Here is a 230686-nt window from a genome sequence, read left to right on the forward strand (position 1 = left end):
ACTGCGTAGAAAAGGGCGATAACGACGATGACGTAGGCGCTCTGGTCCTTTGCGGACAGGGAACCAGCTTCTGCTCGGGCATCGATCTGGACTGCCTGACCACGGACAACCTGGTCAACCCCAGGGGAGACGGAAAAGACATGGTGGACGTGTTTCAGGGGTGTACCACTCCGGTCATCGGAGCGGTGAGCGGGTACGCCGTCACCGGAGGCTTTGAGCTGGCCCTGAACTGCGATTTCCTCATCGCAGACGACACAGCCTGCTTCATGGACACCCACGCCAAAATCGGCATCCACCCCGGCTGGGGCATGACCCAGCTCCTTCAGCAGGCCGTGGGCCGGAGGCGCGCCCTTCAGATCTCCCTGACCTGCGAAAAGATCCCGGCGGAAAAAGCCTTTGGCTGGGGCCTGGTCAATGAGGTGGTGCCCCGGGAGGCCCTGCTTACCCGTGCTCTGGAGCTTGCGGAGCGCATCACCTCGGTAAACCGTGCCATGATGCACACCGTGAAAGCCTTTATCGAGGTCCAGAGCGGCGCCCATGTGGACGAGGGCCTCGCCCGGGAAAAATCGGCCTTCAAAAGCTTCGCGTCCAAAGCCCTGAAGTGTTGACAGGTTGCGCTTGCCCATAAAAAACCCGTGAACCAGGGGTTCACGGGCAAAGGGCATGCCGTGCCGTTTATCTTTCCGGGCGAAACCGCATCAAAAGGGCTGATAAAAGCCCATCAGGGCCGGTAGGATTCTATTTTTTCCAGGGTTCCGGCCTTGAAATAGAGGATATACATGTACCCGCTGATGGGGCCGTAGACCCACCGTTCGATGTTGAGCTCCATTTTACCCGTGGTTTTGCCGACAATCTCCCTGCTGGAGGGCTCGCCGCAATTGTTCAGGATATCCACATCAAGCATTCCCGGCTTGACGATGGTGGACCCGCACCGAAATGAACTGGCGGCAACGGCCGGTAGTGCCGACGCCAGCAAAAAAGCGGCAACAAGGGCAACCGCCAGACTTTTTACTCGTATCATGTTCGCTCCTTATACAGGTTTATGGGGTACCACAGGCGTCTTCGAGGGTTGCCCCATATGCAGGCACAACTCGAAAAAAAGCCATGACATTCCTATCTGACATCGGCAGACAGGCGAATCGACCGGACACAACTGAAAATGCATAAAAAACAGACACAAGAAAACGAAAAGCTCGAAAGATAAGTCTTGAGGGGGAAGAAGGCACCCAATCACCTTCCCATGATACCAGCACCTGAAAAGTACTGTCAACACTTCCATTTACGGAAAATCAGGCTAAGCCGTCCCCTTCCGGCGGCGGCCCCAGGAAAAAGTCCTAACCATACGCTCCGCTCCGGCCTCTTTTCTGGTATGGTGTGCAGGATAAAGGCTCGGACACATCTCAAAGGGCCAAGTCTTACGGTGCGGATGCCCCTGCGATGATGGCTGCCACCAGGCCTTCATGCAATACGTACACTTTTTCCCGCGCTGCCGGGCCCCCGGACCAGGCCCCTGCAACCGCCCCCTGGAGGTCAATCACACCATGCTTGAAATCAAGGCCGTGTTTTTCGACGTGGACGGGGTCCTCCTGGACTCCCTTCCCCCCCACCTTGCCATCTGCAGGGAGCTAAACGCCCGATACGCCCTGGGGCTGAACATCCCGGACAGCAAAGCGTTCAAGCAAATCGCCGCAAGCGGGGTCCCCATCAGCCCCATGACGGCCTTTTTCCGTGCCGTGGGTTTCTCCGAAGAGGCTGCCCGAAAAGGAGACCGGGAGTATCGCGCCGGGTTTACGGCCAACTACCGCATTCCGCTGTTCGAAGGCGTCCCTCGGATGCTCCGCGGCCTCTCGGCCTCTGGCCTTCCCCTGGGCATCGTCACGGCCAACACCCTGGCCAATGTCCAGGGCCCCTTAGGCGATCTGTTCACCCTTTTTCACCCCCATTGCGTCTTTGCCCGGGACACAACCGACGGCATGCCCAAAGCCGATGCCATCCGGCTCGGAGCACACGCCCTGGGCATTCCGGTCACAGCCCTTCTCTTTGTGGGAGACCAGCCCTCGGACCGACAGGCCGCAGAAGAGGCGGGAGCCCCCTTTTTAGGCGTCTCCTACGGATGGGGCCTTGTCCGGGGGCCCGCCAATCACCCGGTGGCCGACTCCCCCTCTGCCGTCGCGGCCTGGGTGGAAGACGCCCTGCAGAGATAATCCTCCGCACACGGCCCGGGGCGTGATATAGAAAAGCTTTGGGCGTGTGCCCCCAACGGGACACACGCCGATACCCGAAACCCATCGTCATCGACAAAGGACAACACCATGGCCAGTGCAAAAGCCCGCCACATCCTTGTGGCAACCGAAAAAGAGTGCAACGACCTGAAGAAAAAAATAGAAAACGGCGGCGATTTCGCCAAACTTGCCAAAAAATTCTCCACCTGCCCCTCCGGTGACCAGGGAGGGTTCCTGGGCGAGTTCCAGCCCGGCGAAATGGTGCCCGAATTCGACAAGGTGGTCTTCTCCGCAGAACCCGGCGTGGTCACAGGCCCCGTCAAAACGGACTTCGGCTACCACCTCGTGGAGGTCATCAGCCGCAAGGCCTGATGCCATGGACCCCACCCCATGCTGATCCCCGCCCCGGGTCACGATATCCACCGGTCCCGGGGCAGTTCATGCAGACCAGGGGCGCACCTGATTTCCACCCGCCAAATATCCTGCTCCTTCGGCTCAAACTGTGTTATGGTTTTGTGATATATCAGATAACACATACGCAACCGGGGCCGAATACGGCCACATCGTCTCAACCTGAGCCACAGGGAGCATCGCATGAACTTAGTGGGGCGCCAGTTCCGCCGTTTTTTTTATGATGTGTGGATTGATCCGCCGGGGTGGGTGGTTTTTTTCAGTGTCTTCTGGCTGGTAAGTCTCTTTTCGGTGAGCACCGGTCTCCTTCCGGCCCTCTTCCTGGGGGGCGGCACGACCCTGGTGCTTTTGGCCGCCAACGCCTTCTTCTCCTGGGCGTCTTCCTCGCCCTATTTTCTAAGGGAGGCCCCGCCTTCCCTTCGATACGTCCTTCCCGTGCTTCGGGGAATGCTCTACCTTCTCTGCGCCTCCATGCTCATCCCCTTTCTGGAGCTTTTCCTGCGGCTCCTTGCCCCGGGACTCTTTTCCCATGTCCAGGGCCTCTCCCCCTATATCCCCATCGGCTGCCTGATCCTCAGCCGGTTCGGCGGCTTCCCGCGCCGTCACCCTGTGCGGGAAGCCCTTGTGGACGGCACCTTCACAGGCCTGGGATTCACCGTTTACCTCCTCTTTGTCGGCCTGGTCACCCAGCTTTTGTCACACTACGGCAAAAACCCCTTTTACGGTGCCGTGGCCGGAGGGGCCCTTCTGGGGCTCATCGCCTATGGGGCGCGGGAAACCAAGAAAAAGAGGGAAGAGCCCTGAGAGAGGCTACCTTCTATGGTTAAAGTCGGCTTAAAAAGCGTGCCTCCGGCGGCGAGGTGAGCCACCTCGAAAGCTGATTGCCCTTGCGCTTCGCCCGGCATAAACGCCGATGGTTTATGCGGTCTGGTTCACAAGCTTCGACGGAACAGGATACGTTGTTGCTACTTGTCCATAGTGGATCTAACCGCACTGCCTCCGGCCACAAGGTGGAGGCATCTCTACACCGGATGCCAGATCCCATCCTCGGATACTTCGGCAAGCCCGGCCTTTTCCAGTCGGAGAAGGTGTTTTTCGATCATGCTCTTTTCCCAGAAAACCACAAAACGAGTGGGGTGGCGGGGATAGATAAGCCGCCTTGCCGCCAGGGCGTGGATATCGGCGGGCTGCTCCCTGATGGCGGCCAGGACCCTCTCTTCCCGCTGCAGGATGCGCCCCCGGAACTCGGAAAGGACCTCTGCGGAGTTGCCGTTGAACACCTGTTTGCTGTGGGATGACACCAGGGCTTTCGGCTTCAGGGCCGCGATCCGATCAATGGAGTCCATAAGCTTATCGATGTCCGCATCGGGATCGGCATAGTTGGGTCCCACCGCCGTTAAGCAGATATCCCCTGCAAAGAGAAGCTCCTCCTCGGGAAAAAACAGGGAACAGTGCCCTGCGGTGTGGCCGGGGGTGTGGAGGACCTCCATGCGGGTCCGCCCGCAGTCGATCACCTCGCCGTCCGTGAGGGTCCCGTGGACCGGGCGCTCGACGTACAGCAGATCCGGGTCCACGGGAAACTCGTCCATGTAATCCTGGAATCCCCCGTCCATGAGGCGGGGCCACCCGCCACTGGCTGCCACGAGGTGCACATCCCCCATGGCCGCCCTCTCGTCGGGGTGAACACACACCCTGGCCTTTGGAAACAACCCGTTGCCCTTGACATGATCGATGTGGCGATGGGTATTGATAATAAGATCAACGCCCTCGGGATCGATTTCCGACAGGCCCTCTTCCCCGCCGGTCTCCACAAGGACCCGACGCTCTCCGTCCACATACAGGCAGTTTGACCCGCCGTACCCCGCATTCACAATCAGGGAGATCCCATCTCCCAACGACACTACCATCCGTATACCTGTCCGTCCGGCGCGTTACCGCGCCTTTATTTCTATCCCCGACAAAATCAGCCCACAGGTCTTCTCAGCCATATGGGACGGATCCATGGGGGTGGTGTCCATCATGTTCACATGCATGGTGAGCCCGGAGACCAGCCCCAGGACCCCCACGGCCGTGGCCCGGGAGTCGGTGTCTCCGCGAAACTCGCCTGCGGCCTTCCCCTTGTCCACCACCGTTTCCAGAATGGCCCGAAGCTCGGCCATGGCACGGTCCATGGCGTGTGCCAGGTCCGAGGCCCCACTGCCCCGCATGGCCATACGCCAGAGGTCCAGCATGTTCACCGTATGGGGCGTCAGGGACGCCACCGACCGGATGGCCTCCGTCACCACCGCCGACAGCTCGGCTGCGGCACCCTGGCCCTCCACAGAACGCACGGCCCCTTCAAACAGGTCCCGCCACTTGCAAAACCGCGTCTCGGCAATGAAGCCCAGGATCTCCTCCTTGGACGAAAAATAGTCATAAAAGGAGCCCTTGGAGATCCCTGCCGCCTCGGTGATGGCCCGAACCGGGGTGTTCTCGTACCCCTCAAGAAAAAAAAGATGGGCCGCTTTCTCGGCGATCTCTTCCCGTCTGGCCTCTTTGTCCACAATCTTCGGCATCTCGCTCTCCGTAAATTATGACCGACCGACCGGTCATAAAAAAAAGAGGAGTGTATCCCACACCATGGAGGGAATCAACCCGTTTCTCCTCCGGTTCGGAGAAAACCCTGTTGCCAACCCCCGAACCGTATTATAGATTGACCGTCACCACTCACAACCTGATGATGTGCCCCGGAAAACCATGCGTTCACGGCGTGTGTCCGTTTTTTTGTGCCGCCATCCACACAATCCCGCGAGGTTCCCATGAGTCACCCGGCATCCAAGGCAACGTCGGTTGCCCTCCACTACCTGGCCTACATCCCCCTGGCAGGGGTCACCCTCTCCGTCATCGTCACGATCAAAGCCCTTATCCTTCAAATCATGCTCGTCATCGACAAGGGGGGCTGGGCCTGGCTTAAAACCCACCAGGCCGCAGACCTTGGCTTTCTCCAACTCATCCTGGACGACAGGCTCTCGGCCATTCGGCGCCAGCTGATCCTGGGGGCAGCCAAACTTGCCAACACCCCGGCCCTCATCGCCTTTCCCCTGCTCGCCCTTGCGTGCTGGCTCATGGGCAAGGGCCTCCAGGCCCTTGCCAAGGGAATGAAGTAACCCGCTACCCTTCCAGGATATAGCCGGAGGCCAATTCCCTGAAGGCGCGTACCTGATCGTCGGCCCAGGCGTTGTCCTTGCCGAGCTCCCCGGCCATGAGGTTTGCCACGTCCGGGGCCGCTTCCATGGCTGCCCGGGCGTCCAGGATCAGGGCCCGTGTCCTGCGGGAGAGGACATCCTCCACGGTGCGGGCCATTTCATGCCGGGCGGACCACACCACCTCGGCCCTGCGGTAGGGCAGCTTCTCGTGGAGAGGCTCGGCCAGATCCGGGGTCTCCTTTTCCAGGCGCTTGATCAGGCGCGCGTCGCTGCCGTAGAGGGTGTAGGGGGCGTTGCCCGCCTCGTCAGCCGACCACCCGTGGAGGTTGAGGTAGGCCGTCCTTGAGGGACGTTCCGGGAGTCCGGCCACCTTTGCGGCATGGTCCACCACGTCTTCCCCCATCTTCCGATAGGTTGTCCACTTGCCGCCTGCAATGGTGACCAGGCCCGAGTTGGAGATCTCCAGATGATGATCCCGGGAGAGGGCCGCGGTCTTTTTGGCGTTCGTTGACCCGATGAGGGGCCGAACACCCGCAAACACGCTTAAGACATCCCTTCGCTCGGGGTTTTTCGTGAGATACCGGGCCGCATGGGTGAGCAGGAATTCGATCTCCTCCTCCTTGGGATCGGGCTCCATGAGGGGCTTTTCAATGGGGGTGTCCGTGGTGCCCACAATGACACAGTCGTGCCACGGCACGGCAAAAAGGACGCGGCCGTCATCGGTCTGCGGGACCATGATGGCGCTGTCTCCGGGCAGAAAGGATTTGTCTAGGACGATGTGCACCCCCTGGCTCGGGGCGATCATGGGCTCCCGGGCGGCGTCGTCCAGGAGGCAGAGCTCATCCACGAACATCCCGGTGGCGTTCACCACGCAGTGGCCCATGATCTCCAGCTCGTCACCGCTCTCCGCGTCCACGGCCCGCACCCCGGACACCAGCCCCTGGTTCTTGATGAGCCCTTCCACCCGCATGCCGTTGACAAGGCATGCCCCGTGGTCCTCTGCGGTGAGGGCCAGGGTGATGGCCAGGCGGGCGTCATCGAACTGGCCGTCGTAGTACATGACACCGCCCTTCAGGTCTTCCGGCTCCAGGGTGGGGATGAGCTCAAGGGTCCGCTGGCGGCTCAAGTGCTTGGACGGCTTGATGCCGAGCTTTCCGGCCAGCATGTCGTACACCTTCATGCCGATGCCGTAAAACGGGCCCTCCCACCAGCTGTAATTGGGCACGATAAAGGACTGGTGACGGGCCAGATGCGGGGCGTTGTGAAAGAGCAGGCCCCGCTCGTGGAGAGCCTCCAGCACCAGGGTGATGTTGCCCTGCTGGAGGTACCGGACACCGCCGTGGATGAGCTTGGTGCTTCGGCTGGAGGTGCCTTGAGAAAAATCCGCCTGCTCCAGGAGCAGGGTGGTGTATCCCCGCGAGGCGGCCTCCACGGCCACCCCCAGGCCGGTGGCCCCTCCGCCCACCACGATCATGTCCCATACGCGTCCGCGTTCTGCTGCCTGAGAGAGCATCCCGGTTCGTTCCATGGTACCTCCTTTTCCGCTGCATTGAGTCGGTTCACACCACAGGTCCGCCCCGGCGCCGGCCTGTTTTTCCCAGCGGTGCCCGGGCATGGCCCGCAAAACAGTCCGTCGCCGAAAATTAATTTGCGCTGCGGCGTAAAGCCATTATATTATGAACAAGTAAGCGCCATTCACTCCTTTCTCATGCCCCCTTCACTCCGCACCGGTCACCATCGGCCCGCCGATCCCCCCATGCATTACCCGGCGCGTTGACATATGCACGACCATCTTATGTCGAAAAGCCAGCCCCGTCAAAACTCTGGACCATCTTCAAGGCGTTCGGCCAGGTACCAGATGTTCAACCATGGATCATTCAATACTAAGGAAAGACCATGAACAAAAAAAGCCAACACGAGGAGCTGACCCGCACACTTCTCGAAGAACTTCGCAGGGGAATCACCCCTGAAAAAGAGATGTCCCACTTTCTGGAGTCCACCTTTTCCATCACCACCCCCGAGGAGTTGCGCCTCGCTTTTAACGATGAGGACCACCCCGACCGGGACATGCTCTTTGAGCTGCTCTTTTTCCCCGACCGCCGGACCAAGCTGAGGCTCGAACCCCTCTTTGACGAGTTCAGGTTCACCGCCGAGGACGAAAAAACACTTCTGGATGCCGTCTGCAAAGAAACAGTGGACGTGAACATCACCCTGGAAGGTGCCACCGAGCCGGTGTGCGTCACCCTGCCCAGGGAGTGCATGGAACTTTTCGTCAAACGGCTCAACGTCAAGGCCAATCCGCCGCAAAGCGTGGTGGACGCCGCACGGGCCCACCTGGCAGGTGGACGGGACGATCTTTTCCTTGTGCTGCTCAGGGGTGAAAAAATGCGATGGACCGACGAAACCACGGGGTTTCTCAATCGGCTTCTCAAGGGCCTTGCAAACCGGGGATCAGACCTGGAGGACCACCTGGTCACCGCCATCATCACCATGAGCTCCTTTGGCGGGGGGCACTCCCTGCAGGATCACTTCATGGCCATCCGGCAGGACATGGAAGCGGCCGCGGAAAAAGCCCATCAGTTTGAAGAGGGGTTAAAGACCCTGACCATGGAAACCATGATGATGCAGGGCATGATCGGGCCGTCCCACACCGAAGAGGAGATGCGCCACAAGATCCGGGTTCTGGATACCCTGATGATGGAAGGTTTCGGTGTGGATCCCACCCTGCTGGAACCGGTCAAGGTGGACTTGGGAGACTTTTCGGGAGGCGACGGAGTGACGGGGATGTTCAAGGCCATGAGCTGAACCGCCTCGCCCGGGGGATAAACCCCAAGGGGTGCCTTCCCCCCCCCCCCGGCACCCCTTGGGATGAGAGACAGGCGACGGGACCTTACTCCGGATTCACAAGGGTTTGGGCAACGTCTCTGCTGAACTCCGCAACCAACCGGCTCAGGGCCTTGGCCCGGGCCGGTTGGCCCTCACCATCCACCACCCCGGTAAGGGAGGTGTGCCGGGTCAGAAGGGTCTCCCTTTTACCGTTTTTAAGCCCCCACCGTACATCCAGCACGGCCTTTCCCGCCTCATCGGTGTCAAACCGCACCACATCCATAAAAACCTGCATGGTGGCCGATGCCTTGGGCGCTTCAAAGGGATAGAGGAACATCTTCTCCCCGCCGGTGAGCTGAGACAGGTTCTCCGCCACGGTCCGGGCGATACCCTCATCCAGGGGCTCTGCCCACCGCTGGTACTCGTTTACCGAAAGGGTGTGGTCGCTTCGGCGGGCCACCATCTGGGGACGATCCAGGTACGAGGGCAGCTCCACAGGTCCCACCACCACGTAGGTGGAAGGATCCCACTCCCCGGCCTCGGCAGGGGCCGCCACGGGATGAAGCAGGTGATAGGTCACCACGGCGGAAGAGGAGGCGCACCCCGCCATCAACAGAAGCGCGCCCACAACAATCAGGTTAACAGTCTTCAGCATCTTTTTTCTCCAGTGGTATAAGCTGTGGAAACAAATCTTTAGCAGGCGTCCGTACGCAAGGCGCATTAGACATAAACCGCATGTCGTTGCGCTACGGCCTTACTCCCGCTTGTTCTTCCCGAACACCAGCGCTTCCGGGTGCCTCTCCAGGTAATCGGCCAGGGCCCGCAGGGCCCGGGCCGCCTCGGAGACATCCCCGAGCATGCGGTTCAAACGATAGGTGACAGCTGAATCAGCTCCCAGGCCTGCATCGAGGCTCTGCATGGTCTTTTCCGCCGTGGCCACCATGGACTGGGAGGAGACGGCCACCTCTTCCAGGGCCTTTAAGGTGCGCTGGATCCCTTCCCCGGAATTCACCGCAAGGCTCTTTGTCTCCGTGGCCGCCCCTTCGATGGAATCGGTGATGGGCTCCAGGGACAAACGGGCCTGGTTCATGAGATCGGTGAACGCCACAATGGCTTCGCTCATCTGCCCCAAGGTATCATCCTCCTCCACCGAGGCGATGAGGCGATCGATGGAGTCCACGGTGGAGAGGAACCGATCGGCGATGGCCTCCACAGGGATGTTCTCCACGGCCCGCGAGAGCTCCGAGATATCGGACAGGACGGTCGGTAACTCCATGACATCCTTTGACTTGCCGGTGAGGGTGTACGCTTTGTTCGGATGGAACCCGATGGCCACGTACAATTTGCCCGTCAGGAGGCTGTCGATCTTAAGCTGAGCCCTGAGCCCCCGTTTCACCAGTTCCTCCCTGAAATCATCCTCATTCATGGACCCCAGGATCATCTCGGTGTTCGCGCCGTAGTCCATCAGCTTGACCCGGTTGCTCTCCACCTCAATGTGAACCGGGGTGGTAAAGGAGAGGTTCTTCATATCGAACACCAGGCCAATGCTTGTCACATTGCCCACCTTGACCCCCATAAACCGCACCGGTGCCCCCACATCAAGCCCTTTGAGGGAATCCTCGAAATAGAGGACATAGTGGTCCTTTTCCTTAAAAAACTCCCCGGCCCCGAAGGTGACCACCATGGCCGAAGCCAGGAGGAAGCCCCCCACCACAAAGGCGCCGATGATGCTGAATTTTGCTTTCTGCTTCATGCCCGCTCCAAACTGAATTAGGTTCCCTTCTGCACGGATCCCGACGACTATCGACTGCCTTCGCCACGGGTCAGGAACCGGACCACCCGCGCATCCTCCGACCGTTCAAGAAGGTCCCTGGGATGCCCGGAGGCGATCATGGTTTTCGTCTCTGCGTCCAGAAAAACAGAATCGGTACCGATGGCAAAAATACTGGCCAGTTCATGGGTCACCACCACGATGGTGGCCCCCAGGGACTCCTTGAGCTCCAAAATCAAGTCGTCCAGACGACGGGCACTGACAGGGTCGAGTCCCGCCGAGGGTTCGTCGAAAAAAAGAATCTCTGGGTCAAGGGCCATGGCCCGGGCCAGGCCGGCCCGTTTCTTCATGCCCCCGCTGATCTCTGCCGGAAGGTGGTCTTCAAACCCGCCCAGGCCCACGAGGGCAAGCTTGAACATCACCAGCTCCCGGATCTCGGACGCCGTGTAATCGCTGTACTGGTACAGGGGAAGGGCCACATTCTCAAAAAGGGTCATGGAGCTGAAAAGCGCTCCGCTCTGGTAAAGAATCCCGATGCGCTGCATCAAGGCACTCTGCTCCCGGGACGAAGCCTCATACAGGGATGTCCTGCCATGGAAGACCTTTCCCCTGGCAGGCTCCTTCAACCCCACGAGATGGCGCAGCAAGGTGCTCTTCCCGCAGCCGCTGCCCCCCATGATGATAAAGATCTCACCCTTTGCCACTTCAAAGGCGAGGTCCCGTTGTATCACCCGCGGGCCATAGGCCATGGTGAGGTCCGTCACTTTCAGGGGGGGATCCCCCGCACGTGTGTTTGTCATGCTACATTCCGATGATGCTGGTGACCACGGCGATGAGGCCGTCGGCGATGATGATGCCCACAATGGCCGCCACCACGGCCCGGGTGGCCGCATCCCCCACAGCCGAGGCGCTGCGACCGCACCGCATGCCGTGATAGCAGCCCGCCATGGCGATGATGACCCCGTACAGGGCGCTCTTAATGATACCGTGCATAAACTGGGTGACGTCAAGGGCAGCCCGGGTCTGGTTCCAGTACTGGACAAGGGGGATGTCCAGCATCCCCACCCCGATGGCCATGCCCCCACCGATGCCCAGGAAATCCGCATACAGGCAAAGCAGGGGCATCATCATCACAAGGGCCGCCACCCGCGGAATCACCAGGTACTCCGCCGGGTTCAACCCCATGGTGGTGAGTGCGTCCACCTCTTCATTGACCTGCATGGTGCCCAGCTGGGCGGCAAAGGCCGCGCCGGTGCGACCCGCCATGATGATGCCCGTCATCATGGCGCCCAGTTCGCGGGCCATGGCAAGGCCCACAATATCCGCCACATAGATCTGGGCCCCGAACAGCTTGAGCTGCACCGACCCCACAAAGGCAAAGATCACCCCGATGACCAGGCTGATGAGAGACACAATGGGCAGGGCCGATGCCCCGCAGTCCTGCAGGAGCAGGAAAAAATCGTCGCGCCTGAAGCGCCCCCTGCCCGTGACCAGGCGGCCCAGGCCAAGGGCTGTTTCTCCGATAAAGCCAAGGGTGTCCACAAGGGCCGCCCACGCGGCCGTGGCCTTCAGGCCCGCCCGCATCAAGAGCGGTTCCCGCGGCGGCTTCACCGAAGCGCCCGCCGCGCCCGCCCCCTGGGCCGCCAGGGCCATGAGCCGGAGCATCCCCGTGGGGAGCCCTTTCTCATCCACGGCCACGTCCCGGGCCTTGAGGTCCTCAACCAGGCCGCTTACAAAGACGGCCAGGCGGGAATCCCAGCTGACAAGCCCCGTGGTATCGAAACGCACCCGCCGCACCGGCCCCAGGGCGAGAAGGGACTCTGCAACCCGAAGGCCCGTTTCCGCCCGGTCCCAGGGACCGTGAAGGGAGACCACACCCTGCCCCTGCTCCGTTGTGATGGTGATACCGCCCTGCTCCTGCATGCCTTTTTTGCTCCCTGTCCCGATCCTTCTGGCTCCGGCCCGTGCCGGAGTGTCAACCATGGGGTCCGAATGTTCCGTGTTTAATCCTCAATGCCAGACAGATATACGAACATTGCACCGATAATTCAAGCGGGATAGCCCCTTCGGAAGGCAATCCGGCACCAAAACGCCCCTGGGCAACCAACGGCTTTGTGATTGCCCGGGTTCCCTTGAATTGAACATCGCTCACCCCAAAAAACTAAGGGTGCCATCTTAATTTGCATTGAAAACAAGAACACATTCGACTATATTTGGTCTTAAACACACAGGATTCATTGATTCCCCCTGAGCTTCACCAGACCACCCGTCACCCCTCTTCCCAGCTTGACGAAATGGATATTCCAACCTGCTGATATTCCTTCCTGAAGTGATTCTGTTTTACATCCCGATGTCCGTACATGCCGACGCATCCACCCAACGGCCCCGTTGTGTCCGGTGGCAGGAGACGTTGTGTTCTTCCGCAACACGCCGTGGCCTGCAGCCCACAGACGGCCGTGAGTGACCATGTGTACGGGCCCGTTGAATGCGTATCTTTTACACATACAAAAACCTAAAGGTACTCCATGGATCGGAAACACAGCAACACGTCGTCCATCCTGAGGGACAGCGCCGAAACACGACGCATCTACTCGGTCGTGTTCGAACAGAAAGGGACGTCGCCCCCCCGAAGCGTTCTCATCACCAGCGGCTGGTGGGGAGAGGGTAAAACGACCCTGGCCTGTAATCTGGCGGCCCTGGCCGCGCGGGAAAAAGGGAAAAGGGTGCTGCTTATCGACTACCACTGGTTCTCACCGGAGGTGCACACCCAGTTCGGCATCCCGGCAGAGCCTCCCCCGAATGCATCCAATGATGTCCTGGACAACGTCATCGCCGTACCCGGCATGGGCGATCTGTCTATCCTCACGGCTGCGGCCTTTGCCAAGTCGGAGAGCTGGAACGACGCCAGCTCCATTCCCAGCCAGGCGGCCCTGATCAACGAGGCAAAAAACAGGTACGACCAGATCTTCATCGACACCTCGGCCGTCTACCCCACCAACCGGAACATGAACGATCCCATGCTCCTGGGCAAAGCTGCCGACGGGGTGATCCTCGTGGCCCTGACCCATGTCACCCCCAAATCCAAAACCAAAGGCGCCTGCTGCGCACTGCAGTCAAGCGGGGCCCAGGTACTCGGCATTGTCGCCAACCAATGGCGGAACCCCCTTTCCCCCTTAAGCCACGGCCCTGCACGCCGGTCCGGGACGGGAAAAGCCGGAGCGCGCCTGGTGCACTCCAACCGCTAACCGCCCTATCATGAGGTCGACCATGATTTTTTACCTTGAACGACTGACGTACCGCCTTACCGCGCATTGGATCTTCTTCTGGATGGTCCTGATCCCCCCCCTGGCGTATGTCGGTTACATGGCCCTGACGCCAAGCGTCTACACCCTCTCGTCTAGTTTTGCCGTGCCCGAGGACGCCCCCGTGGCCCAGACCGGTACGCCCACGGGCGTGGCCCCCCTGGCCCCGCTTCTTTCCAGCCCTTCCCGTTGGGAGGCCTTTATCAAGGCCAATTTCAACTCCCAGCGCATCATGGGATACCCCCGGGGCTACGGCCTGCCCATCTCCCCGAAAAAGACCAATGAGATCTACCGTGAGGCGTTGACCAACCTGTCGATCAAGGTCGAGGACAACAACCTGCGCACCGTTTACCGGGGCTCCGACAAGGAGTTGGGAAGCCACCTGGTCTTCTACTACAGCACCACCCTCCACCAGCGGATACAGGAGGGCTACAAACGGCAGGGAGCCCACATCAAGGCCCCCATCATCGACGTACCCCGCATGGACCCCGTGCCTCCGGCAACTCGCCTTGCCTGGAGCAGCGACAGGGCCATGCCCACGCTCCTGTGGCTTTTGGCCGGGCTCGTGGCCTTTGTGGTGGTCCACATCCTTCTGGAAACCATGGACAGCTCGTACAAATCTGAAAAACAGATCGCTGAAGACACCCGGCTCCCGATTCTGGGCCGGCTCCCCAACCTGAACGCCATCCCCGCTGGGAAAGATGCCTCCCAAGGCCATGAGATATAAGTAATAACGACATGAGACACACACCCGCAACACGAGATCACCGCCCCCGAAACCAACACCTGTACCCATGCATCACCAACGGACCGGAAAACAGGCGCCCCCCCGCAAAACCGGGAACACGCGCCTTTCTCCTTTTGTGGGTTTTTCTTTTTTGGCTCCTCGGCTCCTCCGGGGCCCAGGCAGGGGACGCCGTCCTCACCTGGCCCCCTGCGTCCGAAGCCTCGTATTACGTGGTCTACTGGGGAACCGCTTCCGGGCAATACAACCAGCAGAGCGCCAACATTCCCCAGCCGTCCCCCCTTCCGTCCGGGATCACCCATACCGTGTCCGGACTCACCGAGGGCACCACCTACTTTTTTGCCGTCAAAGGCTTCAACGCCTGCAACGGAAGCTCTGACTTCTCCAACGAAGTCTCCAAGACCATCACCGCCCCCGGGACAAACGTTCCTCCGACGGCCAACGCCGGTTCGGATCAACAGCACCCGGACGCCACCGACGGGTCTCCCACCACCGTCACCTTAAGCGGCAACGCCTCCAGCGATGCCGACGGCTCCATCGTCAGCTATGCCTGGACGCGCATCGACGCGAACACAGACTACTCCTTTGACCTGAAAAACGCCGGAACGGCCACGGCCTCCTTTACCGCGCCCCAGGTAAGCGGAGACGTCGCCTTTGAGTTTGAACTCACCGTAACCGACGACAAGGGGGCCACGGACACCGACCAGGTGAGGGTCACCATCACCGAACGGGTTGTGGAGACCGGAGATGCCACCCTGACCTGGCCCTCTTCGGCCGAGGCGTCCTACTACATCGTTCACTGGGGCACCGAGGCGGGAAATTACACCGAACACAGCACCACCATCCCGCAACCATCCCCCCTTCCGCCCCAGATGGTCCATACCGTGTCCGGGCTGATCCAGGACACCACCTATTACTTTGCCATCCAGGCATTCAACGCCTGCAACCAGCCGTCGGAGTACTCCAACGAAGTGAACAAGACCATCCCCCTGCCCGGCGGGAACACCTCCCCTTCGGCCCATGCCGGGGATAACCAGTCCCATCCGGAAACCATCGGCGGCATCCCCTCGCGCATCACCCTGGATGCCTCGGGCTCCACGGATGAAGACGGCACCATCATCGCCTATCACTGGCGACGCGTGGACGACCACGGCGACATTTCCACCATTCTGTCGAGCCCCACGGCTGTGCGGCCCTCCTTTAACGCACCCAGTGTTTCGGCCAACGTGGACCTTGTCTTTGAACTCACGGTAACCGACGACAACGGAGCCACGGATTCCGACCAGGTCACCGTCACCATCACCAACGTCAACCAGGCCCCCATGGCCAACGCCGGGACGGACCAGACCCAGCCGGAAACCACCGGGGGAATCCCCACCATCGTGACCCTGGACGGCAGTGCCTCCAGCGACCCGGACGGCTCCATCACCGGATACGCGTGGACCCGTATCGACTCCCATGCGGACATCCCCATCTCGCTCCAGAACAGCGACACGGCCACGCCGAGCTTTACGGCCCCGGACGTTTCCGCCAACACCACCTTCGAATTTGAGCTCACCATCACGGACAACAGCGGCGCCACGGCCTCGGACCGCGTACGCACCACCATCACCCATGTGAACCGGCCCCCCGTGGCCGATGCGGGACCGGACCAGGTCCAGCCCGAGACCACCGGCGGTGTTCCCACGATGATCAGCTTAAACGGCAACGGCTCCAGTGATGCGGACGGCACCCTCACCCGCTACGCCTGGGTCCGTACGGACACGAACTCAGGGATTTCCGTCTCCCTCCAGGGGGCCGATACCCCCACCCCGCAGTTCTCGGCCCCTGCAGTTTCCGCCGACACCACCCTGGAGTTTGAACTCACCGTCACCGACGACAACGGTGCCACGGCCTCGGATCGCGTTCAGGTCACCATCACCCACCTCAACCAGCCGCCGGTGGCCGACGCCGGGCCGGACCAGACCCACCCGGAGATCACCTCAGACGGCACCCCCACCACCGTGGTGCTCAATGGTACGGGCTCCAGGGATCCGGAAGGGGGCGTTCTCAGCTACGCCTGGGTCCGTACGGACGCCAACTCCAAGGTCACGGTCACCCTTGAAAACGCCGATACGGCAACGCCCAGCTTTGTCTCCCCCGACGTGGGGTCCCACACCGCCCTTGAATTCACCCTGACGGTGACCGATACGGCTGGCGCCACGGCCCAGGACACCACCAAGGTGACCCTCACCAAGGTCAACCGAAAGCCCAAGGCCGACGCCGGGCCGGACCAGACCGTGGAGCCGGAGGTTGAGGTCACCTTGTCCGGTGCCAACTCCAGCGACCCGGACGGCACCGTCTCAGCCTACACATGGGAGCAGGTGACCACCGCCGACGAGCCCGTGGTAACCCTCACCGGTGCCGACACCGAGACAGCCACCTTTACGGCCCCCAGTGTGGACAAGGGCGGCAGCGCCCTGACCTTCCAGCTGACGGTCACGGACAACGAAGGGGCCACCCACGCGGCCACGAGCCTGGTAAACGTCACCTTTGAGAACCAGCCCCCCGTTGCCGATGCCGGACCGGACCGCACCGCCCGGGAGGGTGAGCCTGTGAGCCTCTCCGGCGTCAACTCGTCGGATCCCGACAACGACCCCATTGCCTCCTATCGCTGGGAGCAACTGGACGGTCCGTCCGTTGAACTCATGGACGCCGATACCGCCGTTGCCGGTTTCACGGCCCCGGACGTGGGACCCTCCGGAGGCAGCCTCACCTTCAAGCTGACGGTCACGGACAGCCGCGGACTCTCGGCCACGGCACAGACCGTCATCAACGTAATCTTCGTCAACCAGCCGCCGGTGGCCGACGCCGGGGCCGACCAGACCCTGAGTTCAGGGGGCACCGTGACCCTCTCGGCTGCGGGCTCCAGCGACCCGGACAACGGCATCGCCTCCTTTGCCTGGTCCCAGACCCTGGGTCCCCCTGCGGCCATTTCCGACACCTCGGCCGTCTCCCCCAGAGTCACCGTGCCTGACGGGCTGCCCGACGGCACCCAGCTCACCTTCATGGTCACGGTCACCGATACGGGCGGTTTAACCGCCACCGACACCATGCAGGTGACCATCTCCACCCTCAACCAACCACCGGTGGCCGATGCCGGTGACGCCCAGACCGTGCCCGTGGGCGCCGAGGTCACCCTCTCGGGAGCAGGCTCCAGCGACCCCGACGGCTCCATTGCCGCCTACCGCTGGGCCCAGAAATCCGGACCGGTGGTGACCCTTTCCGATGCCACGGCTATCGCACCGGTCTTCACCGCCCTTGCCGACAGCCCCAACGGGTCCACCCTGACCTTCGAGCTGACGGTAACGGACAACGGCGGACTCTCGGCAGCGGACCGGGTCATTATCAACGTCACCGACACCAACCAGCCTCCCACGGCCGATGCAGGGGAAGACTTCTTCGCCGATGAAAAGACCACGGTGACCCTCTCGGGCGAAGGCTCTTCCGATGCGGATGACGGCATCAGTGCCTACCGATGGGAGCAAATTGAAGGGCCCTATGTGGCCCTGACCACACCCAACCAGGCTGTGACCACCTTCACGGCACCGGCCGTCTCCACAGACGGGGCCACCCTCGCCTTCCGCCTCACCGTGACGGACAACAGCGGGCTCTTCACCACCGATGAGGTGAGGGTCACCGTCACCTTTGTCAACCAGCCCCCGGTGGCCTCGGCAGGCCCGGACCAGGTGGTGGACGAAGGAACCGTGGTCACCCTGTCGGCTGCGGGAAGCCATGACCCGGACAACAACCTGACCGGTTATCTCTGGGAGCAGACATCAGGCCCCACGGTCTTCCTCTCCGATGCCGAAACCGTGAGCCCCACCTTTACGGCGCCCATCGTGAGCACCGAAGGTGCCAGGCTCCTCTTCAGCGTCACTGTCACGGACAGCCAGGGGCTCACCGACACGGACTCCACCGCTGTGCAGGTCCTCTTTGTCAACCAGCCTCCCGTGGCCAATGCCGGGGAAGACCAGTTCGTCCTGGAAGGGGAGACAGTCACCCTGGACGGATCGGCATCCCTGGATCCGGACGACGGCATCTCCACCTGGACCTGGACCCAGACCTCCGGGCCCACCGTGACCCTGACGCCTCCGGGTGATCCCGTGGTGCACTTTGTGGCACCGAAATCCACCCCGGGCGGCGTGGAGCTGGAGTTTACACTGACGATCACGGACAACGGCGGGCTGTCCCATTCAGACAGTATCAAAGTCACCGACACCCTGGTGCAGACCAACCCCACGGACGATACAGGCAACGCCTCCATCGAAGTCCTCGACAGCGACATGCAGCACCGTGACTGGCTCAGTATCGGCTGGGATGCCTACCGCAAGCACAACAACGAAGCCCGGGTGGCCAGCGGCGATCTGGACGGGGACGGCTATCATGAGCTGGTGATCGGCCTGGGGCCCGTGGATTCGGATCCTGCCATCCCCGGCGGGTACTTCCAGATCATCTCCCATGACTTCAAGCATCTGGCCTGGGGCCAGATTCCCTGGGAAGAGTACAACAACCTGAATGGGGAGACATGGCCGGCATGTGGGGACATCGACGGCGACGGTGTCGATGAAATTGTGGTGGGATTGGGCAAAGGGGGGCAGGGAAAACTGGCTGTCTTCTCTTACAGCCTGGGCAGTGTCGCCCTCCGGCAGTGGACCTCTGTTCCCTGGGACGCCTACAATGAGGTCATCGGGGAAACCCGGCCCGCCCTGGGCAACCTGGACGACGATCCCTGCATGGAGATCGTGGTGGGATTGGGATCGGACGAACGCACGGGCTTTACGCCCAACGGCCGCTACGCCGTCCTGGACAAGGTATGCAACGGCAACCTCAACGATCCCTTTGAACTCATGGCCTGGGGCCAGAGCCAGTGGGACGAGTACAACGCATCCAACGGCGCCACCTGGCCCACCTGCGGGGACATCGACGGCGACGGCCGCGATGAAATCCTCCTGGGCCTGGGTGCCGGTGGTGAGGGACGCACGGAGGTCGCCGCCATGGTGGACGGCGCCCCGGTACACCACAGCTGGCTCACCGTGGACTGGAACGACTACAACAGCATGCAGGGAGAGACGCGCCCGGCCACCACGGACATCAATGACGACGGCATTGACGAGATCATCATCGGCTTGGGCCCCGTGCCCGCAGACGAACACCTGCCCGAGGGCCGGTTCCCGGCCATGACCGCGGACCAGTCCGTTGTGAAGTGGGGCCAGCTGGGGCTCTCCCCCTACAACAAGGCCAACGGAGAGAGCAGGCCCACGCCCTTTATCTCCAACGGCGAACACTTCGTGGCCATCGGCATGGGCCCCTACACCCCGGACACACCGGATGAGCCCGATGAAGAGGAAACCCCTGATCCCGGCTCCGGCTCATCGGGCTGCTTCATCGACACCTCACGGGGAGATTAGCCGGACAAAAGGAAGTGGTTTAACGGCCCTGGCCGAGGCGGCCCCGCTCCTCACGGAGCGTGGGCGCCTCCAGGGCTTCGCACAGGGGGGAGAAGACAAAACCCTGGCCTGCGGCGTAGTCCAGAAACATCTCGATGTCGGCCAGAAACCGCGCCAGATCCTCCTCGCTGTCCACAAAGGGGCTCTTGCCCGGCAGCATGGAGGTGGAGTGAAAGGACATGTTGAGGAACCGGTGGCCGAACCGAACGCACTGCTTCGCCAGCCGGACCATCTCCGCCCCGCTGCTCAGCTCCGGTGAGAGCCACCTGAAGTTAAGGAGCCTCAGCCGATCCAGGATCCCCAGCAGCCGCAGCCTGGACAGGGGCTTCTTGCGGAGTCTCTCCATGAGGGCATAACAGAGGCGCCCGTTTTTCTGATAAAACCCCACGGTGGGAGGCACCTCCAGAAGGGCCCCTTGGGGGTCGGGTACCATGGGGTAATCCGGGTCAAAGGGGTAGGCCTCGCTGAGCCCCCGGCTGAAATCAGGCCCGCTGTAAGCACTCCAGTCCACAAAGGGGCTGATGGAGGTGTCGATGCGGTAGCCCAAAGCCTTGAGGGTCCGCGCCACCTTGGCGTCAAACCCCCACCGGCCCGCCCGAAAACAGACCGGAGAGAGGTGAAACCGCTCTTCAATGGCGCCATGGAGGCGGGTCATCTTCTGTTTCACCAGGGCCTCGGGCAGATTGCACATCATGGAGTGTTCCACCGAAATCTCTTCGTCGTGGGGCGGGGTATTCCAGGGGTGGCAATGGGTCCCGATCTCGCAACGCCCGTCGTCGTAGATTCCCTTCAAGATTTCCCGGGCCCTGTCGTCCGTTGCCACAGGCCAGTTGATGAGGTAGGTTGGGACGGCCCCGTACCGGTCGAAGAGCCGCTGAAGCTCCGGCACCCTCGCCAGGTTCTCCACCGGGTTATCCGTGGCGTGGTAGGTGTCCCAGGAGTCCTCTTCCGTATCGATGGTGATGTACACGTGAACGGTCATGGCGTCCCCTCCAGATACACGGGTGCGTCCCCGGCAAAATGGTCTGTCACCCAGGTAAAGATAATGCCCATGAGGTGCCGTCGCACGGACAGGGCCGTGTAGGTATGGTTGGCTTCCTCGATGTATTCCAGCTGGAGGAGCCCCTTGAAATCCGTGCCCTTGAACATGTCGGTGAACTGGTCCGCGTAGTTGTAGTACCCGGCAATGCCCCCGGAATAGATGGTGAGCATGCGGACCCCCCGCCCCGCCATCTCCGCCAGCTCTCCTGCCACCCGTGCCTTGGGTGGAAACGTCCGTTCGTACACATCCCCACCGCCCTTGGAAGCCCGTAAGGCAGGAATAAGCCGTGCCACGGCCCTGCCCAGGCACTTGGCCAGGAACCAGGCCAGACGCACAGGGTTGATCATGTACGGTGCGTAATCTTTCAGGTAAAACCGCAGGGTGGGGTAGGTAAACCCGTCCAGCATCACAACTCCGGTGACCCGCTCGTCCACACTGGCAACGGCATGGGCGTTGTCCGCCCCGGAACAGAGCCCCACCAGCACAAAGGTCTCAATCCCCTTTTTTTCCGTCAGCAGATCCATGGCATCGGTGATGTCGTCTCTGGACCGTTCGTCGTAGTCGCGGGAGTCGTGGGGCATGGCGCTGTCCCCCAGGCCGGAGCCGTCAAACCTCAGCACATGGAACCCCGAGGCCTCCAGGCCGCGGGCCAGCTCCACATAGAGACGATAGGGGCCCACACGGTGCAGGAGCCCCGCGTTGAGCAAAAGCACCCCGGGCATCCCCACGCCACCACCCTCGGGCTCGGACAAAATCCCCACAAGGTTCCGGTGCTCTCCGAATACCAGCACTTTTTCCATAACTTATCTCCTTTGGGGATAAAAAATGCCTTCGGCGGCCCTTCCGCGGCCAACCATATAATCCACACCGTTATGGACCTTGTGGCACCGCTCGTATAGCCATCAACGTTTGTGGCGGGTGCAGCCCGCGGCGAACGCCCTTGCGCGTTGCCCTGAGGGACGAAGGGCAACGCGCAAGGGCAATCAGCTTTCGAGGTGGCACACCTCGCCGCCGGAGGCAGGCTTTTGCAAGAACTACCTGCTCATGGAGTTGTCAGCCGATCTCCGATGGCCTGGACCATGGCATTGGCCACCAGCACTTCGTCGTGACCGTTGAACTGCTCCCACCCGGCGGGTTCCGGCACCAGGGCCGTGTCCACGGTGGTTCCAGCCGTGGCCAGGGCCTGTTCAAGGGCCCGGTACTCGGACTTTTCTTCGGACAGGGCCAGGTGGACGGGGCCCGGCAGGGGCGGATGAGGAGCCAGCAGGTCCACGGCTTCAATGGAGGTGATCATCTCCGGGGAGAAGGCATAGCCCAGAATCTCCTCCTGTATTCCCCCGGGCGGACGGGTTGTGCCCCCTGCCCGCCGATGGGCGTCCAGATAGGCCTTTCCGTCCACCACCGGGTCCCAGAGCACCAGCTCTTTGAGGCCAGGGATCTCCCCTGCCGCGGCCACGGCCAGGGAGGCCCCGAGGCGCAAGCCCACCACCGAAAGCCGCAGGGCTCCGGAAATATCCTTCAGTTCCCCGGCGGCTGTTATCAAGTCCCGGGTCCAGTGGTTCACGTCCCCCCCCTCGCTTTTTCCGGCGGAGTCCCCCACCCCGTAGTAATCAAACTTGAGCACGTGCCGCCCTGCGGCGGCCAGGGCAAGGGCCAACTGCCGGATCGCCATGTGGGTCCGTATGTGTTCATGGGCCACGGGGGCTGAGAGCAGCACCCCTTCCTGGTGCAGCCCCGCCCCTGCCGGTGGGTAGTAGATTCCGAACAACTGGGTGTCGTGGGCGCCGAAATAGAATGGGACCATGGGTGTGTTTCACCTCTCCTGTGGCAACGTGGTCACGCAGGTCTGTTCTCGTTGACGGGCACCTCCACGGGGTCCCCTTTGGGCTTCAACGCCCCGGCCACCTTCTCCCAGAGCTGGCGGAGCCTGGTTCCCGGGCCGTCATTCTTATCGTCCTTTTGGGCGAAGGGATATCGGGCCGCGATCTGGCCCAGGGTATTCAAAAAGATATCCCTCGGGCTGAGCTTTACCCCGGTCTCCTTGAGCACCCGGGCGATGACCCGGATGGCCAGCAGGGAGTGCCCACCGGCGTCAAAAAAGTTGTCGTGGACCCCCACCTGGGCAATGCCCAGCTCATCCCGCCAGATGGCAGCCAGGATTTTTTCGCTGTCGGTCTCCGGTGCCACGAACTCCCGGGCCGCAACCGCGCCCAGGCTGAAGGAGGCCTGGAGGGCCTTGCGGTCGATCTTCCCGGCGGGGGTCAGGGGCAGGTCGTCGATCTCCACAAAGTGCTGGGGAATCATGTAGTCCGGCAGGGTCTTTCTCAAATGCTTGCGCAGCTGGGACCCCGTGGCCGAGGCCCCCTCCTCGTAGAGAAGGTGAGCCACAAGGCGCACGTCCCCTGCGCTTTCCTCCCGAACCGTTACAATGCCCTGGCGCACGGCCTCGTGATCGGTGAGGCTGGCCTCAATCTCCCCGGGCTCGATGCGGAAGCCCCGCACCTTCACCTGGTTGTCCATGCGGTTCAGGTATTCAATGGTTCCGTCGGGATGGTACCGGGCGAGGTCGCCGGTCCTGTAGAGCCTATGCCCCGGCCCCGATGCAAAGGGGTCTGGGATAAACCGCTCTGCGGTAAGCTCGGGCCGGTCCAGGTAGCCCCGGGTGACCCCGGCCCCGCCGATCAAGAGTTCCCCGGGAACCCCCACGGGCACGGGCTGCATGCGCCCGTCCAGGATGTGAATTTGGGTGTTGGCAATGGGACGCCCCACGCGGATGGGCCCGCCATCTTTGTCCAGGAGGCTGCATGTGGACCACACCGTGGTCTCGGTGGGTCCGTACATGTTCCACACCTCGCCCACGCAGCCGGTGAGTTCTTCGGCAAGATCCGGGGGAAAGGCCTCTCCTCCGCAGAGGATCTTCATGGACTGGGCCCCTTTCCAGCCCGCGGCCAGAAGCAGCCGCCACGTTCCCGGGGTGGCCTGCATCACCGTGGTCCCGGAATTCTTCAGGACGTCCACCAGGGCCAGGCCGTCCCGAGCGGTCTCCCGGTCTGCGATGATCACCTCCCCCCCGACGCTCAAGGGGAGGAAAAGCTCCAGAACGGCAATGTCAAAGGATAGGGTGGTCACGGCCAGCAGGGTGTCTTCCGAAGTCATCCCCGGGGTCCGGGCCATGCTGGTGAGAAAGTTCACCACGGTGCCGTGGGGCACCTGAACCCCCTTGGGCTTGCCCGTGGAGCCGGAGGTGAAGATCACATAGGCGAGGTGTTCCGGGCCCGGGTCCTCCCACACGCTGTCCAGGCCCCGCCCCTGGCCCGTCAAGACATCCCTGTCCAGGCAGATGACCAGGGCGCTGTTCTCCGGCAGGTTGTCGAGGAGGGCCTGTTCGGTGAGCAGCACCGAGACCTTGGCGCTCTCCACCATGTAGGCGAGGCGCTCGGCCGGGTACTCCGGGTCCAGGGGCACATAGGCCCCCCCTGCCTTGAGGATCCCCAGGAGCCCTGCCAGCATCTCCGTGGACCGCTCCACGCAGATCCCCACCAAGACGTCCGGGCCCACCCCGGAAATGCGCAGGTGGGCGGCAATCTCCTCGGCCCTTGCGTTCAGCTCTCCGTAGGTCAGGCTGTCCCCGTTGCAGGAGACGGCCGGAGCGTCGGGATGTGCCGCGACCCGGTTCTCGAAGAGTTCGTGGATGCAGGCAGCCTCGGGATAGGGGGTCTGGGTCTCGTTCCATTGGGCCAAAAGCCCCTGCTCCGTCTCCGACAGCACCGGCAGCCTTGCCAGCTCGGCATCGGGCTCGGCCACGATGCCGGAAAGGAGCACGGCATAGCTTTCAAGAAGCCGCTTCATGGTTTCGGCCGTAAAAAGGTCCGTGGCGTATTCAAAGGCCACCTTGACACCGGCCCCTTCCCTGCCCACGGTGCACATGAGGTCGGTCTGGGCAACATGGGTGGTCACTGGCTCCTCCCGCCACGGCACTCCGGCCATGGTGCGCTCCTGCTCCATGTCCCCGAGAAAGACAAAAAGCACCTGGTACAAGGCGGTCATGCTGAGGTCCCGGTGGGGATTGAGTTCCTGGACCAGGCGTTCGAAGGGCATCTCCTGGTGGTTGTACGCATCGAGGCACACCTCCCTGACGCGCCCCAGGAGTTCCGTAAAGGAGAGGGAACCCCCACAGGCCGTTCGCAACACCAGGGTGTTGGTGAAAAAGCCCACGATCTCTTCGGTCTCCCCGTGGACACGGTTGCCGAAGGGAGAGCCCACACACATCTCCTCCTGGCCGGTGTAGCGATACAAAAGCGCCTTGAACGCGGCCAGAAAGAGCATAAACAGCGTGGCCCCTTCACGGCGCGCCAGCTCCTCCAGGGGGGCTGCCAGGGCCTCGGGGATCACCAGGGTCTCGGTGGCCCCCCGGCCGGAAAACTCCGCTGGGCGGGGAAAATCCGCCGGAAGCTGCAACACGGGTAAATCCCCTGCCAGCTGCTCTTTCCAATAGGCAAGCTGTCGCTGATAGTCCTCACCGGGCAGCCACACCTCCTGCTGCCAGCGGGAGTATTCTGCGTAGGTGATGGGAAGGGGCGGCAACTCAGGGTCTCGCCCCTCTGAAAAGGCCTCGTACAGGGCAAACAGCTCCCGCTGGAAGATGACAAAGGAGATCCCGTCGAAAATACTGTGGTGGGGCATGAAGAAGAGCACATGTTCGTCGGAGGAGAGGGTCACCAGCCCGGCGCGCACCAGGGGCCCTTGGGCCAGACTCAGGGGCCTTGCCGCTTCGGCTTCCAGATAGGTTGCCAGGGACTCCTCCCGCGTTTCTGAAGGAAGGGTGCTGTAATCCACCGCGATAAAGTCGATCTCCTGTGTGGGGGCCACCACCTGCACCGGTGCGCCCCCGTCCAGGGCAAAGGTGGTACGCAGGGCGTCGTGGCGATCCATGAAGGCCTGGAGGCTCTGTCGCATCACCTCCCCGTCCACGGCCCCTGAAAACCGAATGGCAAAGGGGAGACTGTACACGGGGGAGAGGGGGTTGAGCTGGTCGATGTACCAGAGGCGCTGCTGCATGGACGAAAGGGGGGCATCACCTTCCGTTGCCGTGGACCCGGCAAACCCAGCGGGGCCTTCCGTTGCGGCCTCCGGCTCCCGGGTCACGGCCGGAGCCTCTTCAGGGGCAGCGGGCGCACCCTCGGGCCGGGAGGCTTCGATGAAGGCGGCCAGCTTCGGGAAGGTGGCATACTCACCCACCAGGTGGCGAAAGGCCAGGGTAACGCCAAAGGCGCTTTTCAGGCGGTTGCTCACCTGGGTAAGGAAAAGGGAGTCCATGCCCATCTCCAGGAAGGTCACCGACGGGGCAAACGCATCAAAATCGATGCCCGACAGCTCGTGCATGATCTCTTTAAGCTGCGCCACGATGGCATCGGTGCCGGTTGCCTGAAGAGGGGCAGCAGAAGCGGCCACAGCTTCTGCAGGCTCTGCGACAGCTGCTGCCGCAAAGGTCTCCGGCACCTCGGCTGCGGGGGCCTTGTCCGCCGGTTCGATCCAGTGACGCGTCCGTTCAAAGGGGTAGGTGGGCAGCAGGACGCGCTGCCTGCGCTCGGCAGACGAAAACCCTGCCCAGTCCACCTGTCCGCCGGAAAGCCAGTACTCGCCCAAGGCTTTCAGCAGGCAGGCCAGGGCCGGAAGGGTCTCCTTGGCGTGCCCCAGGGAGGCGATGACGGTCTGCTCCGCCGCCCGGTTCGGGTGCTGCCGGGCCGAGGTGCTCAGGGCTGTTCCGGGCCCCACCTCGATGAGCACCCGACCGGAGACCTTCTGCAGTTCACGGATCCCGTCGCTGAACAGGACGGGACGACGAAGCTGGCTGACCCAGTACCCCGGGTCCATGGCCATCTCCTCGGTGATCCAGGTGCCCGTAACGTTGGAGATAAAAGGGATCTCCGGGGGATGGAGTTCCACACCCTCCAGGGCCTCGGCAAAGGGAGCCAGGGCCGGCTCCATCATCTCCGAATGGAAGGCATGGGAGGTGTGGAGTTTCCTGGTGTCGATCTCCCGCTCGGCCAGGGCCTGTTCAAAGGCCTCGATGTGCTCGTGGGCACCGGAGACCACGCAGAGGGACGGGGCGTTCACCGCAGCCAGGGCCACCCCCGGGGTCAGCAGGGGCGTCAGCTCCTCCTGGGGAAGCCTCACGGCCCGCATGCTCCCTTCGGGCATCTGCTGCATGAGTCGCCCCCGGGTGGCCACCACGGCCAGGGCGTCCTCCAGGGCAAAGACCCCGGCCAGGGTGGCGGCCACGTACTCACCGATGCTGTGCCCGATCATGGCCTCGGGCTCCACGCCCCAGCTCTGCCAGAGCCGGGCCAGGGCGTACTCCACCGCAAACAGGCAGGGCTGAGTGAGTTCGGTTCGGGCCAGGCGTTGGGTGGCCTCCTCTTCCTGGCCTTCGGCGGGAAAGAGAAGCTCACGGATATCGAGCCCCAGGTGGGGCTCCAGGCCGTCGGCACACCGATTCAGGGCCTCCTGGAACACCGGCTCGCATGTATAGGCCTGCTCCCCCATGCGGACGTGCTGGGAGCCCTGGCCTGAAAACATGAACACAACCGAAGGATCCCGCCTGCCCGGGGTGCGTGTCATGGTCCACTGGCCCTCTTCCTTGCGGGCCGCGGCCATGGCCTCCTGTGTGTCGCGGCAGATAAAGGCCTGCCGCACGGCCATGTCCTGCCGGCCCACCTGGAGGGTATAGGCCACATCTCCCAGGGGCATCTCCTCCGACCCTGCCAGGAAATCGGCAAGGCGCTCGGCCTGGGCCTCAAGGGCCGTCTCTGTCTTTGCCGAGAGCAGCATCAGCTTCCAGGGACGCTCCTCTCCCACGGGGGGAGATTCGGGGGCCTCTTCCAAGACCGCGTGGGCATTGGTCCCACCGATGCCGAAGGAGCTGACACCAGCCCGCCTCGGGAGGTATTCCGGGGTCCAGTCCATGGCCCGGTCCACCACGTAAAAGGGGCTGTTCTCAAAATCGATCTCCGGGTTGGGGCTCTGGAAATGAAGGCTCGCAGGAATTTTTCCGTGCTTCAGACACAGGGAGGCCTTGATGAGCCCCACCACCCCTGCGGCGGCATCGGAGTGGCCGATGTTGCTCTTCACCGAGCCGATGCCGCAAAAGCCTTTGGCGTCGGTCTGCATGCGGAAGGCCTTGGTAAGGGCCGCCACCTCGATGGGGTCCCCCAAAGGCGTTGCCGTTCCGTGGGCCTCCACGTAGGAGATGGTGTCAGGCTCCACCTCGGCTGCGGCATGGGCCATGGCGATAACCTCGGCCTGGCCCTGGACGCTGGGTGCTGCGTAGCCGATCTTCTGGGAGCCGTCGTTGTTCACGGCAACCCCCTTGATCACGGCGATGACCTGATCCCCGTCGGCCAGGGCATCTTCCATGCGCTTCAAGGCCACCACCCCCAGGCCCCCGCTGAAGACCGTGCCCTGGGCCTTGGCGTCAAAGGGGCGGCAATGCCCGTCAGGGGAGTTGATGGCCCCTTCCTGGTAGAGGTATCCCGACTCCTGGGGAAAAATAACCGACACCCCACCGGCAAGGCAGAGGTCGGAGTCGTAGTTCAACAGGCTCTGGCAGGCATAGTACACCGCCACAAGGGAGGTGGAACACCCGGTCTGGATGTTGACGCTGGGCCCCTTCAGGTTCAGTCGGTGGGAGGTCCGGGTGGTGAGAAACTCCATGCGGTTGCTCAGGATGGCGGCAAACCCGTCCGGGGTTCGCTGGCGAAGCATCCGCTCCAGGTGGTCATGGCTGCGGGTGATGTTGTGCAGGAAATAACTGTCGATGAAACTCCCGCCCCCGAACAGGCCGATGACCCCGTCGTACTTTTCCGGGTCGTACCCGGCCCGCTCCAGGGCCTCCCACACGCACTCCAGCCAGAGGCGGTGCTGGGGATCCAGCATGGCGGCCTCCCGGGGGTTGAAGCCGAAGAAACCTGCATCGAACAGGTCGGCCCCTTCGATGATGCCCCGGGCGGGCACGTAGTTCGGATCGTTTTTCACGGCATCGTAATCCAGCTCATGGGCCTTGAGCTCCTCGTCGGACAACGTGGTTATGGACTCCACGCCGTTTACGATATTGTCCCAAAAGGCCTCACAGCTGGAAGCCCCTGGAAAACGGCCGGACATGCCCACAACGGCAATGGCGTTTGCATACTGGTCCACCTGGCTCATGTGCGATCTCCCGTTCTATTTTTTTTTCTCCTGGACAATGTCTCTTTTCTCTTTTTCAGCCGCGCTTCCATGTCGTCGCGTGCCGGTGCCGACTCCGCCACCGACTGGGGCTTGAGAAAATCCGCCACCGCACGGATGGTGGGGTACTCAAAGAGATGATGCACCTTCAGGTCCGTCTTCAATGTACCGGCCAGCTTGTTGGCCACCTCCACGAGCAGGAAGGAGTCTCCCCCCACCTCGAAGAAGTTGTCGTCCACCCCCACGTTGTCCACCCCCAGGTGATCCTGCCACACCTCGGCGATGACGGATTCCACGTCGCTGCTCGGGGCTGCGTAGAGGGTTCCCACCTCAGGCCTGTCCGTGGTGGGCGGCGGCAGGGCCTTGCGGTCTACCTTGCCGTTGGCCATGAGGGGAAAGGCGGGAAGCTGGATAAAGTAAGAGGGGACCATGAACTCGGGAAGCTTTTCCGAAAGAAAGCCCCGCAGGGCAGAGGCCATACCCGTGGCACCGTCGGCCGCCACCACATAGGCCACCACCTTCTTGTTGCCGGAGGCATCCTCCCGTGCCGCCACCACCACCTCCAGGACATCGGGATGCCCGGCAATGACCGCCTCGATCTCTCCGAGTTCGATGCGCAGGCCCCGCACCTTGACCTGAAAGTCGTTGCGGCCCAGGTACTCGATCTGCCCGTCGGGCAAGTAACGGGACAGGTCACCGGTCTTGTACAGGCGCGCCCCCTGCTCCTTGCTGAAGGGATCGGGAATAAAGCGATCCCGGGTCAGCTTGGGCCGGTTCATGTACCCCCTGGCCACCTGGACGCCGCCGATATACAGCTCCCCTGCCACCCCCACGGGCACGGGTTCCATGTGCCGATCCAGGATGTGAATCTGGGTGTTGGCAACGGGCCTGCCGATGGGCACCACCAGGCCACGATCTTCCCGCCTGCACTCCCAGAAGGTCACGTCTACGGCCGCTTCGGTTGGGCCGTAGAGGTTATGGAGTTCCGCGGGCAAGGTGTCGAAAAAGCGATCCCGCAACTCGCAGGGCAGGGGCTCCCCGCTGCAGATCACCTTGGTGAGGCTCCGGCACCGGTCCCCGTGGTCTTCCCGGAGAAAAAGCTGGAGCATGGAGGGGACAAAATGAAGGATGGTGATGCCCTGGTCCTCGATGAGACGCCCCAGGGCGTCTGGGTCTTTGTGGACCCGGGGAGGGGCCACCACAAGGCGCGCCCCGAAAAGCAGAGGCCAGAAGAACTCCCACACGGACACGTCGAAGCTGTACGGGGTTTTCTGCAGCACCCGGTCCCCGGCGGTGAGTTCGTAGGCCTCCTGCATCCAGTACAGGCGGTTGCTGATGCCCCGGTGGTCGTTCATGACCCCCTTGGGCTTGCCCGTGGATCCGGAGGTGTAGATCACGTAGGCCAGGTTGTCCTCGGTGACCCCGGCGTCAGGGGCCTCGGCGGGCTCACCGGCCACGGTCTCCCATTGGGTATCCAGGCAGATCACCGTTGCCGAGTGCTCCGGCAGCATCTCATTGAGGCGTTCCTGGGTGAGAATCACCGGAACCTCGGTGTCTTCCAGCATAAAGGCCAGCCGTTCGGCCGGATAATCCGGATCCAGGGGCACATAGGCCCCGCCGGCCTTAAGGGTCCCGTAGAGGGCCACGACCATCTCCACGGAGCGTTCCATAAACACGCCCACGCGCTTTTCCGGTCCCACGCCATGTTTCTGAAGAGCATGGGCAAGGCGGTTGGCCCGTATGGACAGATCCCCATAGGTGAGGGTGTCGCCCTCGTAGGTCAGGGCCACCGCATCGGGGGTCCTTGCCACCTGGGCCTCAAACATCTCGTGAAGGCAGACAGGCTCCGGGTAGGTCCGCCCTGTGTCGTTCCACTCGAAAAGCAGCTTGTCGCGTTCGGACCGACTCAAAAGGGGCAGGCGGTCCAGGGCAACGTCCCCTCCCACGGCCACGGCATCCAGAAGCACCTCGAAGCTCTCGCAGATACGCGCCACGGTGGCGGCGGAAAAGAGCTCGGCGTTGTAGACAAAACCGCCGTGCCACCGCTCGCCATCATCACGGACAAACAGGGAGAGATCGCATGCAGGCCCCTTTGGCTCACCCGATCCACCAAGGGAAGGCCCCTGTTCAATGCCGCCGGGCAAGGGGCCGTCCTGGAAGGTGAACATCGCCTGGAAAAGCGGGTGGGAATCCGGGGCGTGGTCCGGGTCCAGGAGCTGGGCAAGGCGGGCAAGGGACATCCCGGCACGGGCCCGCGCCGTGCGCGTGGCCTCGCAAATGCGGCGGTGCAGCGCATCAAAGGTGCAGGGGTCCGACACATCCGCACGCAAGGGAAACATATGGGAAGAGGCCCCACCGTTTCCGGGCCGTTCGCCGTCGGCCCCCGAGACCCCCACCATGAGGTCCGTCTGTCCGGAATAGCGCGTCAACAAGGTGACGTAAGCGGCCAGCAGCAGGGTAGAGACGGTGCCTCCCTCGGACAGGCCACGGCCTTTCAGGGCCTTGATGCACTCCGAGGAAAGGCGAAACCGCTGGGTGCCGCCCCTGAATTCCAGATGGGCGGGACGCGGATGGTCCACCGGAAGCTGGAGTACAGGCAGGTCCGTGCCCAGGGTCTCCTTCCAATAAGCGAGTTCCGCTTTTTCCGATGACCCGCCCGGGGTGGTCCCTGAGCCAAAGGCCTCCCCGGAGCAGTCCACGGAGACTCCGGCCTCTCTCAGGGAGATAACGGTCTCCCGGATAAAGGCGTCGTCGGAGCCGCCCTGGCCGGGATGACGCAGGGATGTAAGGATCACCGGGCGCCCCGTTTCTGCCACCTGCTGGCGGGCAAGAAGCGCCAGGGTGCTTCCTGGCCCCACCTCCAGCAGTACCCCTGCGGGTTGGGTCAAAAGGGTCGCCACGCCCTTGGAAAAACGCACCGGCTCCCTCAGGTGGGACGACCAGTAGGCAGGGTCCATGGCCTGGGCTGCGGTGAGCCAGGTCCCGGTGACGTTGGAAACGATGGGGATCCGAGGAGCCGCAGGACAGACCTTGGTCACGCAGGCCTCAAAGGGGGCAAGGGCCGGCTCCATCATCTCCGAATGAAAGGCATGGGAGGTGCGCAAACGGCTCCACCGGGCCTTTTTGCCCTCCATCTTCATGGCCTTGGCCAACCTCTCCTCCAGGGCCTGGATCGACGCCTGGGGCCCGGACACCACACACCGGGAAGGCGCGTTGATCACGGCAACGGAGAGCCCGTCCCTCAAAAACGGAATGATCTTCTCTTCGGGCAGGCCCACGGCCAGCATGGCTCCCCCGGGTTGCCCCTGCATGAGGCGACCGCGTGCGGCCACCAGTTCCAGGGCATCGTCCAGGGAAAAAACACCGGCCAGGCAGGCGGCGGTGTATTCACCGATGCTGTGTCCGATCATGGCCCGGGGCTGGACACCCCAGCTCATCCAGAGCCGTGCCAGGGCATATTCCAGGGTAAAGAGAACGGGCTGGGTGACGGCGGTCTGTTTGAGCTTCTCCTCGGCCTCGGGGGCCTCTTCCGGGGATGGGTAGATAAAGCGACGGATATCGCAGCCCATGAGGGGTACCAGCCGGTCCGCGCAATAATCCACCCAGTTCCTGAACTCCGGTTCGCCCTGGTACAACCCCTCTGCCATGCGGACAGACTGGGCCCCCTGCCCGGTGAACATAAAGGTGACGGGTGGCCCGGCCGCAAGCCGCTCCCCCTGTTCCCATTCCCAGGGCACGGGCGAGGCCCCTCGCGGCATCTTTCCGCCCGGCCGGTCCCCGTCCCGTCCCAGGGGCATGGGCACGTCCCCCAGGCGCATGTCCGGGGACGCCATGACGTGGCCGAGGCAGCCCTCAAAGGCCGAGGCAAGGGAGGCGACGGTCTCTTCGGAAAACAGGTCCGTCCGGTACTTGAAGACGCAGGCCAGGCTCTCATCGTTATCAACGATCTCCAGGACCAGCTCATACTGGCCCTCCTCCTGGTCCAGGGGGTAGGGCATGATGCCCATACCGCCGAAATCCACCGGGGTTTCGTTGGATGCGCCCATGAAAAAGTCCGCTGCTGGGCCCAGAATCTTGCGGTTGAGCATGTTGAACATCACCTGGAACAGGGGCGAGCGGCTGGGATCGCGATCCAGGCCCAGCCTCTCCACGAGCAGGGGAAAGGGGTAGGCCTGATGGTCCAGGGCCTGGAGAACCACCCGCCTGCTCCGGGTCACGTGCTCTCGAAAACTCATGCTCGACGAGAGGTCCCCCCGCATGGCCACCATGTTGATGAAGTGACCGCAGGCCCCCTTGTACTCCGGCCGCACCCGCCCCACCGCCGGGGTGCCGATGATCAGGTCCCCCTGGTTGCAGAAACGCATGAGGGTCACCTGAAACACCGCCAGCAGCATGACGTAGAGGGTGACATTCTCGGTGCCCACAAAGGTCCGGAGTGTTTCATAGGCCTCGCCGGTTACCTGAAAGGGGTAGCTGGCCCCGGTGAAGCTGGGGGAAGCAGGGGGTGTTCCGTCCAGGGGAAGGTTCATGACCGGAAGCGGGGCCGACAGCCGATCCCGCCAGAAGTGCTCCAGCCGGGCCCCCTCCTCCCCTGCGAGCATCTCCTGCTGGTATCGGACAAAATCGCGATACTGGCGCTCCACCGGGGCGAGCCTCGCCTCCTCACCGGTCGTCGCCGCGCGGTAGAGCTTGCCGAACTCGTCGATGAGAAGATGAAAGGAGCTGCCATCGCTGGCGATATGGTGAATGGTCATCACAAAGATGTGCTCGCCCCCGGAAAGCGTAAAAAGGCACACCCTCAACAGGGGGCCTTTCTCCAGGTCAAAGGGCCGGGCATGGTATTCCCGGACCCGCTCCTTGAGCGCCTCCCCGGAGAGCTCCCGGGCGTCCACCAGGTGAAACTCCGGTTCCATGGTGTCGTGGACGGTCTGACTGGTCTGCCCGTCATGGTCGCCAAAACCATAGGTGGTCCTCAGGATCTCGTGGCGGGCCACCAGCTGCCGGCACACGCCCTGCATCACCTCGGGCCGGACCTCGGTGACGATGCGGCACGACAGGGACACATTGTAGCATGCGGAGTCCGGGTCCATGCGGTTGAGAATCCAGAGGGACTGCTGGTTGTAGGACAGGGGACCGGACCTGTCGTCCCCCACGGAGCCCCCCAGGTGCACCATCAATCCAGGCTTGTTCAGCTTGATCAGGCGACGCAGCTCTGGGGTCATGCGCCCTTTGGGGGCACGATATTTCAGGCCTCCGCCCTCGACCCACAGGTCAATGTCCAGCCGGCTGAGTTTTTCCATGATATACGCGATGCTCATATCTCACCCTCTTCCCATTCCGTGACGTCATCGTCCGGGCCCGTCACGGCGCTCGGGACGGCCTGTGGCTCTTCAGCCAACGCCTCGTCCGGTTCCTTCGGTGCCTCCTGAAACAGCCGACCATGCAGGGTGACCGTGATGTCGTCGAGGCTCTGCCCCTCAAAGAAATCCATCAGGGAGAGGCAGACGCCCCACTGGGACTCCACCTCGTCCATCACCTCCACGGCCATGAGGGAGTCAAACCCCAGGTCACTGACCCGCATCCCGCCTTCCAGGGACTCCGGAGAGGCCCCCAAGGCATCGGCCACACGCGTCACCAGATAGGCCTTCAAGAGGGCCAGGCGCTCATGGGGCTGAGCAGCCATAACCTGATGGGGCCCCAGCCCCCTGCCGGAAGCGAGGCCTTGCCCTTCCCGCCCCAGGCGGTTTTCGGAGCCCGCTTCCCCGTGAAGCCTGGGAATCCCGCGGGAACCCGATGCCCGTTTCTCCCCGCCGGAGACAAAAAGCTGCCTGAAGATGGAGTGGTGCTCATGGCGCAGCACCCGGTGCCACTTCACGGCAAGCCGATCCAGGAGCCCCGAGGGCAGGTACCCCTCCTTCACAAGCTGGGAGGGAATGCCCACCCCTTCGGATTTGAGGAACATATCGTCCCCGGTCACGGTGCTGTGGGCGCACACCACCTCCAGGTCCACATCGGTAAACCCGCCTTTCCTCAAGAGAGAGGGCAGCTCGCGGCCGATGAGGGGGTTGCCTCCCTCGTCGACCCTCAGGCGGCAGTACGCATCGTAGAGATCACTCAACTCCGGGATCTCGGGATGGGTCCGAAGATGCATGGCAAAATCGTTGTCCACGAACACGGCCCGGCCCCCCGGTTTCAGCACCCGATAGACCTCCCGCACAGCCCCCAGGGGGTCCGGCAGGTGCTCCAGCACCAGGCGGGTGATGACAAAGTCGAAGCTCCCCGAGGCAAAGCCCAGCTCCATGATGGACTGTTCCGAGATATCGCACCGCCCGTCCAGCCTCTCCTTGAGGATCGCCACAAGGTAAGGGTCGATCTCAACGGCCGTGGCCCGGCACCCCGGACAGGCCTTCAGGAGGTTTTCGATGACGTGGCCGGGACCGCTTCCGCACTCCAGCACCCGCATGCCGTCCTTCAGGCCGAACCGCCGGTACGCCCTCACCTCCTTCTGCCAGAAGAGGTCCACCTGGGAACGAAGGCGGTTCACCTCGCCTTCCACGTTGGTCGAAAAATCTTTGATCTTATATGAACGTAAACAATTCATCCTCGTCTCCATCCATGGCTGTGATGCGTCGCCGACCTCTTATGGCGACCGCCGTCGGCGGGCCATTGCCCGCTTCTTCTGTGTGGCGCGATCTGAAATCTTGTCCTGGGCCACAGCCGGTTGCGCTGATTCCCCTGCGAGGTAGCCTGCAAAGGCGGCAATGGTGGGATACTGAAAAAGCGCCAGGACGGGAACCTTCCGTTTCAGGGCCTCACCCACCTTGCCCACCACCCGAACCCCGAGCAGGGAGTTGCCCCCCAGCTCGAAAAAGCTGTCTCCGGTGCCGATGGTGTCCACCTTCAACACCTGGGTCCAGATCTCCGAGAGGAGCTTTTCCATATCGCTTTGCGGGGCCATGAACGCCTGGTCCGTCTGGGGCCGACGGGTATCCGGCACCGGAAGCCCTTTGCGGTCCACCTTTCCGTTGGGGGTCAGGGGCAGGGAATCAAGGGGCATGAAGATGGAGGGGATCATGTAATCGGGCAGACTCCCTGCTAGGTGCGCCCTGAGATCGGAGACAAGACTCTGGCCGCCGTTGGTGTGGGTGATGTACGCCACGAGCCGGGCATCCCCGGGCTCAAACTCATGGGCCGACACAATGGCCTGGGAGACTGCCGGATGGCCGGAAAGCACGGTCTCCACCTCCCCGGCTTCGATGCGGAACCCGTTGATTTTGAGTTGAAAATCCGACCGCCCCAGCACCTCGATGGTGCCGTCGGCGCGGTAACGGGCCAGGTCCCCGGTGTTGTACATCCGGGCCCCGGCCTCCCCGGCAAAGGGATCGGGGACAAACATCTCCCGGGTCAGGTCGGGCTGGTGCAGGTACCCTTTGGCCACCCCGGCCCCGCCGATGAAAAGGGTCCCTGAGACCCCCGTGGGAACCGGCTGCATCCAGGGATCCAGGATGTAGGTACGGGTATTGTCGATGGGACGGCCCACGGTCACCCTGGCCTCCCCGTCCGTGATGCGGGCACAGGTGGACCAAACCGTGGTCTCGGTGGGGCCGTACATGTTCCACACCCGGGACGACCGGGACACAAGGGCGGCGGCCAGGTCCGCGGGCAGAACTTCGCCGCCGCATAGGACGTTCAGATTATCTCCCCCCTGCCACCCGGCGGCAACGAGAAGGCGCCAGGTGACGGGGGTGGCCTGGAGCAGGGTCACGCCATGCCGGGAAAGGGCTTCCAAGAGCAACCGCCCGTCGGCCACGGTCTCCCTGGGGGCGATGACCACCTTGGCCCCCACGATGAGGGGCAGGTAGAGCTCCAGCACGGTGATGTCAAAGGAGAGGGTCGTCACGGCCAGGACCACGTCCTCGGATGTGAGCCCGGGCTCCCTGGCCATGCTGGACAAAAAGTTGCCCACGGCGTCGTGGTGCACGGCCACGCCCTTGGGCAGTCCCGTGGACCCCGAGGTATAGATCACGTAAGCCAGGTCGTCGGGGGAGACCGCCACCTCCGGGTTGTCGTCGGACTGCTCGGCCACGGCCCCCCGGTCGGTGTCCATGAACACCCGACGGGCCGTGCACGCGGGCAGGGTCCCTTTGAGGCTCTCCTGGGTCAGCACCACGGAGGCCTCGGTGTGGGAAAGCATGTATTGGAGCCTCTCTTCGGGAAAGGCCGGGTCCAGGGGGACATAGGCCGCCCCGGCCTTCATGGTGCCCACCAGTGCCACGAGCATGTCCAGGGAGCGCTCCATGTGGATCCCCACAAGGTCGCCGGGTTTCACGCCCTGGGTCTCAAGGTACCGGGCCAGCCGGTTGGCCTGCTGGTTCAGCTCGCCGTAGGTGAGGGACTCCCCTTCAAACACGGCGGCCACGGCATGTGGAGCGGCATCCACCTGTGACTCGATGAGCCGGTGAACCACCGTGCCCCGGGATGCCGGCGCCTCCGTTTGATTCCACGCCACGCACAGGGTCTCTTTTTCCCCTTCGGACACCACGGGAATGGCGGCAATGGGGCGGTCACCGTCCCGGAGAACCTCCCGGAGAAGCATCAGATAATTCTCAGACACCTGCCGAACCATGGCCTCGTCAAAAAGCTCCGAGTTGTACTCAAAGTACCCCCGGATCCCGTCGTCCCCTTCCCAGAAGGTAAAGAAGAGGTCCAGTTGGGCGCCCCCGCTGTGTACGGCCACGGGCTCCACCTCAAGGCCCTCTAAACTCATGCCCACAGGGGGATCCAGGGTAAACCCGGCCTGGAACAACGGGTTGTGACTGGAGCCTGTCCTGGGCTCCACCGTGTGCGCCAGAAGGCGGTAGGGTGCTTCCTGATGCCTGTGGGCTCCCAGCATGGCCTGCCGGACCTTGCCCAGGAGGTCCGGGAAGCTGGTCTCCCCGGACACGGTCACAGCCAGGGGAAGAATGTTGACAAAACACCCCAGGGTATCCTTGTACCTGGCCCTGCGGCGATTGGTCAGGGGCACGCCGATGGTGAGCTGTGGGTTGCCGCCGTAGCGGAAAAGCAACGCCGCGTAGGCGGCCAGAAGGGTCAGAAAGATCGTGACGCTGCGGTCTCTGCTGAACTGCTTCAACTCACCCACAAACGAAGGCTCCAGGTGGAAGAACACGGCCTCCCCTTCCAGAGAAAGAAGCGACGGACGCTTTTTCTCCATGGGCAGGTCAAGGGAATCGGTGCGGCCCTTGAGATGCTCCTTCCAGTACACCAGCATGGAGCGGCACTCATCCCCTGCGAGCCAGTCCCTCTGCCACCTCGAAAACTCAGCATAAGGCACCGACGAGGCGGGCTGAAGGGCCGGACGCCGGGTCACCGCCGCCCCGTACAGGGAGGAGAGCTCTTCGGTAAAGAGCTCCTTGGTCCGAAGGTCGGTGATAATATGATGCATGACAATGAGGAAGAGATGCTCCTCCTCCCCTGTCCGAAAGAGCCGGAAACGGATCAGGGGAAGCTCCGACAGGGAAAAGGGCCGCCTCAGCTCCTCACGGACACAGCGGTTCACCGCCTCCTCCCCTTCCGGCACATCGCAGGCCAGGGGAAGGTTCAGGCTGGGTGCCACGTGCTGCACCAGATCGCCCCGGTCCATGGCAAAACAGGTCCGCAGGATCTGGTGGCGTCCGATCATGTCGTTGAGACTTTTTTCCAGGCTGTCGCGATCAAGGGGCCCCCTGATGCGAAATAAAAGGGGAATGTTGTAGGCAGAGCTCTCCGGATGGAGCTGGTTGATGAGCCAGAACTGCTCTTGAATGGCCGATGCAGGATAACTTGCGGCCTCGCTGCTGAAGGTCGTCATAATACAATACCTCCCGGGGTTATGTTGCGGCACGGATTGGGATGTCGGTGTCGGTCTGTCTGTAGATGTAATCCACGATCTTCAGGACCGAGCCGAAGTTATCTCGGTTCATGTCGTCGTCGGCCACCTCCATGTCGAAGGTCGTCTCCATGAAGGTGACGATTTCTACCAGACCGAAGGAATCAATGATCCCCTCGTCAATCATGGAGAGATCCAGCTTGATGTCACTGCGCTCCACCATGAAGTTTCGTGTGATGAATTCCAGCAGCGCCTCCTGGATCTCCTTTTTTCGAAACACGATGGTGTTGGTTCCTTCAGCCCCATTGTCGGGGCGGTCTCCTGAGTTCACTGGTCCCATGGTCAAGTCCCCCCCATCGCTCCCAGGCCCCCGGAACAGGCCTCCTGCCTCCGGGGCTCAAGGGAATCGATGTCGTTGTCTGTCATGCCGAGTTGGCTCATCACCGATTGAAACTGATCAACCGGCTGATCAAATATCTTTTCCAGAGCCTCGTCCCTTGCCATCAGCCCTTTTCGAATGAGGTGACTGAGTTCGAGTTCATAGGGGCTGTATCCGTATTTTATCTGGTGGATATGGTTGTTGAAGGTGTTCAGGCGGCAATTGGAAGAGCAACCGTCCACATCCCCGGGCCTTTCCCAGCCCAGGGGCTCGATGGCCCGCACGATCTCGGCCTCGGTGATGTCTTCGAGGCAGAGCAGGTTCATGGTGTACGGGTAGGAGGTCACCGCATCGATGAGGGACTCCCGGATCCCGTAGTACGCATCCACATCGTCGCCGACGTGGGCCTTGAGGTTGTCCATGGCGGTTTTGCGGCTGTCCATCAAAAAGCGGTAGTTGGTCTTGTACATCACGCCGTTGGCTGGGATCTGGCCCAGGGTGAATCCGGCCAGGATAAAAGGGATGCCTTTTTCAAGGGCCATGGTCTGGGCGGTGATGTTCACAAGGGAGATGCACGCATGGCACCCGGAGGAGATGCGCACAAGGGCCCGGTCGCCAAAGATGTCGTTGAGGGCGCTGGCCTTGACCACGGACCGGAAAAAGGTCGACGACGGCTTCACCGTCACCTGATCCACACCCAGGCCGTCCACCACCCGGTTGATGTTGTCCATGGCCCCGGCGGACAGGAAACCGTTGTCCAGGGTAAAGGAGAGCACCCTCAGACCGTATTTATGCACGGCAAGCATCAGGGTGTAGGTGCTGTCCTTGCCGCCGCTGTAGCACATCAGGGCATCGTACCGGCCCTGGCCGCGCTGCTGGCTGATGGTGGACTCGATCTTCTCTTTTGCTCGGGCAATGGCCTCGGCATCGGAGGTTATCTGGAGCTTGTTCCGACAAAAGTTGCAGACCCCTTCCGCGTTAAACTCAATGCCCGGAAAAGAAGCGGAAAGAACGCAGCTGACACAGCGGTCCTGGGTATGTTCCTTCATGGAATGATCCTCTCTTGGGTTAGGTCAACAATCCTATCCAACAGCCCCTGTGGTTCCCTGCCGGTCGTCGATCCTTACGGTCATGGAAGCCGGGTCCAGCAGGTCCTTTTTCGGGTGCCCCGCCCAGTGATGGGTCATCTGGCACGACAGGATAAAGGTGATGAGCATGTTGTCGCGGTAGCCGATCTCAGCTGGTATCTGGCGATTGAACTTGTTTACCAGCCTTTCCACCATGGTCTCGTCAAAGACCCCGTACTCCCGGATCATCTCCGGGGAGAGGAAATGTGCCGCCTGCTCCGAGAGGCCGCCCCCATGGAAAAAGGACTTCAGATCCGGGGCGGTGTAAGGTTTTTTGGGGCGGTTGACGATGGCATCGGGCAGGTGGTGCCCGTAGGTTTTGCCCAACAGGTACTTCTGGGAAAAGCCCCGGAGCTTGAACCTGTCCTTAAAATAGAAGAGGGCCTCCACCACCCGGTGATCCAGGAAGGGATAGCGCCCCTCCACGCTGTGGGCCAGGGACATGCGGTCCCCCTGGGACGAGAGCAGGTAGCCGGAAAGGAGGGTCTTCATCTCCATGAACTGGTTTTTCTGGAGAAGGGTCCATGACGAAAAGTTGTCAGGGAGCACCTGCCTGGCTGTCTCGATGAGGCGCTCCTTTTCAAACGTCACGGGGTGGTCTTTGTGGAAGTACTTGGCAAGGATCCGGTTGTTGCCGGCGCGGATGTTCAGGCCGGTGAGTTCGTTGTCGTACTCTCCGAGGAACCCCTCGTAGTACATCTTCATCAACCCGTACTGCCTGGGGTTGCTGTAGTGCCGAAGGTGGGGATAGAGCTTTTTGATCAACAGGGGACGCATGGTGGAGGAAGGATCCCGTCCCCAAAACTCCAGGAGCTTGAGTTCTTTAAAGGAGTCGTACCCGCAGAGAATCTCATCGGCCCCTTCCCCGGTGAGCACCACCTTGATCCCGTGCTCCCGGACCTTCTCGGAGAGCATGAAGAGGGGAACCCCGGCCGTGCGGAACACCGGCCGCTCAAAGTGATACACGGCATCGAGGAAATGCTCGTTGATGTGGCTGTAGCCCACCTGAAGGGCCAGGTGATCCGAGTTGATGCGGGAGACCATCTCCCGCTGGAAAAAGGACTCATCAAACTCGGCGTCTTCAAAGGCCACGGAAAAGGTCTTGAACTTCTCGCGGTTCCACACCGAGGTCAGGTGGGTGATCACAGACGAGTCGATGCCCCCGCTGAGGTAAGCCCCCACCGGCACATCGCTCCTGAGCCGCAGGCGCACCGAGTCGAGGAGCAGGGACTCCAGGAGCTCCCCTGCCTCCTCAAGGGTCTCCGGCGACGTCCCACAGGACTCGCCGATCTCGTAATAGCGACCGCCCCCGATCCGGCCCTGGGCCGTGAACCGCTCGAAGGTCCCGGACGATACGCTGCGGATCCCGTTGTAAACGGTGCTGTCCCCCATGGTGTTCCACAACAGGGCATGTTCGAACAGCCCCTGCATGTCCATGGTGCGCCGGAACCCTTCCAGGGTGTCGAAGGCCTTGATCTCCGAGGAAAAGTAGAAGGCGCCCCCATGCTGGAGGATGTACAGGGGACGGATGCCGTAACGGTCCCTTGCCACCACCAGCTCCTTTTTCAGCCGGTCCCAGATCAACATGGCAAACTGCCCGTTGAACCGGGAAAAGGCATCGGTGCCGTAGACCTCAAAGGCCTTTAAGGCCACCTCCGTGTCACACGTGGTCTCAAAGGTGACCCCTTTTTTCTCAAGCTCCTGCCTGAGCTCGATATGGTTGTAGATCTCTCCGTTGTAGCAGATCACGAACCGGTCGCTCATCATGGGCTGATGACCGCCCTGAAGGTCCACGATGGAGAGCCGGGTATGCCCCAGCGCCAACTCTCCGCTACAATAGATACCCCATCCGTCGGGTCCCCGGTGGGTCAAGGTGGAGACCATCGAGCAGATCGCCCTCTCCCTTGACGGTCCGTCCAGGTGACCGCCCAATATCCCTGAAACGCCGCACATAGGCATGATTCCTTGCATTGTCCGCCGCACCGTTCCCTTCCCTGACGGGATCCCGGTGCGCCGTCGATTTTCATCGAGGTTTCCTACAGCAGAAACATTCCGTAAACCCTCACCTTCACGTGCTCCATCAAAAGCTCCCGGAGATAGGCCGTATCCTCGGAGCCGCCCACGAGGACGGAGACCCCCTGCCCCCGGAGAAAATAGGCAAAGGACTGCCGAACGCGCTTTGTATGGTGTGGCGAGGTGATAAGCAGCAGGCTCTTCCGACGTCGTTCCACCACGAGGGCCGACACCGCCTCAGCTTCGGAATAGGTCCCCCAGAACCCCTCCATGACAGGGACAGCCTCGGTGGCCGAGACGGGAACCCCACGGGCGGTCAGTTGCCTCATCACCCAGGCGTCACGGCTGATGTCGCGCCCCAGGGACCAGTCCCTCACCGTGTCTCCGTCCCGGTGAAAGTAGAGGATCTTTTCCGAGACACCTTGATGGTACAGGCCCGCCGCCCGTTGCAAATGGGCGCGGGTGCTTCGGACGCCCCCGCCCAGAACGTATATTGCGTCCACTTTCCCCGGGATGGGCGAGTCCACATCAATGAGCTCCCGCCCGAGGGCGGCCCGTAACTCCACCTTGACGGCCGGAACAGACAAGGCCAGAAGGCATGCCCCGCACACCAAAAGGCCAAAGCCCAGCGTCCAGCGCCTGACCGTCGCCCATGGAGGGGCGAATCTTTCCGTTGTTGCTTTTGGCCTGTGCACGATAAACGATCCGATCCCCTCGAGCCTGTGGGTGGACGGCATTGACTGATGGCGCCGGTGGGTGCGCTGAGATAAGCGACGATGTCAGCATGAACATGAGGGATACACGGGGATGAGAGACAGGGGTGCTCAAGAAAGACAGAGTACAGAGGTGGCTGGGATAAAGACGGTCTCGGTCAAACGGCTTGTGAGTCCCCGGCAAGCGGACAAGCTGCAGACGCACGGAAACAAAGGCTCGAAAAACGCGGTACGATACCACTTTTCAGCCCGTCATCATCCCTTGCAGATCTGCGCAAGGCATGATGAAAAACAAGGTATGAGGCTGTCACACTCAGCTTATAAGGGATTAAAAATTAAATACATTATAGCATAGAAACTCAATACATCAAGACAATTCAAACCGCCGGTTCACGGGGCTCGTCCCGTGTCAGCTTCCGTTTTTTCTTCACGGGTGCCGTCACCCCGGGCAGCTTTTCGGCGGCATCCCGGACCGTCTGTTTTTCCAGTCGCGTTACCCCCTTGGAGTAACCCACCATCATGGTCATGTCGCAGAGCAGGTTGATCACCCTGGGTGAGCCTCCCGAGTACTGGTGAATCTCTTTGATGGCGCCCTTGGTAAAGCAGTTGGTCTTTGCCCCGGCCTTCTTCAGCCGCGAGGCGATATACCGGTAGGTCTCCTCCAGGTCCAGGGGCTCGATGGCATAGCTGAGGGTGATGCGCTGGCGAAAGGCCCTGAACTTCTGGGTGCCGATGGCAACCAGAAACTCCTGCTGGCCCACAAAAAAGATGTTGAGCATCTTGACACCGTTGTGCTCCAGGTTGGAGAGCATGCGCACGTCATCCAGCAATCGTTCGCTCATCCTCTGGGCTTCGTCAATGATGAGCAGAACGATCTTTCGCCGGTTGAAACATTCATGAAGAAAGGTGCCGAAAACGGTGATGAACTGACCTTTGGAGGAGAAGGAAGCATCAATGCCGAACCCGCGGGCCATAAACCTGTAAAAGTCCATCACGCCCACCCCGGGGTCCGGGACGGTGGCACAGATCACATCCCCGGACAGATCCCCCACAAGGGCCTTGATCAGGGTGGTCTTTCCCGCCCCCACATCACCGGTCAGCAAAAGGATCCCTTTGTTCTCAAGCACTCCGTACCGCAGCATGGCATAGGCTTCCCTGTGCTTTTCCCCGAGCCAGAGAAAGTCCGGGTCCGCGGTGATTTCAAAGGGCTTGGCCTTCAGGCTATAGTGCTCTACGTACATGGCTACACTCCTTGCCAGGATATGTCATGGGATAACAATGACACCAAATCAATACATTATCGTTACAACCGGTTGCTGTTGGGTTTTAGATGGTTTGAACAACCAAAATGCATTCACGGGTTTCCGTGGGCATGAAAGGGCTCCATGGGTGGGACCAATTATGTAATCAGTTACACATCAACACAGCAAACTATGTAAGAAGGTACACATCACCACATTCCATACCAACCCCGCCCGGTGGCATCCCGGGCTGAACACAGTGTATTTACGAATCATCCATACCCTGCGATTCATCAGGGCGTCCTGGCATCATTCCTGCAGTATTTCTCCCTTAAGTTGGAACCTCCCTCTCACCCTCACCATGACCGGATCGCACAACGCCCATCGGCAGCGATTCCAAAACATCTCCATCATGCTCCGCCATATCGTCTCATCGTTTACCCTTCCCACGTTTGGAGACATAATGAAATACCGTTTGACCCCTTGGCTATTGACGTTTTTCGCCATTTTCTTGGCAAGGGAAACTGTTTTTGCCTCACCACATACTATCCATAAGTCCATGGTGGCACCGGAGGCCGGGTACACAACCCCGCCCCTGCTGATAGCCTCCGCCGATACAACCCACTCTCCTGTGGCGGTCACCACGTCCTTCAGCGGGCAGGACACCTCCCGCTCCATGGGCCACGCCGTGCAACCCGTCAGTGGAAGCCTCACCACACCCAAGGCTGACGCAGCGCCGGTGTATGACCCCGCGTCACTCTTTTTCCTCGGTATCGCCCTGTTCGGCCTTGCCGGTATCTGCAGACGACGTCTTGAAGCCAAGAAAGTCCGCTGAGCAGCCTCCCCCCCTGGGGGGGGCATGCCCATGAAAAAAGGAGAATGGCACCCCATTCTCCTTTTTCCATGGACTGCCTCCTTGTTCTTCTTCCACATTGCCTTTACCGCTCCGATGAAGTCCACATCACGATGCGATGCCCGCTCCAGTAAAGCTTCCAGGCCAGGGCAATGGCAATATTCACGGTGACAAAATACCCGGGAATCCGAAGCATGGCATGGGCAAACGGAGCCCTTCTCGCATGCTCGGCGGCGGCAATCCCGTAAAACACAGCCTGCCCCACAAACAGCAGGCAGAAGAAAAACGAAGAGAGCGCAAGGATCAGGTTGGCCCCAAAGGCCACCACGAGGAAAAAGGGAACCAGCCACCTGCAAAGCTTGTGGGCCAGCAGCTGATAGGAAAACAGGCCGTACCTGAAAGGATTCAAAAACCGCCTGTTCTCAAAAAAAACGGTCAGGCCGCGGACCACGGTACGGACCTTCCGGCTCAGCTCTTTGTCCGGGTCTGCGATGTCGTGGTAATACCCCAGGACATTGGGATCGCTCACCCCGCGATACCCCAGGTTCACCGCGGAAAGCAGCATCCTGAAGTCGCTTTGCATCTCCCCGGAAAAATCCCGGCACACCTCTTTCCGGGCGGCAAAAAAAGAGCCGCTGAGTCCCACCACCGAATGAACCAAAGACTCCACCCGCCTCACCCACATCTCATAGCGGACATAGGCCCCTTCCCCGCACGGCTTGCCGTCCCGCGTCAGGAGCCTGTCCTCACTGGAGACACACCCCACCGACGGATCCGCAAAGTTGGCGACAATGGCCCGGATGCCGTGGGGTTCGAGGATGGTGGCCACATCGGAAAAAACCACGATCTCACCGCGGGCACGCTCCAGGGCGGCCTTCTGGGCCCGCTCCTTGCCGCTGCGCCCCGGCATCTCGATGAATTCGACCCCCCGGTCCTCAAAGGTCCTGACAATATCGGCGGTGCCGTCGGTGGATCCGTCGGAGGCCACCACCACCTGAAAGGAGTCTTGCGGGTAGTCCAGGGCAAGGGTGTCCTCGAGTTTTTGCCCGATCCTCTTCTCCTCGTTGTAAGCCGCGATGATAAAGGTCACCGACGGAAGAATGGACATCTTTTGCACCGGGGCATGCCTCGGCCGGATCAGCTTCAGGGACAGGGGGTAGCCAAAGTAAGCGAAAAAAATCATGAACACGGACCCCGCGAACAGCCATGCACTCATCGATCCCCCCCGGGCCGATCCAGCACCCCTTCATACAGTTGATGGTAATGCTCCGCCATGGCCTCGGCGGAGAAACGGTCCTGAACGGTTTTTTCGGCACGGAGGGCCACCTGTTCTCGCAGGTCACCGTTTTCACACAGGGGCACCAGGCACCGGGCAAAATCCCCCGGGTCCCGGGTGGGCACCAGGTACCCGTCCCTGCCGTGGGTGATGATCTCGCCGAGCCCCCCCACATCAGGCGCCACCACAGGCACCCCGGCGGCCATGGCCTCCAGGATGCTCATGGGAATGCCTTCGTGCACGGAGGTGTTGAGGTAGATGTCGATGGACCGGTAAAAAGCGGGCATATCCGTCACATGCCCGGCAAAGGAGAACCGCTCCGATAGCCCTGCAGCCTGGACCCGCCCCTGGAGGGCGTCCCGCAAGGGGCCGTCCCCGGCCAGCCTGAACCGCACCTCAGGCAGGAGGCGCCCCACGGCCTCGGCCGTATCGATCATCAAGGCAAAATCCTTCACCGGGTAAAACCGGCCTGCGGAGCCGATGGTGAGGGTGTTCCCTGCCGGCCGGTGTGCAAGGCCCCCAGAGGGGGTGACCCCATTGTAGACCACACAGGCCTTCCCATCCTTGAGGCCAAAACTGCGAGCCATGGCTCTCCTTAAATCGTCGGAGACACAGACATACCGGTGAAAGCCGTGGGTGAGCAGCAGCATGTTGATCCGTGATACGCATCGTTTCAAAATCCCTGACTCTTTAAGGGAGGTCTCCGGCATCCCGTGCTGGGTGGAGACCAGCCGCGGTCTCTGCACCAGGCCGCAGGCCAGAAAGGCGAGGATGTTCTCCTTGTACCGGTGGGCATGGACAATGTCCGGCGCCGTCTCCTTGAGGATCCTGCGCACCTTCACCAAAAGCGCCCCAAAGGAGAGGGTCTCTTCAGGCACCACCCACACGGGCACGCCCTCTTCCCGGAGGAGGCGGGAGAGCCGCCCCGGGTTCAGGGCGATGACCTGAACGGCCACCCTGCCCGACGCATGCAGGGTCCGGGCAAGGTTCCACGCCATGACCTCGGCACCGGCCCAGAGATCGTCGGAGACAATGTAACAGACGCGCATCATGGCCTTTCGGGTCAGCGTTTAAGAAAAGAGAGGCTCCTGGCCACCAAGTACACCCCGTGATAGAACACATTCGGCACCAGGGCCCGGGGCGTAATGAAACCGAACTTGGTGACGGTGAGCCCCACGTTGAGAGCCACAGCAGCCACCGCTGCCACCATGGCCCCTGCAAAGCGCCCCGTCACCAGCAGGAGAAGGGACAGGCACCACAGAGCGCTGTGGACCGATGCGGCCACGGCCACCTTGGATCGGGTAAAGGCCGCAAAGCTCTGCATGTCCCCGGTGCCGTGCCAGAGTTCCCTTAGAAAAAACGCCTTCACGGTTTTCGGGTACCCCTCGTGGTGGGTCCTGTACCCCGGGTTGATGTGCAGCGCCGCCCCGGCGGCCCGGGCCCTGTCGCAGAAATCCACGTCCTCCCCCGTCACCAGGTCTTCACGAAACCCGCCCACGGCCTCGAACACGGCCCGGGTTGTGATGATGTTTCCCCCGTTGAGGTAGGTAGCGGCGCGGTGGGTCCGACGGACCAGGTGAGCGAACCACACCTCCTCAAGGGCGCTGGGCTCTTCGGAGAGGTCGTACCGGGCCCCGGTCACCACCAGGGGACCGCCCTCCATCAGGGGAAGCTCCTGGCGCAGCTGTCTCACCCACTCTCCGGTGATGAGCACATCGGCGTCCAGAAAGGCCAGGACCGGGGCTGTAGACGAGGCAACCCCGATGTTGCGGGCCCGCGAAATGGTGACGGCCTCGGCAAGGGGGACAAGGGTCACCCCCTCCATCCCCCGGGCAATGACTGCGGTCCCATCGGTGGAGCCGTTGTCCACCACCACCACCTCCTTGAGAAGGTCGTCGTCCAGCAGCTCAAACACACGCCCCAGGGTGGCGCCGATGAACTCTTCTTCATTGTAGGCGGGAATAATGACGGACAGGGATGGACCTTGTATATCCATGGGTCTCCGTTGGCCTTTTCAATATTAGGTTATCAACGATGCCTCCGGCGGCCCTGCCGGAGGCATCGCTGTGATCATTTAAGCCGTGTCAGTTCACCTCAAGGGGACCGACCTCCCCGCCGCCCCAGGGGGCCTCCAGGGTCACGAACATCTTCCAGGGGGACCAGCCCGAGAGGTTTCCCCCTTCGTCGGCCTGTCGGACCCGGGCGTAGTAGGTGGTGCACTGGGCCAGGGAGGCCTGGCCTGCAAGGCTTCCCTGGAAGGCGCCGGAGCTGCTGTTCACCACCAGGGTGTTGCCGGTGCCCGACACTTGCCCGGCCCACACCATGCCGGTCTCCGAAGACGTGGTGCTCACCTGCCCTTCGAACCCGCTCTGGGTGTGGCCCGAATAATCAAAGGCGGTCTTGTAAATGGCGGGGTTCACCGGCGAGCCTGCCATGCCGATGCGTGAGGTGGCGATGACCAGGTTGTCCAGGTACCGCTGCTGGGGCCGGGGGGAGCCACCGTTCCAATAGTTGCCCAAGGAGATCATGTTGATGCCGTAGTCACGCCAGGAACCGATCCAGTTAAGGCCTGTCTGGCGAATCTCCAGCTCCCCGTCAATCCAGAGGTCCTGTTCCCCGTCGCTGTTGCCCGGTGAGTTGAGCTTGACCCGGGACTCGATGCAAATCCAGTGATCGGCGTTGTCCGTGGCGTAGATCTGGGTGCTCCCCGACTTGGCCCCCAGCCAGGTCCCGTTGTTCTGGTCGTTGTAGGTAGTGGAGGTGACGGTGCTGCCGGAGACAAAGGTCTTGGGGTCCGTTCCCAGGGCCAGCTCATTGCCGTGCCACACGTGGGCGATCATGGCCTGGCGCCAGTCCGAGGCGGAAAACACCGAGGCGCGGGTGACTTTTTTGGCGTTGCCCTCCCACCCCTTGGAGAGCTTGATGTAAAACCGCCAGAAGATCTCGTCGAAATCCTCGGAGCTGCGGCTCTTGGAGCCCGCCGGGTTTCGCCCGAAAAAGTAGGAGACCGACCCGGCGCTCACCTGTCCTGCGCTAAACCACTTGGCCACAAGGGACTTGGAGGAGCCGCCGAACCCCTGGTCCGAGGTAATGGACAAGGCGGTGTTGTCCCCGGCGTTGTAGTCGGAGTAGTCGCTGGAAAGGGAAGACGACTCAAAGTCGTCCATGAAAATGGTGTCGTCCCCGGCCACCTCATCCACCACCTCCACGCTGTCCACACGGGGCACCGGCACATTGGAATCGGGAGGATCCGGATCCACGGGTTCGTCCCCACCGTCCTGGGGCCCCACCAGGGGGATGTACGCCCCCATGCTGGCCGCTTCGGATGAGCCGTCCCCGTCCACATCCCGGTTGATGGCCATGTAACCGGCGCTGGAGCTGCTCAAGGCATATCCGGAAAGGGAACTCGGCGAGCTGCCCCCCACGAAGTCCGCGGAGGTGGAGCCCATGAGCTTTGAGTTGGCGCTGCCCCCGGTGTGGCTGCGCCATGCGTTCAGGTCGTAGTTCACCCTGTTTTCGATGACGATGGTCCCGGTGGGGTGCAGGTTCTCGTCCATAACGGAGTTATGGGCCGTGCTCTCATACCGGTGGATGGGAATCTCTTTGGTGAAGACATTGCCCCGGATGTCGTTGTTCCGGGCGCCGTCTGCGTCGTCGCTCAAGAGCAGCTGGGCACCGAACACCGTGTTGTACCAGATCTTGTTGTTGTCCCCGCCGTCCCCGCCGTTTTCGCTGTTCACCCGGAAGTTGGCGTTGGAAACGCCGATGACGTTGTCGTGGATGTAGGCATAGTTGGTGTTGGTGAGGATGGAGTATCGGTTGGCCGTGTCATGGATATAGTTGTAGGCGATCTCAATCTGGGGGGAGTTCGCCGTGTTGGCATGCTTGTAAAAAATGCCGATGGGGGCGTTGGAAAACTCGCAGTGGAGCACCCTGGCCCCGGGGCTGCGGAAGAAAATCACGCCCGCGGTGTTCTGGTGGACGTTGAAGCCGGGCCCCCTCACCGTGCAGTGTTCCATAAGGAGGTTTTCGGCCCGGATTGAAGCCTTCACAAAGGCCACGTTGTCCCCGCCGTCGGTCATCTCGGCCGTGCAGTGGGAGATGGTAAAGTTCGTTGCCGTGGTGTTGTACCCCACATGGAAAAAGATGCCGCCCCCACGAAAATTGATCCCCCTGACGACGTTGTAGTTTCGCTCGATGTCAAACACCTTGGCCGATCCCAGGGTGCTGACAAAGGTCACGTCTTCGTTTTCGTAGTTCCGAAAGGTGATGGGACTTGAGGATGTGCCGTCATTTCCGCTGCTCTTGGTATCGATCTCCGAGGAGATGGTGTAGCTGCCTCCCCGGAAATAGACGGTGTCACCGGCCCGGGCGTTGAACCAGGCCTGCCGGGGCGAGGCCCAGGGATTGTCGATGGTGTTGCTGTCGTAGGAGACGGAATCGCTGCCCCCGGGTGCCACATACAGCGACTTGGCCCGGACCTCCGCGACCCCGGCCCCAATCATGAACAGCACCGCCCACATCACCATGCAACATCGGCCCGCAATCCCCCTTGTCCTTGTCCGTTCGTCCATCATTTTCCTCCATCCACGTTTTTTTTCGACTTGCTTCAAAACCCCATGCAAAAACTCACCGCCGCACGGCCCTCACAAAAGGCCCGCCAACCGACAGCCGAACATCCTGTCCGAATTTGTCATGTCCTCATGCACTGGGACCCTGCTCAATTTGAACACATCACCTCTCCCGTCGTTCCACCCCCACTCGGTGGTCACGGCCGCGGCAAACCCGCACGACTCCACCTGCCGGGCAACGGCGGGATTCCAGTTACCGTTGGGATAGCAAAAGGGCAAAAACCCGGGGTCCACGGCACCCCTGGCACAAAGCTGTGCCATGGAGACAGTCAGCTCCTCGGCCACCTCCTCGTCGCTGAGAAGGGTAAGCAGATGGTGGCCGTGGGTGTGCGACCCGAAGGTGACCAGGCCCGAGGCCCGCATCTCCTCGACTTCCTGCCAGTTGATAAAGGCACGCTTTGCCGGGGCAACCCCCACCTGCCACCTCTCAGATAGAAAGGTGAGCACCTTTTCGATCTCTGCGACGGGCTCTTTTTTCAGAAGGGCCACCGCAGCTTCGATCTGTGCCTCCACGGTCCCTTTGAGCCCCTCCAGGGCCCTCACCCGGCTGTCTCTGCAGGGCTCGGCCTGCTTCGCCGCGCCCTGGCGACCGTAATAAAGGGTTACCAGCCTGTCGGTCCAGAAGGTACGGTTTTCCCCGATGAAGGCGGTGGGCAAAAACACCGTGGCCGGGGCCTTGGCGCGCCTCAGGATCGGGTAGGCATTTTCGTAAAAGTCGATCCACCCGTCATCGAAGGTCAGGACGCAATAGGGACGTCCCGACCCGGCGCCGTTGGCTGAAAGGGCAAGCACGAGGGCTTTTTCAAGGGAGACAATGTCAAAGCGTTCTTTAAGGTAGGCCACATGGGCCTCGAAGGTCTCAGGGGTCACGTACATCCCGGGCTGTGTGGTGCCCGCCGCTTCGGATTCGGGAAGCACGCGATGGTACATGAGAACGGGATAGGCTCCGAAGGAGAGATCGGCCAGCCTCCGGGCCGTCAGCCCCATTCTGCAGTATGCCCAGGCCATGGCCCGCTTCACGGCGCCCTTGGCGCCCGTCAGGTCAAGAAACCCCATGGCTCGCCCCGGAAGGTTCCCACGCCTCGGCCAGGGGGTCTGCGACGTTGACCGTCACGATGATCAACCCCGTGAGGTACCAGAAGTGGGCGTAGTACAGGACCGAAATAAAAGTGGCCGAGGCAAAGAACCCCACCATGGCCACGACAAATCCCAGGCCCAAAGCGCGAAGGAACCCGCGATCTTCGGCTTCATCATCATCCTCTTCGTCTTCGTCCCTGTCCTCATCCCATGCAGATACCCTGATCAGCCAGAAGGCGTCCTTCATATTGGCGTGTACCAAAAGCAGGTAGAGAAGGGTCCCTATAATGCCGGTCTCCGGAATCAGGGTAAACCAGAGGGAGTGGGCGGCACGGCCCCACATGCTCTTCTGGAAATCATCCCCCTGGTATTCGGGAAAACGGATAGGGTAGTTGTTGCCCCCCACCCCCAGGGGATTGTCCAGAAACATCCGCCAGCCCGCGGCCCAGGACTTGAGCCGGGTATCTGCGGTGCTCTCCGACAAATCCGTGATGGTGGCCATCTCATCGATGTACCCGGAGTCCACCCACAACACCACGGCCACGCAGGCCAGGGCCACCAGGGTAAGGGAAAGTGCCCTTCTCTTTGAGAAAAAGCACATGGCAAGACACACCGCCAAAAGCCCCACAAAGCCCCCGCGGGACATGGAGCCCACCACCGTCAGAAGCCCCACCCCCACCCCTGCGAGGAAGAGAAGCCGGAGGCTCCGGCTGCGTTCCGTAACATAGAGGTAGTAGCTGATGGGAAACCACATGTTCATGTACAAAGAGAGGTCGTTCTGATCGTGGAAATAGTGCCCCGGACCGATCCAGCCGTGGGTCATGGAGTAAAAACCGATGTAAATCGACAGGATCACCCCCACCGTCATGACGGTCCGCAGGCGACGGACAGAATCCACGCACACGATAAGGGAAAGCACAAAGGGCATGTAGAGAAGCTGGGTCTTGAAGGCCATAAAGGCGTAATACTGGTTGCGAACAAAGGGAACGTACGCCGCCAGCAACAGAATGAACAGGCCCATGAGCCATATCTGCCGGTACTGAAGGTAGTCTTTGTACCCGTTGATCAAGAGGTAGAAGCACAGAACCAGAGTCAGGATCAGGGCGGGCCGTATGGCGGCGATGGGCAGTACCACCTGGGGCCTGCCGTAATCCACCACAAGGTACATCATGGTGAAAAAAAACCACGACGCGTACTGGGTTCCACGCTCCATGGTTAGCCCGGGTTGCGTTACGTTGGACATAGGCCTTCCGATCCGGTTTCGGGGGGGCAGGGCTCAGGGCCGTGACCCGCTGGTAAATTAGCTTCTGCTCACGCTTCGGAGATCTTCCCCTTCGGGGACTTCCGCGGCCCCAGGTCGGCCCGCGTATAGACCGACAGGGCATAGAGCAAAAATCCGATGGAATAGAAAAACTCGGCGATCTCGGCGTGGGACCAGTGGGCCAGAACCATCATGGCCACCTTTTCGTAAGTTACGGCCACCACAAACAGGGGGACGCAAAGCAGGGGCGCCACGGGAAACCGCAAGGCCTCAAGGAGGGCCCGCACCCTGGGGACCCTCGCGTTCAGCAAGGGAAGGATGACAAAGAGCATGCCGGCCATGGCCGCCAGCACCCGATGGGTGTTGAAAATATGGGAGTACTTGGAGAAAAAAGCCATGTTGTGGACGTTGAGTTCGTTCTGGACATTGATGCTTGAGATGCCCTCCGGAACCTCATAATGAAACATCCACTGCCCCCAGCTCTCCTCTTCCCCGGCAATAAACACAAACATCAGCCCGAAGAGAAGGTAGAACACGATACCCTTGAAAGACCTTTCTACCCGGTACACCTGCCAGGCCCGGACCCAGAACATCAACCCCGAAGCCAGGTAAAGGATCGCCGTCAACAGCTCGGTGTAGGCGCTCTCCTTCACCAGGAGGAGATAGAGCTCCATGTCCGTCACCATGATGATGAAAAAAATCGCCGCCAGACATAAAAACAGCAGCGTCCAGACAAAATACGTGCCGGGTTGATTTGACAGGTCCATTGCCTTTTTCTCGGCCGTGCCGACCCCTGCCCTGTTCATGGTCCCTCCTTCCCGTGGTCTTGCCTCAACGCCACGCTCACATGGCGGCGTTGTAAAAACTCACGACATTGTTGAGGTAGGTTTCCTTTACATGCTCGGTGAACGCCCGCTTTCGGGCGGCCTCACCAAGGACGTCCCTCAAGGCCTTGTCCCCCATGAGCTGCGCCAGTTTTTCCGACAGCTCCGCGGTATTTTCAGGCTCAAAAAGCACCCCGTCCACCCCGTCCCGGATCACGGTGGGGATCCCGTCCACATTGGCCCCGATGCGTGGTTTCCCGGCGGCCATGGACTCCACCAGCACCCGTCCCATGGCCTCCGAACGGGAGGGCAGCACAAAGATGGAGCACCCCCGGATGTGGGCGGGGACCTCCGAGGTCTCCACCGGGGGGTGGTGGAGGATCTGGGGATGATTGCCCATGCATGCCTTAAGCTCCCGGGGGTCCGGGTACCAGCCGAGGATCTTCAGCCGCCACTGGGGGAACTCCGGGGCCACCCGTTTGAAGGCGTCAATGAGGATATCCACCCCCTTGCGCTTGAAGGGGTACCCCACAAAAAGCACCTCGTGGTTCTCGGTCCCGTTTTCCCCGGCAAACCGGTCGATGGGCACATAATTGGAAAAGCTGTGGATGACGTCGGTCTTCATCACCGGTTTGAAGGGGTCCACCTGGGTGGGAAACAGAAGCTTAACCCCGTCGGCCCTTTTGAGGACCCAGGCCTCGATCCTGGGGTAAAAGAACTTCTTCAATTTCACGGAGAGGGTATGGGCGTCGTCCATGTACTCGGCAGGGGATGTGTAGACCCCGTTGACCTCCGGGGCGAACTTCGTGTTTAAGATGGCGGCGGTGACAGCGCCCCAGACCCCGGTTTTCAACGGGTCGTAAGTAACCACCAGGTCGTAGCGGTCCCTTTTCACCCGCGAGGCCAGGGCAAAGGCCACGCAGCGCATGAAAAACAGGATGTTGTACATCAGGTACCGGTCGTACCGGATTTTCGTGAGAATCAACCGAAAATGTCCCGCCTTGCGCACCTTGAGCATGGGCCCGTAGCAAGAGCCCAGCACCACCCCTTGAAAATGGGCCGACAGGTCCTCGTACTTGGACAGTTCCGAAACCTTGCTTAAAGGGCGGGGAACGATAAAGACCAGCTTTTTCCTGTTGCCGTTGCCTTCCATCACACGCTCTCCTCGGTCCATTTTGCTCATGAAATATCCGGGTTAAGGTGGCCCATGAGTTTTTGTGTCAGGGCCTCCCGTGAGAAACAGTCCATGAATTCCTCCACATGATTGTCGGGCAGGGGGCCTTCCGCATACCGGTCCATGGCATCCACAATGGCCCCTTTGATCTCCTCCGATGAGTCCTCGGTGATGACATAGGAGCCGGGGCTGTAACGCCGTATGATCTCCTCAGCCTCACCGGACGGGATGGTGGCCAGAAACGGGATGTTCATGGGGATCCCTTCAAAAAGCTTGGTGCTGAGCATCAACTTCATGATGCGCAGCAGCTGCAAATGGGACCGCTTCATGGCCAGCAGCACCTCGGCGTGGCTCACCCGGCCGTTGACCGTCACCAGGTCCTCCACCCCGTACCGGGCCGCATAGTCGCGAATCGCCCCCTGCTCGGAGCCGTAAAAGAGAAACCGAAAGGTCTCGGGACAGATCCTGTTCTCCTTCTTCAACTGGGCCAGGGCCGAAAAGAAGTTGTCTGCGTACATGTTCAGGGAGGGATTGAACTTGTAGTAGAACTGCCCGGTATAGATGATGGTGAACCTGTCGAACTTCTCCGGGCGATCCGTCACCAGGTGGGTGGCGTCAAAGCCGTTGTGAACGGTCACCACCTTCTCTTTGAACTGGGGGAACTGGGCCGCATACTCACGCCGGGTCTCATCGGTGGTGACGATGAGCAGGTCCGTGTGTTTCAAAAACAGCCTCGCAAAAAAGGCATCGATCTTTTCTTTGGTGCGGCTGGCCTTGGAGCCCTCCACCGTCAACCCGAAGGGGTCGCGAAAATCAAGGACCAGCCGCCTGCCGGTGAGCCGTCGGCAGGCCACGCCGATGAGGGCGGCACTGAAAGGGGAACAGGAGACATAGACGGTATCGATCTTGTGGGCACGGATGAGCTTGACGGCCCGGACAATGGTCAGCGGCACCCACCCCACGAAAAAATCGGGGATGCAGAGGAACTCGTAAAAATAGTTCCGCGACACCCCCCTGTTGAACAGGGAGAGGACCCTGTCCACAAGACCGTTGGCCTTGCCCAGAAACTTGATGGGATTGACAATGGACCGGGTGTAGACCGCGGGCACCCCGTCCGGAGGTGCGTCCGTGCCCAGGGAGCAGTAGTGCCTGTCCGGGTTTTTCACGCTCAGGGCATAGGGGCTCCAGCCGTCCTTTTTCAGGTAGGTGGCAAAGGCAACGCTCCGCTTGCAACCCACATCGGTCAAGGGCGGAAAGTAGTAACACACCATCAAAAGGTTTTTAGATGCCACAGGCGCCCTCAAGAACCGACGTGATCCGCTCACCGGCGTGTCCGTCCCACAGCTCCGGCACGGTGCATGGCTTCCAGCGGCCGGACAGGGCCTTCAGGCTTTCGGTTTTGAGCCTTTCGCCGTCGGATCCCACGATAAGGTTGGAGCCCACATCCACGGTGACGGGGCGCTCCGTGTTTTCCCGGATCGTGATGCAGGGAATCTCAAGGGCCGTGGTCTCCTCCTGGAGCCCGCCGCTGTCTGTGATGACCAGGGCCGCATCCTTCCACAGGTAGAGGAAATCGTTGTAGCCCAGGGGCGGCATGCACAACAGGCCCTCTTTCACGGTGCCGCCGTTGATGGGGAGTTCGCTGAGATACCCGTCCAGGCCGAAGCGCGTGATGTTTTTTCGCGACCGGGGGTGGCAGGGAAAGAGCACTGGCACCTCTCCGGCCAGCTCCCCGAGGGCTGCCAGCATGGCCTCAAGCACTTCGGGGTTGTCCACGTTGGAGGGCCGGTGCATGGTCAGACAGATGTAGTTTCCGCGAATGCTCTGCTTCAGGGTCGCCACCTCCCCCGACACCGCCGAGGCCTCAAGCCTGCCCAGCTGATAAAACAGGTTATCAATCATCACGTTGCCCACGAAATGGACCCGGCCGGGGTCGCACCCAGAAGAGACAAGGTTGGCGGTGGCGCCCTTTTCCGTGGTGAAGAAAATATCGGTGATGGCATCGGTGGCCAGCCGGTTGATCTCTTCGGGCATCAGACGGTCCCCGGAGCGCAGGCCCGCCTCCACATGGATCAGGCTCGCACCCAGTTTTTTGGCCACAAGGCCAGCTGCAATGGTTGAGTTGACGTCCCCCACCACCATCACGTAATCGGGCCGGTCCGTCAGGCAGATCTCCTCGAACTTCATCATCACCGAAGCGGTTTGAAAGGCATGGGTACCGGACCCCACCTCCAGGTTGTGGTCCGGCCTCCGGATGCCCAGCTCCGCGAAAAAGGAGCCGGACATGTTGTGGTCGTAGTGCTGACCGGTATGGACGATCACAGTCTCAAAGGCCGGGGAGGCGTCCATGGCGCGGACGATGGGCGCAATTTTCATGAAATTGGGACGGGCCCCGGCCACGACAAATATCTTTTTTTTCTTCATCTGTTTCACACCCCGTGAAATCAACGGCCGGGCCACGGCATGGCCCGAACCTTAAAAGGATTACGGCTTGGTGGCATCATGGCTCATGCGCAGGCGCTTGATGCCCACCGACACCACCCCGGAGACAGACTCCGCCACCTTGCCGAAGACGGCTCGCTCCAGCTTGAAAAGGACCAGCAGATAGGCCACGCCCCCGCCCACAACGTAGAGGGCCAGCTCAGCCCCCAGGGCAACATCAAAGGGCGCCGAGTCCACCCCGTAGCGCAAAGCCGTCACCCCGCACACCATGGCAACAGACGCCACCAAAGACCCCATGATGTTGGCAACATACGTGGAGACCGGGATCCCGATCTTTCGGATGGTCACAAGGACCCATCCGAGGCAGAGCAGGGGATTGACGGTGAGCCACGGGATGACGATGGCGTTAAGACCGTAAGGGATGACCAGGTAAAAGGAGATGGGCATGCACACGGCGCAGGCCAGCTGGTAGTAAAGCCCCCACTTGGGTCGCCCCTGGGCAAAGTGCACAAAGCTGTTGTTGGCGTTTAAGGCGATGAAAATCTGGGCGATGCACAGGTACCGGAACACATGGATGATGGGGCTCCACTTCTCCGTGAGCAGCAGGGTGACGATGACGTCCCCGGTGAGAAAGCCCCCTAAGAAAAAAGGAATCACAAGGAGCATGGAGACCTTGGTGATGCTTAAGTAAAACCGGTTGAACTCCTCTTTGTTCCCCTGGAGCTTGGCAAAGGCGGAGAAGGCAACCTGGTTGATAAGAGAAACGATCTTTTCCGTGGGGATCTTCGAGAGCTGAAGGGCCAGGGAGTAGTACCCCAGGGTCCCGCTCTGCCACGCGCGCCCGGCAAAGAACTGGTCTGATTTTTCCCAGACATAAAAAACAGACCCGCTGAAGGCCTTTGTGAGCCCGAAGAAAACATAGGGCTTAAGCTCCCGGTAGCTGAAGTGCAGCCGGGGGCAATACCGAGTCTTGGCAAAGACAAAGAAGGTGATGACCGAAAAGGAGATGATCCGCCCCCCCAGAAGGGTCCATGCCCCCCCGCCCCGGGTGGCGATGACCATCATGCCCAGGCACGACACCACGGTGCCCACCATGGTCATGAAGCCCAGGAACTTGAACCCCAGCTCTTTCTTGATGAGGTTCAAGGGGATGATCTGAAGCCCGGACAGGATAAAAATCACGGAAACGGCCTGGGTCAGGGGCACGACCCGGGGCTCCCGGAGGAGATAGGCGGTGAGGTAGGAGAGGGGCACGCAGCTTGCCGCCACCAGGCAGCTCACCCCCAGGGCAAACCAGAACACGCTGGAGAGGTGCTCGGTGACGATGTCCTGCTTCTGGATGATGGCGGCCCCCAAGCCCAACTCGTTAAAGATCTCGGCATAGCCCGTCACAATGGTGGCCATGACCATGAGCCCGTAGTCGTCGGGGACCAGAACCCGGGCGATGTAGATCGTCACCGCCCAGGAGAAGAGCTGGCTGAAGAGACGGAACAGGGCCAGCCAGGAGACGCCCTTGAACGCTTTTTCAACCACTGTCATGATGGGTCCGTCCCGTTCCGCCCGAGATAGAGTGCCTCATACCGTGCCGCCATGGTCTCGGCGCTGAACCGCTCCCAAAAGACCTGCCGTCCGGCTTCCCGGTACGCGGCCAGCCTGGCTTCGTCTTCCAAAAGGTCCGCAGCCTCGGCGGCCAAGGCCCCCGGGTCTGCCGGGGGCACCAGGGAGCCGTTCTCGCCATGGGTAATCACCGACGGGACGCCTCCCACCCGGGTGGCCAGCAAGGGGCAGCCGGCGGCCATGGCCTCGGGGATCACCATGGGCAACCCTTCCCGCAGGGAAGGGAGCACGCACAAATCAAAAAGCCCCAGGAGTTCCGGCACATCCATGCGGGGCCCGATAAAACGGATGCGATCGGTCATGCCAAGGCTCCGGGCCTCCTCTTCCAGGGCCCCCTGCCGGCTGCCCTGCCCGGCAACCACCAGCACGGCCCCGGGAAGACGGGCGGCGATCTCCGGCATGGCCCGGACAAGAAAAATCCCTCCCTTTTCTTCCTCCAGGCGCGCCACAAACCCCAGCACGGGCCCGTCGAAATCCAGGCCCAGTTCACGGGCCTTGGCCCTGCGGTCCACGGGTACGGCGTAGGTCTCCCCGGAGATGCCATTGACGATGGTGGCCAGCTTGGCAGGGGAAATTTTTTCGTAACGCCTCAGGTTGGACACCGTATGATCCGAAACCCCCACCACCTTGTGGGCAACGTGGGAGACCGCCCATTCGGCGGCCATGTACCGCCATTTGTCCGGAAAGGCGCGGGCATGGTCCGTATGGATCCGTCTCTTCACCCCGGCCATGAGGGCGCCCACCATGCCGTCCACAAAGGGCTGGGTGTTGTGGGTATGGATCACCTCGATCTTCTCGCGCCGCAACAAACGCCCCACCTTCATAAACGACAAATAGTCGGTGCCCTCCTTCTGGGGCAGCAGGAAGACGGGGATCCCCATGGCCTCCACCTCCGGGGCAAATTCCCCCAGTTCTCTCAGGCAAAGCACCGAGACATCGAAGCGCTCTTTGTCGATGTGGCGGCACAAATTCACCACCACCTGCTGAAGGCCCCCGATGGCAAGGTCATGGGTGATCTGCATCAACCGAATTTTTTGGTGGACCCCGTTCATGGTACGACCTCCCCACCGGATGTCGCGGTACACGGAAGGACTTTATGAATGCGCTGCCGGTCCCCGTCTGTCACATAGGGATGCACCGGCAGGGTCACCAACCGGCTCGCAACGTCACGGGCCCCGGGGCAGTGGGTGTCCCCGCAATGGGCCCCCATGGGGGAAAGGCAATCCAGGGATCGCGGGTAGGCGGCCATCACGCCCAGGCCAAGACGCTCGCTGGCAGACAAAAGCGCCTGCCTCTGCGTCGGCTCCGACACCAGAAGGGGGTACCTCAAAAGGCCCTCGGCAGGGCTCGTGTGCCCTGCGCCCCTGTCCCCTTGAAGTGCCTCGGCCCAGGCACCGGTATGTCGGCGCCGCGCAGATGACGCCTCTTCCAGCCGCTGTTGCCAGCCACGGGCCAGCCCTGCCTGAAAGCCGGACATGCGTTTTAAGGAAAAATCGGTATCAAAGTGGGTCTCCCCAAGTCTCAAAAACGGAAGGGCCTTGGGAATCCAGAAGAACCTGGGGTCCATGAGCAGAGCAAGGGCTGCAGCCTGCACCCCAAGGTTCACGATATCAAGGGCCGAGTACCCGTCAAAAGACGAAAGCTCATCATTAAGGGCTGCGGCAAGATCCCCGTTGTCGGTGAGGACCACACCCCCCTCCACCGTGGAGAGGGCCTTGCCCCGCCCCAAACTGAAAAAACCCACGTCACCCAGGGTTCCCAGGGGCTTGCCCCGGAGACGCCCCCCCAGGGCCTGGGCCGCGTCTTCGACGACCGTCACCGGGGTCCCGGCCGTGAGCTTTCGCACCTCCGGCACGTCCGAGGCCACCCCGAAGAGATGGGTCGGCATCACGGCCAGAATGTCATCGCCCCGCTCGGCAAGGAGCCGGGAGAGGCGCGTAAAATCAAAATCCAGGGTTGCCGGGTCGATGTCGCAGAGGCACACCGTAAGCCCTGCCCGCTTCACGGCCGAAGGAACGGAGTAGCAGGTGTAGGCAGGGATCACCACCTCCTTGCGGGACGGGTTGAGCCGCTGCAGGGCCTTGAGGATAAGGTAGAGGCAGGCCTTGCCCGACGAGACGAGAATCACGTGGGACGCTCCGTGGTGCGCTTTGAGCTCGTCTTCAAAGCGCCGGAGTTCAGTCTTCCCGCGCATCAGGCCCTTGAGGCCGTTCAGCACGCTTTTCAAGGGCACGGGGGCGGCAGCGGGCGGCAGTGTACGTCCCAGTCTCACAGGCTGATCTGCCCCCTCACCATGGGCCCGATGACCCGGGTCACGGGAACAGGCAGCTTTTTCCAGAAGGCCATGGCCTTGCCGAACCGATCCCGCTCTCCGGCGGGGCCTTCGGATCGGGGCTGTACTCCGGGGGTAAACCTGTACCAGTACAAGGGGTGGGGCTCCGGCCCCCACTGTTTTTTAAACCGGTAGGTCCCCTCCCCCGGGGTGGACCGGCCGAAGTCAAAGGAGGTGTGCCCCGCATCGCAGGCGAACTCCAGCATGCGCCAGTACAAGAGCATGTTGGGGCTCATCTTGTTGAACCGCCTCCGGGTGGAGGCCCAGGGGTTCTGGAGGGCCTTTCCAAAGGAACAGACCATGGCAGCGGACACGGGCTCCCCCTCTTTTTCCACCAGGATGATGTTGGCCTTGCCGGAAAAGCGCTCCATCACTCGGTGAAAGAGCTTTTTGGAGTGCACCGGAGACCCTAAGTCCCGCATGTTCTCGGCAAACACCGTATAAAAAGGGGTCACCAGCTCGTCCCCTCCCACCCGCGCCGAGAGCCCATCCCGGGTTCCCCGGGAGATCTGATTCCTGAGCTTGGACTTAAACGAACTCCACAGCTCCTCGGACGAAGCCGGAAGGGAGAGCACCATGCGCGCCTTGTCCCGGGCCACGGTGAGGGTATACACCCCGGCCCCCATGTCCAGGGTCTCCTTTCCGTCAAAGGACTCTAAGGTTCCGGCCTGCCTTACCTCCACACAGCGCGACCCGGTTTCACGACCGATCTCAAGGGCCCGTGTCACAAGGGCCTGCTCGATCTCCGGGGTGTCGGCCACCACCCCGGCCATGTCCACGTAAGGCATGGAGACGAGCTTGTGGCCAAAAATCCGGGACCGCATGGCCACCAGGGGAAGCACCCCCACCACCTCGTCGGCGCCGTGGCGCCTCTCCAAGGCCGTTAGGCGAATGTCCCGATGGCCGTAAATCTCCCTGACCAGCGCCCCCCATTGGGCCATGGCGTAAAGCGAACCGCTGCCGTGGGCGAACAGGTAGGCGTTCCAGGCCTCCTCCGTGACGGTACGATCCGTCTCTGTGTTCACGATGTGCATGGGGTCCCCTTTAGCCTTCGGTCGAATCGTTGGCGACCTTGTCAAGGTGCTTGGAGCAGGTGGAAAAGACAAACCCGTCGAGGCGCTTCAGGAGGTAGGTGAGTTTGGCGAGGCAGTGGCCCAGGTTGAGGTAATGACGAAACTTGAACATGGGCGAGGCCTGACGGACGCGGGGCTGGTGCGGGTCGATCTCCCAGGGATGGAGATAAAAGTGAAACACCCCGTCCCGCGCGGCTTCAGCCTTGACCCCCCTTAGGTACAGCCCCTTGGGAATCAGGCGGAAAAAGCCCCCGCCCCCCCAGGGCACCGTGCGTCCGGCCACGGACAAATTGCTCACCGGCAGCTCGTAGAGGCCGTTGGCAAGTCGGGCCACCCCCCGGTCCGGGGGGGGCATGTCGTCAAAGCTGCCGTAACGGGCGTTGCCCCCATAGGAGTTGTAGCTGGCATCATAACGGTATCCGCACTCGGCCAGGAGCCGGATCAGGCGCGGCTCGATGGAAAAACTCGGGGCCCTGTACCCGGCCACGGGTTTTCCCAGGATATCCTCCAGGCATTGACGGCTTGCCACCAGGTCTTCGGTGAGCTCATCGTCGGCACAGGTGGGCACCAGCTGATGGTTGTACCCGTGGGATGCCACCTCGTGACCACGGGCGTCCATCTCGCGGATAAGCTCCGGGCACCGGGCCGCCACCCAGCCGAGAACAAAAAAGGTTATCTTCACGGGCTGGCTGCCCCCCAGGGCCTCCAGGCTGTCCATGAGCCGCAGGGTGTTGTCCACCACGCGAAGCTCCCGGCTGCCCCAGGAGTCAAAGGGGATCCAGGGCTTGAAGTTCTCCACCTGGAACCAGTCTTCCACGTCCACGGTCAGCAGGAACACCGGGGGCTCCTGCCCCACGGCATCCTGTGCCAGACCGCTGTGTTCCTGCTCATCCGCCCTTGCCAGCGGTTCGGCCCTGTGCATGGTCCGTCACCTCGCGCCCTCATTTGCTCGGACGCCGATGCCCCTTTGTCCCCGACACATCACAACGTGAAGAGGTTCAAGGTCATCAGCACCCTGTTTTCCTTGTACTCAAAGGTATTGTCCTCGGACTCCCGTGCGCGGAAGGTATAATCCAGGCGCACGACGGCCCGACGCATCAGCTGGTATTCGATGCCGCCCCCCACAATCAGGGAAAGATCCTTGCGGTCATCCTGATTGGGGCGGTTGTCCTCGTAGGCGTCCCCCCGCAACTCGCCCAGTGCGCTGCACCGCCAGTCCTGGGTGAGGCTGTAGAGGCCCGTGGCCCTTGCAAGGGCATAGGTATTGAACCCGGGGTTTTCCGACTCCAGAAACTCCTCTTCGTACCCGCTGGTAAAGGTCAACACCACCTCGCCCCGGCGCCACCCATGGGTGGCCACCACATTGGCCACCAGAGAGGGGTAGATCTCGGTGTCGGCATCATCCTGGTCGTAGACCAGAAAACCGGCCCCTACATCGTACTGAAGATTTTTCTTCTCTCCTGCGATGCCCACCAGGGGGTTCAAGGTGTTGTAGTTTGCCCTGGCGTCCCCGGAGGTGGTGGAAAACCCCAGCCGGGCAAACAGACGCCGTTGCCGGTCGATGCCGCGCTCGGCCCCCACCACGCCGTTGAAGACGTCATAGGTGGTGTCGTCGTCGTACTCGCCGGTGGCGTAGCCCACATCAAAGGTTGCAAAATCCAGGTCCTGAATCCGGTGCCGACCATTGATTCGCCCCTCATACTCCCTGCCGTCCTGGGAGAGGCTCTCCTCATCGTAGTCCAGGTCCTCCCCGCTCACGACAAAGCCCAGGCTCTCGTCCCTGCCGGTAAGCCAGGTACCGGTGAGACTCGAAAAAAAGTTGGTGTAAGGCAGACGGGAGGATCGCTGGGAGTTGAACCGGTCCCGGTTCTCCTCTTCGCTTCGGACAAACCGGGTGTCCAGCGCCAGATTGACGTTGCGGGAGACGTTCCCGGACAGCACCAAGTCCGCATTGTGCCCGGTGAAATCCAGGTCCGTGTTTTCGTCGTACCAGGTAAAGCGAGGCTGGTATCTCAGTTCCGTCAAAAGGCGCTGCCACTGTTTTGTGGCCTCGATCCAGGGCGCGACGCGGTAGATGATATCGTCGGTCTCGTCCCCTTCGTCCAGGAACAGGTTGTCGTTGTATTCCACCTGGGTTTCCAACCCGAGGCGTACATCGGCCCGTACGGGATCCGTTGCCACGCCTCCGCCCAGGGCGACGGCCAGAAACACCAGCGCGGGGACCACCCATTTGCGGCTGTCTGTTGCCGTCCTGCGCGCCCTCATCATCAAGGCACCATGATGGTGTCATCGGCCAGGAGCACGATGTTTCCCTTCAAATCCTTTCCCGAGAGAATATCGTGGTAGTTGATGCGGATCCTGGTGTCCCCCTGATCGTTTCGCCTCAGCACGAAGATATCTTTTTTGTTGGCCCACTCGGTGAACCCGCCTGCAATGGCAAAGGCCTGGAGCACGGTAAGCTCCTTGGCCAGGGGGTATTCACCGGCTTGGACCACCTCTCCCAGGATATAAAATCGCTGGCTTCGGGCTTCCCTTAAGATCACCGTGACCACCGGGTTGTCGATATACCTGCGCAGCGCGCTCTCCAAATTGGCCTTGAGCTGCCGGGTGGTCCTGCCCGCGGCGGTGACGTCGCTCACCAGGGGCAGGGTGATCTTGCCGTCCAGGCGAATCACCGTGTTTTCAAGGGAGAAATCGGGTTCTTTCCACACCAGCACGTCGATGACGTCCCCAAAGCCCAGGGTGTAGCTCTCCGGGCTCTTGGCCTTATTTGTCTCGGCCAGAGCCCCTCCGATACCCGTGCCACATGTCACCATCAGACAGACCGCCAGAATGACCGCCATACGCGATTGATTAGACATAGCTCCGCCCCTCGGGTTACAGAACCCTCTTCAAACGTTGATTTTTTGTTGACAAAAAGCCGCGAAGTAGAAAGCCAAAACGCCTGCTAAAAGGGGGATAAGCCCACCTTCAATATCGGCGATTCAACCATATCGCCAAACGGTCGAAGGCCCGGTCAACGCGCCCCCACACCGAAAAGCACCGTCCTGATCGTGCGAAAAATAATGACGATATCCATGAACAGGTTCATGTTCTTGATGTAAAAAAGGTCGTAGTTGAGCTTTTCCATGGCGTCCTCCACGGAATCGCCGTACTCGTAGCGAACCTGGGCCCACCCGGTCACCCCGGGGCGCACGGTGAATCGCTCCCCGTAGTAGGGAATCTCGGCCTCCAGCTGCTCGACAAAATGGGCCCTCTCCGGCCGCGGCCCCACCAGGCTCATGTCCCCTTTCAGGACATTGAACAGCTGGGGGAGCTCATCCACGCGCCATTTCCGAATAAAAAGCCCCACCCGGGTCACCCGGGAATCGTTTTTCAGGGCCCACACCGGGCCGGACTCCTTTTCCGCGTTCTCCACCATGGACCGAAGCTTGTAGAGCTTGTAAGGCTTGTGCCCCTGCCCCAGCCGTTCCTGGGCAAACAGGAGCGGACCCCTTGAGTCCAGCTTGATAAAGACGGCGGCCACCAGCATCACAGGGGAGAAGAGGACCAGCAGGGTCAGCGAAACCACGATGTCCTCCAGACGCTTGAGCATGCTGCGCAGGCGGCCTTTCCTGAACCCGTCTGAAAAGATGAGCCACCCCGGGTTGATGGAGGAGACCAGAAATTTCCCGGTGAGCATTTCGTAGAAGGTGTTGCCGTCCATGACATCGATGCCGTTCATGCGGCACAAAAGAAGCTCATCCACGGGCAGGCTGCCCCGCTTCTCTTTTAACGCCACCACGATGCGCTCCACCTCAAACTCTTCGGCGGTCGTCGCCAGCTTCTCGTAGGAGTGATGGTGCGGTGTACTCAAGGTGTCGAGTCCGTCCACGTGCTTTTCGGTGACCAGGACCTCCACGCTGTACCCGCAGTCGATCTCGCGTTCGATCTCCCGACAGATATCCACGGCAAAGTCGCCGTCCCCCACCACCATGATCTTCTGGCTGAACATGCCCGTCTTCAAAATGAAGACATAGACAAACCGCCAGGTCGACAGCACCATGACCACCACGGGCACGTAGACGAGAAAGAACTCCGTGGCCAGCCTGGCCCGGCTGAAACCGATATAGATCAGAGCCAGCAGGATCAGGGCCATGCCCAGGGCTTGAAACAGCTTGACGGCCAGGTCCAGGTAGCCGCTGATATCCCTGAGGCTGTAGACATTGTTGCAATAGAGGCAGAAGACACACACCAGGATGATGCACACCGCCTTCAGGTGAAGGCCCGAGTGGTCACTCCAGGGACTCCCACCGGAAACGATGAACCAGGTAAGCAGCAGGCACACATAGAGCAGCAGGCTCTCCAGAAGGACCAGAAAGATATTTCTAATCGTGTAATACCGTTCAAATAGATTGATCATGGAAATACCCGAGCCCCGTCTGATTCGGTTAAGACTTGCTCCCGTTGCCGCGCCCTTTTCGGTAGGCGTAGTACTCGCTATAGCCTCGATCCCGCCCGAAGGGGACATCGTGTCGGTTGAGGACGATGCCGATCACCTTGGTGCGGTCCACCTTTTCCAGCATCTCCCCCACCACCTTTTTGGAGGTCTTGTCGTTTCGAACCACCACCACGATCCCGTCCACGTGTCGGGACAGGGCCACGGTTTCAGGGGCGAACAAAGGGGGCGGAGAGTCGATGATGACGTAGTGGTCCGCATACCTCATCTTCAGGTCATCGATGAGGTGGTGCATGGACGCAGAGGAGATAAGCTCCGAGGGGTTCTCAACGGTCTTTCCGGCTGGAATAACCGAGAGCTTTTCAAGATGCGTGGGGTGGATCACCTCGTCCAGCCCGCAGCGGTTGTTCAGGAAGGCATCCAGGCCCGGAGCTTCACCGGGCAAGGAAAAAATATCCGCCACCACGGGCTGCCTCAGGTCGCTGTCGATGACCATCACCTGATTGTCCAGGCTCCCGGCGATGGCCGCCGCCACATTGGCGGCCACAAAGGACTTCCCCTCGGCGGGCATGGCGCTGGTCACAAGGATCACGCGGCGCGCCTTGCCGTCTTCCGGGAACATGATCGTCGTCTTGATGGAGCGGAACTGCTCCGAGCTGTAGCTCCACGGATCCGACAGGACCACCAGCGGATGCCCGGCGATGCCTAAGGGTGGCGCCTCCGGGGTCCCCTCATCCGGGGTCGCCAGGCCCTCAGTGGCCTCCGGCACGGGTGCCTCAGTCGTGGTCGTGGAGACCTCGGGTTTATCGCTGCGTTCCAGCCCCCTTTTCTCAAGTGCTTTGGAAAAATGCCCCATCATGTCACCCCTTGATAAAGATGAGTCCCAAAAGGGTCCCCAGCAGGCACACCGTCGTCAGGCCGCCCACTGCGGGAATGAATCGTTTCACGAAAAACCGCTTGATCCCCGACCCTTCATGGATGGTCGGGATATTGGCGATCACGGGAAGCGAGGTGTACATCTCCACGGAACCGGTTCCCCGGAAGGTCTGCATGGTCACCTCCAGCAACGCCACGATGCCGCAGCCCAGGCCCAGGCCCCCCACCAGAATGAAGAGAATGAGCTTTTTCATGTCCGGAACCATGGGTTTTTCCGGCACCCGGGCCGGATCGATGATGCGGAACTGGCCCCTTTCTGTTGCTTTTCCATGTTCACGGCGATCTGGGATTCGATCTGGCGGTTCAATAGGGAGTGGTAGGCGCTGCGGATATTATCGTAATCCCGCTGCAGGGAGATCAGCTCCTGCTCCCGTTTGGGGGTGTCCTCCACGCGCTTTTTGTAAAGCCGGATCTGGGCCATCAGATCGTTCCGTTCCTTTTCATTGGCCCGGACCTCGGCCAAAAGCGCGGCCCTCTGCTGCTCAAAGGCCGTCAAGGGCCTGGTCTGCGGCCTTTGGGCCACGGCCCCCTCGTCTGGCTCCGCCTCAAGCTGCTCTATGGCCGACTTCACCTGCAGGACATCCGGGTGGTACTCGGTGTAGCGCTTCAACCGGAAGTTCAACTCCTCCCGCAGGCGGGCCAGTTCCTGCTCCTTGGTCAGGGAGCGCACCGGCACCTCATCCAGGGTCGGGTCCACGGGCTGGTTGGCCCGCTGCAGGAAAATGTCCAGGCGGTCCTTGGACATCCTCACCTCGGCACGTACTTCGGTGAGGCGCTCATTCAGGGAGTCCAGAATGCTCAGGTTGCTCTCCAGCTGCTCGGGAAGCCCGCCCATGTAACGTTCCCGGTACTCCTTGAGCTTGGCCTCCGTTTCAACGAGCTTCACCCGCATGGTCTTGAGTTCGGTCTCCAGAAAGGAGTTGGTCCCCAGGACCAGGCTCTCCCGGAGCTTGAGGTTCTCCTCGATGATGTTGGCGGCCAGGGCATCGGTGATCTGGGTCACCCGCACCGGATCCGTCCCCCGATAGGAGACCGTAAAGGAGTCTGCGGTGCGGTTGCGCCCCCGGGTCAACTCCACGGAGATGCGCTTCCGCAACACGGCCACCTTGTCTTCCATGAACATCTCCTGTTGGGAGTCGCCTGAAAACAGATTGAACTCCCTGATGATTTTTTCCAGGTTGGTCCGGCTCTGGATGCGCTGGGCAAGGGTGGTGATGCGGATGTTGGTCTCTTCGGAGACAATGGTCCGGACCACGTCCGGAGAGAGGTTCCGGGGCTGGACAAGGATCACGGTTTGGGCTTCGTAGAAATTCTGCAGGGTCAACACACGGTAAATGCCGAAGCTCAGGGAAAGGGCCAGGGTGATCAGCACGATCCAGTACCACTTTGAGACCATTCCGATGTAGAACTCCATGTCGTTCTTATCGCGTCGGATACCTTTCATATATCCTCCAGCAGTCGTTGGGCGGCTCCAGATCACAGGGGCCGTTCCGGTGAGCGACGAGGTCCGTTTGTTTGTCTTGTCGATGAAAAATAATGGATAAGGGGACAGCAGACCGTACGTATCGGTAGACAACTCTCCCACAGGCGTGGGAAAGGACAGGTGGGTCCTGCGTGAGCCCTGGCGCACTGGGCAGCCGACGCGAGGCCGGACACCTTTTTTGCAAGCTTCCCGCAATGCCGCGGAACGGCACGGAGCAGACTCATGGAAGAGACAAGTGGAAACGATGAAACAACCGGATAGGAGGAGAATTCAGGTCAAACCAGGCAGGGAAATTTGAGCTTGATATGGGATTTATAATAATCTATTATTTATCAAGATTCAACACTATTCATGATCTGAAAAATGACGACACGGCATGATTTTTCATGCACATGCGTTTACCATCGGCGCCTGTGAAATGATGCGCGCCGCAGGAGATCGGTATTCCTTATAGGCGGCCTTGCCGATGCATCCGTTGACAACGAAAAAGCCGCCTGGAATCGCCTCGCGACCCATGGATACGGGTGGACAGCCCGTCACCCTTCCCTGGCCCTGCAAGGCACCGCCGGTATTAGGGACATTGATCTCACGATGTGTTGCTCGCTTTCCCGACCCGCGCCCCGCTCGGACGTCACCGAGCCTCCATGTCCCGCCGGTTCACCCCGAGGCATGGCCCGCGCCCGTCGGCCCCTCACCCGATGCTCCGCGCCTTATCTCCCCTTCCCCGATACTGCCACGTTAACGCACCCGGACACAGCAAAGAGGGCAACGCCATGGACACTCCCCTTGTGGGCTCCAGCCCCAGTATCCAGAAAATCCGGGAAATCATCCGCCTGGTCTCCCAGGACACCTCGCTGAACGTGGTCATCACCGGTGAGACCGGTGTCGGCAAGGAGGTGGTGGCCCGGGTGCTCTACGAGCTCTCTCCACGGCGCAAAAAAGAGTTCGTCAAGGTCAACTGCGCAGCCATCCCGGACACCCTCCTGGAAAGCGAGCTCTTCGGAGTAGAGCAGGGAGCCTTTACCGGGGCCCACCGCAAGCGAAAGGGAAAATTCGAGCTGGCAGACGGGGGCGTTCTCTTCCTGGACGAGATCGGGGACATGAGCTTTCCCCTCCAGGCCAAGCTCCTGCACGTTCTCCAGAGCGGGGAGTACAGCCGCCTGGGCTCGGAGACCAACATCACCTCCAACACCTGGGTGGTCTCCGCCACCAACCACGACCTCAAGCAGAGGATCCTGGAGAAAAAATTCCGGGAGGACCTTTACTACCGCCTCAACATGATCCAGATCAACATCCCCCCCTTACGGGAGCGGCCCGAAGACATCCCCGAGCTCATCACCCACTACACCCGCCACTATCAGGACAAGTACCCGGACCGGGTCATCGCCCCCTTAAGCACCCACACCTACGGCAGGCTCTGCGACTTCTCCTGGCCCGGCAACGTGCGACAGCTCGTGAGCGTGTTGCAGCGCATCCTCCTCATCGGCTGCGACGACGAGACCCTCTCGGAGATCCTCCACGAACACCCCGCCCCCACCACCCCGGATGCCACCCCGGCCAACGGAAACGGGCTGGTGGAAAAACTCCGCGCCATGGCCGCCGACTCCCCCGAGGCCATGGAGACCTTCTCCCTCAAGGCCATCCGAAAAAACGCCACCGACCTCGTGGAAAAAGAGGTCATTGCCAAGGTCCTGGACCGCACCAACTGGAACCGGACCCACGCCTCCAAGATCCTCAAGATCAGCTACAAAACCCTGCTCACCAAAATCGACCGACTCAACATCAGTGAGCCCAATTGAGACCCTAAAAGCGGGTTGGCCCTGGTCAAGGCCCTGGGCATCACCTTTGCTCACCCGGCCTTTTCTCCCCGTATTATACCTTTAAGGCGAAGGGACGAATTAACCATGCAAAGGCATCGTCAAACAAGCGGCCATTGCGTAAAAACGTAAATCGAGCACGTTGCCCACAGCCATACCACGAATAATTTCGGCGGCAGCCGAAATGAATAACACACGAATTTACCAGAGAAAAAACATTGACAGGCTAAAAAGATGAAATTATGGTGAGAGGTAATAACTAGTTATTGATTGATCCAACCATCTCAATGGTGCGACCCGACAGGATGCTGCAACATCCTGCCAGGCCTGACCAAAACAACCTTACAAGGAGGTCGTCATGGCTAAGCGATTTTTTACACCACCCCCACCCCTATTTCAAGCCGTATTTTCCTTATCACACGGTCCCGGAAAACCCCTTCACAGACACGATTGCTGTGCCCAATGGCCAAGGCAGGCGCGCGTTTCTGCTTAACGATCGGGAAAACGCCCCTTCGGATTTCTGCGCGTTCTCGAACAGCCCCGGCAGTTGTGGTGTTGCGTCCGTTTCCTCTTCCTGATCTCACCTGAGGCGCGTTTTCCCGTTCCCGATGTCACAGGCGGCTCTGTGCTCTTTTTGAGCATGGGCCGCCGCAAAAAAAATGCCTCGTTTGATTTTAAGATGAGGGGAAGCGGCGTTGGGGTGTGCTGTGTATTGGATAGCGATCGCTGCGGCCATTTTCAACTGCCCGACGGTCCCGGGCATGGTGCACGGAGTGCACCCTACGGGCTGAGGGCCCATGCACGGTGGCTTGGGTCTGGGGTGTTTCATAACGGTAGCGCCGCCACTACTCACTATTCACTATTCACTACTCACTACTCACCATTCACCGCTCACCATCCACCATTCACCGCTCACCATCCACCATTCCAAAAAGGAGTCCATCATGACCCTGCCCGATACCCGACCCACCCCTGAAATGTTCTCAGGGGCTGAAATTGCGGAACTGTGCGACGCCATCAAGGATGTTCATCGCCTGCTGACCTCGGTGGGCGGTTTTTTCCATGAACTTCACGGAACAGACAACCCAAGCGGCAACGGCCTTCAGGTCGATTTTAAAAAGTGGGGGCTCCGAACCATTGCCGAAGATCTTTTGACACGGCAGTACGCCAAAATCGATCGCATGGTGGCTATTTACAAGGAAGAGCATGAAAAAATGAAGGGAATAGCGGGGTGAAGGGTTCAAAGAATAAACGCTCTTTGAACCCTTGCCCACAACCCATTGCCATGCCCGGGTTATTTATCTTCGGGCAGGCATATCGCTGATGTGGCTAGGGTTCCATGGTTTTCACCACGGAAAACCCTCCCTCGGTGACCTGGATGATCTGGGCGCTTTTGACGGGGTCGCCACTGCCTTTGAACCGCATGGTCCCGGTGACGCCGGAGTAATTTCGGACTCCTGCCAGACCATGGCGAAGGGATTCGGAGTCCACGCGGCCCTGCTCTGCGATGACTTTGAAAATCAGGCCAAGGGCGTCGTAAATATGGGCGGCGTTGTCGTTGGGATCCTCTTTGTAACGCTCGCGGTAGGCAGCCACGAAGGCTTTATTTTGGGGACTGTCCAGATCCAGGGCGTAGTCGGTGCTGAAAAAGCCCCCTTCCAGGGCGGCGCGGTCTTTTCCGGTCTCGATGCCCCACCAGTCGTCACCGCCGAGAAGGGGCATACCGATACCGGCCTCACGTGCCAGGCGGGCCTGACGGGGCACCTCGTTGCCGAAATTGGGCAGAAACAGGATCTGGGCGCCGCTGGTGCGGATGGCCTCGAACTGGCGGGTCCAGTCCGACTCCCCGGAGACATAGGGTTCAAAGGCCACCACCTGCCCCCCCTTGGCCTCGAACTCGGACTTGAACAGACCGGCCAGGCTGCTGTTGTCATCGCTGGTCACCTCGTACAGGACAGCGGCTTGCCTGGCACCCAGGTCGTGAAAGGCAAACCGGGCGAGGACCTCGGCCTGGAAGGTATCGCTGAAGATGGTCCGAAAACTGAACTGCCTGCCCCGGGTCACCGCAGGGTGAGTGGCCATGGAGGTCACAAAGGGAATACGGCGGCTCTCGGCAAGGGCGGCAACGGGGATGGCCACCTGGCTTCTAGGGGCCCCCACCAGGGCGTCCACGTTGTACCGGGCAATGAGCTTGCGGGCCACGTTCAGGGCGAGCTGGGGGTTGCCCTGACTGTCGGCAAAGGTGAGGGTGACCTTAAGCTTTCGCCCGTCTATCATGAGGCCGCCCTGGTCGTTGAGCCGGGCAACGGCAAGCATGGCCCCGTTCACGTAAGATTTTCCCCATCTGGCGTCCGAATCCCCGGTAAGGGGGGCAATGACGCCGATGCGTATCTCAGGCGGAGGCGAAGGGGAGGAGCAGCCCCACAACCCGCCAGAGACGAGAGTCACCACCAATGCGGACCAGAGCAGGGATAAAAAATAGTTTACATTCAACATGGTCTTTCCCTTCATAACATTGCCGTTGCCGCGCCCGGAAAAGGAGCGTGCAGTCCCTGATACCTGCCGAGCCCAATCCCCCCATGGCGGTGCCGCTTACGGGGCCAGGGTGGAGAGATAGGTTTTGAGATTGGTTTTCTTGTTGTTAAGCCCCAGCTTCTTGCGGATGTTGTGCCGAAAATTGGCCACCGTACTGATGGACAGGTTCAGGTGTTCCGCAATCTCCTTGCTCCCCTTGTCCTGCCGGATCAGGTCCGCCACCTTGATCTCCGTGGGTGTCAGATCCATGTATTTCGAAGAGATGCTGTTGCGGATCGGGACCACCAGCTCATTGAGGTTTGTCTCGATAATCGTCAGCGTGGTCCTGTGCTCCTCCTCCCGGACGGTTCTTCTCATCTGATCAAGGTAGGGAGCCACGTATTTTTTCAGGTTGGCGGCCATATTGTCCTCAATGGCCCGTTTTTCAAGATCCCTGTGGTCCAGCATGGCCTTGAGGGCCTGGTTCACCTCTTCGAGGTGCCGGGATTTCTCCTGCAGCTCCGCCGTGCGCCGGGCCACCTCCTGCTCCATCTGATCATGTTTTTCCTGGAGCATGGCCTCCACGCGCTGGCGTTCAACGATCTCGTGGTGGAGGAGCCTGATCTTATCGTTGAGCTGGCGTTTCAGACGGAACACCCCCAGGTGCGTCCGAACCCGCGCCAGGACCTCTTCAAGTTGAAACGGCTTGGTGATGTAGTCGGCGCAGCCCAGGCCAAAGCCCTTGACCTTGTCCTCGGCGTCATCCAGGGCGCTGATGAAAATCACGGGGACCTCCGCGGTTCGCCCGTCTGCCTTCAACCGGCGGCACACCTCGTACCCGTCCATGCCCGACATCTTGATGTCAAGGAGGATCAGGTCCGGCAGGGATCGCTCCACCGCTCCCAGGGCCAGGGAGCCCTTGGCCGCGGCGTGCACCTTGTAACCGGCCTCGGTGAGCAGCTTCACCAGAATCCTCAAATTCTCGGGATTGTCGTCCACCACAAGGATGTTTCCCTCGGCGTGGTTCCAGTGCCCCGACGTCATGTGGTCCATCTCCATTTGGGTCTCTCCGCATGCACGTGCCCCCGGCGATGCTGCCGGGGGCCAAACGTTTGAAAAGTTGGTCAAACAGGGTTTAAAAAAGTATCGACGGACTCAACACGGCTGAGACCACCCCACCGTGCATTACCCATTGATCAACGCAAGAATGTCATCGTACCGAAAACCATCGGCCAGTTCGGCCAGGGACTCTGCCACGGAGGTATCGATTTCTCTGACCTCCTCGATAATCGTTGCCACGCTGCCCACATCACAGGCCGTTGCCGCATCCGAGAGTCTGGTGATCAGCGCCTCTGGCAGGGTGCCCAGGTCTGCGGCCACAACAGGCCGGGGCGCCTCGTCCCCGGCATCCGCCCCAGCGGTCCCTTGGGCGCCTGCTTCATACAGGTATCGCACACCCAGGTGCCTCTCCATGGCCCCAAAAATATCGTCTTCCCGAAAGGGCTTGCCCACAAAATCATCGCAACCCGCTGCCAGGGCATCGCCCCTCTGCTCGTCAAAGGAGCTGGCGGTCAAAGCAATGACCTTGGCAGCCTGCCCCTCAGGGCTTGCCTTGATCTGCCGGGTGGCTTCGTATCCGTCCATCTCCGGCATCTTCAGGTCCATCCAGACCAGGTGGGGGTGCCATTGGTGAAACAGGTCGACCCCCTCCCGTCCGTTGCTTGCCCCCCGAACGTCAAAGCCCACGGAGGTGAGCAATTTTGTCAGCAGGGTGCGGCTCTCGGGGTTGTTTTCCACAATGAGGACCCGAAAGGCCTGCTGGTCCGGCTGAAGCCCCGTTACCCGCCGGGAAGGGCTCTTGACCTTGACCTCTTCCATATCGGCAGCGTCAAACCGGACATCGAACCGGAAAAGCGATCCTCCGGTATCCAGGCCCTGGGCGGCAATCTGGCCCCCCATAAGGTCCACATACTGTTTGCTGATGGCAAGGCCCAGGCCCGTGCCCTCCCTTTCCGTCTCACCATCCCCGGCCTGGGAAAAGGCGTCGAAAATGATGCCGGCCTCCCCTGAATCAATGCCCACGCCGGTGTCTTCCACCTCAAAAAAGAGACGCGACGCTTCAGGGGCCTCCGTGCCGCGCCGGACCCGCAAGGTCACGCCGCCTTCATCGGTGAACTTCACGGCATTGCCCAGCAGGTTGACCAGGACCTGGCGAAGCTTGGTCTCGTCGCACCTTATATAGCGGGGCAGGTCAACGGAGGTCTCCACCGTCAGGGCAAGGCCCTTGTCCTCGGCCCTGCTGCGCATCATCGATTCGATGCCCTCCAGGGCCAGGTGCAGGTCGAAACTATGCTGCTTCAGGGTGGTCCGCCCCGCCTCGATCTTGGACATCTCCAGAATATCGTTGATAAGGGCCAGCAGGTGCTCCCCGCTCCGGGTGATGGTCTTAAGGGACGCCTGCTGGTCCGAGGTGGTGCGCTCGTCCCGGTTCAACAGGTGCGAAAACCCCAGGATGATATTCAACGGGGTCCGCAACTCGTGGCTCATGTTGGCAAGGAACCGGCCCTTGGCCCTGCTCGCGGCCTCGGCAGACTCTTTGGCCCGCTGAAGCAGGGCGTTTGCCACGGAGAGCTCCGAGGTCCGATCCTGTACCCGCTGCTCAAGGCCTTCGTTCAAGGCCCGAACCTCCCCTTCCGCCTCTTTGCGCACCGCAATCTCATGCTGGAGCCTTGCGTTGGCCTCCTTGAGGTCGGTGGTGCGCTCGGCAACACGGAACTCCAAGTGATCCCGGTGTTTTTTCACCTCTGCGACCATCCGGTTGAAGGAGCGGGCCAGGCGGCCCACCTCATCTTCGGTGGGCACCGGCACCGTGGAGTCCAGATCCCCTCCGGCCACCTGAACGGCCGTGTCGGCAATGGTCCGGATGGGCCGCGCGATCTGGCGAGCCAGGGCGTAGATTCCCAGGGCCAGGAGCCAGGCCGAAACCACCCCCACAGCGATGATGTTCCGGGCCAGCCTTCGGGCAGGGGCAAAGGCCTCTTCCAGGCTCATCTCCACCAGCAGGGCCAGCTGCCGCTCCTCCAGCCAGCGGTACACACCGATCACCTTCACCCCGGCGTAGTTTTCGTAGATGCCCGAGCCGTTGAGGCCCGATACCGCAGTATCGATGCCCTCGGTGTGGATGCCCCTGGGAAACTCCAGACGCCCGAACCGGTCTGCCGAAACAAACACATTAAGCGAATCCACAAGATAGGACTCACCGCTCTGGCCCAGCCCTGCGGCGTTGCGAACGATCTGATCCATGTGCCTCAGGTTCATGTGGGCGGCAAGCACGCCCAGCCGCCGCTCCCCCGCCCCGTCAAAAAGCGGGGTGGCAAGGGTCAGGGTGGGCTTCAGGGTCATGGGTGACGCATACACGCCCTGAATGGCGTTGGCCTGGAGCCCACGGGTAAAATAGATGTCCTTGGGCCGGTACATCCCCTCCTGGGACGAATCGGTGGAGACAAGGATCTGCCCCCCCACGGCCGAGAGGATAAAAATCTCCTCGGGGTCTGACCTTCCGGCCAGAATATCGTCCATGACGTGGGCCAGGTCAGCGTGGGCCTTCCCGTAAGCCGGATCAGACGAAGGGTGCGTCAGGAGAATTTCCGCGGGCCCCCGCACGTCGGACAGGCTGGCAAAAAAGGCCACATCCAGCATGCGGTCTTCCACCCAGCGGTTCAGCTCCCCAGCTTTAAAGGTGGCCACGGTGTCCAGGCGGTCGAACACCGATGCCTTGAGGGCTTCGGTGGCCTGGTGGTATCCGATGTACCCCACCAGGCTCACGATGGTCAGGGACAGAAAGAGAAACGACCCCACCAGACGAGCCATGAGGCTCTGTTTCCAGAGCCCGGGCATAAAACCTGTTTTTTTTACCCCCATGGATCGCCCCTCACCGTTTGGTTCCCTGTCCGACAACACCCGTTTCCCAGCAGCCTACAACCGGCAGCCAGGCGTTCCCGCAGTTCAAAAACCTGGTTGTCAAACACAGACAACAGCATTTTGAACCCTGAAGGGGCACTGCCTGTCCCCTAAATAGCATACCCGAACAGAGCCGAACAACCATCAAGTCCCCTCAAATTGCCCATTAAAAATAGGCACAATGCCTTCGCCTCCAAACCTCAAAAATGATAGAATAGACCGACAGTTAGAACATCCCCTCGAAATCATGCATCTTTCCCCCCACGATTCGTTCCCGTTCAGGCCACGAGGCCGCACCCCTTAATGCCTATTTTGTATAGTCACTTTTTAGATATTGTATTCATATTTAGTTTTGAACCAAAGCCACCTATCATGTCCAATTAAGAAGGTACAGTGTGTTCAATAAGACTCATGACACCTGTCAAAAAGATTCATACAAAGGAGAGAGTGTCCCCTGGTCGGGAACGCGAAAACCCAGGCCCAGCGCGGCGATCGATACATTTCGAAACGCGATGGCCACCCCGCAACCTGACCGACAACGGGGATGGAATCCGGCGCACCGCACGCTTTAACGGTATGCGGCACCACGCCCCGATATGCGTGACGGTACAGCCCGGGAGCTCCGGAGAGGCTCTCGGACATTTTAATACATAAGGAGTTAAGGAGTTCAAGGATGACCAGACTAAAGACCATTTTCGCAACCCTGATGATCGCCCTGTTTCTAACCGCCACCACTGCCGTGGCCGGACCCATCGTGATCAAACTTGCCCACCCCAACGTCCCCCAGCATCCCATGGGCCAGGCATTCGAAAAATTCAAGGAGCTGCTTGAAGAACGAAGCAACGGCGAGTTCCGCGTGGATATCTTCGACAGCTCAAAATTCGGAAACTTCGACAGCGTGGTTCAAGGCCTCCAGTTCAACATGCTCCAGATGGGGTCTGCAGGCACCGCAAACCTCTCCCCCTTTTCCGACGAATTCCTGATTTTCGACCTGCCCTTCCTCTTCCCCGACTATCCTTCAACCGATAAAATCACCGACGGCCCCATCGGCAAAAACGCCAGCAAGGCCCTCGAAAAAAGCGGCATCATCGGCCTCGGATACATCGAGATCGGCTTCCGTAACCTCTGGAACAACAAAAAGTCCGTGGCCACCCTCGAAGACGCCAAGGGCCTGAAGATCCGCTCCACCCCCTCCAAGGCACACATTGCCACCCTGAAAAGCCTGGGCATGAACCCCACCCCCATCTCCTGGGGCGAGGTATACACCGCTCTGCAGCAGAAGACCGTGGACGGCATCGACATCGACCTCAACCTGGCATGGCACAACAACTTCCCTGAAGTCAACAACAACGTCACCATCGTCAACAGCTTCTACAGCCCCCACCTCGTCATGATCTCCAAGCGATTCCTCGACAGCCTCACTCCCAAGCAGAAAGAGCTCGTCCTGACCACCTTCGAAGAGGTCAAGCTCTATGAGCGCAAGCTCATCCGTGACGGCGAAAAAGAGATCCTGGCCAACCTGAAGGACAAAGGGGTCAACGTCACCGTTCTCACCCCCGAAGAGCGTGCGCGCTGGCAGAAAGCCACCGAAGGTGTTTACAAGAAGTTTGAAAAACGTATCGGCAAAGAGCTGATCGAACAGGCCAAGGCAACCATCGCCGAGTAATGAAGAACACCCGGGTATGCCGGTCCTCCGGCATACCCGGCCACAGGAGTTCATCCGCATGATTAAATCGACCAAATCCGTCATCAACCGATCCGAGGAGATCTTCTCCTCGTTGGCGCTGGTTTTGATGACAGGCATCACCGTTGTCCAGGTCTTCAACCGATACGTGCTCCAGAACTCCCTCGACTGGTCCGAGGAAGTCGCACGCTATCTCTTTATCTGGGCCGTTTACGTGGGATGCAGCTACGCCACCCAGATGAACCGCCACCTGGAAGTCACGGTGATCCGGAACATGTTCGGGGGAAAATTTGCCAAGCCCGTCACCATCGCAGCTCACCTCTGCACCCTGGTGTTCTGCGCCTGCGCCACCTTCTGGGGCATCAAGTTCATTCAGTTCCTGGCCACCACGGGCCAGAAAACACCGGCCCTTGAAGTGCAGATGTACTGGGTGTTTCTCAGCGTTCCGGTGGGCTTAGGCCTCATGGCCCTGCGTACCCTGGAGAGACTCTGGGGGGTCATCACGGGCAAGTACGACCCTTCAATCATGGAAATCAATTAAGGAAGACCCTGCCCTATGGATATGGCAATTATTTTAACGTTTGTTTCACTTGCGGCATTTCTCCTGTTGAGCGTGCCCATCGGCATCGCCATCGGGTTGAGCGTCACCGTGGGGATGACCTTCAGCGACCTGCTTCCGTATGAATTTCTCATCCAGAAGATGGTTACGTCCCTGGATGTCTTCCCCCTCATGGCGGTTCCCTTTTTCATCATGGCCGGCGAGATCATGCAGAAGGGCAGCATGGCCCAGAGACTGCTGGCGGTGTCCCGGTCCCTGGTGGGCCATATCACAGGGGGCATGGCTCACATCTCCGTTCTCACGAGCATGTTTTACGGGGCCCTTTCCGGTTCCGCACCCGCCACCGTGGCCGCTGTCGGCGGCATCATGGTGCCTGCCATGGAGGAAGAAGGGTACAGCAAGTCCTTTTCCACCGCGGTCAACACCGCCGCAGGCTGCCTGGGGGTCATCATCCCCCCCAGCGTTCCCCTGATCATCTACGGCACCACGGCCGGTGTCTCCGTAGGCGACCTCTTCATCGCAGGTGTCATCCCCGGCCTCTTTGTGGGTGCCTGCCTCATGCTGTGCAGCTACATCCTGTCCAAAAAATACGGATTCACCGGTTCCGGGAAACGGGCCCCTGTCTCCGAGGTACTCTCCTCCCTCAAGTCGGCCCTGCCCGCCCTCATGGTTCCCCTCATTGTTCTGGGCGGCATTTACGGCGGCTTTACCACCCCCACGGAAGCGGGCGTGATTGCCGTGGTCTACTCCCTCATCATGGAAGGGATCTTCCTGAGGACCCTCAGCTGGAGCAAAATCGCCGACGTGTTCAAGGGCACCGCCCTGACCACCGCCTCCATCTTCCTTGTGGTGGCCACGGCAACGGCCCTGGGGCAGATCCTCCTGTTCTACAACCTGCCGAACCAGCTGGTGGACATCCTCACGGGCATTTCGGACAACAGGTACATCCTGATTCCCATTATCCTGGTATTCCTCCTTGTCATGGGAACCTTCATGGACGCCCTGGCCAACATCCTGATCCTGACGCCCCTGCTCCTTCCCGTGGTCAAGCACCTGGGTATGGATCCGATCCACTTCGGCATCGTCATGATCGTGACCTCCTCCATGGGCTTTTTGACTCCTCCCGTGGGCGTCAACCTCTTCGTGGGCTGCAGCATCAGTAACCTGTCCATTGAAAAACTCAGCGTGGCGGTACTCCCGTTCCTGCTCACCATGGTGCTGGCCCTTCTGGCCATCGTCTTTGTGCCGTCCCTGGCCCTCTGGTTGCCGGGACTGTAAAAAGAAAAGCCTCTATCTTGCGGACGTGTCCCCGAAACACCGGGGACACGACTCAGCGTGCATCTGCCTCCGGCGTCCAGCCGGAGGCAGATTTTGTCGTTTTTTCTCTGTATCGCCTGTGCCGCATGCATAACCGCAGCCGGCACCCCTACTCTCAACAGTTAAAAAAAGAGCCAGCATGATGAAGATTTCCAAAAGCAGCGTATCCCGCGGTACGTTAGGCATCACCGGCCATGTGGGCGCGGGCCATGTCCACACCAACTTCGGGTTTGTCCAGGACGATTCAGCAGGATTTGCCGTCGTCTCCGCCCTTCTGCGAAAAGCCTTTCCCGCACGCACCACCATCGCCTCGGTGGATGCGGACATCGAAACCGGCACCGTCACCGTCACCACAGAAGACGGCGGCACAGGCACGGCCCGGACCCGCCGGGGCATCACCCCCTATGAAGCTACCCTGGCCCGCCTTGCCATCGGCATGGACGCCATCTACAGCCAGACCGTGGCATGCACCGCCTTCGGAAGGATCTACGGCCAGGGCGTCCTGGAGCTGCCCGTGGCCCTTCAGACCGCCGCCTGCCTGGCCGTGGTGGACACCTTTGAAAAAAAATACCCGGGACAGTTCGTCACCGGGGTTGAGGACATGCCCGGCAAAGTGGGAAAAATCATCGGTACCGTCCTGGACATCGACGATATTCCCGTCTCGGTAATGGCCGTCATCAACGCCAGCGAAGGCGGCCTGGGCCCGGACGAGGACCTGGAAGGCAACGTCATGCTCGGAGACAAGGGCCGGGTCATGAAAGAGCTGGGCCTGGACGCCCTGCCCACCTTTGTTCTGGAGAGCAAGGCCTATGCCCCTGCCGTCTTCAAGGACAACCGGGAAGAGATGTTCTGGGTACGCATGAACAAAGAGGTGGACAACCCCTCGGTCTTTGACGCCCTCATCAAAGGGATCAACGCGGCAGGCCTTCCCTGCACCCACTCCGACACCGCCTTTCCCAGGGGAAAAGGAGACATGGCAAAGGGCACCCGTGAGCTGGGCGAGCGCATCGCCGCCCTGGGCAACTCGCTTGCCGAAGCAGACACGGCGCGCGAAAAAGTCCGCATCGTGGGCGAGCTGGCCACCATCGTCAGCCAGGACGCCGGAGGGGTGACCTTCATGTCCTCTGACCTCCACAACCTGGTGGGCGGCGGCGGCATCATGCCCGGCATGTGCGCGGTTCTCTCCATGGTGGTCTCGGAGCAGACCGTCAAGACCTGGAAGATCCCGGCCTTTACCGCCCAGGACGCCGATCACTACCTGGCGATCCTTGAACATGCCGTGCCCGCCCTTGCAGGCAACATCGGCAAGGCCACAGCCGACATGCACGAAAGAGCCGCTTTCAAAGAGGAGGCCTTTGCCTTCCTCTACCCCGAAAAGTAAGGTGCAACATGGGGTCGGGCGGCGTTCACGCCATCACGGCCCGGCATATGGCCTGAGAGCGTATGAACCTTAAGCCACTGCCGCCCGACTCGCCCGTTGTGCCCGGTGTCATCGCGCCCACGCGTTTTATTAAACGCGCGGAAGTGCGATGCTCCGGGCGCCACCATAAAACGTACTCCTCCGCCATCACCTTCCCCCCTCACCCCAGTCCCGCCACCTTGACATCCAAAAAAACGACGATATAATACCCAACGAAATCAAATGCCTGTTGTCATCACGACACAAGCTATAATCTTCCCGCCATTGACTCACGGTATCAGTAAAAAAGCATCACGCCTCCGGCCCAAGAGCCGTTGAAAACCAACGTATAGAGACAAAAAAACCAGGCGCCAGTCCCCATGGCCCTGCCGGTAATGCGAAAACCCATGACGCACATCGCCCTCGGGTCACCGTTACACCTCGCGATGTGCTTACGATCTTTCCCCCCCGATTGTCGTGATGGGTCGAACCCCCATGCATTTGGGCGTCTCCGGCCCATCAAAAAGGTCCTGTTCCACGCACCGGACGCTTAACCCAACGAAAAGGAGATGTGCATGAGATCCAAATGTCTATGCCTGTTTTTCGCGAGTGTTTTTCTGATGACCTTAGGGACCGCAGCCTTTGCCGACCAGGCAAAGAGCGAGGAGACAAGGCGGTACGTCAAGGCCTATTTTACGGACAAAGAGGTCGCCCTTTACGTGATCAAGTCCTTTGAGCCCACCCCGCCGGAGATCAATTACGATGAGGGGTTTCTGGTAATTCATGCCACCGTGAAAGACGAGGCGTACCTCACGTCCCTGGGGTTCCGTATCGAGCCCCACGAAGGGTACATCCTCCACCGGAAAGACGCCGCAGCCCCCATGGCCCTGTCCGCACAATCAGCGGACACCATACCCGGCTACCCCTGCTACAAAACGGTGGAAGCCACCTTCAGCGACGCCCAGGCCATGGTCACGGCCAACCCCAACCTGGCTGAGATCATCGATGCCGGGGATTCCTGGAAAAAAGAGAACACAAGCGGCGGCTACGACCTCTTTGTCCTGAAGCTCACCAACAAGACCCTCACCGGTGACAAACCCAAACTCTTCATCACCAGCGCCATCCACGCACGGGAGTACACCACCTCTCCCCTGGCCCTGGCCTTTGCCCACCGCCTCGTGGACACCTACCAGACCGATGCGGACAGCAGGTGGATCCTTGATCACCATGAAGTCCATCTCATGCTCCACGCCAACCCCGACGGACGCAAACAGGCCGAGGGCGGTGCATCCTGGCGGAAAAACCACAACACCGACTACTGCGCCCACCAGACCCCCGGCGCGGACCTGAACCGCAATTTTGACTTTCACTGGGGCGGCAGCGGGGCCAGCACCTACACCTGCGACCAGACCTACCGGGGCTCTCACGCGGCGTCCGAACCTGAAACCCAGGCCGTTCAGAACTACATGAAGGCCATCTTCGAGGACCACAACGGAGGCACCCCGGGGGGCCTGGTTTCCGACGACGCCTCGGGCCTGTACATCGACATCCACAGCTACAGCGAGCTGGTGCTCTGGCCCTGGGGCGACACCAGCAACCCCGCCCCCAACGGCACCCAGCTCCAGACCCTGGGCAGGAAGTTCGCCTACTTCAACGGGTATACTCCCCAGCAGGCCGTGGGCCTCTACCCCACCACCGGCACCACCGACGACTACGCCTACGGCGAACTGGGCATCGCCGGATACTGCTTTGAGCTGGGCACCGCTTTTTTCCAGTCCTGCTCAACCTATGAAAACCAGATCCTCCCCGGCAACCTTCCCGCCCTCATCTACGCGGCCAAGGTGGCCCGGGCCCCATACAAAATCCCGGCAGGGCCGGACATTATCACCTTGGCCCTGGGCGCCAACGGCACCCTGACGGCCACGGCCGTGGACACCCGCTACAGCAGCGCAAACGGCACGGAATCCTCCCAGGCCATCGCCGCTGCCGAATACACCGTGGACATGCCCCCATGGGCCCCCGGTGCCGTGACCCACGCCCTGAATGCCGCCGATGGCTCCTTTAACGCCACCTCCGAAGGCATCACCGGCACCGTGAACACCTCGGGCCTTACCGCCGGCGAGCACATGGTCTTCGTGCGCGCCAAAGATGCAGCCAACAACTGGGGCGCCGTAAGTGCCCTCTTCCTCACCGTGGCCCAACCCGGGGCACCCACGGCATCCTTCACCTTTGATGCCACAGACCTGGCCGTCCAGTTCACCGACGAAAGCAGCGACGACAACGGCAGCATCACCTCCCGTGCCTGGGCCTTCGGAGACGGGGCCACCAGTACCCAGACCAACCCGCAACACACCTACGGCGCGGCAGGATCGTACACGGTGACCCTCACGGTCACCGACAACGACGGTCTCACAGCCACCGCCACCCAGCAGGTGGTGGTAACGGCCGATGACGGGGTCCCGGTCATCGCCAACGGGGAGACCCTCACCGACCTTGCCGCGGCAAAAGGTGACTGGCTCTACTACAAGGTCATCCTCCCGGCAGGGGCAGCCAACCTCACCATTGACATCGACAGCGGCTCAGGCGACGCGGACCTCTACACCCGCTTCGGCGAAAAGCCAACCCTGTCCGACTACGACTGCAGGCCTTACAAATGGGGCAACAACGAAACCTGTACCAATGCCTCTCCCAATGCAGGGGCCACCTACATCGGCATCCGGGCCTACTCCGCCTTCTCCGGGGTGAGCTTGAGCGTGTCCTACCAGTAAGGGACTGTGCAGCCTTGAATATGGATGCACTATACTCGTGAAATATCCGGGCTAAGGCCCCCGAAAATCGAGTAGGGTGAAGCAGAGTGATCAGCTCTGCTTCATCCCTCTCACAGAACCGTGCGTACGGGCCTCGTACACGGCTCCTGTCCAACCTTATCCCAGCATTGGCTGGGGAAGCACTCCCGTCTCTATCTTGTCCATCTGGAACAGTCCGAGTTTTTCAAGCCACTTATTCGATATAGCCCAGTGGCTCAGTTGGCATGCCGCATTTCGCCACGAACTCATCCGGATGTTCTCGAACTCACCGGTGTAGCCCAGTTGCCTGAGTCTGCGGTGAAGCTTTCGAGGTTTCTTCCATAACTTCATCTGGATTGCTCGCAGACGTCTTCGTATCCACCCCATCATCTCCCTGAACCATCCCTTGCAGTTTGCCACTTTAAAGTAGTTGGCAAAGCCCCTAAGAATAGGATTCAGATCATAAATGACTTTCGCAAGATTCACTGGGGTGTTGCGTCGGGTGCACTTCCGGACTTTTTCTTTAAAGGCCTTCTTCCGTTCGGGTTTCACCTGGGTGTACCTCGAACCGATAACCACCCCGAGATACGGTACTCCCTTCCACAGACTCGTTATATGAGTCTTCTTCTGGTTAACCGTCAGCTTTAGCTTCACCTCGAGATAGCCCGTTGCCACTTCCCGTGCTCTTTCTGCCCCTGCCTTGCTCGCTTTGAAGATGACAATATCATCTGCATAACGTGTGATTCGATGCCCCCGTCGCCTCATATACTGATCAAACTTATCCAGATAAATATTGGCTAACAGTGGACTGATGACGCCACCCTGCGGACTACCGACGGTTGTCGGTTCCAGTTCGCCGGAGGTTAACACTCCACCTGTCAGGAACATTCGAATCAAATTCAGGATACTGCGATCTGCTACTTTCTCTCGAACTGCCTGAACAATCAGGTCGTGGTCTAACGTGTCAAAACACTTACTCAAATCCATATCCACAACCCATTTCAGGTTGTAATCGCGCATGAACATCGTTGCTTTGGCGATGGCATCCTGCGCACCTCGACTGGGACGGTACCCATAGCTCGATGGATGGAAGCCCGGGTCGAAGATGGGTTCCAGTATGGTCTTTAACGCCTGTTGGACCACTCGGTCACGAACCGTAGGGATACCGATTTTCCTGATGCCGCCATCCGGTTTGTCGATTTCGACTCGCTTCACAGGAGACGGCAGGTAGCTCTTCCCCTTTAGTTCCATCAGAAGAGATTGGATATTTGTGTCCAGTTCCAAGGCAAAATCTTTGCAGGACTGCCCGTCTATCCCGGGAGCTCCATTCGCCGATTTCACCTTTTTGAATGCCCCTGTAAGTGCCTCTTGATGAAGAAGCCGATCGTAAAGGCTGTACCAGACTCGTTTTCCCATCTCTTCCTCTTGCTTCGCTTCTTCTGTCAGATCGTTCCGGTGATGCGTTTCGAGTCTTCGGCAACGCCTGCCTGCTTTCTATCCGTATTCGGCAATGTACAGCCATCTGCGTCGCTTACTCCGATGAGAGCAGTTTGCTTAAAGAGCCCTGTTCCCAGGGGGACTTCATTACCACTTGCCCGCCTCGTCAGGCGGCTTGTTCTCCGCTCATCTTCACGTTCTGCTTCCAAAGCTTTCGATTAAACTTCACCCCTTCGCAACTGTCGGCGCTTTTGGCTTTCCGGCAGCCTCAACAGTCCATGCTGCTGATCATCTCTGTTTTCTCCTCCACTCCGTTACCGGGCTTCTCAGGCTGAGATTTCATCACTACTACGGGCTCATCTGCCACCCTGCAAAGCATCTCCCCCTCCTTGAGTCTCCTCTTGTCGGGTGATATCTTTTTTTTTTTTTTTTAGAACTCTGCAGGGCTTCCCCGGTTAATTTCCGGTCCCTGTGAACGATCCCATCCTCAATCACTCTTGCAGTCTGTCCGAGTATCGGGCATTGCCTTATTTGGCAGGCTTACCCACTGCACGAGCCGTATCAGGTTCGCTTGCGCTATGTACCGTTCACTCCCTATCGCTTCCTTCAGACCCTTCCGTTACCAGAAACGCCCTTGCGATTAGGATTGATTTCCCCTCGGACGGGGTATCTCTGCTCTCTTTCAAGCAGACGGGGTGCCGGCTTTGCCGGGCAAACCAAAAAACGGGCGACTCCTCCGAGTCGCCCGTTTTGCCTTCTCCGGCAGGCCAACGCCAAAGCCCTTGCCCCGTCAGTACGTAAGAACTGATGACATCCCCACCCTCGGCGACGGATATCGCCACCTTTGCGAAACACTGTAAAGAGCCTTTCCCACACAAACAAAGAGCAGCCCACCCAGACACGCCACATACTTAGCAAGGGTTAACAATTTAAAAAGATAAAACAATATCTTAATAAAAGAGAAACACAAACCGATCCAAAACCCACGTTATGTGGGTCTATCCTTTTTCTGGCGCCGCCCCTTTATCATCATTAAAAAGCAAACAAAATGCTCTTTCTTAAGGGTACCGCCATGCGAACAGGCGAATTAAAAACGTCGTTAGGAGAGATAAATTTTGTCCTTTATCATTTTCTAATTCATGGAACAATTAATTTTAGACATCACACATATGCAGCATCGCCAACCAGATACACACCCTATACAAACAAACAGTTACACACAGCGAAACCTCACCCGTGCCGTATTTTAACTACTTTTAAACTGGCACAAAATCGCCACTCAGCACACACGAAAAGCGCAGAGTAAAAAAGTCATTCAAAATATCTTGACAAAGAAAAACCGTCTCTCTATAAACTGAACACAACGAATAAATGTTCCAGTTTGAGCCTCGCAACACCAGACAAGTACCACCACCAGCATACGCGATTGCCCCTCCTGTAATACAACGATAACGTTGACACCCGTTGCCGGGGCACCTTCTTATTTTAACTTGATTCAAAACGCTTCAGATAAAAAAAAAGGAGCACAGAGTGCGGCCACACCCTGTACTCCCAAGGCATGAGAATAAGAAAGGTATTCTCACTGTTGCCAGTCAATATATAGACACACCCGAGGTGTGTCAAGTTGGCGATCCTTCCTTATTCTCCTTTCTGAAATAAAATCGTTTGTTCCCTGCGATCAGGCCCTTTGCTCAGCCCGCAACCAACGCGAGACAGCAGCCATGACGACGAAGACAATTGCGCTCACCAGCCGGCGCCCCGAAAGATGACTGCCCCAGGGCCACGCCGGCACGCCTCACAGGCCGGGAAAGAGGCATTTTTATTGCCTCTCACAAGTGAGTAAACGCCTTCCTGTCATCAAAGGCCGGAACCTGAAGAGCAGCCAGATGAACCCCGTGGGCTTTGTGCATAGACGGGATAGTCCACGCGTTGAACCGCGGACTGTGTGATGACGTGCCTCATTCATTTTTCATCAACGTATAGCCTTACCCATTTTGACCTTAAACGAAGGAGTCGGATGATGAAACGCGTGTTGTGTATCTATTTTTCCCAAAGCGGCCAGCTGGGGGAGTGCCTGGAATCCCTTACCCGGCCCCTCAAAGCGCTGGAGGGAGTGGAGGTCGAGACCCTGGTGCTCTCTCCTAAAAAGGCCTACCCCTACCCATGGACCTTTTTCCGCTTCTTCGATGTGTTTCCCGAAGCCTACCTCGAAGTCCCGCCGGCCATGGAAACACCCGAAATGGAATTAAAACCTGGGGACTACGACCTGGTCATCCTGGGGTACCATGTGTGGTTCCTGAAACTCTCCCTTCCCATGCTGGGATTTTTGCACACCAAAGGGGCTAAAGTTCTTGAAGGAACGCCCGTGGTCATGGTCAATGCCTGCCGGAACATGTGGCACCGTGCCTGGTTCCAGGCCAGTACCCTCGTGAGAAGGCTTGGCGGCCGAATCATCGGCCATGTGGTGCTCATCGACCAGGGGCCCGCTTCAGCCACCTTCCTCACCACCCCCCTGTGGCTCTTCACCGGGCGAAAAAAGGTCATCCGCTCCCTGCCGGCCGCCGGGGTATCCTCCCGGGATATCGACTCCCTGGAAAGCGTTGGCAGTCGCCTTGCCGTGGCCCTGGAAAAAGAGGAACTGGACGAGTGCCGCCTGGTCAAATTGAGCGACGAGGTGCCGGAGGTGAGCGGCAAATACATGCTGCCGGAAAAATTCGGCCTGCTCCTCTTCTGGCCCTGGGCCAAGCTGGCGAGACTCTCCGGCCGCCTCTGGTACGGGCTTCGCTACCCCATGGAGTTCCTGTTTTTCCTCTCTCTGTTTTTCTCGATTCTGGTCATCGTGCCCATGTGCCTGGTTGGAAGCCTGGTGCTCCGGCTCTTTTTCCAGGGCCGTGTGGGGGCCTATCTGGCCTCACTTCACAACCCCTTTGCAACGGATAAAGGGGGCGCGTAAAAAAGCCTGCCCGGCAGCCGGAAATCCTTGGCAGCCTGGCTCTGCCTGATACGTACCCGATGTTATTGTTGTTAATCCATAACGTTTCACCTTCAACACAAAGGAGCCAACCATGAAAGACGTCTACATCAACGACATCGCTGTTGCACTTCCCAATGCCCCTGTTGGAAACGACGAAATGGAATCTGTCCTTGGTATGATCAACGAAACCCCGTCGAAAATCCGCAACAAGATCCTCAAACACAACGGCATCAAGACCCGATACTATGCCGTGGACAAGGACACCGGGGAGATGACCCACACCAACGCGGAACTCACGGCCCAGGCCATCAAAGGCCTCAAGCCCTACAACGGGTTTTCGGCCAGCGACATCGAGTGCCTGTGTTGCGGCTCCACCGTACCTGATGTGACAGCACCGGGCCATGGCCTCATGGTCCACGGCGAGCTCAAATCCACGCCTTGCGAGGTGATCTCAACGGCAGGCATTTGCCTGAGCGGCATCAGCGCCCTCAAATTCGGTTACATGAACGTGGCGTCCGGCTTTTCCAAGAACGCCGTGACCACGGGCTCTGAAATCGCCTCGTCCATCCTGCGCTCCAATTTTTTCAGACACAAAGAGACCAACGGCACCAAAGACATCGACAAAAACCCGGAGCTCATCTTTGACGCCGAATTCCTGAGATGGATGCTCTCGGATGCGGCAGGTGCCGTCTACATGTCCAATGAGCAGAACCCCGAAGGGCTCTCCCTCAAGGTGGACTGGATCGACCACATCTCCTTTGCCAGCGATTACGACACGTGCATGTACTCCGGGGGAAGGAAAAACAAAGAAGGGAAAATGGTGGGATTCCGTCAGACCAACTCCCTTGAAGAGGCCGTAGACAAAGACTTTTTCGCCCTGAAGCAGGACACCCGGCTCCTCGGCGACAACATCGTGAACATGGCCGTTCACCGCCACCTGAAAAAAGTGGTTGAGAAAAAGGGACTCGTCGCCGACGAGATCGACTGGTTCCTCCCCCACTTCTCTTCCCACTTCTTCAAAGAGCCCCTCTACAAAGGGATGCAGGAGATCGGCTTCCACATCCCCTACGAGAAGTGGTTCACCAACCTGAGCACCAAAGGCAACACGGGCTCCGCCTCCATCTACGTGATGCTGGAAGAACTCTTCAAGTCCGGCAACCTGAAAAAAGGCCACAAGGTTCTTTGCTTTATCCCGGAAAGCGGGCGCTTCTCCAACGCCTACATGCTTCTCGATGCCGTGTGATTCCATCGGGTAAGTAACGACCCGGCACCAAAGGCGGGGGTGCCGGGTCACAGGGAATAAAAAAGGCCCGGGGATGTTTCCCGGGCCGTTTTTGTATAGGTGCCAGCTCGACATAGGTGCACAGGTGCCGAAGCAGGGCAAGCCCGTCAGACCAGGTCCACCCAGCCGGAATCAGGGTCGTTTCCCCTGCAATCCAGACCGGCATAGGCACAATAGGTGTGTTTGCAATTGTGCCCGATGTAAATGAGCGGCGCATCTTCGGGAAGCGCCACTTGCACCTCCCAACGGTAGGTCGTATTGGCCTCAAGTTCCTGGCCGTCGGCCACGGGGTACTGCAAATCCACCGTTACATGGGACGCAGTGATCGTCTCCACACGGCAACTCGAGTCCCCGTCCGAATCAAACACCACATCCGTATCGGTCAACTCGACCTCTTCCTGCCCCTGTACCTTCAAATAGACCCCACTCATCTTCACCGGGGCATCCATGGTCTGGGCCACGACGGTGACCGTGAAAGGCCTGGTAAAAGAGAAGTCCTCGCATTCCACACACACCTTTGCAGCACCGCCCGTCACGGCGTTTTTCACGGCCTTCAACTTACCCAACAGTCCCATAACACATCCTTAATACAGATCAAAAAAATCACACCACACAGACATCTTTATCGCGAAATGAATCAGGGTGTATAGAGGGCGTGAAACAGCCCCGTTGCTAAACGCTCCGTGATACGAAAAAAGCTCACGTCACACAAGCAAGAAATCAAAACAGAGATAGTCTTATGCTACTTTTTGGTTACGCATTGAAGCCCACGGAGAGAGAGGTTTCATGCACAAGGTTCCTTCTTCACAAAACCAGAGTATTGATGCATGCCCAGAAAGGTTATTTCCATTTGCATGGGACCCTATGTTAGACCAATTCTTTTCAGCACAACCGCTTTTCCTTGATTTTCCATGTCGAATCCCATCAAAAACGGTATACATCAATCGGACATTTTGCTAAAACAAGCCCGAATTAAAACTATTTTTTAAGTAATTAAAGCACTCGCCATAGCGGCTATGGCAAAAGTAAAATATACACATTTGCTATGCGTGATTTTTTATCCGGCCCCTCCCCTGACCCGGACCTGCCGCTCTAATGCCTTGAACACGGGTGCACTCGACTCATGAAATATCCGGGCAAAGCCAGAATTGATGACCACCCCTGGTGCTGTTCATAAAAACACATGCAAAGATAAAGGTTCAGATGAGACTTGAAGAATACACACCGGAATATGCCATAAATTATCACCCGGCAGATATTGCCAGCATGCGCCGTGCGTTAAAACGATATACAGAGTTAATCCAAACAGGTGACGCATTTACCGCCTCCTATTGTGTTGCCCATTTTTACCATACCGGTGACAATATTCCGTTTTCCGCCTTTGACGATCATCCGGACCTTCAAAAATACCTCATGGAAGACGCCTACTACTTCCATAAGAATTCCGACATGGATAACCTCCAGGCATCCATGACCGGAGAAGACCTGTTGTTCCTGTGTGCCGTGATCCATCCCGAGTTGGAAGAGGATATAAAAACGACCTGTGAAGCCATGGTTCGGTACGCCCGTGAGTTAAACGATTCGTCCGAAATGTGGATCACCGTGGAAACACCCTTCGGGGTCGAGCCCCTGCACATCGTCGCCACCCGCTACCCAAAATACGGGTACCTGCTGGCCAGCTTTCTGGTGCCGTACTGGGATGACGAGCACATGCACGAACCCCTCTATCGCCTGGCCGCCTGGAAAAACAATCTGGGCATCACCGAAAATACCTTGAAGGCGTTTTGCTATGCCGACAACGCCACGGTTCGGGAAAACATGCTGGGGTATGACTCCTATGACGGGTACGACGACAGCGGGGACCCCATCGAAAGCAATTTCGACCTGATCACCCACTTCCGGGAACACCCGGATGCCTACGACACATTCAAGCAGATGCTGGCGGATCGTTACCGGGAGATGCCGTTTCTCCAGTATTCTAAGGACCTCGACGCCTACAACGAGACCCCACTTCGCACCCTGGTCATGGAGATGCTTTACGTCCAGGGTACCGTGGACTTCTGGGACGATGATTTCGACGCCGATGCCTACCTCTCACAGCCCTTTGTGACCTCCGACGCCAAACAGGAAGCCGAGGAGCTCAAGGCCGATGTGGAACAGCGCCTGGGGCGCCCCATTGTCTTATCCCTTGCCGAAAAAGAACAAGAAAAAAACCGGGAAGGCCGTGCAAAGGAACAGCAGGTAACCCCGGAGGCCGATGCCTGGCAGGAGGTGATCACAAAGGTGCTGACGGATGGAGAGGCCCTATGGCACTACATCGCCACCGGGGAAGCGCCGGAGGTGCTGGACGCCGTCAAAAAAACCGACCTGGCAAAGGGGGCCAAAAAAGCCAAGTGCGCCATGGCTTCCGACCTGGCCTTGCAGGCAAAATATGCTCCCATGGAAAAGTGGATTTTCAGGGAGATGGGCGCCTATGCAAAAGAGTGCCTCACGCAGGATCCCATCCTGGGAAAAGAGCAAATTTTCCGGTTCTACGCCGTGATGCACCGATGCATGGCCTCTCCCCCCATCTATTGCGAGACCCGTCGCGGGCTTGTGGACGAGCTGAACATTGCCACAGACGAGGAGTTGGAAGAGCGTTTCCCCACCACCTTTAAAAAACAATTCGAGGTCCTGCCAACCAACATCAGGGACTGGTACCAGTTCAGCGACCTCCACCGAACACTGCCGAAATTCTTCAGGCTCCTGCAGGAAAACGAAAAACAGGCGGCCCCCTACCTGAGGCAATGGTTTTCCCTGGAAAAGCCAAAAGCAGAGGAAAAAGGGAAAAAAACCTGCCCGGCCTCCCCGTCGGCTGCCGCCGTCATGGCCAGCTATCTCGCCGTTCGGGATAACCGGGACAAAGCGTTTGGTGACCTTACCACGGCAGCCATAGCGTATCTTGAAGATTACGGCCCCCGGTTCATCCTCTCCTGCCTGGGGAGCCAGGGCCAATGGACCCTTTTTGATGAGTACGAAAGCGAAAAAGATGCGGTATACGATACCGAATACCGGCAGAATCACCAAAAAGAGATCCTTAAAAACTACCACCACTGGAAACCGGTGGAACACTATGTCCGCACAGGGGAATTTGAAAAGAAATCGGGCCAGAAGGCTCTGGATGCGTTTGTGGCGTACTTCAACCGGTACGTCGAGATCGACGACGATGAGATTGCAAAACACCAGCCCCGGTATGGATGGATTGATGGGTCACAGGACGAGACAACCCTTGCCATGGTCATGGCCTACTGGGCTGTACAGATCCCCTCGCTCAAAGGGGTGGAGATCTTCCGGAGGTTTTTAAAGATCGCCTTTCAGATGGCTCCGATGAAGGTGATTTCCCAGCTCAGCGGCATGCTGCCGGCACTGGAAAACATAGAAGATATGGACCTTTTTATCGACACGCTCTCGTCTTTAAAGCCCCTGGGCCTGGAAGAGGATGCCTATTGGAGCTATCAGCTCTACAGGATATACGATGATGGGGATGTGTATGACATAGACCCGGAACGACCGGGTGACCTCTCCGCTGCGCAACTGCATTACCTCCAATTGTTGACCCTTTACCTCCAAGGGATCGCACCCGCACAGGCGATGAAAAAGAGCTCGCCTTACCTGGATGCCCCCTTTGATGGGATCCGTTCGGAGCTCCGAATAGGTGTGCACCGCTTGCCGCGGCGACGCCTGATGAAAATCTATCGCCATGCCACCCGCGTCCTGGGCAGCCAGGAGGGGCTCACGTCAGAACTCGATAAGATGGCCTTAGACAAAGTGCGTCGTTCCTTTGAAAAAAACATCTCCCGCCTGCCCCACTATTTCGAAGCACGGTTAAAGCAACATCAGATCCCCTACGACGAAGAATCGGTTTCCGGCGACGAGTTGACGGATTTTCTCGTGCCCGAATACCCTCCCTCAGACGACGCCATCACCGAAGATCGCTACGAGGAGATAAAAGCCGAGATTTTAGAGGACCACCAACACACCCACTACCAATGGTGCGTGATTCAAAAAACCGCCCGGGGCGTAAGGTTTCTCTGCAATGCAAAGATGCTGCGATTCGGCCTGTGGTGCAACGAGCACAAAAAAGACGACCGCATCACCGCCTATCATCTGTTCATCACGGATGATGGTTGCCCGCAGGCACTTATCGAGGACCTGGAAGCGCTCCAGCAGATAGATTACAAGGCAGCCTGGATGGAGCGGTTCGACGCCTACTTACGAGGTGACACGGATTTTGAATCCATCCAAACCCTCATCGAATGCGGTATCTCTGACGACGAATTCCTCGAAGCCCATGGCTTTGACGACATCGACCTGGAAGACATCATCGATAACCTCAGTCCCAACCTGCAAGAGCGCCTGGTAAAAATCGCCGAAGCAAAGGATGTGGACTTGATGTAACGCGCCTGCCCTGAATTGCCTCCGGCTGACCCGCCGGAGGCAATGAAAAAAGATGTATTCCCACCGAAGCAGAACACCCGGCCCTTGGGCGACAACACCGTGAAGATGACCGATTATCGGTGCCTGGCTTGTGCTGATTTTTGCTTACTGCGCTGCAGACCACGAGGATGGTGGATCCATGTGCGATGTTTCCCGCAGTTCATCTGTCAGGTTTTTTCCAACATGGAGCATGATCAGAAGGGACCCAAGAAGAACAAAGGCAACCACCAGTCTCTCTTTTGCGTTACGGAACGTGTGTTTTGGCTGAGCCATAGCTTTTCACCCACTTTCTGAGGAGCCTGATCAACGATTCAATCGGCTTGATCGGGCAAAGATAGCGACACCATGGGCGACGGACAAACAGAGACGCCAGCACCACCAGCCCCAAGAGGAAAAACTGCAGAATGCTTCCCTTCAGGTCAAACAGGGTGCCGAATATTTCATAACTGGATATCCCCGGATTGCGATACACCATGGCAATGAGAATGGCCGCCAGTGCCAGGCCTCGCTGAAGCCACGTAAGCAGACGCTTATACCGTGGAACGGCATGGGATTTGGCCCCGCCGATTGTGCCGAGGCACTCCTGGGCAGCGCCGAAGGGGCAAAACCACTCACAGTAGGGATTTTTACCGGACGATATCAGGCAAAACAGGATTCCGCCGAGCAGCACATACCAATACAGATGGGTATGCCAATCGGGCCAGAACCCTAACAGCATTTTGCTGACAAGGGACAGGGTCAACGGGTTGGTATACATAAATCCCAGGACGATCATGCCGGTGAGCATACTGAGCCAGCGCACCTTTTTTTGGTGACGAAACGATTTGCGACGGCCAAGGAAGCCAAGGGCAAACAGCACAAGCAGCACCGCCTCCGGCGGGCCAAAGACAACATTTACGGGTCTTTTGGCTGAAACCGGAAAACCCAGGTTTTTCTCAGCCACAAACCGGCTGCCCTCAAGGACCGCCTGCGCCGCTGCCCGGGATGTGTACGTCGCTCCACTGACGCCGTCGATATCGTCGCCAAGCCCAAAGGGATCGCTGAATTTTTTCCCGATAAAGCAGGAAAAATAGTCGCTTTCTTCAACGCGTTTAAACCACTCGGGCGTCTCCCTGTGACGAATCACAGCAAGCCCCGTGATCTTGCCGTCAAGATCCGTTGCCACCGCCACGCTCATGGGCCCCCCGTAACCGGTTCCTTCCCCGATGCCTATGTAGCCGATCAGCTGGTCAGCCCCATAGGCTGCATAGCTTCCCTGGGATGTTTTTTCGAGGCGGTCCGCCCCGGGCATGGCCTGATACAGATAAGGCTCGGTATCTGCATGTTCCAACGTAAACCCCACAGCCCAGGCCGCAATGATGAGGAGCATGGCCACAACGGCAAAAACACGCTCCCTTTTTCGGGAGCGGTGATGGCTGCAGGTCGACTTTTTCTTTTCTATCGTGGATTCAGATGACATCTTTTATTACCCTGGGGCCCTTTCTGCCCTCAGCCTGTTGGTCCCGGTGCGCAGACCATCCGTGTTCCATGGACTCGCCCATCGGAACAGAAGCTTGCGATCAGAAGGGCCCGATCTCTTGCCTATACATCCTGCCTGGCACGAACCGACCGCAACGTCACGACAGCCATGATGACGATGGGCAGCCCCATAAAAACAACGCTTAACCAGGCAGCCCGGGGTTCGCCTTCGTTGAAGGAGCCAATGAAGGTCTGCCCCAGAAGCATAAAGGTGATAAACGCCAAAAGGGTCAGGACCCATTCATACCAGACCAGCCTCACGCATTTCTCTTTGAGCAGCGTGAAGAGGTAAACAGCCCCCCCTCCCATGATAAACCCGAGCAGCACATACCAGAACCAGTTCCAGCTAACGATACGCATGACATTCTCCTTTTCCTAAGAGCGTGATTTGTCGAGACCGTACAGGGGAATATCCATGGGATCGACATCCCAGGGAGACTTCTCCAACGGCGGTTCCTGACCATAGCCAAAGACGTCGTCCATCTTCCGGATGGCCGCGTTGAGGGCCGGGGCTTTGGCAATGGACATGCGAACCAGATCATGCATGACGGCTTCATCGAACTTGGTAAAGGGACAGACCGCCTGACAGCGGCTGCAGTCCGGATCGCCGCCGAGCATGTAGGCAAAGCACTTCTTGGCGTCCTGATACCACCCCTTGATGCCTCTGGCCTGCCAGGACTTGTCTCCCCCCCAGAACGGTTCATCGGTTTTCGGAATGGCGCCGGACGGGCACATTTCTGCGCACTTCTTGCAGACCCTGCAGAAGTTCATGATCCCGGCGTCGATGGGCTTGGTTTCTGCCAGGGGAAGGTCTGTTACGGTGAGCATGACCGTACGGAAGTTGGTGCCCCACTGGGGGCTGACAAGGATACCGGCACGACCGTACTCCCCCATGCCGGACATGATGCCGAAGCCCACGCTGCGGCCAATGGCGCCTGTATCTCCGCCGTAGTGCTGGTACCCGAGGCCGCGCAGGAACACATTGATGCGGTTGGAGTAGATATTTGCCCTGGAGTAAGCGGCGGTGTTGGCCGAGGCCCAGCTCATGCGGTCTGTATACTGAGCCATCCACAGAGACTGAGGGATGACCGCACAGATAACCCACAAGTCCTTATCGGGCAGGACGACCGTACCGTTTCCGGCATCGTAGCCCCTGTCAACCTTCTCAAAGCGGATATTCCCATAAAGGAGTTTTTTGGTTTTTTTCGTGAGTTTGACAAAGCCCATGTCGGCAGCACCGAAAATGCGCCCGGCAACGCGCACCATGCGCGAGTTTTCTTCCGGCGTGCCTTCATACCGGGGCACCCCGAACTGATCGGGGGTGTAGAACATGGTCGGATGTTCCCAGCCGTTGAAGGACGCCACCTCAGGCCCGGTCCACGACGGGGCGATGGAGCTCAGTGCTCCCCACCCCCAGCAGTTGGCGTCTCCCAGGGCACGGTCGCGAATGGAATAGCCCGTTACGTTTTTTTTCACCTTTTCGGTTGTGGAGGCTATGTTGCGCGCGTGAATCGCCATGTACTCTTTCTTGTTATCCCACCCATCGGGATTGAACAGGGTTTTATGGACCCCGGGGAAAACCTCCATATGCTCCCAGTCGATCTCCACGGTGGGCTCATCCACCTCCTTGACCCACCAGGGCAAGTTGCGCTCCGCATAAGGCGATGCCATCATCTCATCCAGATCGGCAAAGGCCGGTGCGGCCGTTGAGCCGAGGCCGACGGCCCCGGCTCCCACAGCTCCGGCACCTATCCCGAGCATTTTCATGAAATCGCGACGCCCCACTGTCGAGTGATAGGTTGATTTTCGAGAACCCGACCCACTCATATTTCCACCTCCCAGTCATGAACAAAAATCTGCAGGGGGTTCCCCTGCGTGTGTATGTTGTCTCTGTTCATAGTAAAGGGAGACGGGAGAAAAAAAATCACCCCAGAGGGTGATTTTGCAGATAGCCGGACGTCACACAAAAGGGTGAGAACATCGTGATATATTGAAGCGGTGATCGTGGTGGGGTGGGAGCGCCGTTTTATCCGCGCACCTTACGAAGGTGGAAGCAGCCTGAATTCCTTGGCTTTGTTGATGGCCTGGGTGCGATTGCCCACAGCCAGTTTGCTGTAGATCCCTTTGATGTGTGTTTTCAAGGTATTCACAGAGACAAAGAGCTGTGCAGCCGTTTTTGCGTAATTCGCGCCTTTGGCCAGACAGGCCAGCACCTCTAGCTCACGCGGTGTCAGGTCAAAGGGAGCATGCCGTGATTTAACGGGCCGGGAGAGCTCGGCTGTTTTTTCCATCATGAGCTCGATAAACCCTATTGCATCCTGGTTATCGGGGCCCAGCTGCCTGCCGACCTGCTTCAGCAGCTCGTACACCGGCAGGCCTTCCCGAATGAATATCTGAAAATAGTGTTCAGGCGCAACCAGGAGCACGGCGCGTTCCAGGCTCTCCACCGCCAGGACGTCGTTGCCAAGCCGGCGATGGGCCAGGGCCATCTGGATCAATACGTCCGCCCTGAAAAGCAGACTGGTTTTGTCATCGAATGTTGAGGCAAGCTCATTGAGTATGGGAAGCGACTCATCGGCTCTATGGGTTTCCACAGCTATTTTGGCAGCAAAAAGCTGGATGACATTTGAGTAACATGTCAACGGTTGTTGACCGGTTCGGTAGATGCCCTGAAAGTTCAAGGGAGATAAGTCGGGATATTCCTTACCGGCAAGATCGCGGCCCCCTTGGGGCAAAAACCCGTTTTCCGTCGATACTGGCTCGCCGCTCAGTGTGTGGATCAGGGTTTTGCACGATGCAGCCATGAGGGTGACGGAATCCGGTGGTGCCAAGTTGCCAATGGAAGCTCTCATCTCATCCATGGCCTCGATGCCTTGCTCCGGCTTGCCCTGGTCCAGAAGGCACAGAGCAAGAGCCAGATACCCGTCCACAATGGAAAAGACGTCACCGTCTTTTATGATCTTTTTCAGCCCGCGCCTGAGGTATTTTTCGGATTGGAGAAGTTCGCCTGAGTGGTAGTACACCTGTCCCATGACAACATGGGCAAGGCCTGAAAAAGGGACATCTCCATGGTCGGCCCCCTGATAGCCCACCAGTGGTCGGCAGGTTTCCAGCGCCTGTTGGAGTTGGCCATATTCCATATAGAGCTTTGCCAACGCTATGGAATACATAAAAAAGCAAAAAGAGAGATTCTCATTAAAAGCCATGGAGACAGCTTTTCTGAAAATCTGTATTGCCGTGTCAGGGTCCCCGCTGACCCGCTGGCAGAATCCGTAGCCACCAAGTGCCAGGGTTCGCCAAAAGCGTTTCTCTTCAGGAAGCAGATTCAGGGCGTCATGAAAATGGTCCCTTGCTTCATCCACGGCAAACAAAGAGGCGCTGCGAATACCTTTGATGGCTAAAAAAATACCTCGCTGCTCGGATGTTACCCCCGCCTTGCCCTCACCAAGGGGGCCAAGCTGCGTCCCGATACGCTGGAGGCATTGATCAAAGGCTTCAAATTCCCCCATCTCATAGAAAAAGAACAACTGGTGCAAAGTCAGGGTCAACGGCATGTAGTCTGCAGGCACCTTTTTAAACCACTGCAGGTAGATATTGAAATGCCCACGGGCCAGTATCCGGTCGATGTGCGTTTCCAGGTGCGTGATCACCCGATCGTAGTCCTTTGCCTCCAGCGCATGATCAATGGCCTCTTCCCACATGCTGTGGGCCATGAACCAGCTTGCAGCCTGCCGGTGAAGGCCAGTGACCGCTTCCCTGCCGCACGTGCGAAGGCGATTGCTGAGCATCTGGGCAAACCAGTGATGATACCGGTACCAGCATCGGTTGCTGTCCAGGGGAACAATGAAGAGGTTGCCCCTCTCCAGTTTTTCCAAAATCTGCTGGCTATTGGTAATGCCAAGCAAATCGTCGCAGATATCTGCGTTAAACCGCTTAAGAATGGATGTCTGCATCAGGAACTCTTGTATCTCCCGATCCTGATGAGCAAGAACTTCACTGACGAGGTAGTCCGCAATATGCCGATCTTTTCCCGACATGCTGTCGATGAATCCATTTGCGTCCAGGCGCTCCCTCAAAGACAGGGCCGCGAGCTGCAATCCCGTAATCCACCCTTCGGACTGCTTCTCCAGCTTGGTAATCTGATCCTCTGTCAAACCAAGGGACATGGAGCGATTAAAAAAACAGCGGGCCTCTTCCGTGTTGAAGCGCAGCTCCTCGGTTCCGATCTCATTCAGTTGGTTTTTCGAGCGGAGCCTGGCAATGGGCAACGGGGGCTCTGTGCGACTGATAAGAATAAGGTGCAGGTGCTGCGGCTGGTGATTGATCAAAAAACCGACCGCAGCATGAATCTCCTGATTTTCAATCAGGTGGTAGTCGTCCAGGGCCAGGACAACATGACGGCCTGCCCGCTCCAGGTCATTGATCAATTGCGTCATGGCAGCCATGACGTCAGGCGAGGCAGGGGAGGACAAACGCTCAAGGGATTTATTGGCAACCCCGGGCACACAACGGTTCAGGGCAGTGAGCAGATAGCTGAAGAAACGATGCGCCTCATTATCGTTTTCATCCAGTGAGAGCCAGGCCACCGGCCATGCCTGCCGGCTGAGCCAGGCAATGGCCAGGCTCGTTTTTCCAAATCCCGCAGAGGCACAGATAAGGGATACCCTGGCCGTGGATGACAGCTTGTTGCTCAGGCGTGGCCTTGGGACAGCCTCATCCGGAAGAAGAGGCATATGGAATTTGGTTATCAGCAGTGCATCCATCGTAATATCCTGACCCTTTCCTTTGATCTGCAAAACGGCCAATATATACCATACCCACAGAGTTTTCTCCTATCTCTTTCCCCGGGGCATCACGGCGTGATTTACGGGCCATCCAATGTGGCCCCAACATGGCCCCAGTTTTTTTGGAATCGAGACTATTTGCCCCACCCCTGCCCCACTTTTTTTTGGCTGGAGTGTATTACACAAAGGGTTTCAAACGGAGGGTGGGGTGACCACAGAGAGGTAAAACGAAAGGCGATCCCAAGACAATCCTTGGCATGCAATACCACAGAGATCCCGTGGAATGTGAAGGGCTTGACCAAAACAAAAAAGCCCCTTCCGCAGAAGGGGCTTTGGTCTTCCAAATGGCGCGCCTGGCAGGATTCGAACCTGCGACCTACGGATTCGAAGTCCGGCGCTCTATCCAGCTGAGCTACAGGCGCAAAGTGTATGGGGTGAACGACGGGATTTGAACCCGCGACAACCGGAACCACAATCCGGGGCTCTACCAACTGAGCTACGCTCACCAAAAACAAGAGACTTATACCCGATGAATCTGGGCATGACAAGGGTTTTTCAAGCATGGATGCAAAAAAATTCCCCGCCTTTTCCCGCCCCGTCAACAAGCCCCTGAATTTGTGCGCCGATACGCCTGAGCTCACATTTCAAGCATTGGAAAGAAAATCCGGAGCAGGCCCGAAGAAGGGCGTTTCAGGGCCGCGGGGCACCCCAAAGAGACCGGTGGCTCATCGGCCCGCAGCTTTGGGCCTGCCCTGTTCCGGACATTGCCTATTGACCCCCACCAGCCAACTATAATAGGTATGAAACCGTGCCAAGGGGCAGAGATTTCATGCATGCCCGGCATGCGTTTATCCACCCCGACACATGAAACCCGGACGGCGAATCATCGCCTTGAGGTGCACTTATATGGAACGAGTGACCATTTTTATTATACGTGCGGTTCTCTCCTTTGTTTTCGGGACGCTGCTGATGCGTCTGTTTTACCCGGGCAAGGGGATCGTCTATTCCGCAGCTCTGGGCCTGCTTCTGCTGGGCCTGAGCTATTTGTCCGCATACTGGCGTCACCGGAAAACCAAATAGATGTGCATATAAAGAGGAGCAAAGGGTCGTTGAAACAGATTATACTCGGCACGGCCGGACACATAGACCACGGAAAGACCAGCCTCATCCGCAGCCTCACCGGCATTGAAACGGACCGGCTGAAAGAAGAGAAGACCCGGGGCATCACCATTGAACTGGGGTTTGCCGCCATGGACCTGCCCAACGGCCAGCATGTGGGCATCGTGGATGTCCCCGGCCATGAAAAGTTTGTGAAAAACATGGTGGCAGGCGCCACGGGCATCGACATCGTGGCCATGGTTATCGCCGCAGACGAAGGGGTCATGCCCCAGACCCGCGAGCACATGGAAATCTGCTCACTCCTGGGAATTTCCCACGGCGTGGTGGTCCTCACCAAGACCGACCTCGTGGACGAAGAGTGGCTGGAGCTTGTACAGGAAGACATCGCCGGGTTCCTCGAAGGCACCTTTTTAGAAGGGGCCCCCATGATCCCCGTCTCCTCCGTCACCGGCGAGGGCATGGATGACCTGAAAAAGAGCCTTACCGAGCTGTCCACCGTGGTGCCCCAGCGCCGCACCAGTTCCGTGTTCCGTCTTCCCGTGGACCGCGTCTTCACCATGAAGGGCTTCGGCACCGTCATCACCGGTACGGTGATTTCAGGAAAGATCTCCGTGGGGGATGCCGTGACCATCTACCCCTCCGGCACCGAGTCCAAAGTCCGCGGCATCCAGGTCCACAGCGACAGCGTGGAGTCCGCCTCCTCAGGCATGCGCACTGCCATCAACTTCCAGGGCCTGGAAAAAAGCGCCATCCAACGCGGCGAGGTGGTCTCCACCCCCGGGGACATCAAGCCCAGCTACCTCATGGACGTGGAGTTCCTCTACCTGCCCAGCTCCAAAAAGCCCCTGAAGAACCGCACCCGCATCCGCCTGCACACCGGCACCAGCGAGGTCCTGGGTTACCTGATCCTCCTTGACCGGGAGACCCTGGACCCCGGAGACACCGCAGCGGTCCAGCTGCGCCTGGAAGAGCCCGTGGCCTGCATCAAGGACGACCGCTACGTCATCCGAAGCTACTCCCCGGTGCGCACCATCGGCGGCGGACGCATCCTGAACCCCATCCCCCCGAAGCACAAACGCTTCCGAGAGGATGTCATCACGGGCCTTTCCGGCCTCATGGAAAACGAACTCCCGGAGATCATCTCCTTCCATGTGGTCCAGGCGGGTTACGCGGGCCTGCCCTTTTCCGACCTGAAACTCATGACCAACTGCAGTGAGAAGCAGCTCACCGGGGCCCTGTCCGGACTCCTGTCCAAGCGTGTGGTCATCCAGACGGACAAAGAGACCCGGACGCTGATCCACGGCGAGACCTTCACCCGCCTCACCGACATCGCCCAGGAGTACCTGGCCGAGTACCACAAGGCCAACCCCCTAAAGGAGGGGATGCCTAAAGAGGAGCTCAAGTCCAAGTTCCCCGATGTGCTGGGAAGCCGGGTCTTCACCCTCACCCTCAACCACCTGGTGGGTGAAAACGCCGTGGTCCTCACCGCCGACACCGTCAAGCTCGCTTCCCACACCGTTGAACTCCAGGTGGACCAGGAGCAGTTGAAAAAAGACATTGTCAGCGCCTACACCGAGACCGCCCTGACGCCCCCCTACTTCAAGGCCCTGTGCGAGTCGCTGGGGGTTCCCGTGAACAAGGCCAAAGACGTTCTCCTCCTCCTTATTAAAGAGGGGGTCCTGATGAAGGTCAAAGAGGACCTCTACTTTCACCAGCCGGCCCTTGAAGGACTCAAGTCCCGGGTCCTGACCTTTTTTGAGTCCAACACTGAAATGTCCACCGCGGACTTCAAGGAGATGACCGGCGGGGTCTCCCGCAAGTACCTCATTCCCCTTCTGGAGCACTACGACGGCATGAACCTCACCATCCGGGTGGGAGATGCCAGACAGCTAAGGGGTCGCAGTTAAAAGCCCCAACAACCCTTGCGCCCCGGCCCGGAAGGAACCGGGGCAACGCCTTTTTTTTGCCGCTGCAGCCCGTAAAGCCCATCCCGACAAAACCCCGGTGATCACCGGGGTTTTACTTACTCCGCAGCTCACTTTCACCACGCCTTAGATTTTTGACTTCTACCCCAAAAATGTGCATACTGTTGCCTGTCGCTAACCGAGTCATCAACAAGCAGTCATCGAATGTCCCCGCAGAGAAGGAGAAACCATGAGTGATCCCGGAAAAAACAAGCTAAGCAAAGAGTTCAAGATATACATCCTTTCACGGGTCGGCCTTGCCGTCATAGCAACCCTCGTGGTGCTTTGGGGCGGCGCCAAACTGTTTTACTTCTTCACCGGCAGCGATGAGCACCCGTCCCCCTACCACCAGGTGGTGGACAACAACCCAACCCTGAAATCCGCCGACCACGCCCTTAAAAAAATGCTGGACACGAGCCATCCGGAAGAGGGCGCTGCTGACGAGCAATCCAATGACACGGCGGCGGAACCTGGAGCACACGCCGTCGCCGACACCCACGGCACCCCGGCAGCCGCCCACGACGGCGCTGCGGCCCAGGACCACGAAGCCACCCTTCATGTGGACACCCAGGCCCACGGATCAGCCTCCGAAGACGGCCACAGCTCCCTGGAGCAGGATGTGGCTGACCTCTTCCCCAACGCCGTGCGGGGCACCGCCTTTGTCACAGCCCTCATCGAACCCCTGGACTACGAGCTCACCCAGCGCTCCCTGGGCTGGCGACCCAACGATTTCCTCACCCTCTTCACCGACAATGTGGAGAACTACCAGCTCGGCGTTCTGGAGGTCACCCGGCGTACCACGGAAAAACTCGTGGAACGCATCGCCCGAACCGGCAGCACCATCAAGTTCGATAAAAACCTCAATCTGGCCCGGGCCAAGTTCAACAACGACCCGAAAAAATACTGGCTCCCCGCACCTGAAAAGTCTTACGCCCAGGCCATCGACGAGCTGAAAACTTACAGGGAGCGCCTGAACAGAAACAAGGCCACCTTTCACTCCCGGGCCGACAACCTCATTCCCCTGCTCAGCAGCTTCGAGAACCTTTTGGGTGACTGCGACGACGACCTGGTAAAGACCCATGAAGAGAGCGGCGCCCCGGTAAGCACCTTCAAGGCCGACGACTACTTCTACTATGCCCAGGGCGTCTCCAGGGCCATGGCCACCATCCTGGAAGCCGTCATGGTGGACTTCGCACCGGTCCTGGACTCCCGCGGCGCAGCCAATGACCTGCACCACGCCGTGCTGATGCTCCAGCACGCCACCGAGCTTGACCCCCTTGTGGTTCAGGAGAGCGACTACAGCGGCTTCTTTGCCAACCACAGAGCCAACATGGCCGCCTTCATCAGCCACGCCCGGGCCTACATCCAGTTTGTCATCAAGACCATGAGCACCTAATACAGGTGATAGGTGATAGGTGATAGGTGATAGGTGATAGGTGATAGGTGGCCTGCGCTGACTCGATACTGCTGTCAAACAAAAAGCCCGCTGTCTCATTATTGAGGCAACGGGCTTTTTGATTCCGGGAAACAGTATAGAACGTCTCCTTACAGGGCCTGCAGGAGACGCAGCACAATGCCGTCGGCCACGGCAAAGCCCCTTCGTGTCAGGCGGACCGCCCCTTCGCTGGACACCATGAGCCCCTCGTCCACAAACCCCTTCACCACCGGCGCAAGCACCTGGACCAGATCCTGTGAAAAGCGCCGGGAAAGCGCCCCCAAGTCCACCCCTTCCATGCGCCGCAGCCCCAGATAAAGCGCCTCGGTCATCATGGCCTCCCGATCCAGGGCCTCCTCCCCTTCCACGGGCCGCTCTCCCCTGGCCAGGAGTTCCAACCAGGTACCGAGATCGGCAACGTTCCACCGCCGCACGGGGTGCTCACGGGCGTCCCCCCCGGTATAAAATCCGTGGGCAGATGGCCCCAGCCCAACAGTGGTGGCCATCTCCCAGTACTTGGTGTTGTGCCGGGAGACAAAACCGCCCCCCCTGGCAAAATTGGAGACCTCGTAGTGGAGGTACCCATTTTCCGTCAGGGCATCCGAGACCGCACCAAAAAAAGCCCCCTGCTCAGTGTCCCCGGGCATGGAAAAATCACGGTTGCCGTGGCGCACATAAAGGGGGGTTCCGGATTCCAGGGTCAGCATGTAACAGGAGAGGTGCTCCGGGGCGTAGGAGAGAAGGGCCGCCACATCCGCACGCACCGCAGCCAGATCCTGACCCGGCACCCCGTAAATGAGATCAGCCCCGATATTGGAAAACCCGCATTCACGCGCCGCTTCCAGAGCAGCCGTTGCGTCCCCGGCGCTGTGGAGACGTCCCAAAAACGAGAGCGTGCCGTCATCAAGGGACTGCACCCCGATGTTAAGCCTGTTCACCCCGGCCTCCTTGAAACCGGCCAGTGTTGTCGGGGTAACTGTCCCGGGGTTTACCTCCAGGGTCACCTCCACGTCCTCCCCAAAAGAGAACCGGCTGCGGGCCGCCTCAAGGAGCCGGGCCACCTCAGACGGTTTGAGAAGGGAGGGGGTCCCCCCGCCGAAGTAGACCGTATCGAAGGGAGCCTCCACGCAAAGGTCTTTGGCCACAAGGTCCATCTCACGAACAACCCCTTCAAGGTACGCCTTCTTTTGTGACAGGGAGGACTCGGAATAAAAATCACAATACGGGCATTTGCGAAGGCAAAACGGAACATGGATATAGAGGCCGGGGTTCATGGGGTAAACGTCTCCCTTTGGGGTGATGGGTTCATACGCTTCCTATATCAGCCCATGATTGGGGACCGCCACAGAAAAGTGGCGCAAGGGACCACATTAAACCGTTCAGGAAACTGCCACACATCGCCTAAAAAGCAAAACCCCGTTCGAGAATGCCGAAAAGGCAAAAGTGGTTTCCGGCCCCTTTCCTCGACAGCGACGTGTGATTGAGCACCACCGATTCGCCGCATCGCAAGGAATATCACGCGTCGCCGCGTCCGCCCTTTATTTCTTTCCCAGCCACGGCCACGAGAACCGTTGATTCCTCACGCCACCCGCAAGAGACACCAAAGCAAAAAAATACTCACCCGCCACAAAAAAGCATTGAAAATGTATGGACATTCCCATATCCTTCCGCTAGTACATCCAGACAGCACAACACGCGCGCCATCCCGTGTATTCATCATGCACGTGATCGCGTTTCCCTTTGCTGTTTCAGCGATATAGACACGCGACATGCGTCGTCTGAACGCACCATAGGAAAAGAGTCCGAACAAAAACAAAAAAAGCATATCAAACTAGCATATCCCCCCGGACCCCTTGAGTCGATTTTGCAGGCTTCACCTGCATACGCAATCCATGTATTTTTACTATCAGGCAACGTTAACCCGGGTATTTCATGAGCAAACGACCATATTAAAAATAATAAGCCAGCCATGACGGTTAACAAGGCAACTACATTCAGTAATGTTACAAAGACAAAATACACCACACGGTTCACTGATCGCTTTTCTCATCTTTAGGGAGAGTGTAGTGCATCCACATTCTGCGTTATCCGAATTTTAAAACAAGCAAGAGCATCAGCAAATGAGTGCACTCGACCCGTGCAACATCCGGGCTAAAGCCACACCATGTATCATCACGCGTAGCCCAGACCGCGATGCACAACAGAAAGGAACACCATGCTGTTTTACATCAAACGGATGTTGTATCGAATCAATAGAAACCGCAGGTACCTGAGCCTGGCCATTGCCCTACCCCTCCTCTACCTTGTGGCCATGGCATACAAGCCCCATACCTTTGCCGTCTCCCTTTCGTTTCCATCTCCGGCCGATGCACCGGTCACAGCCCCCGAATCCCCCACGGAGGCCATGACCCTTTCCGAGATCACCGCCTCCCCCGAACAGGCTGCCCGGTTCATCAAAGGAAACTTCTTCCCCCACCTGATCCTCGACTACCCCCTGGGATACAAGGCCATCGTGACCCAGGCCCAACGGACTGCACTCTACACAGAAGCCAGGAATAACCTGACCATAGACCTCAGTAAAGAAGGCCAGGCCACCGTCACCTACATCGGAAAAAACCGTGAAACCGGGGAACGCCTGGTGACCTACTACGGAAACACCCTGTTCCGGCGTATCCAGGAAGGATATAAACGCCTGGGCATTCCCGCGCCTTCCCCCATGGAAAGCGCCCCGGAGATGACCTACACATCTCGAACCATCCGACGTATCTGGGAGCCCTCACGGCTCATTCCGGCCCTCATCTGCTTTGCCGGGGGCCTCCTTGTTTTTACCCTGATCCAGGTAACCATCGAAGCACTGGACCCCTCATACAAATCAGAAAAACAAATCGCCGAGCACTTGGGCGTCCCTGTCCTGGGATCCATGCCCGATGAACTCACCCCAACCAAAACACTCCGACCCGACATGCGAGACCATGATGAACCGACCCGATAGCACCCACCGCCCCCCACGCATCACCCCCCCCTTGTTTATAACCAAAAATCCCCGGGACCATGCTTCGGCATCGCCGCCCTCCTGCCCTCCCCACCCGCTCCGGGTTCACTCCGGGCTATGGGGTGCTTTCGGCGCCCTTTTGCTGTGGTGCATGTTCACTTTCTGCGCCCCAAGGGCAGCCCTTGCAGGGGAAGTCACCGTCCACTGGACCCCATGCGATTCTGCCGGGCACTATCGCCTCTCATGGCGCACGAGCACCGAAGAAGAATATTCCGGCCACGCCATCATTACCCAGCCAGCCGGTTCCCCGCCTGTCATGAGCCATACAGTGGAAGGCCTTGCAGAGGAAACCACCTACTATTTTGCCGTAAGGGCCTACAACGAAGGAAACGTAGCGGCCGCCTACTCCCAGGAGATCTCCGCCACCTTCGGCTCGATAAACACGGTCCCGGATGTCATCATAAGTCCACCCCAAATTGCCGTAGAGGGACAAACCATCACCCTGTCCGGAGAAGGTTCCAGCGATCCGGACGGCAGCATCGTCGCCTGGCACTGGCGCCAGGTATTCGGCTATGAAGACCCGGGGGTCACCCTCCAAGGGGAAGATACAAAGACAGCAACCTTTATCATGCCGGAAAAACCGGTAGAGCCGGAAGACCCTGAAAACCCGGACAAACCGGAAACACCCGTCATCCTCACATTCCAGCTGACGGTCACGGACGATGACGGGGCCACGGATTCAGCCATCGCCGAGGTGCAGTTTGCCCTGGACAACCGCCCCCCCAACGCCCATGCAGGGCCCGACCAGTTTGTCCTGGAAGAGCAAGCGGTCACCCTCACGGCCCAGGCCTCCAGCGACCCGGATGACGGTATTGCCTCTTACCAGTGGACCCAGCTCCAAGGGCCACCGGTGACCTTGTCAGATACGTCAATCATCAAGCCCACCTTTACGGCCCCTGCCCTTGGTGAAAACGACAGCGTCCAGCTGGTCTTCCAGGTCCTGGTCACCGATACGGAAGGCCTCGCAGACAGCGATACCGTTGTGATCACCATCACCAAACCCCTGCATGCCGACGCAGGGGGCGATCAGGTTGTCCGTGAGGGGGAAGAGGTCACTCTGGACGGAAGTGCCTCCCGGTTTCCCGAGGGCTGCCCCCCGAGCTGGCACTGGAGCCAGACCGGAGGCCCCGATGTCACCCTGGACACCCCGGATCAGGTCATGGCACACTTTATCGCCCCCCGGTCCCTGCCACAGGATATCGAGCTGACCTTTACCCTGACCGTTTCGGACACAGACGGAAACACCAGCGTCGCCACTTGCACTGTCCGGGACACCCTCACCCCCATCGAGCCCCAGACCACACCGGCACATGCGTCCGTCGAGATCATTGATTGCGATATGGAGCACCGGATGTGGCTCACCGTGGGTTGGGAGAATTATCGCAAGGCGACCAAAGAAGCCCGCGTGGCGTCAGGAGACCTGGACGGAGACGGCAACACCGAGCTCATCATCGGCCTGGGCCCTGTGGAAGACGACGCAGCCATTCCCGGGGGCTTCTTCCAGGTTGTCTCCCCCACGTACCAGCACCTGGCCTGGGGACGCCTCCCCGAAGGGGAATACACCCTGTACAACGATTTCAACGGGGAGACCTGGCCCGCCTGTGGCGACCTCAACAACGACGGCAGAGATGAGATCGTGGTGGGCCTTGGCAAAGGAGGAGGGGGGCGTATCGCCATCTTCTCCTTTGACGGGGAGCATGTCACCTTTGAAACCACAACGACACTCCCCTGGGAGGAGTACAACCTGGCCGTGGGAGAAACCCGCCCTGCCTGCGGTGACATGGACGGCGACAACTGCATGGAGATCATCGTGGGACTGGGAGGGGACGGGGAAGGCGCCGTCTCGCCCAACGGCCGCTATGCCGTGTTGGACAGACCCTGCAGTGCCGATCTGACAGCCCCCTTTGACACCATCACCTGGGGCCAAATCGACTGGGAGGAGTACAACGCGCAAAACGGTGAGACGTGGCCCACATGCGGTGAGATAGAGGAAGAAGAGGTAGGTGAGACCGAAAAAGACGAAATCATTATCGGACTCGGAAAAGGAGGCGATGGGAACATGGCGGTTGTCCAATGGGAAGACGACACCCTCACCCAGCTCAAATGGCTGAAGGTTGACTGGGAAGGATACAACACCATAACGGGTGAAACCCGCCCCACATGCCTGGACATGAACAATGACGGCACCCATGAACTGATTGTCGGCCTGGGGCCCGTGGAAGGTGACGCCACCCTTCCGGCGGGACGGCTCCCGGCGCTAAGGGCAGACGGTGAGCTCCTTCAATGGGGAAAGATGGATTCCGAGCCCTACAACAAGGCCAACGGCGAAAGCCGACCTGCTGCCTTTGCCTCCGAAGGAGAACCCCTCATCGCCGTGGGCATGGGCAACTACACCGCCGATTTCGAGGAGCCCGGAGAAGACGATGATGACCCTGTAGCAGCCGGGTCATCCGGAGGGGGATGCTTTGTGAAAAGCTGCAAGTAAAGCCCCCCCCATAACCAGCGGTTCCATTTATGCCTCCGGCGCACTGCCGGGGGCGAACCTTTTGCCCGATTATGTGCGTTGGGTTTGACAAACAGGTCTTAAGTGAGTCTTTCCAGGGGCCGCCGAAATCATTTCGACATGATCTGCATTGTTTTTTTTGCGGCTTGTCGCGTCGTAGCCCCTGGCGAAGGCGGTAGCTTTTTCCAAAAAACGATCCGCCGGAGGCACTCTTTTGCCGGTCACGTTATAACCATGGAAGGCAAGCTGGATAATGGCGGCTATTTTGTTTTTTGGGTAACCTGATGACCTTGGTGCGAGTCACCTCACGCCGATTTCATCCCGGAACTGATGCGGTGCAGGTAGCCGAGCTCCGTTGCCTGGGTGTTCTTGGTCCCGATGGCCACCACCTCCGCCTTTCCCCCGGGAAGACGCATGAAGTAGAGCCTGCCTTTGTACGCAAACTCCGCCTCCAGAAAGGTATCCAGCCCTTTGCCTCCGAAGACTTTGCGCTTCACCGGCACCCCGGCGGGGTCTTCGTTGAGCTGGTGAATCAACTCTTCACACTTCAGGCGCATGGACTCATCCAGGGCCAGAAACCCCTGAATCGCCCGATCATGAACACTAAGGTGCTTATATAGCGTTGAAAGGCGCCTTGCGATGCGCTCCTTCTCCCGGTGGGCCCGTTTTCCGTTTTTTTTCTCTTTTACGGGCTGTTTTTGCTCGGCCATGTGTCTTGTCAACCGATCGATTTCACCCTTTTGTGCAATGAGTTGTGCCTCATTCTCCTCAATGAGGGATTCAAGAACCTCTATCTCTTCCTCCATGCCCGTCTGGCTCTCGGCAGACTCCACCAGAGCCGTCCGCGCCTGCTCCAGGGCTCCCTGAAGAGACTCCTGGCGAGCACTCAACGTGTCGAGTTCCTCCTGGGCCGCCCTCTGCCCATCCTCCAAAGAGGCTATGGCCTGCTCCCGATCAATCCGCTCCAAGAAGCTGTAACGAACCTGCTTGCGATACACCCGGTACAGTGCCAAAAGTGCCAGGATGCTAAACAGCGCAAGGGCCATGACAGACAGCGGGGCATCCGGCCCTGTAAACAGGGTTATCTCCAGTTTCAATCCCCTTTCAAGAAGGCGGTAGTTCTCAGCGGCAACAACCTGCCGATCATCCAGGGGTGAGGATTGAATCTCAGACACGGGAAAAACCAGCTCACCACCGCCGGTCCTCACCGTAATGGTGCGGCTTGAAAAAAGCGCCAGGGACAGATGCGTCTCCACATACCGCCCGAGGTTGTCCCGAACCACCTCCTTGACCCCAACCTCCCCTTCCAGAAGCGACCGGTCGCTGTGAAGGAGCACCTCCGTCATGCGTGGCCGATGATACGCTGTAACGCCTTTCTCACACAGGGGAACAAACCACACATACATCAGGGCGGGCAACATCAGTGAAAACACAATTTGCTTAAACGGAAGGTATTTCATGGGTTCACTCAGCTCAAGGCCACGTCAGGCCACGTCAGGCCACGGGGAAGAGTTAACGAGTCCACGCTAAACCGACAAACGATTCGGCCAGCAGGCCTTTAAAAAAAATGGTCCCCGCCACAGGCGGGGACCACGACTCGACCACACGGATTATCAATCCATGGCCAAAATCTCCCGGGCCTTATCCGCCCCCTTGAAGTCGGCGTTAAGAGCCAGGGCCCGCTCAAGGGAGACCCGTGCCTTCTCTGTTCTTCCGCTGGCATGAAGGGCCAGCCCGAGGTGATAGGCCACCAGGGCATTTTCAGGTAATTTGGAAAGGCTGTCCCTAAACTCGGAAATCGCGCTGTCGTAAAGCCCCTTGCGGTAGTAGACCAGCCCCAGGGTATCCATGACGCTGGGGTCGTCGGTGGCTTTGCTCCTGGCTGTCCTGGCAAGCTCCAGGGCCTCATCGATCTCTTCACCGGCGTCGGCAAGAATGTAAGCCAGGTTGTTTGTCGCCACCACAATATCATCGCGCAGGGACAGAGCCTTACGGTAGCTCGCCTTGGCGGTCTCCACATCCCCTACGCCCTCGCTGACAATGCCCATGAGCACATGGGGCATGGGATCCTTCGGCTTTTTATCGCTCAGCCCCTTGAGCTGCGCCATCACCTTGGTGGTATCCCCCTGCCTGTGGTAGACCGCTGCCAGCCCGTAATAGGGGCGGATAATCTTTGAACTGGCACCGACGGCGGCCAGGTAGGCCTCCTCGGCCCCAGCCAGGTCCCCTTTCTCGGCGTAGATATCACCCATCATGCAATGCACCATGCCCGTGGCAGCCGGGGTCCCTTCCACAACCGTCAATTGCTCGCGGCACAGGGCAAGGGCCTCTGCCTCCTGGTCCATGGCCATCATGCAGCGCACCATGGATCCGAACACATCCATGAGGGCCGGATTCACGGCACGGGCCATTGCCAGATCCTCCAGGGCTCGATCCATCTCGCCCTGGGCCATGAAAAGCATCCCGGAGCGGTAAAACAATGCGGGATTGTCCGGCGCCTCCTCCTTGAGACGGGCGTACACCTGCTGCGCCTTGTCATGCTCGCCCATGGAGGCCAGGACCTGTCCCATGAGAAAATGTGCCTTGAACAGGCCCGGGGCCCTGGCAAGGGCCTTTTCCAGGCTCTCCTTTGCAAGCTTGAACTCACGCCCTTTAAAATAGAGTTCGCCCAAAGCCACCTGGGCCCTGAGGTGGTTCGGGTTCAGCTCCAGGGCCTTGAGCACATCTGTTCTGGCCAGGTCGTCTTTTCCCAGCCCCATGCCGGCCACCCCACGCAGATAGTAAGGCTCGGCGTTGGTCGCGTCCTCTTTAATGACAGCCGAAAAGGCCTCCAGGGCATCCTGAAAGCGCCTGCCGCGTAACGCAAGCTCCCCCTTCAGGCTCAAGGCGGGGACAAACCCCGGCGAGGCTTCCAGAACCTTTGCAGCCATATCCCCTGCCTTAACCAAGTCCCCGCGACTTGCGTAAAACCTGGCCACCGTCACCTTGACCCCGGCATCCTGGGGCTTGAGTTCAAGGGCCTTGAGATACATAGCCTCGGCTTTCTCCGCATCGTCCCTCACCTGATAGTACCTGGCCAGTTTCATCACCGGTCGAAAGGCTTTGGGATCCCTGGCAACGGCATCCCGGTAGGCAAGCTCCGCTTCCGGATATTTTTCCCGTGCCACGTAAAAATCACCCAGGGCAATCAGCAGCTCTGGATCGTCGCTGTGATCAGACACAATGGCCTCCATCTCGACTTCAGCCTTGTCGTACTGCTCGCTGCGTGTCAGAAGGCTGACCAGATCAAGACGCGGGCGAATGGCCTCCGGCTCTGTGGCCATGGCCTGCCGAAGGAATGCTTCAGCAGCGGAGAAATCCCCGGCCCCGGCCTTCAAACGCGCCATGCCCAGAAGGGGGCGGGGATCCTTTTTGTTCAGCGTCAGGACCTGCTCATACAATTCCAAGGCCTCATCAACGAGGCCATCCACCGAAAAAATCGCGGCGGAAACCATGAGGTACTCGATATGCTGCGGTTCTGCGGCAAGGGCTCGGTCAATATGCCTGCGAGCCTCCTCCGTCTTTCGTGCCAGCAGGTAGAGCTTGGACAGGTTAAAATGTGCACCGGCGTGACCCGGCTCTTTCTCCACCACCTTCAGGTAGGCCCGAAACGCCCTTTTCGGGTCCCCCTGCTCAATGGCGATGGTCGCGATTTCGTACCATCCCTTGGAATAGCCAGGATCGATTTTGACACAGTTCTTAAAGGCCAGAAGAGCCTCCTTCGTTTTTCCTTCTTCAACGTAGGAAAGCCCCTTTTCATAATACGCATCCCGCTTTTCGCTGTCGGAGGCACAGGCGGTCGCGAACAGGCCGACCACACACAACATCATCACAACACGCTTAAATACCATCATTCTTCCCCCGTAAGTAAGTATGAAAAATGCTTAATCAGCATCGGTTGATTATGTCGTTGATAATCATTCGGCAGAGGTTCTATCCGCTGGCTGGAAATTCCTTTGGTAAAAATCGCCGGCAAAAACAGCTCACCGGTAATGAAGGCCGCCTGCCCTCACGCATATCGGCTCTTCACTTTATGGCTTCAGATTTACTCATAGTTCCGGCCTCATACAGATACCGAACCACGTAATATGTCAGTAGTTGTTCACTGTTTTGACGAGTAATATCAAACCAAATTGATATGATCTCAGTGCCCTTTGTGTCAATCTTTTTATTAAAAAAGTAAAATATGAAAGCCATTACATAACTACACAGAAATCTATGTGGCCCATTTCACAAGAAGACAAAAAAAGGCATCTTTATGACTCATGCAACTTCCGTCAAAAAAACCTGTTTTTGCCGACCGTTGAAGACAATTCCGAGGATCATGCAGCATACTGGCACCAATAGTGCTTATCTATTCGGCGAAAAGATCGCCGTATTTCGCGAACGATCAACGCTCATCCAAATTTTATGACAGCCATGTTCACCTCGATAATGATGGCGCTAGTGCCCTGCGCCCTTACCGAATGACCTGATGGACGACCCTGAGCCTTAGAATTTGGATAACGCAACGCACAGTGGACGACTTACCGTCAACACATGACAACAGAAAAGGAGATGCATCATGAAAAACCAACTCAAAACCTGGGTATACACCTTCCTGGCCACGTTTTTAGTGGCCGGGAGCGTTTACGCCGTCCCCATGGAAAACACGCCTGGTTACTCTTGGACCGACGCACCTTACTGGTCCTTGACCGATTACACCACAGGCCAAGACGGTGAGAGCACCTTTATCATGACGGTCAAGAACTCAGGCTACCACGCCGACTTCGGGCTCTTTGCCGTGGACAGTATCTCAGCCGACACACCGACCATCACGGAAAAATTCCAGCTCTTCAGCAAATCCGACGCCGTGGGATCCGAAGCCCAGGCCTTCTTCAAAAAAGTGGGCATGGACTGGTACATCAACACGGAAAACGATTTTGATGCCCTCGGAGAGCCGGGCGGTGCCGTCAAGTTCGATCAAACCTTCGGGTTCTATTTCAGCGTTTATACCGATGACGCCAACCCCGTGGCGGACTACGATTTTTACACCAAGTCGGAACTCAACTCCCCCGACAGTGAAAAAGGCGTAGATCACATCGCCATTGAGTTCAAAGATCCCAACATGGCCCGCATCTACCTCGACGACCAGATCGGGGAAGGTGCCGACGGAGACTGGGACGATATGGCTATCTTGGCCATCGACATCCATCCCGTGCCCGAACCTACCTCCCTGGCCCTCCTCGGCCTGGGCCTCATTGGCCTTGCCGGGCTTGGACGACGCAAGTACACAAAAAAATAGCCTATCTGTAGTGGCTTAAGAGTACACAAGGAGGAGAATGGGAACCCCATTCTCCTCTCCTCTTTTCTGGTTCTTCGCCATACAGCCATGGTAGGTTGATTCGCATCTTGATTTATCGACAACATTCAGCCCTCAAGAGGGCTCACCTTGACACCGGAGGCATTATTCTTGGAGATATGTTTTATTTTTGTGCACCCCCCCACACCTGATCGAACCCCTTGGCGATGAAATACACGAGGAAACCATGGAAAAAGAGACAACACTCGGCACCAGAACCCCTTATACAAGTAACCGAACACTTCTCCTATACTACCTTGCACCCTATGCCCTGTATGTCCTTATCCCCCTTGCAACGGATTCCCAGGAGATCATTTACGCTTTGAGGCTGCTCCTCGTCCCCCTGGCCCTGGTGGTATGCTGGAGACGATATGTCCCCTTAGCTGGGCCCAGATCCGTCGGCGGCTCCATTCTCTGGGGAGGCCTGGCAGGGCTTGTCGGATGCGCTCTCTGGGTAGCACTGACCCTGCCCCTTGCCCCCCAGGATATCCATGCACCCTGGACGCCCCGGGCTTTTTTTCTCCGACTTACAGCCGCCACCCTTCTGGTTCCCGTCTTTGAAGAGTTCCTTGTACGCGGCTACCTTTTTCGCCTGATTCTCCAGTGGCAAAAGGCAACAAAAAAGGGCTCTCACTCGCCCTTGAGTGAAGCCCTTGATGATTGTAACGTGGCCGAGATTGCCCCAGGTGACTGGAGCCCTTCGGCGATTTTTTTGTCTTCCCTTTTCTTTGCCCTGGGCCACCGCCCCTTTGAGTGGTCGGCAGCCATGGTCTACGGGGTTCTCCTGTCTGTTGTGTGGATCAGGAGAAAAGACATGATCTCCTTGGTATCAGCCCACGCCGTCACCAACGTATCCCTGGCCCTGTATGTCCGCCATTGGGGCCACTGGGCCCTCTGGTGACCAAATTCCCGGCCTCGTTGAGCTCCCATCGGGTGATGCCGTTGGGCAAATTCCTACGGGGCCGGGCACGGCAGCGTTTGCACATAATGGGGTTTGAGAGCGTACTTGACGGCAAAATAGTAATCCGTGTCTGGGTCATAGGATTGATAACACGCGTCCCCTTCTTCCAGTTCGTAGCGCTGGTTGTAGTGCGCCATGACCTCCGCCACATCCACCGTAAAGGTCTCGGACGACCCGGCCCTGGACGACGGCGACGGTTCCCCCGCCACATTGAGTGAGGCCCAGAAGTTATCGTACTCTGCCGGATCATACTCAAACGTTCTGGTCATCTGATCAAAGTGGAGACGTTCCACCATGGGGACCGGAGCGCACTTCACCTGATACGAAGCGATACCGTCTTTTGGGGTGACCCAGTTCAAGGTATAGCTGGAGCCCTGTCGCGTAATGTGGGACGAGTTTGAATTACCCATGTCCACGCACCCGTTTCCTGCAGGTTCAACATAGCCAACCGCCACGTCGCGATGGTAGTAAAAATCGATAAAGCGGGACATATACGGGGTGTACCCTCTGTCCCTGGACTGATGGGTCATCATATCCCCGATATGGGGTTGATACGCCGTTAAAAATGTCTCATCCCCTGTTTTTTCATATCCCAGGGACATCAAAAACGCCAACGGATATTCGGATGTGACCTCTTCGTCATAAAAATTGGTCTTATCAAGTGCAAAAAGATATGATTGGTAAACAAGATCCAACACCTCATCAAGGGAATGCCATGCCATGCCCAGCATAAAATCCTCGTAATCCTCGTAGTACAAAGGATCATCAAAAACTTCCGGCTGATAAAACCAAAGGCTATATGGAAAAATGTCGTTGGTCATAAACAGCTTGTTCCATCTTTCAAGCTTTGGTCTGCTTGCATCCCTCGACAGGTAGAAAAACCCTCTGTCCAAATCCCAGCCATCTTTCGTGTCATCATGGCTATCGGCTCTAAGCCTGAGAATCTGCTTGACCATCAGCCTGGCCCTTGACCTGTAATAGGACGGATCTTCCAGATATTGAGACAAGGCACCGAGCCGCCTGAGGGCACGGGACATGACCCTTGTCAGGGGCCTTGTAAACACCCCTTCGTAATAACTCCAGTTTGGAATGCTGGTACCCTGTCTGTATGCGGTATATTCAGCATATTCCTCCCATGCTTCCATCATGGATTCATCACCAGTCAAAAAATAACCGATGGGCACAGATATGTCATGGCTGTGCTCGTCGTCGAAAAACTTGGTATTAAAGGCCTCCGCCCCTTGATTTTCTGGATAGGTTTGATTGTTGTTAACCCAATACTTTACGCCGTCAATATAAAAGTTAAAATCATCGGAGAATGGCGTGGACCCAAACATCTTGTGGTGATCGCCGTTTAAGGCCGCCAGGAAAGCACCGCTTTTCCCGGACCTCAAAAAATGGATATACTTGCAAAGCTGAAGGTCGTACTGGTTCGGTCCGCTTCCCTTCCCCCAATAATAGTAACGCTGATAGGTATCAACATTTGAAATTTCGTAGTTTCCATGCCCAACGAGTGCGAAAAAATCACGAACTTCCTTATCGGTAGCCATCCGATCCTCACCGTAGATGGCTTTTGTCTTCAAGTATTGTGAAAAGTGAGCCCTACCAAAAAGAGGGTACTGAAGAGAATAAAACGAATATTTTGGTGATATTTCCGGTGTGGTAAAATCCAAAACCATTTGTCGCTTATCGTGGGCAAAAAAGGCAAATTTAAGATCTTTTTTTGAGTTATAAGGACTGTAGATATCCAGAGAAAGCAACCCTTCATCGGAGAGGGTGAATCCGGCGGGCCACATTCCATAGAGATTGCGAATACCGAAATTCACACGCTTCTCCCCCTTGGTCATCGCACCCCACCCCTCTGTATGGTCCTCATCATTGCCAAGGGTCTTGATGTGTTGAGAACCATTGACAACGGACAATCCGTTGTCCGGAGCCAAGCGTTCCTTAAGCGTATCGATCCCCCCCAAAAAGGTAAAATACTTGTAGTCACAGAACCCCTGATAAAGGTAGGCGGAGCCTTTTACGGTGCTGCGTGCCTCTTCTCCGGGCCCCATAGAAAAGATAAAATCCGGAGTGGCTAAAGTCGTTGGAATCTCTACCTGAACCGACTCTATAACTTTCATGGAGTACGATGCATAGGAGGCATTTTTAAGGATCAGGTCAAGTCGCGTCCGGCCGGTGCCCTTAAAAAAAAAGATCCGCATCGTATACCCAAACAGCCAGTCGCCGCTTTCATTTTTCAGATGACCGTCACACCTCACAACGGCTTTCACGGGGCCGTTCTCTTCTATTACAGCCGTGGACATGGAATCGCGATGGGAGGCATAGGTGCTGGTTCCGCTCCGGGCTGTGATGGCCCCAGTCCCCTTTACATAATCAAAGTCCCCGATCCGCACCGAGTCAAAGACATTGAAATGGGCTTTTTTTACCGTAAAGACGGCGGCTCCTGTATCCACCGTAATCGTTGCCCCTGTATCCCGAGCCAGGTTCGGCCCCTTGCTGTTGCCCGTCCCGTTTGTGAGGTGCAGCTGGATCATCCCCCCCCCCGACACGCTGGCAAGGGTATCTACTAACACCCATTGGATATTGCCGTTTTCGTATCGATGCAGGGGGCGAAACTGGTAATGAGAAGCTCCGGCAAGGCCGAGGCTCCCGATGTCCCTGATTGCGTCTGAGTCCATCAATGGTATGCCGAAGGAAACGACTTCATTTGCCCGGCCAAGACCTGTCACACCTTCAGGGAGCAACTCATGTACCATAACAGGAATGGGCTCGCGCATGCCTGCAAGGCACTCAAAAGAGCTACACAACAAAGCCAAAAGCAAAACAACACACCCATTCTTCGCAAACATACATCCCCCTGTTCTTAATGTTGCACAATGCAGGTTAACAGCATTGAGGGATAATTCCTTACGTTTAAAAATCCACTTCGCATTCGCCACCCCTATTCAATTGAGTACGCCAGAGAAGCAAAAAGTATGAAGCCAGCCAATAAGCCCTAATCTACAACCACATACCATGATTATGGTAGCGGACACGGCAATTCCTGCAGGTAATTCCGATTGAGCACGTACTTGATGGCAAAGTAGTAATCCGTGCCCGGATCATAGGATTGATAGCACGCGTCCCCTTCTGCCAGTTCGTAGCGCTGGTTGTATTGCGCCATGACCTCCGCCACATCCACCGTAAAGGCCTCGGACGACCCGGCCCTGGACGACGGCGACGGTTCCCCCGCCACATTGAGTGAGGCCCAAAAGTTATCGTACTCTGCCGGATCATACTCAAACGTTCTGGTCATCTGATCAAAATGGAGACGTTCCACCATGGGAACCGGAGCGCACTTCACCTGATACGAAGCGATACCGTCTTTTGGGGTGGTCCAGTTCAAGGTATAGCTGGAGCCCTGTCGCGTAATGTGGGGCGATCTTGAATTACCCATGTCCACGCACCCGTTTCCTGCAGGTTCAACATAGCCAACCGCCACGTCACGATGGTAGTAAAAATCGATAAAGCGGGACATATACGGGGTGTATCCCCTCTCCCTGGACTGATAGGTAATAAGACGCCCGATATGGGGCTGATACGCATTTAAAAAGGTCTCATCCCCTGTCTTTTCATACCCCAGGGACATCAGAAAGGTAAGGGGGTATTCGGCCGTAATCTCTTCATCATAGAAATTTGCCTTATCAAGGGCAAAGAGATACGGCTGATGGACCAGGTCCAACACCTCATCCAGGGAATGCCATGCCATGCCCAGCATATAATCTTCATAATCCTCGTAGTACAAGGGGTCATCAAAGGCCTCAGGCTGATAACACCACAGGCTGTTGGGGAAAATGTCGTTGGTCATAAACAGCTTGTTCCATCTTTCAAGCTTTGGCCGACTTCCATCCCTGGACAGATAGAAAAACCCCCTGTCCAAATCCCACCCATCTTTCATATCATCCTGCCTGTTGGATCGTAGCCTGTGAACCTGCCGGACCATCAACCTGGCCCTGGACCTGTAATAGGACGGATCTTTCAGGTATTGAGACAAGGCACCGAGCCGCCTGAGGGCACGGCACATAACCCTGGTCGTGGGCCGCGTAAACACCCCTTCATAATAGCTCCAGTTTGGAATACTGGTGCCCTGCCTGTAGGCTGTGTATTCGGCATGGTCTGCCCAGGCCGTCATCATGGATTCGTCACCCGTCAGGAAATACCCGATGGGTACAGAGATGTCGTGGCTGTGCTCATCGTCGAAGAACTTGGAGTTGAAGGCCTCTTTCCCCTGATTTTCAGGATAAGTTGCGTTGTTGTTGGTCCAGTAAGTGGGGCCGTCAATGTAAAAATTAAAATCATCGGAGTGGAGGGTGGAGCCGAACATTTTGTGATGGTCATCGTTTAAGGCAGCCAGAAACGCCCCCCCCTTCCCTGACCTCAAATAGTGGATGTACTTGCAGAGCTGGTGGTCATACTGGTTCGGTCCGCCCCCCATCCCCCAGGTGTAATAACGCCGAAGGGTATCGACATTTGAAATTTCGTAGTCCCCATGACCGACCAGGGCAAAAAAATCACGGACTTCCTTGTCGGTGGCCATGCGATCCTCACCGTAAATCGCTTTTGTCCTCACGTATTGAGAAAAATCAGCTCTGCCGAACAGGGGGTATTGCAGAGAATAAAACGAATGCCTTGGAGCGGTTTCCGGAGTGGTAAAATCCAGAACCATTTGTCGTTTGTCGTGTGCAAAAAAGGCGAATTTAATATCTTTTTTTGAATTATAAGGGCTATAGACATCGAGAGAAAGGGCCCCATCAGCAGATAGGGTAAACCCGGCAGGCCACATCCCGTAGAGGTTGCGGATTCCGAAATTGATGCGTCTGTTGCCCTTGGATACCGCTCCCCAACCTTCGGTATGGTCCGCTTCATTACCAAGGGTCTTGATGACCTGAGCCCCATTGACGACCGACAAGCCGTTATCAGGAACCAGCCGCTCCTTGAGCTTATCCACACCGCCCATATACTCAACGTACTTGTAATTACTGAACCCCTGATACAAGGTGGCGGAACCGTCTACGGAACCACCCGTCTCTTCATCGGCGCCTGTTGAAAAAATAAAGTCCGGTGAGGTGAGCGTCGTGGGAATCTCTACCTGCACCGACTCAAAAACTTTCATGGAGTACGATGCATAGGAGGCATTCTTGAGGATCATATCGAGGCGTGTACGCGCGGTCCCCCGATAAAAATAGATTCGCATCGTATACCCGAACAGCCAGTCGCCGCTTTCATCTTTCAGGTGGCCATCGCACCTTACCACGGCTTTCACGGGACCGTTTTCTTCGATTACGGCCGTGGACATGGGGTCGCGATGGGAGGCATAGGTCCTGGTTCCGCTCCGGGCTGTGATGGACCCAGTCCCCTTTACATAATCAAAGTCCCCGTTTCGCACCGAGTCAAAGACATTGAAATGGGCTTTTTTTACCGTAAAGACGGCGGCTCCCGTATCCACCGTGATCGTTGCCCCTGTATCCCGAGCCAGGTTCGGCCCCTTGCTGTTTCCCGTCCCGCTTGTGAGGTGCAGCTGGGTCATCTCTCCCCCCGATACGCTGGCAAGGGTATCAACTAACACCCACTGGATGTTCCCGCTTCCGTATCTGTGCAGGGGACGAAACTGATAATGGGAGGCCCCGGTAAGGCCAAGGGCCCCGATGTCTTTGATCGCGTCCGAATCCATGACCGGTATGCCAAAGGAGACAACGTCGTTTGCCCGGTCAAGTCCCGTCACACCTTCCGGAAGCAACTCATGGACCATTACGGGAATCGGCGTTTTTAACAAACCATACCCCTTAAGGGGCATGAGGCAAACAGCCAGAAAAAGAGGTACAATCCAGAATACTCGTGGGTGTTTCATCGCAACCGAGGCTCCCATGGGGGGGGCTTTTCTACGTTTATGGTTGACTGACTCTCAGCCCGGACATTCCATAAAAAAAGAAGCATTTCAAAAATGTAACATGCAATTTACTGTTTTTTGATCGATTTATTCACTTTCTGAGCAAGCCAAATCAAGACAAATCGATCTCCGTGGCCCTGGCACACATGAGCGACAGATCACGAAAAATATCTGATAAGTACCCATACCGACGGGATCCAATAATCTGCAGGAAAGGCACACTGAATCGCTTGTATTTCGGCACAAAGGCATCCAGCCTGGAGGAGGCCTTGCGGGGAGAGAACAGTGACAGGGAGTGCCCCAGGGCACGGCCCCGTGCTTTCTGCTCCCATTGATCCGAAAGCTCTTTTTCGAACCGGACATCGCAGGACACATGCCCCGGGTATGTTTGCCACGGGACGGCGGTAACGTGGGCAGGAAACAGCCGGAGCCATTCATGGTAGAACGTGTGGTAGAGGAAATCATCCACTGGTGCCCGGGCAATGAGGGCCAAAAAGTCGCTGTCAAAAAAGGGAAGCAGCATCTCTTTCTGGTACACATCGATATTATCGAAGTAGCCGTGCAGGTGACACCGCTGGTCATTTCTCATGAGAAAAACATAGAGTCGCCTGGACGGATCCACCTGTTTGAGCTCGCCAAACTCCCTGGAGACACTTTCGTACAAGGAGTTCTCAAAGGTTTTTTTATGCTTTTTACGCAATATGCCCAAGGGGAATTGCTTGCCTTGGAGATATGCCTCGATCCCTGCGGACTCATCCCGTTCCATCAGCGCATTTAAAGCGGAGTCGATATACACATGCCCCAGCCCCACGCTCCCTCCGTCACCGGAAAAAATGGCCGGCATTCTTTGAACCCCGCGTTCCCTCGCTTCTGCCTCGCCAATGGTGGAGGCCAGGAGCTTTTCCGTGCTGTCGACCCGTCCTTCCCGTTTTGTGGAGACATACCGATGCACCCGGGCAGCGGTTCCGTACATCTCGGCAAACACGTTGTCCTGATCACGTGCAGCGTAGCTGTTGATGGCGTAGACCTTTTTATTCAGCTCACTCAGCACAGCGACAATGCACCTGGAGTCCAGGCCGCCGCTCAAGAAGGCAAGGGCCTCGTCCCTGTGGACCGCTCGCTTTTTCACTGCCTCAAAAAAGGCATCGTACACCTCCTTCCGAAGCTGGCCGGCGTCCTTTTGGGTGATGGAAAGGTCCCCCCACTTAAAGTAGTGGTTCGTGGACCATGTATCGCCCTCGGCTTTGAGGTGCTCACCGTCTCTCAACACGCGAATGTCTTCATAGATGGTGTTGGCCCCAAGGGTGTAGCCCAGCGAACACTTTTCAATGCACTGCCTGAATTTCAGGACCTTGGGGATCTCTTCCAGCGCCTCCATCACCTTAAGGGAGCTTGAAAAGTAGAGCGTGCCATTGTGAGCGGCATAATAGAGAGGCCTCACACCAACTTTATCCGTGGCCAGGATCAGTGAGTGGTTCTCCCGGTTATAAGCGCACAATGAATAGGTCCCCGTGCACCCGTTGAGGACATCGATGCTCCCCTGTTGCAACCGATGGTGCAGTGCGCGCAATTGGGCGTATCGATCCGAAGATGTCCCGTGGTTTAAAAAGGGCTCGCCTGCCACTGCACACACGTCACCGGAGACATCTGCATGGTAGCCGCTGTCTGAAAACAGCCCGTAATCGACTTTCAGCAAACAAAACCGCTTAATTTCGTACGCGGTGGTGTTACGATTTTTCGCAGACAGCACCGACAACACAGTTTTTTTGAACGGCTCAAAAGAAACGTCACCGTGGCCAAAACGATACATACCGAACAATAAAGACATAGGGATCCTGTGATGAGCAACCGGTGCGGCCGTGTCTGCCGTCGGTTGTCTCGATGGAAAGAATGATTAATGAAAAAGCATGCGAGGGCTCAATAAAACGAGCATCTATGGAAGGGATATCATCACGTGGCCTTCAGCATGGCAAAAACGTCTGAAAACCAGGTCCGCTCAAACAAGTACAGCCACACCCCGTAAACAATCGCACCGATCCCGATGAGCAGCGCAACAGACAGATACGGATGAACGCCCCGGGCAAAACCGGAGAAGGCAACGGCCCCGTACATCAGGACACTGCCGCTCAACGGCACGCTGATTGCTCGAAGATACGCAGCAACCCGGATCTGGATCAGAGGCAGGGACAGCATGAGGACCACCAGCCAGCACATGGGATACATCACGACCCAGGCGTAGCAGACGCCCAGGACGCCTCCCCGGGTGGCTCCCACATAAAGGGACACCATCATCACCGCAAAGGTGATCATGATATTTCTCAGGGAGTACCCGGGATTACCGACGCCCTTCAGCAGGGGTGGAAGAAGCACCGAGAGCATCCTGAATGGCATGACAAGGCACAGCAGCTTAAAGGGCTCCACAACCGCGTCCCACCTGGGCCCCACACAAATGGAGATCACCTCCGGGGCAATGCTCGACAAGCCCCAGAAAACAGGAAACACAACCAGGCTTGAAAATTTCACCGTCCTTAAAAAATAGAAGGACACCTTCTCGAATTGGTTCTGGATCTTTGCATAGGCGGGAAAGGCGACTTGGGAGAGGATCGGGGAGATCTTATTGAGGAGAATGGAAGAGAGGTGCATGGCAACGGAGTAATACCCGAGGACCTCCTGCCCCAGGAGCTTTCCGATCAAGATCACGTCGAACTGGGTGTAGGTATACCACACGATTTTTTCAAAGGTGACATATCCGCTGAACGAGGCATAGGCCCCGATGGCACGAAACCGAAACACCGGCCGTTTCCGGATGGGGGACACAAAAAGATAGCCTACCATCTGAACACAGATCAGTACGTAACTTCCCGACACCAGAGCCCAGACCCCATGGCCAAGAAGCGCAGCAACCAACGTCGTGGCCCCGCTGGCCACACTTGCCAAAAAATCGATGATGGACTTCTGTTTGAAGAGGAGCTCTTTTTCGATAAGGGCCTTTGGAATGGTCAAAAAAGGGATCACCAGAAACTGAAAGGAGAGAGCGCGCACCACATGCACCAGGGCGTCGCTGTCGAAAAACAGCCCGATACACGGTGCCGAAAGGAACAACATGGCAAAAAGCATCGCCCCCACACAGATAACAAACCCGAAAATCTGTTGAATGGCTGAATCCTCAATTTCCCTGGCCTGAACAATGGAGGCCCCGAACCCAAGCTCACTGATGAGCTGCAAAAAACCCACAAAAATCCCGGCAGATGCCATCAACCCGTAATCCGAGGGCGACAGGAGCCTGATCACCAGAATGGTGACGGCCCAGGTAAACACCTGGCCCATGAATTTGCCGATGGTGAGCCATTTCAGTGAGTGGAGGACCTTGTTTTTCAAACTCATGTTTCGAAAAGTATCCTTGGGGTAGGTAATGAGGCAAGTCACCTCGGGCGATGCGATTCAAAACGCCGCAAGCATGCTCCGGTATGAGAGACAAAAAGGAGTGATTTGCGATGAAGCCGGGCCTTCCAAGCCCAAAATTCGCGTTGTTTTTTAAGCTTTGTCATTTATGGACAGGGTAACGAAGAAATGGTCTTTTCGTGGGCAACGGGAGCCACTTTGCTGTACTTTACGGCAAAATAGTAATCGATGGACGGGTCATACGAGCGGTAGGCAGGGTCGCCCTCAGACAGGCCATATCTGGTATTGTAAGCGCTGATGACCTGCGCAACATCCACAGAGACAGACTCGGCATCCCCCCTCTTCTGCTTCGGCACCGGTTCATTGTCCACGTTCAGTGCTGCCCAGTAGTTATCATACAAGTCCGGGTGATATTGGTAGGACCGGGCTACCTGATCGAAGTTAAGATTTTCCACCATGGGCACAGGAGCAACCTTGAGCTGGTACCCATGGATCCCGTCCAGTGGGGCGTTCCATGTAAGGCTGTACACGGAGCCGTGGCGCGAAACAGATGCCGCACTGGAGTTTCCCATATCCACACGCCCATTGCCTACAGGGTTCACATAGCCTGCGACTATGTCTCTATTGTAGTAATCATGAATGAATTTTGAAGAATAGGGAGAGTAGACCCGCTCTTCACTTTGCGTCACAAGCATCATCTTGTAATGGGACTTATACTGAACCAGAAAGGCATCGTTCCCCGTCATCTCGTACCCCAAGGCCATCAAAAACGAAAAGGGGTACTCCCCTCTATCATCCGACCCATTGACGGAATCCAGCGCAAGCATGTAGACTTGGTGCTCAAAGGGGATGATCTCTGTCAAGCAATGGTATGCCACCCCCAGGAGATAGTCCTGATAATCTTCGTACATCAAATCATCATCGAAATTTTCAGGACCATACGTCCAAAACGAGTTAGGAAAGATATCGTATGCCATGAACACCTTGTTACATCTCAAGCCTTCCGGACAGTTTCCGGCTTTGCTCATGTAAAAAAAACCACGATCCAGATCCCATCCATTCTGGTCGACGTCTAAAGGCGTTGCCCTCATACTCATGAAATTCCGAACAATACGATATATCTTCTCTCGCCACACATCCGTACTGGCATAGAGACCAAAGGCCCCGGCACGCCTGAGGGCTCTAGAAAATATGCGGGGATACCCCACATAGGTGGTCCCGTCGTAGTAACTGCCGACGGCGCCTTTGCCGGAACCCTGATCGTAAAGAGTATACTCTCCGTAATCTTTCCACGCTTCTATAAAAGACTCGTCACCTGTAAGGAAATACCCAAGGGGGACGGATATGTCATGAGAGTGCTCCCTGTCGAAGGGTTTATAATTAAAGGATAACTTCTCTTGTTCCGGCGGTATGACTGTATTCACGTTGGGAAAAAGTTCAGGCCCCTCAAGGTAAAAATCAAAATCATCCGAATGCCGTGTTGACCCGAACATCTTGTGGTGGTCCATGTTCTGGGCAGCCAAAAATGCACCCCCGTTGCCTGTCTGCAGGTAGTGAAGGTACTGGCACAAATTCACATCATACTGATTATCGCCTCCGGCCTGCCCCCAGACAAAATGCCTGCGCATGCTGTCCACATTGGAAATCTCATAGCTTTCCAGTCCGATCTCGGCCAGGAACCTCCTCGTCTCTTCATGGGTCGCCAGCCTCTTTTCGTAATAGACGGCACCGGTGTCCTTGTAATGCTGAAATGCCGCCCTCCCGGTGAGGGGGTATTGTATGGTGTAAAAGGTCTGCCTTGGTAAGGGGGCATCCTCCTTTTTCGTAAACTCCAGCACCACCTGCCGTTTGTCATGGGCAAAAAAAGCAAACCCGATATCGTCTTTTGAATTCCACGGGCTGAAAATATCAATGAACAGGTCACCGTCGTCCTCCATGGTAAACCCTGCGGGCCACATACCGTATAGGTTTCGAATCCCGACATTGATATGCTTTTCGACCGAGTACATGGCCCCGAAGCCTTCGCTGTGGTCGGCCTCCTCCCCCAATGAATACACCTCCGAATCCCCGTTGGCGACCTTAAGCCCCACATCCGGGACAAGACGCTGCTGAAGCATGGAGGCGCCCCCCAGGTACTGCACATACTTGTGGCTGCTGTAGCCCTGGTACAGGCAGGCGGTTCCGTCTATGGCGCCATGGGCTTCCGACCCGGGCCCGGTGGAAAAAAGATAGCTGGGGCCAGAGACCGTGGTGGGCAGCTCAATGCGAAGGGACTCGAAGATCTTTACCGAATAGGAGGCCATCTCGGCGTTTTTGATGATCAGGTCAAGCCGGACTCGGCCGGTGTTCTTGTAAAAATACATGCGCATGGTGTAGCCGAAAAGCCACGGCCCGCTTTCGGGCTTAAGATGCCCGTCACACCGGACAACCACCTTTACAGGGCCGTTCTCTTCGATCGCTGCCGAGGAATTGTTATCCAGGGCCGACGAGTAGCGGGTTGTTCCGCTGACGGCTGTGATCCCTCCAGTACCTCTTAAAAACGGGGTATCGCCCACAACGACAGAGTCAAACACATTGTAGTTCTTCTTCCTGATCACAAACCGGGCAGCGCCCGTATTCACCGTAATATGTTCAGGTCCATTCACTGCGAGGTGAGACCCTGCGCTGTTGCCGGAACCGTTGGTGAGCCAGATCGCCTTGCTCCCGCCTGCCTCAACAGACACCAACGTGTCCACAAGCACCCACTGAATGGTGCCGTCGGGGTACCTATGTAGCACCCGAAATTGATAGTCCGACGATCCGAGGAGACCCAATTCGTTTGTAGATTGAATCCCATCCGACGCTTTGAGGGGGATACCGAACGTTGCGACTTCATCGTCCCTCTTCACTCCAGCCACACTTTCGGGAAGAAGTTCGTTGACGGAAATCTTAACTTGAGTGTTAATACCGCACGTCCCATGTAAAGGCCCTACTCCAGCGATACCGCAGATAATGAAAAAATAAGTCAAGGCTCGCTTCGCTAACTCACACCGCAACGTATTGACCACCATGCCCCCCTCAAAGTTCAATCTAAATCTTGTAGTTCTTAGTTAAACAAATCTCTACCTCTGCTCTCTGTTGGCAATAGCAGACACAAATTATGTCGCATTTGAAAATCTCGTGAAGTGATATAGATCCAGCTGATACCTTAGCTAAAACACACAAAAACTAAAAGCGAGGTTCCCATGAGCACTAAGCGCAAAAGAAGAAGATATACCCATGAATTCAAGAAAGATGCAATCGCATCTTGTTGTTAAAATGAATACAGTTGCAAAGAAGCCACACGGCGCCTTGGAATAGGTTCTTCACATGTTATCCAGGTGGCTAAGAGAATCGAGAGACGACGAAGCGGCCCTTGGAGCAGGCAATCCCACAACCAGGCAACTAATGAAGGCCTTCTCTGTTGCCATGCTTTATAGGGTCATGGGCGCAAGCTGGAGCGGTTTTTACGACTATCTTAATCGCTTGCAAGCCCCAAGATCAGGCAGAAAAAGAGCTGGAGGATGCAACTCAACGCATTATTGACGATTCAGGCCATGCCTATGGCAACAGGCGTGTACGGAAAGAACTCATGAAAAAAGGCTAAAAAGTTGGTCGCTACAAGGTACGTGGGTTGATGAAGAGGCTTGGCTTGAAGCCAAAAATCGCCAAAAAATATCGTGTCGCAACCAACAGTAACCACAAATATTCTGTCGCAAATTACCTCCTTGACCGACAGTTCAATCCTTCGGATCATAATAAAGTATGGGCAACAGATATCACATATGTATGAACGCATGAGGGCTGGGCAACCTGGCCATTGTTATGGATCTTTATTCCCGACAAATAGTCGGCTGGAACATTGGGGCAAGAATGACAAAACGCCTTGTTCTTGATGCTCTTGATATGGCTGGGTGGAGACGGTGGCCTGTTTCTGGTTTACTCCACCACTCATACATAGGTTCTTAATATGCCGGCAGAAATATCAAAAAAGACTCGATAAATATCAAATGGTATGCAGCATGAGCTGAAAAGGCAATTGCTGGGATAATGCCCCTGTAGAGTGCTTTTTCCGCAGCCTTAAATCAGAACGGCTCAGCTTTTGCAGTTTTGGAGACTGTCAAATAAACTGTGTATCTGGCGTTTAAATCAAAGAGGGACTCTCCCCTCAAATACAATCGAAAAATAGTTGAGAGCAGCAGCCCAGTCCCTGATGGGGCGCGACCACTTCTCAGAAGCCTTTAATATCGCCAGATACAAAACCTTTCGCACTGAATCCTCTGTTGGAAAAGCTGCCCGTTTCTTTGTAATTTTCTTCAATGATGCGTTCAAAGATTCGATAGCATTTGTCGTATAAATGACTTTACGTATCGGTTCTGGGTAACGGAAGAACGGCGCTATATTTTCCCATTTAGAACGCCATATTTGGCCGATAATTGGGAACCTTTCTCCCCACTCTTGCTCAAATTGATCCAAAGCTCTCAAACCAGCTTCTTCTGTGGGTGCAGTGTAGATTTCCTTTAAACTCTTTACGACGTTCTTTCGCTCTTTCCAACCAACGTATCTCAAAGAATTACGCACCATATGAACGATACAGAGCTGGACTTCCGTCTGAGGAAAGACGTTCCCAATGGCTTCAGGAAAGCCCTTTAAGCCGTCAACACAAGCGACCAAAATATCTTTTACCCCTCGGCTTTGAAGCTCAGTGAGGATGCCAAGCCAAAATTTTGCACCCTCAGCCTCTCCAATCCAGAGGCCAAGAAGCTCTTTGTTACCTTCAAGGTTTACACCCAATGCCAGATAAACAGCTCGATTTTCAACATGGCTGCCTTTACGAATTTTTAGATATATTGCATCCAGGTAAACGATGGGGTAGACCGTATCCAACGGACGAGACTGCCACTGGCGAACATCATCTATGACGCTGTCGGTCACATTGCTGATCAGTGTCGGGGATACTTCAACACTATAGAGATCTTTGAGATGGCCCTGGATCTCTCTCACTGTCATTCCGCGAGCATATAGTGCAATGACCTTGTCATCAAACCCTGGAAGCCTTTTTTGGCGCTTTCTGACTAACTGAGGTTCGAAATCACCATCTCGATCCCTGGGAACCTCAATATCAAGTGAACCTCGATTCGTTACAATTGTCTTTTTTGTATTGCCATTACGGACGTTTGTCGAGCGACTCTTTTGGCGTTCATTCTTCTGGTAGCCGAGATGATCGGTCAGCTCGCCTTCCAAGGCGCGTTCCACAAGGCGTTTGGTTAAATTCTCAAGAAGTCCATCTTTATTAAATAGTTCTTTAGGGTCTTCATCTTTGAGCAGCTCATCTAAAAGTGCATCTATACGACTCTGCTTTTTGGCCATGGTGACATTCTCCTTTCAGGAGGTTAATACCACAGCCAGATACACAGATAAATTTACACTCTCCAGTTTTGAAAAAAGAAACCAGGCAAGATTGGAAGTCCTCGACTACACTGCTCCTTATAATTCAAGCCAGTTACACTCAACATTGAGTTACGTTAGCCCAATAGAATTCGAGGCATAATTTGAGAATCCTTTTATTGTTGACTACTATAAGTTCTTGTGGATGCTTCTTTCGTACTGAGGTCATGTTCATAGGTACCTTGCTAATATTTTTTACATGTCTTTGCAAGGTGGCCGAGCTCTTTCCGATGTTAATTAAGATAGTTTCCGAATGAGTCCTCTAACATAACACAACTCCTGCTTATGCTGTCATAAATGAGATTTTTTTTTGCGTTCATTATTTCCGAAATAAGTCATAAAAAAGTTATGTCTTAAATCGAGTGTACTGAAAGCGAAAAAAGAATACGCCGCGTAGAATTCGAAAATTTCGTCATCCATTTGCGTATAATACCCCCAGGCACTATAAGGGTGAAATCCCAATGTCCCAAAACGAATCCCAATAAAACACCAAACAAAAAGGCCTATCAAATAGACTTGGGAGGCATATCCTCCCAACACGGGCATGTGATAATAATTATAATACGATGCAACACTACTATTTCGGTTTAAAGCAAATGGAATAACGATAAAAAAAAGAACAGTCCATACGAAAAAGCCATTACTAAAAACACTAATAGAACCAATGTCGTGAAAATTAATTTCATTTTGCAAATTGATTGAGGATACAAACTCTGGGGTTTGAACATCAAAAACTCGTTGCCCCCAACTTATTTCCTCTCCCCCACACACAAGAAAAAAAACAATCATGGAAACATAGACAAAAATTGATACTTTTTTTGAAATCCCTCTGTTCCGAGAACGCATTTTGTGGTGAGCTATGAGCGATAAAGTCAACATCACGGCCGAAATACCCCATAAAAATGCAGACCACCACTCGATAATGCCATCTTCTCTGATAATCATTTCATAAATCCCCCTATCCGCAACACTAAAAAATATCAAACATCCCCCCAAGACAAATGCACCACAGGAAAAAACAAATCCAAATTGACTTTTCGTAGATTTACAATCGTCATTACAGTCAGTTCTAACAAAAGATCTCACTCTCTCATAGTCCCTTACAATGAGTCCATAAGCGTATTCCATTTTGGGCAAACAAAAAAAAACGGCAAAAAACGCCCCAATAGAAAGAAAAGATAAAAACCGAAAAAAATTTCTTTTCGCTTCAATCAGATTTGCGATACTAAAATTTAAATCTTCTATCAGACCAAAAAATGATAAAAACAGATAAGCAGCGAAAAATAAATTAGCGCCAAACCAAACGAACAAAGATCTTTTCAACCAAAGCCTGTGCAAATTACTCGTCATATCTCCACCTAATCCGAAAGTTAATGTGACTTTAGTGCTCAAACAATATCTGAAGTGGTATACATCCTGCGGACACCTTGCTAATACACACCAAAAACTAAAAGCGAGGTTTCAATGAGCACCAAAAGTAGAAGAAGAAGGTATACCCCTGAATTCAACATAGATGCAATCGACCTTGTTGTTAATAATCAATATATTGCAATGAAGCCGCACGGTGCCTCGAAATAGGTTCTTCGATGTTAGTCAGGTGGTTACGAGAATCGAGAAACGACGAAGCGGCCCTTGAAGCTGGCAATCCCACAACCAAACAATTGAAAGATGAAATCCGTCTTCTGAAGGTCGAGAATAAACGCCTTGAAATGGAACGTGAAATCCTAAAAAGAGCAGCGGCCTTCTTTGCAGAAAAAGTGAATTGAAATTCGACTTCATCCGGCAAGAAATGAAGGCATTCCCTGTTGCCATGCTTTGTCGGGGCATAGGCGCATTTTACGACTATCTCAAGCGCTCGCATAGGCCTCCAGATCAGACAGAAAAAGATCTGGAGGATGCAACCCAACGCACTTTTTGCGATTCAGGTCATACCTATGGCAACAGGCGTGCACGGAAAGAACTCCTGAAAAAAGGCTACAAAGTTGTTAGCTACAAGGTACGTGGGCTAATGAAGAGGCTTAGTTTAAAGCCAAAAATCCAAAAAAAATATCTAATCGCAACCAACAGTAACCACAAATATCCTGTCGCAAAGAATCTCCTTGACCGATAGTTCAATCCTTCAGGTCATAATAAAAATATGGGCAACAGATATCACATATGTATGGACGATTGAGGGCTGGGCACTCCGATCCATTGTTATGGATCTTTATTCCCGACAAATAGCCGGCTGGAACATTGAGGCAAGAATGACAAAACGCCTTGTTGTTGATGCCTTTGATATGGCTTGGTTGAGACTGCAGCCTGTTTCTGGTTTGCTCCACCACTCAGACAAAGGTTCTCAATATGCCTTCATGAAATAACAAAAAAGGATCGATTAATATCAAATGGTATGCAGCATGGGCCGAAAGGGCAATTGCTTGGATAATGCCCCTGTAAATCGCTTCTTCCGCAGCCTTAGATCAGAACGGCTCAGTTTTTGCTGTTTTAAAACAAGAATCCAGGCAAGATTGCCCCCCCCACTACATTATTTACCATAATTCAAGCCATTTACACCCAACACTGGGTTACGTAAGCCCAATGGAGTTCGAGGCGGAGCCTTTAAAGCTTGCCGCTTAATTTGAGTGTCCGTTTTTTGTTGACCACTATATTTTCAAACATCTGCCGTCTACGGACAGGGAAGCAGTGAAACATTTTTTTTGTAGGTCAAAGGATTTATTCTATGATATTTTATTGCGAAATAGTAATCTATATCTGGGTCATATGTGACGTGCGCAGGATCTTCCTCAGATAGACCATATCTATCGTTGTACGCGCTGATGACCTGTGCAACATCCACAGTTATACATTCAGCATCTCCCCTCTTCTGTTTTGGAGCAGGCTCATTGCTCACATTCATTGCTGCCCAATAGTTATCATATGTATTCGGGTCGTAAAGGTAAGTTCGGGTCGACTGATTGAAATCGAGATTCTCCACCATCGGCACCGGAGCAACCTTGAGTTGATACCCACGGATACCTTCCAAAGGAACTCTCCAGGTAATGGTATACAAGGAGCCATTGCGCTCAATATTTGGGGCACTGGAATTCCCCATATCTACACGGCCGTTGCCGACAGGGGACACATAGCCTACGACTACGTTTCGATTGTAGTAATCATGTATAAACTTTGACGAATAGGGCGAATAAACTCGTTCTTTGCTTTGAGCAGTCAGCATCGCCTTATAGTGGGATTTGTATTGAACCAAAAAGGAATCATTCCCTGTCATTTCGTACCCTAAAGCCATCAGGAACGAAAGGGGGTATTCCCCCTTTTCTGCAGACCCATTGGCACTATCCAAAAAAATTTCATACGTGGGGTGCTCTAAGGGGATTATCTCCTTTAGGCAGTGGTAGGCGGTCCCCAGAAGATAATCCCGAAAGTCTTCGTACATCAAGGGATTATCAAAATTTTCGTTTGAATAGCACCAGAGTGAGTTGGGAAAAATATCGTATACCATGAACAGCTTGTTGCACCTTATGCCTTCTGGGCAGACTGCGGATTCACTCATATAAAAAAAACCTCGTTCCAAGTCCCATCCGTCCTGATGATCATCCAGCTGTGTTGCTCTCATCCCCATAAAATTGCCGACCATAAGCCGCATCTTCTCTCGCCAAACCTCATCACCAGAGTAAAAGCCAAAGGCCCCGGCTCGCCTGAGCGCCCTTGAAAAACTTCGGGGAAATCCAACGTAGGTAGTCCCGTCGTAATAACTCCCGACGATTCCTTTGCCGGAACCCTGATCGTAGAGTGTATACTCTCCGTGATCTTTCCACGCTTCCATGAAAGATTCATCCCCGGTCAGAAAATAGCTAATGGGAACTGAAATATCGTGGGCATGCTCCCTGTCGAAAAATTTATAATTGAAGGTTAGTTTTTCCTGATTCGGTGGATTTATTGCATTCACGCTGGAAAAAAGTTCGGGTCCTTCAGCATACACGTCAAAATCATCTGAGTGCCGTGTAGATCCAAACATTTTGAGATGATCCATATTCTGGGCAGCCAAAAACGCCCCCCCGTTACCGGTCTGCAGATAGTGAAGGTATTGACATAAGCTCATATCATACTGATTGGGCCCCCCACCCTGTCTCCAACCATAATATCTGCGCATGCTGTCCACATTGGAAATCTCATAATTTTCCAGCCCGATCTCGGCCAAAAACTTACGAGTCTCTTTATGTGTCGCTAGCCTCTTTTCGTAATAAACGGCCCCGGTATCTTTGTAATGTTCAAACTCAGCCCTCCCGGTTAGGGGGTACTGTATGACATAAAAAGTCTGTCTCGGTGATGGGGCCTTCCGCTTTTCCGAAAACTCTAACATAACCTGTCGCTTGTCATGGGCAAAAAAAGCAAATCCGATATCATCTTTTGAGTTCCAAGGGCTAAAGATATCAATAAACAGATCACCGTTATCCTCCATCGTGAACCCCGCTGGCCACATGCCGTAAAGGTTTCTTATCCCGAGATTAACCTGTTTTTCTGCTGAATAAATAGCCCCGAATCCTTCACTGTGATGGGTCTCATCGCCCAGAGCATGGATCACCGCTCCTCCGTTTGCAATCTTCAGCCCCACATCAGGCACCAAGCGCTCGCGAAGTATAGAGGAATTACCCAAATACTGTAGATACTTATAACTACTATACCCCTGATATAGGTATGCAGTTCCGCTTATAGGGCCATGAGTTTCCGTACCCAGCCCGGAGGAGAAAAGATAATCGGGATCAGAGACCATGGTTGGCAACTTAATACGAATAGACTTGAAGATCTTTATTGAGTAGGAGGCCATCTCGGCGTTTTTAATAATCAGGTCAAGCCGGGTGCGCCCGGAGTCCTTGTAAAAATACATTCGCATGGTGTAGCCGAAAAGCCACGGTCCGCTTTCGGGCTTAAGATGCCCGTCACACCGGACAACGGCCTTCACAGGGCCGTTCTCTTCGATCACTGCCGTGGAATCGTTATCCAGGGCCGACGAGTAGCGGGTTGCTCCGCTGACGGCCGTAATCCCTCCTGTATCCCGTAAAAAGGGAGTATCGTCCACCACAACGGAGTCAAACACATTGTAATTCTTCTTCCGGATCACAAACCGGGCAGCGCCCGTATTCACCATAATATGCTCAGGTCCGTCCACTGCAAGGAGAGAACCTGAACTGTTGCCGGACCCGTTGGTGAGCCAGATCGTCTTGCTCCCGCCTGCCTCAATCGACACCAACGTGTCCACAAGCACCCACTGGATGGTGCCGTCGGGGTACCTGTGAAGTTCTCGGAACTGATAGTCCGACGAACCGACCAGGCCCAATTCACTGACGGATCGAATCCCATCAGATGCTTTCAGGGGGATGCCGAAGGATGCGACCTCACCGGCCCTCTTTCCCCCTGTCACTCCTTCGGGAAGGAGTTCATGGACAAAGATCTTAACTGCCGAGTCGATACCGCACATCCCATGCATAGGGATCACGCCACCGATACAAGACACCATGAAAAAGTAACACAAGGCACGTTTGACTAATTCACACCGCAACGTATTTACCACCATGCACACCTAAAAATTTGATAAACATTAGAAAGAGGAAAAAATCGACTTGCATGCAACCACGCCAAACATGTACCTGGTTTACCCGATCAAAAGAGATCACAAATCAATTCCATACAAACCCGACAAGTATTTTACTGATTCGCAGCCCATCTAATCAAAGCATCTCGTGGCCATACCATCAGATAAGATTTCGGTGTGTACTTTCCTTCATTGTACAAATCGACCCTTTTCTTAGACGTAGAAAAGGCATTTCCGGTTCGATCCCGTCCTAAATAAAACCGAAACGCGCCATTATCCATCGGTATGGACTGTAAGTATGTCAGATGGGGGCTGACTCCAACCAGCTGAGGATCATAAAACCAGCTACCGCCAAAGATCCCCTTGATATGCTTATTGACCCTCAGCATCGCCGCGATACGTAAAAAACAATCAATCCAGCCTTGATTATTAAACTGGTCCAAATCCGGAACGTGTGTATGAATTTGATAATATCCCGTACGGCCACCACAATGAGTAATTAGTTTCAGAAAGCTAAGCACCTGAAAAGGATTCAATGAAAGGCCCTGCATCAAACCGAACCCCGAATATGCCTCGACTATTTGAGCACCGGCGGGAAACACCTTCTGCCTCGCGATGGCGAGATCTTTCCAGTACACGTCGTCACTATGGCACATCCAGCCCTCTTGACTCTGACACATACCTAAAAAACGTCGAGCACTTTTCATAAACTGTTGCTTGATGCTGTTCGGATATTTCTCAGACAATAAATCATCCCAATTTGCCAACAATGATTGGAGAATCATCACTTTCCGAATAGGTTCCAACGCTTCCACGCCAATGCTACTTTTTACTTTTTCAAATAAAGCCACAAGAGACTCTGGTTTAAACGACCTGACTGCATAAAGCTGCTCTTCCGGTTTTTTTGAGACGGTATACTTAATGAGATGTGGTTCACATTCTTCTTTCAAAACACTCAATGTATCCGTATATGCATCTATACATTCCATACCATTGGAAGCCCTTTCGACACATCGTGTCCACAGCCTATTCCTTCACACTTAAACTTTTTAGCAGCTAAGAAAGTTCTCTTCACTGATTATGCTTATAGTAGGACATGATTTAATGGTTTCATCATGCGTTTCACTTTTCTAAAAAACTCCAATACACCATAAATTTCAGCTTCAAAGACTATGTGAGGTATATTTTCACCATCTAAAAACCTCGGTAAATAATACGGGTTCGTTTGTTTCGAAACAAATCCGGCATGACACGTTGTTGCAGAGTAAACGCCGAGCTCCCTCAACCAGACTTCGCTACCAGGAGCATAATCGCCTGAGGGGTAGCAAAAATGTGTCATGTTACTCTTCACAGCGCGTTCCAAGACCAGCCGATTTTGAATGATTTCATCTTTAAAACTATCGACATCGTTATGCTGCATCGTATGGCGATGCGTGTGCAATTGAATATTTACACCCTGTTCAGCCATATCAATGATCTCATCTGGAGACAGAAGGCTTAAACGACGACTCTTTTCTATGGCTCCATAATCAACAGATAACACATTTGCCAGTTTCGATATGAAGTTCACCTTTTCTTCATGGGTGGGCAACGCATTCAGGTATTTCACCAGACCAATCTCCGCCCTCTTTTTTTCATGCAAACTCGCGAGAGAATATGTCCCCTTCAGGCCCTCTTCTTCCAATTGATCGAACCCGACTGAATTGATGTTGGTTTTCCAGATCATGTAGCGCAATACCACATTCAACACCGGGGACTCTTTGTCGACGTAATAGCTAGTTACATACAATGTATAGGGAAATGAATAATGAGAAAAAACATCATGGGCCTCGGACAGGGTTGAGAACCATCCGTCGTCAACGGTAATCACGATACTGTTATCGGGAAGTCTGTCCCAGTTGGATATGTCCGTTGCCTCATTCAGCGGCACGACATGAAAACCGTGCTCCTTAAGGCAAGCCATCCTTTCCTTGAGTGTCGTACGCTTGATGAAAAGCTTCGGGCTAAATTCGGATTCATCTTCTATCTCAACACCGTGGTATGCGAGAATCAACAGGTTACGTTTTGAAAAATGCTTCGCTATTTTAAAAAATCCGACGATCTTTAACATATGCAAGACAATGGTTTTCATATCAATGCATCAACCTCATATCCTTTATATTTTTCAACAAAATCAAGCACTATCATTTCGAAAAGAAAGATTTTATGAGTAAACAGGCATGGACATAACAGGAAGTGATAACACGGGGGGGCATGCAGTACGAACCGCCATTTCTCATCATTCAGTGACATAATCAAGGAGGACAAAAAAGCGACGGTATCGTTATTCCATGGAACAAAGGAACCACAGTATAATATTTCACAGCAAAGAAATAATCCCTGGTTGAATCATAGGATAGATAGGCAGCTTCACCGGGTTCAAGGCCGTACCTGGCATTGTATTCATGGATGACCTGCCGTACGTCGATGGTCACGGATTCCGTCTCTCCTTCGACCTGTTTGGGTGTGGGTTCATTGCCCACGTTCAATGCAGCCCAAAAATTGTCGTAAAAGGCCGGATTATAGGTATAAGTCCTTTTTCTCTGATCAAACCCGAGATTCTCCACCATAGGCTGTGGTGAGAACTTTATCTGGTAGCGCTTGATACCTTTTCTGGGGACCTCCCACGTCAAGGCGTAGACTGATCCGCTTCGCGAAATGTTCATGCCTACGGAATTGCCCATGTCCACACGCCCGTTCCCCATGGGTGACACATATCCGGTGCACACGTTCCTGTTGTAATAATCATGGATAAAACGCGATGAATACAACGAGTAAACACGCTCTTTGCTCTGAGCTGTCAGCATTCCGTTATAATGGGGCTTGTACCTGCTCAAAAACTGATCATCTCCCGTCATCTCATACCCATGAGCCATCAGCCCGGATAAGGGATATGCTCCGGCATCATCCAGAATGGCTGATTGGTCTAAAGTGTATGTATAGGGTTGATGCCCCAGGGGGACCAACTCATTCAATGCATGATAGGAAAGACCGAGCATGTAATCGTAGTAGTCTTCGTGGTATAATGGGTTTCCAAAACCAACTGAATCATAATAGCAAAGGGAATCAGAAAAAATCCCGTATGTCATAAACACGGTATTGGTTCGTTTTCCACCGTAGGTTTCGTTTCCGTGGCGGTGCATATATACATACCCCCGATCCAACTGCCACCCATCCTTGTTCACGTCCTCAGGGTCGTCCCTCAAGCTGAGCAGCGTCCTTGCCATACGCCCGGCCTTCTCGTGCCACAAAGGATCCTCTGTATACTGGCCAAAGGCACCTGCCCGACGGAATGCCCTTGAAAAAATACGAACATACCCAAAGTATGTTGTACCGTCGTAATAGCTAACCTCACCGTGATTTCCGGAGCCCTGGTCATACAGTGTGTACTCACCGTGATCCTTCCAGGCATTCATGATGGATTCATCGCCAACCAGCAGGTAGCCTATGGGAACAGAAACATCATGGGAATGCTCCCGGTCTAAAAAGCGATTGTTGAAGGCAAGGGGTTGCTTATCCGGATCAATATTATTGATATTTTTAAACCGTTCAGGTCCGTAACGATAAAAATCAAAATCATCCGAGTGACGGGTGGATCCGAACATTTTGTGATGGTCCATGTTCTGGGCTGCCAGAAACGCTCCCCCGTTGCCGGTTTGTAAATAGTGAAGGTACTGGCACAAATTCATGTCGTACTGGTTTGGCCCCCCGCCCATCCCCCAGACATAGTACCTACGCATGGTGTCTACATTTGATATTTCAAAGCTTTCCAGGCCGATCTCTTTCAGGAATTTTCGTGTTTCTCCGTGGGTTGCCAGTCTGTCGTGAGAATAGATGGCCCGGGTATCCTTGTAATGTTGAAATTTGGCCCGACCGGTCAAAGGGTATTGCACGGCATAAAATGTCCGTTGGGATGCCTTTGACTCCGTGGTAAACTCCAGCACGACCTGCCGTTTGTCATGGGCGTAAAAGGCAAAATGAATATCGTCTTTTGTGTTGTGGGTGCTGTAGATATCAATATACAGGTGGCCCTCGTCATCCATGGTAAACCCCGCCGGCCACATACCGTAAAGGTTACGAATCCCGCAGTTGATGCGCTTAGCTCCAAAAAAATACGATGCAAACCCTTCGCTATGGTCCGCCTCGTTTCCCAGTTCATGAATCACAGTGGCACCATTGACCACTTTGAGCCCCACGTCGGGCACCAGGCGCTCCCTTAGCAGACCGGACTCCCCCATGTACTGAACATACTTGTGGCTGCTGTAGCCCTGGTACAGATACGCTGTTCCGTCAACAGGCCCTGTGGATATGGTCCCCGGACCGGTGGAAAAAAGATAGGAGGGATTTGCGATGGTGGTGGGAAGTTCAATGCGAAGGGATTCAAATTCTTTGACGGTGAAGGAGCTTATTTCCGCATTCTTGATGATGAGGTCAAGGCGCGTTCGGCCTGTGCCCTTATAAAAATACATACGCATGGTATACCCGAAAAGCCAGTCATCAAGGGATGACTTCAGATGCCCATCGCATCGGATGACAGCCTTTACCGGGCCGTTTTCTTCAATCACTGCCGTGGAATCACCATCATTGGCCGACGAGTACCGGGTTGATCCGCTGACCGCCGTAACCTCTCCGGTGGGCTCAAGGAAGGACGTTTCGCCTACGAAAACGGAATCAAACACGTTGTAGTTCTTTTTCGTGATCACGAACCGGGCAACATCGGTGTCCACCGATATTTTCGTTCCCAAGTCCGTCGCCAACAGAGGCCCTGAACTGTTGCCACCTCCGTTGGTCAGCCAGACAATGGTCTCCTCACCTGCCGATACCGATGCCAGGGTATCCACAAGGACCCACTGAACATGGCCGCTGGGGTATCTGTGCAGCACCCTGAACTGATATGCCGAAGGCCCCCTAAGCACCAGTTCACATGCTGATTGAACCGCATCTGTATCTTTCAATGGGACTCCGAACGAGAAAGCCTCCTCAACTCTGTCCAACCCTGTGACACCTTCGGGGAGAAGCTCATGAACCATGATCTTCACAGGTGGAGTCACGGCACAGACCCCTGAAGCCCCACCAACGAAAACCGCAAAAAAAGCCATAACGACAACGCGCACAACCGTTTTTTCGATATCACTCACTGAAATGCACCTTTTCATTGCTCGGCTTGATAGCCCCCCTGAGTTTCCTCGTAAAACGAAGAAATTGAAGGCACGGAATTCAAAAATCCTTCTCAGATCCCAGGAACCTCTGTAACTATTCAGCTTGCCTCCGGCGGGTCACTTTTTTGAAAACAAGCTCCCCAAAAAACGTTTCTAATGTGAAAAAGTGGAAATTATTTCGGCGGAGCCTGGAAAGGCTTGCTTAAGACCTGTTTGTCAAACCCGGTTTTATAAATCAGGCTATAAGTTTGTCCCCCGGCAGGGCCGCCGGAGGCTTGTTTGAGCTGAATAGTTATGAACCTCTTTAGGTTAACCCTCTGATCCCATCAGTTCGGGCATGGCACGGCAGGAAACGTGCCACTAAAAGAGTGGGGAAGCACGGTAGAGTACTTTACGGCAAAACAATAGTCTGTCTCCGGATTGTAGACCCGATGAGCGGGATCTGCTTCACTCAGATTATACAGGGTGTTGTACTCACGGATAACCTGTCGAACATCGATGTCCACGGATTCTGTTGCTCCCTCAACCTGTTTGGGTTGGGGTTCATTGTCCACGTTCAATGCAGCCCAGAAATTGTCGTAAAGGTCCGGGTTATAAGTATAGGTCCTTTTTCTCTGATCAAACTCGAGATTCTCCACCATGGGCTGCGATGAGCATTTGATCTGATAACGCTTGATTCCTTTTTCGGGGACGCCCCACGTCAAGGTATACACTGAACCTGTCCGTGAGATGTTCTCACACTCAGAATTACCCATATCCACACGCCCGGCACCCATGGGTGACACATATCCGGTGCGCACGTTTCTGTTGTAATAGTCATGGATAAAACGCGATGAATACAAAGTGTAAACTCGTTCTTTTCTTTGGGATGTCAACATCCAATTATAATGATGCTTATACATGCTCAGAAAGAGATCATTTCCCGTCATCTCATATCCATGGGCCATCAGGCCGGATAAAGGGTATGACCCAAGCCCCTCCATAATAGCTGGCTGATCTAACGTGTATACATAGGGTTGACGCTCCAGAGAAACCAACTCATTCAATGCATGATACGACAAACCGAGCATGTAATCGCGATAGTCTTCGTAGTACATTGGAGCCCCAAAGCCAAAAAAGTCATAATAACAAAGGGAGTCAGCAAAAATCCCGCATGTCATAAACAAGGTATTGGTCCGTTTTCCACCGAAAGTTTCGTTCCCGTGACCGTGCATATACACATAGCCCCGGTCCAACTGCCAGCCGTCCCGGCTCACATCCTCAGGGTCGTCCCTCAAACTGAGCAGCGTCCTTACCATACGTCCGGCCTTCTCCACCCACACCGGATCTTCGGTGTACAGGCCAAAAGCACCTGCCCGACGGAATGCCCTTGAAAAAACTCGTACATACCCCAAGTATGTTGTTCCGTCGTAATAACTGTCCACCCCATGTTTTCCTGAGCCCTGATCATACAGTGTATACTCTCCGTGATCTTTCCAGGCGTTTATGATCGACTCATCACCGGTTAAGAGATACCCGATGGGGACGGAGACATCATGGGAATGCTCTCGGTCGAAGAATTTATAGTTAAAGGACACTTTATCTTGATTCGGCGGGCATGCAGTATTCACATTTGGGAAAAATTTAGGCCCTTCGGTATACACATTAAAGTCATCGGAATGATGGGTTGAACCGAACATTTTGTGGTGGTCCATGTTCTGTGCTGCCAGAAACGCCCCTCCATTGCCGGTCTGCAGGTAGTGAAGATACTGGCATAAATTCACATCATACTGATTGGAACCTCCGGTCTGTCCCCAGACATAAAACCTGCGCATGGTGTCCATATTCGAAATCTCATAGCTCTCCAGTCCGATCTCTTTTAAAAAATTGCGTGTTTCCTCGTGTGTTGCCAGTCTGTTGTGGTAATAGATGGCCCGGGTATCCTTGTAATGTTGAAATTCGGCCCGGCCGGTCAAAGGATATTGCACGGCGTAAAACGTTCGTTCGGGTTCCTTTGCCGACTTGGTAAACTCAAGGACAACCTGCCTTTTGTCATGGGCAAAAAAGGCAAAGTAGATATCATCTTTTGAATTGTAGGTACTGTATATATCAATATGCAAATGCCCCTCATCATCCATCGTAAGCCCTGCGGGCCACATGCCGTAAAGATTACGAATTCCGCAATTAATGCGCTTGGTACGTGAGAAATACGAAGCAAATCCTTCAGTATGATCTGTCTCATTTCCGAGTTCATGAATCACGGATGCACCATTGACAACCTTGAGCCCCACGTCGGGTACCAATCGATTTCTCAGCCGATCGGAATCACCCATGTACTGATCATACTTGTGGCAGCTATAGGCCTGGTACAGATACGCTGTTCCGTCAACAGGCCCTGAGGATATCGAATCCGGCCCGGTTGAAAAAAGGAAGGTAGGGCTTTCAATGGTAGTTGGGAGTTCGATACGAACGGACTCAAACTCTTTGATGCTAAAGGAGCTTATTTCCGCATTCTTGATGATGAGGTCAAGGCGGGTGCGGCCTGTACCCTTATAAAAGTACATACGCATGGTATACCCGAAAAGCCAGTCATCAAGGGATGACTTCAGATGCCCATCGCATCGGATGACAGCCTTTACCGGACCGTTTTCTTCAATCACTGCCGTGGAGTCATCGTCATTGACCGACGAGTAGCGAGTTGATCCACCGACGGCTGCAATACACCCAGTTGGGGTAACAAAAGGCTCACCTTCTATTAAAACGGAATCAAACACGTTGTAATTTTTTTTCGTGATCACGAACCGGGCAGCACCGGTGTCCACCGATATTTTTTCCCCCAGATCCGTTGCCAACTGAGGCCCCGAGCTGTTGCCGACCCCGTTGGTCAGCCAGACAATAGTCTCCTCTCCTGCCGATACCGATGCCAGGGTATCCACAAGGACCCACTGAACATGGCCGCCGGGATACCTGTGCAACACCCTGAACTGATATGCCCCTCCCCCCACAAGACCCAACTCATCGATAGTCTGAATCCCAGCCGCCTCCTTCAACGGTATCCCAAAGGATGCAATTTCATGATCCCTGTTCAAACCCTTTACGCCATCGGGGAGAAGTTCGTGAATCCGGATTTTCACGGGGTGGCTTATGGCAGGATATCCATGTACCGTGACCCCACAGCAGAAACAGAACGTTACCCAGAACAGCCATAGCGGACTCTTCCGCAGACCACTACCCACGCCACGAATCGTCATGTACATCTGTCCCCCTTATAGCTCTCAACTCCCGGTCATGCAGCACAATGGAGATCGCGAACCGTTTCAACAACACAACCAATATACCTGTCGTCGATGAAGCGTATTCTTTGTCTCGGTTTGTTTATGCAGTCACTAGGCCATTCAAAAATAAGGGGGGGGAAACGAATGACTTCCCATGTTAGGGGGGGCAAGGCAGTAATGGGGTGTCTATTCCATTGACAATGGGTGCATCAGCAAAAAACTTTACAGAAAAAAAGTAATCTGTCTGGTCATCATAGACTTGATAGGCGGGCTGGCTGGCGGTCAGACCATACCGGGTATTGTAGGAGTTGATTGCCTGCGCAACGTCTATGGATACTGTCTCCACATCCCCTTCAGACTGCTTGGGAGTGGGCTCATTGGCGATGTTCAACGCCGCCCAGAAATTATCATATGCTGAAGGAGCGTATTCATACGCCCTTGTCACCTGATCGAAATTGAGGTTCTCGACCATTGGCGACGCAGAGAACTTTATCTGATAACGAATAATCTCGTCCATGGGCGCTTGCCAGGTCAATGTGTACACAGAACCGGAACGCGAAACACCCGGTGCATCGGAGTTTCCCAAGTCGACACGTCCGGCCCCTAAAGGAGACACATAGCCCGTTAAAATATCACGGTTTTCATGGTTGTGTATAAATTTTGACGAATAGGGAGAATAGACCCGTTCTTCTGTCTGAGCAATCAGCATTCGACGATAATGTGAGGTGTAATCATCCAAAAAAGAATCATCACCCGTCATTTCATACCCAACTGCCATCAATAAGGCAAACGGATACTCTCCAGAAGGGTCCGATGCATTGGCTTCATCAAGCTTGAATCCATAGGGCTGATGATCCAAGGGAAGGATCTCACGTAATGAGTGATAGGCAAGTCCCAGAATATAGTCTTGATAGTCCTCATATATCAAGGGATCATCAAAATTATCAATAACGTAATACCAAAAGGCATTGGGGAATATATCGTATGCCATAAATACCTTATTGGAACGCACGCCATCGGGCCTGCTTCCATCTCTGCTCATATAAAAAAAGCCACGATCCAGATCCCATCCGTCTTGATCATCATCTAATTGAGTTGCCCGCATCCCCATAAAATTTCTAAACATTCGATGTATCTTCTCCTGCCAGACATCCGTATTTGCATACTGCGCAAAGGCTCCTGCACGCCTTAACGCCCTGGAAAAAGTGCGAGGGTACCCCACATAGGTTGTTCCATCGTAGTAGCTGTCGATGGCTCCTTTTCCCGAGCCTTGATCATAGAGTGTATACTCTCCGTAATCACTCCATGTTTCAATCAAAGATTCATCTCCGGAGAGGAAGTACCCGACGGGTACGGATACATCGTGAGAGTGTTGCCTGTCGATAAAGCTGCTGTTGTACGAAAGGCTCTGTTCAGCCGGAGAGGTAGTGTTCACGTTTTTAAAGAGTGTCGGCCCCTGGACATAAACGTCGAAATCATCAGAGTGTTTGACGGAGCCAAACATTTTATGTTGGTCGTCGTTCTGGGCGGCCAAAAAGGCCCCCCCATTACCTGTCTGAAGATAGTGGAGATACTTGCACAACTGAAGATCATACTGGTTGGAACCTCCACCCTGCCCCCAAACATAATACCTTCGCAGGGTATCCACATTGGAAATCTCGTAGCTTTCCAGGCCGATTTCCGATAGAAAATCCCGTGTCTCTGCATGGGTTGCAAGCCGATCTTCCCCATAGATGGCCTGTGCCTCCAAGTAATGCTCATAATCCGCCCGTCCGCTCAAGGGGTATTGCAGTGTATAAAAGGTCTGTTTGGGGTCCTTGGCTTCCGGGGTAAACTCCAGGACCACCTGCCGTTTGTCGTAGGCGAAAAAGGCAAACCGAATATCGTCTTTGGTGTTACGGGGGCTGAACACGTCAATATAGAGATGTCCGTCCTCGGCCATGGTAAACCCTGTAGGCCACATGCCGTAAAGGTTTCGGATACCGCAGTTGATGTGCATGCCCTCGCTGTACATGGCAGCATAGCCTTCACTGTAGTCTTCTTCGTCGCCCAAGGCGTGAATCACTGTGGTCCCGTTGGCAACCTCAAGCCCCACATCCGGTACCAGGCGTTCCTTGAGCAAATCCGCACCGCCGAGGTACTGCACATATTTGTGGCTGCTGTATCCCTGGTACAGATGGGCCGTGCCGTCGATAACCCCACCGGATTGGACACCCGGACCGGTTGAAAACAGATAGGAGGGGGTCACCATAGTGGTGGGAAGTTCTATTCGAACCGATTCGAAAATTTTAACGGAGTAGGAACTGATTTCGGCATTTTTAAGGATCAGATCCAGGCGGGTACGTCCTGAGCTCTTATAAAAGTACATGCGCATGGTGTAGCCGAAGAGCCACGGCCCGCTTTCCGGTTTTAGGTGACCTTCACACCGGATCACGGCCTTGATGGGACCGTTTTCTTCGATGACCGCCGTGGACTGCTCGTCGTTAACCGAAGAGTACTGTGTTGTTCCGCTGACAGCCGTGATGCCGCCCGTATTCGAAAGAAAAGAGGTGCGCCCTGCCACCACGGAGTCAAAGACGTTGTAACGGGCTTTTCTGATGACAAACCGAGCGGCACCGGTGTCTACCGTGATGGTGTTGCCGTTGTCCGCGGCGAGGTCAATAGGCAGGCTGTTTCCCGAGCTGTTGCCCGAACCGTTGGTGAGCCAGACAACCTTGCTTTGCGCCGCAGAAACCGACGCGAGGGTGTCGATGAGCACCCATTGAATATTGCCGCTCGGGTACCGGTGCAGCACCCGGAACTGATAATCCCATAATCCGGAAAGTCCCAAATCACTGATGGATTGAATCCCGTCGCAGTCCCTTAAGGGCACCCCGAAGGTGGCCACTTCATGGTTTCTGTCCAACCCTGTCACGGCCTCCGGAAGCAACTCGCGGATCTCGATCCTCACGGCCGGATCCACCGCACATTCGCCATGGGTTGGGATAATCCCGTCAACACAGAACAACGCGACAACGACACACAATACGAGCCTTTTCATGGCACACTGCAAGGTCTTTTTCATCATGTTCACCTATCATGGTCAAACGAAGTGGATAGAACAGACCGACTACCGTTCCAACGTTTTCAGTCACGCGAAAAACATCGACCGTGATACTATGGATTCCCCATAGAACATGAACTTTGCAGGGCATTTGCAAAGGGGCTAAGACGAGCCGTAAAAGGCGGTACATAATATGTAAGGGATTGATTATTTATTATATTATCGCATAACCTCCCTTTTTAAAACAGAAACAACGTTTTGTGCCACCATCGCCCAGGACCGGGACTGCCCGTACGCACCAATGACATGACGGTCCCAGCGGGTGTTCAGGGCCCGACGAATTCCCACCACAAAAGAGGACACATCCCGTGCCACCAGAACACCCAGCTCATCGGACCGGACTATCTCGGGAATGCCGTTGACCCGAGTGGCCACCACCGGGGTTCCGCAGGCCAGAGCTTCGGAGATGACGTTGGGCCAGCCTTCCCTCTTGCTCCCCAGAAAAAAAAGATCGGCGGCGTTGTAATAGTCTACAAGGGCCCCGTGGGGAACCTGCCCGCAAAGAACGACCCGGTTTCCAAGCCCCAAGGCCTCTACCTGGCGATGAAGGGCGCCTCGTTCCACCCCGTCGCCCACAATGTACAAACAGGTATGGTCCGGCTCTTCCGCCGCAATCCGGCCAAAGGCCTCCACTAGGAGGTGGTGCCCCTTGAGCCGGATCAGAGCCCCCACGGAGAGGACCACCCGAGAATCAAGGGGGATCCCCAGGCGCTGTCGCGCCTTGACGCGATCCGCAGGATAAAAGGCAGTTCCGTCAATGCCGTTGGGAATAACGCTCACCTTGTGTGGGGGCACGCCCAACTCCACCATCATGGCCTTGAGGGACTCACACACTGAAATGACGGCATCGGCTTGTTTGAGGGTGTATCGAAGAAGGGGACGGATCATGGTAAGGTTTGAAAACTGATGGATGTCGCTGCCCCGTGCCGAGACCGTCACCGCCTTGTTCAAGGCTTTTCCAATGAGGATGGCCGCGAAAGCATCCGGGTACATGTAGTGGGCATCGATGACGTCAAAGGGAAAGCTCTTTTCCAAGGCTTTGACAGTTTTCAGTGCCCCCAGGAAAAGGCTCACCCCATACCCCGCCATCCCCACCCTTGGAGTCACGAGGTACCTTGGATGATAGACCATTAAGCCATCTACTTTCTCGCGAGTTGCAACCTGGGAAAAGCGGTACCACGCCTTGAAGCATTTGACCGGAGGAAAATAGGGAACAGGAGCAACAACACGCACTTCATGACCTGCCCTTTCAGAGACCGCCTTCATCCTATTTTTGATGAATATCCCGTGTTCAGGGGCCGTATTGTTGGGAAACAGGGTCGTAAATACTATAATTTTCATCTGTTGGCCATTTCCCGATAAAGGCAGTTGTACCGGCCTACCATGGAGCGCACCGAAAAGGTCTTCCGGATGCAGGCACTGGAAGCGGTGGAGAGCTGCCTCGCAAGGGACGGTGTGTCGAGCAGCCGCCTTATCTGACGAGCAAGGTCATCCTGGTTCTCTGACTCAAAGACCAAGCCCGTTCCCATGTGCGAAATAATTTCGGTATTGCCCCCGACCCCAGAGGCGATAAGAGGCACTCCAAACGCCGATGCCTCCAGTAAAGCCACCGAAATACCCTCAGACAGGGAGGGAAGCACGAATATGTCGAAAAGAGGGTAAAATCCCAGTGCATCGAGACGCTCGCCAGTAAAAATCACGTGCCCTTTCAGCCCGGGCCTTTGGGCATAGGCTTCGAGGGACTCTCGCTCAGGGCCGTCCCCGACGATCATCACAATAAAATCTTCCCGCCCCTCTCCGATGAGCTGCTCCGCCGCCCTGAGCAGCAGCAGATGATTCTTCACAGGCGACAAACGAGAAACCACCCCCGCCACGGTCTTCCCCCTCAGCCCCCAAGTCTCGCGGGACTGTGGGGGTACCCCACGATCATGCGAAATCCCGTTTCGTATGATCTCGACCTTTTTCCCCAGCACCGGATAAATCGCCTTTATTTCGTATTCAAGGGCCTCGGAGACAACAACCACACGGCTGGTGAAACTCATCAGCAGTCGCCAGAGGCGAACATGGACCAACCCTGCCTTGTCTCCACCGCTGTAGCCGTGGATTGTGGCCAGGCACCGGAACCTCATACCCAGGGTGAGGGCCACAGAAAGCACAGCATAAAACCAGGGGGTCTCCCCATGGGCGTGAAGGGTGGTATACCCGCCACGCGCAGCCAGCCTTGCCAATTTGAATGGCAGCAACAGATCAATACCCGGTTTTCTCCTCACCAGATAGACGGGATGGCCCGAGGCCTCCAAGGTATCGGCAAAACCGCCCTTGTGGTCGAGGCAACACACCCCATGGGGGACCCCGGTGTCCACTCCTCCTTTGATAAGAGAAGATACAATGCGCTCGGCCCCGCCTACTCCCAACGAAAGAACCAGATGCAGTACACTATACTCAGCTTTTTTTCTTGGTTCCAACCACATGCATCACCCGTTTCTCGTCTTTTGAGATGACAAAATAAGCCCGTCAAAAATCCTTGCCAATTCGGTCGTCAAAGCCTTGGCTTCAAACTTCCGATAATCCCTCCCTTCGACGTCTTCGGCGGACTGAGCCTGCCTAAATACGTCGATAATAGCCTCCTCTATGCTCTTAGGGTCGTCGGCACTCGCTACCACTCCAAGGCCGTATTTTTCCATGAACTCTTGCGTGGCTCCCTCACCGCACAAAGCAAGAATAGGCTTTTGGGAACGGACATATTCAAAAAGTTTGGCCGGAATCTGCAGGTGGGTATCCGGCTGAATGAGAAGAGCGATATCCGATTGAAACAGCATCCTTAACGCTTCCTTCTTGGGGACGACACCCCCACAGATTATTGCTGACCGCAATGGATGTGAGCCGACAAGGTTATTGATACGGGTTTCATCCACATGGCCGATGAATCGAACCTCAAAATCTTGCCCCTTCAGCTTTCCGGTGTCCATCAGCCGGGCCAAGGCCTGAAGAAAGCTATCGGGGGTGCGTTTTCCGTAAAGGTTACCAACATGGGTCACCACCACAGGGGACATACCCGATGCACTGGTCTCCAGGTCAACGTACTCCGCCTCGTTATAACCATTTGTGATGGTATGGCTCTTGTCCCTGCAGCCCGCCGTGTCGGCCAACAAGGTACGCAGTGGCTCCGTATTAGCGATGACCGCATCGGCCTGTCGGAGGCAACATCTCTCCAAAAATCGGTTCACACGCCTGCGCAGCCCAAAATTCAACTCATCATAGGGATTGCCTACCCAAGGGTCCCTAAAATCGATAACTAGCGGTATGTTAAAATGCATCTTTAAAATCAGCCCGATGAGAAACGAAGTCCAGGGTCCACCAGACGCATAGATCAAATCGGGTTTTTTATTGCGACAAATATGAAAACCTACAGCAAGCCCATGGGGAAGCCATCCCACCTGCTTATCAGGGGTACAGCACGCCAAAGTCACAATGTCCTTTACCCTCTGCCAAATCCCCTTTCTGATCAGTTTCAAAGGCCTTTCTGTCTCAATCTGAATAGCCCATTCAGGGGAGGCTCCACGCCTAAAATGGTTATTGAGGCCAACCACAGCCTCAAGACACTGAAAACATTTCGTCTTATAAACAGACACTGAGCAATCAACTCTGGCATTCAGCCCCTCATCTATTAATGTACCTTTTTCGTAATGGCTGGGATGAACGGAGAGCACCATTGGGGCCCAGCCAAGGTTTGGAAGGTGCTTTACAAAATTTAAGACCCGAAAAACTCCTGTCCCGGCAAAGGGCGGAAACTGGTAGCTGATGCACAACACACGTTTTTTGTTCATCACAACTCCATTAAAATCCGAATCACTAACACTTTAAAGAAGCAAGCCTCTTGAAATACATGCTCAAGGATTTTCATTTACTTCAGCAGACCGATGCACCCGAAAACAACTAAAACCGTAACATAACAATATGATAGTTTTTTTCTTGGGGGGGGGGGGGGGGAGTTCCCGTATTTCACCTGAACTTTTGGATTGTTTTTGAGCTACCTGTCTACCGTGCCAAAACACTCCGCATGTGTTTCGTGTGAAGAGGTGAGTTGCCCCACAAATCCATTAACCAAAACGCACCATATCGGTTTCGATCTTTAAAACCTCATGGATAGCCTCGCTCCTCATTACTGGAATGTTGGGCTACCTCTACGACAGAAAGAAGCACTGGCACTAACGCCGCAACCAAGTAAATACATTCAAAATAAAGACGGTCAATGAAAATTGAAGACGCAAAAAAACCAGCCAGCCCCGTTTCCAAGGCGTAGGTATGGGCAAGCATGTGATTCCGAAGGCCCTTGTCAATCCCTGTGATCCCATGAAGTTTACTGCGAGTCCGTCGTGCCCCTTTGAAGAGAAGCAGGATAAACATCATGTAAATAGCCAGCCCAAGTGCTCCTTGCTCGGTCACCACCAAGAGATAGGTATTGTGGGAAGCCCGCCTCCCCACTGTTTTTTCAATCAAATGATCCGGGAGATAAGAGGTGCTCAATAGGGAGAATCCCCCGCCACCGCACCCCAGTGGATAGTCTTTTATCATGCGCAGGCCGTACATCCAGATTTCTGTCCGCCCGGCACTTTGATCCTCGATTTTCTCTTCTCCCCCGAACAACCGGGTAACCCGCTCAACATAGCCTTTATCCATGACCCCCAGCACCACAACCGAGGCCACCGCTAATCCTATGATAATTTTTTTTATGCCCACGTCCCTGCGAGCGCCCCAGGCGAAAACCCCCGTAGCCACTAACAGGCCAATGAAGCCACCCCGGCTCCTTGTCATGGCAAACATATTGAGAATAAAGGGAACAAATAAAAATGAGACAACTTTTTCAAGCCTGCTTCCAAAAAATAAAAACACCACGAGAAAGGGCAATACCAATACCACAAGAGCGGCAAGCATGTTGGCATCCGAGGCGTCCGGCAGCCCCACACCGTCCAGGCGCACCCCGGAAAAATAGTGCCGCGCAAGCAAGGCAAGATAAAAACAATGAAACAAAATGGACAGGGCAAACAAACGATACTGATCAAACGTCTTCACGGTCCTGCACACCAGATAAAAAAAGAGAACATATCTGAAAAAATCGTAGAGCCTCACCATAGAGCGATCGGTATTGTAGGATAGGGGAAGGATACAAATCATGAGGATCAAAAGCAGGATCAGCGCCTTCAAGGGCGCGTTCATCCCCTCCTTGAGATGATCCTTGTGGATCACACAGCTTGCCATCACAACGCCTGCCGACAAAAAACTCCACCTTAGATCCGGCACGCTGGCGGCCCACCATTGATGGGAAGGGATGTTAAAGTAGACAAAGACATAGGTCAGCACAGCCCAAAAAGGTCCCCGGAAGAGCCCGGCCCCCCACCCAATGGCCACAACAAGAAGATAAAAAATTGGATAGACCATATTAGTAGTTGACTTATTTCGTTTTCAGCATTCGGTGAGTGTGGAGTTGTCGAATTGCAAAGCTCACCTTCGCCTATGCTGCAACCATCATTCAATCAACAACCAGAGATAAACGCAGACAAATAGCATATTAATCATAGAGCGAAGGGATTTAGCCCCTTACAATTTGGAGACCCCATTTTCCAACGATTTTCTCTAAGAGGGTAACATCATGAAAGCCACTTGCGCCCCCAAAGCTCGAAAAAAAGAATCGCCCAGATTTCATAGGAAAAGTCCCGCTGCCCTTTTTGATGCTGCCTCCAAAGCCTTGCAACAGCATTGCCGTCAAGGTAATCACTGCAGACGCTGTCCCTTGTTAAAACGTTATCCTCAAAAAGGGGCCTCAAATCGTTCTTCAGCCAGGAGGACAGTGGGATGGAAAAGCCCTTTTTCTCACGGTACAAGCAGTCATGGGACAAGTGGCCGGACAGGGATTTTTTAAAAATGTACTTCCCTTCCCGTCTTTTCAGCTTGAGGCCGGACGGTACGGTGGCCACCAATTCCATGAACTCATGATCCAAAACCGGGACCCTCACCTCCAGGGAGTTCGCCATGCTCGTCCGGTCCACCTTGGTGAGGATGTCGTCCACGAGATAGGTCTTCATATCGAGGTACTGAATCCGGGAGAGTGGGCAGGGGGTATCCGCCTTTCGGTAGTGGGCTCTGAAATGCGCCATGGGCGAATAGCTTCCCACCTGTGCCATAAACCCTTCCGTAAAAAGATCGGGTGCCCCCTGAAACCAGGTCATGGAGTTGTAGTAGCCTTCCACCGGATCCCGGGAGAGATTCGTCAGCAGGGTCTTGGCCCTCATCCACTGGGGCAGGCGATCGCCCTTGGGGTAAAGGGCTGCGGCACCGCCGATGAGGCTGCGCCTGGCCCAGGCCGGAAACATTCCCCTCAGGCGATTTTCCAGAACATCGAAGAGGTACCGTCTGTACCCGGCGAAATTTTCGTCCCCACCGTCCCCGGACAGGGCCACAGTCACCTGCTCCCTTGCCACCTTGGAGACGCAATAGGTGGGCAGGGCCGAGGAGTCGGCAAAGGGCTCATCAAAGACCTCCACCAGCTTTTCCAAGATATCCGCGCAATCCGGGGCCACCACCTTTTCGTGGTGGCAAGTGCCGTATTGCTCGGCGATATCCCGGGCAAAGGGAAGCTCGTTAAAGCCCCCTTCGGCAAAGCCGATGGACGCGGTGGTCACGGGCTCCCCTTTCAAGGTCGCCATCAGGGCCACCACCGCGCTCGAATCCACCCCACCGCTCAAAAAAGCGCCCAACGGCACGTCGCTGACCATGCGCACGTCCACGGATTCGGTGAGTTTGTCGATGATTCGTCGGCACCACTGCTCCTCCGAAAGCTCTCGGGTCTCGGCAAAAGAGATGTCCCAGTACTCTTTTTCCACCAGGGCGCCCTTCTCCAGGGTTAGGGTATGCCCCGAGCGGAGCTTGTGTATCCCTTCAAAGATAGTTTTCGGACCAGGCACGTACATAAAATGGAAGTAGTCGAAGGCGGCGTCTGGACGCAGGGATTTGGGCACTCCCGGGCACGCCAGAATGGCCTTGATCTCTGACCCAAAGACAAACCGCTTGTCGTCTAAGAAGTAATGCAGGGGTTTGATGCCCAGCCTGTCCCGGGCAGCGAAGACCCTATCTTGCCTTCGGTCCCAGAGCACAAAGGCAAACATGCCCCTGAACCGCGTTACGCACCCGTCACCCCACTCCTCATAGGCATGGACAATAACCTCGGTGTCCGAGTCCGTCTCAAAGAGGTGCCCTTTTTGCTTCAAAAGGGCCCGGAGCTCACGGTAATTGTAGATCTCACCGTTATAGGTGATCCACACCTCCCCGGTCTCGTTGGCCATGGGCTGGTGCCCAGTGGACAAATCGATGATGCTCAACCTGCGGTGTACAAGGCCCACATGGCCGGGACCGCCGCACCCTTTCCATTTGTCACTTCGGTGCCCTGCCCCGCCGTTAATGAAAAAACCCTCGTCGTCCGGCCCCCGGTGGGCCAGCACGTCCCCCATCCCTTGAAGCACAGTTGGGGAGACAGGCTCTTTATCCAGATTGATAACACCGGCAATACCGCACATAACGCCTTCTTTCTTTAAGAAAATAAGCCACGGGCCATTAATGACATGGCCCGGCACTCAGACAAGGGCCACCACCCCTTCTGCGTTGGTGGTCCAATAATAGCCCCGCTCACGAAGGATCGAAGAGGCCTGTGCGCCCAAGGCCCCGGAGCGATCGGTGTCTGCGGCACACGCCAGCATGACCCTTGCCATGTCCTCCGGGTCACTCTCGGAGAACAGGGCGCCGTATCCTTGGCCGAAAATCTCCCGCATGTTCTCTTTGTCCGGGGCAATGACCCCTTTTCCCATGGCCATGTACTCAAAGACCTTCATGGGAGACGCGTAGTCCGTCACGTCGGGCTGGAGCGCAACGTCAAAAGCTGCGATATATCCCGGCACCTCCTGCCTGGGCACCGGCCCGGTGAAAGTCACCCCGCTTTCGTAAATCCCCTTTGCCCTTGCAAACCACTCCAAATCGGGGCAGGCAGGCCCGTCCCCCACAAGCATGATGTGCATGCCCTTGTCCGCCATGCCATGCGTGCAAAACACCTCGAGCAGTGCCTCCAGGCCATGCCATTTCCGAAACCACCCCACGAACCCCAGCACGGTCTTTCCCTGAAGGCCGTATCGCTCACGCACGGCGGCACCGGAGCCCCGGGCCGAAAAATGGTCCGGGTTGATCCCGTTGGGCATCACCACGATCTTCTCTTCAGGCACCCCCGAGGCGGTAAGGATCTTTTTCAAGGGCGTGGAGACCACAAGGGTCCTATGAGCCCGGGAACAGATAAACCGCTCGGTCAACCGAGCCAATTTCCCCATGACCAGGGAGCCGTACATGGCCTTTTCCAGGGCCAGGGGTGCGTTGACCTCCAAGACCAGCGGAACCTTGCAAAAAGCAGAAACCAACACGCCGGACACATTATGCAAGGCGTAGCGTTCGTAGATAAAATCGGGTTTTTCCCGTCGCACCTCGGCACGCAGCACAAAAAAACCGTACACGTTGTAGAGGAGCTCCAGCACCTCGTAGGCCCAGGCGGGAACCAGGGAGGCGAACCGACTGATGGAGAACCCGGTGCCGGTGCTCGCGGCCCCGGGCTCGATGAGCCCCACCACCGTCACCTTGTGGCCCAGCCGCCGGAATGCCCGGATCAACTCGGCGATGTGGATACCCTGGGCATCTTCAGCCCGTGTTCGATGGTGATAGAGAATCTTCATAAAACGCCCTTCATCGCTCCTAATGGGTTCGGTTCCCGTTTACGAAACCATATCCCGAATTTTCCGTATATTCCCGGCCCAGGTGTACTCACGTTCCACATACCGTCGCGCCGCCTGGCCCAGCGTGGCCCTCGCATCCGGGGAGGCCATGAGTGAGTTCACAGAAGCCGCGAATCGATAAGCGGTGTCGGCCACCACCACATGCTCCCCATGCCGGGCCCCAATGCCTTCCACGGCCTGGGGGGTTGCAACCACCGCCTTGCCCATGGCCATGGCCTCCAGGACCTTGTTCTGGACCCCCCTTGCAATGCGCAAAGGGATAACGCACAGGTCAGCCTCCCGGTACCAGGGCCTGATATCCTCCACAAACCCTGTTACGTTCACGCCGCTTTTCCCCGCAAGGGCCCTTACCGAGGCGTGGGGGTTGCTCCCCACAATGTTGAAAACCGTACCGGGTAAGGTCCCGGAGATGGCTGGCAGCACGGATCGACAAAACCAGGAGACCCCTTCCACATTGGCGTAGTAGTCCATGGCCCCTGCAAACATAAGCGTGGGTTCCCTTTGGATCGAAGTTCGAAATGGAACCTCGTCATTAAAGTAGTCGCAGTCCACACCATTGGGAACCACCGAGATGTTGCGTGCATCCCTGCAGCGCCCCTTGAACAGAGCAGCCTCTTTCTCCGAGACAAAAATGGAGTAATCAAAAAGGTGGTTGATCCTTCGTTCGTAGTCCAGAAGCCGCATCCCCTCCCGACGAAAGACCATCCCGGGCAACGGGCCGTGCTTGGCGGCATACTGGATCCACTTCTCCGAATCCACGTCGCAAAAATCCATGACCAGGCGCATGGAGCCGCCCTTTGTGGCGATAAAATCATCCTCCAGCAGGTACTGGGCCATGGGGGAAGAAAAACAGATCACCGCATCGTAGGGCGTCTCCCGGGTCCAGGCGTTGAAAATCCGCTGAAACCTGTGACGGTAAAAATAGCGTTCGGAGATGGTCGCCCCCTTCAAAAAACTGCAAATCCCGTTCACCTTGGCTTTGAAGGTGTTCAGGGGCAGCACCGCCACCTTCCGGCACAAAGCGGAAAGTTCTTTCCGGTGCTTGAGGTCCCGCCGGTCGTCGGCAAGGCAGATCAGGTCCACCTCGTGGTTTAAAGCAAGGTGCCGGATGGTGTTGTAGGACCTTATTTTATCCCCCTTGTTGGGGGGGTAGGGAATTCTGTGGGCAAGGTACAGGACGCGGCTCATGGGCTCCACTTGGTCAAAAAAGAAAGGGTCATATTGCCTCCGGCGGCCCTGCCGGGGGCCAAACTTTTGTCTGATTTATTAAAAGCGGGTTTGACAAACAGGTCTTGCGTATAACTCCGGCTCATTTGTTAGCTCTTGATAACTCGACAATTCAAAACGCAACGTTTAAGTCTTCCCTTCTGGTGCTCAGCCCCAAAGGCTGAGCACCAGAAGGGAAGACAACCGAAACGTTTTTTGCGGAGTTTTTTTTCAAAAAAGCGACCCGCCGGAGGCAATAGAATCTCAGACAAGATACTTGGACAGCATGGGCCCGGCCACCCGGGTTGCCTGAAGCGGCATGCGCCGCCACATCTCGATACGCCTCTGGTACTTGGGGTTGGCCGGGCTCAGGTCGGGCATCTCGCCCACGTCCAGGAGGTGGTACTGGTACGCCAGAGGTTCCGGCTCAAAACCCCAGTTCTTTTTGAAGTGAAAGGAGCCTGTCCCCTTTTTGCTGCGGCCGAAGTCAAAGCAGTGGCACCCTTTCCAGCTGGCGTCCCGCATGAGCTCCCAGTACATAAAATCGTTGGGGGCCAGGTGCCTGAGCCGGAAGTCCGAGCCCGCATAGTAGGGGATCACGTTGTTTTTGTAGTAAAAGGTGAGCACTGCAGAGGCCACCCTGCCCTCGGGGGTCCGCACCACCATGATGCGGGCATTTTCCCCGCAGCAGGAGAGAAAATTGGCGAAGAACCGCTTCTGGAACACCGGGGTGCCCAGCCTGTGGTAGTTCTTGGAGAGGATATCGTAAAACTCGTCGAGGAGATGATCCCCGAACTCCGAGGTGAGCCCCATCTTGATGCCCTTGCGCACCATGGCCCGTGATTTTCTGGGGATGGCCTTCAGGTTGTCATCGTCGCTGGAAGAGATCTCTTTTTTAAAATTGTAATAGAGATCCTTGGTGGGCAGATCCGGCATGCCGTGGCGGTTTCGAAACTCCACGTAGTGACACTTTGTCTTTTTGGCAATCCTGGCCGATTCATCCAGGAGTTTTGCCGTCACCTCCTCCGAGTCGGCAATGGGCCCCCCGGTCTCGGCAAAGGGTGTGGAAACCACAAAGTGCCCGAACAAAAGGCTCTTGATCTCAAACAGGGGCAAAACGCCCACGATCCTGGCCTCTTCGTCTTCGGCTATCAGATACCAGGACCGATGCCCGAAGGTGGTCTCCACCACGTGTTTCCACGACACCAGATGAAAAAAGGTGCCGTCGGCGTGGCCGTTGACATACCGATCCCACCGCTCTTCATCCCCGGGTTGAAAAACCCTCACCGTTACCATACGTATTCTCCCCTTTCCCGTCTGCAAACATCACCCCCTGCCATCACGCGCACCGTTGCGCATCAGCGCGTCCTTCGCCGGTCACCTCGTTCAGATAGCTCCGGCATCCTGTGAACCGGCTCCCTTTCAGCCCGCTAAAACAATGAGTCAGCTTTCGGGCCGTTGCCCCAAGGTTGACGTAGTGCCTGAAGGCATACTGGGCCGATGCCCCTTTCACCCTGGGCTGACCGGGATCCAGCTCCCAGGGGTGGGTGTAAAAGACAAAAGCCCCGTCCTGGTCCATCTGGCGGCGCAGCCCCGCCATATAAACCGGTGCCGGGATCATCCTGAAGTACCCCCCGCCTCCCCAGGGGATAACCTGGCTTGCTGCCGTCAGGTTGCTGACAGGCATCTCATAAAACGAGTCGTCAAGTTCAATGGCAATGCCCCTTCGGGGATAACCCGAGACATCCAGCCTGCCGTACCGGCCGTGCCGGTCAAAGGAGTTGTAACTGGAGTCGTAGCGGTATCCGCACTCCTGAATAAGGGACAGCACCTCTTTGTTCACGGCAAAACTCGGAGCCCGATACCCCTGCACCGCCTCTCCGATGGTGTCCTCCAGAAGCTTTCGGCTCCGAACCAGGTCTTCCCGCAAGGCCTTTTGAGTCTGCATGGCGGGCAGGTGATGATTGAACCCGTGGGAGGCGATCTCATGGCCGCAGGTGTGAATCTCCCGAACCAGGTTGGGATAGCGCTCGGCAAGCCAACCCAGCACAAAAAAAGTGGCCTCCCGCCTTTCTTCTCCCCCGTCCAGAAGATCAAGGAGCCGGTGGATGTTTTTCTCCACGCGCAGTTCCCGGTGCGGCCACGATTCAAAGGGAATCCACGGCTTGAAGTTCTCCACCTGAAACCAGTCTTCAACATCCACGGTGAAGAGGAACGCCCGAGGCCGTAAGGGCCTCCGGCCGGAGGTAAAATGGGTTACAGTAACCGGACAGTCCATGATACGAATCCATTCACCTGTCTAAACATTGATTTACAAAATATAGAAAAAAAAGTGCCCCCCCAAAGGCCACCAGACCTGAAAGATCATGCATCGTCCCTTTGGCCGTCTCAGGGCTGACGTACACGGCCAGCAGCCCGGTTGTCGTCAGCCGGACCACATTCACCAGAACGGCAATGGGAACCGAGGACAAAAACAGCACCCACTTTTTCCAAGGGGACAGGGAGGAAAGAAAAGCAAAGGCAGCGCCCAGGGCCAAAAGGCTCATGAGGGACCGGAGCCCGGAGCAGGCGTCCACAACCTCTAAGGTTGTGGTGGCCAGCTGGAGGACGTTGCCTTCCCGAAACACGGGCACACCCAGCAGGGACAGTGCCTGAGCCGCTCCGGAAGCGGCCATGAGCTGAAGGGGAAAGGCGATCTTGTTCCAAATGATGGCCGGCAGCGGAATCATGAACACCAGGTAGCACAGGGGCACGGCCAACGCCTTGGCCCACTGCCTACCCAGGCAAAAGAGGATCACACCGGCCAGGGTAATGAGCATGGAGCATCGCATCACAAAGAGTTCTGCCCCCACGGTCCCCACCCAGAAGAGCAGCAACCCGCCCCCCAACACGGCCAGCCCCAGGTTCCAGGGAGCGACGGAAAGGGCCCTGAGCCGCTCTTTGTCCCGCCAGACCAGAAACCCGGAGATCAAGGGCACGAGGTACCCGTGGGAAAAATTGGGGTTGGTGCTCCAGTCCGTGGTGAGTTCGGTGAGGGTCCCTAAGTACAAGAAACCGAAGGAGGCCACGAGAAGCGCCCCGTAAGCGAAGCCCACCGCCTTGGTATTGGTTTGTGTCAGTCTATGAAGGAAGGTATGCATGAAGAAGTGGTGCCAGGTCATGGGCAAAGGATTTCAGTGTTTGGGTGCTGGCCTCGACATCCCCGTCCCGCACCGGGGAAATGAGCCGGACAAAGGAGCCGTCGGTACGCCGTTTCAAAATGGAGTCCACCACAAGATAGATTTTCTGCATGTACTCCGAAGAGATGATCCGCCCCCGGGACTGGAACCAGTAAAGCACCACGTTGCGCTTCCCGCTGTTTTCCACCACCAGGCGGATCACCTGAAAAGGGTCGGCCTCATCAGGGCCGGGAACCTCTTCCAGGGACGACTCGATGATGGCCCAGCCCGATCCGGGCATGCAGTTCTTGGGAGAATGGATGAGGTCCCCCTTTTTCTGGCTGTGGTAGTACCCGATGTAGAGCTGGACTAGATCGCCCCGGGGGGTCCTGTAGTTGCTCAGGATGGAGTCGTCCACGCCCAGGGTCCTGTAGACGGCCTCGTCAAAGCGCCCCTTCTCGCCGGACCACGTCCCGATCTCCATGGGAAAGGACTCAAAGGACTGTTTTAAGGGCACGGCCTCGGTGACATCCAGGGCCCTTATAAAAAGGGCCGAGCCAAGCATCAGCAGGGCAGCCAGGCACAGGCGCCCGTGGGGAATTTTTCTTCGGGCAGGCTGTGTCATAGAGCCTTCCCGGGCCTTAAGGCAGCCACATACCAGTCCATGGCCTCTTCAAGGCCTTGCCCGATGCGATGGGTGGGCAGGTATCCCAAAAGGCGCTCTGCCTTGGAGATATCGGCCTGGGAGTGCCGCACATCCCCGGCGCGGAAATCCCGATACACAGGCTCGGGCAACACCAGACCCTTTACCCGGACAGACAGGCTCTCCCGGATGGATCCAAAAAGGCTGTTCAAAGAGGTGCGATCCCCCACGGCCACGTTCACCACCTGGCTGAGGTCCCCTTCCAACTTCGCCGTGGCGGCCAGAAGGTTGGCCTGCACCGCGTTTTTCACGTAGCAGAAATCCCGGCTGGTCTCGCCGTCACCGTTGATGTAGACGGGCTCCAGGTTGAGGCACGCGGCAATCCATTTGGGAATCACCGCCGCATAGGCACCCTCGGGGTCCTGGCGGGGGCCGAAGATGTTGAAGTAACGAAGCCCCACCGAAGCCGTGCCGTAGGTTCGGGCAAAGACATCGGCGTAAAGCTCGTTGACATACTTGGTGACCGCGTAGGGCGACAGGGGCCTGCCAATGGTCTCCTCCACCTTGGGCAGACCCGGATGATCTCCGTAGGTGGAGCTGGAGGCGGCGTAGACAAACCGTTTCACCCGGCTGTCCCGGGCCGCCACCAGCATGTTGAGAAACCCGGTGTTGTTGCTGGCATGGGTTGCCAGGGGGTCTTCGATGGAACGGGGCACCGAGCCCAGGGCGGCCTGGTGCAGGACATAATCCGCACCCCGACAGGCGTTAAGGCAGGTCTCCGGGTCAATGATGTCTCCCCGGATCAGGTCGAAGCGGGCCCACTGGGCCTTTGTTACCAGGGACTGCACCTCCCGGAGGTTTGCTTCATGGCCCGTGGAAAAGTTGTCGAGCCCCACCACGTGCTGGTCCAGTTTCAACAGGGCCTCCAGGAGGTTGGACCCGATGAAACCGGCCACGCCGGTGACCAGCCAGGCCCGCGGTGTCCCTGCAAGCTCCTGTTCAAGGCGTTCAAAGGGCGTCATGATCACAGCCTCGCGTCCACCTGGTCTGTGGGAAACAGGTACTTGATGTCAAAGAGAAGGTGCTGCTCTTTGCCCAGGGCCCGGATGGCGTCGATGCCCATCTCCCGGAAGGCATCGTGGGCAACGGCCAAAATCACAGCATCGTAGCCGCCTTTCAACGGCTCCTTCACCGGAGAGATCCCGTACTCCTCTTCGGCCTCTTTTGCGTCGATCCACGGATCGTACACCGCCACCTCGGCATGGTACTCGGAAAGCTCCTGGACCATGTCCACCACCCGGGTGTTGCGAAGGTCCGGGCAGTTTTCCTTGAAGGTGAGGCCCATGATGAGCACCGAGGCGCCCTCGACCTGGATCCGCCGCTTGATCATCTGCTTGACCACCTCGGAGACCACGTAGGCGCCCATGCCGTCATTGATGCGCCTGCCCGCCAGGATAATCTCCGGGTGGTAGCCGATCTCCTGGGCCTTGTGGGTCAGGTAGTAGGGATCCACCCCGATGCAGTGCCCCCCCACCAGGCCGGGACGGAAAGGGAGAAAATTCCACTTGGTGCCTGCGGCCTTGAGCACCTCCTCGGTGTCAATGTCCATGCGCTTAAACATGATGGCAAGCTCGTTGATGAGGGCGATGTTGAGGTCCCGCTGGGTGTTCTCGATAACCTTGGCAGCTTCGGCCACGCGGATGGAGCCCGCCTTGTGGGTCCCTGCGGTGATCACCCTGGCGTAGAGGCCATCCACGAACTCGGAGGCCTCGGGGGTGGAACCGGAGGTCACCTTGAGGATGGAGGTCACCCGGTGCTCCTTGTCCCCGGGGTTGATGCGCTCCGGGCTGTACCCTGCATAAAAATCGGTATTCAGGCGCAGGCCCGAGACCTTTTCGATGATGGGCACGCACACCTCTTCCGTGGCCCCGGGATACACCGTGGACTCATAGACCACCACGTCACCTTTACCGATCACGCGGCCCGCAAGCTCACTGGCCGCCTCAAGGGGGGTCAGGTCCGGGCGCTTGTTCCCGTCGATGGGGGTGGGCACGGTGACGATATACACGTTGCAGGACTTCAGGGCCTCCGGGTCCGACGCATAGGAGAGGCATGTGGCACCGGCCAGCTCCTCCGGGGAAACCTCCAGGGTGGAGTCCTCTCCCCCTTGCAGCTCTCGGACACGCGCGTCGTTGATGTCGTAGCCCACCGTCTCAAACAGGCTGCCAAAGGCCACGGCCAGGGGAAGACCCACATACCCCAGGCCAATCACGGCAATCTTCATCTCTTGTTCAGGAATCACGGTTCACCCAGTTCGGTTATGTTGTTGGCATTATGAAAGGCAAGAATAAGGTGCCTTGCCCTCAGCGTGTATAGACATTAAAGGTCAGGGTAATGCTGTTTTCGTCGTACTCCTGGTCATTCAGGGTCGATCGCCTGACGCGGTGGCTGCCCTCAAGCCGGGCCACGCCCCACTTCCTGATCTGACGCTGGATCCCTCCCGCCAGGGTGACGGTCACGTCGCGTCGGTCCTCTTTTGCCGGGCGATTCTCCTGGTAATCATCCCCCCGCACCTCGCACTGCCCGTCCAGGCTCCATCCCCTGGCCGGGAGGTAGCTCCCGGTGACAAGGCCGGTGGCATAGGTGGTAAACCCCGGTGTATCAAAGTCTATATAATCCTCATCGTGGCCGGTTTCAAGGGAGGCAGTCAGGCTCCCCCGCGGCCAGGTTTTCTCTATCTCGGCGGTGCCCACCAATGAGAACTCGCAGGTGGTATCCCCGCCTTCTTCATCCCGGATCAGGACCCCTGCGCCCAGGTCGTAGCGCCCATGGGGCCACTCCCCGGCCAGCCCGGCATAGGGGTTGACGGTCAGGTAGTCGGTTCGCCCGTCGCTGGTATACGTGGAGACATCCACCTTGCCGAAGAGCCGCTTGATGGCGCTCACCGTCTGCTCTACCTCCAGGCTGGCCCATCCCTGCCTGTACGATGCGCTCGTATCGTACCACCCTTTGGCATAGCGCCCCTCAAGGATGGCTGCCCGATGGTCCCCCGTCATTGTCCGAAGGACGACCTCTCCTTCGGCCTCACGGCTGTCCTCGGAAACGCTCCTGCTGTCGTAGTCCAGGGAGCGGCCGGTACACGTCACATCAAAAAATTCATCCCGCCCTGTTTTCCGGTGCACCGTAAGGCTTGACGAGAGGTTTGTAACGGGCAGGCGTGAGGTCCCCTCCACGGGCTGCTGGTCCGAGGTCCCCTCTTCGCTGCGCTCCAGACGGGTGTTAAACAAAAGGTCCACACGCCTGGAGAGGTCCGCAGCCACCTCCAGGGCCGCTTCATGGCCCGCCTGATCGAGTTCCGGGTTTTTCCGGTACCAGGTATAACTCGGCCGGTAGGAAAGGGTGGCGGAGTGCCGGTGTCCGCCATGGGCTACATCCATCCAGGGCAGCAGCCTGAACAACACATCAGAGCTCCCGCCGGAGGGTTCAAGAAAGAGGTTGTCGTTGTACTCCACCTGGGAGGTGACCCCCACCTGAATCTCGGCCCAAGCCACTGGCCCAAGCCACGCCCCGGCCGTCCAGAGCACGGCAGCCAGGAAAGCAAGCGTCAGTATCGACCATCTCACGGGACCACAATGGTGTCGTCCGCCTGGATGACGAGGTTGCCCTTGAGGTCTTTTCCCGAGATGATGTCGAGGTAATTAACGGGAATCACCGTATCCTTCCCCTCCCCCCGCCTGAGCACGAAGATCTCTTTTTTCCTGGCCCACTCGGTGAAGCCTCCGGCCAGGGCAAAGGCCTGGAGCACGGTGAGTTCCTTGGTCAAAGCGTATTCCCCGGTCTGGGCAATCTCTCCCAGAATATAGAACCGACGGCTCCGCGCCTCCTTGAGAAGCACCGTCACCACAGGAGACTCAATGTACTTGCGCAGGACAATCTCCAGGTGGGCCTTGAGCTGGCGAGGGGTCTGGCCCTGGGCCCGGATGTCGTTGACCAGGGGCAGGGTGATCTTCCCGTCCAGGCGGACCACGATGTTTTCCACCGTAAAATCCGGTTCCTTCCAGACCAGGACATCAATAACATCCCCATAGCCCAGGGTATAGTTTTTCTCCTCGTCCTTGCCTTTCGGGGCCGCAAAAACCGTTTTTCCGGCCGATGACGCCAGCATCAGCACCATCATCATCACCGCCACAAGCCGACCACAAGACATAGCTTCGCCCCTCGGGTTACATGCCCCGCTTTTTTCCCCGTTTTGTCACGTCACCATCATCTTCAAACCAACCGCCTGACTACACCTCTTCCGATACGGCCCCGTGGCTGCCCGCTATCGGGCGCCCACACCAAAAAGGACCGTTCGGATGGTGCGGAACACAATGACCACGTCCATGAAAATGCTCATGTTCTTGATGTAAAAGAGATCGTAGTTGAGTTTTTCCATGGCATCTTCCACGGAATCCCCGTACTCGTAGCGCACCTGGGCCCACCCGGTGACCCCGGGCCGGACGATGAACCGCTCCGCGTAATAAGGCACCTGGGCCTCCAGCTGCTCCACGAAGTGCGCCCTCTCGGGACGGGGGCCCACAAGGCTCATGTCGCCTTTCAGCACATTGAAGAGTTGGGGAAGCTCATCGATCCGCCATTTTCGGATAAATCTGCCCACCCGGGTCACCCGGGGGTCTTCCCGGCTGGCCCATACCGGTCCGCTCAGGGCCTCGGCGTTCTCCACCATGGACCTGAACTTGTAGAGCCTGTAGGGTTTGTGCCGAATCCCCAGGCGATCCTGGGAAAAAAAGATCGGGCCCGGGGAATCCCATTTGATAAAAAAGGCAGTCACCAGAATCAGGGGAGAAAAAAAGAGCAGGAGCGCAACAGAGGCCACCAGGTCTTCCAGGCGCTTGACCATGTTCCGGACCCTGCTTTTTCTGAAGCCGTTGGAAAAAATCAGCCAGGTGGGATTGATGGAGGAGACGAGGAATTTTCCCGTGAGCATCTCATAAAAAGTGTTTCCCTCCACCACGTCGATGCCGCTGACCCGGCACAGCAGGAGCTCGTCGATGGGAAAATTCCCCCGCTTCTCTTTCAGGGCCACCACGATGCGCTTAACACCGTTCTCCCTGGCACGGACCGCCAGGCCCTGACAGGTGTCGATCCGGGGGGCCTTCACCGACGAAATCTTATCCAAAGGACGCGGCGAAATGATTCCCTTCACACAATACCCGCAGTCGATCTCGGTCTCAGTCTCCCGGCAGATATCGATGGCCAGGTCGCCGTCCCCGATGATGTAGATACTCTGGCTCAGCACACCGGACTTGAGCAGGTAAACATAGAAAAACCGCCAGATGGACAGGATGGTCACCACCACCGGAATGTAGATAAAAAAGAAGCGCGTGCCGATGATGGCCTGGCTGAACGCCGCATAAAACAGCGCCAGCAGGATCATGGCCGCGCCAAAGGATTGAAACAGCTTAAAGGCAAGGTCCGTGTACCCTTTTGTGTCTTTCAGGCTGTAAATATTGTTGCAGTAAAGACAAAAAATACAGGTGGAAACCACAAGGCCCGCCTTGAGGGAGAGACCCGAAAGGTCCCCTGCCCCCTGCCCCTCCACAAACAGGGACGAGGCCAGCAGGATACACAGGTAAAGAAGCACGCTTTCAAGGGCAATCAAAAACAGGTTGCGAATGGTATAATACCTTCTGAACACTTCAATCATGTCAATCCACATCCACCATCTATGATCCGTTGATTCGTAAGACAGCCCCGTTGGTATCGGGGACTTCCGATGTCACTTGGGAACCCGCAGGCCCCTTGCCGGGAGAGTTCATGGGAACACGACTCGGCCAAAACCATAAGGAGAGAATTTATACTTCCGGTGCAAAGGGCTTACCCTTCTCCGCTGCCGCTTTTTCCATAAGGGTAATGGGTCCTGTAACCGTACCCCACGCCAAAGGGGGCTTTGTGCCTGTTCAGGACAATGCCCACCACACGGGAGCGGTCCAACCGCTCCAGCAAATCCGCCACGGACTTTTTGAGCGTCTTATCATTTCGCACCACCACGATGATTCCATCCACATGCTTGGCCAGGGCAATGGTTTCCGGCGCAAACAAAGGGGGCGGAGAATCGATGATCACGTACCGGTCCTCATAACGTCCCCGGACCTCACCAATCATGCGCGTCATGGTGGAGGAGGTGATCAGCTCCGACGGGTTGGGCACACCTCCCCCCGCCGGAAGGACGGACAGTTTGTCAATGTCGGTATGATAGATCACCTCTTCCAGGGTGCATCGGTGATTCAGGTAGTAATCCAGCCCCGGAGCCTGGGGGGACAGGGAAAAATAGGCGGCCATGGAGGGGTGCCTCATGTCGCTGTCCACCACGAGCACATGGTTGTCCATGCTGCCGGCAATGGAGGCCGCGATGTTGGCGGCCACAAAGGTCTTGCCCTCCCCCGGAACCGCGCTTGTCACAAGGAGCGTCCGTATCTCGCGGCCGTCGGCCGGGAACATGATGGAGGTCTTGACTGCGCGAAACTGCTCCGCCCCGAACCCCCAGGGGTCGAACCGGGCCACCAGCGTTCCGGGCCCCCCGCCGCCGCCCTGCCCCGCCCCCTTGCGGGGAACTGCTTTCCGAAATATGCCCATGGGCTCACCCCTTGATGTATGCCAGACAGAGAAACACCCCCAGAAGAGAAACCGCCATGGCACCTCCGGACAGGGGAACGATGCGCTTCCAGAAGAGGGTTCGACCCCGCACCGGGCCGGCCACTTCCGGGATGGTGGCAATCACCGGCACCGACGTCGCAGACTCCACGGCACGGACCCCTCGAAAGGTCTGGAAGAGAAACTCCAGGAGCCCCACCACCCCGCAGCCGAGCCCCAAGCCTGCCGCCAGGACAAAGAGCACGATTTTCTTCATGTCGGGCTCCACGGGTTTTTGCGGCACCCGCGCCGGATCGATGATGCGAAACTGCTCGCCCTTCTGCTTCTTCTCCATGTTGACGGCAATCTGGGCCTCCAGCTGACGCCCCAGAAGGGAGTGGTAGGCGCTGCGGATGTTCTCGTAATCCCGCTGAAGGGAGAGGAGCTCCTGCTCCCGTCGAGGGGTGTCCTCCACCCTCTTTTTGTACACCCCGATCTGGGCCTTTAGCTGTTTGACCTCTTTTTCCTCGGCGGCCAGCTCGGCCAGGATCTCCTGCTTCTGGCGCTCAATCATGGAGAGGCCCCGGGGCCTTGCCGCCGCCTCCGGTGGGGTGTCCCCTTCCGGGGCTTCCTCGGGCTCTGTGGGCTGCTGCTCCAAGGCGGCAATGGCCGCTTTGAGCCGACGGACATCCGGATGCCGCGCCGTGTAGCGTTCCAGCCCCACACGCAATTCCTCTTTGAGTCGATCCAGCTCACTGGTCGGAGGGCCTGCGCCGGGGTCCCCGGCCGGCACGGGGCCATTGCTGATCTTCTGGCGCACGGCATCCAGCCGGAGTTTCGTTGCCCTGACCTCATCACGTGCATGGGGAAGGCGCTCACTCAACGAGGCCAGGATGCGCAGGTTGCTGTTGAGCTGCTCCGGCAATCCCCCCATGTACCGTTCACGGTACTCCTTGAGTTCCGTCTCGGTCTTGACAAGCTTCTTGCGCATGGCCTCCAGCTCATCCTCCAGAAAGGAGTTGGTTCCCAGCACCTGGGTTTCCCTGAGCTTCAGGTTCTCATCGATGATGTAGGACGCAAGGGACTGGGTAATCTTGGTCACACGAACGGGATCGGTGCCCTTGTAAGTAACGGCAAAAGAATCCGCATTGCGATTTCGCCCGTTGGTTACCTTAAATGAGATGCGACGACGAAGGGTATCGATCTTGTCTTCCATATACATGTCTTTTGACTCATCACTGGAAAACAGATTGAATTCGTCGATAACTTTTTCAAGATTTGTTCGGCTTTTAATGCGTTGAGACAGTGTACTGACACGTGTATTGATGTCTTCAGCAATGATATTTCGCACGACATCCGATGGTAATCTCTGCGGCTGAACCAGAATCACCGTACTGGCCACATAATACCTCTGGGAGCTGTAAATAAGATAAATCCCCGCCAGGGCGGCCATCGTAAGAGGGATCAGCAGGATCCAGTACCACTTGACTACCATTCCTGCGATAAACTCAAAATCAATATTGATATTACTACTCGATTCCCCCATCAAACCCCACACATAGTCATAGTAGAAGACAATATCGAGTACATGAAGATTAACTTATATACCCATGCGAACAGCATGCGTCAACAGATTTAAAAAATACAATATGTTATTACCTGTCAAGGATCACAGCAACACGATCTTGACGAAAAGCCTTTTTTACTCTTGCCACAGAGTGTTTTTTCATCTATTAATAACTCCTTAATTTTACATTTCTGGTTCTATTACGACACAGCAAAAACTTGGGAATAACGTCTTTAGACAGACCAGAGACACCGATTCGTATCGCCCCCCCATCGGTGCCTTGAGTCTCAGGGCTCGAGCCGGGTGCGGAGCGGTCGCAAGGCGGCTGCATAAACGAAGAGATATGTCGGTAATCACCTCACGGCTCCAACGCGTCCACCTTTTAAAAGCAAACAGTTACACTCTACAGATCCGATATATCCCAAGAAGTGATGCCGAACCTTTACATTTCCCGGGGTGACACCATGAGCACCATCCTCGTCGGGGTTAGCCCCGCCATCAGGAAAATTCGTGATACATTGAACCGCATCGCGTCCAACGCCGACCTCAACGTCGTGATCACAGGCGAAACCGGCGTAGGCAAAGAGGTCGTCGCACGATGCCTCCACGAAGCGTCTCCGCGAAATAAAAACGAGTTCGTCAAGGTCAACTGTGCCGCCATTCCGGACACACTCCTTGAAAGCGAACTCTTCGGTACCGAGCAGGGCGCCTACACCGGCGCCCTCAAAACACGGAAAGGCAAGTTTGAACTGGCCGACGACGGGGTCCTCTTCCTGGACGAGATCGGAGACATGACCTTCCACCTCCAGGCAAAGCTCCTCCATGTCCTCCAGAGCGGGGAGTATAGCCGCCTTGGCTCGGAAAGCAGCATGAAATCCGATACCTGGGTTATTTCCGCCACCAACCATGACCTTCGACAGAAAATCAAGACCAAAGAGTTCAGAGACGACCTCTACTACCGCCTGAACATGGTCCGTATCCACATCCCCCCTTTGCGTGAACGCCCCGAGGATATTCCGGAACTGATCCGCCACTACACCAGGGTCTACGATGAAGCATACGCGGATCGGCACATCCCTCCCCTCAGCAGAGACATCTTCGACCGATTCTGCCGGTTCTCCTGGCCCGGCAATGTCAGGCAGCTCTTGAGCGCCCTGAAGCGGGTCCTGCTCATCGGTTGTGACGAAGAGACCTTACGTGAAATTCTGGACGAGGAGTCTCCCCACATCAACGGGTCCTCGCCGCCCCCCATGGTGGGCAACCTTCTGGGCCAGATCAGTGACCTCACGGAGAAATCGCCTGATGATTTGGCTGATTTCTCACTCAAGGTAGTAAAGCAAAGCGCTGTTGACATCGTTGAAAGAGAGGCCATTTCGCAGATTTTAAACATGACGAACTGGAACAGGACCCGCGCATCAAAAATCCTTAAAATCAGCTACAAAACCCTGCTGACAAAAATCGGGCAGCTCAACATCACCAGGCCGCAGGATGCGCAAGGGTAAGAAAAATCAAAGGGGGATCAAAAAGGCGGGAAAGGGTGTGCACAAAAAAACGCAATGGTAGTTGCCGGGACACCAAAGGGTAACCGGTACACACCATCAAATGGCAGGAAGCCAGCCACCCGTGCGGGCAGCATGACTCGGCTCAGGGAATCGAGGGGCGGGGGACCGCCCCTGCCGAAGAACAGTTCGCCTCTTCGGGCAGGGGTTCGCTTTCAGCCCTCCGGTCGCCTCCTTTTCGACGCTCCGGGTAGTACCTGTCGTAGGAATACACTCGTCTGTCCACTGTCATCCGTCGTTCGACGGGAACCTCAGGGCCTGAATCAACCACCGTCACCTCCTGTAAAGGGATCGGTTTGTCGGGCATCCGGGCCATGGATCTGGCGTTCCGTCCTGCTTCTGTATACGGCACGCCACCCACATATTAAGCCCGGGCACGGATCTCTGCGATCACCGTGCGCATGGAGTCGGCGCAGACATCCAGCTGGGCACGCTCCTCATCATTCAGGTCAAACTCAAACACCTTGTGGGCCCCCCGCTCCCCGATGGAGACAGGAAGGGAGAGGGCCATGTCCGAATAGCCGTACTCTCCGTCGATAATCACGCTCAAGGGAAAGATGTGCTGCTTGTTGTGAAGGTGGGACTCCACGATCTGGGTCACCTTGGTGGCTGCGGCAAAAAACCCGCTGCGGGTCTTCAGGCGCTTGACGATGTCCCCGCCCCCATGTTTCACCAGGGTGATGAGACGCGCCTCATCGTCGGCGGAGAGATGCTCCCTCACCGGGGTGCCTCCCACATCGGCCCGGTTTACAAGGGGGATCATGTTGTCGTCATGGGTCCCGATAACCGTGCAGTTCACGGCCTCACGGGAGACGTTGAGGTGCTCGGCAAGGAAAAACCGAAACCGCATGGCATCCAGGGCACACCCGAGGCCCGTCACCTTCATCTTGGGCCACCGCTCTTTCAGGGCCCAGGTCAGCACATCCACGGGGTTGCTGGTGACGTGGACAAAGGCATCCGGTGCCAGAGTCATCACCACCTCCCCGATCTCGTACATGATATCAAGGTTCTGGTAGAGAAGGTCCAGGCGCGTCATGCCTTCGGCCCGCTTGCCACCGGCGGTGATCACCACCACGTCCGCCCCTTCCATCTCTCCTAGGGATCGGCACCCCGTCACCTTGGAGTCAGATCTCCAATAGGGAAGGGACTGGTTGATATCCATGGCCTGCCCCACGGCAAAATCTTCCAAAATATCGTACAGGTAGATATTCCCCAGTTGTTTTGTGGCCATAAAAGCTGCGGCGGCGGAGCCGACATTGCCTGCCCCGGCGATAAAAATCTTGCGTACGGTCATGGAGTCCTCCTCACACGGTATTGCGGGTGGGAAATGCATGATGCACTGGCGTGGATGTCACGGAAGAAGAAAGGGCAACACATCCGGCATGGGGACAGGCGCGGCGGGGAAAAAAGCGTACGGGAAAAGAGGCAAATCAGCCGGACAAGGGCCCGGGCGGCTTAAGGGGGCATGCCCCCTAAGTCAACGGCCCGGACAAAGACGGCGCCCGAAGAAGACGCCGTATTTATTTATAATATCAATCGGATTTTTGATCAATCTTTAATCGGAACCGGGAAGGGAGGTTACTGCTGCACCAGCTGGAGCTCCACCTTCTGGTTGAGGATGGATTCGGCGATGGAGCGGAACTGGGGGGTATAATCCGAGACATAAAACCGATCACACCCGCGACGACTGCCCCCCTTGTCCCGCCACTCCGGGTGAGCATCCACAAAGGCCTTCACCTGACGTGCCACAGCCGCGCCGGAGTTGATGATGGTGACCCGTTTCCCCGCCTTCTGCTTGATAATGGGCTCCAGCATGGGGTAGTGGGTGCACCCAAGGATCAGGGTGTCGATCTGACGGACCCGCAAGGGGTGGATGTAGCTCTTGACGATCCTTCGGGTTTCAGGGCGATCGAACCACCCTTCCTCCACGAGAGGAACAAGCAGGGGACAGGGATTGGAGTGCACCGACGCGTCGGGCCGCATCTCCTTGATACGGGTCTCATACACCTTGCTGGTGATGGTTCCGCGGGTCCCGATGACCCCGATCTGCCCCTTTTTCGAGGCGGCAAGGGCCTGCTCCACAGCCGGAGTTACCACTTCAAACACAGGCACGTCATAGGCTTCCCGGATGGCCGCAGGGGCCACGCTGGAGGCGGTGTTGCAGCCCACCACGATCATCTCCGCACCCATTTCAATAAGAAAGCGGGTGTTTTCAAGGCTGTACCGCACAACGGTCTCCCGGCTCTTGCTGCCGTAAGGGGTGCGGGCGGTATCGCCAAAGTAGATCATCTCGTGACCAGGCAGAAGTTCTTTCAGGGCACGACAGGTGGTTAGCCCACCGATGCCCGAGTCAAAAATACCAATCATAATAGTTAAAACGCCTGTGTGTCATGCTGAAGGGTCCACCGGTGTCGGCCATGGCCCTGCAAAGGTTGTGAATTGGACACCGTTTGGTATACTCCGCAGTGTCAGCGAAGTGAGGCCCCCCGAAGGAGTCCCCGCTTCCGGTCATGCACATCTTTTTCCACAAGGAGGTCCCATGCACATGGACCAGAAAATATTTACCCTCGGCCTCCCCACGGAGACCGTCTCGTGCTACCTGCTCCTCACCGGCCTGGCCGATCAGGAGCTTCCCCTGACCCGCCCTGAGGTGACGCGTCTCTGGGCCGGGGATGGCCCGGGGCTTGATGCGGCCCTTGAAGAGCTTGAACGCCGCGGCATCATAGCCGTTTCCAAAACGACCGAAGACCCTTTACGCCTTCTGCCCCCTGAGATGTGGCGAGATTGACCCCACCTCGTGCCTGGCCTCGTTGAGCTTTTCCTGCTCCCCGCAGACAATGCGGCGAATCACCTCGTGGGGAAACCCTTTGCGGATCCCCGGGCAGGCATCGGCCATGAGATCCCAGTTGGAGGGAACCCGGGCCACGGCGTCGATAAAGGGCCAGGCCCTGCACATGCGGGGCTTGACTGAATGAATCGTGCAGTTGTCTTTAAAAAAAACACACTTGCCGTCTTTGCCTGAGGCGATAACCGGCATACCGTCCACGATCTGGCAGCGGGTGGCCACGAACTCCTCGGGGGACACGCCGATGAAGGCGGCGATGCGCTCCACATCTTCCTCCGTCATGTAGGTGCCCCCGAAGCCTGTGCAGCATTCGCCGCACTGGGTGCACTCGAAAATATCTTCGCTTGTGGTGCTACTATGTGTCATGTCGCGTCTCCATGGCCCGTTTCAGGGTCACCTGATCCACATATTTCAAATCCCCGCCCATGGGCACCCCGGAGGCAATGCGCGTCACCCGCACCGACAGGTGATGCAGCTGCTCCGCAATGTAGGCGGCGGTGGCTTCCCCTTCCACATTGGTCCCCGTGGCCAGGATCACCTCCACGGTGCCCTCGGCCTTGACCCGGTTGAGGAGCTCTGCGATACGCAGATCGTCCGGACCGATATCATCCATGGGAGACAAAGCCCCCTGGAGGATGTGATAGGTCCCCGCGTACCCGCCGGAGGTCTCGATGGCCGCCATGTCGGCCGGCTTCTCCACCACACAGATACGGGACTGGTCCCGACCCGTATTGGCGCAGACAGGACAGTGATCGGACTCTGCAAGGGCAAAACAGCGGCGGCAGAGCCTCACCCGGCGCTTGACCTCGGCGATGCTGCCTGCCAGGAGGTCTGCTTCGCGATGCGGTGCCTTCAGGATATGAAGGGCCAGTCGTTCGGCACTTTTACGGCCGATCCCCGGCAAACGGGCGAGATTGTCGATAAGCTGCTTCAACGAGGCTGGATAATGATTCATGCTGGACCTGGAAATGGGTGCAAAGCAAAACGCACGGCCCGAAATCAGCGTGCCGGAGGAATCCCTCCGGCAGCCCGGGACAACAAAGCAGGGTAAATAACTACATCAGGCCGGGGATATTCATCCCGCCGGTTACCTTGCTCATCTTTTCGTTGACGATGGCCCCCACCTTGGTCAGGGCATCGTTGACGGCTGCGGCCACCATGTCCTGGAGGATCTCCACATCTTCGGGATCCACCACTTCCGGGTCGATGGTGACAGAGAGCACTTTCTGTTTGCCGTTGGCAACGGCCTTGACCACGCCGCCCCCGGCGGTGCCTTCTGCGGTGAACTGGTCCATCTCGTTTTGAAGCTTCATCATCTTGGCCTGCATCTTCTGGGCCTGCTTCATCATGTTACCCATGCCTTTCATGGTCTTCCTCCTTAATGATGTTGACATCCACCTTGCCCCCGAAGACCCGAATGGCTTCGTGAATCACGGGGTGTTCCTTTGCCTCGGTCACGATGCGGTCGTTCCCGTGGCGCCCCCCGGAATGGGTCTCTTCTCCGGCAATGATGGTGTGTAAAGTCACGTCCATCTCCGAGCCGAACCAGGCCCGGATCTCATCTTCCAACTCTTTTTTCTTGCCGTTTTTGAGTCGCCCCACGGCAAAACGGTTGGCGGTGATTTCGATCTCAATACTCTTTCCCGCCACTTTTTTCAAGGCGCTTTTGGCCAGGAGCGGGGCCAGCGAAGGCCGATTTTTCCGCAAGTCATCAAGAAATGCCCCCCAGGCCTTTTCCGGGGAATCCGAGGGGTTCCAGGCCGGCGAGGGTCCCGGGGCCCCGGACGACGCGGGCGCTGCCCCCCGGTCAGGCACCGGCGAGGGCGGCTGCTGGGGCGCGTGTTGAGGTGCCTGCTGTGGCGCCTGCTGCGACCCCTGCGGTGGTGTCTGCTGCTGCGCTTGCTGCGAGGGCTGTGGTGATACTTGCTGCGGCGCCTGCGGTGGTGCCTGCTGCGGCGGTTGCTGCGATGCCTGTGGCGGTATTTGCCGGGGCGCCTGCTCGGACACAGCCGGAGCCGAGCCACTCAAAGGCGGCTGATTTCGGGCCGGGGCGACCGGTTCGGGGGTGACGGGTGCCGACTTGGCCGAGGGAGCTGCAGGGGGCGCCGGGGCATAAGCCGCACGTGTTTCGGAAACCCCGCCCCCGGAAGGTCCGGAAGGACCCGAAGGCGCAGGGGGACCGCCGCCGTTTTTCTGCAGGGTGTCGATCTTTCGGATCAGGGCATCGATGGAAAGGGCATCGGGCACCTGAAGAATTTTGATCAGGGCCAGCTCCAGGGCCATCTTGGGGGCGGCGGCATAGCGTACGGCCGACTCTTCGGCCAGGAGTACCTCCAGGGCCTTGGTGAGAAACCCACGGGTGGAAGACTGGGCCATGGCCCCCATGGCAGCCATCTCTCCGTCGGGAAGGTCCAGCACCTCAGGCCCGGCCACCTCAAGCACCAACAGGTTCCGTAAGGTCTGGGTAAGGCTGGAAAAGAGGCGTCGCAGGTCGTTGCCCTGAATATAAAACCGGTTCACGGCCGAGAGAACGGCCCCGCCATCCCGCCGGATCAGGGCCTCGGTCAGGGCCATGACGTCGCTGGTTTCCACTGCCCCCAGGGTGGTCAGCACCGACTCATGGGTCACGGCGCCGTCCACGGCGCTGCCAATGACCTGGTCGAGGATGCTGAGGGAGTCCCTCACAGAGCCCCCCGCCTCCACGGTGATAAGATCCAGGCTCTCGTCGGGAACGGAAACGTTCTCCAGGGAGCTGAGCTTTTGAAGGTGAGCCTTGAGGTCACGGTGTGAGACGCGCCGCATGTCGTGGCGCTGACAGCGTGACAGGATGGTCACCGGGATCTTGTGCACCTCGGTGGTGGCGAACATGAACAGGACATGGGGAGGGGGCTCCTCCAGGGTCTTGAGCAGGGCGTTAAAGGCCGCCGTGCTGAGCATGTGCACTTCGTCGATGATGTAGATCTTGAAGGGGCTGTAGACGGGCATGTAGCTGACGTTGCTGCGCAGCTCCCGCACCTGCTCCACGCTGTTGTTGGAGGCACCGTCGATCTCGAAGACGTCGGCAGAGCTGCCCTGGGTGATCTCCCGACAGGAACGGCAGGAGTTGCAGGGGTGAGGAGAACCGGTCTCCCGCCTGCCGGAGCAGTTCATGGCCTTGGCCAGGATGCGCGCCACCGAGGTTTTTCCCGTGCCCCGGGGGCCGGAAAAGAGAATAGCGTGGGCCACGCGCTCGGCGGAAATGGCATGGGTCAGCGTGGTGGTGACGTGGGACTGCCCCACCACATCGTCAAAAAGCTGGGGTCTGTATTTTCGGGCAAGGACAAGATAGGACATGGTGACCGGTTCTCCCTGCCGGCCGAAGACCGGTTCCGGACCGGAACGCGGGCAAGGTGCCGGCGTGTCATCAAATCAGCCGCGGCCTGGTGCCGCCTTAAAAGCCCCACATCACGCATGGGGTCACTACCAGGGATGAAACCATAAAACGATGGGCACTGCAAGCGCCCCGTGCATCCCGTTGCCGCCGCGGGCAAGGCAAAGGGCCAAAACGAAAAAAACAGGCGCCCCACGTCCGTTGCTGTCAAGGAAGTGGTGAAAACCTGTTCACTGTTGGCGGCCCTTTGATTCAGGCACAAGGGGTAGTGGCGGAGAGGGAGAGATTCGAACTCTCGGTACCTGTTACAGCACACACGCTTTCCAGGCGTGCACCTTCAGCCACTCGGTCACCTCTCCGCATATTACCCTTATGTCTGGCGCTCACTCTTACCGACCAGGCCGGTGGGAAGCGCCGCGCTCATCGAGCAGCGTGTTGTTGAACACTGCCCCAAAAGCGAGAGAAGATTTACGTCATCCCCCTCCCTTTGTCAAGGGGTTTTCTCACACTTTTCAGGGGTCCCTGAAAAAGGCTTTGCCAAGCCTGCCGGGCCCCCATCCGGGGCTCTCCCACAACGCCCCGGGATAACGCATCATCCAATCACGCGCCCCTGTCCACGTAATTGGGACCCGCCACCATCAGGTTGTTGGGCATCACCGACTGAATGGTCTCCATCTTGCTTCCAAAGAGCAGATCACGGATCAGTCCGTGACCGTAGGCCCCCAGGACCAGGAGGCTGTCATGGGGCACTTCAAAGAGGTTTTCTTCGAACTTGCCGCCAAAAAACAGGAGCCAGTCATCCACATAGGCGGACATATCATCCCCCAGACCGCTCTCCACTATCACTTTCTCGTAATCGTCCCGGGTCTTGCCCCCCTCCACCTGGGTAAAGAGCCTGAGCTTCATACCGGTCTTGCGGGCAATGCGGGCCCCCAAGCGAAGAGCATTGACCGCGTTTTTGGAACCACCGAAAAAAACCGTGATGCTGTTCCACTTACGAAAGGAGGGGCTGGTGATGAGCACAGGGAAAAAAGCCGACCGGATGATGCGCCTCACCCGCGAGCCGATGAACCCCAGCCCGATCTTGCTGGTCAGGTCGCTGATGCTGCGCGGACAGCACATGAAATCAAAATCCACGGGAATGTCCGGCAGGGTGGAGGCCGTAAAATTCTTGGCCTTGAACACCCCGGGCTCAAGCCCCTCCTGCTCGGCCAGCTCCCGGGCATGCTTTTCGGCCGTCTCCGGGGCTGTGAGGTAGGAGCTGTCCAGATCCACCTGGACCACGTCCCGCTCGAAATACATCAGAAACTTGGTGTGCTTGGGCACATACACCACAGGCGACGCCCCCATGAGGCGACAGAAGTAGAGTGACTGAAGAAAGGTCTCCCGCCCGGTGGGCGTGTTCCGGAAAATGTGAAAAAGTTGAGTGTCCATGTCGGTCTCCTACCCGTATCACGCGTTGTCGGTGGTTTGCACCATCAGCTCTTTTCGGTATTTGTCAAGGAGGGTGGCCTTGGAGATCATCCCCACGAACCGCCGGTTTACCACCAGGGGAATGGTAAAAAGCCCCTGGGTGTCCATGGTGTGCAGGACCTCTGTCAGCTCATCCCCGTAGGCCACGGTGGCCACCTTCCGGTCCATGATCTGCTCCACCACCACGGCATCGTACATGATGGTGTCAAAGAGGTAGGGCCGCACCCTGTCGAGATCCACCATACCCAGAAAATCACCGCTGCCCGGGTCTTCCACGGGAAAATGGTTGCGGGTAGAGCGTTTGACCACCTCCACGAACTCCCTTAAGGTCATATGGGGCGTCACGGCCAGGCAATCCTTTTCGATGAGTTCGCCCAGGGAAAGGTCGTTGAGCACCCGGGCGTCGGTGCCGGGGCGCAGGAGCTGGCCCCTGTCCACCAGATCCTTCATATAAAAGGAGGCGGGCTCAAAGTAGTGGGTGATGGTGGTGGAAACAGCAGAGACCACGATGAGGGGCAGAATCACCTCGTACCCCCCGGTGATCTGCACAATAAGGAAAATGCCGGTGAGGGGAGCCTGAAGGATTCCGCTGATGAGCCCGGCCATGCCCAGAAGGGCGAAACAGCCCTCCCCCACCAGGGGAATGGAGGGCCAGAGCAGGGTCACGCCCCGGTAAAAGGCCAGACCGGTAAAACTGCCCACCACAAGGGAGGGAGCAAAAATCCCGCCGGAGCCCCCCCACCCCAAGGTCAGGGAGGTGGCCAGGATCTTGGCAAAAATGGCAATGGCCGCCAGCTGAAAGGCGCCGTTGTAGGCCCCCACGATCATCTCACGGATGGCGTGGTACCCTTCCCCCTGCACATCGGGGAAGACTAGCCCCAGAAGCCCCACCAAACAACCGCCCACGGCCGCCCGCCCCCATTTGGGGAGCTTGACGTGGGAAGAAACCCCGTGCATGGACCGCAGAGCCCGGGTGAGAAGGATGGAAAAAAGGGCCGTGGCCAGACCCAGCCCGGCTGCCGCCACCGTATCGGCAACACCGATATCAAAACCAGTATGGCTGAAGGCAATCTGGTTGCCGTTAAAAAAGCGACTCACCTCGGTGCCTGCCACCGCGGCAATGGCGATGGGCACGATGTTTACCGTGGACCACTCGCCCAGCACCACCTCCAGCACAAACACCAGGCCGGCAATGGGGGCGTTGAAGATGGAAGAGATGGCACCGGCCGCCCCACACCCCACCAGGGTGACGCGCTGACGGTCGTTCAGATTGAACAGCTTGGCGATATTGGAGCCGATGGCTGCCCCGCTCATCACCACCGGGGCCTCAGGACCTGCAGAGCCGCCGCTGCCGATGGTCAGGCAACTGGAGATCAGGCGGGAGATACTGGAGCGAAGCCTCAGGAGCCCACCGTAGCGGGAGACGGCATAGATCACCTCCGGCACACCGTGGCCGGCCCCCTCCTTCATCACGTAATCAAGGTAAATGGCAGAGACAGCCGCACCGATCCCGGGCAGCACAAAGGCCCAGGGGTAGTCCTTCAGGTGATGCACAAACTCCATCATCGCCTCAAGGCTCCGGTTCAGGGCCAGGGCCGCCAGCCCGCTTGCAATCCCCACCATCACGCCGGCCACCATCAAAATCAACCGATCATCCGACTGAATACGCGGCAATTTCGACGGAAGTCTACACAGCCTTTTCAGCATTTAAAAGATCCCCAAAAAAGTTCGGAAACGGGTTCCCGACGATAAACAAGAAAAGCGCCCCGGTGTCACGACGCAAAAAAGCCTTGAAAAACGCCTGGTTCGGACACACTGCGGCATCGGGTTCCAACCCGTCCGCAGGGTCTCCGGGCCAGGGGTTCTCCCGGCTGGATTCTAAAGCACTGTCGGTACCGAACCGACACCGCCGGACTAACAGATTCCACCCCCGTTGTAAAGGGAACCCCATCCCCCTTTTTTGCTGGAACCTCGGGCTCCTCCAAATCCCTCTTAAAGCCTGGCCTCGAACTCCGCCACTTTTTCCAGGAGGGCCACCTCCGAAGGCACGCTCTCCAGGAATCGCAAAAATGCGGGTTCCCGCACACAGAAGGAGATTTTGGACAGCAGCTGCAGGTGGGTCCCCACATCGGGACTCAGGATCAGGAAGAGCACGCGCACCGGCAGGTCGTCCACGGCATCAAAATCAACGGGATGCTTCAAAAAAAAGGTGGTGATGGACGGAACCCTGCAGGCGTCCATGGGCGTTCTCGGGTGGGGCAGGGCCACGCCGCGCCCCACGCCCGTGGAAGCCAGGCGTTCCCGCTCGTCAAGGAGATGAAAAAGAGCGTCCCGCTCCCCCTCACCGAAACCCCGCACCGAGGCGGTCATGTTCTTGAGAACCGAAGGAACGTCGTCGCCATCAAGATCGAAAACCACCCCGCCCCGCTCTATGGCCTGGGAGAGAATCACCGCCTCACGGATATCGCCCGCGGGCGAGGACGGCTCCTTGAGCACAAAGGAGGTGTTGTGCTTTCCGGCCCAGCTTTTAAGGGTCGCAAAGCTGAAAGAGCACTCTGCCCCGCTTTTCTTTACAGGGATGCGCCCCTGTCGAATCCAGCGTTCCAGGGTATCCCGCGGCAGGTCCATGGCCTCGGCAAGCTCATCCAATCTCAATTTCATATCCGTCACCACAAAAAAACGTCAAAAACAGGGCCGACCGACGGTCCGGGAACACGTTTTCCCCGACGCGCCGTCGTCCCGGCGATATTTTAAAAACTTCGTATTCTATCCGATAGAAATTGAGAGTTCAACCGCAATCATGGACAGGGACAGGGTGAACGCATTCAGAAACCAGCAAAAAGGGGCTACCTGTAAAGGCCTCCGCTCAGGGCGCGGGCGATGTAGGTACGCTCGTAGGTAATTTCCACCCGGCGGTTCTTGGCGCGGCCTTCAGGGGTCCGGTTGTCGGCCACCGGTCGGTAGTGGGCAAAGCCCTGGGCCTTGAGCTGGGAAGGATCGATACCCATGGAGATAAGAAAGCGCACCACGCTTGTGGCGCGGCGGGTGGAGAGCTCCCAGTTGGAGTCGTCGTTGCGCCTGGCCATGGGCAGGGCATCGGTGTGCCCCGACACAGTGACCGGGTAATGGAACTGGGCCAGCACCATGGCCACCTTCTCCATGACGATGCGCCCGTCCTCGGAGAGGCGCGCCTCACCGGGCCCGAAGATGACCATGTCGGCGATGGTGATCACCGCGCCGTCTTCGGTCTCCTCCACCCGAACCTGGCCGCCGAGCTTGTTGAACATGATCAGCTCTCGCACATCGCTGACGATCTCCTCCATCTCCTTCTGGACCATCCCGCCCAGCTCGTCCACGGCATGGGCCTGGGGATCGGTGGTGTCGGTGCCCGGGTCCATCCTCAATCCTTCACGGGTGCCGGTCTCGGGGACCTGCTGCACGCCAAGGGCGGATTTCAGGGACTGGACAAGCTCCTTAAAGGTCTCCTCCTGGATGGTGCTCATGGCAAACAGCAGCACAAAAAAACACATGAGCAGGGTGACCAGGTCGGAGAAGGTGCACATCCATTCAGGGGCGCCGCCCCCCTCTTCGTCATCACCCCCGATGGGGGCCGGAGGGTTGAGGGCCGGGGCCGCCTCCTCTTCGCCTGCGCCGGTGCTGTTTTCTTCAGCCATGGTCTACTCCTCTTTGGCGGCTTTTCCGCCCCCTGCCGTCAGGTAGACGTTGAGCTTGTCTTCCATGAGCCTGGGGTGTTCTCCTTCGCGGATGGAGACCACGCCCTCGTAGAGCAGGGTCATGTTCATGATCTCCTCTTCACTGCGAAGCTTCAGCTTGTCCGACATGGGAATGAAAAACAGGTTGGCCATCAGGGCGCCGTAAAAGGTGGTGATCATGGCCACCGCCATTTTGGGTCCGATGGATGAGGGGTCGTCGAGGTTGGCCAGCATCTGCACCAGGCCGATGAGGGTGCCCACCATGCCGAAAGCCGGTGCATAGGCTCCCATGGAGGCAAGGACCGAGTAACCCACCTTGTGCTCCCGGTGGGTAAGCTCCATCCTTTTTTGCATCACCGCGGCGATATCCGAAGTCTTCACCCCGTCCACGGTCATTTGAAGGGCGCTTTTGAGGTAGGGGTCTTCGGTGTTGTTGATGTCCGCCTCGATGGAGAGAAGGCCGCCCTTCCTGGCCTTGTTGGAGATCTCCACCAGGCTCTTCACCAGGTCTTCGGGTTTCTCGATCTTGAACATGAACACCTTGGCCACGGTCTTAAACACGCCAAGGAACTCTTTGAGGGGGTAGGCAATGAGAGAGGAGGCAATGGTCCCCCCAACGACAATCATGACCGACGGCAGGTTCCAGAACAGCATCAGGCTGCTGCCAAGAAGAATACACGCGGCGGTAAAGCCAACCCCGGAAATCACACCTATCAATGAAGCCAGATCCATATCAACCCAACCTATCCCTTTATAAATACAGTCTCTTCCAGGGACTCAATCCGGTTGTAGCGTGCGATCTGCCTGATGTACTCATCCGTGAGGACCGTACCTTCGGGCAGGAGCATGGCTCCCTTGGCTGTATAGATGGCGGATGCGAGGACCATTCCGGGCTTCACATCAAACACACTCATCTCCACACGACCACCGATTTCCGTTTCAGGCTTTCGTCCCAGACACTTGCGCAGACTGTGCACAACCTTGGGGTCGAATCGCGTCCCTGCTTCTTCTTCCAGCCTGTTCAGACGATCTCTTTCGCTGCCGCCCTCGGGCCACGCCGCCAGGGTCTCCCAGGCATCTGCAACAGCAATAATCCGCGATGCAAAAGGAATGGCCTCTTTTCTCAGGCCACCGGGGGTCCCGCTCCCGTCAAGATATTCAAACAGGTGGCGGACAATGCGGGCCGTCTCTTCCAGCCCTTCCACACCGGCCAGGATCTTGCCGGCACGCTCGGGGTGCCGGGAGAGAAAATCAGCTTCCGACTCGGTGTGGTCCAGGGGGTTCTTTCCGGCAAGTTCCTCCGACACGAAGAGCAGCCCCAGTTCGTGGAGCCGTGCGGCCCGTTCCAGCTCGCGGCGTTTGTCGCCGTCGAGTCCGAGCTCGTCGGCCATGGCCAGTGCCAGGCGGGTCACATCCGCACCGTGCCCCTTTTTGAATGAAGGCCGCGCATCCAAAACCGATGCCAGCAGCCCCACACAGGTTTCCAGGGTCTTTGCAGCCCTGGCTTCCATGGTGTCGGCCCGCTCCACGGCTTTTTGCCGCTCTCCCACAAGTGAAGCCACCTGCTTAAGGGCCCCGGACAGGGCCTCCCGTTCACCGGCGAGCTCCTCCTTGAGCTCTGCCAGCCTGGCCTCCAGGGTGTCTCGGTTCCGGAGTTCGTCTTTGAAAAAAGTATCGGCTTTTTCAGCCTTCTCCTTTAGCCCTTTTATCCGCAGGAGGGTCCCGATGCGGGCCACGAGTTCATCGCGGGAAAAGGGTTTGACCAGATACTCGTCGGCACCGGCCCCCAGGCCCGCCACCACGTCCCTGGGCTCCACGTCAATGCCGGAGACCAGCATAAAGATCACGTCCCCAAGGGTCTCGGATGCCCGTACCCTGCGACAGAACTCCAGGCCGTCCATGCCTGGCATGGCCACATCGCTGATGATGAGGTCCGGCATGAAGTCCAAAGCCACCTCCAGCCCCTCCTCGGCATCGCCTGCGGTCTTGAGGCTGTAGTTCTCCCCTTCCAGAAACCGGGTGTAGATCTGGATCAGGTCCTGATCATCATCCACGTACAAAATTTTCGCCGTATCCATTTTTTCCATGCCTTCCGCCCTTTGGCCCGAACACGTACCGGGCACGCCTCCCCCTTCATGTTGTCCGTCACGCCTCGCGTGGCCATCCGTTCTGATACCGAATGCATTCCTCTTGATCGGCCAAACCGGCCCCGAAGTTAAAGCCATTTTCGTCTTTTCTCTCCCCGTCCCACCCGGGAAAAGCTGAGACAGCACGATCCACGACCCTCCTTCGGGATGCCTACCTACCGGGGCCACAAGGCGCGGACGGGCCTTATTCGGTGTAACCCGTCAGCCACCAGTCGTCCCAGGCCCTGGACACGATGGCATCGGCCAGCTTCCGCCCGGCGTCCGTCTTCAGGCGCTCCAGAACCACGGCCAGCCACTTGTCCGCACCGGTATGCCCTGTGTCCATGAGTTGCCGCAGATCCAGGACAAAGGCAAGCTGATCCGCATCCTTGGCCAGTTTGGCCTCACGGGTCTCAGCGGCATTGAACTCGGCCACCAGCTCGGCGTACTCACCGCCAAAGGGAAGGCCTCTGGCCTGATCGGCCACGGCACGGGCCTCATCGGCCGAGCAGTATTTCTTCTGGACATAGTTCAGGTCCCCGGTGCGGGCCTCGGGAAGGTCATGGAGCAGACACATGGCCAGAAGCTTTCCGGCATCCACAGCCTCATCCATGCGGGACAGGGCAAAGGCGATGGTGGTGATCATAAAGGAGTGCTCGGCAATGCTCTCCTTGCCCCCCCCGAGAAAGTGGTAACCGGAGCGCGGGATCCGCTTCAACATCCCCGCTTCAAACAAAAAATCGGCAATCCGTTCCATATAACGATCCTCTCCCTGTACGGCCCGTTCCCCGGCAACCTGTCGGCATTTACTCCCACCGTCGGAGGACCATTTTTGAATACATTGACAAATCAGGATAATACAGGATATATCAGCAGTATGTACCCCCTGCGGCCCCGCACAAGACAATCCGGGCGGCAGCCGTTGCCACCCTATACAGGGGTTGTTCCGCCATCTCAACCCCCCATGAAAAAAAGAGGCATCAGATGGCGCCCATCCCTTGGGTTCACCTTATATTTCAGGCTCCGCCAGGGCCAAAAATACGTGAGCACTTTCCACTATTTTGTGTTGACACAAGGATGAAAAAACCGGACAGTAAAGAGTGACGCAGGGGCCTTATTTCAGACCGGATACGGTCTATACCAACTTACCTCAATCATCATACCGGAGCGATTATGGATATCAAGGCAAAACTCCGATACGCCGCCCTACTCTCACTGATTTTCATTCTCTCCTCCGGGGTATCGGGCCTGGCCGACACCACCACGCAGGTTTCCTCGGAAACAGGGGTGTACTACACGGTCAAAAAAGGGGACACCCTCTGGGGACTCTCTCAAAAATTCAGCGACAACCCGTACACCTGGCCCGACCTCTGGAGCAAAAACGGCCAGCTGTCCAATCCCCACCTGATCTACCCCGGCCAGAGAATCAAACTCGTCCATCGCAGCGACCTGGACAAACTGGGCACCGCCGATGAGGCCATGGACGCAGCCATTGAGGATGCAGGGGCCGTGGAATCCGGAGAAACCGCAATAAAAACGGAGCCTCGCACATATTACTACTCAAAAATAGAGCGGGTCGGCTTCATGCGACGGGAGCCTGTTACCCCCCACGGGTCTGTCTTTAAGCTCAAGGGCACCGACCAGCTGATGCTGGGGGAGGGCGACACCATCTACATCAAGGCCAGCGAGGAAACGCCTCTGGTCATCGGCGCACGCTACGTCACCTACCGCACCCTCACTCCGAGGCAGATCACGGCGCGGTTTCTGGACGTGGACCGGAAAAAGCTCAATCGTGTCCGCAAGGAGATCGGCACCCAGCATTACTTAAGCGGGGTGGTGGAGATCACGGGCGAACGAGGTGGTTTTTTCATCGGCCGCATCACCGACTCCTACCGGTCCATCAAGCTCAACGATAAAATCATGCCCTACAAAAAACGATCCCGCGAGATCCCCATCCTGGACGGCCTTGAATCCATGGAAGGGGAGATCATCACCGCCGAAGAGGGAGAAACCACCTTTGGCGAGGACATGGTTGGCTTCATCAACCGGGGCACCGCCGACGGCATCGCCAAGGGCCAAGTCTACACGGTGTTCTACTACGAGACCAAAAAGCCCACCGACGCCCTGAGCGACAAAGGGCTGCGTGTTCCCGTCAATATCGGCAAATTTATTGTCCTGGACGCCCAGGAGGAGACCGCCACCATCCTGGTCACCGACTCCATCCAGGGATTGAGCCCCGGAGACCATTTCGCCTTCTTGAAATAACCCCACCCGCACGAAAATGAAAAGGCGCCCCGACCATGGTCAGGGCGCCTTTTTTTATGGAGAAGAACGCATAACAAATCAGCTCGCCTTCGGCGGAGCCTGAAAAGAGTTGCTTAAAACTTTTTTAAACATTTGCCCCCCGGCAGGGCCGCCGGAGGCCTTTTTGTCGGTCACGGGATCAGTGGCTCTCCCAGGTCACACGCAGCAGCTCTTCCCAGGTGGTGTTGCCCGCCAGAAGCTGCCGGATCCCGCTCTCCCTTAAGCTCACCATCCCCTCCTTGGTTGCCTGCCTGCGAATGGCAGCCACATCCGCGTCCTGGGTGGTAAGACGACGGATCGTATCGGAGTAGGTAAGGATCTCAAAGATGGCCAGCCGCCCCAGATACCCCGTTCCCCGGCACTTGAGGCACCCCGTGCCCCGGGAGAGGGTGAGCATCCCCTCACGCCCCGAGTCCAGCCCAAGCCCTTTTAATTTTTCGCTGTCCATGTCGTAGGTCTCCACGCAATGGGGACAGACCCGTCTCACCAGGCGCTGGGACACCACCCCGGAGAGGGTGGCCTGGATGATGTAAGACGGAATGCCGATATCCAGAAGACGGGTGATGGCCGATGGGGCGTCGTTGGTGTGCAGGGTGGAGAGGACCAGGTGACCGGTCATGGATGCCTGGGCGGCGTTTTCCGCGGTTTCCAGGTCCCTCATCTCCCCGAGCATGATGATGTCCGGGTCCTGACGCAAAATATTCCTCAGGATGGTCCCGAACTTGATCCCCACCTGGGGCTGTACCGCGATCTGGTTGAACTCCTCGTGGACCATCTCAATGGGGTCCTCCACGGTGGTGATGTTAAGCTCCGGGCTCGCCCTTCGCCTTAAGGTGGAGTAGAGGGTGGTGGACTTTCCGCTGCCCGTGGGCCCGCACACCAGCACAATACCGTGGGGCCGGTTCACGAGGGCCTCGTACCGCCCCAGGTCTTCCCCGGTGAACCCGAGCTTTTCCAGGTCCTGGAACATGATGTCCGGGTGCAGGACTCGCATCACCACCTTCTCGCCAAAGGCCACGGGCACGGTGGAGACACGGATCTCCACCTCGGTGCCATCCTGGTCGGTCTTGATACGGCCGTCCTGGGGACGCCGTTTCTCCGCCATGTCCAGGCGGCTCATGGCCTTGATGCGCGTCACCAGGGCGCTGTGAATGGTCTTGGGCAGCTCGTAAACAGAGTGCAACGCCCCGTCGATGCGCATGCGGATGACGGTCACGTCCCGCTTGGGCTCAATGTGGATATCGCTGGCCCGCTGATCAAAGGCGTAGCTGAACAGGTGGTTCACCGCGTTGATGATGTGATGGTCCGAGGACTGAAGCTCTCCGTAAGAGCCCAGCTTGACGAACTGCTCGAGGTTCCCCAGGTCGATGCCGGTGCCGGCGTACTGGGACTTGGCCGCGGCAATGGAAGAACGGAACCCGAAAAACTCGTTGATGTAACGCTCGATGTCGGAACGACAGGCCATCACCGGGCGGATGCGCATCTGGCTCACCCGCTTGAGGTCATCCAGCACCTCGGTGTCAAAGGGATTGGACATGGCCACGGTGAGTTCCCCGTCCTTGATGGCCACGGGCAGCACCAGATGCTTCATGGCAAAATTCTTGGGGATGGTTTTGGTCACCGTCTCCATGTTGAGCTTCAAGGGGTTGATCTTCATGTAATCCATGGCCCAAGCCTCGGCAAGGGCCTGGTAGATGGCGTCCTCGTCCAGGGGCTCTCCGGGCCTGTCCGCCCGGTCCATGGACAGATGCCGCAAGACCTCGATGATACCGGCCTTGACGTCTCCCTTTCTCCGGGAGAGCTTTCTCTCCACGCTCTCCCGCATGGAGACCACATGCCTGGCCTGGTCCTGGGAGAGGTAGCCCCCCTGGACAAGATGGGTCAACACGGACTTCGGAGAAAATTTTTCTCGAGATATGGCATTCATGGCAGCGGGTTCTCCTTCGGTATCGGACAGGAAAAAAAAGAGGGGCGGACACACCGTGCGTCTATTCATCTCATCTATTCTATTCTTTTATGCGCACGGAAAGGCGAGACAGATACGGTATCTTGCTCTGTTTTTACCACATGGGCGGCCCAAGAACAACAAGGCACAGCGTCCGGGGCAGGGCCAACGCATGTAACCATTCAGTTGCCTTATAGGGTTGCCCTGACCCCGTTTTTGAATCGCGCCGGCAAATATGGTAGGTTACCGAGCGGGCCTGCCGAGGCCCACAACCAACCACCCCGAATCCTACTGACGAGGCGACACCATGACGACCACCCACATCATGATCAACGGCGTTCCGGGCAAGGTGGCCACCACCATCCTGGCCCACGCGATAGATGACGAGCGATTTACCGTTTTGCCCTACTCCTTCACCGGACCGGACACGGACAAAAGCATCCGGGTCAAGGAGACGGAGATCACCCTGGTTTCCCCGAACGAGCGCCAAGAAGCCCTTGCGGAGATCCGCAAACGCTGCGACTCCTTTATCACCGTGGACTACACCCACCCCAGCGCCGTGGACGCCAACGTCGCCTTCTACTGCGCCGAAGGCCTCCCCTTTGTCATGGGCACAACAGGCGGCAACCGGGAACAGATCCGCGAGGATGTGAACAACTCGACCATCCCGGCGGTCATCGCCCCCAACATGGCCAAACAGATCGTGGGTCTCCAGGCCATGATCGAGTACGGGGCCAAGAACTTTCCCGGCCTCTTCAAGGGTTTTCAGATGACCGTCAAGGAGAGCCACCAGAGCTGGAAGGCAGACACCAGCGGCACGGCCAAGGCCATCATCCGCCAGTTCAACCTCTTGGGCGTGGACTTCACCGAGGCAGACATCGACATGGTCCGCGAGCCCGAGGCCCAGAAAGCCATGGGCATTCCCGAAGAGCATATCGACGGCCACGGCTGGCACACCTATACCCTCTGTGCCCCGGACGGCAGCTCCGAATTCGGCATCACCCATAACATCAACGGCCGGGACATCTACGCCGAAGGCACCCTGGACGCCGTGGCCTTTCTGGAGAAAAAACGCCTTTCCGGCACCACGGGCTGCTTTTCCATGATCGACGTCCTGAAAAACAGCTAGTCCATGAAAGCACCCATTTTTGTGGACATGGATGATGTCATCGCCGAGACCACGCGTACCTACCCGGACCTGGTGAGACGGGAATTCGGCATTGAGGCCAGCTACGAAGAGATCGCCGATTTCGATCTCTCCAACTCCTTCGGCCTCACCCGTGCTCAGCTGGCGCACCTCTTCAAGGTGGTTCACACCCGAGAGGTGCTCATGGGCTTTCCCCCGGTCCCCGGGGCAAAAGAGACCCTGGCGGCCTGGCAGGCTCAAGGGTACCCCATCGCCGTGGTCACGGGGCGTCCCCCTGAAACCCGGGAGCTCTCCCTTGCCTGGCTGGAGAGGGAAAAGGTGCCCTTTGACAGCTTTGACATCTGCGACAAATACGGCCGCCACCACCCGCGCCAGGGTCCCTTCATCACCCTGGACGAGGTCAAACAAAGGGCCTACACCCTTGCCGTGGAGGACTCCCTGTCCATGGCCGCCTTTCTCAGCGGCCCCATGGAGGTCCCCACCTTTCTTTTTGATCGTCCCTGGAACCGCCGGGGCAAGGTTCACCCCGCCTGCACCCGCTGTACCTCCTGGGCGGAGATCGCAGCCGAAGCCGCCCTGGTTTTTGCTCCCTGACGGCAGCCGGACAGCCCCAATAAAAAAACCCCGTTTTGCATCCAAGGAGGTCCCTTTGCAAAAACGGGGTTTTTGTGTTTTACGGCCGGCCCTCTTCTTCGAGTGGACGGACAGGTGAATCAGACCCGCCGTAAAACGCGTTGGGGGCGGCAAGGGGTCTCCCCCGCCGCCTCAAGGCGCGTCGGTCTATCTGTGCATCAGTGGTCGCAGATATGGTTTTCGTCGTGACCGCAGGCGTTCTCACCGGTCTCCAGGGTCTTGGCGAGCCAGGCTTTGACGAGAACTTCGGGGTCTTCCACGGGGGCACCGGTGACCACTTCGATGTTGCTGGCGTTGAGGAGCTGCTGGGCCCTGCCGCCCATGCCACCGGCGATGACGTGGGTCACGCCGTGATCCGCCAGCCACTTGGGAAGCACACCGGGCTCGTGGGGCGGGGGAACAAGCTTTTCAGTTTCCTTGATCTCCCCGTCGGCTACGTTGACGAAGGCAAATTCCTGGCAATGTCCGAAATGTGCTGTAAGCTGGCCCATGGCCAGTGGAATGGCGATTTTCATTTTTTTCTCCTTCATGGGTATACAAAAGCGGCGGCAGGCAAAGCCACCTTGAATGCAAAGTTGTCAAAGGGACTAAATCCAGTGTCCTTCCACGTTGGCTTCGGCGGAGGCCTGAAGCTCTCCGGCCTTGAGCTGCTCAACGGCCTGGCGGGCGGAGCCCTTGGCTCCGGTGTAGATGTTGATGCCCGCACCCGTAAGCACGCGGAAGGCCTTGGGGCCGCAATTGCCCGTGATAATGGCCGTGCAGCCCGTCTCAACGATGGTCTTTCCGGCCTGGATGCCTGCACCCTGGGCTGCGTTCAGGTTCTGGGTATTTTCCACCACGCTCCAGGCCATGGTCTCGGTGTCCACCACGAGAAAACAGGCGGCGCGGCCGAACCGGGGGTCCATGGGGGCGTCGAAATCCGGCGCTGTAGCTGTCACTGCGATCTTCATTGGGGTTCTCCTTGGGTTACAGAGCCATCTTCAGTGGCCCGCGTTTGTCATCCAGAAAATTAACGACCTGCTGCCACACACCGCGAATCGCCGTGGCCGCAGGACCGTCGGAACAGGTCACCAGGGGCTTGCCCTGCACCATGGACGCGGTTACCGCCTCGTCCACGGGAATGTCGCCTAAATGATGCATGCCCTTTTCTTTTGCCACCTCCCGGATCCGCTCCGCCATCATGGGGTGGAGGTCCCACCGGTTGATGGTGATCATGGCCGGGACCTTGAGAAAGGCGGTGAGCTCGGCCACACGTTCCAGGTCGTGGAGACCCGAGACCGTGGGTTCGGTCACCACCACCACGGCATCGCAGCCGGTGGTGGCGGCAATCACCGGACAGCCGATGCCCGGAGGGCCGTCTACCAGGATCAGGTTGGCCGAGGTCTCCTCCACCTTCTTACGTGCCTCGCGGCGCAGCAGGGAGACAAGGAGACCGGAGTTCTCTTCGGCAATGCCCAGGCGGGCGTGGACCAGGGGACCGTTCTCCGTGCTGGAGTTGAACCAGGTGCCGCACACGCGGGGCTCCATGGTGATGGCCCCTTCCGGGCAGAAGTGGGCACACACCCCGCAGCCTTCACAGGCGATGCGGTTGAGGCGGGGCCCCTTTTCAATGGCCCCGTATCGGCACCGGGCTTCGCACTCACCGCAGTGAGTGCAGGCCTGGATATCGATCTTCGGCAGGTTGCCCCCTTGAAAGGGGTGCTCTTCCTCCACGGCGTGGGGGGTAATCATGTACAGGTTCGCGGCGTCCACGTCTGCGTCCACCAGCACCCTGTTGGTTGCAAGGGCCGCAAAGGACGCGGTGACCGTGGTTTTTCCGGTGCCGCCCTTGCCGCTTAAGATGGTGATCTCTTTCATCGTGTCCCCCCTTCCGTGGCTTTGCGGATCTTGTTCACCATGCCTTCAAAGGCCTCGGCCATCTCCGGCATCGCCTCCACCAGGAGGCGTCCCCTGGCGTAGTACTCCGCGACCTTCCGGCTGTAGGGGATGGACATCAGGATCTCGATGCCCTCTTCCTCCGCGTACCGGACCACCCGGTCGTCCCCGGCGTCGGCACGGTTAATGACGATGCCGAAGGGAATACCCAGGACCCGAACCGCCTCCACGGCGAGTTTCAGGTCGTTGAGTCCGAAAGGCGTGGGCTCGGTGACCAACACCACGTAATGGGTCCCGCCCATGGCGGCGATCACCGGGCAGGAGGTCCCCGGAGGGGCATCCACGATAACCAGTTCCTTGCCCTCGGCTGCCTCCTTCACCCTGTCGATGAGGGGGGGGCTCATGGCTTCGCCGACCTTCAGGCGCCCTGTAATCAGTTCAATGCCTTTGTACCGGCCCCGCTCCAGCTCACCGAGCTCGCGGGTGCCTTCGGAAAGGGCCCCGGAGGGGCACACCATCACGCACCCGCCACAGCTGTGGCACATGCGGGGAAAGGTATAGAGTTCGCCTGCCACCAGGGTGATGGCAGAGAACTGGCACAACTCACTGCACGCGCCACACTGGACGCACACATCCTCGTCCACCACCGGGACCATGGTGGTGACAGGTGTCGTTATGACCGACTCGGGATTCAAAAACAGATGGACATTGGGTTCTTCCACGTCGCAGTCAAGAAGGGTGGCCCCTTCTCCGACGGCCACGGCGAGGTTGGTGGCCACGGTGGTTTTCCCCGTGCCCCCTTTGCCGCTTGCTACCGTGATCATCATGGCGTTCACTACCCCGTGTTACGGGTTTATCTTAACCGTCGGATCCCCGAAACGGGATGTCTGTGAAATTCCTTTTGATGAGCACCGATACCGGATGTGGGGGCCGGATCGGTCGGTATCAAAAAAAGCTTGCGCACGGCATCATTCGGACTCGGGAAACCCGGCTTCTTCTTTCCAGACCCTGTGGAACTTCACGCTCTCGCACGAGGGGCACCCGTCCGGGCGCCCGGTTCCATAAGGTTCCTGCCACCTTTTGCCGCAACCGCTGCAGACAAACAGGCGCAACTCCTCCGTGATCCGATAGTTGCCGCCCTCCACGCGCAGGGCCTTGGCGTGAACCAGGGCATCGGCCACCTTGCGCCGTGCTTCTCGCACAATGCGCCCCAGGGTGGCCCGGGACACGTTCATGCGACGTCCCGCTTCTTCGTGGGAGAGCTGTTCCAGATCACAGAGCCTGAGGGACTCCAGTTCGTCCACGGTGAGCAGGGTCTCCTCAAGCTGCCGAAGGGGAATGCCCCCCGGTTTGAAGTAGCTGAGGCTGGAGGGAACTCCCACCACCCGTTCTTTTTTTGGACGTACCATGACTCCTCCTTGGTTATGAGCATATGCTCATAAGTTGTTATTTAGACCAGGCCGCAGGACCTGTCAATGTTTTTTTCACCCCATGAAAATAAGGCCGCCACAGGTCGGAACATCGCGTAAACAAGAGACAAAAAGGGGAAGCCTCCACACGCGCCTTTCCTTTCCCCATGCCACAGAAAGCCCTTCTTGAGAAGCGTCCGGTACCCCTTGCCTGTTTTCAAGAAGACGGGGTGTGTGCTACACTTTGAGGTATGGATGAGACATACAGACAAATTCGACAACGGGCGCGGGAGCTGGTCAAGGACCTCCCGGAACCCGCCTTTTATAAAGAGGAAGCCGATGCCCTTGAAAGGTCGCACCGGCTTTTTGATCGAAACGAAACGCTCAAGGGGCTCATCTCCCACCTGGAAGCCGAACTGGATGAGGACTTTGGCCACGGGCTCTTCCACGCCCAAAAGGTGGCCATTGAAGCCGGCGCCATCGTGCTGGTGGAGCGCTGCTCCCGGGAAAAAAAGTGTGACGCAGACGCCCCTTCCATGACGCGCCTCATGTTCAAGGCCCACTGCGCCGGCCTGCTCCACGACACCATGCGAAAACATAAGGACCACGCGGAAAAAGGCGCGGCATACGCGGAACGCGTTTTGACCGAACTGGGGTTTCCCACCCACGAGATCCACGAGATTGCCTTTGCCATCGCCTGCCACGAAGCCTTCAAAACCCATGACGGCACCTGCCCGGCAAGCCCGGACGCCCAGCTTTTGGCTGACGCCCTCTACGATGCCGACAAATTCCGCTGGGGACCCGACAACTTCGCCCACACCGTCTGGGACATGGTCTCCTACGCACGAATCCCCCTACCCCTCTTTATGAGCCACTACCCCAGGGCCCTGGAAGGAATCGCCCGCATCAAGAAGACCTTCCGATCCCAGACCGGAAAGCTCTACGGGCCAGGCTTCATCGACATCGGCCTGGAGGTGGGCAAAAAGCTCCACACCATCATCCAGACCGAATTCGCCCCCAACCTCAGCCATTGCACCACGCCCAACCCCACATCCCCTTAACCAGCTTGTTACTGGTCATCCAAAGAAGCCTCCGGCGGCCCTGCCGGGGGACAAACTTTTGCCAAACTATATGATCTGGGTTTGACAAACAGGTCTTGACAACTTTTCTATGAATTCCGGCGATTCTGACTGCTCTAACCTTTCTTACCGGAAAGTTTTTTGCGGAGCTTTTTTTCAAAAAAGTGACCCGCCGGAGGCACGCTTTTTAGTATCGCTTCCATTATAAAACGGCTGTTCTTATTTAAAAATATGGATAGCTGCATATTGACAACAGCAACAGAGGAGAGGCAACGGCGGGGCATGTTTAAACGCCCCTTCCCTTCTTGCCAAAGGGAAAAAAGGAAAGGGGCGTGGGAATTGCATGGGCTTTCGCGGCTTGCCCCGGCAGGGCCGAAGGCAAGGGGAAACGTTCTTACAGCTGGTCGATAATGGTATTGAACGTGGGGCTCGGCCGCATGAACTGTGTGGTCTTTGTGACGTCGGGGCGGTAGTAGCCGCCCAGGTCAACGGGGCTTCCCTGGGCGCTGATCAGCTCGTCGGTGATCACGGCTTCGGCGGCTGCCAGCTTGTCTGCCATGGCGGAAAAGCGGGTGGCAAGGTCCGCATCGGCGGTCTGCTCGGCCAGGGCTTGTGCCCAGTAAAGTGCAAGGTAAAAGTGGCTTCCCCGGGTATCCATCTCGCCTACTTTTCGGGAAGGGGACTTTTCGTTTTCCAGAAAGCGGCCGATGGCCTTGTCCAGGGTCTCTGCAAAGATGGTGGCCTTTGCATCCTTGTGGGTTGCGGCGATGTGCTCGAAGGAGGGCACCAGGGCGCAGAACTCGCCCAGGGAATCCCAACGGAGGTGGCCTTCCTTCAGCACCTGCTCCACGTGCTTGGGTGCAGAGCCCCCGGCCCCTGTTTCAAACAGGCCGCCACCCTTCATCAACGGCACGATGGAGAGCATCTTGGCACTGGTGCCGAGCTCCAGGATGGGAAACAGGTCCGTGAGGTAGTCACGCAGGACGTTTCCGGTGACGGAGATGGTGTCTTCACCTCGCCTGATCCTCTCAAGGGAGTATGCCATGGCCGAAACCGGATCCATGATCCTGATATCCAGCCCGTCGGTGTCGTGACCTTTCAGGTAGGCGTTGACCTTGCCCATGAGCTGTGCGTCATGGGCCCTGTCTTCGTCAAGCCAGAACACGGCGGGTGTCTGGGTGACGCGGGCACGGGTCACAGCCAGCTTCACCCAGTCCCTGATGGGTGCATCCTTGGTCTGACACGACCGAAAGATATCCCCTTGTTCCACGGATTGCTCCATGAGGGTCTTTCCGGCGTCGTCGATGACGCGAATCACCCCGCTTCCCGGGGCCTCGAAGGTCTTGTCGTGGGAGCCGTACTCCTCGGCTTTCTGGGCCATGAGGCCCACATTGGAGACGCTGCCCATGGTGGCGGGATCAAAGGCACCGTTCTTCAGGCAATCCTCAATGACTTCCTGGTACATGGTGGCGTAACAGCGGTCCGGCACCATGGCGAGGGTGTCGTGGAGCTTGTCGTCGGCGCCCCACATCCTGCCGCCGTCGCGGACGACCACGGGAATGGAGGCATCCACAATGATGTTGTTGGGAACATGCAGGTTGGTGATGCCCTTGCTTGAGTCCACCATGGCAAGCTGGCAGGAAGCCTCGTACACGGCCATGATATCGGCTTCGATTTCAGAGCGTTTCTCTTCGGGGAGGTCCTGGATTTTTGCGTAGAGGTCGCCCAGGCCGTTGTTGACGTTGATGCCCAGGGGAGAAAGGGTTTCACCGTGCTTGTCGAACACCTCCTTGTAAAAAACGGAGACGCAGTGGCCGAACATGACGGGGTCGGACACCTTCATCATGGTGGCCTTGAGGTGCAGGGAGAGCAGCACATCGTCCTTGGCGGCAAGGGCGATCTGCTCGGCGTAGAACTCACGCAGGGCGCGGACATTCATCACTGCGGAATCCATGACTTCACCGTCAAGCAGGGGGGTCTCCCCCTTCAACACAGACACCGTGCCTTCGGGGTCCACATACTCGATGCGCACGGAACACGCCTTGTCCACCACAACGGATTTTTCGCTGGCGTAAAAATCCCCGTCTTCCATATGGGCGATGCGGGCCTTGGAGTGATCCGGCCAGGCTTTCATGAGCCTGTGGGGTTTCTTCTTCCCGAAGGCCTTCACCGAGGCTGCGGCCCTTCTGTCGGAGTTTCCTTCCCGGAGCACAGGGTTCACGGCGCTGCCGAGGACCTTGGCATAACGTGCGTGCAGCTCTTTTTCCGCATCGGTCCGGGGCTCTTCCGGGTAATCCGGAACGTCAAAGCCCTTGCCCTGAAGCTCCTTGACGGCCGCTTTGAGCTGGGGGATGGAGGCGCTGATGTTGGGCAGCTTGATGATGTTGGTGGCAGGCTCCTTGACAAGGGCCCCGAGCTCTTCCAGATGATCGGCGACCTTCTGGTCTTCGCTTAGGTTTTCCGGAAAATTCGCAAGGATTCGCCCTGCAAGGGAGATGTCCTTTTTCTCGAAACAGATACCTGAACCCTTGGTAAAGGACTCAAGTATGGGCAATAGGGAATGGGTTGCCAGCGCGGGAGCCTCATCTATAGCGGTGTAAATGATACGTTTGTCTGTCATAGTGTCCTCATGTCAATTCAGGTAAACCACCAGCTGTGGCAGTGGACTCTCACAGGGCCTGGCCTTCGCGCCAAACGGATCCGACATAAAAAGAGACGATTTCCCCTTCTTCCAGGGATCGAATCGCTGCTGTCTCTCCATGAATTATCGTCGTTTTTTCTTTAGCGATGGCCGGTATGGGCTCCGGGAGCCTATGGCATAAAAGCTGCCGTCACATCATGCATCAACAAAAACAGTCTTTTTCTACTACCTTAAGCGCCGCATCAAAGCAAGACCTGCCTGCCAAATCAAAACCGGGACCAAAAACCGGGACAGGCTCTTTATGTTGGACAAACCATGCATCCTGTGTCACACTCTTACAAACCGATATCTCATCGCAATCATGAATAATATCTGTCATACAAAGCCAATCCCACAATCAGATTCTGCAAGACCGAGAAGGAGGGTTCCATGCCGCGCGTTCCCCGTATGGTCGTTACAGATTCAGGACAAAAAACCGCTTACCATGTAATCAGCCGGACCGCACTGGACGGACTACCGTTTGGTAAGGTTGAAAAAGACGAGCTTGTGCGAATCATTCAAAAGTATTCCACAATTTACTGTGTCGAGGTCTTGGGATTTGCCGTCATGGGAAACCATTTTCACCTGCTCATTGAGGTGCACCCCGATGACATGGTCTCCGACGACGACGTGCGAACACGATTCCGCCTTCTTTATGGGGATAATACGGCATTCCCCGAGGCTCGCATCAAAGAGTACCGGGAGAGATTTTGCAGCCTGTCCGCCTACGTCAAGGACATCAAGCAGCGATTCTCCTGTTTTTATAACAAGCGGAAAAACCGAAAAGGCACCCTGTGGGGCGAACGATTCAAAAGCGTCATCGTCGAGCAGGGAAACACGTTGATCCACTGTCTCGCATATATTGATTTGAATGCGGTTAGGGCCGGAATCGTGAAGCGGCCGGAAGATTACCGCTGGTGCTCCATCGGGTATCATGTCCAAACCGACAACAGATACGGATTTCTCTCATCGAATTTTGGAATGCCTGACGCCACTATGGAGGCTGCCGAGACGCAGCTCAAGACTTACAGGGAGTACCTGTATCATTTGGGAGCCATTGAGAAGAGAGGAAAGGCCAGCATACCCAAACCCATTCTGGATGAAGAGGCCGCCCAGGGATTCGATATCAATCGAACAAAAAGATTCCGCTACCGGACCCGCTACTTTACGGATTCCGGAATCATCGGGTCCCGAGCCTTTGTTGAAAGGCATTACGAAACATTCAGAGACCACTTTCAGGCATCACAGGATAAAATCCCGAAGCGTGTCCGGGGGATCGAAGGAATGTACTCACTGAAGCGGCTGACCGAAGCCTGATCCCGAATGCCGGTCTAATAAAAATCGACGCCCATGGCCTTGGCAAAACCCGATCCATAAAGGGAGCACCCCAAAACCCGGGGTGAAATGCGCCTTGGCTTCCCCCTTCCGCATCCTCTCATCCCGACTCAGCACGTCCAGCTGACCATCAGATCGCTATCATCCATAAAAAAGCATGACCCATTGCGAGTATGAATAAAAACAGGACACCCTTCTTCGTCGGTTCCAGGCGTGCTTCAGCATTAATAACCTGTCCCCTTAAAATTACCGCATAAAGAGCCTGTCCCTTTACGAAGATAACGAACTATCTGTTCACACATAGGCCTCAGGCCTAAAAGTCCATGGGCACGGCAAGCTCTTCCAAGGCGTCCCAGTCAGAAATGGTGATCACCCCCCGGTTCAGCTGGATGATGCCCTCTTCGCGGAGTTTCTTGAGTTCGCGGTTGACGCTTTCGCGGGTGGCGCCCACCATCTCCCCCAGCTCTTTCTGGGTGAAGGTCAGATCGATCTCAACGGGCTTGTCCCGACCGTCGGAGACCTTTTCGGCCAGCTCCAGAAGGCACTTGGCCAGGCGGGTGGAGATGCTGAAGAAGCAAAGGCCTTCCAGGAGGTCGTCGGTTTTCCGGATCATGGAAGAAAGATCGCACAGGATGGTACGCAGGGCGTGCTCGTCCTCCTGAAGGATGTGGATAAAGGCGTCGCGCTCCAGGACCAGAAGGCGACTGGCGGTCATGGCCACGGCATCGGCGCTTCGGCTCTGGCCGTCGAACATGGACATGGTCCCGAAAAAGGAGGGTTCCCTCAGCACCGTCAGGATGATCTCCTCCCCCACGCTGGAGGGCAGGACAATCTTAACGGCCCCTTCTTCGATGATGTACATCTCGTTGCCTTCGTCCCCTTTGCGGAAAAGGGCCTCGCCCTGCTTGAGGGTCACGGGTTTGACGGCCCTTGCGATGCGATCAAGGCTGGCGGTGTCCAGGGAACGAAACAGGGGAATGGTCCGCAGCAGGTCGTGTGTGAGATCCATGGCATCCTCTTGTGTCAATGGTCGTGGGTCCCCGGCGTCAGCCCGCCCTCCGGGGTCCGTGAAAAAAGGCCGCCCCCTATCTGCGAAGGGACGACAAAATGGGGGTGTTCATCACCAGGGCCGAATAGTCGTCGGTTTTGTCGATATCCAGGGAGAACCCGGCCTTATCGATCTCGAAGTAACTGGAGATCACCTTGAGAAGGTCCTCGCGCAGGTTGCTCAGGACCTCGTCGGAGACCTCCAGGCTGTCGCACACCAGGGCGAGCTTCAGGCGCTTTCTGGCCACCTCGCTGCTTCGGGGCTCCTCTTTTGAGCCCATCATCTTCTGCAACAGGTTGTTCAGCATCATCTCCTCCTTACCTTGCCAGACCCATTTTCCGGCCGAGGCGTTTAAAGAATCCACTGTCGGTTCGAGGCACCTCGATGGGCAGGTCGGTCTGTCCGGCAAGGCGAGCGGCAATGCGCTCAAAGGCACGCCCGGCCTTGGAGTCCTTCTGCATCACCAGGGGCACCCCGGTGTTGGTGGAGACAATGACCTGTTCGTCCATCTCCACAAGGCCGATGAGCTCCACGGAAAGCACGTCCACCACGTCCTCGTGGCTGAGCATGTCGCCGCGTTCCACCATCTGGGGCACGATGCGGTTCACCACCAGCTTGGGAGCGATCTCCTTGGCCAGGAGCAAACCGATAATGCGGTCGGCGTCCCGGATGGAAGAGACCTCGGGCATGCAGACCACCACGGCGTCGTCGGCTGCGGCCACGGCGTTCTCAAAGCCCTGCTCGATGCCCGCCGGGCAATCGATGAGGATGTAGTCGTAGTCGTTTCGAATCTCCTCGATGAAGGAGGTCACCTCATCCGGCCCCATGGTGTTTTTGTTGTCGCTCTGGGAGGCGGGAATGAGAAACAAATTGTCGATGCGCCTGTCCTTAATGGCCACCTGGGAGGGTTTGCACCGCTGCTTGACGGCATCCACGACGTTGAAGACGATACGGTTTTCAAGCCCCATCACCACGTCCAGGTTCCGCAGTCCGATATCCATGTCCACCACGGCCGTCTTCTTGCCCGCAAGGGCCAGGGCCGCTCCGATGGAAGCCGTTGCCGTGGTCTTGCCCACACCGCCTTTGCCCGATGTGATGACGATTACTCTGCCTTTCACGTATCCAACTCTCCTGTGCGTGCGTTGTTGTTCGTTTACGATGATGCGCAGCCTCAAAAAGGCATCGCCTTATACTATGGGTTCCCCTTAAACGACCCGCGTTCCGCTTACGCTCTCCAGGTCAGAACCGGGGCTTTGGCGAAGGGATTTTCTTCCAGATAATCGGCCACCACCACGCCCCCACCGGCCACCGAAGCATACGCCACACGCCCAGGAACGCCCGGTGTGCGGTGGTCCGCCACGTGGGTCCCGATCTGCAGCTGCATGGGACGGAAATCAAGGGCCATCACGATGGAGTCTGAATCTCCGGGGGATCCGGCAATGGCGGTTCCCCGAAGGGCCCCCATCACATAGATGTCGCCTCCGGCCACCACCTCCCCCCCGGGGTTCACGTCCCCGAGCACCAGAAGGTGCCGCTCCGCGGTGACCCGCTGCCCGGATCGCACGCGCCCGGTAAGGACCTGGGTCTCCGAAGCTGAAGGGGTGGGGATAACCTCGGCTCCTTCGCTCTCCGGCGGCTCACCGTAAGGCAACACACCGGACACGGCAAACCGGTCCTGAAGCACCGGGGCAAGGCGATCCGCCCAGAGGGACGAGCCGGACCAGCTGCCGGCGTCCACCTGTACCAGGGCCCCGGCCGCGAGGTTTCTAAGCTGGCGGAAAATTCGAATCGTGGCTTTCAGGAGATGGTCTTCCGAGGCCCTGGGGTCCACGGAGAGCAGAAACCCGTCCCCGTATCCCTTTATTTTCACCGCTGTTTTCGCCGAGCCAAACAAAACCGCCACCGCATATCCTTCCTTAACATGTTGACAACGAAGCAAAAAGCCCGCAGCACACAATCACTCCATACGAGCTCAGGGCCGATCTTGAAAAACCGTATTATCGGGCTTATCCCGGGGGTTCTCCCGGGCGTGTTGCGATGCCATTAGCAATAATAGCTATCCAAAGTAACATGCAATCATAAAAAACCAAGGGATATCGGTCAAGGCAGATCACGTGCGGCAAGTAGAATAGAAGGGATGAAGCAAAAGAAGCTGATTTAAGAAAATCGCAAAAAGGAAAGTAACATTCCGGAATTTTGTCTGTTTCTACGCCACCGAGGCCGGGGAGCGCCGGCTCCCCGCCCCGGGATTTATGGACGGTAGACCCGGGGAACCCGGGAGGCAACCATGCAGGTCACTTCATAGTTGATGGTGCCGACGACCTCGGCGATCTCATCGGCGGAGACCAATGCGTCACCCTGGCTTCCCATGATCACCACCTCGTCCCCCACGGCCACGCCGTGGACGTCGGTGACATCCACCATGGTCATGTCCATGCAGACCCGCCCCAGGACAGGGACGCGATGGCCCCGCACCAGCATGTGCCCGCGATTTGACATGAGCCTGGGGTACCCGTCTCCGTACCCGCAGGGTACCGTGGCCACCACGGTCTCCTTCTCCGCCTGCCAGGTCCCGCCGTAGCTGATGAACGCGCCTTTTTTCACGCGCTTGACCTGGACGACGCTCCCCTTCACCTGCATGGCGGGCCGGACGCCCAGAGTATCCACCCGCACCTTGGCAGAGGGGTTCAGTCCGTACAGGGAGATCCCCCCCCGCACCATGTCAAACCGAGCCTCGGGCAGGGTGAAGATGCCCGCCGTGTTGGCGGCATGGCGAAGCTCAAAGGTGACCCCCAGGGCCTCAAGGCATCCCAGAACCGAGGTGAAACGGGCCAGCTGATTCCGGGCTTCCACCAGATTGGCTTCATCGGCGGTTGCAAAATGGGTAAAAATGCCCTCGGCACGGATCCCCGGAAGGGCCACAGCCCGGGCAATGGCTTCTGCGCATGCCTCTGGAGATTCCCGGCCCGGATCCTGAACCGCGTCAAACCCCACGCGGCCCATGCCGGTGTCCACCTTGACATGGCCCAGGACCTCACCGCCCAGCTCCACTGCCACCCGGCTCAGCATGCGAGCATACCCGTCGTCCACCACGGCCTGTCGCAGGCCGTAGCGTATCAAAAGGGGCACCCCCGACTCCGGGGTGACTCCCAGGATAAGGATGGGGGCTTCGATACCCGCCTCACGCAGGATCACGGCCTCGGAGACCCGGGCCACCCCCAGCCAGGACGCGCCGTTTGCAAGGGCGGTTCGGGCCACCTCTTCGGCACCGTGGCCATAGGCATTGGCCTTGACCACGGCCATGAGACGGGCTTTTCCCGCATGGGCTTTCAATATCTGTGCATTGGCGGCGATGCGGGAAAGATCGATCTCCGCAAAGATGGGTTCAGGGACGTTAGCGGTTGCTGTCAAGGGCACCTCCACAGGCGCAGATCCGGCAAGGGAACCGAAGCAGGCATGCATCGGTCCCGCCGTCGTCACGACGCCATCCTGAGCACACAGCGCCTGACCTTCTCCTCGGCAACGCATTTGAACCGCTTCAGGAGTTCGGGTGAGATCCCTTCGTAAACGTCGAAAAAGTCCGGATTCAGGGTGTGCTTGGGGTTAAACTCCTGCAGGGCGTAAAGCTCTGCGCCTTCTATCATGCCGGTGATGGTGTCCAGGACCGCCTCATCGATGAACGGCGAGGTGCAGGTGGTGCGAAACTCGTGGGGCAGGCCCGAGTGCAGAATGGCCGACACGCTCTCCTTGAGCTCCGCCTCCATGGGGCGACGTGAGAGAAGTGGCATGTAAGCGGCGGGATCGGCCTTGATATCCATGGCCACATAGTCCAGCAGCCCCTCGTCCATCAGGGACTTGAGCATGGCCGGGCGGCTTCCGTTGGTGTCCAGCTTGACCAGGAACCCCATCTCCTTGACCTTTCGGATGAACTCAGGCAGGTCGCTGTGGAGGCAGGGTTCTCCCCCGCTCACCACCACAGCGTCCAGTCGCCCCACACGCGTCTGCAAAAAACCCAGGACCTCATCCACCTCGTAGGGCGTTTCAGGCCCGCCATCATTCACCAGGCCGGCGTTGTGGCAGTAAGGGCAGGTCAGGTTGCATCCGTAGGTAAAGACCACCGCCCCGATCTTTCCGGGGTAATCGATCAGCGAGCATTTATTCAAACCACCGATAATCATCGTTCAGGACTCTCCTTCCATCACCAGATGGCGGCCGTCTGTGGGGTCCGCGCATCTGCCGCTCCAAAATAGTCGGGGCCGATCTTTCCTGCAAGGAGAAATCGGCCCCGACACACAGATCAAGGGTTCGGCAACAAGGCCGTTCCTTATGTCGACTCCCCTTTCGGACACGGGGAATACATAAAAAAAACGCATAAGCCACGGCACGGGACGCAGCCCCTGCCATGGCCAGGGAATGGCCCTTTAGGCCACCTTAAAGGTTTCACGCATGCAGAATTCGCTCTGCTTGCCGTTGTTCCACTGGGATACGGGCCGAAGGTACCCCACCACGCGGGAGTAAATCTCCGTGGCGCTGCCGCACTTCTCGCAGGTCTTCACCTCCCCTGCGATGTAGCCGTGGGATGGACAGACGCTGAAGGTCGGGGTCAGGGTGAAGTAGGGCAGGCGGTAGTTGCCGGAAACCTTTTTCACCAGGGACTTGACCGCCTCCACATCGGAGACCTCTTCCCCGAGGAACATGTGAAGCACGGTGCCGCCGGTGTACTTGGTCTGGAGCTCGTCCTGGAGGTCCAGCACCTCAAAGAGGTCGTCGCTGTAGTTCACCGGCAGGTGGGTGGAGTTGGTGTAGAAGGGGTCGTCCCCGTTCCTGAAGGCCTCTTCGTTGGCGCAGGCCGCATCCGGATAGATCTTCTTGTCCTTCATGGCCAGGCGGTACCCGGTGCCTTCCCCTGGGGTGGCCTCCAGGTTGAAGATGTCCCCGGTCTCATCCTGGAGCTGCTCCAGGCGACCACGGATATGGTCCAGAATCCTCAGGGCCATCTCTTTGCCCTCGGTCTCGGCGATGCCCTGGCCCATGAAGTTCACCAGGGCTTCCTGCATGCCGATGATGCCGATGGTGGAGAAGTGGTTCTTCCAGTAGATCCCGAAGCGCTCCTTGATGTGGCGCAGGTAGAACTTGGAATAGGGGTAGAGGTTCTTTTCGGTGAACTCTTCCAGGATCTTGCGCTTGATCACCAGGCTCTCCTTGGCCAGGTCAATAAGCTCATCAAGACGTGCCATGAAGGCCTCTTCGGTCTCCACCTCTTTGCCGATGCGGGGCAGGTTGAGGGTGACCACCCCGATGGAGCCGGTGAGGGGGTTGGCGCCGAAGAGCCCGCCGCCGCGCTTGAGGAGCTCGCGGTTGTCCAGGCGCAGTCGGCAGCACATGGACCGGGCGTCGTCGGGGCTCATGTCGGAATTGACGAAGTTGGAGAAGTAGGGAATGCCGTAGCGACCCGTCATCTTCCAGATCATGTCGAGGTTGGGGTTGTCCCAGTCGAAATCCTCGGTGATGTTGTAGGTGGGGATGGGGAACGTAAAGACGCGGCCCTTGGCGTCCCCTTCCATCATCACCTCGGCAAAGGCGCGGTTCAGGGTATCCATCTCCTCCTGGAACTCGCCGTAGGTCTCGTCAAGGTCCTCCCCGCCGATGATGATGGGGGTGTCCTTGAGGTTCTTGGGCACCACAAGGTCCATGGTGATGTTGGTAAAGGGGGTCTGGAAACCGACACGCGTGGGGATGTTGATGTTGAACACAAACTCCTGGAGCGCCTGCTTCACCTTGCCGTAGGAGAGCTTGTCCTTACGGATAAAGGGGGCCAGAAGGGTGTCGAAGTTGCTGATGGCCTGGGCCCCGGCCGCCTCGCCCTGGAGGGTGTAAAAGAAGTTCACGATCTGGCCCAGGGCGGTGCGCAGGTGCTTGGGCGGGGTGCTCTCCACCTTGCCGGCCACGCCTTTGAACCCTACGCGCAGGAGGTCCTGAAGGTCCCAGCCCACGCAGTATACGGAGAGCAGGCTCAGGTCATGGATGTGCAGGTGCCCCTGGTTGTGGGCCTCGCGGATGCCTTCGGGGTAAATCTTGTTGAGCCAGTACTCGGCGGTGATGTCCGAAGAGATGTAGTTGTTCAGGCCCTGGAGAGAGTAGCTCATGTTGCTGTTCTCTTTGATCTTCCAGTCGAGCTTCTTGATGTAGTTGTCCATCAGCTCGGTGTTGGCCTTGATGGTGATGTTCCGAATCTGGGCACGCTGCTCACGGTAGAGGATGTACGCCTTGGCGGTCTTGTAAAACGGGGAATCCAGGAGCACGCGCTCCACAATGTCCTGGACCTCCTCCACGTCGGGAACCGCCCCCAGACGCAGGGTCCGGGCCATGGAGAGAAATTTCATGGTCAGCATCTTGCCTTCCCGCTCCCCGAACTCCCCTGTGGCTTTCCCCGCTTTTGCGATGGCCGCCGTAATCTTGGAAGAGTCAAATTCCACCACGCTACCGTTTCGTTTTTTGATTCGTTCGAACAAATGCCTACCCCTTCTTCATCTTTAACGTTCACAGGTTTACACAGACCGCACGGCGGAGAGCCCTCTTGCACCTTATGCCTAAAGGCCGCATCTCTCACTCGTACCGGTCAGGTCAGGGTTCCGGTTGCATAGCCGCGCTCCGACGGTTCGGAACGGCCCTGGGAACTGCAATGCACGCACGCATCCCCATGGACAGCCGCAGACTATGTAACCACCATCTCCTCTTGTATGTTGTAAAGACTGCTTACATCGAATTGTTGTGTGGAATGATGCCGACCGACAGCCCTCAAGGCAGGGATCAACTACGCCCTAATGTGAGACCGGCAACGACGTGACATGACGTCGGACGCGCCTGAGCAGAATCCTTCCTGCCGTGAGACACCGACGCCGTCATGGATTATCTTATCGGATGTTCCTCGTTCAGTGAGTTGGGGACCGGGCAATGCCCACGGAGGGCTACCCGGAATCAGCTCCGGATGGGTGCCTTGCCATGGTTGCCTCTGTTGCCCCATGTCGTCATGAAATGTTCTGATTGTTCGGGCTTCCGAGAACTCGGTTTTCAGCCTGCCGCGCCCCAGGAGAGGGCGGCATGGTAAAATCGGGTGTCAGGTGGTGACCCGGGGATGTCGCCGGTCAGGTATTGACCCCGACGACAGCTCAAGTTTACACAATATATAGTCAGTGTCAACCCTATTCTCCCACATATTGTATATCCCCCCTCCGGACCATCACCAGCCATATCTTGAAAAAAATCAAGCCAGTATACACACGACCACGCATGTAAACATCCGTTGCACCCCTATTTTTTTATGTCCGCCCAGACCTGAAATCAGCACGGGATACGCCGCTCCGCAAGCCATCGAGGCCCACGGCAAAAAAAGCCGTCCCTCACCGGACCAAAGGCGTGCTATGCTTTCCCGCATTGCCGGTGCCCGACGCCATGGCGGCCCCGGATAAAAAACGCCCCATATAGGGCCCTAAGCCGCCCTTTCAAGGAGATTGCCATGTTCGACGACAAACGAGCCGACAAACGGCTGGTAGAAAAGACGCCCCCAGACATCAGGCGGGCCATCGGCGGGCTGTACCGGTCCCGGACGGCCACGCGGCTTCTGCTCATCATCGCCATTGTGTCGGCCATTTTCGGTGGGGTAGGCCTGGATGTCTGCCTGTCGGAACCCATGTGGGAAGCCCATATCTGGGTCCCGGCCCTGCTCATTGTCCTGGCGGTCTGGATCTTCGTCTCCATCCTCCTGCACGCCATCCGCATCAAGCTCTTCACAAAATAGGGGCCCGTGGCGCCGTCTTTACGGCACAAAAAAACTGCCCTGCGGGTGCACGGGCACCGGCAGGGCAGTTTGTCTTGTCGTATCAGGGCGGACTTGGCCGCTGCAGGCCTACACGAGCAGCAGCTCCGTGAAGTAGTGAAAAATACGGGCGGTGGCGCCCCACACGGCCATGTTTTCCACCGGGTACTGCAGCTCATCCCACCCCGGCACGCGACCGGAATAGGCCTTTTCATGGTGGGCCTTCACCACCTCTCCCAACGGAATCATGACAATACGGGCGATCTCCGAGGGGTCGAAGACCACCTCCTCCTCTTCCCCGTGCCAGATCCCGAAAAAAGCCTCGATCTCAGTATTCTTGATGGTCTGGAAATGGCCCAGAGAGCCCACATAATCCACCTGATCAGGCAGGATCCCCGTCTCTTCCCTCAGCTCACGGTATGCCGTGGAGAGGGGCGAGGCGTCCACCGGGTCCTGGTGTCCGCCGGGAAAAGCCACCTGGTTGGCCCAGGGGTACCCCTTGTTGTCGGCTTTCAAGATAGCCAGGATCGTGGGGTCGGTCTCAGGGGTCCGCATGAGCATAAACACGGAGGCCTTTTTCAGGTGGTCTCCGATGGAATCGGGGTGTGTCGTGGTACGAATCATCTCCCGCGCGTAATTCACATCAAAGGGGGCCGTGGTGTCCATTTAGCGTTTATACCCCTCGTTGGCCATGAACCGGAGCCGTTCCAGAAAGGTATCGGCATCCAGATATCCATTCATGAAGCTGATCTGGGCCCCGTTCTCATCGAGGAACAGGCTGTAGGGCAACCCCCTCACCCGGTACTTGCGGGCCAGCTCCTTCTCCCGGTCCGCATCCACCTGCACCGGAACGAAGTTTTCGTTCAAGTAGGCGATCACTTTTTCGGACTGAAAGGTGGTTTCGGCCATGAGGGTGCAGTACTTGCACCAGGCCGCATGGAAATTGACATATATTTTCCTGCCGCTGGACGCAGCCAGGTCCACCCCTTCCTGGTACGACTTCCACTGGATGCCGCCGGGGGTGGTATCCAGGGCAAGGGCGCTCGTGTCGGTCATCAGCAGGCAGGCCAGGGCCGCCACAAACGATATCAATGCGTTGCGCATGGGTATCCTCCGGATGGGTTCTCCCACCGTGACCGGCCACCCGGGCATCGATGGATTCGGTTTATCGCCTTTGCCCGAAGCCGGGTCCCCGGACAGGACAAAAGCGCTCCTTTTACAACAGCATAACGGTCAGGGGATTGCAAGGGCATTGATATACCCGCCCAGGAGCAGAATCCCCACGGCCACAAGCAGGACGCCGGCCACTTTGTTCACATAGGGCAGCACCTTGCGCGCCTTTTTCATAAAATTCAACATGGCGTGGATAAAAACGGAAATCAGGATAAAGGGCAGGGCCAGGCCCGCCGAATAGACCGTAAGAAGTCCCATACCCCGGGCCACCGTCTCCTGGTTCCCGGCAAGGACAAGGATGGATCCCAGCATGGGGCCGATGCAGGGACTCCACCCTGCGCCGAAGGCCATGCCCACCACAAACACCCCGAAAAGGTGCAGGGGCTTGTGCTGTACCCTCAGGCGCTTGTCCACCTGCAGGCTGGGAACGCGGAGCAGCCCCAGGAAGTGAAGCCCGAAAAGGATCACGAGGATCCCTCCGCCCATGCGGAGCCACTCCTTGCTGTCGTAGAGCAGGCCGCCCAGGGAGGAGACCGCCGCCCCCAAGAGCACAAACACAAGGGAAAACCCCGACACATAGGCCAGGGTGGCTAAAATCACCTGCTTTCTCACCCCCGCCCCTCCGGCATGGAGTTCCTCCAGAGAAAAGCCAGTTATAAAGGTAAAGTAAGCGGGAACCAGCGGCAGCACGCACGGGGAAAAAAACGAAAGCAGGCCCGCAGCAAAGGCTGCGCCCCACGAAACCGTCAGAAAACCAGTCATATAGTTCAAACTCCAATGGGACAAAGGGGGGTGGATACAAGGCCAGTTCTCTCAGAAAAATCTGTGTACCCGGTCAATGAACGGGCAAATTATATGGAAGTTACCGAGGAAAGGCAAACAAAAGATCCGGTCCGTATTCCCTTACCAAACAGCAATTTACCCCGACCGCCCCGTATATTTCCCGCATATTCCCGCCCCTGTTCACCCATCTTACCGAAGTCATTTGAAATCATCGCTGCTGCAAAAAAAAGGGTAAGTAATCTTCCCTTCCTGCCGATAAGTACGATTAAGCGAATGAATAACACGTCCAACGGACAAGGCATCCAAATGCACCTGACCGGCTGAGCTGGAGGTATATGCAATGATTTTTGAAGACGACGACACCCTAAGAATGTACGTGGAAGAGTCCCTGGAGCACCTTTCGGATATTGAAAGCGACCTCCTGGCCATTGAGGAGGCGGGACTTGAAAACGGCGAAGAGTTGATCAACAACGTATTCCGTGCAGCCCACTCCATTAAAGGAGGCGCTGGGTTCATGGGCCTCACCACGGTCAAGGAGCTCTCCCACAACCTGGAGAACGCCCTGAACATGATGCGCAACGGTGAGCTGGACCCGGCCCCTGCGGTCATCAGCACCCTGCTCACCGCCTTCGACAAACTGACGGACCTGGTCAACAACATCGAGACGAGCAACGAGGCGGACATCACCACCTTTGTCGATGCCCTCGTCGCCATCGACAGCCTGCCCGAGGCTCCCGCTGAGCCCCAGGCACAGGCCCCTGCCCCCTTCGTGACCGAAGACGACGAAGACCACCTGGCCGCCTTTGAGGTGGACAGAGAGGAGCTGGACAAATTTCTCCGGCAGGGCAAATACGTCTACCGACTCACCTACGACCTGAACCGGGATATCGCCGATCAGGGCAAGGTGGTCAACGAGGTCCTGAACACCCTGGGCAACAGCGGCATGATCCTGGGCTCCACCGACCCCACGGTTCCCGCCGACGCCAAGGGAGACCGCCCCTTCCTCGTCCTCTTCGCCTCCATCATCGAACCGGACATCGCGCCCCTGCTGGCCGAGCTTGACGAATCCGCCGTGGAGGACATCACCCCGCTCCTGGGCGGGGGCGAAGCCGCCATGGACCAGATCATCGAGGACGCCGAGTCCGCAGCGACTCCGGCAGCCCCCAGCGCCCCCGAACCAGCCGGGCCGTCGCAACCGGTGGCCGCACCCGCGCCCCAGCCGGTTCCCCAGGCCGTTGCCACCCCCGCCCGGGTGGACGAGCACGAAGCCAAGCCCATGGAGATGGAGCCCCGAAGCAAGGGCCAGACCTCCATCCGGGTCAACCTGGAACTCCTCGACACCCTCATGACCCTGGCAGGGGAGCTGGTCCTCAGCCGCAACCAGCTCATGCAGGGCATCACCGGAAGCAACACACGGGCCGTGGAGACATCCGGGCAGCGCATCGACATGATCACCTCCGAACTCCAGGAGGCCATCATGCGTACCCGCATGCAGCCCATCTCCAACGTCTTCAACAAATTCACCCGCGTGGTCAGGGACCTTGCCGGCACCTTGAACAAAAAGGTGGACCTCTTCATCGAGGGCAAAGACGTGGAGCTCGACAAGACCATCATCGAGTCCATCAACGACCCCCTCACCCACCTGGTGAGAAACTCCGTTGACCACGGCATCGAATCCCCGGAAGACCGCGCCCGCCTGGGCAAAAATCCCACGGGACGCATCTTCCTCAAGGCCTTCCACGAAGCAGGCCAGGTCAACATCGAGATCAGCGACGACGGCGGCGGCATCGACGGGGACGCCATTGCCGCGGCAGCCATTCGCAAGGGCCTGCTCAGCGAATCCGACGTGGCCGTCATGGGCACCAAAGAGAAGGTGGGGCTCATCTTCCTCCCAGGTTTTTCCACCGCACGCCAGGTAACGGACGTCTCCGGCCGCGGCGTGGGCATGGACGTGGTCAAGACCAACCTGGACAAACTCGGCGGGATCATCGACATCCACTCCAAGCCCGGGAAAGGGACCACCATCCTCATCAAACTGCCCCTGACCCTGGCCATCATCCCCAGCCAGATCGTCTCCGTGGAGAACGAACGCTACGCCATCCCCCAGGTGAACCTGGACGAGCTCCTGCGTATCCCCGCGGCCCAGGTGAAGGACCGCATCGAAAAGGTTGGCAACGCCGACGTGGTGAGACTCCGCGGGGCCCTGCTGCCCTTGCTGCGCCTCACCGACCTGCTGGACATCGCCCCCACCTTTGTCCACCCGGAAGACGGCAAGGTCTACCCGGACAAACGCCGCAACCTGGCCGACCGCCGCCAGAACGAGGACGACCTCCCCGAAGAGATCCGCGACATGCGAAGCGGCGAGGACCGGCGCTACCGAAGCGACAGCGCCATCAACATCGCCGTGGTCTCTGCCGGCAACTTCAAGTACGGCCTGGTGGTGGACGAGCTGCGGGACTCAGAAGAGATCGTGGTCAAGCCCTTGGGCCGCCACCTGAGCAAATGCGACGGCTACGCCGGAGCCACCATCATGGGCGACGGCCGTGTGGCCCTCATCCTGGACGTGGCCTCCCTGGCCAAGATGGGCTCCCTCAACGAAACCTCATCCAAGACCATCAGCGCCGCCGAAGAGGCTTCGGCCAACGAACGCAATAACGCGGGCAGCGACCGTACGGCCCTGCTCACCTTCAAAGGGGGCGAGGCCGAACACTTCGCAGCCCCCCTCAACCTGGTGGAACGCATTGAGCGCATAAAATCCGAAGAGATCGAAGAGGTGGGCGGACGCCGGGTGATCCAGTACCGCGGCGGCACCCTGCCCCTGAACGAGGTCTCCGAAGTGGCCAACGTGGCCCCTGTGCCGGAGAGCGATCAGTACGAAGTGGTGGTCTTCCGCGTGGGAGGCCGGGAGACGGGCCTTCTCGTCACGCCCCCGGTGGACGCCGTGGAAGTGGACCTCAACGTGGACGCCTCCACCCTCAAGCAGGAGGGGATCATGGGCTCCCTCATCGTGGGGGACCACACCACCCTCATGGTGGACATCTTCGAGCTGGTGCGCACGGTCAATCCCACCTGGTTTGAGGAGAACCGTCCCACCGGGCCGGACACCACGGCCACAGGCGGCGAAATCCGCGTCCTCTTTGCCGAAGACTCCGCCTTCTTCCGCAATCAGGTCTCCGACTTCCTGAACGACGAAGGGTTCATCGTCACCACCGCCGAAGACGGGGCCGAGGCCTGGGACTACCTCAACAAAGGGGTGGACGACTTCACCGTCATCCTGACCGACCTGGAGATGCCCAACATGGACGGCTTTGAGCTCACCAAAAAGATCAAAGCCTCGGAAACCTTCGGGCACCTGCCCGTGGTGGCCCTCACCTCCCTTGCCAGCGAGCGGGACATCCAGAAAGGCAAGGAGGCCGGCATCGACAGCTACCAGATCAAGCTGGACCGGGAAAAGCTCATCGATGTGGTTCGGGAATACTCCCTGTAGCCGTGCAACCCCATCAGCGTTAGGAGAGACACCATGAATGAACAGGCTAAAAAAAACGGAAACTCGTCCATGCTGGAACTGGCCACCTTCTCCGTAGGGGAGGCCCAGTGCGGCATCGACATCCTCAAGATACAGGAAATAAACAAGCAGACCGAGGTCACCGGTGTGCCCCAGTCCCCCGATTACGTGGTGGGGGTCCTTAACCTCCGCGGGCGCATCGTCACGGTCATCGACCTCGGCCTCAAGACGGGGCTCTCCCCCATCACACGGGACAAGGACAACCGCAACATCATTGTGGACTCCATGGGTGAGCACATCGGACTGCTGGTGGACCGCATCAGCGACGTCATGAGCGCCGACCCCAGCCACGTGGAACCTCCCCCCGCCAACCTGGGCGGTATCGAAGGAAGCTACTTCGAAGGGGTGGTCAAGACCGAAGCAGGCCTCATCGGTGTCCTGGACATCGAACGGGTCCTCACCGAAGGGTAAGCACAGCCCCCGACGGACCGTAACAAAAAAGGGTCGCCCCGATTCCCATTCGGTGATAGGTCACCATCGCCGGAGTCGTGTGGGCCCTTCGGCAGAAAAACGGACAAGGGACCTCCTGCGGGAGGTCCCCGTGCCTCCGCACTGCGGTCGTCGCAGCCCGGACCCCATTTGGGTGTGCATCCCGGCATGTGCCAGCCTGCCGGTACCCCGTGAATCCGTTGGTGCCCGAGCCCTTAACCCCTTCTTTTGTTTCCTGGAGGAATCGCCATGGATCCCATCAGAGTACTGGTGGTTGACGATACCATTCTCTATCGTAAAGTTGTCGGAGACGTCATTGCGTCCATCCCGGGTGCCGAAGTATGCGGCACCGCGGCCAACGGGCGATTTGCCCTGACCAAGATCAAGACCTTCAAGCCCGACCTCATCACCCTGGACATCGAGATGCCGGAGATGAACGGCCTGGAGCTCCTGCAAGAGCTGAAAAAAACGGGCATGAAGCTGCCCCGCATCATCATGCTCTCCACCCTCACCACCACCGGCGGGGACATGACCATCCGCGCCCTGGAGCTGGGGGCCTTTGACTTCATCACCAAGCCCCAGTCCGGAACCGCCGCGGAAAACGTCGAAAAAATCCGCACCCAGCTTACACCGGCGGTCACCGCGCTCATCCAGGAGAAGAAATTCCGGTCACGCCTGGACAACGCCCGGGCCACCCTGGCCCGCACCGCCGTCCCTCGGGAGACACGACCCAAACCGGCCGCAACCCCGGCCACCCCGCCCCCAAGGCGCATCACCCGCACGGTGAGCCGCCCCTCCGAGGTGGTGGCCATCGGCATCTCCACCGGCGGTCCCAACGCCCTGGCTGCCATGCTGCCCAAGCTTCCGGCCGATATCGGGGTGCCCATCCTCATTGTGCAGCACATGCCCCCGGTCTTTACCAAGTCCCTTGCGGGCAGCCTCAACACCAAATGCGCCATTGAGGTCAAGGAGGCCGAAGACGGTGACCTCCTGAAACCGGGGCTTGCCCTCATCGCCCCGGGAGGCAAACAGATGCGCGTGGAGGCCCACCGGGACGGGACCCATCGCATGGTCCGCATCACCAACGATCCCCCGGAAAACAGCTGCCGCCCCTCGGCCGACTACCTGTTCCGCTCCGTGGCAGACCACTACGTGGGACGGGCCACCGGTATCATCATGACCGGCATGGGCCAGGACGGGTTCAAGGGATTGCAGAGGATGCACGAAAACGGCGCCGTCATCCTGGCCCAGGATGAGGCCAGCTGCACGGTGTACGGGATGCCCAAGGCTCCCACCGAGGCCGGGATCACGGACAAGGTGGTCCCCCTCCCGGACATGGCCCGCGCCTTGATGGGCACGCTCAAATAATGCCTTTCACCCATTTGACCGAGCTCCGACGCCGGAGGCGACACCACGGCGCACAGGGTAGGTGTTTCCACCGCCCCGTAAGGGCTCTGAAACGGCAACCACATCGCAACAACAAGCAGGTCCGATGAACAGACTGAAGGTCACCGAAAGCGAATTTCAAGCGCTCTCAAAATACATTTATGGGATCTCGGGGATTACCCTGGCCGCAGGCAAGGAGTACCTCATCGAAACCCGGCTGGGCCAGCTTGCCGCGGAATACAGCTGCCGCTCCTACCAGGAGCTGCTCACCCGTTCCCGCACCGAAGCGTCCCGGACCCTCGAAAAAAAGATCATCGACGCCATCTCCACCAACGAGACCTATTTTTTCAGGGACAACGCCCCCTTCAACCTGCTTCAGCACCGCCTGATCCCGGACCTCATCGACCGCAAGAGCAAAAAAGGGGGCCGGGTCACCATCCGCATCTGGAGCAGCGCCAGCTCCACGGGCCAGGAGATCTACAGCACGGCCATGGTCCTCAGGGAGCTGGGCCTGCCCAAACCGGGCATCGACCTGCAGCTTCTGGCCACGGACATCTCCGATGCGGCTATCGCCAGGGCCAGCTACGGCCTCTACAGCCAGTTTGAGGTCACCCGCGGCCTCTCACCGGCCCGCCTCGGCAAATACTTTACCCCCAAGGGGGACGGCTACCGTATCAACGACGACATCCGCAGCATGGTCTCCTTTCGCAAGCAGAACCTGCTCGGCCCCCTGACCGGACTCGGCAAATTCGACATCATCCTCTGCCGCAACGTGGCCATCTACTTCACCCGTGAAGACCGGCTGCGGCTCTTCGACAACCTCTCGCGCCAGCTCGAGCCCGACGGCTGCCTCCTCATCGGATCCACGGAATCCCTTGCCCAGGAGGAGTCGCCCTTTGTCCCCATGCGTTACCTGAACTCCACGTTTTATCAATTGCCGGACGCCTCCCCTTCGGCGGCGCCCCGCATGACCCCATCGAGGGCCGTCCATGGATAAACAAGAACGCCAGTACATCGAAGAGCTGAATCACTGCATCGACTTTAACGACGCAGTCAAGGGCTGCGCGCTGATGCCCTTTTTCACCACCATCTCCGAAACCATGAAGCACACCACCCTCAAAAAGCTCTTCCTGAGCTGCGAGTCCCCGGGGCTGCCCATCGTCAAGTTCCTCACCAACGACTTGAGGAAAAAGGGCAACCGCATGGAGGTGGAGTGGATCATCGGCCAGTTCCTGGCCGGCAACACCTTCGGCCCCATGGACGAGAACCGCCTCTCCTTCTGGGCCGACGCCATGGTGGAGCTGGACCTGCCCCAGGCCCTGCCCCGCCTTTTGGACCTGGTGGCCACCAGCCGCTCCCCCCTGGTCCTCACCGCCGCCCTGCGAGCGAGCCTCGGCCTGTCCGGAGAGGACGGCCCCATGCTCATCAAGCGCCTCTGCGAAGAGAACCGTGAGCAGGGGCAACGCATCGCCGAGACCCTTCCCCTCACGGGCAAGCCCGGTTTTTTTGCCGTGGCCGCCCTGCTGGGCTCCACAGAACACACCCTGCGCAACCTGGCCATCGACATCTTTGCCGCCGCAGGCAGCGAAGGGGTCTGCGCCCTGTCCGCCCAGCTCAAAAGCGACAACACCGACCTGGTGATCCATGCGGTGAACGCCCTGGGCCGCTGCGGTGCCCCCGAGGCCCTGCCTCCCCTGCTGGGCCTGCTGGCCTCCCTGCCCCGGGACCCCAACATCCGCTACGCCGTCTACGAGGCAGCCGGACGCCTCCCCTCCCCCAGATGGGCCCTCCACCTGGCCCGCGGGCTGGCCGACGACTCCGAGGCCGTGCGCATGTCCGCGGCACGCGCCGTGGACCGCAACATCTCCACCCCCCTGATCAAGGGCATCACCAACATCGTCTCCTTCGGGGACGACATTGCCGCCAAGGTGGTGGGGGCCCTCATCGACTCCCAGTCGGACAACACCCTGCGCTTTCTCCTGACCATCGACGGATTCGAAGGGCTCACCGAGACCCACCTCATCCGCCACGCCCACCCGGACGTGCGGGCCCACTGCGTGGCCTTTTTGTCCAAAAAACGATTCAAGGCCCTTGCCGACCGGGTCAAAAAAGCCACGGCGGACACCGGCGTAAGCCGCCCCCTCATAGCCTGCGTGGACGACTCCAAGATGATGCTCATGCTCTACATGAAAAAACTCAACGGCCTGGGCTATGAAGTCGCCACCTTCGAGAACCCGGAGACCGCCGCCCGGGAAATCCCGGCCCTGGCTCCCCGCCTGGTGGTCACGGACCTCAACATGCCCGAGATGGACGGGTTCACCCTGGCCTCCCAGCTGCGCAGGCATGCCGACAGCTCGCGCCTGCCCATTCTCATGGTCACCACACAGAGCGACGCGGCACCCCCTGCCGGGGACGGGGCCAGCCCCGTGGACGCAATCCTCATGAAGCCCTTTACCGACGAAGGCCTCGCCGAGATGGTCAGCCGCCTCATCGCCGTCAAGGAAGCCGTTGATTTTTAATGTGCCCCAACGTAGTATGACCCCATGAATCGACGCTTTGCACTCACCGTCATCGCCGTTGTTGTCATCGGCACCGCGGCCGGCCTCATGGCCGGCCTTTTTTTCGGGACCACCAGGGACTTGCCCCAGATCGAGGCCTTAAAGTCCTTCAAGCCCTCGTCGGTGAGCCGTGTCTACTCCAGGGAAGGGGCCCTCCTGGCCGAATTCTACGCGGAAAAACGGGACCCGGTGCCCCTTGCCATTGTCCCCACCCACCTGCAAAACGCCATCATCAACACCGAAGACAGAAACTTCTACGACCACAACGGGGTGGACTTAAAAGGCATCGCCCGGGCCATCGTCAAGGACATCATCGCCCGGAACTTCGTGGAAGGGGCCAGCACCATCACCCAACAGCTGGCCAAGACCCTTTTCCTCACCCGGGAAAAAAGTATCGACAGAAAGCTCAAGGAGGCGATGCTCGCCTTTCAGCTGGAACGCCGCTACACCAAAAAAGAGATCCTGGAGCTCTACCTCAACCAGATCTACTTCGGCAGTGGGGCCTACGGGGTGGAGTCCGCCGCCAACATCTACTTCGATAAAGGGGTCTCCGAACTCACCCTGGCTGAGTGCGCCTTGCTGGCAGGGCTTCCCAAGTCCCCGTCCCGGTACTCGCCCCTGGTGAGCCCTAAAAAAGCCATCAAACGTCGCAACCTCGTGCTCAAACTCCTCCACGACCGCCACCGCATCACCACCCCGGCCTACAACGCAGCCCTGGCCGAACCCCTGGCACTGGCCGGCAAGCGCGGACGCGGAAGGGTCCTCGAAGCCCCTTACTTCATCGACTACCTCAAAGGCGAGCTGGCAGGCATCGTGGGACTCGACCGCCTCTACCGGGACGGCCTCACCATCCGCACCACCCTGGACCTCTCCCTCCAGAGAGCAGGGGAAGCCTCCATGGCCAAAAACATGGCCCGCCTTGAGGCCCGCATGAAGAAACACCGCATCAAAAACCCGGCACCCCAGTGTGCCTTTGTTGCCATGGACGTTCAATCCGGAGGCATCCTGGCCATGGCCGGGGGCCGGGAGTTCAAAAAAAGCCACTTCAACCGGGCCACCCAGGCCAAACGCCAGCCCGGCTCCTCCTTTAAAGCCTTTATCTACGGCCTGGCCGTGGAAAAGGGCATCGATCAGAATCGACTCATCCTGGATTCCCCGGTCTCCTTTTCCATGGGGCGGGGGAAAAAGCCGTGGCAGCCCAAGAACTTCTCCAAAACATACAGCGGTGAGATCACCCTGAGAAAGGCCCTGGCCCTCTCCAAAAACATCCCGGCCGTCCGTTTGGCCGACTCCCTGGGTGTGGCCAATGTGGCCGCCTTTGCCCGCCGCCTGGGCATCACCTCGCCTTTGGCCAACAACCTCTCCCTGGCCCTGGGCACCTCGGAGACCACCCTCATGGATCTCACCCGGGCCTATGCGGTGTTTGCAAACCAGGGCATCAAGTCCGAGCCCATGGCCATCACCCGCATCGAAAACCGGGACGGACGGGTCATCTGGGAGGGCCGCCCCAGCCATGCCGTGGCCATTTCACGGGAAGACGCCGCCGTGGTCACGGACATGCTCGCCGCCGTGGTCACCGAAGGTACAGGCAAAGGCGCCCTGCGCGTGGGCAAGCCCCTGGCCGGCAAAACCGGCACCACCGACAACTACCGGGACGCCCTCTTTCTGGGCTTCTCCCCCTACGTCGCCGCAGGGGTCTGGGTGGGCAACGACAACTACACCACCCTGGGCCGCATCGAAACCGGCGCCCGGGCCGCCCTGCCCATCTGGACCGATCTCATGGAGACCGCCTGGAAAAACAGCCCCCCCGCCCGCTTCGACCGCCCCGACGGCGTCACCCTCCGCCACATGGACCCCAACACAGGCCGCATCGCCTCGGAGCCTGCCAAAGGCAACGTCCCCGCCCTGTTCAAAACCCATTAGAAACAGGCCTCCGGCACCCCTGCAGGGGGACAAACGTTTGAAAAGTGGAACAAACTGCGATGTGATGCGAGACCTTAAAGGAAAACACAAGATCTCGCTCCCAGCCCCTGCCTTGCCGGTGCGGAGCATAGCGGCATAATGGGTAAAACATACAGGGTGAAGCGACTTCAATCGTGGAGGCAGAGCCTCCCTGCGTCATTCCCAGGCGGAGCCTGGGAACGAAAGAGCCCCTGATGCAATGTATTGTTCCTTTCCCTTGTATTGAGCACTGACGACGCCCAATAGAGAATGCAATAAGCCTGAAAAACAAAGGCCCATGAGGACATAGATTGAATGGATATACCGATTTGTATCTGCCGGTTTACCGGAAGGGATGGTAGAGGAGTCCGTATTTCGGACATGGGGGATGAAAGAATGGAGAAAAATGGGAAAAAGATACGGCGACTGTTGCTGCGTCACAGGCCCCTGACGTGATCCACAACCCACGCCCAGCCGCCACCTAATGCCTATAACCTGCCTTGCCTATAACCTGTCTTGCCTATGACCTGTTTTTCCTATCACCTGCTTTACCTGCAAATCTTACACAACGGGTTGTCCTGCTCACACCCGTACATGGACATGCGCTCACCCGATTCGATGTAATGGTCGCGCAGGGACTGTTCGATGACCACCTTGTCCCGGGTTCTCAGCGCGTCCACAATGGATTTGTGGCGAAGCCAGACCGTACGGGGTGAGAAGAGATTACGCCAGTACCTGAAGAGGAGAAACTTGGAGAGGCCGTGGCAGTATCGCCGGGAGAGCTCCACCAGAAGGGTGTTGTCCGTCTTGGAGAAGAGGACTTCGTGAAACCGGTCGTCCAGGGCAGGCATGTAATCGGCGGCCGTCTCCATGGAGGCCACCACCTCCATACGGTCCACAATGGCCTGGAGGGTGTCGAAATCTTTTTCGGTAAACTCGTCAATGGAGGCGGCAACGGCAGCGCCTTCCAGAACCCCGCCCGTAAAGTAGCTCTCTTTGATCTGCTTTTTGGTCAGGCAGTTGATAAACTTGCCCTTCTGGGGAACAGAAACGATAAGCCCGTCGCGGGTCAGCATCTGAAGCGCCTCCCGCACCGGTGCCCGGCTGATGGAAAGGCTGGCGGCTACGTGCACCTCGTTGACCTTGTCACCGGGGTTCAGGGACCCTTCCAGAATCGATCGCTTGATGTACTCGGTTACCTGCTCACTGTACGTTTTGATTTCCGCCATGGTGCATCTATATTCCGTTATGGGCTCCGGGCTCCCTGGTCAGGAGAACCACCGGTGTTGGGTTATTGATTCGTTTGCACTCATTTTATGCAACATATTCTCCGTGAGATCAACCGAAACTCACGCACCTGCACATTCCAGGGCACCTGGCCCTGCCGACCCGCACAAACAAAAAAACCGCAGCACCGGATAACCTTCACCGGTGCTGCGGAAATTTACGATCTCACTCGCCGAATGCTACCTGAAGGTGTCCAGGTAAGCGTAGAGGGCGGGGGATCCTCCGGTGTGGAGGAAGAGAACGTTGGAGCCTTTGGGGAAGGTTCCCTTGCGTACGTGGTCTACCAGGCCGGCAGCCACTTTACCGGTGTATACGGGGTCGAGGAGGATCGCCTCTTCACCGGCGAACAGCTTCACGGCCTCAACCATGGCGTCGGTGGGCAGGGAGTAGCCGGGGCCGACGTAGTCGCCGTAGCAAACCACATCTTCACGGGCAACGCCGCCTTTGACGTCGAGGAGCTCAGCGGTCTTCTGGGCCAGACCGAAAACGATCTCTTCCTGGGCTTCCTTGGTACGGGAGACGTTGATGCCGATGACGGGGATGTTGGCGTTGATCCCGGTCATGCCCACAACCATACCGGCGTGGGTACCGGCGGAACCGGAGGGAACAACAACGTAGTCGATGTTCAGGTCCATGTTGTTGAGCTGGTTCATCAGCTCTTCGGCGCATGCAGCGTAACCCAGGGCACCGATGGGGTTAGAAGCACCGCCGGGGACGATGTAGGGCTTCTTGCCGGCAGCTTTCAGCTCTGCAGCAGTCTTCTCCATCTCAGCCATCATGTCGGAACCGCCTTCAACAACACGCTTGGACTTCACACCAAGGAGTTCGAAGAGGAAGTTGTTGCCGCTGCCGTCTTCCTTGTAAGAGCCCTTGACGCGCTCTTCGAGAACGAGGTGACACTCGAGGCCTTCTTTGGCAGCCCAGGAAGCGGTGAGGCGGCAGTGGTTGGACTGGATGGCACCGCAGGTGATGATGGTGTCGGCACCCTTTTCGATGGCGTCGGCGATGCAGAAGTCCAGTTTACGGGTTTTGTTGCCGCCGGACGCACCGGGGAGCAGGTCGTCACGCTTGACGAAGAGGTTCACCTCGCCGCCGAGGGCTTTGCTGAGGTTTTTCATGGGCTCGACAGGAGTCTGGCCCTGGAGGTAACCGCGACGGGGAAATTTAGTGAAATTCATGGTCTTTATTTCCTTATTTGGGAGGGAATAAGCGTTTATCGGATCTATCTGCAAGGTCCGTTTAAATACGGGCGATCATGGAACCCATCACCGCCCGGATCTTCATTTACACAGCAAAAATCGCCTCGATTTCAATGGCGGCGCCCAGGGGCAGCGCGCCCACCTGAAAAGCGCTTCGGGCCGGATAAGGCTCTTTGAAATACTCTGCGTACACCTTGTTGGCTTCGGCAAAATCGGCGATGTCCGCAAGGAACACCGTCACCTTCACGGCTTTGTCGAGGGAGCTTCCACCTGCTTCGGCTACGGCCTTGAGGTTTTCAAGGGCGCGGGTGGCTTTCTCGGCGATGGTCCCTTCCACCATGGTGGAGGTGGCGGGATCGATGGGGAGGCAGCCTGAGGCAAAAACAAATCCGTTGGAAACAATCCCCTGGGAATAGGGGCCTACGGCTGCGGGTGCGTCGGGCGTCTGGATCGGCTGGGTCATAATGCGTGATATCCTTCATTATGTTGGGTTATCATGTCCATCATTGAAGGGGGAAAAGGGGACTCCCCTTTGCGCCCGTTCCAAATGTCGACATTTGACATGTATGAAGTTTTAAAGACCTCGGAAGCCTCCTGTCAAATACTTTTTTTGCCTTTTTACTAAAAAACCGTGCAAAGCCTTTCCCCGCGCATATTTCCAGGCGTTATAAAATTTTATGCCCCCTGGACGGCCCTTCCATCAGACGAGGGCCATGCACGCTGATATAGCACCATAATTTCAGATCATTAGAATACCACACCCATCATCCTCCCGACAAACAAAACCGATTTGCCCATCCTGCGGTAACCACCGGCACCCCGGAGCACTTCTCCGATTTCGAGGCCTTCTTCAACGCCTGGAAAACCCAGCAGCGCTTTCTCATCCAGCACGCCGTCACCTTGAACAACACCTACGCCGCCATCCACGCGGAGATGCGCCCCACGCCCCTCTTGAGCCTCCTCATGGACGGCTGCCTGGATACGGCAACGGACATCACCCAGGGGGGCGCCCTGTACAACAGCTCAGGCACCTCCAACATCGGCCTGGCCGATGTCACCGACTCCCTTCTGGCCGTCAAAAAACTCGTCTTCGACGACAAACGGCTCAGCCTTGCCGCCTTCAAAGAGGCCGTGGACACCCAGTTCACCCAAGCGCCCCACATCCGCGAGCTGGTCCGCAACCACGTCCCCCTGTTCGGGTCCGGAAGCAAGGAGGCCCTCTCCCTCTGCAACGAGATCACCCGTTTTTTGAGCACCACCTACCACAGCTTCACCAACCACCGCGGCGGCCCCTACACCTGCGGGTTCTGGTCCATGAGCGAGCACGTGGCCTACGGCGCCCTCTCCGGCACGCTGCCCTCGGGGCGCCTGGCCGGCAAGTCCTTCACCCCCGGTCTCACCCCGGAACCCCACGCCTCGGCCAACTACCTGGACTTCATCTCCGATGTGGCCCGGCTCAACCCCGCCCACATGGACAACAACATCGCCTTCAACGTCAAACTCATCCCCAAACCGGGGGAAAACCGCCAGAAGATCGTGGATATCATGGCCGCATACGTCTCCGCCTACCTCGGCATGGGAGGCATGCAGATGCAGTTCAACGTGGTGGACTCCCGCACCCGGAAAGACGCCATGGCCCACCCGGAACACTACCCCAACCTCATCGTCCGCATCTCCGGCTACAACGCCTACTTTGTCCGCCTCAACCACGCCCAGCAGATTGAACTCATCGAACGGGCGGAGTACGGAATGACGGAATAAAAAAAGCCTCCGGCGGCGAGGTGAGCCACCTCGAAAGCTCATTGTCCTTGCGCTTTGTCCCTCGTTCCTCGGGCCAAAGCGCACGGGCCTTCGGCTCGGGCTTCGCCCGACACAAACGCTGATGCTGTGGGCGGGCTGGCTCACAAGCTTCGACGCAACAGAATACGTTGCTGCCGCTTGCCTTTGTGGATTTAACCAATCAGACTCCGGCTGGGTCGTTTCTTTTAAAAAAGCTCTGTAGCATGACTTCGGCGGAACCTGAAAAGACGTAGTTAAGACTTATTTGTCAAACTTTTTAAAAGTTTGGCCCCGGGCAGGGCCGCCGGAGGCATGTTTTTTTTCGCCGTTGTCTGGTCGATACTCGCGCCCCAATGCCCTTGACTTCCCGTCATTTAATCCCCATTTTGAACAGTGAATTACCTCACCTACCACCCTTGTTTTTGTGGATATGCCATGACTGCCTTTGACCTGATCCGTCCTTACTTTCGCGAAAACCTGCGCCGCATTGCCACAGGGCTTCTCTTCCTGCTTGGCGTGGACGCCTTTCAGCTCTTTATTCCCCGCATCGTCAAGCACGCCGTGGACGCCCTGTCCGCGGGAACGGCCACGCCCCATCTCCTTGCCCGGGACGGCGGCATCATCGTTTGCTTTGCAGTGCTCATCGGCGTGTTCCGGTTCGGCTGGCGCCATTGCCTCATCGGCACCTCACGGCGGGTGGAGCGGGCCATCCGGAGCGATCTTTTTTCCCACCTGCTCACCCTGGACGCCCGCTACTTCGACACCACCCGCACAGGGGACCTCATGAGCCATGCCACCAGCGACATCAACAACATCCGCATGGCAACGGGCATGGGCATCGTCGCTGTCACCGACGCCGTGGTCCTGGGGGGGGCGGCCATCGGGTTCATGGCCTGGATCCACCCGGGGCTCACCCTCATGGCCCTGGTCCCCATGCCCTTTATCGTCCTGAGCGCCCGGGTGTTCGGCAGGCGCATGCACGCGCGCCACAAATCGGTGCAGGAGGGGCTTGCCGCCATCACCGAGCATGTGAGGGAGGCCGTGGACGGAATCCGGGTGGTCAAGGTGTTCGGCAGGGGAAAACAGGTAGACGACAGGCTGAAGGATCTCTCCAAAGATTACGTGGGGCGGAACCTGCGGCTGGTCAGGGTCACGGGGAGCCTCATGCCCCTGATGATCTTTCTCTCGGGCATGGGCACGGCCATCGTGGTGGGGGCAGGCGGGCGGCTTGTCATCACCGGCGGCATCTCTCCGGGGGATTTCGTGGCCTTCATCAGCTACCTGGGCCTTCTCACCTGGCCCATGATGGCCCTGGGCTGGATGACCAACCTCGTCCAGCGGGGAAAAGCCTCCCTGGACCGCCTGGCCGTGATCTTCAGCGAACGGCCCAAGGTAGCCGAGCCCCGGCACCCCACCCCCCTTCCGAACCCCGCAGGCCGTCTGGATATGGAGAAAGTCTCCTTCTCTTTTAACGGTTCAAGGCAGGTGTTAAGGCACATCTCCCTGGCCGTGGAGAGCGGCAAGAGCTTAGGCGTCGTCGGGCCGCCGGGAAGCGGCAAGACCGCCCTGCTCTCCCTTCTGGTCCGCCTCTACGACCCCACGGGCGGAACCATACGCATGGACGGCGTGCCCCTGCCCGACCTTCCCACGGCGGACGTGAGGCGCCTTGTCCGCTTCATGCCCCAGGAGCCCTGGCTCTTCTCCGGCACCATCGAAGAGAACATCTGCGGGCTGGGCGAAGGCGCGGACACCGGCAAGCTGGACCGGGCCGTTACGGCGGCATGCCTTGCCCAGACCATCGAAGGGTTTGAAGACGGGCTGAACACCATCGTGGGCGAAAAGGGGGTGATGCTCTCCGGCGGCCAGAAGCAGCGGGTGGCCCTGGCCCGAACCCTCTACGACCCGTCCCCCGTTCTCATCCTGGACGATCCTGTCAGCCAGGTGGACACCCGCACCGCCCACCACATCATCGAGGCTGTGTTTGCCGATGCCCGCCGCACCCTGGTGGTGGCGTCCCACCGATTTGCCGCCATCGTGCCCTGTGACGAGATCCTCGTCATGGAGGAGGGGCACATCCGCGCCAGGGGCTCCCACGAACACTTGCTGGAAACGGACGAATACTACCGGGAAACCTGGCGACTCCAGAGCCTGGCCATGGAAATCGAGGAGGCAGACCATGCGTAGGGGCGGATACATCGAAGAGACAGATATCACCCAGTCCAAGGACTACCGGCTGGCGGGCCGCCTGCTCCCCTTTATCACCCCCCACCGGAAGCTTCTGGCGGCGGCCCTGCTCCTGGTGATCGTTTTGACGGGCCTTGACCTCTCCATCCCCTGGATCACCAAAGAGGCCCTGGACCGCTACATCGTTCCCGACTCTGGCAGGCCCGAAACCCGGATGATTGACGTGGACGCCTCCGACCCCGCGGTCAACCGGTTCCTTTTCGCCCATCCTGAGCTCCGGCCAAAAGATGACGGCCCCCTTGCCATCCCCAGGGCCGCCCTGGACAAGGCCGACCCAGAGACCCGCCTCAGGCTGCGGGCGGCCGACATGGACGGGGCCGTCAAGGCCGCCCTGCTCCTTCTGGGTGCCCTCTTTTTCAACTTCCTCTTCGGGTTCTGCCAGACCTTTGTCCTGGAGATCATGGGCCAGCGGATCATCCACGACCTGCGCCTCACCCTGTTCACCCACATCCGCAAGCTCCCGGTCTCCTGGTACCACCGGAACCCCACGGGCCGCGTGGTGACGCGCCTCACCGGGGACGTGGAAAACCTGCGGGAGATGTTCACCTCGGTCATTACCTTTGTCTTTAAAGACATTTTCCTGTTGGTTGGCATCCTGGCCATGCTGATCATTCTGGATTATCGCCTGGCCGCCGTCACCCTCATCGTCATCCCCGTGGCCGTGGCCGCCGCCATCGGTTTTGCCCGTCGGTCCCGCTCCGCCTTCCGGGACCTACGCGTACGCATCGCCGAGATCAACGCCCACCTGGCCGAGACCATCGGCGGCATGAGCGTCATCCGCCTCTTTGCCCGGGAAAAGGAGACCGACACCGCCTTCAGGCGCCTCTCGGACCGGCACTATGACGCCGGCATGGCCCAGGTACGCATCTTTGCTCTTTTTATGCCCGTCATCGAGGTGCTCAACGCAACGGCCCTGGGTCTCATCATCTTCTACGGGGGCTACCGGGTTTTAGGGGGCTTTGCCAGCCTGGGAGTCCTTGTGGCCTACATCAGCTACCTGCGCATGTTCTTTCGCCCCATCCGGGACATCGCCGAAAAATACAATATCCTCCAGAACGCCTTCTCGTCGGCCGAACGCCTCGTTCTTATCCTCGACACCCCCGTGGCAGACGACGA

General features: G+C 57.7%; 168 protein-coding genes, 3 tRNA genes and 2 pseudogenes (2 of these 173 cut by a window edge). 48 read left to right on the plus strand and 125 right to left on the minus strand.

What is annotated here, in order from left to right; genetic code table 11:
* Positions 1-608, plus strand: the 3' portion of a protein-coding gene (locus ACOYW0_RS05945; protein ID WP_482417634.1) for an enoyl-CoA hydratase-related protein. Its footprint begins 109 nt before the window's first position; the window shows 608 of its 717 coding nt (coding positions 110-717); the start codon falls outside the window, past its left edge; the stop codon is at positions 606-608.
* Positions 609-721: 113 nt separating this feature from the next.
* On the opposite strand, the gene ACOYW0_RS05950 is transcribed toward ACOYW0_RS05945, so the two are convergent.
* Positions 722-1021 carry a DUF2845 domain-containing protein gene (locus tag ACOYW0_RS05950; protein ID WP_482417635.1) on the minus strand — a complete coding sequence of 100 codons (300 nt, stop codon included), beginning with the start codon at positions 1019-1021 and terminating at the stop codon, positions 722-724.
* Positions 1022-1541: 520 nt separating this feature from the next.
* On the opposite strand from ACOYW0_RS05950, the gene ACOYW0_RS05955 reads away from it, so the two are divergent.
* The 3 genes from ACOYW0_RS05955 (at position 1542) to ACOYW0_RS05965 (ending at position 3437) form a co-directional block, all read left to right on the plus strand.
* Entirely contained in the window at positions 1542-2204 is a 663-nt protein-coding gene (locus ACOYW0_RS05955; protein ID WP_482417636.1) for an HAD family hydrolase, read from the plus strand.
* Between the two features lie 108 nt (positions 2205-2312).
* Positions 2313-2594 (plus strand): peptidylprolyl isomerase, encoded by a 282-nt coding sequence (locus ACOYW0_RS05960; RefSeq protein WP_482417637.1) that lies wholly within the window; start codon positions 2313-2315, stop codon positions 2592-2594.
* 222 nt (positions 2595-2816) lie between these two features.
* On the plus strand, positions 2817-3437 hold the full coding sequence (locus ACOYW0_RS05965; RefSeq protein ID WP_482417638.1) for an Rnf-Nqr domain containing protein: 621 nt from the start codon (positions 2817-2819) through the stop codon (positions 3435-3437).
* Positions 3438-3655: 218 nt separating this feature from the next.
* Here the strand turns inward: ACOYW0_RS05965 and ACOYW0_RS05970 are convergent, their stop codons facing one another.
* Positions 3656-4540 (minus strand): MBL fold metallo-hydrolase, encoded by an 885-nt coding sequence (locus tag ACOYW0_RS05970; RefSeq protein ID WP_482417639.1) that lies wholly within the window; start codon positions 4538-4540, stop codon positions 3656-3658.
* A 24-nt stretch (positions 4541-4564) separates the two neighbouring features.
* Positions 4565-5188 carry a TetR/AcrR family transcriptional regulator gene (locus ACOYW0_RS05975; RefSeq protein WP_482417640.1) on the minus strand — a complete coding sequence of 208 codons (624 nt, stop codon included), beginning with the start codon at positions 5186-5188 and terminating at the stop codon, positions 4565-4567.
* A gap of 243 nt (positions 5189-5431) precedes the next feature.
* Between ACOYW0_RS05975 and ACOYW0_RS05980 the strand changes: the two genes are divergently transcribed.
* Complete coding sequence (locus ACOYW0_RS05980; protein ID WP_482417641.1) at positions 5432-5779, plus strand: hypothetical protein; 348 nt, start codon at positions 5432-5434, stop codon at positions 5777-5779.
* Between the two features lie 4 nt (positions 5780-5783).
* On the opposite strand, the gene ACOYW0_RS05985 is transcribed toward ACOYW0_RS05980, so the two are convergent.
* The gene (locus ACOYW0_RS05985) at positions 5784-7346 is read right to left on the minus strand and encodes a glycerol-3-phosphate dehydrogenase/oxidase (RefSeq protein ID WP_482417642.1); all 1563 of its coding nucleotides are present in this window, start codon (positions 7344-7346) and stop codon (positions 5784-5786) included.
* A 368-nt stretch (positions 7347-7714) separates the two neighbouring features.
* Between ACOYW0_RS05985 and ACOYW0_RS05990 the strand changes: the two genes are divergently transcribed.
* Positions 7715-8623 carry a hypothetical protein gene (locus tag ACOYW0_RS05990; RefSeq protein WP_482417643.1) on the plus strand — a complete coding sequence of 303 codons (909 nt, stop codon included), beginning with the start codon at positions 7715-7717 and terminating at the stop codon, positions 8621-8623.
* Positions 8624-8708: 85 nt separating this feature from the next.
* Here ACOYW0_RS05990 and ACOYW0_RS05995 read toward each other — a convergent pair whose 3' ends face one another.
* The 4 genes from ACOYW0_RS05995 to ACOYW0_RS06010 form a co-directional block, all read right to left on the minus strand.
* Complete coding sequence (locus ACOYW0_RS05995; protein WP_482417644.1) at positions 8709-9299, minus strand: PqiC family protein; 591 nt, start codon at positions 9297-9299, stop codon at positions 8709-8711.
* A gap of 99 nt (positions 9300-9398) precedes the next feature.
* A complete protein-coding gene (locus ACOYW0_RS06000) occupies positions 9399-10397 on the minus strand; it encodes an MlaD family protein (protein WP_482417645.1) in 999 nt (332 codons plus the stop codon).
* Positions 10398-10444: 47 nt separating this feature from the next.
* Positions 10445-11215, minus strand: coding sequence for an ABC transporter ATP-binding protein (locus ACOYW0_RS06005; protein ID WP_482417646.1), 771 nt, complete (start codon positions 11213-11215; stop codon positions 10445-10447).
* Between the two features lies 1 nt (position 11216).
* Complete coding sequence (locus tag ACOYW0_RS06010; protein ID WP_482417647.1) at positions 11217-12398, minus strand: MlaE family ABC transporter permease; 1182 nt, start codon at positions 12396-12398, stop codon at positions 11217-11219.
* 542 nt (positions 12399-12940) lie between these two features.
* Here ACOYW0_RS06010 and ACOYW0_RS06015 point away from each other — a divergent pair.
* The 3 genes from ACOYW0_RS06015 to ACOYW0_RS06025 are packed head-to-tail and all read left to right on the plus strand — an operon-like array spanning position 12941 to position 19912.
* On the plus strand, positions 12941-13660 hold the full coding sequence (locus ACOYW0_RS06015; RefSeq protein ID WP_482417648.1) for a nucleotide-binding protein: 720 nt from the start codon (positions 12941-12943) through the stop codon (positions 13658-13660).
* 22 nt (positions 13661-13682) lie between these two features.
* A complete protein-coding gene (locus tag ACOYW0_RS06020; RefSeq protein ID WP_482417649.1) occupies positions 13683-14444 on the plus strand; it encodes a YveK family protein in 762 nt (253 codons plus the stop codon).
* An 11-nt stretch (positions 14445-14455) separates the two neighbouring features.
* Positions 14456-19912 carry a PKD domain-containing protein gene (locus ACOYW0_RS06025; RefSeq protein ID WP_482417650.1) on the plus strand — a complete coding sequence of 1819 codons (5457 nt, stop codon included), beginning with the start codon at positions 14456-14458 and terminating at the stop codon, positions 19910-19912.
* Between the two features lie 19 nt (positions 19913-19931).
* On the opposite strand, the gene ACOYW0_RS06030 is transcribed toward ACOYW0_RS06025, so the two are convergent.
* The 13 genes from ACOYW0_RS06030 to ACOYW0_RS06090 form a co-directional block, all read right to left on the minus strand.
* Positions 19932-20933, minus strand: coding sequence for a polysaccharide deacetylase family protein (locus tag ACOYW0_RS06030; RefSeq protein ID WP_482417651.1), 1002 nt, complete (start codon positions 20931-20933; stop codon positions 19932-19934).
* The gene (locus ACOYW0_RS06035; RefSeq protein WP_482417652.1) at positions 20930-21793 is read right to left on the minus strand and encodes an alpha/beta fold hydrolase; all 864 of its coding nucleotides are present in this window, start codon (positions 21791-21793) and stop codon (positions 20930-20932) included. The genes ACOYW0_RS06030 and ACOYW0_RS06035 overlap by 4 nt, the downstream gene beginning before the upstream one ends.
* 242 nt (positions 21794-22035) lie before the next feature.
* Entirely contained in the window at positions 22036-22797 is a 762-nt protein-coding gene (locus ACOYW0_RS06040) for a serine aminopeptidase domain-containing protein (RefSeq protein WP_482417653.1), read from the minus strand.
* 32 nt (positions 22798-22829) lie between these two features.
* Positions 22830-29198 (minus strand): hybrid non-ribosomal peptide synthetase/type I polyketide synthase, encoded by a 6369-nt coding sequence (locus tag ACOYW0_RS06045; RefSeq protein WP_482417654.1) that lies wholly within the window; start codon positions 29196-29198, stop codon positions 22830-22832.
* Positions 29195-34534, minus strand: coding sequence for an amino acid adenylation domain-containing protein (locus tag ACOYW0_RS06050; RefSeq protein WP_482417655.1), 5340 nt, complete (start codon positions 34532-34534; stop codon positions 29195-29197). Before ACOYW0_RS06050 ends, ACOYW0_RS06045 begins: the two co-directional genes overlap by 4 nt.
* On the minus strand, positions 34531-35817 hold the full coding sequence (locus tag ACOYW0_RS06055) for a methyltransferase domain-containing protein (protein ID WP_482417656.1): 1287 nt from the start codon (positions 35815-35817) through the stop codon (positions 34531-34533). The genes ACOYW0_RS06050 and ACOYW0_RS06055 overlap by 4 nt, the downstream gene beginning before the upstream one ends.
* 39 nt (positions 35818-35856) lie before the next feature.
* Complete coding sequence (locus tag ACOYW0_RS06060) at positions 35857-39066, minus strand: non-ribosomal peptide synthetase (protein WP_482417657.1); 3210 nt, start codon at positions 39064-39066, stop codon at positions 35857-35859.
* A gap of 19 nt (positions 39067-39085) precedes the next feature.
* Positions 39086-39424, minus strand: a complete 339-nt coding sequence (locus ACOYW0_RS06065) for an acyl carrier protein (protein ID WP_482417658.1) — start codon at positions 39422-39424, stop codon at positions 39086-39088.
* A gap of 2 nt (positions 39425-39426) precedes the next feature.
* Positions 39427-40512 carry an adenine nucleotide alpha hydrolase family protein gene (locus tag ACOYW0_RS06070; RefSeq protein ID WP_482417659.1) on the minus strand — a complete coding sequence of 362 codons (1086 nt, stop codon included), beginning with the start codon at positions 40510-40512 and terminating at the stop codon, positions 39427-39429.
* A 33-nt stretch (positions 40513-40545) separates the two neighbouring features.
* Positions 40546-42561, minus strand: coding sequence for an asparagine synthase (glutamine-hydrolyzing) (asnB, locus tag ACOYW0_RS06075; RefSeq protein ID WP_482417660.1), 2016 nt, complete (start codon positions 42559-42561; stop codon positions 40546-40548).
* Positions 42562-42626: 65 nt separating this feature from the next.
* The gene (locus ACOYW0_RS06080) at positions 42627-43190 is read right to left on the minus strand and encodes an ElyC/SanA/YdcF family protein (RefSeq protein WP_482417661.1); all 564 of its coding nucleotides are present in this window, start codon (positions 43188-43190) and stop codon (positions 42627-42629) included.
* Between the two features lie 503 nt (positions 43191-43693).
* On the minus strand, positions 43694-44557 hold the full coding sequence (locus ACOYW0_RS06085) for an ExeA family protein (protein ID WP_482417662.1): 864 nt from the start codon (positions 44555-44557) through the stop codon (positions 43694-43696).
* 309 nt (positions 44558-44866) lie between these two features.
* Positions 44867-45235, minus strand: a complete 369-nt coding sequence (locus ACOYW0_RS06090; protein ID WP_482417663.1) for a hypothetical protein — start codon at positions 45233-45235, stop codon at positions 44867-44869.
* On the opposite strand from ACOYW0_RS06090, the gene ACOYW0_RS06095 reads away from it, so the two are divergent.
* Positions 45234-45392: a hypothetical protein gene (locus ACOYW0_RS06095; protein ID WP_482417664.1), complete on the plus strand. Its 159-nt coding sequence runs from the start codon at positions 45234-45236 to the stop codon at positions 45390-45392. The two genes, ACOYW0_RS06090 and ACOYW0_RS06095, sit on opposite strands and share 2 nt — an antisense overlap.
* Positions 45393-45495: 103 nt before the next feature.
* Here ACOYW0_RS06095 and ACOYW0_RS06100 read toward each other — a convergent pair whose 3' ends face one another.
* The 21 genes from ACOYW0_RS06100 to ACOYW0_RS06200 all read right to left on the minus strand — a co-directional run bounded on the left by ACOYW0_RS06100 (position 45496) and on the right by ACOYW0_RS06200 (position 69935).
* Positions 45496-46593: a glycosyltransferase family 2 protein gene (locus ACOYW0_RS06100; protein ID WP_482417665.1), complete on the minus strand. Its 1098-nt coding sequence runs from the start codon at positions 46591-46593 to the stop codon at positions 45496-45498.
* 29 nt (positions 46594-46622) lie between these two features.
* Positions 46623-47738, minus strand: a complete 1116-nt coding sequence (locus ACOYW0_RS06105; RefSeq protein WP_482417666.1) for a glycosyltransferase family 4 protein — start codon at positions 47736-47738, stop codon at positions 46623-46625.
* An 11-nt stretch (positions 47739-47749) separates the two neighbouring features.
* Entirely contained in the window at positions 47750-48682 is a 933-nt protein-coding gene (locus ACOYW0_RS06110) for a glycosyltransferase family 2 protein (RefSeq protein WP_482417667.1), read from the minus strand.
* Positions 48683-48770: 88 nt separating this feature from the next.
* A complete protein-coding gene (locus ACOYW0_RS06115) occupies positions 48771-51200 on the minus strand; it encodes a right-handed parallel beta-helix repeat-containing protein (protein WP_482417668.1) in 2430 nt (809 codons plus the stop codon).
* A gap of 132 nt (positions 51201-51332) precedes the next feature.
* Positions 51333-52373, minus strand: coding sequence for a polysaccharide deacetylase family protein (locus ACOYW0_RS06120; protein ID WP_482417669.1), 1041 nt, complete (start codon positions 52371-52373; stop codon positions 51333-51335).
* A complete protein-coding gene (locus tag ACOYW0_RS06125) occupies positions 52360-53637 on the minus strand; it encodes an O-antigen ligase family protein (RefSeq protein WP_482417670.1) in 1278 nt (425 codons plus the stop codon). The genes ACOYW0_RS06120 and ACOYW0_RS06125 overlap by 14 nt, the downstream gene beginning before the upstream one ends.
* Before the next feature lie 68 nt (positions 53638-53705).
* Positions 53706-54461 carry a hypothetical protein gene (locus ACOYW0_RS06130; RefSeq protein WP_482417671.1) on the minus strand — a complete coding sequence of 252 codons (756 nt, stop codon included), beginning with the start codon at positions 54459-54461 and terminating at the stop codon, positions 53706-53708.
* Positions 54462-54498: 37 nt separating this feature from the next.
* On the minus strand, positions 54499-55662 hold the full coding sequence (locus ACOYW0_RS06135; protein ID WP_482417672.1) for a glycosyltransferase family 4 protein: 1164 nt from the start codon (positions 55660-55662) through the stop codon (positions 54499-54501).
* Positions 55659-56945: a glycosyltransferase gene (locus ACOYW0_RS06140; RefSeq protein ID WP_482417673.1), complete on the minus strand. Its 1287-nt coding sequence runs from the start codon at positions 56943-56945 to the stop codon at positions 55659-55661. The genes ACOYW0_RS06135 and ACOYW0_RS06140 overlap by 4 nt, the downstream gene beginning before the upstream one ends.
* Positions 56935-58077 carry a non-hydrolyzing UDP-N-acetylglucosamine 2-epimerase gene (wecB, locus tag ACOYW0_RS06145; protein ID WP_482417674.1) on the minus strand — a complete coding sequence of 381 codons (1143 nt, stop codon included), beginning with the start codon at positions 58075-58077 and terminating at the stop codon, positions 56935-56937. Before wecB ends, ACOYW0_RS06140 begins: the two co-directional genes overlap by 11 nt.
* A 60-nt stretch (positions 58078-58137) precedes the next feature.
* Positions 58138-59634: a lipopolysaccharide biosynthesis protein gene (locus tag ACOYW0_RS06150; RefSeq protein ID WP_482417675.1), complete on the minus strand. Its 1497-nt coding sequence runs from the start codon at positions 59632-59634 to the stop codon at positions 58138-58140.
* On the minus strand, positions 59631-60764 hold the full coding sequence (locus ACOYW0_RS06155) for a glycosyltransferase (protein ID WP_482417676.1): 1134 nt from the start codon (positions 60762-60764) through the stop codon (positions 59631-59633). Before ACOYW0_RS06155 ends, ACOYW0_RS06150 begins: the two co-directional genes overlap by 4 nt.
* Positions 60761-61984: a DegT/DnrJ/EryC1/StrS family aminotransferase gene (locus ACOYW0_RS06160; protein ID WP_482417677.1), complete on the minus strand. Its 1224-nt coding sequence runs from the start codon at positions 61982-61984 to the stop codon at positions 60761-60763. Before ACOYW0_RS06160 ends, ACOYW0_RS06155 begins: the two co-directional genes overlap by 4 nt.
* Entirely contained in the window at positions 61981-63078 is a 1098-nt protein-coding gene (locus ACOYW0_RS06165) for a FemAB family XrtA/PEP-CTERM system-associated protein (protein WP_482417678.1), read from the minus strand. The genes ACOYW0_RS06160 and ACOYW0_RS06165 overlap by 4 nt, the downstream gene beginning before the upstream one ends.
* Positions 63079-63088: 10 nt before the next feature.
* Positions 63089-64039: a DUF3473 domain-containing protein gene (locus tag ACOYW0_RS06170; RefSeq protein WP_482417679.1), complete on the minus strand. Its 951-nt coding sequence runs from the start codon at positions 64037-64039 to the stop codon at positions 63089-63091.
* Between the two features lie 59 nt (positions 64040-64098).
* Positions 64099-65385, minus strand: coding sequence for an outer membrane beta-barrel protein (locus tag ACOYW0_RS06175; RefSeq protein WP_482417680.1), 1287 nt, complete (start codon positions 65383-65385; stop codon positions 64099-64101).
* A complete protein-coding gene (locus tag ACOYW0_RS06180) occupies positions 65385-65978 on the minus strand; it encodes a polysaccharide biosynthesis/export family protein (protein WP_482417681.1) in 594 nt (197 codons plus the stop codon). Before ACOYW0_RS06180 ends, ACOYW0_RS06175 begins: the two co-directional genes overlap by 1 nt.
* A gap of 155 nt (positions 65979-66133) precedes the next feature.
* Entirely contained in the window at positions 66134-67519 is a 1386-nt protein-coding gene (locus ACOYW0_RS06185; protein ID WP_482417682.1) for a TIGR03013 family XrtA/PEP-CTERM system glycosyltransferase, read from the minus strand.
* Between the two features lie 28 nt (positions 67520-67547).
* Positions 67548-68414, minus strand: a complete 867-nt coding sequence (locus ACOYW0_RS06190; RefSeq protein WP_482417683.1) for a polysaccharide biosynthesis tyrosine autokinase — start codon at positions 68412-68414, stop codon at positions 67548-67550.
* A 1-nt stretch (position 68415) separates the two neighbouring features.
* Positions 68416-68697, minus strand: a complete 282-nt coding sequence (locus ACOYW0_RS06195; protein WP_482417684.1) for a hypothetical protein — start codon at positions 68695-68697, stop codon at positions 68416-68418.
* Positions 68682-69935, minus strand: a complete 1254-nt coding sequence (locus ACOYW0_RS06200; protein WP_482417685.1) for a GumC family protein — start codon at positions 69933-69935, stop codon at positions 68682-68684. The genes ACOYW0_RS06195 and ACOYW0_RS06200 overlap by 16 nt, the downstream gene beginning before the upstream one ends.
* Positions 69936-70747: 812 nt before the next feature.
* On the opposite strand from ACOYW0_RS06200, the gene ACOYW0_RS06205 reads away from it, so the two are divergent.
* Entirely contained in the window at positions 70748-71773 is a 1026-nt protein-coding gene (locus ACOYW0_RS06205; RefSeq protein WP_180139892.1) for a sigma-54 interaction domain-containing protein, read from the plus strand.
* Between the two features lie 962 nt (positions 71774-72735).
* The gene (locus ACOYW0_RS06210) at positions 72736-73026 is read left to right on the plus strand and encodes a hypothetical protein (protein ID WP_482417686.1); all 291 of its coding nucleotides are present in this window, start codon (positions 72736-72738) and stop codon (positions 73024-73026) included.
* Positions 73027-73120: 94 nt separating this feature from the next.
* Here ACOYW0_RS06210 and ACOYW0_RS06215 read toward each other — a convergent pair whose 3' ends face one another.
* The 3 genes from ACOYW0_RS06215 to ACOYW0_RS06225 all read right to left on the minus strand — a co-directional run bounded on the left by ACOYW0_RS06215 (position 73121) and on the right by ACOYW0_RS06225 (position 78226).
* On the minus strand, positions 73121-74287 hold the full coding sequence (locus ACOYW0_RS06215) for an ABC transporter substrate-binding protein (RefSeq protein WP_482417687.1): 1167 nt from the start codon (positions 74285-74287) through the stop codon (positions 73121-73123).
* Between the two features lie 96 nt (positions 74288-74383).
* A complete protein-coding gene (locus ACOYW0_RS06220; RefSeq protein WP_482417688.1) occupies positions 74384-75364 on the minus strand; it encodes a response regulator in 981 nt (326 codons plus the stop codon).
* 126 nt (positions 75365-75490) lie between these two features.
* Positions 75491-78226 carry a response regulator gene (locus tag ACOYW0_RS06225; RefSeq protein WP_482417689.1) on the minus strand — a complete coding sequence of 912 codons (2736 nt, stop codon included), beginning with the start codon at positions 78224-78226 and terminating at the stop codon, positions 75491-75493.
* A gap of 712 nt (positions 78227-78938) precedes the next feature.
* On the opposite strand from ACOYW0_RS06225, the gene ACOYW0_RS06230 reads away from it, so the two are divergent.
* From ACOYW0_RS06230 to ACOYW0_RS06250, 5 genes are all read left to right on the plus strand, one after another.
* Positions 78939-79931, plus strand: coding sequence for a TRAP transporter substrate-binding protein (locus ACOYW0_RS06230; RefSeq protein WP_482417690.1), 993 nt, complete (start codon positions 78939-78941; stop codon positions 79929-79931).
* Positions 79932-79989: 58 nt separating this feature from the next.
* Positions 79990-80490 carry a TRAP transporter small permease gene (locus ACOYW0_RS06235; RefSeq protein ID WP_180139869.1) on the plus strand — a complete coding sequence of 167 codons (501 nt, stop codon included), beginning with the start codon at positions 79990-79992 and terminating at the stop codon, positions 80488-80490.
* A gap of 15 nt (positions 80491-80505) precedes the next feature.
* Positions 80506-81786 carry a TRAP transporter large permease gene (locus tag ACOYW0_RS06240; RefSeq protein WP_180139866.1) on the plus strand — a complete coding sequence of 427 codons (1281 nt, stop codon included), beginning with the start codon at positions 80506-80508 and terminating at the stop codon, positions 81784-81786.
* A 178-nt stretch (positions 81787-81964) separates the two neighbouring features.
* Positions 81965-83206 (plus strand): hypothetical protein, encoded by a 1242-nt coding sequence (locus ACOYW0_RS06245; protein WP_482417691.1) that lies wholly within the window; start codon positions 81965-81967, stop codon positions 83204-83206.
* A 593-nt stretch (positions 83207-83799) separates the two neighbouring features.
* Positions 83800-85992 carry a M14 family zinc carboxypeptidase gene (locus ACOYW0_RS06250; protein WP_482417692.1) on the plus strand — a complete coding sequence of 731 codons (2193 nt, stop codon included), beginning with the start codon at positions 83800-83802 and terminating at the stop codon, positions 85990-85992.
* A gap of 156 nt (positions 85993-86148) precedes the next feature.
* On the opposite strand, the gene ltrA is transcribed toward ACOYW0_RS06250, so the two are convergent.
* Positions 86149-87426: a group II intron reverse transcriptase/maturase gene (gene ltrA, locus ACOYW0_RS06255; RefSeq protein WP_482417693.1), complete on the minus strand. Its 1278-nt coding sequence runs from the start codon at positions 87424-87426 to the stop codon at positions 86149-86151.
* 2038 nt (positions 87427-89464) lie between these two features.
* Here ltrA and ACOYW0_RS06260 point away from each other — a divergent pair.
* Together ACOYW0_RS06260 and ACOYW0_RS06265 are read left to right on the plus strand one after the other, a co-directional pair.
* On the plus strand, positions 89465-90400 hold the full coding sequence (locus ACOYW0_RS06260) for a hypothetical protein (protein WP_482417694.1): 936 nt from the start codon (positions 89465-89467) through the stop codon (positions 90398-90400).
* A 112-nt stretch (positions 90401-90512) separates the two neighbouring features.
* Entirely contained in the window at positions 90513-91664 is a 1152-nt protein-coding gene (locus tag ACOYW0_RS06265) for a beta-ketoacyl-ACP synthase III (RefSeq protein WP_482417695.1), read from the plus strand.
* A gap of 146 nt (positions 91665-91810) precedes the next feature.
* On the opposite strand, the gene ACOYW0_RS06270 is transcribed toward ACOYW0_RS06265, so the two are convergent.
* Positions 91811-92278, minus strand: a complete 468-nt coding sequence (locus ACOYW0_RS06270) for a hypothetical protein (RefSeq protein ID WP_482417696.1) — start codon at positions 92276-92278, stop codon at positions 91811-91813.
* 628 nt (positions 92279-92906) lie between these two features.
* Between ACOYW0_RS06270 and ACOYW0_RS06275 the strand changes: the two genes are divergently transcribed.
* Entirely contained in the window at positions 92907-96140 is a 3234-nt protein-coding gene (locus ACOYW0_RS06275; protein WP_482417697.1) for a hypothetical protein, read from the plus strand.
* Positions 96141-96423: 283 nt separating this feature from the next.
* Here the strand turns inward: ACOYW0_RS06275 and ACOYW0_RS06280 are convergent, their stop codons facing one another.
* From ACOYW0_RS06280 to ACOYW0_RS06305, 6 genes are all read right to left on the minus strand, one after another.
* Positions 96424-97548, minus strand: coding sequence for an FMN-binding protein (locus ACOYW0_RS06280; RefSeq protein WP_482417698.1), 1125 nt, complete (start codon positions 97546-97548; stop codon positions 96424-96426).
* Positions 97549-97760: 212 nt separating this feature from the next.
* Positions 97761-98057: a hypothetical protein gene (locus ACOYW0_RS06285; protein WP_482417699.1), complete on the minus strand. Its 297-nt coding sequence runs from the start codon at positions 98055-98057 to the stop codon at positions 97761-97763.
* Between the two features lie 15 nt (positions 98058-98072).
* On the minus strand, positions 98073-99524 hold the full coding sequence (locus ACOYW0_RS06290; protein WP_482417700.1) for a reductive dehalogenase: 1452 nt from the start codon (positions 99522-99524) through the stop codon (positions 98073-98075).
* A gap of 212 nt (positions 99525-99736) precedes the next feature.
* On the minus strand, positions 99737-102460 hold the full coding sequence (locus tag ACOYW0_RS06295; RefSeq protein ID WP_482417701.1) for a winged helix-turn-helix domain-containing protein: 2724 nt from the start codon (positions 102458-102460) through the stop codon (positions 99737-99739).
* Between the two features lie 366 nt (positions 102461-102826).
* A tRNA-Arg gene (locus ACOYW0_RS06300) sits at positions 102827-102903 on the minus strand.
* Between the two features lie 8 nt (positions 102904-102911).
* Positions 102912-102987: transfer RNA gene (locus ACOYW0_RS06305), tRNA-His, on the minus strand.
* A gap of 400 nt (positions 102988-103387) precedes the next feature.
* Between ACOYW0_RS06305 and ACOYW0_RS06310 the strand changes: the two genes are divergently transcribed.
* The 3 genes from ACOYW0_RS06310 to ACOYW0_RS06320 all read left to right on the plus strand — a co-directional run bounded on the left by ACOYW0_RS06310 (position 103388) and on the right by ACOYW0_RS06320 (position 106960).
* Positions 103388-103561 (plus strand): hypothetical protein, encoded by a 174-nt coding sequence (locus ACOYW0_RS06310; protein WP_180139707.1) that lies wholly within the window; start codon positions 103388-103390, stop codon positions 103559-103561.
* 29 nt (positions 103562-103590) lie between these two features.
* Positions 103591-105507 carry a selenocysteine-specific translation elongation factor gene (selB, locus tag ACOYW0_RS06315; protein WP_482417702.1) on the plus strand — a complete coding sequence of 639 codons (1917 nt, stop codon included), beginning with the start codon at positions 103591-103593 and terminating at the stop codon, positions 105505-105507.
* Between the two features lie 247 nt (positions 105508-105754).
* The gene (locus tag ACOYW0_RS06320) at positions 105755-106960 is read left to right on the plus strand and encodes a DUF2333 family protein (RefSeq protein ID WP_482417703.1); all 1206 of its coding nucleotides are present in this window, start codon (positions 105755-105757) and stop codon (positions 106958-106960) included.
* Between the two features lie 149 nt (positions 106961-107109).
* On the opposite strand, the gene hemW is transcribed toward ACOYW0_RS06320, so the two are convergent.
* Entirely contained in the window at positions 107110-108273 is a 1164-nt protein-coding gene (gene hemW, locus ACOYW0_RS06325; RefSeq protein ID WP_482417704.1) for a radical SAM family heme chaperone HemW, read from the minus strand.
* 941 nt (positions 108274-109214) lie between these two features.
* Between hemW and ACOYW0_RS06330 the strand changes: the two genes are divergently transcribed.
* Together ACOYW0_RS06330 and ACOYW0_RS06335 are read left to right on the plus strand one after the other, a co-directional pair.
* Positions 109215-109991 carry a hypothetical protein gene (locus ACOYW0_RS06330; protein WP_482417705.1) on the plus strand — a complete coding sequence of 259 codons (777 nt, stop codon included), beginning with the start codon at positions 109215-109217 and terminating at the stop codon, positions 109989-109991.
* A 151-nt stretch (positions 109992-110142) separates the two neighbouring features.
* A complete protein-coding gene (locus ACOYW0_RS06335) occupies positions 110143-112536 on the plus strand; it encodes a PKD domain-containing protein (protein ID WP_482417706.1) in 2394 nt (797 codons plus the stop codon).
* Between the two features lie 323 nt (positions 112537-112859).
* Here ACOYW0_RS06335 and ACOYW0_RS06340 read toward each other — a convergent pair whose 3' ends face one another.
* Complete coding sequence (locus tag ACOYW0_RS06340) at positions 112860-113900, minus strand: hypothetical protein (protein ID WP_482417707.1); 1041 nt, start codon at positions 113898-113900, stop codon at positions 112860-112862.
* Positions 113901-114167: 267 nt separating this feature from the next.
* Positions 114168-116447, minus strand: a complete 2280-nt coding sequence (locus tag ACOYW0_RS06345; RefSeq protein WP_482417708.1) for a tetratricopeptide repeat protein — start codon at positions 116445-116447, stop codon at positions 114168-114170.
* A gap of 710 nt (positions 116448-117157) precedes the next feature.
* On the opposite strand from ACOYW0_RS06345, the gene ACOYW0_RS06350 reads away from it, so the two are divergent.
* A complete protein-coding gene (locus ACOYW0_RS06350) occupies positions 117158-117877 on the plus strand; it encodes a PEP-CTERM sorting domain-containing protein (protein WP_482417709.1) in 720 nt (239 codons plus the stop codon).
* 244 nt (positions 117878-118121) lie between these two features.
* Positions 118122-118835, plus strand: coding sequence for a CPBP family glutamic-type intramembrane protease (locus ACOYW0_RS06355; RefSeq protein ID WP_482417710.1), 714 nt, complete (start codon positions 118122-118124; stop codon positions 118833-118835).
* 53 nt (positions 118836-118888) lie between these two features.
* On the opposite strand, the gene ACOYW0_RS06360 is transcribed toward ACOYW0_RS06355, so the two are convergent.
* The 7 genes from ACOYW0_RS06360 to ACOYW0_RS06390 all read right to left on the minus strand — a co-directional run bounded on the left by ACOYW0_RS06360 (position 118889) and on the right by ACOYW0_RS06390 (position 135045).
* Positions 118889-121750 (minus strand): exo-rhamnogalacturonan lyase family protein, encoded by a 2862-nt coding sequence (locus ACOYW0_RS06360; protein ID WP_482417711.1) that lies wholly within the window; start codon positions 121748-121750, stop codon positions 118889-118891.
* Between the two features lie 170 nt (positions 121751-121920).
* The gene (locus tag ACOYW0_RS06365; protein WP_482417712.1) at positions 121921-124662 is read right to left on the minus strand and encodes an exo-rhamnogalacturonan lyase family protein; all 2742 of its coding nucleotides are present in this window, start codon (positions 124660-124662) and stop codon (positions 121921-121923) included.
* A gap of 277 nt (positions 124663-124939) precedes the next feature.
* Positions 124940-126523 (minus strand): asparagine synthase-related protein, encoded by a 1584-nt coding sequence (locus tag ACOYW0_RS06370; protein WP_482417713.1) that lies wholly within the window; start codon positions 126521-126523, stop codon positions 124940-124942.
* Positions 126524-126777: 254 nt separating this feature from the next.
* The gene (locus ACOYW0_RS06375; RefSeq protein WP_482417714.1) at positions 126778-128211 is read right to left on the minus strand and encodes a lipopolysaccharide biosynthesis protein; all 1434 of its coding nucleotides are present in this window, start codon (positions 128209-128211) and stop codon (positions 126778-126780) included.
* A gap of 164 nt (positions 128212-128375) precedes the next feature.
* Complete coding sequence (locus ACOYW0_RS06380) at positions 128376-131237, minus strand: exo-rhamnogalacturonan lyase family protein (protein ID WP_482417715.1); 2862 nt, start codon at positions 131235-131237, stop codon at positions 128376-128378.
* A 1159-nt stretch (positions 131238-132396) separates the two neighbouring features.
* The gene (locus tag ACOYW0_RS06385; RefSeq protein ID WP_482415925.1) at positions 132397-133617 is read right to left on the minus strand and encodes an IS256 family transposase; all 1221 of its coding nucleotides are present in this window, start codon (positions 133615-133617) and stop codon (positions 132397-132399) included.
* 369 nt (positions 133618-133986) lie between these two features.
* A complete protein-coding gene (locus tag ACOYW0_RS06390; protein WP_482417716.1) occupies positions 133987-135045 on the minus strand; it encodes a hypothetical protein in 1059 nt (352 codons plus the stop codon).
* Between the two features lie 236 nt (positions 135046-135281).
* Between ACOYW0_RS06390 and ACOYW0_RS06395 the strand changes: the two genes are divergently transcribed.
* The 3 genes from ACOYW0_RS06395 to ACOYW0_RS06405 are packed head-to-tail and all read left to right on the plus strand — an operon-like array spanning position 135282 to position 136055.
* Entirely contained in the window at positions 135282-135461 is a 180-nt protein-coding gene (locus tag ACOYW0_RS06395; RefSeq protein WP_482417717.1) for a transposase, read from the plus strand.
* A gap of 44 nt (positions 135462-135505) precedes the next feature.
* On the plus strand, positions 135506-135805 hold the full coding sequence (locus tag ACOYW0_RS06400) for an IS3 family transposase (protein WP_482418818.1): 300 nt from the start codon (positions 135506-135508) through the stop codon (positions 135803-135805).
* Positions 135795-136055, plus strand: a complete 261-nt coding sequence (locus ACOYW0_RS06405; RefSeq protein WP_482417718.1) for a DDE-type integrase/transposase/recombinase — start codon at positions 135795-135797, stop codon at positions 136053-136055. The genes ACOYW0_RS06400 and ACOYW0_RS06405 overlap by 11 nt, the downstream gene beginning before the upstream one ends.
* Before the next feature lie 305 nt (positions 136056-136360).
* Here ACOYW0_RS06405 and ACOYW0_RS06410 read toward each other — a convergent pair whose 3' ends face one another.
* From ACOYW0_RS06410 to ACOYW0_RS06530, 25 genes and pseudogenes are all read right to left on the minus strand, one after another.
* Positions 136361-139177: an exo-rhamnogalacturonan lyase family protein gene (locus ACOYW0_RS06410; RefSeq protein ID WP_482417719.1), complete on the minus strand. Its 2817-nt coding sequence runs from the start codon at positions 139175-139177 to the stop codon at positions 136361-136363.
* A 218-nt stretch (positions 139178-139395) separates the two neighbouring features.
* Entirely contained in the window at positions 139396-140271 is an 876-nt protein-coding gene (locus tag ACOYW0_RS06415; protein ID WP_482417720.1) for a hypothetical protein, read from the minus strand.
* Positions 140272-140366: 95 nt separating this feature from the next.
* Positions 140367-141413: a polysaccharide deacetylase family protein gene (locus ACOYW0_RS06420; RefSeq protein ID WP_482417721.1), complete on the minus strand. Its 1047-nt coding sequence runs from the start codon at positions 141411-141413 to the stop codon at positions 140367-140369.
* Positions 141414-141576: 163 nt separating this feature from the next.
* The gene (locus ACOYW0_RS06425; protein WP_482417722.1) at positions 141577-144459 is read right to left on the minus strand and encodes an exo-rhamnogalacturonan lyase family protein; all 2883 of its coding nucleotides are present in this window, start codon (positions 144457-144459) and stop codon (positions 141577-141579) included.
* A 347-nt stretch (positions 144460-144806) separates the two neighbouring features.
* Positions 144807-147716 (minus strand): exo-rhamnogalacturonan lyase family protein, encoded by a 2910-nt coding sequence (locus ACOYW0_RS06430; RefSeq protein WP_482417723.1) that lies wholly within the window; start codon positions 147714-147716, stop codon positions 144807-144809.
* A gap of 175 nt (positions 147717-147891) precedes the next feature.
* On the minus strand, positions 147892-150801 hold the full coding sequence (locus ACOYW0_RS06435; RefSeq protein ID WP_482417724.1) for an exo-rhamnogalacturonan lyase family protein: 2910 nt from the start codon (positions 150799-150801) through the stop codon (positions 147892-147894).
* Positions 150802-150996: 195 nt separating this feature from the next.
* Positions 150997-152178 carry a glycosyltransferase family 4 protein gene (locus ACOYW0_RS06440; protein WP_482417725.1) on the minus strand — a complete coding sequence of 394 codons (1182 nt, stop codon included), beginning with the start codon at positions 152176-152178 and terminating at the stop codon, positions 150997-150999.
* Complete coding sequence (locus ACOYW0_RS06445) at positions 152175-153308, minus strand: glycosyltransferase (RefSeq protein ID WP_482417726.1); 1134 nt, start codon at positions 153306-153308, stop codon at positions 152175-152177. Before ACOYW0_RS06445 ends, ACOYW0_RS06440 begins: the two co-directional genes overlap by 4 nt.
* Before the next feature lie 3 nt (positions 153309-153311).
* Positions 153312-154664, minus strand: a complete 1353-nt coding sequence (locus ACOYW0_RS06450) for a glycosyltransferase (RefSeq protein WP_482417727.1) — start codon at positions 154662-154664, stop codon at positions 153312-153314.
* Between the two features lie 313 nt (positions 154665-154977).
* Entirely contained in the window at positions 154978-156276 is a 1299-nt protein-coding gene (locus ACOYW0_RS06455; RefSeq protein ID WP_482417728.1) for an O-antigen ligase family protein, read from the minus strand.
* A 209-nt stretch (positions 156277-156485) separates the two neighbouring features.
* Positions 156486-158408, minus strand: coding sequence for an asparagine synthase (glutamine-hydrolyzing) (gene asnB, locus ACOYW0_RS06460; protein ID WP_482417729.1), 1923 nt, complete (start codon positions 158406-158408; stop codon positions 156486-156488).
* Between the two features lie 57 nt (positions 158409-158465).
* Positions 158466-159602, minus strand: coding sequence for a glycosyltransferase family 4 protein (locus tag ACOYW0_RS06465; protein WP_482417730.1), 1137 nt, complete (start codon positions 159600-159602; stop codon positions 158466-158468).
* 39 nt (positions 159603-159641) lie between these two features.
* Positions 159642-160850 (minus strand): TIGR03087 family PEP-CTERM/XrtA system glycosyltransferase, encoded by a 1209-nt coding sequence (locus tag ACOYW0_RS06470; RefSeq protein ID WP_482417731.1) that lies wholly within the window; start codon positions 160848-160850, stop codon positions 159642-159644.
* 282 nt (positions 160851-161132) lie between these two features.
* Entirely contained in the window at positions 161133-162164 is a 1032-nt protein-coding gene (locus tag ACOYW0_RS06475) for a FemAB family XrtA/PEP-CTERM system-associated protein (protein ID WP_482417732.1), read from the minus strand.
* A gap of 43 nt (positions 162165-162207) precedes the next feature.
* Positions 162208-163146, minus strand: coding sequence for an XrtA system polysaccharide deacetylase (locus ACOYW0_RS06480; protein WP_482417733.1), 939 nt, complete (start codon positions 163144-163146; stop codon positions 162208-162210).
* Positions 163147-163159: 13 nt separating this feature from the next.
* Complete coding sequence (xrtA, locus tag ACOYW0_RS06485) at positions 163160-164029, minus strand: exosortase A (protein WP_482417734.1); 870 nt, start codon at positions 164027-164029, stop codon at positions 163160-163162.
* Positions 163989-164651: an exosortase C-terminal domain/associated protein EpsI gene (locus tag ACOYW0_RS06490; protein WP_482417735.1), complete on the minus strand. Its 663-nt coding sequence runs from the start codon at positions 164649-164651 to the stop codon at positions 163989-163991. The genes xrtA and ACOYW0_RS06490 overlap by 41 nt, the downstream gene beginning before the upstream one ends.
* Positions 164648-165691 (minus strand): SDR family oxidoreductase, encoded by a 1044-nt coding sequence (locus tag ACOYW0_RS06495; RefSeq protein ID WP_482417736.1) that lies wholly within the window; start codon positions 165689-165691, stop codon positions 164648-164650. Before ACOYW0_RS06495 ends, ACOYW0_RS06490 begins: the two co-directional genes overlap by 4 nt.
* Before the next feature lie 2 nt (positions 165692-165693).
* On the minus strand, positions 165694-166971 hold the full coding sequence (gene tviB, locus ACOYW0_RS06500; protein ID WP_482417737.1) for a Vi polysaccharide biosynthesis UDP-N-acetylglucosamine C-6 dehydrogenase TviB: 1278 nt from the start codon (positions 166969-166971) through the stop codon (positions 165694-165696).
* Positions 166972-167032: 61 nt separating this feature from the next.
* Complete coding sequence (locus ACOYW0_RS06505; protein ID WP_482417738.1) at positions 167033-168292, minus strand: outer membrane beta-barrel protein; 1260 nt, start codon at positions 168290-168292, stop codon at positions 167033-167035.
* On the minus strand, positions 168289-168876 hold the full coding sequence (locus ACOYW0_RS06510; protein WP_180139609.1) for a polysaccharide biosynthesis/export family protein: 588 nt from the start codon (positions 168874-168876) through the stop codon (positions 168289-168291). The genes ACOYW0_RS06505 and ACOYW0_RS06510 overlap by 4 nt, the downstream gene beginning before the upstream one ends.
* A 114-nt stretch (positions 168877-168990) precedes the next feature.
* Positions 168991-170376, minus strand: coding sequence for a sugar transferase (locus ACOYW0_RS06515; protein ID WP_482417739.1), 1386 nt, complete (start codon positions 170374-170376; stop codon positions 168991-168993).
* Between the two features lie 170 nt (positions 170377-170546).
* Positions 170547-171305 carry a CpsD/CapB family tyrosine-protein kinase gene (locus ACOYW0_RS06520; RefSeq protein ID WP_482417740.1) on the minus strand — a complete coding sequence of 253 codons (759 nt, stop codon included), beginning with the start codon at positions 171303-171305 and terminating at the stop codon, positions 170547-170549.
* Between the two features lie 4 nt (positions 171306-171309).
* Positions 171310-172518, minus strand: a complete 1209-nt coding sequence (locus tag ACOYW0_RS06525) for a GNVR domain-containing protein (RefSeq protein WP_482418819.1) — start codon at positions 172516-172518, stop codon at positions 171310-171312.
* Positions 172519-172569: 51 nt separating this feature from the next.
* A pseudogene (locus ACOYW0_RS06530) lies at positions 172570-172848 on the minus strand (Wzz/FepE/Etk N-terminal domain-containing protein); the annotation flags it as partial.
* Between the two features lie 485 nt (positions 172849-173333).
* On the opposite strand from ACOYW0_RS06530, the gene ACOYW0_RS06535 reads away from it, so the two are divergent.
* Complete coding sequence (locus ACOYW0_RS06535; RefSeq protein ID WP_482417741.1) at positions 173334-174371, plus strand: sigma-54 interaction domain-containing protein; 1038 nt, start codon at positions 173334-173336, stop codon at positions 174369-174371.
* A gap of 142 nt (positions 174372-174513) precedes the next feature.
* On the opposite strand, the gene ACOYW0_RS06540 is transcribed toward ACOYW0_RS06535, so the two are convergent.
* From ACOYW0_RS06540 to murI, 3 genes are all read right to left on the minus strand, one after another.
* Entirely contained in the window at positions 174514-174699 is a 186-nt protein-coding gene (locus ACOYW0_RS06540; protein ID WP_482417742.1) for a hypothetical protein, read from the minus strand.
* 93 nt (positions 174700-174792) lie between these two features.
* A complete protein-coding gene (locus ACOYW0_RS06545; RefSeq protein ID WP_482417743.1) occupies positions 174793-175722 on the minus strand; it encodes a malate dehydrogenase in 930 nt (309 codons plus the stop codon).
* A 284-nt stretch (positions 175723-176006) separates the two neighbouring features.
* The gene (murI, locus tag ACOYW0_RS06550; protein WP_180139590.1) at positions 176007-176795 is read right to left on the minus strand and encodes a glutamate racemase; all 789 of its coding nucleotides are present in this window, start codon (positions 176793-176795) and stop codon (positions 176007-176009) included.
* A gap of 178 nt (positions 176796-176973) precedes the next feature.
* Between murI and ACOYW0_RS06555 the strand changes: the two genes are divergently transcribed.
* Entirely contained in the window at positions 176974-177216 is a 243-nt protein-coding gene (locus ACOYW0_RS06555; RefSeq protein WP_482417744.1) for a hypothetical protein, read from the plus strand.
* Here ACOYW0_RS06555 and ACOYW0_RS06560 read toward each other — a convergent pair.
* From ACOYW0_RS06560 to ACOYW0_RS06615, 12 genes are all read right to left on the minus strand, one after another.
* Positions 177181-177639, minus strand: a complete 459-nt coding sequence (locus ACOYW0_RS06560) for a YkgJ family cysteine cluster protein (RefSeq protein WP_482417745.1) — start codon at positions 177637-177639, stop codon at positions 177181-177183. The genes ACOYW0_RS06555 and ACOYW0_RS06560 overlap by 36 nt on opposite strands.
* Positions 177629-178228 (minus strand): recombination mediator RecR, encoded by a 600-nt coding sequence (gene recR / locus ACOYW0_RS06565; protein ID WP_482417746.1) that lies wholly within the window; start codon positions 178226-178228, stop codon positions 177629-177631. Before recR ends, ACOYW0_RS06560 begins: the two co-directional genes overlap by 11 nt.
* A 100-nt stretch (positions 178229-178328) precedes the next feature.
* The gene (locus ACOYW0_RS06570) at positions 178329-178640 is read right to left on the minus strand and encodes a YbaB/EbfC family nucleoid-associated protein (RefSeq protein ID WP_180139578.1); all 312 of its coding nucleotides are present in this window, start codon (positions 178638-178640) and stop codon (positions 178329-178331) included.
* Positions 178624-180606, minus strand: a complete 1983-nt coding sequence (gene dnaX / locus ACOYW0_RS06575; protein WP_482417747.1) for a DNA polymerase III subunit gamma/tau — start codon at positions 180604-180606, stop codon at positions 178624-178626. The genes ACOYW0_RS06570 and dnaX overlap by 17 nt, the downstream gene beginning before the upstream one ends.
* Positions 180607-180912: 306 nt before the next feature.
* A tRNA-Ser gene (locus ACOYW0_RS06580) sits at positions 180913-181002 on the minus strand.
* Between the two features lie 241 nt (positions 181003-181243).
* Positions 181244-182077: a universal stress protein gene (locus ACOYW0_RS06585; protein ID WP_482417748.1), complete on the minus strand. Its 834-nt coding sequence runs from the start codon at positions 182075-182077 to the stop codon at positions 181244-181246.
* 18 nt (positions 182078-182095) lie between these two features.
* Positions 182096-183754: a chloride channel protein gene (locus ACOYW0_RS06590; protein ID WP_482418820.1), complete on the minus strand. Its 1659-nt coding sequence runs from the start codon at positions 183752-183754 to the stop codon at positions 182096-182098.
* Positions 183755-184108: 354 nt separating this feature from the next.
* Positions 184109-184777: a PTS sugar transporter subunit IIA gene (locus ACOYW0_RS06595; protein ID WP_482417749.1), complete on the minus strand. Its 669-nt coding sequence runs from the start codon at positions 184775-184777 to the stop codon at positions 184109-184111.
* Positions 184778-184962: 185 nt separating this feature from the next.
* Entirely contained in the window at positions 184963-185790 is an 828-nt protein-coding gene (locus ACOYW0_RS06600) for an OmpA/MotB family protein (RefSeq protein ID WP_482417750.1), read from the minus strand.
* A gap of 3 nt (positions 185791-185793) precedes the next feature.
* Positions 185794-186561 (minus strand): motility protein A, encoded by a 768-nt coding sequence (locus tag ACOYW0_RS06605; RefSeq protein ID WP_482417751.1) that lies wholly within the window; start codon positions 186559-186561, stop codon positions 185794-185796.
* A gap of 11 nt (positions 186562-186572) precedes the next feature.
* Positions 186573-187916, minus strand: a complete 1344-nt coding sequence (locus ACOYW0_RS06610) for an HD domain-containing phosphohydrolase (RefSeq protein ID WP_482417752.1) — start codon at positions 187914-187916, stop codon at positions 186573-186575.
* A gap of 244 nt (positions 187917-188160) precedes the next feature.
* Positions 188161-188712 (minus strand): HD domain-containing protein, encoded by a 552-nt coding sequence (locus ACOYW0_RS06615; protein ID WP_482417753.1) that lies wholly within the window; start codon positions 188710-188712, stop codon positions 188161-188163.
* Between the two features lie 416 nt (positions 188713-189128).
* Between ACOYW0_RS06615 and ACOYW0_RS06620 the strand changes: the two genes are divergently transcribed.
* On the plus strand, positions 189129-190220 hold the full coding sequence (locus ACOYW0_RS06620) for a LysM peptidoglycan-binding domain-containing protein (RefSeq protein ID WP_482417754.1): 1092 nt from the start codon (positions 189129-189131) through the stop codon (positions 190218-190220).
* Between the two features lie 178 nt (positions 190221-190398).
* On the opposite strand, the gene ACOYW0_RS06625 is transcribed toward ACOYW0_RS06620, so the two are convergent.
* Positions 190399-192186 carry a GspE/PulE family protein gene (locus ACOYW0_RS06625; RefSeq protein ID WP_482417755.1) on the minus strand — a complete coding sequence of 596 codons (1788 nt, stop codon included), beginning with the start codon at positions 192184-192186 and terminating at the stop codon, positions 190399-190401.
* A gap of 325 nt (positions 192187-192511) precedes the next feature.
* Here ACOYW0_RS06625 and ACOYW0_RS06630 point away from each other — a divergent pair, with 325 nt between their 5' ends.
* Positions 192512-193333 carry a dihydrodipicolinate reductase C-terminal domain-containing protein gene (locus ACOYW0_RS06630; RefSeq protein ID WP_482417756.1) on the plus strand — a complete coding sequence of 274 codons (822 nt, stop codon included), beginning with the start codon at positions 192512-192514 and terminating at the stop codon, positions 193331-193333.
* 3 nt (positions 193334-193336) lie between these two features.
* Positions 193337-193945 (plus strand): 5' nucleotidase, NT5C type, encoded by a 609-nt coding sequence (locus ACOYW0_RS06635; RefSeq protein WP_482417757.1) that lies wholly within the window; start codon positions 193337-193339, stop codon positions 193943-193945.
* Between the two features lie 197 nt (positions 193946-194142).
* Here the strand turns inward: ACOYW0_RS06635 and ACOYW0_RS06640 are convergent, their stop codons facing one another.
* The 5 genes from ACOYW0_RS06640 to ACOYW0_RS06660 form a co-directional block, all read right to left on the minus strand.
* Positions 194143-194499, minus strand: coding sequence for a NifB/NifX family molybdenum-iron cluster-binding protein (locus tag ACOYW0_RS06640; RefSeq protein WP_482417758.1), 357 nt, complete (start codon positions 194497-194499; stop codon positions 194143-194145).
* A gap of 72 nt (positions 194500-194571) precedes the next feature.
* On the minus strand, positions 194572-194934 hold the full coding sequence (locus tag ACOYW0_RS06645) for a NifB/NifX family molybdenum-iron cluster-binding protein (RefSeq protein ID WP_180139531.1): 363 nt from the start codon (positions 194932-194934) through the stop codon (positions 194572-194574).
* A 16-nt stretch (positions 194935-194950) separates the two neighbouring features.
* Complete coding sequence (locus ACOYW0_RS06650) at positions 194951-195841, minus strand: ATP-binding protein (RefSeq protein ID WP_482417759.1); 891 nt, start codon at positions 195839-195841, stop codon at positions 194951-194953.
* Entirely contained in the window at positions 195838-196686 is an 849-nt protein-coding gene (locus ACOYW0_RS06655) for an ATP-binding protein (protein WP_180139525.1), read from the minus strand. The genes ACOYW0_RS06650 and ACOYW0_RS06655 overlap by 4 nt, the downstream gene beginning before the upstream one ends.
* A gap of 141 nt (positions 196687-196827) precedes the next feature.
* The gene (locus tag ACOYW0_RS06660; RefSeq protein WP_180139522.1) at positions 196828-197268 is read right to left on the minus strand and encodes a DUF134 domain-containing protein; all 441 of its coding nucleotides are present in this window, start codon (positions 197266-197268) and stop codon (positions 196828-196830) included.
* 251 nt (positions 197269-197519) lie between these two features.
* Between ACOYW0_RS06660 and ACOYW0_RS06665 the strand changes: the two genes are divergently transcribed.
* A complete protein-coding gene (locus ACOYW0_RS06665) occupies positions 197520-198329 on the plus strand; it encodes an HD domain-containing protein (RefSeq protein ID WP_482417760.1) in 810 nt (269 codons plus the stop codon).
* A gap of 412 nt (positions 198330-198741) precedes the next feature.
* Here the strand turns inward: ACOYW0_RS06665 and ACOYW0_RS06670 are convergent, their stop codons facing one another.
* Both ACOYW0_RS06670 and ACOYW0_RS06675 read right to left on the minus strand, forming a co-directional pair.
* Positions 198742-200967: an NADP-dependent isocitrate dehydrogenase gene (locus ACOYW0_RS06670; RefSeq protein ID WP_482417761.1), complete on the minus strand. Its 2226-nt coding sequence runs from the start codon at positions 200965-200967 to the stop codon at positions 198742-198744.
* A gap of 223 nt (positions 200968-201190) precedes the next feature.
* Complete coding sequence (locus tag ACOYW0_RS06675; RefSeq protein WP_482417762.1) at positions 201191-201367, minus strand: hypothetical protein; 177 nt, start codon at positions 201365-201367, stop codon at positions 201191-201193.
* A 68-nt stretch (positions 201368-201435) separates the two neighbouring features.
* Here ACOYW0_RS06675 and ACOYW0_RS06680 point away from each other — a divergent pair, with 68 nt between their 5' ends.
* Entirely contained in the window at positions 201436-202344 is a 909-nt protein-coding gene (locus tag ACOYW0_RS06680; RefSeq protein WP_482418821.1) for a transposase, read from the plus strand.
* Positions 202345-202675: 331 nt separating this feature from the next.
* Here ACOYW0_RS06680 and ACOYW0_RS06685 read toward each other — a convergent pair whose 3' ends face one another.
* From ACOYW0_RS06685 to ACOYW0_RS06715, 7 genes are all read right to left on the minus strand, one after another.
* The gene (locus ACOYW0_RS06685) at positions 202676-203371 is read right to left on the minus strand and encodes a Crp/Fnr family transcriptional regulator (RefSeq protein WP_180139509.1); all 696 of its coding nucleotides are present in this window, start codon (positions 203369-203371) and stop codon (positions 202676-202678) included.
* A 76-nt stretch (positions 203372-203447) separates the two neighbouring features.
* Positions 203448-203720: a cell division topological specificity factor MinE gene (gene minE, locus ACOYW0_RS06690; protein WP_482417763.1), complete on the minus strand. Its 273-nt coding sequence runs from the start codon at positions 203718-203720 to the stop codon at positions 203448-203450.
* A 7-nt stretch (positions 203721-203727) separates the two neighbouring features.
* Positions 203728-204528 (minus strand): septum site-determining protein MinD, encoded by an 801-nt coding sequence (minD, locus tag ACOYW0_RS06695; RefSeq protein ID WP_482417764.1) that lies wholly within the window; start codon positions 204526-204528, stop codon positions 203728-203730.
* 107 nt (positions 204529-204635) lie between these two features.
* The gene (locus ACOYW0_RS06700; protein WP_482417765.1) at positions 204636-205313 is read right to left on the minus strand and encodes a septum site-determining protein MinC; all 678 of its coding nucleotides are present in this window, start codon (positions 205311-205313) and stop codon (positions 204636-204638) included.
* 347 nt (positions 205314-205660) lie between these two features.
* Positions 205661-206821: an alanine racemase gene (alr, locus tag ACOYW0_RS06705; protein ID WP_482417766.1), complete on the minus strand. Its 1161-nt coding sequence runs from the start codon at positions 206819-206821 to the stop codon at positions 205661-205663.
* 65 nt (positions 206822-206886) lie between these two features.
* Positions 206887-207588 carry an anaerobic ribonucleoside-triphosphate reductase activating protein gene (locus tag ACOYW0_RS06710; RefSeq protein ID WP_482417767.1) on the minus strand — a complete coding sequence of 234 codons (702 nt, stop codon included), beginning with the start codon at positions 207586-207588 and terminating at the stop codon, positions 206887-206889.
* A 243-nt stretch (positions 207589-207831) separates the two neighbouring features.
* Entirely contained in the window at positions 207832-209922 is a 2091-nt protein-coding gene (locus tag ACOYW0_RS06715) for a ribonucleoside triphosphate reductase (protein ID WP_482417768.1), read from the minus strand.
* Positions 209923-210926: 1004 nt separating this feature from the next.
* Between ACOYW0_RS06715 and ACOYW0_RS06720 the strand changes: the two genes are divergently transcribed.
* Entirely contained in the window at positions 210927-211208 is a 282-nt protein-coding gene (locus tag ACOYW0_RS06720; protein WP_180139492.1) for a hypothetical protein, read from the plus strand.
* 108 nt (positions 211209-211316) lie between these two features.
* Here ACOYW0_RS06720 and ACOYW0_RS06725 read toward each other — a convergent pair whose 3' ends face one another.
* The 3 genes from ACOYW0_RS06725 to ACOYW0_RS06735 form a co-directional block, all read right to left on the minus strand.
* The gene (locus tag ACOYW0_RS06725; RefSeq protein WP_482417769.1) at positions 211317-211892 is read right to left on the minus strand and encodes an NUDIX hydrolase; all 576 of its coding nucleotides are present in this window, start codon (positions 211890-211892) and stop codon (positions 211317-211319) included.
* Positions 211893-212330, minus strand: a complete 438-nt coding sequence (locus ACOYW0_RS06730) for a thioredoxin family protein (protein WP_482417770.1) — start codon at positions 212328-212330, stop codon at positions 211893-211895.
* A 129-nt stretch (positions 212331-212459) separates the two neighbouring features.
* The gene (locus ACOYW0_RS06735; RefSeq protein WP_482417771.1) at positions 212460-213161 is read right to left on the minus strand and encodes a cytochrome c biogenesis CcdA family protein; all 702 of its coding nucleotides are present in this window, start codon (positions 213159-213161) and stop codon (positions 212460-212462) included.
* A 361-nt stretch (positions 213162-213522) separates the two neighbouring features.
* Between ACOYW0_RS06735 and ACOYW0_RS06740 the strand changes: the two genes are divergently transcribed.
* The 6 genes from ACOYW0_RS06740 (at position 213523) to ACOYW0_RS06765 (ending at position 223043) form a co-directional block, all read left to right on the plus strand.
* Positions 213523-216669, plus strand: a complete 3147-nt coding sequence (locus tag ACOYW0_RS06740; protein WP_482417772.1) for a hybrid sensor histidine kinase/response regulator — start codon at positions 213523-213525, stop codon at positions 216667-216669.
* A gap of 33 nt (positions 216670-216702) precedes the next feature.
* Positions 216703-217158 (plus strand): chemotaxis protein CheW, encoded by a 456-nt coding sequence (locus ACOYW0_RS06745; RefSeq protein ID WP_092208591.1) that lies wholly within the window; start codon positions 216703-216705, stop codon positions 217156-217158.
* A 267-nt stretch (positions 217159-217425) separates the two neighbouring features.
* Positions 217426-218544: a protein-glutamate methylesterase/protein-glutamine glutaminase gene (locus ACOYW0_RS06750; protein WP_482417773.1), complete on the plus strand. Its 1119-nt coding sequence runs from the start codon at positions 217426-217428 to the stop codon at positions 218542-218544.
* 124 nt (positions 218545-218668) lie between these two features.
* On the plus strand, positions 218669-219559 hold the full coding sequence (locus tag ACOYW0_RS06755) for a CheR family methyltransferase (RefSeq protein ID WP_482417774.1): 891 nt from the start codon (positions 218669-218671) through the stop codon (positions 219557-219559).
* Positions 219552-221081 carry a response regulator gene (locus ACOYW0_RS06760; RefSeq protein WP_482417775.1) on the plus strand — a complete coding sequence of 510 codons (1530 nt, stop codon included), beginning with the start codon at positions 219552-219554 and terminating at the stop codon, positions 221079-221081. The genes ACOYW0_RS06755 and ACOYW0_RS06760 overlap by 8 nt, the downstream gene beginning before the upstream one ends.
* Before the next feature lie 24 nt (positions 221082-221105).
* Entirely contained in the window at positions 221106-223043 is a 1938-nt protein-coding gene (locus ACOYW0_RS06765; protein WP_482417776.1) for a penicillin-binding protein 1A, read from the plus strand.
* A 566-nt stretch (positions 223044-223609) separates the two neighbouring features.
* Here ACOYW0_RS06765 and ACOYW0_RS06770 read toward each other — a convergent pair.
* From ACOYW0_RS06770 to ACOYW0_RS06785, 4 genes are all read right to left on the minus strand, one after another.
* Positions 223610-224290, minus strand: coding sequence for a GntR family transcriptional regulator (locus ACOYW0_RS06770; protein WP_482417777.1), 681 nt, complete (start codon positions 224288-224290; stop codon positions 223610-223612).
* Positions 224291-224527: 237 nt separating this feature from the next.
* Positions 224528-225526, minus strand: a complete 999-nt coding sequence (gene cuyA / locus ACOYW0_RS06775) for a D-cysteate sulfo-lyase (RefSeq protein ID WP_482417778.1) — start codon at positions 225524-225526, stop codon at positions 224528-224530.
* Between the two features lie 106 nt (positions 225527-225632).
* Positions 225633-226010, minus strand: a complete 378-nt coding sequence (locus ACOYW0_RS06780) for a RidA family protein (protein WP_092208575.1) — start codon at positions 226008-226010, stop codon at positions 225633-225635.
* A gap of 284 nt (positions 226011-226294) precedes the next feature.
* Positions 226295-226438 carry a hypothetical protein gene (locus ACOYW0_RS06785; RefSeq protein WP_482417779.1) on the minus strand — a complete coding sequence of 48 codons (144 nt, stop codon included), beginning with the start codon at positions 226436-226438 and terminating at the stop codon, positions 226295-226297.
* On the opposite strand from ACOYW0_RS06785, the pseudogene ACOYW0_RS06790 reads away from it, so the two are divergent.
* From ACOYW0_RS06790 to ACOYW0_RS06805, 4 genes and pseudogenes are all read left to right on the plus strand, one after another.
* Positions 226412-226825, plus strand: a pseudogene (locus ACOYW0_RS06790) (pyruvate formate lyase family protein); the annotation flags it as partial. The gene ACOYW0_RS06785 and the pseudogene ACOYW0_RS06790 overlap by 27 nt on opposite strands.
* Before the next feature lie 36 nt (positions 226826-226861).
* Positions 226862-227308 (plus strand): glycine radical domain-containing protein, encoded by a 447-nt coding sequence (locus ACOYW0_RS06795; protein WP_482418822.1) that lies wholly within the window; start codon positions 226862-226864, stop codon positions 227306-227308.
* 453 nt (positions 227309-227761) lie between these two features.
* Positions 227762-229510, plus strand: a complete 1749-nt coding sequence (locus tag ACOYW0_RS06800; RefSeq protein ID WP_482417780.1) for an ABC transporter ATP-binding protein — start codon at positions 227762-227764, stop codon at positions 229508-229510.
* Positions 229503-230686, plus strand: partial view of an ABC transporter ATP-binding protein gene (locus tag ACOYW0_RS06805; protein WP_482417781.1) — the 5' portion only. The gene runs 775 nt beyond the window's last position; 1184 of the gene's 1959 nt are visible here — the first part of the coding sequence; its start codon is at positions 229503-229505; its stop codon lies beyond the right edge, outside the window. Before ACOYW0_RS06800 ends, ACOYW0_RS06805 begins: the two co-directional genes overlap by 8 nt.

This window comes from Desulfoluna sp. HI9BLuna, assembly GCF_056829775.1.

What these genes read in the sequence shown, in the direction of transcription:
- ACOYW0_RS05950 (WP_482417635.1), bottom strand. Translation starts at nt 1,021, where the DNA reads ATGATACGAGTAAAAAGTCTGGCGGTTGCCCTTGTTGCCGCTTTTTTG.
- ACOYW0_RS05955 (WP_482417636.1), top strand. Translation starts at nt 1,542, where the DNA reads ATGCTTGAAATCAAGGCCGTGTTTTTCGACGTGGACGGGGTCCTCCTG.
- ACOYW0_RS05960 (WP_482417637.1), top strand. Translation starts at nt 2,313, where the DNA reads ATGGCCAGTGCAAAAGCCCGCCACATCCTTGTGGCAACCGAAAAAGAG.
- ACOYW0_RS05965 (WP_482417638.1), top strand. Translation starts at nt 2,817, where the DNA reads ATGAACTTAGTGGGGCGCCAGTTCCGCCGTTTTTTTTATGATGTGTGG.
- ACOYW0_RS05970 (WP_482417639.1), bottom strand. Translation starts at nt 4,540, where the DNA reads ATGGTAGTGTCGTTGGGAGATGGGATCTCCCTGATTGTGAATGCGGGG.
- ACOYW0_RS05975 (WP_482417640.1), bottom strand. Translation starts at nt 5,188, where the DNA reads ATGCCGAAGATTGTGGACAAAGAGGCCAGACGGGAAGAGATCGCCGAG.
- ACOYW0_RS05980 (WP_482417641.1), top strand. Translation starts at nt 5,432, where the DNA reads ATGAGTCACCCGGCATCCAAGGCAACGTCGGTTGCCCTCCACTACCTG.
- ACOYW0_RS05985 (WP_482417642.1), bottom strand. Translation starts at nt 7,346, where the DNA reads ATGGAACGAACCGGGATGCTCTCTCAGGCAGCAGAACGCGGACGCGTA.
- ACOYW0_RS05990 (WP_482417643.1), top strand. Translation starts at nt 7,715, where the DNA reads ATGAACAAAAAAAGCCAACACGAGGAGCTGACCCGCACACTTCTCGAA.
- ACOYW0_RS05995 (WP_482417644.1), bottom strand. Translation starts at nt 9,299, where the DNA reads ATGCTGAAGACTGTTAACCTGATTGTTGTGGGCGCGCTTCTGTTGATG.
- ACOYW0_RS06000 (WP_482417645.1), bottom strand. Translation starts at nt 10,397, where the DNA reads ATGAAGCAGAAAGCAAAATTCAGCATCATCGGCGCCTTTGTGGTGGGG.
- ACOYW0_RS06005 (WP_482417646.1), bottom strand. Translation starts at nt 11,215, where the DNA reads ATGACAAACACACGTGCGGGGGATCCCCCCCTGAAAGTGACGGACCTC.
- ACOYW0_RS06010 (WP_482417647.1), bottom strand. Translation starts at nt 12,398, where the DNA reads ATGGTTGACACTCCGGCACGGGCCGGAGCCAGAAGGATCGGGACAGGG.
- ACOYW0_RS06015 (WP_482417648.1), top strand. Translation starts at nt 12,941, where the DNA reads ATGGATCGGAAACACAGCAACACGTCGTCCATCCTGAGGGACAGCGCC.
- ACOYW0_RS06020 (WP_482417649.1), top strand. Translation starts at nt 13,683, where the DNA reads ATGATTTTTTACCTTGAACGACTGACGTACCGCCTTACCGCGCATTGG.
- ACOYW0_RS06025 (WP_482417650.1), top strand. Translation starts at nt 14,456, where the DNA reads ATGAGACACACACCCGCAACACGAGATCACCGCCCCCGAAACCAACAC.
- ACOYW0_RS06030 (WP_482417651.1), bottom strand. Translation starts at nt 20,933, where the DNA reads ATGACCGTTCACGTGTACATCACCATCGATACGGAAGAGGACTCCTGG.
- ACOYW0_RS06035 (WP_482417652.1), bottom strand. Translation starts at nt 21,793, where the DNA reads ATGGAAAAAGTGCTGGTATTCGGAGAGCACCGGAACCTTGTGGGGATT.
- ACOYW0_RS06040 (WP_482417653.1), bottom strand. Translation starts at nt 22,797, where the DNA reads ATGGTCCCATTCTATTTCGGCGCCCACGACACCCAGTTGTTCGGAATC.
- ACOYW0_RS06045 (WP_482417654.1), bottom strand. Translation starts at nt 29,198, where the DNA reads ATGAGCCAGGTGGACCAGTATGCAAACGCCATTGCCGTTGTGGGCATG.
- ACOYW0_RS06050 (WP_482417655.1), bottom strand. Translation starts at nt 34,534, where the DNA reads ATGAGCATCGCGTATATCATGGAAAAACTCAGCCGGCTGGACATTGAC.
- ACOYW0_RS06055 (WP_482417656.1), bottom strand. Translation starts at nt 35,817, where the DNA reads ATGAATTGTTTACGTTCATATAAGATCAAAGATTTTTCGACCAACGTG.
- ACOYW0_RS06060 (WP_482417657.1), bottom strand. Translation starts at nt 39,066, where the DNA reads ATGACGACCTTCAGCAGCGAGGCCGCAAGTTATCCTGCATCGGCCATT.
- ACOYW0_RS06065 (WP_482417658.1), bottom strand. Translation starts at nt 39,424, where the DNA reads ATGGGACCAGTGAACTCAGGAGACCGCCCCGACAATGGGGCTGAAGGA.
- ACOYW0_RS06070 (WP_482417659.1), bottom strand. Translation starts at nt 40,512, where the DNA reads ATGAAGGAACATACCCAGGACCGCTGTGTCAGCTGCGTTCTTTCCGCT.
- asnB (WP_482417660.1), bottom strand. Translation starts at nt 42,561, where the DNA reads ATGCAAGGAATCATGCCTATGTGCGGCGTTTCAGGGATATTGGGCGGT.
- ACOYW0_RS06085 (WP_482417662.1), bottom strand. Translation starts at nt 44,557, where the DNA reads ATGTACGTAGAGCACTATAGCCTGAAGGCCAAGCCCTTTGAAATCACC.
- ACOYW0_RS06095 (WP_482417664.1), top strand. Translation starts at nt 45,234, where the DNA reads ATGGGCCACGCCGTGCAACCCGTCAGTGGAAGCCTCACCACACCCAAG.
- ACOYW0_RS06090 (WP_482417663.1), bottom strand. Translation starts at nt 45,235, where the DNA reads ATGGAGCGGGAGGTGTCCTGCCCGCTGAAGGACGTGGTGACCGCCACA.
- ACOYW0_RS06100 (WP_482417665.1), bottom strand. Translation starts at nt 46,593, where the DNA reads ATGATTTTTTTCGCTTACTTTGGCTACCCCCTGTCCCTGAAGCTGATC.
- ACOYW0_RS06105 (WP_482417666.1), bottom strand. Translation starts at nt 47,738, where the DNA reads ATGATGCGCGTCTGTTACATTGTCTCCGACGATCTCTGGGCCGGTGCC.
- ACOYW0_RS06110 (WP_482417667.1), bottom strand. Translation starts at nt 48,682, where the DNA reads ATGGATATACAAGGTCCATCCCTGTCCGTCATTATTCCCGCCTACAAT.
- ACOYW0_RS06120 (WP_482417669.1), bottom strand. Translation starts at nt 52,373, where the DNA reads ATGGGGTTTCTTGACCTGACGGGCGCCAAGGGCGCCGTGAAGCGGGCC.
- ACOYW0_RS06125 (WP_482417670.1), bottom strand. Translation starts at nt 53,637, where the DNA reads ATGTCCAACGTAACGCAACCCGGGCTAACCATGGAGCGTGGAACCCAG.
- ACOYW0_RS06130 (WP_482417671.1), bottom strand. Translation starts at nt 54,461, where the DNA reads ATGAACAGGGCAGGGGTCGGCACGGCCGAGAAAAAGGCAATGGACCTG.
- ACOYW0_RS06135 (WP_482417672.1), bottom strand. Translation starts at nt 55,662, where the DNA reads ATGAGCAAAATGGACCGAGGAGAGCGTGTGATGGAAGGCAACGGCAAC.
- wecB (WP_482417674.1), bottom strand. Translation starts at nt 58,077, where the DNA reads ATGAAGAAAAAAAAGATATTTGTCGTGGCCGGGGCCCGTCCCAATTTC.
- ACOYW0_RS06150 (WP_482417675.1), bottom strand. Translation starts at nt 59,634, where the DNA reads ATGACAGTGGTTGAAAAAGCGTTCAAGGGCGTCTCCTGGCTGGCCCTG.
- ACOYW0_RS06155 (WP_482417676.1), bottom strand. Translation starts at nt 60,764, where the DNA reads ATGAACGGGGTCCACCAAAAAATTCGGTTGATGCAGATCACCCATGAC.
- ACOYW0_RS06165 (WP_482417678.1), bottom strand. Translation starts at nt 63,078, where the DNA reads ATGCACATCGTGAACACAGAGACGGATCGTACCGTCACGGAGGAGGCC.
- ACOYW0_RS06170 (WP_482417679.1), bottom strand. Translation starts at nt 64,039, where the DNA reads ATGCACAGGGCCGAACCGCTGGCAAGGGCGGATGAGCAGGAACACAGC.
- ACOYW0_RS06175 (WP_482417680.1), bottom strand. Translation starts at nt 65,385, where the DNA reads ATGATGAGGGCGCGCAGGACGGCAACAGACAGCCGCAAATGGGTGGTC.
- ACOYW0_RS06180 (WP_482417681.1), bottom strand. Translation starts at nt 65,978, where the DNA reads ATGTCTAATCAATCGCGTATGGCGGTCATTCTGGCGGTCTGTCTGATG.
- ACOYW0_RS06185 (WP_482417682.1), bottom strand. Translation starts at nt 67,519, where the DNA reads ATGATCAATCTATTTGAACGGTATTACACGATTAGAAATATCTTTCTG.
- ACOYW0_RS06190 (WP_482417683.1), bottom strand. Translation starts at nt 68,414, where the DNA reads ATGATGGGGCATTTTTCCAAAGCACTTGAGAAAAGGGGGCTGGAACGC.
- ACOYW0_RS06195 (WP_482417684.1), bottom strand. Translation starts at nt 68,697, where the DNA reads ATGGTTCCGGACATGAAAAAGCTCATTCTCTTCATTCTGGTGGGGGGC.
- ACOYW0_RS06200 (WP_482417685.1), bottom strand. Translation starts at nt 69,935, where the DNA reads ATGAAAGGTATCCGACGCGATAAGAACGACATGGAGTTCTACATCGGA.
- ACOYW0_RS06205 (WP_180139892.1), top strand. Translation starts at nt 70,748, where the DNA reads ATGGACACTCCCCTTGTGGGCTCCAGCCCCAGTATCCAGAAAATCCGG.
- ACOYW0_RS06210 (WP_482417686.1), top strand. Translation starts at nt 72,736, where the DNA reads ATGACCCTGCCCGATACCCGACCCACCCCTGAAATGTTCTCAGGGGCT.
- ACOYW0_RS06215 (WP_482417687.1), bottom strand. Translation starts at nt 74,287, where the DNA reads ATGTTGAATGTAAACTATTTTTTATCCCTGCTCTGGTCCGCATTGGTG.
- ACOYW0_RS06220 (WP_482417688.1), bottom strand. Translation starts at nt 75,364, where the DNA reads ATGGAGATGGACCACATGACGTCGGGGCACTGGAACCACGCCGAGGGA.
- ACOYW0_RS06225 (WP_482417689.1), bottom strand. Translation starts at nt 78,226, where the DNA reads ATGGGGGTAAAAAAAACAGGTTTTATGCCCGGGCTCTGGAAACAGAGC.
- ACOYW0_RS06230 (WP_482417690.1), top strand. Translation starts at nt 78,939, where the DNA reads ATGACCAGACTAAAGACCATTTTCGCAACCCTGATGATCGCCCTGTTT.
- ACOYW0_RS06235 (WP_180139869.1), top strand. Translation starts at nt 79,990, where the DNA reads ATGATTAAATCGACCAAATCCGTCATCAACCGATCCGAGGAGATCTTC.
- ACOYW0_RS06240 (WP_180139866.1), top strand. Translation starts at nt 80,506, where the DNA reads ATGGATATGGCAATTATTTTAACGTTTGTTTCACTTGCGGCATTTCTC.
- ACOYW0_RS06245 (WP_482417691.1), top strand. Translation starts at nt 81,965, where the DNA reads ATGATGAAGATTTCCAAAAGCAGCGTATCCCGCGGTACGTTAGGCATC.
- ACOYW0_RS06250 (WP_482417692.1), top strand. Translation starts at nt 83,800, where the DNA reads ATGAGATCCAAATGTCTATGCCTGTTTTTCGCGAGTGTTTTTCTGATG.
- ltrA (WP_482417693.1), bottom strand. Translation starts at nt 87,426, where the DNA reads ATGGGAAAACGAGTCTGGTACAGCCTTTACGATCGGCTTCTTCATCAA.
- ACOYW0_RS06260 (WP_482417694.1), top strand. Translation starts at nt 89,465, where the DNA reads ATGATGAAACGCGTGTTGTGTATCTATTTTTCCCAAAGCGGCCAGCTG.
- ACOYW0_RS06265 (WP_482417695.1), top strand. Translation starts at nt 90,513, where the DNA reads ATGAAAGACGTCTACATCAACGACATCGCTGTTGCACTTCCCAATGCC.
- ACOYW0_RS06270 (WP_482417696.1), bottom strand. Translation starts at nt 92,278, where the DNA reads ATGGGACTGTTGGGTAAGTTGAAGGCCGTGAAAAACGCCGTGACGGGC.
- ACOYW0_RS06275 (WP_482417697.1), top strand. Translation starts at nt 92,907, where the DNA reads ATGAGACTTGAAGAATACACACCGGAATATGCCATAAATTATCACCCG.
- ACOYW0_RS06280 (WP_482417698.1), bottom strand. Translation starts at nt 97,548, where the DNA reads ATGCTCCTCATCATTGCGGCCTGGGCTGTGGGGTTTACGTTGGAACAT.
- ACOYW0_RS06285 (WP_482417699.1), bottom strand. Translation starts at nt 98,057, where the DNA reads ATGCGTATCGTTAGCTGGAACTGGTTCTGGTATGTGCTGCTCGGGTTT.
- ACOYW0_RS06290 (WP_482417700.1), bottom strand. Translation starts at nt 99,524, where the DNA reads ATGAGTGGGTCGGGTTCTCGAAAATCAACCTATCACTCGACAGTGGGG.
- ACOYW0_RS06295 (WP_482417701.1), bottom strand. Translation starts at nt 102,460, where the DNA reads ATGGATGCACTGCTGATAACCAAATTCCATATGCCTCTTCTTCCGGAT.
- ACOYW0_RS06310 (WP_180139707.1), top strand. Translation starts at nt 103,388, where the DNA reads ATGGAACGAGTGACCATTTTTATTATACGTGCGGTTCTCTCCTTTGTT.
- ACOYW0_RS06320 (WP_482417703.1), top strand. Translation starts at nt 105,755, where the DNA reads ATGAGTGATCCCGGAAAAAACAAGCTAAGCAAAGAGTTCAAGATATAC.
- hemW (WP_482417704.1), bottom strand. Translation starts at nt 108,273, where the DNA reads ATGAACCCCGGCCTCTATATCCATGTTCCGTTTTGCCTTCGCAAATGC.
- ACOYW0_RS06330 (WP_482417705.1), top strand. Translation starts at nt 109,215, where the DNA reads ATGCTGTTTTACATCAAACGGATGTTGTATCGAATCAATAGAAACCGC.
- ACOYW0_RS06335 (WP_482417706.1), top strand. Translation starts at nt 110,143, where the DNA reads ATGTTCACTTTCTGCGCCCCAAGGGCAGCCCTTGCAGGGGAAGTCACC.
- ACOYW0_RS06340 (WP_482417707.1), bottom strand. Translation starts at nt 113,900, where the DNA reads ATGACGGAGGTGCTCCTTCACAGCGACCGGTCGCTTCTGGAAGGGGAG.
- ACOYW0_RS06345 (WP_482417708.1), bottom strand. Translation starts at nt 116,447, where the DNA reads ATGATGGTATTTAAGCGTGTTGTGATGATGTTGTGTGTGGTCGGCCTG.
- ACOYW0_RS06350 (WP_482417709.1), top strand. Translation starts at nt 117,158, where the DNA reads ATGAAAAACCAACTCAAAACCTGGGTATACACCTTCCTGGCCACGTTT.
- ACOYW0_RS06355 (WP_482417710.1), top strand. Translation starts at nt 118,122, where the DNA reads ATGGAAAAAGAGACAACACTCGGCACCAGAACCCCTTATACAAGTAAC.
- ACOYW0_RS06360 (WP_482417711.1), bottom strand. Translation starts at nt 121,750, where the DNA reads ATGTTTGCGAAGAATGGGTGTGTTGTTTTGCTTTTGGCTTTGTTGTGT.
- ACOYW0_RS06375 (WP_482417714.1), bottom strand. Translation starts at nt 128,211, where the DNA reads ATGAGTTTGAAAAACAAGGTCCTCCACTCACTGAAATGGCTCACCATC.
- ACOYW0_RS06385 (WP_482415925.1), bottom strand. Translation starts at nt 133,617, where the DNA reads ATGGCCAAAAAGCAGAGTCGTATAGATGCACTTTTAGATGAGCTGCTC.
- ACOYW0_RS06390 (WP_482417716.1), bottom strand. Translation starts at nt 135,045, where the DNA reads ATGACGAGTAATTTGCACAGGCTTTGGTTGAAAAGATCTTTGTTCGTT.
- ACOYW0_RS06395 (WP_482417717.1), top strand. Translation starts at nt 135,282, where the DNA reads ATGTTAGTCAGGTGGTTACGAGAATCGAGAAACGACGAAGCGGCCCTT.
- ACOYW0_RS06400 (WP_482418818.1), top strand. Translation starts at nt 135,506, where the DNA reads ATGCTTTGTCGGGGCATAGGCGCATTTTACGACTATCTCAAGCGCTCG.
- ACOYW0_RS06410 (WP_482417719.1), bottom strand. Translation starts at nt 139,177, where the DNA reads ATGCATGGGATGTGCGGTATCGACTCGGCAGTTAAGATCTTTGTCCAT.
- ACOYW0_RS06415 (WP_482417720.1), bottom strand. Translation starts at nt 140,271, where the DNA reads ATGGAATGTATAGATGCATATACGGATACATTGAGTGTTTTGAAAGAA.
- ACOYW0_RS06420 (WP_482417721.1), bottom strand. Translation starts at nt 141,413, where the DNA reads ATGAAAACCATTGTCTTGCATATGTTAAAGATCGTCGGATTTTTTAAA.
- ACOYW0_RS06430 (WP_482417723.1), bottom strand. Translation starts at nt 147,716, where the DNA reads ATGTACATGACGATTCGTGGCGTGGGTAGTGGTCTGCGGAAGAGTCCG.
- ACOYW0_RS06435 (WP_482417724.1), bottom strand. Translation starts at nt 150,801, where the DNA reads ATGATGAAAAAGACCTTGCAGTGTGCCATGAAAAGGCTCGTATTGTGT.
- ACOYW0_RS06440 (WP_482417725.1), bottom strand. Translation starts at nt 152,178, where the DNA reads ATGAAAATTATAGTATTTACGACCCTGTTTCCCAACAATACGGCCCCT.
- ACOYW0_RS06445 (WP_482417726.1), bottom strand. Translation starts at nt 153,308, where the DNA reads ATGTGGTTGGAACCAAGAAAAAAAGCTGAGTATAGTGTACTGCATCTG.
- ACOYW0_RS06450 (WP_482417727.1), bottom strand. Translation starts at nt 154,664, where the DNA reads ATGAACAAAAAACGTGTGTTGTGCATCAGCTACCAGTTTCCGCCCTTT.
- ACOYW0_RS06455 (WP_482417728.1), bottom strand. Translation starts at nt 156,276, where the DNA reads ATGGTCTATCCAATTTTTTATCTTCTTGTTGTGGCCATTGGGTGGGGG.
- asnB (WP_482417729.1), bottom strand. Translation starts at nt 158,408, where the DNA reads ATGTGCGGTATTGCCGGTGTTATCAATCTGGATAAAGAGCCTGTCTCC.
- ACOYW0_RS06465 (WP_482417730.1), bottom strand. Translation starts at nt 159,602, where the DNA reads ATGAAGATTCTCTATCACCATCGAACACGGGCTGAAGATGCCCAGGGT.
- ACOYW0_RS06470 (WP_482417731.1), bottom strand. Translation starts at nt 160,850, where the DNA reads ATGAGCCGCGTCCTGTACCTTGCCCACAGAATTCCCTACCCCCCCAAC.
- ACOYW0_RS06475 (WP_482417732.1), bottom strand. Translation starts at nt 162,164, where the DNA reads ATGGTAACGGTGAGGGTTTTTCAACCCGGGGATGAAGAGCGGTGGGAT.
- ACOYW0_RS06480 (WP_482417733.1), bottom strand. Translation starts at nt 163,146, where the DNA reads ATGGACTGTCCGGTTACTGTAACCCATTTTACCTCCGGCCGGAGGCCC.
- xrtA (WP_482417734.1), bottom strand. Translation starts at nt 164,029, where the DNA reads ATGACCTGGCACCACTTCTTCATGCATACCTTCCTTCATAGACTGACA.
- ACOYW0_RS06490 (WP_482417735.1), bottom strand. Translation starts at nt 164,651, where the DNA reads ATGACACAGCCTGCCCGAAGAAAAATTCCCCACGGGCGCCTGTGCCTG.
- ACOYW0_RS06495 (WP_482417736.1), bottom strand. Translation starts at nt 165,691, where the DNA reads ATGACGCCCTTTGAACGCCTTGAACAGGAGCTTGCAGGGACACCGCGG.
- ACOYW0_RS06510 (WP_180139609.1), bottom strand. Translation starts at nt 168,876, where the DNA reads ATGTCTTGTGGTCGGCTTGTGGCGGTGATGATGATGGTGCTGATGCTG.
- ACOYW0_RS06515 (WP_482417739.1), bottom strand. Translation starts at nt 170,376, where the DNA reads ATGATTGAAGTGTTCAGAAGGTATTATACCATTCGCAACCTGTTTTTG.
- ACOYW0_RS06520 (WP_482417740.1), bottom strand. Translation starts at nt 171,305, where the DNA reads ATGGGCATATTTCGGAAAGCAGTTCCCCGCAAGGGGGCGGGGCAGGGC.
- ACOYW0_RS06525 (WP_482418819.1), bottom strand. Translation starts at nt 172,518, where the DNA reads ATGGAAGACAAGATCGATACCCTTCGTCGTCGCATCTCATTTAAGGTA.
- ACOYW0_RS06535 (WP_482417741.1), top strand. Translation starts at nt 173,334, where the DNA reads ATGAGCACCATCCTCGTCGGGGTTAGCCCCGCCATCAGGAAAATTCGT.
- ACOYW0_RS06545 (WP_482417743.1), bottom strand. Translation starts at nt 175,722, where the DNA reads ATGACCGTACGCAAGATTTTTATCGCCGGGGCAGGCAATGTCGGCTCC.
- murI (WP_180139590.1), bottom strand. Translation starts at nt 176,795, where the DNA reads ATGATTGGTATTTTTGACTCGGGCATCGGTGGGCTAACCACCTGTCGT.
- ACOYW0_RS06555 (WP_482417744.1), top strand. Translation starts at nt 176,974, where the DNA reads ATGGACCAGAAAATATTTACCCTCGGCCTCCCCACGGAGACCGTCTCG.
- ACOYW0_RS06560 (WP_482417745.1), bottom strand. Translation starts at nt 177,639, where the DNA reads ATGACACATAGTAGCACCACAAGCGAAGATATTTTCGAGTGCACCCAG.
- recR (WP_482417746.1), bottom strand. Translation starts at nt 178,228, where the DNA reads ATGAATCATTATCCAGCCTCGTTGAAGCAGCTTATCGACAATCTCGCC.
- ACOYW0_RS06570 (WP_180139578.1), bottom strand. Translation starts at nt 178,640, where the DNA reads ATGAAAGGCATGGGTAACATGATGAAGCAGGCCCAGAAGATGCAGGCC.
- dnaX (WP_482417747.1), bottom strand. Translation starts at nt 180,606, where the DNA reads ATGTCCTATCTTGTCCTTGCCCGAAAATACAGACCCCAGCTTTTTGAC.
- ACOYW0_RS06585 (WP_482417748.1), bottom strand. Translation starts at nt 182,077, where the DNA reads ATGGACACTCAACTTTTTCACATTTTCCGGAACACGCCCACCGGGCGG.
- ACOYW0_RS06590 (WP_482418820.1), bottom strand. Translation starts at nt 183,754, where the DNA reads ATGGTGGCCGGCGTGATGGTGGGGATTGCAAGCGGGCTGGCGGCCCTG.
- ACOYW0_RS06595 (WP_482417749.1), bottom strand. Translation starts at nt 184,777, where the DNA reads ATGAAATTGAGATTGGATGAGCTTGCCGAGGCCATGGACCTGCCGCGG.
- ACOYW0_RS06600 (WP_482417750.1), bottom strand. Translation starts at nt 185,790, where the DNA reads ATGGCTGAAGAAAACAGCACCGGCGCAGGCGAAGAGGAGGCGGCCCCG.
- ACOYW0_RS06605 (WP_482417751.1), bottom strand. Translation starts at nt 186,561, where the DNA reads ATGGATCTGGCTTCATTGATAGGTGTGATTTCCGGGGTTGGCTTTACC.
- ACOYW0_RS06610 (WP_482417752.1), bottom strand. Translation starts at nt 187,916, where the DNA reads ATGGAAAAAATGGATACGGCGAAAATTTTGTACGTGGATGATGATCAG.
- ACOYW0_RS06615 (WP_482417753.1), bottom strand. Translation starts at nt 188,712, where the DNA reads ATGGAACGGATTGCCGATTTTTTGTTTGAAGCGGGGATGTTGAAGCGG.
- ACOYW0_RS06620 (WP_482417754.1), top strand. Translation starts at nt 189,129, where the DNA reads ATGGATATCAAGGCAAAACTCCGATACGCCGCCCTACTCTCACTGATT.
- ACOYW0_RS06625 (WP_482417755.1), bottom strand. Translation starts at nt 192,186, where the DNA reads ATGAATGCCATATCTCGAGAAAAATTTTCTCCGAAGTCCGTGTTGACC.
- ACOYW0_RS06630 (WP_482417756.1), top strand. Translation starts at nt 192,512, where the DNA reads ATGACGACCACCCACATCATGATCAACGGCGTTCCGGGCAAGGTGGCC.
- ACOYW0_RS06635 (WP_482417757.1), top strand. Translation starts at nt 193,337, where the DNA reads ATGAAAGCACCCATTTTTGTGGACATGGATGATGTCATCGCCGAGACC.
- ACOYW0_RS06640 (WP_482417758.1), bottom strand. Translation starts at nt 194,499, where the DNA reads ATGAAAATCGCCATTCCACTGGCCATGGGCCAGCTTACAGCACATTTC.
- ACOYW0_RS06645 (WP_180139531.1), bottom strand. Translation starts at nt 194,934, where the DNA reads ATGAAGATCGCAGTGACAGCTACAGCGCCGGATTTCGACGCCCCCATG.
- ACOYW0_RS06650 (WP_482417759.1), bottom strand. Translation starts at nt 195,841, where the DNA reads ATGAAAGAGATCACCATCTTAAGCGGCAAGGGCGGCACCGGAAAAACC.
- ACOYW0_RS06655 (WP_180139525.1), bottom strand. Translation starts at nt 196,686, where the DNA reads ATGATGATCACGGTAGCAAGCGGCAAAGGGGGCACGGGGAAAACCACC.
- ACOYW0_RS06660 (WP_180139522.1), bottom strand. Translation starts at nt 197,268, where the DNA reads ATGGTACGTCCAAAAAAAGAACGGGTGGTGGGAGTTCCCTCCAGCCTC.
- ACOYW0_RS06665 (WP_482417760.1), top strand. Translation starts at nt 197,520, where the DNA reads ATGGATGAGACATACAGACAAATTCGACAACGGGCGCGGGAGCTGGTC.
- ACOYW0_RS06670 (WP_482417761.1), bottom strand. Translation starts at nt 200,967, where the DNA reads ATGACAGACAAACGTATCATTTACACCGCTATAGATGAGGCTCCCGCG.
- ACOYW0_RS06675 (WP_482417762.1), bottom strand. Translation starts at nt 201,367, where the DNA reads ATGACAGATATTATTCATGATTGCGATGAGATATCGGTTTGTAAGAGT.
- ACOYW0_RS06680 (WP_482418821.1), top strand. Translation starts at nt 201,436, where the DNA reads ATGGTCGTTACAGATTCAGGACAAAAAACCGCTTACCATGTAATCAGC.
- ACOYW0_RS06685 (WP_180139509.1), bottom strand. Translation starts at nt 203,371, where the DNA reads ATGGATCTCACACACGACCTGCTGCGGACCATTCCCCTGTTTCGTTCC.
- minE (WP_482417763.1), bottom strand. Translation starts at nt 203,720, where the DNA reads ATGATGCTGAACAACCTGTTGCAGAAGATGATGGGCTCAAAAGAGGAG.
- ACOYW0_RS06710 (WP_482417767.1), bottom strand. Translation starts at nt 207,588, where the DNA reads ATGATTATCGGTGGTTTGAATAAATGCTCGCTGATCGATTACCCCGGA.
- ACOYW0_RS06720 (WP_180139492.1), top strand. Translation starts at nt 210,927, where the DNA reads ATGTTCGACGACAAACGAGCCGACAAACGGCTGGTAGAAAAGACGCCC.
- ACOYW0_RS06725 (WP_482417769.1), bottom strand. Translation starts at nt 211,892, where the DNA reads ATGGACACCACGGCCCCCTTTGATGTGAATTACGCGCGGGAGATGATT.
- ACOYW0_RS06730 (WP_482417770.1), bottom strand. Translation starts at nt 212,330, where the DNA reads ATGCGCAACGCATTGATATCGTTTGTGGCGGCCCTGGCCTGCCTGCTG.
- ACOYW0_RS06735 (WP_482417771.1), bottom strand. Translation starts at nt 213,161, where the DNA reads ATGACTGGTTTTCTGACGGTTTCGTGGGGCGCAGCCTTTGCTGCGGGC.
- ACOYW0_RS06740 (WP_482417772.1), top strand. Translation starts at nt 213,523, where the DNA reads ATGATTTTTGAAGACGACGACACCCTAAGAATGTACGTGGAAGAGTCC.
- ACOYW0_RS06745 (WP_092208591.1), top strand. Translation starts at nt 216,703, where the DNA reads ATGAATGAACAGGCTAAAAAAAACGGAAACTCGTCCATGCTGGAACTG.
- ACOYW0_RS06750 (WP_482417773.1), top strand. Translation starts at nt 217,426, where the DNA reads ATGGATCCCATCAGAGTACTGGTGGTTGACGATACCATTCTCTATCGT.
- ACOYW0_RS06755 (WP_482417774.1), top strand. Translation starts at nt 218,669, where the DNA reads ATGAACAGACTGAAGGTCACCGAAAGCGAATTTCAAGCGCTCTCAAAA.
- ACOYW0_RS06760 (WP_482417775.1), top strand. Translation starts at nt 219,552, where the DNA reads ATGGATAAACAAGAACGCCAGTACATCGAAGAGCTGAATCACTGCATC.
- ACOYW0_RS06765 (WP_482417776.1), top strand. Translation starts at nt 221,106, where the DNA reads ATGAATCGACGCTTTGCACTCACCGTCATCGCCGTTGTTGTCATCGGC.
- ACOYW0_RS06770 (WP_482417777.1), bottom strand. Translation starts at nt 224,290, where the DNA reads ATGGCGGAAATCAAAACGTACAGTGAGCAGGTAACCGAGTACATCAAG.
- cuyA (WP_482417778.1), bottom strand. Translation starts at nt 225,526, where the DNA reads ATGAATTTCACTAAATTTCCCCGTCGCGGTTACCTCCAGGGCCAGACT.
- ACOYW0_RS06780 (WP_092208575.1), bottom strand. Translation starts at nt 226,010, where the DNA reads ATGACCCAGCCGATCCAGACGCCCGACGCACCCGCAGCCGTAGGCCCC.
- ACOYW0_RS06795 (WP_482418822.1), top strand. Translation starts at nt 226,862, where the DNA reads ATGAGCGAGCACGTGGCCTACGGCGCCCTCTCCGGCACGCTGCCCTCG.
- ACOYW0_RS06800 (WP_482417780.1), top strand. Translation starts at nt 227,762, where the DNA reads ATGACTGCCTTTGACCTGATCCGTCCTTACTTTCGCGAAAACCTGCGC.